The organism is Sphingomonas sp. (assembly GCF_036388215.1).
GTDB lineage: Bacteria > Pseudomonadota > Alphaproteobacteria > Sphingomonadales > Sphingomonadaceae > Sphingomonas.
The window spans coordinates 57,672-279,899 of the sequence record NZ_DASVSH010000033.1 but is presented as its reverse complement, the minus strand read 5'-3'; the positions used below and the strand labels follow the sequence as shown (position 1 = coordinate 279,899).

General features: G+C 64.7%; 230 protein-coding genes and 4 tRNA genes (2 of these 234 running past the window's edge). 128 read left to right on the top strand and 106 right to left on the bottom strand.

The features are described from left to right. The 6 genes from rfbG to VF617_RS15530 all read left to right on the top strand — a co-directional run. Window positions 1-638: the 3' portion of a CDP-glucose 4,6-dehydratase gene (rfbG, locus tag VF617_RS15555; RefSeq protein WP_331015818.1), read on the top strand. It extends 478 nt beyond the left edge of the window; only the last 638 of its 1,116 coding nucleotides appear in the window; its start codon lies off the left edge, out of view; it ends in the stop codon at window positions 636-638. 5 nt (window positions 639-643) lie between these two features. Continuing rightward, entirely contained in the window at window positions 644-1,966 is a 1,323-nt protein-coding gene (gene rfbH / locus VF617_RS15550; RefSeq protein ID WP_331015817.1) for a lipopolysaccharide biosynthesis protein RfbH, read from the top strand. A gap of 10 nt (window positions 1,967-1,976) precedes the next feature. Beyond that, window positions 1,977-2,540, top strand: coding sequence for a dTDP-4-dehydrorhamnose 3,5-epimerase (rfbC, locus tag VF617_RS15545; protein ID WP_331015816.1), 564 nt, complete (start codon window positions 1,977-1,979; stop codon window positions 2,538-2,540). Then, entirely contained in the window at window positions 2,530-3,417 is an 888-nt protein-coding gene (locus VF617_RS15540; RefSeq protein WP_331015815.1) for an NAD(P)-dependent oxidoreductase, read from the top strand. Before rfbC (VF617_RS15545) ends, VF617_RS15540 begins: the two co-directional genes overlap by 11 nt. Further along, entirely contained in the window at window positions 3,417-4,445 is a 1,029-nt protein-coding gene (locus VF617_RS15535; RefSeq protein WP_331015814.1) for a glycosyltransferase family 2 protein, read from the top strand. The genes VF617_RS15540 and VF617_RS15535 overlap by 1 nt, the downstream gene beginning before the upstream one ends. A gap of 136 nt (window positions 4,446-4,581) precedes the next feature. Continuing rightward, window positions 4,582-5,241 (top strand): hypothetical protein, encoded by a 660-nt coding sequence (locus VF617_RS15530; protein WP_331015813.1) that lies wholly within the window; start codon window positions 4,582-4,584, stop codon window positions 5,239-5,241. Between the two features lie 50 nt (window positions 5,242-5,291). On the opposite strand, the gene VF617_RS15525 is transcribed toward VF617_RS15530, so the two are convergent. Then, window positions 5,292-6,779 carry an oligosaccharide flippase family protein gene (locus VF617_RS15525; protein WP_331015812.1) on the bottom strand — a complete coding sequence of 496 codons (1,488 nt, stop codon included), beginning with the start codon at window positions 6,777-6,779 and terminating at the stop codon, window positions 5,292-5,294. 96 nt (window positions 6,780-6,875) lie between these two features. Continuing rightward, on the bottom strand, window positions 6,876-8,201 hold the full coding sequence (locus VF617_RS15520) for an O-antigen ligase family protein (protein WP_331015811.1): 1,326 nt from the start codon (window positions 8,199-8,201) through the stop codon (window positions 6,876-6,878). Between the two features lie 437 nt (window positions 8,202-8,638). Between VF617_RS15520 and VF617_RS15515 the strand changes: the two genes are divergently transcribed. The 5 genes from VF617_RS15515 (at window position 8,639) to VF617_RS15495 (ending at window position 15,815) form a co-directional block, all read left to right on the top strand. Beyond that, window positions 8,639-10,003, top strand: coding sequence for an O-antigen ligase family protein (locus VF617_RS15515; protein WP_331015810.1), 1,365 nt, complete (start codon window positions 8,639-8,641; stop codon window positions 10,001-10,003). Between the two features lie 40 nt (window positions 10,004-10,043). After that, entirely contained in the window at window positions 10,044-10,733 is a 690-nt protein-coding gene (locus tag VF617_RS15510; RefSeq protein ID WP_331015809.1) for a polysaccharide biosynthesis/export family protein, read from the top strand. Window positions 10,734-10,797: 64 nt separating this feature from the next. Next, window positions 10,798-13,005 carry a GumC family protein gene (locus VF617_RS15505; RefSeq protein WP_331015808.1) on the top strand — a complete coding sequence of 736 codons (2,208 nt, stop codon included), beginning with the start codon at window positions 10,798-10,800 and terminating at the stop codon, window positions 13,003-13,005. A 385-nt stretch (window positions 13,006-13,390) separates the two neighbouring features. Then, entirely contained in the window at window positions 13,391-14,188 is a 798-nt protein-coding gene (locus VF617_RS15500; protein ID WP_331015807.1) for a hypothetical protein, read from the top strand. 202 nt (window positions 14,189-14,390) lie between these two features. After that, entirely contained in the window at window positions 14,391-15,815 is a 1,425-nt protein-coding gene (locus VF617_RS15495; RefSeq protein ID WP_331015806.1) for a hypothetical protein, read from the top strand. Between the two features lie 38 nt (window positions 15,816-15,853). On the opposite strand, the gene rfbD is transcribed toward VF617_RS15495, so the two are convergent. Genes rfbD through rfbA form a run of 4 tightly spaced genes read right to left on the bottom strand, consistent with a single transcriptional unit; the run spans window position 15,854 to window position 19,244 of the window. Next, complete coding sequence (gene rfbD / locus VF617_RS15490) at window positions 15,854-16,735, bottom strand: dTDP-4-dehydrorhamnose reductase (RefSeq protein WP_331015805.1); 882 nt, start codon at window positions 16,733-16,735, stop codon at window positions 15,854-15,856. After that, complete coding sequence (gene rfbB / locus VF617_RS15485; RefSeq protein WP_331015804.1) at window positions 16,735-17,793, bottom strand: dTDP-glucose 4,6-dehydratase; 1,059 nt, start codon at window positions 17,791-17,793, stop codon at window positions 16,735-16,737. Before rfbB ends, rfbD begins: the two co-directional genes overlap by 1 nt. Before the next feature lie 6 nt (window positions 17,794-17,799). Continuing rightward, the gene (rfbC, locus tag VF617_RS15480; protein WP_331015803.1) at window positions 17,800-18,366 is read right to left on the bottom strand and encodes a dTDP-4-dehydrorhamnose 3,5-epimerase; all 567 of its coding nucleotides are present in this window, start codon (window positions 18,364-18,366) and stop codon (window positions 17,800-17,802) included. Beyond that, window positions 18,363-19,244, bottom strand: coding sequence for a glucose-1-phosphate thymidylyltransferase RfbA (rfbA, locus tag VF617_RS15475; RefSeq protein WP_331015802.1), 882 nt, complete (start codon window positions 19,242-19,244; stop codon window positions 18,363-18,365). The genes rfbC (VF617_RS15480) and rfbA overlap by 4 nt, the downstream gene beginning before the upstream one ends. Window positions 19,245-19,546: 302 nt before the next feature. Here rfbA and VF617_RS15470 point away from each other — a divergent pair, with 302 nt between their 5' ends. Next, window positions 19,547-20,851, top strand: a complete 1,305-nt coding sequence (locus VF617_RS15470) for an exopolysaccharide biosynthesis polyprenyl glycosylphosphotransferase (RefSeq protein WP_331015801.1) — start codon at window positions 19,547-19,549, stop codon at window positions 20,849-20,851. Between the two features lie 27 nt (window positions 20,852-20,878). On the opposite strand, the gene cydB is transcribed toward VF617_RS15470, so the two are convergent. The 5 genes from cydB to VF617_RS15445 all read right to left on the bottom strand — a co-directional run bounded on the left by cydB (window position 20,879) and on the right by VF617_RS15445 (window position 25,023). Further along, a complete protein-coding gene (cydB, locus tag VF617_RS15465; RefSeq protein ID WP_331015800.1) occupies window positions 20,879-21,883 on the bottom strand; it encodes a cytochrome d ubiquinol oxidase subunit II in 1,005 nt (334 codons plus the stop codon). After that, window positions 21,880-23,292: a cytochrome ubiquinol oxidase subunit I gene (locus tag VF617_RS15460; RefSeq protein WP_331015799.1), complete on the bottom strand. Its 1,413-nt coding sequence runs from the start codon at window positions 23,290-23,292 to the stop codon at window positions 21,880-21,882. Before VF617_RS15460 ends, cydB begins: the two co-directional genes overlap by 4 nt. 87 nt (window positions 23,293-23,379) lie before the next feature. Next, window positions 23,380-24,027 carry an FKBP-type peptidyl-prolyl cis-trans isomerase gene (locus VF617_RS15455; RefSeq protein ID WP_331015798.1) on the bottom strand — a complete coding sequence of 216 codons (648 nt, stop codon included), beginning with the start codon at window positions 24,025-24,027 and terminating at the stop codon, window positions 23,380-23,382. Window positions 24,028-24,114: 87 nt separating this feature from the next. After that, entirely contained in the window at window positions 24,115-24,321 is a 207-nt protein-coding gene (rpsU, locus tag VF617_RS15450) for a 30S ribosomal protein S21 (protein ID WP_331015797.1), read from the bottom strand. 126 nt (window positions 24,322-24,447) lie between these two features. Further along, window positions 24,448-25,023: a DUF3617 domain-containing protein gene (locus VF617_RS15445; RefSeq protein ID WP_331015796.1), complete on the bottom strand. Its 576-nt coding sequence runs from the start codon at window positions 25,021-25,023 to the stop codon at window positions 24,448-24,450. Window positions 25,024-25,120: 97 nt separating this feature from the next. Between VF617_RS15445 and VF617_RS15440 the strand changes: the two genes are divergently transcribed. Continuing rightward, a complete protein-coding gene (locus tag VF617_RS15440) occupies window positions 25,121-26,401 on the top strand; it encodes an MFS transporter (RefSeq protein WP_331015795.1) in 1,281 nt (426 codons plus the stop codon). 242 nt (window positions 26,402-26,643) lie between these two features. On the opposite strand, the gene VF617_RS15435 is transcribed toward VF617_RS15440, so the two are convergent. The 4 genes from VF617_RS15435 to VF617_RS15420 form a co-directional block, all read right to left on the bottom strand. After that, entirely contained in the window at window positions 26,644-27,030 is a 387-nt protein-coding gene (locus VF617_RS15435; RefSeq protein WP_331015794.1) for a response regulator, read from the bottom strand. A 71-nt stretch (window positions 27,031-27,101) separates the two neighbouring features. Further along, entirely contained in the window at window positions 27,102-29,567 is a 2,466-nt protein-coding gene (locus VF617_RS15430; RefSeq protein WP_331015793.1) for an ATP-binding protein, read from the bottom strand. After that, window positions 29,564-30,856 carry a GGDEF domain-containing phosphodiesterase gene (locus tag VF617_RS15425; protein WP_331015792.1) on the bottom strand — a complete coding sequence of 431 codons (1,293 nt, stop codon included), beginning with the start codon at window positions 30,854-30,856 and terminating at the stop codon, window positions 29,564-29,566. The genes VF617_RS15430 and VF617_RS15425 overlap by 4 nt, the downstream gene beginning before the upstream one ends. 294 nt (window positions 30,857-31,150) lie before the next feature. After that, window positions 31,151-31,342, bottom strand: coding sequence for a hypothetical protein (locus VF617_RS15420; RefSeq protein WP_331015791.1), 192 nt, complete (start codon window positions 31,340-31,342; stop codon window positions 31,151-31,153). Window positions 31,343-31,515: 173 nt separating this feature from the next. Here VF617_RS15420 and VF617_RS15415 point away from each other — a divergent pair, with 173 nt between their 5' ends. The 5 genes from VF617_RS15415 (at window position 31,516) to VF617_RS15395 (ending at window position 37,824) form a co-directional block, all read left to right on the top strand. Then, window positions 31,516-32,829, top strand: coding sequence for a UDP-glucose/GDP-mannose dehydrogenase family protein (locus VF617_RS15415; protein ID WP_331015790.1), 1,314 nt, complete (start codon window positions 31,516-31,518; stop codon window positions 32,827-32,829). Window positions 32,830-32,900: 71 nt separating this feature from the next. Further along, entirely contained in the window at window positions 32,901-33,857 is a 957-nt protein-coding gene (gene cysD / locus VF617_RS15410) for a sulfate adenylyltransferase subunit CysD (protein ID WP_331015789.1), read from the top strand. After that, a complete protein-coding gene (gene cysN, locus VF617_RS15405; protein WP_331015788.1) occupies window positions 33,854-35,767 on the top strand; it encodes a sulfate adenylyltransferase subunit CysN in 1,914 nt (637 codons plus the stop codon). Before cysD ends, cysN begins: the two co-directional genes overlap by 4 nt. Window positions 35,768-35,873: 106 nt before the next feature. Beyond that, entirely contained in the window at window positions 35,874-36,590 is a 717-nt protein-coding gene (locus VF617_RS15400; protein ID WP_331015787.1) for a 3'(2'),5'-bisphosphate nucleotidase CysQ, read from the top strand. 112 nt (window positions 36,591-36,702) lie between these two features. Next, window positions 36,703-37,824, top strand: a complete 1,122-nt coding sequence (locus VF617_RS15395; protein ID WP_331015786.1) for an SET domain-containing protein — start codon at window positions 36,703-36,705, stop codon at window positions 37,822-37,824. 103 nt (window positions 37,825-37,927) lie between these two features. On the opposite strand, the gene VF617_RS15390 is transcribed toward VF617_RS15395, so the two are convergent. Next, a complete protein-coding gene (locus tag VF617_RS15390; RefSeq protein WP_331015785.1) occupies window positions 37,928-39,790 on the bottom strand; it encodes a CHASE4 domain-containing protein in 1,863 nt (620 codons plus the stop codon). Window positions 39,791-39,800: 10 nt separating this feature from the next. After that, entirely contained in the window at window positions 39,801-41,690 is a 1,890-nt protein-coding gene (locus VF617_RS15385; protein ID WP_331015784.1) for an EAL domain-containing protein, read from the bottom strand. A 350-nt stretch (window positions 41,691-42,040) separates the two neighbouring features. Between VF617_RS15385 and VF617_RS15380 the strand changes: the two genes are divergently transcribed. Genes VF617_RS15380 through VF617_RS15370 form a run of 3 tightly spaced genes read left to right on the top strand, consistent with a single transcriptional unit; the run spans window position 42,041 to window position 45,062 of the window. Then, a complete protein-coding gene (locus VF617_RS15380; protein ID WP_331015783.1) occupies window positions 42,041-44,188 on the top strand; it encodes a PAS domain S-box protein in 2,148 nt (715 codons plus the stop codon). Beyond that, a complete protein-coding gene (locus tag VF617_RS15375) occupies window positions 44,188-44,544 on the top strand; it encodes a response regulator (RefSeq protein ID WP_331015782.1) in 357 nt (118 codons plus the stop codon). Before VF617_RS15380 ends, VF617_RS15375 begins: the two co-directional genes overlap by 1 nt. Then, window positions 44,541-45,062, top strand: a complete 522-nt coding sequence (locus VF617_RS15370) for a hypothetical protein (RefSeq protein ID WP_331015781.1) — start codon at window positions 44,541-44,543, stop codon at window positions 45,060-45,062. Before VF617_RS15375 ends, VF617_RS15370 begins: the two co-directional genes overlap by 4 nt. A gap of 22 nt (window positions 45,063-45,084) precedes the next feature. Here VF617_RS15370 and glmS read toward each other — a convergent pair whose 3' ends face one another. The 8 genes from glmS to VF617_RS15330 form a co-directional block, all read right to left on the bottom strand. Next, on the bottom strand, window positions 45,085-46,908 hold the full coding sequence (gene glmS / locus VF617_RS15365) for a glutamine--fructose-6-phosphate transaminase (isomerizing) (protein ID WP_331015780.1): 1,824 nt from the start codon (window positions 46,906-46,908) through the stop codon (window positions 45,085-45,087). Between the two features lie 11 nt (window positions 46,909-46,919). Then, complete coding sequence (locus tag VF617_RS15360; RefSeq protein ID WP_331015779.1) at window positions 46,920-47,285, bottom strand: type II toxin-antitoxin system VapC family toxin; 366 nt, start codon at window positions 47,283-47,285, stop codon at window positions 46,920-46,922. After that, a complete protein-coding gene (locus VF617_RS15355; protein ID WP_331015778.1) occupies window positions 47,282-47,518 on the bottom strand; it encodes a CopG family transcriptional regulator in 237 nt (78 codons plus the stop codon). The genes VF617_RS15360 and VF617_RS15355 overlap by 4 nt, the downstream gene beginning before the upstream one ends. Before the next feature lie 25 nt (window positions 47,519-47,543). After that, window positions 47,544-48,896, bottom strand: coding sequence for a bifunctional UDP-N-acetylglucosamine diphosphorylase/glucosamine-1-phosphate N-acetyltransferase GlmU (gene glmU, locus VF617_RS15350; protein WP_331015777.1), 1,353 nt, complete (start codon window positions 48,894-48,896; stop codon window positions 47,544-47,546). Window positions 48,897-48,960: 64 nt separating this feature from the next. Continuing rightward, entirely contained in the window at window positions 48,961-49,950 is a 990-nt protein-coding gene (locus VF617_RS15345) for a nucleotidyltransferase family protein (protein ID WP_331015776.1), read from the bottom strand. Further along, complete coding sequence (locus VF617_RS15340; RefSeq protein WP_331015775.1) at window positions 49,947-50,792, bottom strand: HprK-related kinase A; 846 nt, start codon at window positions 50,790-50,792, stop codon at window positions 49,947-49,949. Before VF617_RS15340 ends, VF617_RS15345 begins: the two co-directional genes overlap by 4 nt. Further along, window positions 50,789-51,055 (bottom strand): HPr-rel-A system PqqD family peptide chaperone, encoded by a 267-nt coding sequence (locus VF617_RS15335; protein WP_331015774.1) that lies wholly within the window; start codon window positions 51,053-51,055, stop codon window positions 50,789-50,791. Before VF617_RS15335 ends, VF617_RS15340 begins: the two co-directional genes overlap by 4 nt. An 87-nt stretch (window positions 51,056-51,142) precedes the next feature. Next, window positions 51,143-51,541: a hypothetical protein gene (locus tag VF617_RS15330; protein ID WP_331015773.1), complete on the bottom strand. Its 399-nt coding sequence runs from the start codon at window positions 51,539-51,541 to the stop codon at window positions 51,143-51,145. 70 nt (window positions 51,542-51,611) lie between these two features. Here VF617_RS15330 and VF617_RS15325 point away from each other — a divergent pair, with 70 nt between their 5' ends. From VF617_RS15325 to VF617_RS15280, 10 genes are all read left to right on the top strand, one after another. Further along, window positions 51,612-52,811, top strand: coding sequence for an ATP-binding protein (locus VF617_RS15325; protein ID WP_331015772.1), 1,200 nt, complete (start codon window positions 51,612-51,614; stop codon window positions 52,809-52,811). A gap of 77 nt (window positions 52,812-52,888) precedes the next feature. Beyond that, the gene (locus VF617_RS15320) at window positions 52,889-53,896 is read left to right on the top strand and encodes a substrate-binding domain-containing protein (protein ID WP_331015985.1); all 1,008 of its coding nucleotides are present in this window, start codon (window positions 52,889-52,891) and stop codon (window positions 53,894-53,896) included. Beyond that, on the top strand, window positions 53,896-55,272 hold the full coding sequence (pstC, locus tag VF617_RS15315; protein ID WP_331015771.1) for a phosphate ABC transporter permease subunit PstC: 1,377 nt from the start codon (window positions 53,896-53,898) through the stop codon (window positions 55,270-55,272). The genes VF617_RS15320 and pstC overlap by 1 nt, the downstream gene beginning before the upstream one ends. Continuing rightward, window positions 55,265-56,560: a phosphate ABC transporter permease PstA gene (gene pstA, locus VF617_RS15310; protein WP_331015984.1), complete on the top strand. Its 1,296-nt coding sequence runs from the start codon at window positions 55,265-55,267 to the stop codon at window positions 56,558-56,560. Before pstC ends, pstA begins: the two co-directional genes overlap by 8 nt. Then, window positions 56,560-57,327 carry a phosphate ABC transporter ATP-binding protein PstB gene (gene pstB / locus VF617_RS15305; protein ID WP_331015770.1) on the top strand — a complete coding sequence of 256 codons (768 nt, stop codon included), beginning with the start codon at window positions 56,560-56,562 and terminating at the stop codon, window positions 57,325-57,327. Before pstA ends, pstB begins: the two co-directional genes overlap by 1 nt. After that, a complete protein-coding gene (gene phoU, locus VF617_RS15300) occupies window positions 57,327-58,025 on the top strand; it encodes a phosphate signaling complex protein PhoU (protein ID WP_331015769.1) in 699 nt (232 codons plus the stop codon). The genes pstB and phoU overlap by 1 nt, the downstream gene beginning before the upstream one ends. After that, window positions 58,025-58,717, top strand: a complete 693-nt coding sequence (gene phoB / locus VF617_RS15295) for a phosphate regulon transcriptional regulator PhoB (RefSeq protein WP_331015768.1) — start codon at window positions 58,025-58,027, stop codon at window positions 58,715-58,717. The genes phoU and phoB overlap by 1 nt, the downstream gene beginning before the upstream one ends. Window positions 58,718-58,849: 132 nt before the next feature. Next, complete coding sequence (locus tag VF617_RS15290) at window positions 58,850-59,257, top strand: hypothetical protein (protein ID WP_331015767.1); 408 nt, start codon at window positions 58,850-58,852, stop codon at window positions 59,255-59,257. 59 nt (window positions 59,258-59,316) lie between these two features. Beyond that, on the top strand, window positions 59,317-60,207 hold the full coding sequence (locus VF617_RS15285; protein ID WP_331015766.1) for an SDR family NAD(P)-dependent oxidoreductase: 891 nt from the start codon (window positions 59,317-59,319) through the stop codon (window positions 60,205-60,207). 62 nt (window positions 60,208-60,269) lie between these two features. Beyond that, window positions 60,270-61,394, top strand: a complete 1,125-nt coding sequence (locus tag VF617_RS15280) for a hypothetical protein (RefSeq protein ID WP_331015765.1) — start codon at window positions 60,270-60,272, stop codon at window positions 61,392-61,394. Between the two features lie 81 nt (window positions 61,395-61,475). On the opposite strand, the gene VF617_RS15275 is transcribed toward VF617_RS15280, so the two are convergent. Continuing rightward, complete coding sequence (locus VF617_RS15275; protein ID WP_331015764.1) at window positions 61,476-61,814, bottom strand: DUF2794 domain-containing protein; 339 nt, start codon at window positions 61,812-61,814, stop codon at window positions 61,476-61,478. A gap of 6 nt (window positions 61,815-61,820) precedes the next feature. Next, the gene (epsC, locus tag VF617_RS15270) at window positions 61,821-62,501 is read right to left on the bottom strand and encodes a serine O-acetyltransferase EpsC (protein WP_331015763.1); all 681 of its coding nucleotides are present in this window, start codon (window positions 62,499-62,501) and stop codon (window positions 61,821-61,823) included. A gap of 152 nt (window positions 62,502-62,653) precedes the next feature. Between epsC and VF617_RS15265 the strand changes: the two genes are divergently transcribed. Next, on the top strand, window positions 62,654-63,412 hold the full coding sequence (locus tag VF617_RS15265) for a sulfite exporter TauE/SafE family protein (RefSeq protein ID WP_331015762.1): 759 nt from the start codon (window positions 62,654-62,656) through the stop codon (window positions 63,410-63,412). Here the strand turns inward: VF617_RS15265 and VF617_RS15260 are convergent. From VF617_RS15260 to VF617_RS15250, 3 genes are all read right to left on the bottom strand, one after another. Then, window positions 63,409-64,290 (bottom strand): DMT family transporter, encoded by an 882-nt coding sequence (locus VF617_RS15260; protein WP_331015761.1) that lies wholly within the window; start codon window positions 64,288-64,290, stop codon window positions 63,409-63,411. The two genes, VF617_RS15265 and VF617_RS15260, sit on opposite strands and share 4 nt — an antisense overlap. A gap of 50 nt (window positions 64,291-64,340) precedes the next feature. Beyond that, window positions 64,341-64,862: a carboxymuconolactone decarboxylase family protein gene (locus tag VF617_RS15255; RefSeq protein ID WP_331015760.1), complete on the bottom strand. Its 522-nt coding sequence runs from the start codon at window positions 64,860-64,862 to the stop codon at window positions 64,341-64,343. A 111-nt stretch (window positions 64,863-64,973) separates the two neighbouring features. Further along, a complete protein-coding gene (locus tag VF617_RS15250; protein WP_331015759.1) occupies window positions 64,974-65,519 on the bottom strand; it encodes a peroxiredoxin in 546 nt (181 codons plus the stop codon). Between the two features lie 131 nt (window positions 65,520-65,650). Between VF617_RS15250 and VF617_RS15245 the strand changes: the two genes are divergently transcribed. Further along, window positions 65,651-66,553: a hydrogen peroxide-inducible genes activator gene (locus VF617_RS15245; RefSeq protein WP_331015758.1), complete on the top strand. Its 903-nt coding sequence runs from the start codon at window positions 65,651-65,653 to the stop codon at window positions 66,551-66,553. Window positions 66,554-66,599: 46 nt separating this feature from the next. Here the strand turns inward: VF617_RS15245 and VF617_RS15240 are convergent, their stop codons facing one another. The 5 genes from VF617_RS15240 to pgsA all read right to left on the bottom strand — a co-directional run bounded on the left by VF617_RS15240 (window position 66,600) and on the right by pgsA (window position 70,574). After that, window positions 66,600-66,893: a hypothetical protein gene (locus VF617_RS15240; RefSeq protein ID WP_331015757.1), complete on the bottom strand. Its 294-nt coding sequence runs from the start codon at window positions 66,891-66,893 to the stop codon at window positions 66,600-66,602. Window positions 66,894-66,907: 14 nt separating this feature from the next. Next, window positions 66,908-69,133, bottom strand: a complete 2,226-nt coding sequence (katG, locus tag VF617_RS15235) for a catalase/peroxidase HPI (protein WP_331015756.1) — start codon at window positions 69,131-69,133, stop codon at window positions 66,908-66,910. A 201-nt stretch (window positions 69,134-69,334) separates the two neighbouring features. Further along, on the bottom strand, window positions 69,335-69,772 hold the full coding sequence (locus tag VF617_RS15230; RefSeq protein ID WP_331015755.1) for a molybdenum cofactor biosynthesis protein MoaE: 438 nt from the start codon (window positions 69,770-69,772) through the stop codon (window positions 69,335-69,337). Next, the gene (gene moaD / locus VF617_RS15225) at window positions 69,769-70,020 is read right to left on the bottom strand and encodes a molybdopterin converting factor subunit 1 (RefSeq protein ID WP_331015754.1); all 252 of its coding nucleotides are present in this window, start codon (window positions 70,018-70,020) and stop codon (window positions 69,769-69,771) included. The genes VF617_RS15230 and moaD overlap by 4 nt, the downstream gene beginning before the upstream one ends. Further along, window positions 70,020-70,574 carry a CDP-diacylglycerol--glycerol-3-phosphate 3-phosphatidyltransferase gene (pgsA, locus tag VF617_RS15220; protein ID WP_331015753.1) on the bottom strand — a complete coding sequence of 185 codons (555 nt, stop codon included), beginning with the start codon at window positions 70,572-70,574 and terminating at the stop codon, window positions 70,020-70,022. The genes moaD and pgsA overlap by 1 nt, the downstream gene beginning before the upstream one ends. A 124-nt stretch (window positions 70,575-70,698) precedes the next feature. Here pgsA and VF617_RS15215 point away from each other — a divergent pair, with 124 nt between their 5' ends. After that, the gene (locus VF617_RS15215) at window positions 70,699-71,994 is read left to right on the top strand and encodes an MFS transporter (RefSeq protein WP_331015752.1); all 1,296 of its coding nucleotides are present in this window, start codon (window positions 70,699-70,701) and stop codon (window positions 71,992-71,994) included. Window positions 71,995-71,997: 3 nt separating this feature from the next. On the opposite strand, the gene VF617_RS15210 is transcribed toward VF617_RS15215, so the two are convergent. From VF617_RS15210 to VF617_RS15195, 4 genes are all read right to left on the bottom strand, one after another. Beyond that, window positions 71,998-72,165: a hypothetical protein gene (locus tag VF617_RS15210; RefSeq protein ID WP_331015751.1), complete on the bottom strand. Its 168-nt coding sequence runs from the start codon at window positions 72,163-72,165 to the stop codon at window positions 71,998-72,000. Between the two features lie 110 nt (window positions 72,166-72,275). Next, the gene (locus VF617_RS15205) at window positions 72,276-72,524 is read right to left on the bottom strand and encodes a GIY-YIG nuclease family protein (RefSeq protein ID WP_331015750.1); all 249 of its coding nucleotides are present in this window, start codon (window positions 72,522-72,524) and stop codon (window positions 72,276-72,278) included. An 83-nt stretch (window positions 72,525-72,607) separates the two neighbouring features. Next, a tRNA-Ala gene (locus VF617_RS15200) sits at window positions 72,608-72,683 on the bottom strand. A 74-nt stretch (window positions 72,684-72,757) separates the two neighbouring features. Beyond that, window positions 72,758-73,081: a TIGR02300 family protein gene (locus VF617_RS15195; RefSeq protein ID WP_331015749.1), complete on the bottom strand. Its 324-nt coding sequence runs from the start codon at window positions 73,079-73,081 to the stop codon at window positions 72,758-72,760. A 101-nt stretch (window positions 73,082-73,182) separates the two neighbouring features. Between VF617_RS15195 and aroA the strand changes: the two genes are divergently transcribed. Then, window positions 73,183-74,508, top strand: a complete 1,326-nt coding sequence (aroA, locus tag VF617_RS15190; protein ID WP_331015748.1) for a 3-phosphoshikimate 1-carboxyvinyltransferase — start codon at window positions 73,183-73,185, stop codon at window positions 74,506-74,508. A gap of 16 nt (window positions 74,509-74,524) precedes the next feature. After that, window positions 74,525-75,157 (top strand): (d)CMP kinase, encoded by a 633-nt coding sequence (cmk, locus tag VF617_RS15185; protein ID WP_331015983.1) that lies wholly within the window; start codon window positions 74,525-74,527, stop codon window positions 75,155-75,157. Here the strand turns inward: cmk and VF617_RS15180 are convergent. Then, a complete protein-coding gene (locus VF617_RS15180; protein WP_331015747.1) occupies window positions 75,138-75,419 on the bottom strand; it encodes a hypothetical protein in 282 nt (93 codons plus the stop codon). The genes cmk and VF617_RS15180 overlap by 20 nt on opposite strands. 332 nt (window positions 75,420-75,751) lie before the next feature. Between VF617_RS15180 and rpsA the strand changes: the two genes are divergently transcribed. From rpsA to VF617_RS15165, 3 genes are all read left to right on the top strand, one after another. Beyond that, on the top strand, window positions 75,752-77,464 hold the full coding sequence (gene rpsA, locus VF617_RS15175) for a 30S ribosomal protein S1 (protein ID WP_331015746.1): 1,713 nt from the start codon (window positions 75,752-75,754) through the stop codon (window positions 77,462-77,464). Window positions 77,465-77,624: 160 nt separating this feature from the next. Beyond that, window positions 77,625-77,903 (top strand): integration host factor subunit beta, encoded by a 279-nt coding sequence (gene ihfB, locus VF617_RS15170; RefSeq protein ID WP_331015745.1) that lies wholly within the window; start codon window positions 77,625-77,627, stop codon window positions 77,901-77,903. A gap of 1,437 nt (window positions 77,904-79,340) precedes the next feature. Beyond that, window positions 79,341-79,427, top strand: a tRNA-Leu gene (locus tag VF617_RS15165). A gap of 98 nt (window positions 79,428-79,525) precedes the next feature. Here the strand turns inward: VF617_RS15165 and VF617_RS15160 are convergent. The 8 genes from VF617_RS15160 to VF617_RS15125 all read right to left on the bottom strand — a co-directional run bounded on the left by VF617_RS15160 (window position 79,526) and on the right by VF617_RS15125 (window position 87,411). Next, on the bottom strand, window positions 79,526-80,128 hold the full coding sequence (locus tag VF617_RS15160; RefSeq protein WP_331015744.1) for a hemerythrin domain-containing protein: 603 nt from the start codon (window positions 80,126-80,128) through the stop codon (window positions 79,526-79,528). A gap of 56 nt (window positions 80,129-80,184) precedes the next feature. Continuing rightward, on the bottom strand, window positions 80,185-80,982 hold the full coding sequence (gene proC / locus VF617_RS15155; RefSeq protein ID WP_331015743.1) for a pyrroline-5-carboxylate reductase: 798 nt from the start codon (window positions 80,980-80,982) through the stop codon (window positions 80,185-80,187). Continuing rightward, the gene (locus VF617_RS15150; RefSeq protein WP_331015742.1) at window positions 80,979-81,482 is read right to left on the bottom strand and encodes a YbjN domain-containing protein; all 504 of its coding nucleotides are present in this window, start codon (window positions 81,480-81,482) and stop codon (window positions 80,979-80,981) included. The genes proC and VF617_RS15150 overlap by 4 nt, the downstream gene beginning before the upstream one ends. A 103-nt stretch (window positions 81,483-81,585) precedes the next feature. After that, the gene (locus VF617_RS15145; protein ID WP_331015741.1) at window positions 81,586-81,870 is read right to left on the bottom strand and encodes an accessory factor UbiK family protein; all 285 of its coding nucleotides are present in this window, start codon (window positions 81,868-81,870) and stop codon (window positions 81,586-81,588) included. Between the two features lie 21 nt (window positions 81,871-81,891). Then, entirely contained in the window at window positions 81,892-82,449 is a 558-nt protein-coding gene (locus tag VF617_RS15140) for a TspO/MBR family protein (protein WP_331015740.1), read from the bottom strand. A 13-nt stretch (window positions 82,450-82,462) separates the two neighbouring features. Continuing rightward, complete coding sequence (locus tag VF617_RS15135; protein ID WP_331015739.1) at window positions 82,463-85,573, bottom strand: efflux RND transporter permease subunit; 3,111 nt, start codon at window positions 85,571-85,573, stop codon at window positions 82,463-82,465. A 7-nt stretch (window positions 85,574-85,580) separates the two neighbouring features. Continuing rightward, complete coding sequence (locus tag VF617_RS15130; protein WP_331015738.1) at window positions 85,581-86,624, bottom strand: efflux RND transporter periplasmic adaptor subunit; 1,044 nt, start codon at window positions 86,622-86,624, stop codon at window positions 85,581-85,583. A gap of 13 nt (window positions 86,625-86,637) precedes the next feature. Next, window positions 86,638-87,411: a TlyA family RNA methyltransferase gene (locus VF617_RS15125; protein WP_331015737.1), complete on the bottom strand. Its 774-nt coding sequence runs from the start codon at window positions 87,409-87,411 to the stop codon at window positions 86,638-86,640. Window positions 87,412-87,588: 177 nt separating this feature from the next. Between VF617_RS15125 and VF617_RS15120 the strand changes: the two genes are divergently transcribed. The 4 genes from VF617_RS15120 to dxs all read left to right on the top strand — a co-directional run bounded on the left by VF617_RS15120 (window position 87,589) and on the right by dxs (window position 91,588). After that, on the top strand, window positions 87,589-88,584 hold the full coding sequence (locus tag VF617_RS15120; protein WP_331015736.1) for an alpha/beta hydrolase: 996 nt from the start codon (window positions 87,589-87,591) through the stop codon (window positions 88,582-88,584). A 67-nt stretch (window positions 88,585-88,651) separates the two neighbouring features. After that, window positions 88,652-89,038, top strand: a complete 387-nt coding sequence (locus tag VF617_RS15115; protein ID WP_331015735.1) for a MerC domain-containing protein — start codon at window positions 88,652-88,654, stop codon at window positions 89,036-89,038. 37 nt (window positions 89,039-89,075) lie between these two features. Further along, entirely contained in the window at window positions 89,076-89,549 is a 474-nt protein-coding gene (locus tag VF617_RS15110; RefSeq protein ID WP_331015734.1) for a Fur family transcriptional regulator, read from the top strand. 113 nt (window positions 89,550-89,662) lie between these two features. Continuing rightward, entirely contained in the window at window positions 89,663-91,588 is a 1,926-nt protein-coding gene (gene dxs / locus VF617_RS15105) for a 1-deoxy-D-xylulose-5-phosphate synthase (RefSeq protein WP_331015733.1), read from the top strand. A 118-nt stretch (window positions 91,589-91,706) separates the two neighbouring features. Here the strand turns inward: dxs and VF617_RS15100 are convergent, their stop codons facing one another. After that, window positions 91,707-92,210 (bottom strand): SRPBCC family protein, encoded by a 504-nt coding sequence (locus VF617_RS15100; RefSeq protein ID WP_331015732.1) that lies wholly within the window; start codon window positions 92,208-92,210, stop codon window positions 91,707-91,709. Next, entirely contained in the window at window positions 92,194-92,550 is a 357-nt protein-coding gene (locus VF617_RS15095; RefSeq protein WP_331015731.1) for an ArsR/SmtB family transcription factor, read from the bottom strand. Before VF617_RS15095 ends, VF617_RS15100 begins: the two co-directional genes overlap by 17 nt. A 126-nt stretch (window positions 92,551-92,676) precedes the next feature. On the opposite strand from VF617_RS15095, the gene VF617_RS15090 reads away from it, so the two are divergent. The 4 genes from VF617_RS15090 to rpsI all read left to right on the top strand — a co-directional run bounded on the left by VF617_RS15090 (window position 92,677) and on the right by rpsI (window position 95,163). After that, complete coding sequence (locus VF617_RS15090) at window positions 92,677-93,696, top strand: COX15/CtaA family protein (RefSeq protein ID WP_331015730.1); 1,020 nt, start codon at window positions 92,677-92,679, stop codon at window positions 93,694-93,696. Continuing rightward, window positions 93,693-94,007, top strand: a complete 315-nt coding sequence (cutA, locus tag VF617_RS15085) for a divalent-cation tolerance protein CutA (RefSeq protein WP_331015729.1) — start codon at window positions 93,693-93,695, stop codon at window positions 94,005-94,007. Before VF617_RS15090 ends, cutA begins: the two co-directional genes overlap by 4 nt. 131 nt (window positions 94,008-94,138) lie before the next feature. Then, window positions 94,139-94,618, top strand: coding sequence for a 50S ribosomal protein L13 (gene rplM, locus VF617_RS15080; RefSeq protein WP_331015728.1), 480 nt, complete (start codon window positions 94,139-94,141; stop codon window positions 94,616-94,618). Then, complete coding sequence (gene rpsI / locus VF617_RS15075) at window positions 94,618-95,163, top strand: 30S ribosomal protein S9 (protein ID WP_331015727.1); 546 nt, start codon at window positions 94,618-94,620, stop codon at window positions 95,161-95,163. Before rplM ends, rpsI begins: the two co-directional genes overlap by 1 nt. A 604-nt stretch (window positions 95,164-95,767) precedes the next feature. Here the strand turns inward: rpsI and VF617_RS15070 are convergent. From VF617_RS15070 to VF617_RS15055, 4 genes are read right to left on the bottom strand one after another with little or no spacing between them, the layout of a single operon-like run. Next, window positions 95,768-97,375 (bottom strand): SDR family oxidoreductase, encoded by a 1,608-nt coding sequence (locus VF617_RS15070; protein WP_331015726.1) that lies wholly within the window; start codon window positions 97,373-97,375, stop codon window positions 95,768-95,770. Then, the gene (locus VF617_RS15065; RefSeq protein ID WP_331015725.1) at window positions 97,372-97,833 is read right to left on the bottom strand and encodes a hypothetical protein; all 462 of its coding nucleotides are present in this window, start codon (window positions 97,831-97,833) and stop codon (window positions 97,372-97,374) included. Before VF617_RS15065 ends, VF617_RS15070 begins: the two co-directional genes overlap by 4 nt. Continuing rightward, entirely contained in the window at window positions 97,830-98,483 is a 654-nt protein-coding gene (locus tag VF617_RS15060) for a DUF4166 domain-containing protein (RefSeq protein WP_331015724.1), read from the bottom strand. Before VF617_RS15060 ends, VF617_RS15065 begins: the two co-directional genes overlap by 4 nt. A gap of 17 nt (window positions 98,484-98,500) precedes the next feature. Beyond that, window positions 98,501-99,064: a GbsR/MarR family transcriptional regulator gene (locus VF617_RS15055; protein WP_331015723.1), complete on the bottom strand. Its 564-nt coding sequence runs from the start codon at window positions 99,062-99,064 to the stop codon at window positions 98,501-98,503. 292 nt (window positions 99,065-99,356) lie between these two features. Here VF617_RS15055 and VF617_RS15050 point away from each other — a divergent pair, with 292 nt between their 5' ends. From VF617_RS15050 to VF617_RS15040, 3 genes are all read left to right on the top strand, one after another. Continuing rightward, window positions 99,357-101,006, top strand: a complete 1,650-nt coding sequence (locus VF617_RS15050; protein ID WP_331015722.1) for a DUF1800 domain-containing protein — start codon at window positions 99,357-99,359, stop codon at window positions 101,004-101,006. 13 nt (window positions 101,007-101,019) lie between these two features. Continuing rightward, window positions 101,020-102,399, top strand: coding sequence for a DUF1501 domain-containing protein (locus VF617_RS15045; RefSeq protein WP_331015721.1), 1,380 nt, complete (start codon window positions 101,020-101,022; stop codon window positions 102,397-102,399). A gap of 127 nt (window positions 102,400-102,526) precedes the next feature. Then, window positions 102,527-103,261 carry a class I SAM-dependent methyltransferase gene (locus VF617_RS15040; protein ID WP_331015720.1) on the top strand — a complete coding sequence of 245 codons (735 nt, stop codon included), beginning with the start codon at window positions 102,527-102,529 and terminating at the stop codon, window positions 103,259-103,261. 27 nt (window positions 103,262-103,288) lie between these two features. Here VF617_RS15040 and VF617_RS15035 read toward each other — a convergent pair whose 3' ends face one another. Both VF617_RS15035 and VF617_RS15030 read right to left on the bottom strand, forming a co-directional pair. Then, window positions 103,289-104,035 (bottom strand): metallophosphoesterase, encoded by a 747-nt coding sequence (locus tag VF617_RS15035; RefSeq protein ID WP_331015719.1) that lies wholly within the window; start codon window positions 104,033-104,035, stop codon window positions 103,289-103,291. After that, complete coding sequence (locus tag VF617_RS15030) at window positions 104,035-104,871, bottom strand: diacylglycerol/lipid kinase family protein (protein ID WP_331015718.1); 837 nt, start codon at window positions 104,869-104,871, stop codon at window positions 104,035-104,037. The genes VF617_RS15035 and VF617_RS15030 overlap by 1 nt, the downstream gene beginning before the upstream one ends. Before the next feature lie 92 nt (window positions 104,872-104,963). Here VF617_RS15030 and crcB point away from each other — a divergent pair, with 92 nt between their 5' ends. From crcB to VF617_RS15005, 5 genes are all read left to right on the top strand, one after another. Continuing rightward, the gene (gene crcB / locus VF617_RS15025) at window positions 104,964-105,341 is read left to right on the top strand and encodes a fluoride efflux transporter CrcB (RefSeq protein WP_331015717.1); all 378 of its coding nucleotides are present in this window, start codon (window positions 104,964-104,966) and stop codon (window positions 105,339-105,341) included. Further along, on the top strand, window positions 105,338-106,447 hold the full coding sequence (locus tag VF617_RS15020) for an RluA family pseudouridine synthase (protein WP_331015716.1): 1,110 nt from the start codon (window positions 105,338-105,340) through the stop codon (window positions 106,445-106,447). Before crcB ends, VF617_RS15020 begins: the two co-directional genes overlap by 4 nt. A gap of 82 nt (window positions 106,448-106,529) precedes the next feature. Next, window positions 106,530-107,198, top strand: coding sequence for an HAD-IA family hydrolase (locus VF617_RS15015; RefSeq protein ID WP_331015982.1), 669 nt, complete (start codon window positions 106,530-106,532; stop codon window positions 107,196-107,198). Beyond that, window positions 107,195-107,413, top strand: coding sequence for a hypothetical protein (locus tag VF617_RS15010; protein WP_331015715.1), 219 nt, complete (start codon window positions 107,195-107,197; stop codon window positions 107,411-107,413). The genes VF617_RS15015 and VF617_RS15010 overlap by 4 nt, the downstream gene beginning before the upstream one ends. Next, the gene (locus VF617_RS15005) at window positions 107,410-108,087 is read left to right on the top strand and encodes an ATP12 family chaperone protein (RefSeq protein ID WP_331015714.1); all 678 of its coding nucleotides are present in this window, start codon (window positions 107,410-107,412) and stop codon (window positions 108,085-108,087) included. The genes VF617_RS15010 and VF617_RS15005 overlap by 4 nt, the downstream gene beginning before the upstream one ends. Here VF617_RS15005 and VF617_RS15000 read toward each other — a convergent pair. From VF617_RS15000 to VF617_RS14980, 5 genes are all read right to left on the bottom strand, one after another. After that, window positions 108,079-108,642 (bottom strand): hypothetical protein, encoded by a 564-nt coding sequence (locus VF617_RS15000; protein ID WP_331015713.1) that lies wholly within the window; start codon window positions 108,640-108,642, stop codon window positions 108,079-108,081. The genes VF617_RS15005 and VF617_RS15000 overlap by 9 nt on opposite strands. A gap of 62 nt (window positions 108,643-108,704) precedes the next feature. Then, window positions 108,705-109,355, bottom strand: coding sequence for a guanylate kinase (gene gmk, locus VF617_RS14995; protein ID WP_331015712.1), 651 nt, complete (start codon window positions 109,353-109,355; stop codon window positions 108,705-108,707). Window positions 109,356-109,391: 36 nt separating this feature from the next. Then, complete coding sequence (locus VF617_RS14990) at window positions 109,392-109,595, bottom strand: hypothetical protein (RefSeq protein ID WP_331015711.1); 204 nt, start codon at window positions 109,593-109,595, stop codon at window positions 109,392-109,394. Between the two features lie 46 nt (window positions 109,596-109,641). Beyond that, window positions 109,642-111,084, bottom strand: a complete 1,443-nt coding sequence (fumC, locus tag VF617_RS14985; protein WP_331015710.1) for a class II fumarate hydratase — start codon at window positions 111,082-111,084, stop codon at window positions 109,642-109,644. Next, the gene (locus VF617_RS14980; protein WP_331015709.1) at window positions 111,081-111,563 is read right to left on the bottom strand and encodes an SspB family protein; all 483 of its coding nucleotides are present in this window, start codon (window positions 111,561-111,563) and stop codon (window positions 111,081-111,083) included. Before VF617_RS14980 ends, fumC begins: the two co-directional genes overlap by 4 nt. A 108-nt stretch (window positions 111,564-111,671) precedes the next feature. Between VF617_RS14980 and hisB the strand changes: the two genes are divergently transcribed. The 8 genes from hisB to VF617_RS14940 all read left to right on the top strand — a co-directional run bounded on the left by hisB (window position 111,672) and on the right by VF617_RS14940 (window position 117,062). Beyond that, window positions 111,672-112,259 (top strand): imidazoleglycerol-phosphate dehydratase HisB, encoded by a 588-nt coding sequence (gene hisB, locus VF617_RS14975; protein WP_331015708.1) that lies wholly within the window; start codon window positions 111,672-111,674, stop codon window positions 112,257-112,259. Then, window positions 112,256-112,861 carry an imidazole glycerol phosphate synthase subunit HisH gene (gene hisH, locus VF617_RS14970; RefSeq protein WP_331015707.1) on the top strand — a complete coding sequence of 202 codons (606 nt, stop codon included), beginning with the start codon at window positions 112,256-112,258 and terminating at the stop codon, window positions 112,859-112,861. The genes hisB and hisH overlap by 4 nt, the downstream gene beginning before the upstream one ends. Window positions 112,862-112,865: 4 nt before the next feature. Continuing rightward, the gene (gene hisA / locus VF617_RS14965) at window positions 112,866-113,597 is read left to right on the top strand and encodes a 1-(5-phosphoribosyl)-5-[(5-phosphoribosylamino)methylideneamino]imidazole-4-carboxamide isomerase (protein ID WP_331015706.1); all 732 of its coding nucleotides are present in this window, start codon (window positions 112,866-112,868) and stop codon (window positions 113,595-113,597) included. Between the two features lie 115 nt (window positions 113,598-113,712). Beyond that, window positions 113,713-114,471 (top strand): imidazole glycerol phosphate synthase subunit HisF, encoded by a 759-nt coding sequence (hisF, locus tag VF617_RS14960; RefSeq protein WP_331015705.1) that lies wholly within the window; start codon window positions 113,713-113,715, stop codon window positions 114,469-114,471. 52 nt (window positions 114,472-114,523) lie between these two features. Further along, entirely contained in the window at window positions 114,524-114,718 is a 195-nt protein-coding gene (locus tag VF617_RS14955; protein WP_331015704.1) for a hypothetical protein, read from the top strand. Between the two features lie 31 nt (window positions 114,719-114,749). After that, window positions 114,750-115,067, top strand: coding sequence for a phosphoribosyl-ATP diphosphatase (locus tag VF617_RS14950; RefSeq protein WP_331015981.1), 318 nt, complete (start codon window positions 114,750-114,752; stop codon window positions 115,065-115,067). Next, complete coding sequence (locus VF617_RS14945) at window positions 115,057-115,434, top strand: histidine triad nucleotide-binding protein (RefSeq protein ID WP_331015703.1); 378 nt, start codon at window positions 115,057-115,059, stop codon at window positions 115,432-115,434. The genes VF617_RS14950 and VF617_RS14945 overlap by 11 nt, the downstream gene beginning before the upstream one ends. A gap of 86 nt (window positions 115,435-115,520) precedes the next feature. Then, window positions 115,521-117,062, top strand: coding sequence for an amino acid permease (locus tag VF617_RS14940; RefSeq protein WP_331015702.1), 1,542 nt, complete (start codon window positions 115,521-115,523; stop codon window positions 117,060-117,062). An 87-nt stretch (window positions 117,063-117,149) separates the two neighbouring features. Here the strand turns inward: VF617_RS14940 and VF617_RS14935 are convergent, their stop codons facing one another. Further along, a complete protein-coding gene (locus VF617_RS14935; protein WP_331015701.1) occupies window positions 117,150-118,148 on the bottom strand; it encodes an adenosine kinase in 999 nt (332 codons plus the stop codon). 55 nt (window positions 118,149-118,203) lie between these two features. Here VF617_RS14935 and VF617_RS14930 point away from each other — a divergent pair, with 55 nt between their 5' ends. Beyond that, window positions 118,204-118,896 carry an EI24 domain-containing protein gene (locus VF617_RS14930; RefSeq protein ID WP_331015700.1) on the top strand — a complete coding sequence of 231 codons (693 nt, stop codon included), beginning with the start codon at window positions 118,204-118,206 and terminating at the stop codon, window positions 118,894-118,896. After that, complete coding sequence (locus VF617_RS14925) at window positions 118,893-119,267, top strand: hypothetical protein (protein WP_331015699.1); 375 nt, start codon at window positions 118,893-118,895, stop codon at window positions 119,265-119,267. Before VF617_RS14930 ends, VF617_RS14925 begins: the two co-directional genes overlap by 4 nt. Window positions 119,268-119,417: 150 nt before the next feature. Here the strand turns inward: VF617_RS14925 and queG are convergent, their stop codons facing one another. Further along, window positions 119,418-120,464, bottom strand: coding sequence for a tRNA epoxyqueuosine(34) reductase QueG (queG, locus tag VF617_RS14920; RefSeq protein ID WP_331015698.1), 1,047 nt, complete (start codon window positions 120,462-120,464; stop codon window positions 119,418-119,420). A gap of 41 nt (window positions 120,465-120,505) precedes the next feature. Between queG and VF617_RS14915 the strand changes: the two genes are divergently transcribed. The 4 genes from VF617_RS14915 (at window position 120,506) to msrB (ending at window position 124,518) form a co-directional block, all read left to right on the top strand. Then, window positions 120,506-121,438, top strand: a complete 933-nt coding sequence (locus VF617_RS14915; RefSeq protein WP_331015697.1) for an ABC transporter ATP-binding protein — start codon at window positions 120,506-120,508, stop codon at window positions 121,436-121,438. Beyond that, a complete protein-coding gene (locus VF617_RS14910; protein WP_331015696.1) occupies window positions 121,435-122,676 on the top strand; it encodes an ABC transporter permease in 1,242 nt (413 codons plus the stop codon). The genes VF617_RS14915 and VF617_RS14910 overlap by 4 nt, the downstream gene beginning before the upstream one ends. A gap of 29 nt (window positions 122,677-122,705) precedes the next feature. Beyond that, the gene (locus VF617_RS14905; RefSeq protein WP_331015695.1) at window positions 122,706-123,941 is read left to right on the top strand and encodes a cytochrome P450; all 1,236 of its coding nucleotides are present in this window, start codon (window positions 122,706-122,708) and stop codon (window positions 123,939-123,941) included. Window positions 123,942-124,023: 82 nt separating this feature from the next. Then, the gene (gene msrB, locus VF617_RS14900) at window positions 124,024-124,518 is read left to right on the top strand and encodes a peptide-methionine (R)-S-oxide reductase MsrB (RefSeq protein ID WP_331015694.1); all 495 of its coding nucleotides are present in this window, start codon (window positions 124,024-124,026) and stop codon (window positions 124,516-124,518) included. A 28-nt stretch (window positions 124,519-124,546) separates the two neighbouring features. On the opposite strand, the gene VF617_RS14895 is transcribed toward msrB, so the two are convergent. The 3 genes from VF617_RS14895 to VF617_RS14885 all read right to left on the bottom strand — a co-directional run bounded on the left by VF617_RS14895 (window position 124,547) and on the right by VF617_RS14885 (window position 127,251). Next, window positions 124,547-125,104 (bottom strand): CHAP domain-containing protein, encoded by a 558-nt coding sequence (locus VF617_RS14895; protein WP_331015693.1) that lies wholly within the window; start codon window positions 125,102-125,104, stop codon window positions 124,547-124,549. Window positions 125,105-125,230: 126 nt separating this feature from the next. Then, complete coding sequence (locus tag VF617_RS14890; protein ID WP_331015692.1) at window positions 125,231-126,313, bottom strand: FAD-binding oxidoreductase; 1,083 nt, start codon at window positions 126,311-126,313, stop codon at window positions 125,231-125,233. After that, window positions 126,310-127,251, bottom strand: a complete 942-nt coding sequence (locus VF617_RS14885; protein WP_331015691.1) for an alpha/beta hydrolase — start codon at window positions 127,249-127,251, stop codon at window positions 126,310-126,312. The genes VF617_RS14890 and VF617_RS14885 overlap by 4 nt, the downstream gene beginning before the upstream one ends. A gap of 49 nt (window positions 127,252-127,300) precedes the next feature. Here VF617_RS14885 and VF617_RS14880 point away from each other — a divergent pair, with 49 nt between their 5' ends. The 9 genes from VF617_RS14880 to VF617_RS14840 all read left to right on the top strand — a co-directional run bounded on the left by VF617_RS14880 (window position 127,301) and on the right by VF617_RS14840 (window position 135,593). Next, window positions 127,301-127,774, top strand: coding sequence for an A24 family peptidase (locus VF617_RS14880; protein WP_331015690.1), 474 nt, complete (start codon window positions 127,301-127,303; stop codon window positions 127,772-127,774). 57 nt (window positions 127,775-127,831) lie between these two features. Next, window positions 127,832-128,878, top strand: coding sequence for a Flp pilus assembly protein CpaB (gene cpaB, locus VF617_RS14875; protein ID WP_331015689.1), 1,047 nt, complete (start codon window positions 127,832-127,834; stop codon window positions 128,876-128,878). A gap of 1 nt (window position 128,879) precedes the next feature. Next, entirely contained in the window at window positions 128,880-130,514 is a 1,635-nt protein-coding gene (locus VF617_RS14870) for a type II and III secretion system protein family protein (protein ID WP_331015688.1), read from the top strand. Window positions 130,515-130,536: 22 nt separating this feature from the next. Next, complete coding sequence (locus VF617_RS14865) at window positions 130,537-131,172, top strand: CpaD family pilus assembly lipoprotein (protein ID WP_331015687.1); 636 nt, start codon at window positions 130,537-130,539, stop codon at window positions 131,170-131,172. Next, entirely contained in the window at window positions 131,169-132,467 is a 1,299-nt protein-coding gene (locus tag VF617_RS14860) for a pilus assembly protein CpaE (protein WP_331015686.1), read from the top strand. Before VF617_RS14865 ends, VF617_RS14860 begins: the two co-directional genes overlap by 4 nt. A 54-nt stretch (window positions 132,468-132,521) precedes the next feature. Next, the gene (locus VF617_RS14855) at window positions 132,522-133,499 is read left to right on the top strand and encodes a type II secretion system F family protein (protein WP_331015685.1); all 978 of its coding nucleotides are present in this window, start codon (window positions 132,522-132,524) and stop codon (window positions 133,497-133,499) included. Then, window positions 133,499-134,491, top strand: a complete 993-nt coding sequence (locus VF617_RS14850; protein ID WP_331015684.1) for a type II secretion system F family protein — start codon at window positions 133,499-133,501, stop codon at window positions 134,489-134,491. The genes VF617_RS14855 and VF617_RS14850 overlap by 1 nt, the downstream gene beginning before the upstream one ends. 65 nt (window positions 134,492-134,556) lie before the next feature. After that, the gene (locus VF617_RS14845) at window positions 134,557-135,063 is read left to right on the top strand and encodes a hypothetical protein (protein ID WP_331015683.1); all 507 of its coding nucleotides are present in this window, start codon (window positions 134,557-134,559) and stop codon (window positions 135,061-135,063) included. Between the two features lie 14 nt (window positions 135,064-135,077). After that, window positions 135,078-135,593: a hypothetical protein gene (locus VF617_RS14840; protein ID WP_331015682.1), complete on the top strand. Its 516-nt coding sequence runs from the start codon at window positions 135,078-135,080 to the stop codon at window positions 135,591-135,593. Between the two features lie 72 nt (window positions 135,594-135,665). On the opposite strand, the gene VF617_RS14835 is transcribed toward VF617_RS14840, so the two are convergent. From VF617_RS14835 to VF617_RS14820, 4 genes are all read right to left on the bottom strand, one after another. Continuing rightward, complete coding sequence (locus VF617_RS14835; RefSeq protein WP_331015681.1) at window positions 135,666-136,187, bottom strand: hypothetical protein; 522 nt, start codon at window positions 136,185-136,187, stop codon at window positions 135,666-135,668. A gap of 11 nt (window positions 136,188-136,198) precedes the next feature. Beyond that, entirely contained in the window at window positions 136,199-138,862 is a 2,664-nt protein-coding gene (gene ppdK, locus VF617_RS14830) for a pyruvate, phosphate dikinase (RefSeq protein WP_331015680.1), read from the bottom strand. 154 nt (window positions 138,863-139,016) lie between these two features. Further along, window positions 139,017-141,347 (bottom strand): glycine--tRNA ligase subunit beta, encoded by a 2,331-nt coding sequence (gene glyS, locus VF617_RS14825; protein ID WP_331015679.1) that lies wholly within the window; start codon window positions 141,345-141,347, stop codon window positions 139,017-139,019. 102 nt (window positions 141,348-141,449) lie between these two features. Next, a complete protein-coding gene (locus VF617_RS14820) occupies window positions 141,450-142,343 on the bottom strand; it encodes a glycine--tRNA ligase subunit alpha (protein WP_331015678.1) in 894 nt (297 codons plus the stop codon). Window positions 142,344-142,379: 36 nt separating this feature from the next. Between VF617_RS14820 and VF617_RS14815 the strand changes: the two genes are divergently transcribed. From VF617_RS14815 to pth, 4 genes are all read left to right on the top strand, one after another. After that, window positions 142,380-143,447 (top strand): TraB/GumN family protein, encoded by a 1,068-nt coding sequence (locus VF617_RS14815; RefSeq protein ID WP_331015677.1) that lies wholly within the window; start codon window positions 142,380-142,382, stop codon window positions 143,445-143,447. After that, window positions 143,448-144,326 carry a TraB/GumN family protein gene (locus VF617_RS14810; protein WP_331015676.1) on the top strand — a complete coding sequence of 293 codons (879 nt, stop codon included), beginning with the start codon at window positions 143,448-143,450 and terminating at the stop codon, window positions 144,324-144,326. A 111-nt stretch (window positions 144,327-144,437) separates the two neighbouring features. Then, window positions 144,438-145,064 carry a 50S ribosomal protein L25/general stress protein Ctc gene (locus VF617_RS14805; protein ID WP_331015675.1) on the top strand — a complete coding sequence of 209 codons (627 nt, stop codon included), beginning with the start codon at window positions 144,438-144,440 and terminating at the stop codon, window positions 145,062-145,064. Window positions 145,065-145,144: 80 nt separating this feature from the next. Then, complete coding sequence (gene pth / locus VF617_RS14800) at window positions 145,145-145,714, top strand: aminoacyl-tRNA hydrolase (protein WP_331015674.1); 570 nt, start codon at window positions 145,145-145,147, stop codon at window positions 145,712-145,714. Between the two features lie 116 nt (window positions 145,715-145,830). On the opposite strand, the gene VF617_RS14795 is transcribed toward pth, so the two are convergent. Continuing rightward, entirely contained in the window at window positions 145,831-146,820 is a 990-nt protein-coding gene (locus VF617_RS14795; protein WP_331015673.1) for a hypothetical protein, read from the bottom strand. A gap of 185 nt (window positions 146,821-147,005) precedes the next feature. Next, on the bottom strand, window positions 147,006-147,254 hold the full coding sequence (locus VF617_RS14790) for a hypothetical protein (protein ID WP_331015672.1): 249 nt from the start codon (window positions 147,252-147,254) through the stop codon (window positions 147,006-147,008). A gap of 250 nt (window positions 147,255-147,504) precedes the next feature. Between VF617_RS14790 and ychF the strand changes: the two genes are divergently transcribed. Further along, window positions 147,505-148,602, top strand: coding sequence for a redox-regulated ATPase YchF (gene ychF, locus VF617_RS14785; RefSeq protein WP_331015671.1), 1,098 nt, complete (start codon window positions 147,505-147,507; stop codon window positions 148,600-148,602). Between the two features lie 536 nt (window positions 148,603-149,138). Here the strand turns inward: ychF and VF617_RS14780 are convergent. Further along, on the bottom strand, window positions 149,139-149,534 hold the full coding sequence (locus tag VF617_RS14780; RefSeq protein ID WP_331015670.1) for a MerR family transcriptional regulator: 396 nt from the start codon (window positions 149,532-149,534) through the stop codon (window positions 149,139-149,141). Window positions 149,535-149,575: 41 nt separating this feature from the next. On the opposite strand from VF617_RS14780, the gene VF617_RS14775 reads away from it, so the two are divergent. The 4 genes from VF617_RS14775 to VF617_RS14760 are packed head-to-tail and all read left to right on the top strand — an operon-like array spanning window position 149,576 to window position 153,460. Further along, the gene (locus VF617_RS14775) at window positions 149,576-150,331 is read left to right on the top strand and encodes a MauE/DoxX family redox-associated membrane protein (protein ID WP_331015669.1); all 756 of its coding nucleotides are present in this window, start codon (window positions 149,576-149,578) and stop codon (window positions 150,329-150,331) included. Further along, the gene (locus tag VF617_RS14770) at window positions 150,331-151,668 is read left to right on the top strand and encodes a hypothetical protein (RefSeq protein ID WP_331015668.1); all 1,338 of its coding nucleotides are present in this window, start codon (window positions 150,331-150,333) and stop codon (window positions 151,666-151,668) included. The genes VF617_RS14775 and VF617_RS14770 overlap by 1 nt, the downstream gene beginning before the upstream one ends. 17 nt (window positions 151,669-151,685) lie before the next feature. Further along, the gene (locus tag VF617_RS14765; protein WP_331015667.1) at window positions 151,686-152,954 is read left to right on the top strand and encodes an ectonucleotide pyrophosphatase/phosphodiesterase; all 1,269 of its coding nucleotides are present in this window, start codon (window positions 151,686-151,688) and stop codon (window positions 152,952-152,954) included. 59 nt (window positions 152,955-153,013) lie between these two features. Beyond that, on the top strand, window positions 153,014-153,460 hold the full coding sequence (locus tag VF617_RS14760) for a MaoC family dehydratase (RefSeq protein ID WP_331015666.1): 447 nt from the start codon (window positions 153,014-153,016) through the stop codon (window positions 153,458-153,460). 231 nt (window positions 153,461-153,691) lie between these two features. Here the strand turns inward: VF617_RS14760 and VF617_RS14755 are convergent, their stop codons facing one another. The 3 genes from VF617_RS14755 to petA are packed head-to-tail and all read right to left on the bottom strand — an operon-like array spanning window position 153,692 to window position 156,426. Beyond that, window positions 153,692-154,528, bottom strand: a complete 837-nt coding sequence (locus VF617_RS14755) for a cytochrome c1 (protein ID WP_331015665.1) — start codon at window positions 154,526-154,528, stop codon at window positions 153,692-153,694. A gap of 15 nt (window positions 154,529-154,543) precedes the next feature. Beyond that, a complete protein-coding gene (locus VF617_RS14750) occupies window positions 154,544-155,833 on the bottom strand; it encodes a cytochrome b/b6 (protein WP_331015664.1) in 1,290 nt (429 codons plus the stop codon). Window positions 155,834-155,844: 11 nt separating this feature from the next. After that, the gene (gene petA, locus VF617_RS14745) at window positions 155,845-156,426 is read right to left on the bottom strand and encodes a ubiquinol-cytochrome c reductase iron-sulfur subunit (protein WP_414714065.1); all 582 of its coding nucleotides are present in this window, start codon (window positions 156,424-156,426) and stop codon (window positions 155,845-155,847) included. Between the two features lie 271 nt (window positions 156,427-156,697). Here petA and VF617_RS14740 point away from each other — a divergent pair, with 271 nt between their 5' ends. The 3 genes from VF617_RS14740 to VF617_RS14730 all read left to right on the top strand — a co-directional run bounded on the left by VF617_RS14740 (window position 156,698) and on the right by VF617_RS14730 (window position 158,695). After that, window positions 156,698-157,147: a tRNA (cytidine(34)-2'-O)-methyltransferase gene (locus VF617_RS14740; protein WP_331015663.1), complete on the top strand. Its 450-nt coding sequence runs from the start codon at window positions 156,698-156,700 to the stop codon at window positions 157,145-157,147. Further along, window positions 157,144-157,986, top strand: a complete 843-nt coding sequence (gene hemF, locus VF617_RS14735; RefSeq protein ID WP_331015662.1) for an oxygen-dependent coproporphyrinogen oxidase — start codon at window positions 157,144-157,146, stop codon at window positions 157,984-157,986. The genes VF617_RS14740 and hemF overlap by 4 nt, the downstream gene beginning before the upstream one ends. A gap of 112 nt (window positions 157,987-158,098) precedes the next feature. Further along, window positions 158,099-158,695 carry a GNAT family N-acetyltransferase gene (locus VF617_RS14730; RefSeq protein WP_331015661.1) on the top strand — a complete coding sequence of 199 codons (597 nt, stop codon included), beginning with the start codon at window positions 158,099-158,101 and terminating at the stop codon, window positions 158,693-158,695. On the opposite strand, the gene VF617_RS14725 is transcribed toward VF617_RS14730, so the two are convergent. Next, window positions 158,662-159,399: a hypothetical protein gene (locus tag VF617_RS14725; protein ID WP_331015660.1), complete on the bottom strand. Its 738-nt coding sequence runs from the start codon at window positions 159,397-159,399 to the stop codon at window positions 158,662-158,664. The genes VF617_RS14730 and VF617_RS14725 overlap by 34 nt on opposite strands. After that, window positions 159,396-160,229, bottom strand: coding sequence for a glycerophosphoryl diester phosphodiesterase membrane domain-containing protein (locus VF617_RS14720; RefSeq protein WP_331015659.1), 834 nt, complete (start codon window positions 160,227-160,229; stop codon window positions 159,396-159,398). The genes VF617_RS14725 and VF617_RS14720 overlap by 4 nt, the downstream gene beginning before the upstream one ends. Before the next feature lie 100 nt (window positions 160,230-160,329). Between VF617_RS14720 and lipB the strand changes: the two genes are divergently transcribed. The 3 genes from lipB to VF617_RS14705 all read left to right on the top strand — a co-directional run bounded on the left by lipB (window position 160,330) and on the right by VF617_RS14705 (window position 162,168). Then, a complete protein-coding gene (lipB, locus tag VF617_RS14715) occupies window positions 160,330-160,974 on the top strand; it encodes a lipoyl(octanoyl) transferase LipB (protein WP_331015658.1) in 645 nt (214 codons plus the stop codon). Between the two features lie 110 nt (window positions 160,975-161,084). Continuing rightward, the gene (locus VF617_RS14710; RefSeq protein ID WP_331015657.1) at window positions 161,085-161,315 is read left to right on the top strand and encodes a hypothetical protein; all 231 of its coding nucleotides are present in this window, start codon (window positions 161,085-161,087) and stop codon (window positions 161,313-161,315) included. 169 nt (window positions 161,316-161,484) lie between these two features. After that, the gene (locus tag VF617_RS14705; protein WP_331015656.1) at window positions 161,485-162,168 is read left to right on the top strand and encodes a hypothetical protein; all 684 of its coding nucleotides are present in this window, start codon (window positions 161,485-161,487) and stop codon (window positions 162,166-162,168) included. A gap of 46 nt (window positions 162,169-162,214) precedes the next feature. Here the strand turns inward: VF617_RS14705 and queE are convergent, their stop codons facing one another. The 8 genes from queE to VF617_RS14665 form a co-directional block, all read right to left on the bottom strand. Next, entirely contained in the window at window positions 162,215-162,847 is a 633-nt protein-coding gene (gene queE, locus VF617_RS14700; RefSeq protein WP_331015655.1) for a 7-carboxy-7-deazaguanine synthase, read from the bottom strand. After that, complete coding sequence (gene queC / locus VF617_RS14695; RefSeq protein ID WP_331015654.1) at window positions 162,844-163,527, bottom strand: 7-cyano-7-deazaguanine synthase QueC; 684 nt, start codon at window positions 163,525-163,527, stop codon at window positions 162,844-162,846. Before queC ends, queE begins: the two co-directional genes overlap by 4 nt. A gap of 154 nt (window positions 163,528-163,681) precedes the next feature. After that, window positions 163,682-164,083, bottom strand: a complete 402-nt coding sequence (locus tag VF617_RS14690; protein WP_331015653.1) for a hypothetical protein — start codon at window positions 164,081-164,083, stop codon at window positions 163,682-163,684. An 81-nt stretch (window positions 164,084-164,164) separates the two neighbouring features. Then, entirely contained in the window at window positions 164,165-165,085 is a 921-nt protein-coding gene (locus tag VF617_RS14685) for an Hsp33 family molecular chaperone HslO (RefSeq protein ID WP_331015652.1), read from the bottom strand. Window positions 165,086-165,234: 149 nt separating this feature from the next. Then, window positions 165,235-166,101: an ornithine carbamoyltransferase gene (gene argF / locus VF617_RS14680; protein WP_414714073.1), complete on the bottom strand. Its 867-nt coding sequence runs from the start codon at window positions 166,099-166,101 to the stop codon at window positions 165,235-165,237. Window positions 166,102-166,350: 249 nt separating this feature from the next. Further along, window positions 166,351-167,547: an aspartate aminotransferase family protein gene (locus VF617_RS14675; RefSeq protein ID WP_331015650.1), complete on the bottom strand. Its 1,197-nt coding sequence runs from the start codon at window positions 167,545-167,547 to the stop codon at window positions 166,351-166,353. Window positions 167,548-167,664: 117 nt separating this feature from the next. Further along, on the bottom strand, window positions 167,665-168,201 hold the full coding sequence (locus tag VF617_RS14670; RefSeq protein ID WP_331015649.1) for a hypothetical protein: 537 nt from the start codon (window positions 168,199-168,201) through the stop codon (window positions 167,665-167,667). Further along, on the bottom strand, window positions 168,201-169,043 hold the full coding sequence (locus VF617_RS14665; protein WP_331015648.1) for an ABC transporter permease: 843 nt from the start codon (window positions 169,041-169,043) through the stop codon (window positions 168,201-168,203). The genes VF617_RS14670 and VF617_RS14665 overlap by 1 nt, the downstream gene beginning before the upstream one ends. 52 nt (window positions 169,044-169,095) lie before the next feature. On the opposite strand from VF617_RS14665, the gene VF617_RS14660 reads away from it, so the two are divergent. Continuing rightward, window positions 169,096-169,761 (top strand): GcrA family cell cycle regulator, encoded by a 666-nt coding sequence (locus VF617_RS14660; RefSeq protein ID WP_331015647.1) that lies wholly within the window; start codon window positions 169,096-169,098, stop codon window positions 169,759-169,761. Between the two features lie 267 nt (window positions 169,762-170,028). On the opposite strand, the gene VF617_RS14655 is transcribed toward VF617_RS14660, so the two are convergent. Further along, the gene (locus VF617_RS14655; protein WP_331015646.1) at window positions 170,029-170,310 is read right to left on the bottom strand and encodes a hypothetical protein; all 282 of its coding nucleotides are present in this window, start codon (window positions 170,308-170,310) and stop codon (window positions 170,029-170,031) included. A gap of 73 nt (window positions 170,311-170,383) precedes the next feature. Here VF617_RS14655 and VF617_RS14650 point away from each other — a divergent pair, with 73 nt between their 5' ends. Next, the gene (locus VF617_RS14650; protein ID WP_331015645.1) at window positions 170,384-171,502 is read left to right on the top strand and encodes a TolC family protein; all 1,119 of its coding nucleotides are present in this window, start codon (window positions 170,384-170,386) and stop codon (window positions 171,500-171,502) included. A 4-nt stretch (window positions 171,503-171,506) separates the two neighbouring features. Here the strand turns inward: VF617_RS14650 and VF617_RS14645 are convergent, their stop codons facing one another. From VF617_RS14645 to VF617_RS14635, 3 genes are all read right to left on the bottom strand, one after another. Further along, window positions 171,507-172,322, bottom strand: coding sequence for a Crp/Fnr family transcriptional regulator (locus tag VF617_RS14645; protein WP_331015644.1), 816 nt, complete (start codon window positions 172,320-172,322; stop codon window positions 171,507-171,509). Window positions 172,323-172,563: 241 nt separating this feature from the next. Further along, a complete protein-coding gene (locus tag VF617_RS14640) occupies window positions 172,564-173,322 on the bottom strand; it encodes a Crp/Fnr family transcriptional regulator (RefSeq protein WP_331015643.1) in 759 nt (252 codons plus the stop codon). Between the two features lie 672 nt (window positions 173,323-173,994). Then, window positions 173,995-174,070 (bottom strand) — tRNA-Thr (locus VF617_RS14635). Between the two features lie 175 nt (window positions 174,071-174,245). On the opposite strand from VF617_RS14635, the gene VF617_RS14630 reads away from it, so the two are divergent. Continuing rightward, window positions 174,246-175,502 carry a hypothetical protein gene (locus tag VF617_RS14630; RefSeq protein WP_331015642.1) on the top strand — a complete coding sequence of 419 codons (1,257 nt, stop codon included), beginning with the start codon at window positions 174,246-174,248 and terminating at the stop codon, window positions 175,500-175,502. A gap of 200 nt (window positions 175,503-175,702) precedes the next feature. Continuing rightward, window positions 175,703-180,310 (top strand): NAD-glutamate dehydrogenase, encoded by a 4,608-nt coding sequence (locus VF617_RS14625; RefSeq protein WP_331015641.1) that lies wholly within the window; start codon window positions 175,703-175,705, stop codon window positions 180,308-180,310. 97 nt (window positions 180,311-180,407) lie between these two features. Here VF617_RS14625 and VF617_RS14620 read toward each other — a convergent pair whose 3' ends face one another. The 8 genes from VF617_RS14620 to cobS form a co-directional block, all read right to left on the bottom strand. Then, window positions 180,408-181,496, bottom strand: a complete 1,089-nt coding sequence (locus VF617_RS14620) for a PepSY-associated TM helix domain-containing protein (RefSeq protein WP_331015640.1) — start codon at window positions 181,494-181,496, stop codon at window positions 180,408-180,410. A gap of 56 nt (window positions 181,497-181,552) precedes the next feature. Next, window positions 181,553-182,236 (bottom strand): Fe2+-dependent dioxygenase, encoded by a 684-nt coding sequence (locus VF617_RS14615; RefSeq protein WP_331015639.1) that lies wholly within the window; start codon window positions 182,234-182,236, stop codon window positions 181,553-181,555. Next, window positions 182,230-182,787 (bottom strand): tetratricopeptide repeat protein, encoded by a 558-nt coding sequence (locus tag VF617_RS14610; RefSeq protein ID WP_331015638.1) that lies wholly within the window; start codon window positions 182,785-182,787, stop codon window positions 182,230-182,232. Before VF617_RS14610 ends, VF617_RS14615 begins: the two co-directional genes overlap by 7 nt. A gap of 131 nt (window positions 182,788-182,918) precedes the next feature. Continuing rightward, a complete protein-coding gene (locus VF617_RS14605; RefSeq protein WP_331015637.1) occupies window positions 182,919-185,402 on the bottom strand; it encodes a TonB-dependent receptor in 2,484 nt (827 codons plus the stop codon). A gap of 88 nt (window positions 185,403-185,490) precedes the next feature. Next, on the bottom strand, window positions 185,491-185,751 hold the full coding sequence (locus VF617_RS14600; protein ID WP_331015636.1) for a ribbon-helix-helix domain-containing protein: 261 nt from the start codon (window positions 185,749-185,751) through the stop codon (window positions 185,491-185,493). Between the two features lie 9 nt (window positions 185,752-185,760). Continuing rightward, entirely contained in the window at window positions 185,761-187,587 is a 1,827-nt protein-coding gene (gene cobT / locus VF617_RS14595) for a cobaltochelatase subunit CobT (RefSeq protein WP_331015635.1), read from the bottom strand. A gap of 144 nt (window positions 187,588-187,731) precedes the next feature. After that, window positions 187,732-188,493 carry a hypothetical protein gene (locus VF617_RS14590; protein WP_331015634.1) on the bottom strand — a complete coding sequence of 254 codons (762 nt, stop codon included), beginning with the start codon at window positions 188,491-188,493 and terminating at the stop codon, window positions 187,732-187,734. Between the two features lie 16 nt (window positions 188,494-188,509). Continuing rightward, a complete protein-coding gene (gene cobS / locus VF617_RS14585) occupies window positions 188,510-189,514 on the bottom strand; it encodes a cobaltochelatase subunit CobS (RefSeq protein ID WP_331015633.1) in 1,005 nt (334 codons plus the stop codon). Window positions 189,515-189,636: 122 nt separating this feature from the next. Between cobS and VF617_RS14580 the strand changes: the two genes are divergently transcribed. Then, a complete protein-coding gene (locus VF617_RS14580) occupies window positions 189,637-190,350 on the top strand; it encodes a hypothetical protein (RefSeq protein WP_331015632.1) in 714 nt (237 codons plus the stop codon). Here VF617_RS14580 and VF617_RS14575 read toward each other — a convergent pair. Continuing rightward, window positions 190,347-190,643 (bottom strand): DUF6958 family protein, encoded by a 297-nt coding sequence (locus tag VF617_RS14575; protein ID WP_331015631.1) that lies wholly within the window; start codon window positions 190,641-190,643, stop codon window positions 190,347-190,349. The genes VF617_RS14580 and VF617_RS14575 overlap by 4 nt on opposite strands. Window positions 190,644-190,659: 16 nt before the next feature. Next, window positions 190,660-191,343, bottom strand: a complete 684-nt coding sequence (locus tag VF617_RS14570; protein ID WP_331015630.1) for a winged helix-turn-helix transcriptional regulator — start codon at window positions 191,341-191,343, stop codon at window positions 190,660-190,662. Between the two features lie 75 nt (window positions 191,344-191,418). Here VF617_RS14570 and VF617_RS14565 point away from each other — a divergent pair, with 75 nt between their 5' ends. From VF617_RS14565 to VF617_RS14540, 6 genes are read left to right on the top strand one after another with little or no spacing between them, the layout of a single operon-like run. Further along, window positions 191,419-191,850 (top strand): VOC family protein, encoded by a 432-nt coding sequence (locus tag VF617_RS14565; RefSeq protein ID WP_331015979.1) that lies wholly within the window; start codon window positions 191,419-191,421, stop codon window positions 191,848-191,850. A 23-nt stretch (window positions 191,851-191,873) separates the two neighbouring features. Continuing rightward, window positions 191,874-192,359, top strand: coding sequence for a VOC family protein (locus VF617_RS14560; RefSeq protein WP_331015629.1), 486 nt, complete (start codon window positions 191,874-191,876; stop codon window positions 192,357-192,359). Window positions 192,360-192,382: 23 nt separating this feature from the next. After that, window positions 192,383-193,111 carry a DUF1428 domain-containing protein gene (locus VF617_RS14555; protein WP_331015628.1) on the top strand — a complete coding sequence of 243 codons (729 nt, stop codon included), beginning with the start codon at window positions 192,383-192,385 and terminating at the stop codon, window positions 193,109-193,111. Between the two features lie 23 nt (window positions 193,112-193,134). After that, complete coding sequence (locus tag VF617_RS14550; protein WP_331015627.1) at window positions 193,135-193,917, top strand: VOC family protein; 783 nt, start codon at window positions 193,135-193,137, stop codon at window positions 193,915-193,917. Window positions 193,918-193,927: 10 nt separating this feature from the next. Further along, the gene (locus VF617_RS14545; protein ID WP_331015626.1) at window positions 193,928-194,398 is read left to right on the top strand and encodes an SRPBCC family protein; all 471 of its coding nucleotides are present in this window, start codon (window positions 193,928-193,930) and stop codon (window positions 194,396-194,398) included. Continuing rightward, window positions 194,391-195,050: a dihydrofolate reductase family protein gene (locus tag VF617_RS14540; protein WP_331015625.1), complete on the top strand. Its 660-nt coding sequence runs from the start codon at window positions 194,391-194,393 to the stop codon at window positions 195,048-195,050. Before VF617_RS14545 ends, VF617_RS14540 begins: the two co-directional genes overlap by 8 nt. 222 nt (window positions 195,051-195,272) lie before the next feature. On the opposite strand, the gene VF617_RS14535 is transcribed toward VF617_RS14540, so the two are convergent. Then, window positions 195,273-195,890 carry a J domain-containing protein gene (locus VF617_RS14535; protein ID WP_331015624.1) on the bottom strand — a complete coding sequence of 206 codons (618 nt, stop codon included), beginning with the start codon at window positions 195,888-195,890 and terminating at the stop codon, window positions 195,273-195,275. A gap of 35 nt (window positions 195,891-195,925) precedes the next feature. Here VF617_RS14535 and VF617_RS14530 point away from each other — a divergent pair, with 35 nt between their 5' ends. The 4 genes from VF617_RS14530 to VF617_RS14515 all read left to right on the top strand — a co-directional run bounded on the left by VF617_RS14530 (window position 195,926) and on the right by VF617_RS14515 (window position 198,534). Then, a complete protein-coding gene (locus tag VF617_RS14530) occupies window positions 195,926-196,213 on the top strand; it encodes a BolA family protein (RefSeq protein WP_331015623.1) in 288 nt (95 codons plus the stop codon). Beyond that, window positions 196,210-196,647: an NUDIX hydrolase gene (locus VF617_RS14525; protein ID WP_331015622.1), complete on the top strand. Its 438-nt coding sequence runs from the start codon at window positions 196,210-196,212 to the stop codon at window positions 196,645-196,647. Before VF617_RS14530 ends, VF617_RS14525 begins: the two co-directional genes overlap by 4 nt. After that, window positions 196,644-197,543, top strand: coding sequence for a pirin family protein (locus VF617_RS14520; RefSeq protein ID WP_331015621.1), 900 nt, complete (start codon window positions 196,644-196,646; stop codon window positions 197,541-197,543). Before VF617_RS14525 ends, VF617_RS14520 begins: the two co-directional genes overlap by 4 nt. A gap of 91 nt (window positions 197,544-197,634) precedes the next feature. Continuing rightward, complete coding sequence (locus VF617_RS14515; RefSeq protein ID WP_331015620.1) at window positions 197,635-198,534, top strand: alpha/beta hydrolase; 900 nt, start codon at window positions 197,635-197,637, stop codon at window positions 198,532-198,534. A 160-nt stretch (window positions 198,535-198,694) separates the two neighbouring features. On the opposite strand, the gene VF617_RS14510 is transcribed toward VF617_RS14515, so the two are convergent. Beyond that, window positions 198,695-199,744, bottom strand: coding sequence for a DUF2332 domain-containing protein (locus tag VF617_RS14510; protein ID WP_331015619.1), 1,050 nt, complete (start codon window positions 199,742-199,744; stop codon window positions 198,695-198,697). A gap of 49 nt (window positions 199,745-199,793) precedes the next feature. On the opposite strand from VF617_RS14510, the gene hisG reads away from it, so the two are divergent. From hisG to VF617_RS14475, 7 genes are all read left to right on the top strand, one after another. Then, window positions 199,794-200,444: an ATP phosphoribosyltransferase gene (gene hisG / locus VF617_RS14505; protein WP_331015618.1), complete on the top strand. Its 651-nt coding sequence runs from the start codon at window positions 199,794-199,796 to the stop codon at window positions 200,442-200,444. Then, window positions 200,441-201,733 carry a histidinol dehydrogenase gene (gene hisD / locus VF617_RS14500; RefSeq protein WP_331015617.1) on the top strand — a complete coding sequence of 431 codons (1,293 nt, stop codon included), beginning with the start codon at window positions 200,441-200,443 and terminating at the stop codon, window positions 201,731-201,733. Before hisG ends, hisD begins: the two co-directional genes overlap by 4 nt. After that, complete coding sequence (gene nusB, locus VF617_RS14495) at window positions 201,733-202,194, top strand: transcription antitermination factor NusB (protein ID WP_331015616.1); 462 nt, start codon at window positions 201,733-201,735, stop codon at window positions 202,192-202,194. Before hisD ends, nusB begins: the two co-directional genes overlap by 1 nt. 23 nt (window positions 202,195-202,217) lie before the next feature. Continuing rightward, window positions 202,218-203,027 carry a thiamine-phosphate kinase gene (gene thiL / locus VF617_RS14490; protein ID WP_331015615.1) on the top strand — a complete coding sequence of 270 codons (810 nt, stop codon included), beginning with the start codon at window positions 202,218-202,220 and terminating at the stop codon, window positions 203,025-203,027. Window positions 203,028-203,135: 108 nt separating this feature from the next. Continuing rightward, window positions 203,136-205,334 (top strand): sodium-translocating pyrophosphatase, encoded by a 2,199-nt coding sequence (locus VF617_RS14485; RefSeq protein ID WP_331015614.1) that lies wholly within the window; start codon window positions 203,136-203,138, stop codon window positions 205,332-205,334. Window positions 205,335-205,439: 105 nt separating this feature from the next. After that, entirely contained in the window at window positions 205,440-206,390 is a 951-nt protein-coding gene (locus VF617_RS14480) for a rhodanese-related sulfurtransferase (protein WP_331015613.1), read from the top strand. Beyond that, window positions 206,353-206,985 (top strand): glutathione S-transferase, encoded by a 633-nt coding sequence (locus VF617_RS14475; RefSeq protein WP_331015612.1) that lies wholly within the window; start codon window positions 206,353-206,355, stop codon window positions 206,983-206,985. Before VF617_RS14480 ends, VF617_RS14475 begins: the two co-directional genes overlap by 38 nt. Here the strand turns inward: VF617_RS14475 and VF617_RS14470 are convergent. The 4 genes from VF617_RS14470 to VF617_RS14455 are packed head-to-tail and all read right to left on the bottom strand — an operon-like array spanning window position 206,982 to window position 211,080. Then, window positions 206,982-208,121: an acyl-CoA dehydrogenase family protein gene (locus VF617_RS14470; RefSeq protein WP_331015611.1), complete on the bottom strand. Its 1,140-nt coding sequence runs from the start codon at window positions 208,119-208,121 to the stop codon at window positions 206,982-206,984. The genes VF617_RS14475 and VF617_RS14470 overlap by 4 nt on opposite strands. After that, window positions 208,121-208,900 carry an SDR family NAD(P)-dependent oxidoreductase gene (locus VF617_RS14465; protein ID WP_331015610.1) on the bottom strand — a complete coding sequence of 260 codons (780 nt, stop codon included), beginning with the start codon at window positions 208,898-208,900 and terminating at the stop codon, window positions 208,121-208,123. Before VF617_RS14465 ends, VF617_RS14470 begins: the two co-directional genes overlap by 1 nt. Beyond that, entirely contained in the window at window positions 208,890-209,924 is a 1,035-nt protein-coding gene (locus VF617_RS14460; RefSeq protein ID WP_331015609.1) for a CaiB/BaiF CoA-transferase family protein, read from the bottom strand. The genes VF617_RS14465 and VF617_RS14460 overlap by 11 nt, the downstream gene beginning before the upstream one ends. A 4-nt stretch (window positions 209,925-209,928) precedes the next feature. Further along, window positions 209,929-211,080, bottom strand: coding sequence for an acetyl-CoA C-acetyltransferase (locus VF617_RS14455; protein WP_331015608.1), 1,152 nt, complete (start codon window positions 211,078-211,080; stop codon window positions 209,929-209,931). A 153-nt stretch (window positions 211,081-211,233) separates the two neighbouring features. Between VF617_RS14455 and infA the strand changes: the two genes are divergently transcribed. The 13 genes from infA to VF617_RS14390 form a co-directional block, all read left to right on the top strand. Further along, window positions 211,234-211,452 carry a translation initiation factor IF-1 gene (gene infA, locus VF617_RS14450; RefSeq protein WP_010162480.1) on the top strand — a complete coding sequence of 73 codons (219 nt, stop codon included), beginning with the start codon at window positions 211,234-211,236 and terminating at the stop codon, window positions 211,450-211,452. Between the two features lie 10 nt (window positions 211,453-211,462). After that, window positions 211,463-212,032, top strand: coding sequence for a nucleoside triphosphate pyrophosphatase (locus tag VF617_RS14445; protein ID WP_331015607.1), 570 nt, complete (start codon window positions 211,463-211,465; stop codon window positions 212,030-212,032). Then, the gene (locus VF617_RS14440) at window positions 212,025-212,963 is read left to right on the top strand and encodes a ribonuclease (protein ID WP_331015606.1); all 939 of its coding nucleotides are present in this window, start codon (window positions 212,025-212,027) and stop codon (window positions 212,961-212,963) included. Before VF617_RS14445 ends, VF617_RS14440 begins: the two co-directional genes overlap by 8 nt. A gap of 2 nt (window positions 212,964-212,965) precedes the next feature. Beyond that, window positions 212,966-213,151, top strand: a complete 186-nt coding sequence (locus VF617_RS14435; protein ID WP_331015605.1) for a DNA gyrase inhibitor YacG — start codon at window positions 212,966-212,968, stop codon at window positions 213,149-213,151. Window positions 213,152-213,206: 55 nt separating this feature from the next. Beyond that, window positions 213,207-213,282 (top strand) — tRNA-Phe (locus VF617_RS14430). Between the two features lie 344 nt (window positions 213,283-213,626). Continuing rightward, window positions 213,627-214,304, top strand: coding sequence for an FCD domain-containing protein (locus VF617_RS14425; protein ID WP_331015604.1), 678 nt, complete (start codon window positions 213,627-213,629; stop codon window positions 214,302-214,304). A 55-nt stretch (window positions 214,305-214,359) separates the two neighbouring features. Then, window positions 214,360-216,726: a TonB-dependent receptor gene (locus VF617_RS14420; protein ID WP_331015603.1), complete on the top strand. Its 2,367-nt coding sequence runs from the start codon at window positions 214,360-214,362 to the stop codon at window positions 216,724-216,726. Window positions 216,727-216,738: 12 nt separating this feature from the next. Beyond that, a complete protein-coding gene (locus VF617_RS14415; RefSeq protein WP_331015602.1) occupies window positions 216,739-217,689 on the top strand; it encodes a fumarylacetoacetate hydrolase family protein in 951 nt (316 codons plus the stop codon). Between the two features lie 26 nt (window positions 217,690-217,715). Further along, window positions 217,716-218,465 carry a cyclase family protein gene (locus tag VF617_RS14410; protein WP_331015978.1) on the top strand — a complete coding sequence of 250 codons (750 nt, stop codon included), beginning with the start codon at window positions 217,716-217,718 and terminating at the stop codon, window positions 218,463-218,465. Next, window positions 218,462-219,661: an MFS transporter gene (locus VF617_RS14405; RefSeq protein ID WP_331015601.1), complete on the top strand. Its 1,200-nt coding sequence runs from the start codon at window positions 218,462-218,464 to the stop codon at window positions 219,659-219,661. The genes VF617_RS14410 and VF617_RS14405 overlap by 4 nt, the downstream gene beginning before the upstream one ends. Before the next feature lie 20 nt (window positions 219,662-219,681). Continuing rightward, the gene (locus tag VF617_RS14400) at window positions 219,682-220,044 is read left to right on the top strand and encodes a DoxX family protein (RefSeq protein WP_331015600.1); all 363 of its coding nucleotides are present in this window, start codon (window positions 219,682-219,684) and stop codon (window positions 220,042-220,044) included. 33 nt (window positions 220,045-220,077) lie between these two features. Continuing rightward, a complete protein-coding gene (pobA, locus tag VF617_RS14395; RefSeq protein ID WP_331015599.1) occupies window positions 220,078-221,247 on the top strand; it encodes a 4-hydroxybenzoate 3-monooxygenase in 1,170 nt (389 codons plus the stop codon). An 83-nt stretch (window positions 221,248-221,330) separates the two neighbouring features. Further along, window positions 221,331-222,228 carry the 5' portion of an aldehyde dehydrogenase gene (locus VF617_RS14390; protein ID WP_331015598.1) on the top strand. Its footprint extends 521 nt past the window's final position, so the window shows 898 of its 1,419 coding nt (coding positions 1-898); the start codon lies at window positions 221,331-221,333; the stop codon falls past the right edge of the window.

The window sequence follows — 222,228 nt, the reverse complement described above, 5'->3', positions numbered from 1 at the left end:
AGAATGAGCCGATGGGCGGCCACGATCCGTACAGCAATTCCAAGGGTTGCGCGGAACTGGTGACCGCAGCCTATCGCGCAAGCTTCTTCGCGCCCGACGGAAGGGTTGCGCTCGCGTCCGGCCGCGCCGGCAACGTGATCGGCGGCGGCGACTGGGCGGAGGATCGTATCGTGCCGGATGCGCTGGCGGCTTTCGCCGCGGGCCGGCCCCTGTACGTTCGCAACCCGGGCGCCACTCGGCCGTGGCAACATGTGCTGGAGCCGCTGTCGGGCTATCTGGTGCTGGCGCAGGCGCTGTGGGAGCGAGGCGGCGAGGTCGCGGAGGGCTGGAATTTCGGACCCGAGGGCGACGACGCCCAAACGGTCGGCGCGATAGTCCAACAGCTCAAGGCCTATTGGGGCGAAGGCGCGGAATGGGTCCGGGACGCGGGCCCGCATCCGCACGAAGCCAATTTCCTGAAGCTTGACACGTCGAAGGCCCGCAACCGATTGGGCTGGCGCCCCGCATGGAATGTGGGATCAACGCTGAAACGGATCGTCGATTGGCACAAGGCGTGGCTGGCCGGCGAAGACATGCGCAAACGCTCGATCGCCGAGATCGGGGAATATATGGCCGCTGCTTCGGCCGGTAAGGGATAGAGAATATGGTCACTGAGACGATGACAGGCCTTCGCGAACAGATCGGCGAGCTCGTCCGGAAGTTCGCCGAGGAGCAATATGCGCCAAAGGCCTTCATCCCCGGCGAGACGGTGATCCCGCCTTCGGGCAAGGTGATGGGCGCACGCGAGCTGGAGCTGATGGTCGAGGCGTCGCTGGACGGCTGGCTTACCACGGGCCGGTTCAACACCGAGTTCGAGGCCAATCTGGGCCAGTTCCTGGGCGTGCGGCATGTGCTGACCACGACTTCGGGTTCATCGGCCAACCTGCTGGCGCTTGCCGCGCTCACCTCGCACAAGCTGGGTGCACGGGCGATGCGCCCGGGTGACGAAGTCATCACGGTCGCCGCAGGCTTTCCAACCACGGTGAACCCGTCGATCCAGTACGGACTGATCCCCGTCTTCGTCGATGTAGACATCCCAACCTATAATATCGACGCCAGCCTGGTCGAGGCGGCGATCACGCCCAAGACCAAGGCGATCATGCTCGCCCACACGCTGGGAAATCCATTCAACCTGGCCGAGATTCGCCGGATCTGCGACGCGCACGATCTCTGGCTGGTCGAGGATTGCTGCGACGCGCTGGGCGCCACTTACGATGGCAAGATCGTTGGTGGGTTCGGCGATATCGGCACGCTCAGCTTCTATCCTGCGCACCATATTACGATGGGCGAAGGCGGCGCGGTGTTCACCAACTCCGACGAGCTGAAGCCGATCATCGAATCCTACCGCGATTGGGGCCGCGACTGCTATTGCGCGCCGGGTTGCGACAATACTTGCGGCATTCGCTTCGGGCAGAAATTCGGGACGCTGCCGTTCGGGTACGATCATAAATATGTCTATTCGCACACGGGCTATAATCTGAAGATCACCGACATGCAGGCCGCCTGCGGCGTTGCGCAATTGGAGCGTGCGCCCGGCCTGATCGAGGTGCGCCGCCGGAATTTCAACCTGCTGACCCAGCGCCTGGCTTCCTTGGAGGATCTCATGATCCTGCCGAAGGCCACACCGAATTCGGTCCCTAGCTGGTTCGGATACCCGATCACGCTGCGCGAGACGGCGGGCGTAAAGCGCGTCGATGTCGTCAAGTTCCTGGACGACCACAAGATCGGCAGCCGCCTGCTCTTCGCCGGCAACCTGACGAGGCAGCCCTATTTCGCGCAAGTGCCGCACCGCGTGGTCGGCGACCTGCGGAATACGGACATCATCATGAACGACACCTTCTGGATCGGCCTGTTTCCGGCGCTGGGCCAGGAGCATTTCGACTTTGTCGGCGAAAAGCTGGAAGAGTTCTTCGGCCTCAACTTCTAGGGGCCAGGCGGTGGAGTTCATCGAAAGCATGCTGCCGGGCGTCGGCATCCTCCAGTCGCGAGTGATGGCCGACGCGCGCGGTGCGTTCGTCAAGACGTTCCACCAGGACATGTTCGAAGGCCTTGGGCTGCGTACCGATTGGAAGGAGGAGTATTTCTCCCACTCGGTCGCCGGCGTGGTGCGCGGCATGCATTTTCAGTTGCCGCCCCACGACCATGCCAAGCTTGTCTTCTGCCTCGCCGGCGAAGTGCTGGATGTCGTGCTGGACCTGCGTACCGATTCACCGACATTTGGCAAATGCGCCAGCTTCGAGCTGACCGGCGATAATGGTCAGGGCGTCTATATGCCGCCTGGTTGCGCACACGGCTTCGTTTCGCGCAGCGATCTCAGCACGCTCTATTACAAGGTGACCAGCGTCTACGCGCCGTCCGCCGATGCGGGCATCGCCTGGGACAGCTTCGGGTTCGACTGGGGCGTGGACGCCCCTCTCCTATCCGAGCGCGACCAGCGCCACCCGCGCTTCGGCGATTTCGACAGTCCCTTCCGTCTTCAAGAAGCCGTCCATGGCAATTAAGGTCGCGCTTCTTACCGGGGCAACCGGCTTCATCGGGGGGCAGCTGACGAAGAAGCTGGTCGAGTGCGGCTGGACCGTTCACGCGATCGTGCGCCCAGGCAGCGACACGGCGGAGTTGGCAGGTCATGCGAAGGTCCATCTCCACGACGGCACGACACAGGGGATGATAGACATCGTCCGCGTTGCGAAGCCGGAGGTCGTGTTTCATCTCGCTTCGCTGTTCCTGGCCGATCACAAGCCCGATCAGGTCGAGGCGCTGGTCCGGTCCAACGTCCTGTTTCCTGCGCAGCTGCTCGAAGCGATGGTCCAGTGCGGGGTGACCCGCCTGGTCAATACGGGCACCGGCTGGCAGCATTATCGCGGCCCCGAATACGACCCGGTCAATCTTTACAGCGCCACCAAGGAAGCGTTCGAAGATATCGCGCTTTATTATCACGACGCGAAGAAAATTTCCGCGATCACTCTGAAGCTATTCGACACCTATGGCCGCGGTGACCCACGCCGCAAGCTGCTGGCGATCCTGATCGATGCGGCGAGGACCGGCGAACCGCTGGCGATGTCGCCGGGCGACCAGGTAATCGACCTGACGCATGTTTCGGACGTGATCGCCGCCTTCCTGATCGCGGCTGATCGGCTGCTCGCGACCGACAATTCGCTGTGGGAAAGCTTTTTCGTGTCGAGCGACCGGATGACGGTGAAGCAACTGGTCGCACTGACCGGCAAGGCGCTAGGCGCCGATATCGCCGCAAGCTTCGGCGGAAGGCCGTATCGCGAGCGCGAAGTCATGACGCTGGTCGACACGAAGGGCCGCACGCCGCCCGGGTGGAGCCCCGCCCGCGACCTGATGGAAGGAATCGCGGAGATGGCGGCGTCGTGATGGTCGATCTGGCCCAGCAGCCGCGCTCCACCCAATATGATCTCATTTCCTCCGAACTGATCTGGGGGCCGGGCGCGTCGGGCGACGCCGAGGTGACGATCGCCATCCCGACATTCAACCGCTCGCATCTGGTGCGCGAATCCCTGGCCAGCGCCCTGGCCCAGCGGACAAGCCGCAGGATCGAGACGATCGTCGTCGATAATCAATCGGCTCCGGAACACCGCAGCGCGATCCTGGCCTTTCTGAATGAGACGAAGCCGGCGAATGTCAGCGTTTACGTCAATGCCGAAAACATCGGCATGTTCGGCAACTGGAATCGTTGCCTGGAACTGGCCAAGACGAAGTGGATAAATCTGCTCAACGACGATGATCTGCTCAAGCCCCAGTTCGTCGAGCAGACGCTGGCCGCTTTGGAAAAGACCGGGGCCCCGGCCGTGGTGGCCGATTGCGAGATGTTCGACCAGCGCGTGGGCCAGGGCCGGTCCGGGCACAAACTAACGCCGGTCGGCATCAAGCAGATTGTCCGCCGGTTTCTCCATGGTGGAAAGCGATTGTGGCAGGTTGGCCCTCGCCATCTCTTTTGGGGAAACCTGCTCGGAAACACGATCGGACTGATGGGTGACCGGGCGCTGATGCTGGAGCAAGGCGGCTTCCTCGAGGCCGATTTTCCCACCGCCGATTATGCATTCTACGCGCGCTGGTCGGTCCACCGCCCGCTTTACCGGCTCGACGAGACCCTCGGCGCATTGCGCATCGCGGAAAATGAATCCTCGCGCCTGGAAACCCAGCTCGGATTCATCGACAAGGGCCATGCGCTGCGCCTCGCGCTCATCGAAGGCGGGCATGTGCCGGCAAGCTGGCGCAAATACCTGCCGTTGCTCATTGCGGACGACATCTACGTGGCGACACACCATTGGGCCATTTCGATGGATATCGAGGCAGTGTTCGCGAAATATGGAATGTCCGCTACCAAGTCCTCGTGGCTGCGCCTGCGTATGCTGCGTCTGCGCCAGGGGGTGGTTACTTAGGCCAGCACCACGCCCCGATAATCCCAATACGAGAATGGTAGTGATGCGATGCACTTCTCCGGTGTTCAAACGGGGGACACATTACGATGTTTAACGGCAGTGGGTACAGAATCCGCCTGATGAGGGCGACGTTAGGGTGGCGATGTTTCGAGGCGAAGCCGCACGCTTGTGCGAAATACTGATCGATCGTCCCGTCTCGCCTTTGTTGAATCTGGGCTCGGGAACGGCGGAATACCGCGAAATCAGGCAGCCCTTTATCGAGCGTGACCTCTTCACGCCGCTACGGAAGGCTGGCGTGAAGGTCTTTCACTGCGACTTGAAGTCCGCTGAAGGTATCGATCTGGCCGGGAACGTCCTGGATCCAAAGGTTCAGCAGCAGCTTCGGGCGATGGATTTCAAATGCGTACTGGTTTCCAATCTGCTCGAGCATGTCACGGACCGCGATGAGGTCATGAGAGCTTGCGCCGCCATCGTAGGTCGGGGAGGGCTGATCCTCGCGACCGTCCCTTCCAGTTACCCTTATCATCCCGATCCCATCGATACGCTATATCGTCCATGCCCCGAGGATCTTGCCGCGGCTTTTCCAGGGACCACGCCAGTGATCGTGGAGGAGCTCATGGGACAGACCTATTCCGCCGAAATGCGCGCAGACGGCATCTGGCGGGAGGTTGCCATAACGCTGGCAAGGGTGCTGATCTCCGCGCTCCAGCCGAGACGAGCGCTTGCGAAGCTGGACCGCTGGAGATGGTATCGACGTCCATACCGCGTCGCGCTCGTACTGGTACGGGTTAGGTAGACCCGGGATGCGCCGTGCCACCTCGGCGGCCTGAGCGGCCGCATGGTCTATCATGCGCGCCTCTTGAGGAGCCCCATAACGAAGGCTCGGTCTTCGCGCGTCGTCACGGCCGCACCAACCGCGCCGCACAGCAGCAACACTCCTCCTACGGCCAGGAGACCCGCATCGACCGGCATCACCAAAACCGCGCCAATCGCAATGTAGACGGGCGCGAGGGGAAGCAGGAGGCATCGCCAGACATAGGGCAGGATGTCCAGATCGTGCACACGGTCGCGCAGCGGGTTCTGCCTCATCATCAGCGCCACGCCTACCAAGCCGGCGACGCACATGCCCAGCCCGACTCCGACCGCGCCGAAGCGGGGCGCCAGCAGCCAGGCGAGCCCGAAGCTGACCAGCGCCTCAATAATGGGATTTCGCGTCATCCGGCCCTGGACGCCAACACCGATCGCAACCATCGAATAGGTTCCGCCCGAGCCGCGTATGCATTGGAGCAGCGCCAGAAGCGTCAACAGCACGGCCCCCTGAGCGGCATAGGCCGGGCCGAGCCAGAACCGCATGATCCACCAGCCGGCTACCATCTGAAACGCCGTCCCCAAGCCCAGCACCAGGTTCAGAGTGTGCGTCGCGCGATACAGCAGCTTCCGTGTCTCATGCCGCTGGTCCCCGGCGCCAGCCGCCCCGATCTGGGGCACGACTGAACCGCCGGCGGCCTGAAGCAGCCCTATTCCCAGCATCGATAGCGCGAACGCGGATGCAAAGGCCGGGACGGCAGCATAATCGTACCGCGCGACGATTAGAATCTGGAAATGCGCCGTAAAGAGCATCGCCAGACTCCACACCGCAAGCGGACCGCTTTCCTTGACCAGAGTGCGGGCCATGCCGGAAGTGATCATCGAGGGCTTCAGGGTTGGATCAGGGGACCGGACACGCCACAGCACGATCCAAAAGATTCCACCTAGCACCGTCCCGACGAACCAGGCTTGGGAGGCCGCGACAATGTCGCGCGTCACGAACGCGGTGATAAGCACCGCTACGAAAGTTCCCGCGCGCCCGACGAAGGTAGCGAAAGCGTAATACCCGTTCTGGCGCAGCCCGATAAAGATCGCGAGGAGAATCGAGAGCGGCAGCTGAATGCAATAGCTGGCGGCCAGCCACAACATTGCGTGCCGCATCTGCTCGCGCAGTTCGGGTGTGGCGTGGGGCACGAAGCGTTCGAGCTGCGAGCAGAACAGAAAGATTGCGAACAGGCCGATCAGCCCAAGCACAAGCAAGGCCGCCATCGACGTGGCGACCACACGATCGCGCAGCGCGCGATCACCCGTGGCATCGGCGGTCGCGATAAAGCGAGCGGCCACCAGTTGCAGCCCGAAATTCAGGTAATTCAGGAATCCCGCCGCTTGAAGGGACAGCGCCCACCCTCCGAACTGTTCGGGCGTGAGCCATCGCGCCAGAAAGGGCGGCAGCAGCATGCTGGTTGAAACCGAAGCGAGGCCAGCGACCACATTCCATGCGGCGTTGCGCGGAAGACCCGACCTCAAGCGGCTTCCCCCACCGGGCAACTTGTCCTTGGGAAATTTGTAGTCACCCGTTTTCCTTCTTGCCGGGCGACCTCCTTGCCTGAGCGCCCGCGGTCCCTACCTCGCGGCCGCCAGCGGGCCTTGCGATACAGCATATTGGACCGGAGTTCGCCGCGCTCGCCGCGCCGCAAGGCTGGCGCGAGCGCGCGCGGCGAGGATCAGGCCACCGAAGAGATAGATGTAGGTGACCGCCTCCTGCAATGAGTTCGCTTTCTGCGCTATCGCGATCGCGACGACCCCGCTCGCGAGCCCGGCCACCAACCGCTGCTCCTTCGGACTCGCCCGATAGGTGAGCGCCGCGATCACGATCGTCCCGACGAACAAGGCTGCGAGCACGAGCCCCACGATGCCGGAATCGAGCAGCAAAGTGAGGTAGTAATCGTCGATCGTGCGTATTCCGTACCCGGTCTTCAGCCCTGCCAGGTCCAGGCTCAGCCCGTCGCCATGACCCAAGATCGGACGGCGCAAAAATGCGGGCCAGCCATAATCCCACATGATGCCACGCACATAACTGCTCAGCTGCTCGTTGGAGGTGCGACCGACGATCAGCGCCAGGACGTATTGATACAGGAAAATGCCGGCCAGGCCGGCGAACGGCAGCGCCACGGCGAAGAACTTCACGGTGTTGCGGTTCATCGCCAACAATATCGCACCGAACGCGCCGAGACCCATCAGCGCGGCGAGCTGGCCGGACCTCGCTCCCGACAGCCAGACCCCGATCACACAACAGAGGCCCAGCATCAGCGGCAGGGTCTTGGCATAGCCTCGCGCATTGAGAGTCATTGCCGCGCACAGCGGCATGAGGCCGGCCATGACAACGCCGTACATGATCGGGTGCGTGAACAGCGACTGAGCGCGGAAACCCCCGTCGCGTATCTTGTCCAGGGTGAGGTCGAGCCAGAACTCGGCATCGATCTGGATTGGCAAGACCGAGAAGATCAAGTCAGGCAGCGTTCGCTGCTGCCGCATCTCGATCAGCGCGGCCATCAGCATGATTGGGATGGCAATCCCCATCATGCGGGTGAATAGGCGCAGTGGGTCGGTGGCCTTGCCCAGCGACAGGGCAAACAGGAACACTGAGCCAGACATCAGCGCTTCGCGAAGGACTAGATACACCGATCTTCCGGGATCGAGTCCAATCGACGACGCGAGTAACCGCACGAACCAGAATGCCAGGAAGGCAAGAATGGCCACAAGCGCTATCAGGTCGTCTCCGCGGAAGAATCGCTGTGTCCGCAGATGCATCACGCCCACCATGCCGAGCGCGGCCAGCACTGCAAAATGGTAAGGTCCGATCCGTGTCGGGCCGATGTCGAACGACAGATATTTCGGCCAAAGCATCAGAAGAAGAAGGAGGAATGACAGCGTCAGCGCCGCTGCCATTCCGGCCCTGCGGTGCCCCGCCACTTGCGTCTCTGTATTCATGCTGGCTGCTTATGCTGCATCGCGCCTGATCGCAAGCATGGCCCGCTAATGTGCAAACGCAGCATAAACATGCCCTTGACGCACCCACAGACAATTGCTCGATTCGTAATCTCTTGAAATATTAGGCGATATATCACGGAGATGGGTCGGGTATCGGCGCTGCAAGACAGCATAATGCAGCCGAGATCGCGCTCAAGGCGACAGAATCAAGTTGCCGCTATGCCGCAAGCGCGATAGTAGGCATGGTTACCAGTTGGGGGTTTAGCGATATGGGGCGTCAGCAGAGACTTGGAGCGGCCCGCTCTGAGGGCCTGGCGCATGAGCGCGACGCCATCTCGGCTCGTTTCCGCCTGATCCGCGCGCCGGCCGCGTAGTAAGGTCATACGGGCTTCGTCATGAGATTTCGGATCGCCGCCGCTCTGATCGCCATGTGCGTCGTTTTCGGTGGAGGTGGATCGCCCTCGCCACTCGCGGGCATGATCGTTCAAATCTCCGCGCTGGTGGCGCTTGCCGCCTGGTTTATTTTGATCCGCGATCAGCGCGCCGAAACTCCCTTCGACTGGCCGGTGCTGATTGGAGCGGCGCTCTTCGCGGCGGTTCCCTTGATCCAGCTCGTGCCGCTGCCGCCCTCCATTTGGCAGTCTCTGCCGGCGCGGGAGACAGAAGTGGCGGCGTTGCGGCTGATCGGCGCCGAGAATAGTTGGCGGCCCCTCTCCATCGCACCGTATCGCACGCTCGCGTCCGCCTTGTCGCTGATCGCGCCGCTGGTGATGATCTATTTCGTATCGCAATTGTCGCTTCGCGATCGCACGCGACTGCTTGCGGTGCTGGTGGCCCTGATATGCCTCTCGGCAGCAGTGGGCGCCATCCAGCAGTCAAGCGGCGATTCACATTGGCTGCGTTTCTATCCTGGCACCGCCAACCGGGCATTTGCCACCGGCTTCCACGCGAATCGCAATTCGGCGGCAGATCTGTTCGCTATCGGAATCGTCGCACTGGCTACTTTTCTGGCGATCCGGAGCGACCTGCTGAAAGATCTCGGTCGTCGAGCGCTTGCAGGCGGGATCCTTGCCTTCTTGCTGATTGCGATCCTGCTGACCGGCTCGCGCTCTGGCATGGGGCTTGGACTGCTGGCGGTGGCGGTCAGCGCTCTGATGTTCGCTAGCCGTTTCCGGTGGAAGCGCCGGACCGTTGTAATCGGCGCAGCAGCAGCCACAGTGATGGTCGGCCTGCTGCTGTTCGCGGCCCGCGACAACGCGGTAGTGCAAAAAAGCCTCGATCGGTTCAACAGCCTGCAGGACGCGCGGCCCAACCTATGGGAAGATACGCGCTATGCGATAGGGACCAGCTGGCCGGCGGGAACTGGCATGGGAACGTTCGTTCCCGTCATCATAAGCGCGGAGCAGCTGGAATTCGTCGATGCAAGTCGGCCCAACCGCGCCCACAACGACTATCTCGAATTTACGCTTGAGGCCGGAATTCTTGGCTTGATCGTCGTCTTGATGTTGACCATTGGGCTCATGTTCAGGACATGGAACGTCTTGCGTGATCCTCAAACCCAATTAGAGCAGCGGCGGCTGGCCCTGTTCGCCTTGACCGTGTTGGTGATTCTAGCCCTTCATTCGATCGTGGACTATCCACTCCGATCGATGTCGCTCGCCACACTTTGCGCCTTGGCAGTTGGAATGTTGGCGCGCACGGGAGGGCAGAAGGTCGGAACTCGTTTGTCGCAGGCGCCCCTCGAGGTGCGCTCGGCATGATTGTTTGGATGCGTCCCGTAGACGTGAAGGAGTGGTTGTGATGCGGTATCTGGTTTTTGGTGGGATAGCGGCCTCAGCGCTGCTCCTGAGCGGTTGCCAGTCCAAGCCATCATCGGAATTGCCGCGTGGCGTGAACGCTTATTCGACGTTTCCGGCAGCTTCGGCCGACGGACGGCGGGATTATCGGATTGGCGCTCTCGATGTGCTTTCGATCACCGTGTTCCAGGAACCCGACCTTAGCTTCAAGGAAATCCAGGTCGATGCTTCGGGCAGCTTGCTGTTTCCGCTCATCGGCGATGTACGCGCGGCAGGAAAAACCGCGAACGAGCTCACCAAGGAAATCAGCGCCCGGCTCAGCGAGAATTATCTGGTGAACCCGCAGGTCTCCGTCGTCGTTGCCTCGGCCGTTTCGCAGCGCGTGATCGTCGAAGGCAGTGTGGTCGAGCCCGGTGTGTACGAGATCAGCGGCTCCTCGTCGTTGCTTGAGGCGGTGGCGCGGGCAAAGAGCCCGACCAAGACCGCCAACCTGAGCGAAGTCGTCGTCTTCCGCGTGGTCAACGGCCAGCGCATGGGCGCCGTGTTCAATCTGAACCACATTCGCCAAGGGCGGTCGCCCGATCCCGAAATTTTGGGTGGCGACGTCGTGGTCATAGGGTATTCGGCAATAAAGGGGGCATTCCGCGATTTCCTCTCCGCTGCCCCGGCGCTCGCCGCATTCCGCCCGTTCTGACGGCAAGTTATCTGGAGTTGATCGTTTGAATATCGCCGGCAAGAATCCAGTCCTCGATCGCCATGTGAGCGACACCGAAGTGACAGCGCTGAACTTTGTCAGCGACCGCGAGGCGGAAAGCGTCTTCTCGATCGACTTTCCCCAATTGATCGCGACGCTCAAGCGTAACGCCTATCTCATCATCGGCATAATCGCGCTGTCGGTGATCCTCGGCACGATCGCCACGATGCTCACCACGCCGAAATATACGGCTCAAGGCACCGTGCAGATCAATGAGGAAGGCACGAGGGTCATGAACAAGGAGACCGATCTCGAACCGGCTCCGAACGTGTTTGATGCCGATCGCTTCCTTCAGACCCAGGTCGATGTCCTGAAAAGCCGAGTCATCGAGTATCGCGTCGCGCGCGAGTTGAAACTCCTCGACAATCAGGATTTCTTCACGCGCATGGGCTCTCCGTTGAAGCTCTCCGAAATCCCGCCCGAACGCCGCCATGGCGCCGCTCTGGCGCTGATCGGGTCCAATCTGGATGTAGAGCTGCCGCGCCAGTCGCGGGTCGTGACATTGTCCTTCACCAGTCCGGACGCCGCACTGGCGGCCCGAATAGTCAACGCATTTGCTCGCGCGTTCATCCAGACCAACCTGCAGCGGAAATACGACAGCTCCGCCTACGCCCGCGACTTTCTCGCTCGCCAGCTAGGCGAAGCAAAGGAGCGGCTGGAAGTATCGGAGCGCGCGCTGAACAACTATGCCCGCGAAGCGGGGCTGATCCGCACGCCCACGGGCGCCGCTGCGACCGAGGAGGGCGGCACTGCGCCTTCCACTTCGATCACCACGTCCAGCCTCGTGCAGTTGAACGAAGTCGCCAACACCGCACGCGCCAACAGAATTGCCGCGGAACAGCGCTGGAATGCTACGCAGAGCGCCCCATTGCTCAGTATTCCGGCCGTACTAGCCAATCAGGCGGTGCAGGAATTGCTCCAGGAGCGCGCGAAAAAGACTGCCGACCTCCGCCAGGAGAGCGCGCGCCATCTGGCATCGCATCCGAACGTTCAGCAGCTGTCCGCCCAAGTCGCCGAGCTCGATCGCCAGATCAGGAGCCTGGCCGGCAGCATCCGCTCGGGCATCCGCGACGATTATCGTGTCGCACTCGAGCAGGAGCGATCGCTCAACAGCCAGGTCACTGGCCTCAAGAGCGCCACCCTGGCCGAACAGGACCGTGGCGTACGCTACAATATCCTGCTTCGCGAAACCGATACCAACCGGACCATGTACGATGGGCTGCTGCAGCGCTTCAAGGAAGTGAGCGCCTCCGCAGGCTTGACCGCCAATAACATCTCGATCATCGACCAGGCCGAGACCCCGGTCAGTCCTTCGTCGCCGCGCTTGTTCCTGAACATGCTTCTGTCGCTGTTCCTGGGCGTTGTAATGGCCGTGGCGGTGGTTCTCCTGCGCGAGCGGATGGATGACGCGATCCGGGCTCCGGAAGATGCGGAGCGCAAGCTTGGCCTGCCGGTAATCGGGGTCATCCCGGTCGCGAAGGAAGGCACGGACCTCATCGAGGAGCTGCTATCGCCACGCACCAACGTCGCCGAGGCCTATCACGCCTTGCGGACGTCGTTGATCTACTCCAGCCCGCAGGGCCTGCCACGGTCGCTGCTGGTGACCTCCAGCCAGGCGAGCGAAGGTAAATCGACGACGAGCTTTGCGATCGCACACGATCTGGCGAGGCTCGGCAAGCGGGTGATCCTGATCGATACCGACCTTCGCCGCCCGTCTCTGCATCGCGTCATGGGCACCGACAATTCGGCGGGCATGGTCGACCTGATCACTCACCACGAGAGTGAGGTACGGCCGATCCGTTCCACTCAGTACGAGAATCTGTCGTTCATCTCGTCGGGACCGATTCCGCCCAACCCGACCGAGCTGCTTTCGAGCATCCGCATGCGGGAGCTGATTAATCAGCTGACGCACGAGTATGACCTGGTCGTGCTGGACGGCCCGCCCGTGCTGGGTCTGGCCGACGCACCGATCCTGTCCGCCATCGCAGAATCGACCGTATTCGTGATCGAAGCAAGCCGTAGCCGCCGCGGCAGCCTTAAGGGCGCTCTTCGCCGCCTGCGGAGCGCACACAGCCACGTCATCGGCTGCGTGCTGACCAAGTTCGATGCGAAGAAGGCCGGTGCCGAATATTCGAACTACGATTATTACACCTATGGCGAGGAGCTCTCTCCCACGCGTAGCGACAAGCCTGAGCGCCGTGCGCGTTCCTGACAAAGCCCGTTACGTTTGCGCTGCCGCTGCGCTCGCACTGATCCCTATCTGTGTAGCCAGTGCATTCGACCGGACGGCGGAGTTTGGTTCCCGCCCAGCGCCTGAGTTCGGCCTATCCTGGCCCAATCACGCGCGGCAGCGGGCGATCAAGCAACTGACGAGCGGCGAGAAGCCGGCCGGCGCGATAACGCAGGCACGCCTGGCGCTTTCGCTCGATCCGACAAATCCCGGCGCGGCCTCCGCGCTCGGGAGCGCATATCTCCTTGCGGGTGACGCGGATAACGCAAGGGCCGCATTTCTGCTGGCGGCTCGGGGCGGCTGGCGCGACGTGCCGACGCAATTATACTGGCTGGGGATGAGCGTCGCGGAGGGCGATTTCGGCCAGATGAGCCTGCGCCTCAAGGCGCTGGTGCAACAGGGCGTATCTTTCGCCAATATGCGACCCGCTGTCATCGAGGCGGAAAAGACGCTCGAGGGTCGTGAGCAGCTCGCCACCGATATGGCAAAGGCGCCTTACGCGTTGGCGTATGCGGAGGACGGCTACCAGCTGAAGGGAGCCGATCTCGAGAATCGGATGGAAGTGCTCATATTGGCCGCCACCAAGGGGCGCCTTCCTCCGGACGTTCTCATTGTCGCCGTGAGCATGTTGAACGCGCAAGAACGAACCGATGACCTTGCCATGCTTTGGCGTAGCGTAATGCCGGCCGGAAACGATCCGCGGAAGTCGGTGTACAATGCGGATTTCAGTCAGGATTTGCCGAGCGGCCCCTCCGCGGTGCTGGACTGGACTCCAATCGAGAGCGGGGCCTTTGAAGCGACGATCACCGCTTCCGGTTCGCCGACCGGCACTCGCGCCCTGCGAGTTTCCTCGACAAGCTCGATGCGAGAAGTGGTGATGCGTCAGGGACTGCTGCTCCACCCTGGGCGCTACGAACTCCGTTGGCGGGCCGCGCAAGGCGAAGGAAGCAGGACATCCGAGATTTGGCCGCAAATCACTTGCGCGGACGATGTCGCCCGCGACGAAGTGCGTGACCTGGCGAACCATCGCATATTGTTCGTGATACCAACCGGTTGTCGCGGAGTTGCCATTAAAATCTGGGTCGAACCGCCCAGGCCGGGTTCACCGGATTCAGTCTGGATCGACGACATTCGGCTCTCCCAGGCCGGCGCAGCGCTCCAATAGAAATGCCACTGCCCAAAAGACCGTTATGCCGCGTGTAGACAGTTTAGGGCGGCGAGCTTTCCTGGGAATGGCCCTGACTGGCGCTGCATCTCGCAACGCGACGGCTGCGGCTCTGGTTCGTAACCCGGCGCCACAGGCGGTCACGCCGCAGATGTTCGGCACCGCCATCGCCGGCCGGGACTGCCTCCCCGCAGTTCGGGCCATGCTTGAACATCTCCGGTCGCAGGGCGGCGGCGTGGCTCGCTTTCCGCCGCTGGACGGGGATGGCTATCAGCTTTCGGACACGATCGTCATCGATTTTTCCAATTGCGAAATCGAGCTTGAGGAAAATGTTCGCCTCACCAAGCGCACCAAGGCGGCGTGCTTTTTCTTTTCGGGCGCTAGAAGCGCTTACCTCCGCAACGTCGGCATTCGCGGCATAGGCGGATTGCGGACCGTGGACGGCAATGCCCGGAATATGCGGGGCTTCGCATATGCGTTGCACGACACGCTCTATGGCTGCGTCCAGTTTCGTCACGTTCGCGGATGGCATGCCTCATATTTATACGGCTATAATGGCCTGGTTAACGGCATCCGGGCGATCGAGTGCGCCGATGGGCTTGTCGATCATTGCGAAGCCTCACATGCGCGTTTCGACAACGGCGTCACGATCGATCACGACCCTACCGACATTTTGTGGTCGAGCGGCAATTCGACCAGCTGGGCAAACACACGCGTTCGCGACGTCCGGTGCTGGGCAAATCAGAGCTTCGGCGCAGCGAGCTACGCAGCGTCCGGCACGATATTCGAGCGCGTCGCCGCATTCGACAATGGCGACGACACGAATGCGTCCCTGGTTTCGCAAGGCGGGGGGATCTCCGCGGAGCACAATGCGCTCGACCCCTCCCATATGAGCCGGAACCACGCCGTTCAGATCATCGATTGCACGGCCGTGCGCAATCGCAACAACGCGCTGTGGGTCACTGCGGCCGGTACGATGGTGCAGGGCGGGTCATTCAGCGATACCGTCGCGCCGCGCGTCCGCTCCAACCGCACGGGTCTGTACGGCTTCAACGTCGCAATCGTCGCGAGCGGATCCGCTACCATAAAGGGTGCGCGGATAGAGCGCGGAGCCTCGGGCGGCATCTATCTGCTGGCTACCGCGCATGGGAAGCCCTCGCTTAGCTTCGATGGCGAAATCACATCAAGCGGCGGCATCGGCATCCAGGCCCGTGGCATAGCGGCCCTGACGACATCCCCGCAGTCGCAGATCACCGGGAGCGGTCACGGCAAGGGTCATCATGGGGTCTATGTCTCCAACCTGGGGCGCGCTTATAACCAGGGACAGGGAAGGGTTCGCCTGGCCGGCGTCATTTCGGGCTCCGGCGACCAGGCTGTTCAGATCGAATATGTTGCCGAAGCCGACCTGAGCGGCTCGCGCTTCCGCAACAATGGCGGCTCGGTGGTAGCGGGGGCTGCGAACACGCGCGCCGCGCTGGCTGACGGCGTTGTGAATACCGATCAGAACCGCAAGAACCTGTACATCATCTCGCTTGCGCCGAGCGTCGAAAGCGCCACAGTTCGCAATGTCACCGGCGACAGCCTCGTGGCGCCATCGCTGAACCTGGCTCACTATAAGCGGCCTTAGCGTCCGGCTGACGCCCGCGGCCTTTTTTTTGACGCGCGTTAGGCAGCTCTGGCCAGTCGTTCGACCACCGGTTCCAGCGAGTCGTGCCAACACGGCATTACGAACCCGAATGTGTCCGCAAATCGCGTCGAATCCAGGCGGGAATTGGCAGGGCGCCTGGCGGGGGTCGGGTACGCGCTGGTGGGAATGCCGCGAACCGAAGCACTTGGCCCCCCCCGGGGGGCACTCAGCGCCATGATCCGGCGCGCGAAATCGGCCCAATTTGTGTCTCCGCTGCCGGCGAGATGATAAACGGCGTTAGCGCCCCTGTTCGGATCGGTCGCCCACATGTTCGCGACGTGCAGCATTGCGGCGGCGATGTCCAAGGCGGAGGTGGGGCAGCCGCGCTGATCCTCGACCACGGTAAGCTCGTCACGGTCCCCCGCCAGGCGCAGCATGGTTTTCACGAAATTGGCGCCGAAGGGGCTGTAAACCCAAGCGGTGCGCAGGATGGCATAGGTGGCGCCGGAGGCCTGGATCGCCCGCTCGCCCGCGAGCTTGGTCTCGCCATACACGCCCAGCGGGGCGACCGGATCGGCCTCGGAATACGGCCCGTCCTTGCTTCCATCGAAAACATAGTCGGTGGAGAGATGGACGACAGGCGCGCCGATGCGATACGCGGCCCTGGCGAGCACGCCCGGGCCCTCCCCGTTCACCGCCATCGCGACATCGCGCTCGGATTCGGCTTTATCGACCGCGGTGTAGGCGGCGACGCTGAACACCAGATCGGGCCGGACTTCTTGTACCGAGCGTTCGATTGAGGCGGGATCGGCAAGGTCAAAGCCAGGACGATCGGCGAAGATCAGATCGTGGCTGGTGCCGGCGCACTCGGCGAGGCTCTGTGCGACTTGCCCGTTACGTCCGGTGACCAGGATCCGCATCAGGCTTTGGTGCCCAGCCGTTCGCCGGAATAGCTTCCGGAGCGAATGGGCTCCCACCACCATTCGTTCTCGAGATACCAGCCGACCGTTTTGGCGAGACCGGTTTCGAAATTCTCCTCTGCCTGCCAGCCCAGTTCGTTTTCAAGCTTGGTCGCGTCGATCGCATAACGGCGATCATGGCCGGGACGGTCCGTGACGAAATCGATGAGTTCGCGGCGCGACTTGCCATCGGGCAGCGGCACGCGCGCATCGAGAATATCGCAGATCGTCTCGACCACCGCGAGGTTGGTGCGCTCGTTGCGCCCCCCGACATTGTAGCTCTCGCCCACTTTGCCGGTGGTGAGCACCAGGTGAAGCGCCTTGGCGTGATCGTCGACATACAGCCAGTCGCGGACATTCTCGCCCTTGCCATAGACGGGCAAGGTCTTGCCCTCCAGGGCGTTGAGGATGGTCAGCGGGATCAGCTTTTCGGGAAAGTGATAGGGACCGTAATTGTTCGAGCAATTGGAAAGGACCACGGGCAGGCCGTAAGTCTCATGCCAGGCGCGGACGAAATGGTCCGACGCCGCTTTGGACGCCGAATAAGGCGAGGAGGGCGCATAGGGCGTATCCTCAGTGAAAATGCCGCTGTCGAAGGGCAAGTCGCCAAAGACTTCGTCGGTGGAAATATGATGGAAGCGGAAGCACGATCTGGCTTCACCCTCCAGCCCACGCCAATATTCGAGCGCCGCGGAGAGCAGGCGAAAGGTGCCAACTACATTGGTTTCGATGAACTCGCCGGGGCCGTCGATCGAGCGGTCGACGTGGCTTTCGGCAGCGAGATGCATGATGCCTTCGACATTCTCCTCACGCAAATTCGCCAGAATCATGGGAACATCGGCGATGTCGCCCCGCACGAAGCGATGGTTCGGCATATCCTTGATCGATGCCAGGCTGGCCAGATTGCCGGCATAGGTGAGCTTGTCGAGATTGACGACGCGCACGCCCTTGCCGACGAGATACCGTACGACAGCCGAGCCGATGAAGCCGGCGCCGCCGGTGACAAGTATCGTTTTCATTGAATATCAGTCTCCGTAGACGAACGGCGAATCATAGTCCGAGAGGCACGGCGCTTCGCGATCCTTGTCGATGATCGTTACTTCAACGCCGACATCCGGCCACTCGATAGCAAGGGCCGGGTCGTTCCAGAGAACCGCCGCCTCGTTCGCCTTCGAGTAAGGCGCGCTGACCTTGTACAGCACTTCGACGTCGGGCGTCAGGGTCATGAAGCCGTGCGCGAATCCCACCGGCACGAGCAACTGGTTCCATTTTTCGGCGGACAGCTCGCAGCCGACCCATTGGCCGTAGCTGGGAGACCCCACCCGCAAATCGACCGCGACATCGTACAGCGCTCCGCGCAGCACGCGGATCAGCTTGTCCTGCGCGAAGGGTGGAGTCTGGAAGTGCAATCCGCGCACGGTGCCCATTCCGGCCGAATAGCTCTGATTGTCCTGCACCCAATCGATCCGGATGCCCTCCGCCTCGAAAGCCTGACGCTTATATACCTCGGAAAAGAAGCCCCGATGATCGCCGAACCGAGGCGGCGTGATCTCAATCACTTCGGGGATGGCGAGGCGGCGGAACTGCGTCATGCCAGGCTTTTCACGCGCCGTTTCAGGTAATCGGCATAACCCGTCTTGCCGAGCATCTCAGCGCGGCGCAGCACAGCTTCGGCATCGAGCCAACCGAGCTCGAGCGCGATTTCCTCCGGGCACGCAATCTTGATGCCCGTGCGGTGCTCGATGGTGCGAACATAAGACCCGGCTTCGTGCAAACTATCGTGCGTTCCCGTATCCAGCCACGCATAGCCGCGCCCCAGTCGAGTGATGTGCAGGTACCCGCGTTCCATATAGATGCGGTTGACGTCGGTAATCTCGAGTTCTCCCCGATGCGAAGGCTGTATCGACCTGGCGATATCGACGACATTGTTGTCGTAGAAATAGAGGCCCGTGATTGCCCAGTTGGATTTGGGGTTCGCGGGCTTCTCCTCGACGCTGGTCGCCTTGCCGGTATCATGGTCGAATGCGACGACGCCGTACCGCTCCGGGTCATCGACATGATATGCAAAGACATTCGCGCCACCTAGCGCGGCTTCGGCGGCCGCCGCACGGCATTTCTCTCCGAGCTTGTCGCCATGGTAGATATTGTCGCCGAGGATCAGGGCGCTCGGGCTGTTTCCGACGAACTCCGCGCCGATGATGAAGGCCTCGGCGAGGCCATTCGGTTGGGGCTGGACGGCATAGGTGAAGTTTACTCCGAAGTTCGACCCGTCGCCCAGCAAGGCTTCGAACATCGGAACGTCGCGCGGAGTTGAGATGATCAGGATGTCACGGATGCCGGCGAGCATCAGCACGGACAGCGGATAATAGATCATCGGCTTGTCGAAAACCGGCAGCAACTGCTTGGAAATGGATAAGGTCGCGGGGTAGAGGCGCGTACCACTGCCTCCGGCCAGTATGATGCCCTTCATCGAAAAATCGTCCCCCGGTTCGTCGTGCCCCGCCTAGCCAAGGGCCACGGACCGCGCAACTGGCTAGTGGGATTTAGCCGCTCGCCGTCCAGACGGTTCAGTCTGTGACATTTGTGCACGCGGCCACCCCTGCTTAGCGGTTGGAACCCGTGGCTTGAAGGACTAGAAGTCAAGCTGATTGGGTATGAGTCGCGAGGGGTGTTCTGGTGAATCTGGAGTTCGGGACGATCCGCGCCGGCGCAGGAGGCGCGTCGCCCACTCGATCCCGTTGGCAACCGAGCCGCGGCAAGCTGCGCAGGCGCTTGCATGCATGCCTTATCGCGCTGGACATACTTTGCATCTTCGCGGGCTTTTTTATCGCCAGCCTGATCTATGAGCGGGGCGCCGCTGGCGGGCAATGGCTTTCCGCGGCTGTGGCTTTCGCGCCTGTCTACATTCTCGTCGCACTGAACGGTCACGCCTATGCGACGCAAGTGATCGAAGATCCCGGCAAGGGCGTTATCCGGTCGCTCCAGGCATTTGTCACCGCCGCCGCACTCGTGCTCCTGATCGCCTTTTATTTCAAAACCAGTGAGAGTTTTTCCCGTGTCACCATAGCGATCGGCACCGGCGTCACGGCCGTGCTGCTGGTGATCGTCCGGGACCGGTTTCTGCGCAGCGCGCGCTGGATATTGGGCGGCAGCCCGTACAGCGTCGTGCTCATTACCGACGGCTCTCAGGCGATCGCGCCGGGGGGCTTCTCCGTGATTATCGCGGCCAACGACCCGATCGAAGCGGCCGAGGATTCACCTGGAATGTTCGACCAGTTGGCGGTCGCGCTGGAGGATGCGGACCGCGTCGTGGTGGCATGCTCCGTCGAGCGGCGGTTGAATTGGGTCCGCATTCTCAAGGGCGTTGGGATCCAGAGCGAGATACTGGCGCCCGAACTGCTCGAGCTCGCACCGCTCGGCCTTGGACAATGGGGTGATGCGCCCACGATGGTGGTGGCCGATGGCCCGCTCAGCACATTCGATTCGTTCGTCAAGCGAAGCTTCGACATTGCCGTGGCCGGCTTCGCCCTGCTTGTGCTGGCGCCGGTGATGCTTCTCACTGCGCTGGCGATCAAGCTTGAGAGCCGCGGGCCGGTGCTGTTCGTCCAGACGAGGATTGGGCAAGGCAACCGCATGTTCAAAGTGCTCAAATTCCGCAGCATGCGCGTCGAGAAAAGCGACGGTGAGGGCCAGACATCGGCATCGCGCGAAGACGATCGCATTACCCGCGTCGGCAAGTTCATCCGCAAGACGAGCATCGACGAACTGCCCCAGCTGATCAATGTGCTCGTAGGCGACATGAGTTGCGTCGGGCCCCGCCCGCATGCGCTCGGGTCGCGGGCGGAAGACAAGCTGTTCTGGGAAATCGACGAGCGCTACTGGCATCGCCATGCGGCGAAGCCAGGCTTGACGGGTCTTGCCCAGGTGCGCGGCTTCCGGGGCGCCACGGTGCGCGAGAGCGATCTCACCTACCGGCTTCAGGCAGACCTGGAGTATCTCAGCCACTGGTCGATCTGGAAGGATATCAAGATCATGGTGATGACCTTGGGCGTGCTCGTTCACAAGAACGCCTACTGACCCCCTTTGGGGGCAACCGCTTCGAACTCAGTGATAGCCCGCCGCGCCCACCTTTCCGCGGAACACCCAATAGCTCCAGCCGGTATAGCCCAGAATGATGGGGATCATCACCGCCGCGCCGATCAGCATGAAGCCTTGGCTGTCGGCCGGAGCCGCCGCTTCGAGGATCGTGACCGCACCCGGCACGATGTGTGGGAAAATGCTGATCCCCAGCCCGGCAAAACTGAGCAGGAAAACCGCTAGCGCAAGGATGAAGGGCAAAATCTCGGCCTTCCGCGCCAGCGCGCGCCAGAAAGCGAACGACAGGAGCGCCACGAGCACCGGCACCTGCGCGGTCAGCAGCACGCCCGGCATCGCGAACCAGTGCGCGGCATAATCATTGTCTAGCGTCAGCGTCATCAGGCTGACCGCGCCGATCGCGGCCAAGGTGATCGCGCCGAAGCGTCCGGCGAGGCGGTATGCGTGATCCTGACATTTGCCGTCGGTCTTCCAGATCAGCCAGCACGCCCCCAGCAACGCATAGCCCGCGACCAGGCTGATTCCGGTAAGCAGGCTGAACGGCGTGAGCCAATCAAGCCAGCCGCCGCCATATTCGCGGCCGGAAACCTTGATGCCCTGAAGGATCGCCCCAAGCGCCATGCCTTGGGCCAGCGTGGCGACCAGCGAGCCGGTCGTGAAGGCCATATCCCACCAGCGGCGGTGGCCCGCGTCGCGCCAGCGGAACTCGAAGGCGACTCCGCGAAAGACGAGGCCCAGCAGCATCGCGATGATCAGCGGATAGAGCGCCGGCATCAGGATCGCATAAGCAAGCGGGAAGGCGGCCATCAGCCCGCCTCCGCCCAGCACCAGCCAGGTCTCGTTGCCGTCCCAGACGGGGGCCACAGAATTCATCGCCTTGTCACGCTCTTCGCCCTTGAAGACCGGGAACAGGATTCCGATGCCGAGATCGAATCCGTCCATCACGACATAGGCGAAGACCGCGAACGCGATGAGGAACGCCCAGATCGTCGCCAGCGTTGGATCGGGGGTCATCGCGCGTCCTCCGCTTCGGGCTGAGCGGGGCCTGGAACGATGCCGGCGGTGCGGATCGGCGCGGCTTCGCTGATTCCGGGCTCGTGTCGCTCGACGCCCTTCCCGATCAGCATCAGGATGTACCAAACGCCGAATCCGAAGACGAGGAAGTACACAATCACGAATGCGAGCAGCGACACCCCGACGGCGGGCGCGGCGAGCGGCGAAGCGCTCTCGGCGGTGCGCAGCAAGCCATAAACGGTGAAGGGCTGGCGGCCGCTTTCGGTGGTGACCCAGCCGGCGAGCACCGCAACGAAGCCGGAGGGCGCCATCGCCACCGCGAACCGGTGAAGCCATGTCCAGTCAAAGAGCTTCCCGCGAAAGCGCGCGAGCAGGCTCCACATGCCAAGGACCAGCATCAGCATCCCCAACCCCACCATGATACGAAACGACCAGAAGACGATCGCCACATTGGGTTCGTCGCGATCCGGAATCGTGTCGAGGCCAGCCATCGGCGCGTTGAGATCGTGCTTGAGGATCAGCGACGAAGCCTTTGGAATCGCGATCGCGTAATCGATGCGCTTGGTCTCCTGATTGGGCAGGCCGAACAGATAGAAGGGCGCGCCGTCCGGATGGCTGTCGAAATGCCCTTCCATGGCCATGACCTTGGCGGGCTGATGCTCGAGCGTGTTGAGCCCGTGGGCGTCGCCGGCGAGGATCTGAATCGGCGTAACGATCGCCGCCATCCACATCGCCATGCTGAACATCTTGCGGGCGTGCTCGTCGGCCTTGTCGCGCAGCAGGTGCCAAGCGGCCGAGCCGCCGACCGCCAGCGCCGTGGTCAGATATGCCGCGATCACCGTGTGGACAAGGCGGTAGGGAAAGCTGGGATTGAAGATGATCGCTGCCCAGCTGCCCGCCGGGACAAACTGACCTGCTTCGTTGAAGGCATGGCCGGTCGGGGTGTGCATCCAGCTGTTTGCCGAGAGTATCCAGAAGGCCGAAATGAAAGTACCGAGCGCCACCATGCAGGTCGCCGCGAAATGGAGCCCCTTCCCCACTTTCTCCTGCCCGAACAGCATGACGCCGAGAAAGCCCGCTTCGAGGAAGAAGGCGGTCAGCACTTCATAGGCCATCAAGGGCCCGATGATCGGGCCGGTCTTGTCCGAGAAGACCGACCAGTTGGTGCCGAACTGGTAGGAAAGGACGATGCCGGAGACCACGCCCATGGCGAAGGTGACGGCGAAGATCTTTATCCAGAAACGGAAGAGATCGAGATAGACTGGGCGCCCTGTGCGGAGCCACAGCCCTTCGAGCACCATCAGATAGCTGGCCAGCCCGATCGAAAAGGCGGGGAAGAAGAAGTGGAAGCTCACGGTGAACGCGAACTGGATCCGCGCCAGGACTATCGGATCGAAACTGTCGAACATGCCCGCCTCCGGGGCGGCTGTGCGCCCGGAAGCCGGTTATATCAAGTGCGTCGACCGATCGCTTTGATGCAGTCAAAGCACACGGGATTACTGCTTGGGGGCAGCGCCCTGCGGGCCGGCCGGCGGAGCGCCTTGCGGCCCACCCGGGGCGCCACCGGGAGCGCCGCCCTGCTGTTGCTGCATCATCTGCTGCATCATCATCTGCTGGACCACGGCGGCGGGGATCACGCGATCGATGCTCACCTTGAAAATCAGCATCGAATTGGGCGGAATGCGCTCGGGATCCGGCGTCTGCGCGCCATAAGCCAGATCGGAGGGGATCCAGAAGCGATAGATGCCCCCCGCCTTCACCATCTTCAGGCCTTCGTAAAAGCCCTTGATCGCGGCGCCTTCCTGCAAGGGAAACGGCGCGGGTCGATCGCTCTTGTCGAAGGTCTTGCCGTTGCGGAACGTGCCTTCGTAATTGGTGAGGACGTAATCGCCTTCCGACGCAACCGGCCCCTCGCCTTCCTTGAGCACCTGATATTGCAAGCCGGAGGCAGTGGTCTTCACGCCCGGCTGGCCCTTGTTCCAGGCCAGGAACTGCGCGTCGGAGCCCTTGACCGCGACTGCGGCCCGGGTTCCTGCCCAGGCGAGCGTGGCAGCCAGCGCGATAGCGGCCAGAACGCCGAGCCAGAGCCAGACCTTGTGGCTGCGCTTGACGGGCTGGAGCGGGACGGCGGTCACGGACGACATGGATACGGCTCCAGCAGCAGGCAGCTCAAAAAACGCGGAAGGTTAGTAAAGGTTAGGCCAAGACGCGCATTGCGCGCCGGGCCGAGCTTACCGCGCGGTGTCGCGCTCGACGCGCTTGCGCTCCAGCTTGCGGGCGCGGCGAACCGCGGCCGCGCGCTCGCGGGCGCGCTTCTCACTGGGCTTCTCGTAGTGACGACGAAGCTTCATCTCGCGATAGACGCCTTCGCGCTGCAGCTTCTTCTTGAGCGCGCGAAGCGCCTGATCGACATTGTTGTCACGTACGATGATTTGCATGTTGTAAAAGAGCCTCGCGCTTCAAAGCAATAGAATAGGGATCGCCGGAGCAGGGCCACGGCGCGAATGGCGGGCACCTATCAGGGCAAATCCAACTTTTCAACCCGCAACGCTATCCGTGGAGCGCTATGCCGGCTTCGGAGTGCAATTTCCGGTGCGCTCGCCCTTGGCATGGAGCCTGACGGCCAGATAGTTCGCGGCTCCCGCCACGCCGCTCTTCTGATCGATCATCACATCGAAGCCGGTCGGCGAAATCGTGCCAGCGGCGAGAATCACGCTCTTCGACGCGCCCTCCCCGCAATGGATTTCCACATCAAGCTTGCCGCCGGCCTGGATATAGCGCGGAAATACGCACTTGCCCGCGACTTTCTCCATGCTTTCGAAATCGAGCGGCTTCAGCTGATCGGAGGTGCGGCAACCACTGGAACTCTGCTCCTGGGCGCGGATCTCTTGCATCTGCGCATCGCGGGCGGGACCTTCCGGGAATGCGGACAGATCGGCAGACACGACGGTCATGGCGGTTCGCCACTGGCCGGGCTGCATCTGCGTCTTGGCGCGGGCCGCCTTGGAAAGGCGCGAAACGTCCGCCATCGAAGCGTTGGCGAGCTTGAGCTCCCCGGTTTCCGCCGCGGCCTTTTCATCAGCCGATTGGCATCCCGCCAGCGCCAGCAGCGCCGCTGCGGCCAGGAAATACGCACGCATTCGTTTCGCCCCTCAAATTCCGGAGGCATCTCAAGCCGAAAGCGCGCGCGATGGCAATCCGCTTTGCGCCACGCCGAGCCGCGCTATAACTCGCCCCATGGAGAATCCGCCGCAGCGAAACCGCGTCCGCTCGATCCTCGGCGGATCGGCGGGCAATCTGGTCGAATGGTATGATTGGTACGCCTATGCGGCGTTCACTGCATATCTGGCGCCGCATTATTTCCCCAAGGGCGACACCGTCGCGCAGAACATGAATGCCTGGGCGATCTTCGCCGTCGGCTTCTTCATGCGGCCGATCGGCGGGTGGCTGATGGGAGTCTATGGCGATCGCAAGGGGCGCAAGGCGGGGCTGACGCTCTCGGTCACCCTGATGTGCTTCGGCTCGCTGATGATCGCAGTCACGCCCAGCTATGCGACGATCGGCGCCTGGGCGACGGTCTCGCTGCTCGTCGCGCGGCTGATCCAGGGGCTTTCCGTCGGCGGCGAATATGGCGCAAGCGCAACCTATCTCTCCGAGATGGCCGGCAAGAAGCACCGCGGCTTCTTTTCGAGCTTCCAATATGTGACGCTGATTTCGGGCCAGCTCATCGCGCTCTGCGTGCTGATCCTGCTCCAGACGGTGATGGCCAAGGATGCGCTGGCGGAATGGGGCTGGCGAATTCCGTTCGCGGTGGGCGCGGCGCTGGCGGTGGTCGTATTCTGGATCAGGCGGCGCTTGCCCGAGACCGAGAGCTTCGAAAAACGCACCGCTGAGCACGTTTCCAGCTTCGGCGCGCTCTTCACCAAGCATCCGCGCGAAGCAGCCGTCGTGATGCTGCTGACCGCGGGCGGCACGCTCGCTTTCTATGCATATTCGATTTACCTGCTCGCCTTCCTGAGCGGCACCACCGGCTTTTCCAAGGAAATCTCGGCGCAGGTAAATGCGGCTGCATTGTTCGTCTTCATGTGCCTCCAGCCGCTAGCCGGCGCATTATCCGACAGGATCGGGCGCAAGCCGCTGATGGTGGGGTTCGGCGTGCTGGGCGTTGCGCTGACCTGGCCGATCTTCGTGACGCTGGAACGCGTCGAGACGCCTTTTCAGGCATTCCTGCTGATGACTGCCGCCCTGGTGATCGTGACCGGCTACACTTCGATCAACGCTGTAGTGAAAGCAGAGCTGTTTCCCGCGCATATCCGCACGCTCGGCGTGGCGCTGCCTTATGCGATTGCCAATGCGGTGTTCGGTGGCACGGCCCCCTATGTCGCGCAATGGTTCAAGGAAACGCTCAAATGGGAGCGCGGCTTTTACTGGTACGTCAGCGGGATGATCGCGATCTCGCTGGCGACCTATTTGCGGATGCGCGACACCGCCAAGCATTCGAAGATATTGGAGGATTGATTTGATGAGCCTTCTCCAGAGGGAGAAGGATACCGCAGCTTGGCAGCTTGCTGCCTAGCGGAGGTTGGATGAGGGGATGCGTTATCGAGAGGGTGATCCCCTCACCCAGCTATGACTAAGGCCGGCTGAAGAAGCCGACCTAAGTCTTCGCAACCAGTTTCAGGTAAACAGCGCCCCGCGCTGTTTAGGCCATGCCGGGGGCATGGCCGACCTGAAACTCCCGACGGGAGAGGGGAAAGAGCTTAAAGCATCATCCCGCCGCCGCGGACGGCGAGGACGCGGCCGATCGAATCGAACAGCGCGTCCATCGCCACGGGCTTGAACAGCACATCGTCGGCGCCGATTTTCAGGCAACGCTCGCGCAGGTCGACAGCGGTGTCGGCGGTCAGCACGATGATCGGCAGCTCGGCCTTGGCGTCGCCGCGCCCGCGGATCTGGCGGATCGTCTCGAACCCGTCGGTGCCCGGCATGCGCAGATCGACCAGGATCACGTCGAAGGTCTCGGCATCGATCTTGGCGAGCCCTTCCTCTGCCCATGCCGCCTCGGCCATGGTGGCGCCGGCAACGTCGAGCATGTCCTTCACCACCCTACGGTTCATCGGATCATCCTCGATAAAAAGGATGTTCATGACCGCCCGCCGGGAGAGGCAGAATGTTTCAGGAATGCGACCGTTTTTATCATATTAGGTGTGCTATCGCTCTATGCCGCCCGAGTGGCAAGCGCGTCTATGCCTATTGAATAGGAATTTTCTTCCGCGTGCGGAATGACCGCTTCGATCAATGCCGCGCCGCTGACCGGTTTTTGTATGATCTGCCCGACACCTGCTTCGGTTAGCTGAGATTTTTCGGCAGCATCGACGGAGACCCAGAGCGCGTAGCTGGCAGCGCCTGGAGCGGCATCGGCCAGTGTCTGGATCGTTTCCATAAGGACGCCCTCGGCGGCCCTGGCGGTCGCCTCGTCGATCAGCAAATGGGTGACTCGGGCTTCAGCCAGCAGAGTGAGCGCTTCGGCGGGACTCGACGCGAAGCGCAGCGACTCCACACGCGGCTCGAACAAGGTCTTCAGCATCGATCGAGCGATGGGATTCCGATCGAGGATGAGCATCGAGGCGCCTGAGCCACCGCCCGCGCTTTCGGCCACCTGCGGCGCCTCCGCCGGGACGAGGGGCAAGTCCACGATGAATCGCGAACCCTTATCCTCTTCGCTCTCGACACGGATGTCGCCGCCCAGCGCCTGCGCCAGATTTCGGCAGATGGTAAGGCCAAGGCCCGTGCCGCCGAACTTGCGAGTAGTGCTGGTATCGACTTGGCGGAAGCTCTCGAAAATATCCTCGAACTTGTCCGAGGGGATGCCGATGCCGCTGTCCTCGACGACGAGCTTGAGGCGGCGTGCCTCGCCCTCTCCTTCGTCCAGCGCGTGCACCGTGACGCCGCCCTCCTCAGTGAACTTGATCGCGTTCGAAAGGAGATTGAACACGATCTGGCGCAGCCGCCCGGCATCGCCCACGATCCAGCAGGGCGCATCGCCAAGTTCCAGCGCGAAGCTAAGGCCCTTGGCCTCTGCCTGCTCCCGCCACATGCGCGTGACGTCACGCAGCACCGCGCACACGTCCATCGGCGCCGCTTCCACGGCAAGGTTGCCCGTCTCCATCTTCGCGACATCGAGGATATCATCGACCAGCGCGCGCATCGTGACGCCCGCGCCGTGGACAATGCCGATCCGGTCGCGGGTCTGCGCCTCGAGCTTCGGATCGGCCAGCATTACCTGAGTCATGCCCAGAATGCCGTTCAGCGGCGTGCGGATTTCGTGGCTGGTGGTGGCGAGGAACTCGGTCTTGGCCTTCAATGCCTTTTCGAGCGCTTCGTTGGTTTCGCCCAAGACCACGTTGGCGGCGGCGACCTTGTTGCGGCTGCGGCGGATCGCGATCAGGCCCCAGGCGAGGGCGGCGATCACGATCAGCGTGGCGAGACCGATACTGAAAAACAGGGTGCGCTGAGCCTGTGCGCGGCGTTCGGCCTCTTCGCGGCGCAGCGTCTCGATGCGCGCCTGCTGATTGGCATAGTCGAACTCAGCCGCCATCAGCGCCGCGCCGGTGGACGTGGCCACCTTGCTCGATTCGTCGTTGAGCCGCTTGAGCGCTTCGAGATGCGCGAGCGCGAGGCGCGCATCGCCCAGATGACTGAAGATGTCGTGGGCATAGACATGCGCGTTGCGCAGGTCGACCGATGTGGTGGCGAGATCGACGCCGGCAAAGCATTCGCGGATCAGCCGCGCCGCGCGCGCATAATCGCCTTGATCGGCAGCGAGACGCGCCGCCGTGGCGAGCAAGTGGCGGCGCTGGACGGGTGCATCTTTCCCGCGAATGAGAGCGAAGCCGCGATCGAGCGTCGCCTGGGCCGCGTCGAACCGCTTGAGATCCACCTGGGTACGCGCAAGATTGATGAGCACGCGGGCTTCGAGCAGTTGGTTTTCCTGCGTGCGCGCAATCGCTAGCGCCTGCGAATATTCCTTCTCGGCATCCGCATAACGCTCGAGCGTGAGGAGCACATTGCCGCGATTGTTGTGGAACGACAGCGTGAGCATGGGATCCTCGTCATAGGTCTCCATGGCTTGCTGGTAATATTTCTCGGCCCGCCCGCCATCGTTGCCGGAATAATAAAGCGATGCGAGATTCTGGAGCGCGATCGCCTGGCCGCGCTTCTCACCGACCTGCCGGAAAATCTTGAAAGCATCCTGATATTTGCCGAGCGCTTCGGCGGCGTTGCTCTTGACCAGCTCCAGCGTGCCGAACGACATCAGGATATCGCCGCGCAGCTTGATCGGCTCCTGGATGGGGTCGATCATCTTGAGCGCCTGGGTCAGCAAAGGCCGCGCTGCATCAGGCTTGTCCATGCGGACCAGCGCTTCTCCGCGCAGCCAGCGAAAGCTTGCCGTTGCGAGAAGTCGCTCTTTGGGATCGCCTACGCGCTGGGCTGCTTGTTCGCCGGTGGCCGCAACACGCTCCGCCTCCTCAGGGGTCGCGACCATTGCCTGGCGGACGCCGGCGATGATTCGCTCAACCTCGGTAGCCGGCTTTCTGGACTGGGCCTGGGCGAAGGCGGTAGGCGGGGCCAGGGCGCCCAGCAGCGCCAGCATGGCAAGCAGGCGGCGAAGCACGCGCGTCACGCGCGCTTCCAGAAGCTCTCGGGCCGGATGAACGAGGTGGGCGCTCCCCCAGCATTCGTGCGGTGCGCATCGTCATCGAGGAACTTGCGAAAGGCGTCGAAGCCGATGGGTCGCGAGATCAGGAAGCCTTGAACCATGTCGCAGCCCATCACGCTGAGCAAGGCAAGCGCGGACGGGCTCTCGACGCCCTCGGCGGTGACTTCCATGTCGAGCGCGTGCGCCAAGTCGATCGTCGAGCGCACGATCAGCGGATCGCGGTTGCTGCTGGTGAGCTGGAGCACGAACATCTTGTCGATCTTGAGCTCGCTTGCCGGGAGCTGCTTGAGATAGGCCAGCGAGGACAGGCCGGCGCCATAATCGTCGATCGCGAGCTGAACGCCGATATCGGCGAACGCCTGCAAATGGCGGATTGCGCTTTCGGGATCGCGGATCACCGCCGTCTCGGTGATCTCGAAGCCGAGTTTGGCGTCGGTGGCGCGAACGATCTCCGACGCTTCGGCGACGAAGGATGCGTCGGCGAGCAGCATACCCGAAATATTGAGGAACAGCCGCAGGTCGTGCCCGCAAGCCGCGAGCCGCTTCTGGTCGTCGATCACCTTGCGCAGGGTCCACAGCGTGAGCGACGAGATCTCGCCCGCCTCCTCCGCGACCGAAATGAAATCCCCAGGCAGGATCAGGCCGCGGGTGGGATGCTGCCAGCGGACCAGCGCCTCCGCGCTGGTGATCTCCTGGCGGCGGACATGCACCTTGGGCTGATATTGAAGGAACATCTCGCCGTTGCTGATCGCGCCGGGGAGCTCGCGCATCAAAGTGAGCTTGTCGAATGCCAGATCGGCGCGCGACAGATCGAGCATGACGACGCGGCCCTCATGGCGCGCCTGATCGAGCGCGGATTCGGCGGCTTCGGCCAAGCGGACCTCGTCATCTTCACAGGCGGGCGCGGCGGCCACTCCGAAGTGCATCTGGAGCTGATAAGGCTCGCCATCGAGATCGATCCGCCGGTGGAACGCCTTGCGGAGCCGATCCACGTCGGCGGCCGCGGCTTCGGGAGTGTCGCGCTCGAATGCGAGTTCGATAAGGGCGCGGCCCACGGGAGCAAGCCGGATATCGGGGCACAAGGCAGTGATTCGCGCCGCGACGTCGAGAATCAGCGAATCGGCACGCGCGCGGCCCAGATGACGACGCAACGAGACGAAGTTGGCGATCTCGCATACACAGAGGATGCGCCAGTAGCGTTGTTCGGGGGTGCGATCGTTACTTGACCGTTTCCATGCACGCCGTGTCGGCATGGAGATGCGCGCGGGCGCTTCCCCCCGTCGCGCGGCGGGCTTTACTCCGCCCGGGACTGTTGCATTTTTTCGTGATATTTCTGTTGGTTGCACCGATCCCGGTGCTGCGCTGCGCGTAGCTTTCGCCTTTCGCGGTGGAGGACCGATCCTTGCCGACATTGTCAGGGATCTCTAGCCCTGGACCGTTGAAGGAACGGTTAAAGCGGGGCCCCGTGATTACCCGCGCGGCTCCGAACTCCGCAGAAATCCTGATTGATTCATGGCTAATTAGTCTTTAACCATCCGAATCGCGCATCACTGCGCACCGATGGGAGAATACCAATGTTCGCGTTCAACATTCTGTTTCGCGACGGTGCCGGCGGCGAAGACATTCGTCCGTTCTAACCGATCGCCTACTTCCGGGCCGGCGGTGAAGCAGCTTCCATCGAAGCTGCGCTGATCGGCCCGGACGGTTTCCTTTGGGGGGAGCCAAAAAAAGCGGCCCATTGCGGGCCGCTTTTTTATTGGGTGAGAATTAGGCCTGTAACGCAGGAACACTCGTGCGAAGGAGGGGTGGCAGGGACCAACCCCGCAGAGGAGTCGAACGTGAGGCTCGCGACTTTGCTGCGCCGGCCGGCTGCGCTAAGTGCGCGCTTTGATCCATTCCAAGGAATTCCGCGTTGCGTATTGCGATGATCGGCACCGGCTATGTGGGCCTTGTTTCAGGCGCCTGCTTCTCCGACTTCGGCCATGACGTGGTCTGCGTCGATAAGGACCAGCGCAAGATCGACTTGCTCCACCAGAATGTCATGCCGATCTATGAGCCGGGACTCGACGCCCTGGTCGCGTCGAACGTCAAGGCGGGGCGGCTGCACTTCACCACTGACCTCGCCCAGGCCGTTGACGGCGCCGATGCGATCTTCATCGCGGTCGGCACCCCGAGCCGTCGCGGTGACGGACATGCCGACCTTTCCTATGTTTATGCCGCGGCCGAGGAGATAGCCGGCGCGCTTACCGGCCCGGCGGTGATCGTCACCAAATCGACCGTTCCGGTCGGCACCGGCGACGAAGTCGAGCGGATCATCCGCCGGGTGGCGCCCGCCAGCGGTGCGATGGTGGTCTCAAATCCCGAATTCCTGCGCGAAGGCGCGGCGATCGACGATTTCAAGCATCCCGACCGCGTCGTGGTGGGCGCGGAGGATGAAGCCGCGCGCCAGGTGATGCGCGACATCTATCGCCCGCTCTCGCTCAACCAGAATGCTCCGATCCTTTTCACCGGCCGGCGCACGTCCGAACTGATCAAATATGCCGCCAACGCCTTCCTGGCGGTCAAGATCACCTTCATCAACGAGATTGCCGATCTCTGCGAGGAAGTGGGCGCGGACGTGCAGGAAGTGTCGAAGGGCATCGGCATGGACAATCGCATCGGCTCAAAATTCCTCCACGCCGGTCCCGGCTATGGCGGGTCGTGCTTCCCCAAGGACACGCTGGCGCTGCTCAAGACCGCCGCCGACAACGAAACGCCGCTGCGCATCGTGGAGGCGACCGTGCAGGTCAACGACGCCCGCAAGCGCGCAATGGGCCGCAAGGTCATAAAAGCAATGGGCGGCGACGTTCGCGGCAAGACCGTCGGTGTGCTCGGCCTGACCTTCAAGCCCAACACCGACGACATGCGCGACGCGCCAAGCATCTCGATAATCGCGGCGCTGCAGGACGCGGGCGCGACCGTGAAGGCCTATGATCCCGAAGGGGTCGAGCAGGCGCGACCGCTGCTCAACCACGTCGAATTTTCGGACAGCCCCTATGCCGCGGCGGACGGCGCCGATGCGCTGGTGATCGTTACCGAATGGGATGCGTTCCGCGCCCTCGACCTGGGGCGGATCAAGTCATTGCTCAAATCGCCCCTGCTGGTCGATCTGCGCAATATCTACCGGCCCGCCGAAGCCGTAAAAGCTGGCCTTACATTGATCGGGGTGGGCAAGCCGCGCGGCTGACGCCGGGCGAGTATCCCGCGCTAAACATTTACTAGATCGTCTGGGGCCACCGACCTTCCTAAATCGCGGCGATGCTGCACGGCGGGACCATTGCTGGGAATGAGGAAAGCGCGGGCCCCGCGCCCGCGCCCGCGCGCCTCACCCATCTCCAGCGGCTCGAGGCCGAGAGCATCCACATCATGCGCGAAGTGGTGGCCGAGGCCGAGCGCCCGGTGATGCTCTATTCGGTGGGCAAGGACAGCGCGGTGATGCTGCATCTCGCGCGCAAAGCCTTCTATCCCGCGCCCCCGCCCTTCCCGCTGCTGCATGTCGATACGACGTGGAAGTTTCGCGCGATGTACGAGTTGCGCGACCGGGCGGCGGCCGCCGCCGGGATGGAGCTTCTGGTCCACAAGAATCCGGAGGCAGAGCGCCAGGGTATCAACCCGTTCGATCACGGCGCGCTGCATACGGACATGTGGAAGACCGAGGGGCTGAAGCAGGCACTCGACAAATATGGCTTCGATGCCGCCTTTGGCGGCGCGCGGCGCGACGAGGAGAAATCGCGGGCGAAGGAGCGCGTTTTTTCCTTTCGAACCGCATCGCATCGCTGGGACCCCAAGAACCAGCGCCCCGAGCTGTGGCGGCTATACAATGCGCGCAAGGCCAAAAGCGAAAGCATGCGGGTGTTCCCGATCTCGAACTGGACCGAGCTCGACATCTGGCAATATATCCTGGCCGAGGGGATCGAGATCGTCCCGCTCTATTTCGCCGCGCCGCGCCCGACGGTGGAACGCGATGGGCTGCTGTTGATGGTCGACGACGAACGTTTCCGGCTCGCGCCCGGTGAGACTCCGGTCGAGCGATCGGTGCGCTTCAGAACCTTGGGCTGCTATCCACTGACGGGCGCGGTGGAGAGTGAGGCGGATACGCTGGAGGCAGTGATCCGCGAGATGCTGCTGACCACCACTTCGGAGCGCCAGGGCCGCGCGATCGATCACGATCAGGCGGCGAGCATGGAGAAGAAGAAGCAGGAGGGGTATTTTTGACCTCCTACCGCCCCGACGCCCTCATTGCGTCCGACATCTCGGCCTATCTCGCGCTGCATCAAAGCAAGTCGCTGCTGCGCTTCATCACCTGCGGATCGGTGGACGACGGCAAATCGACGCTGATCGGGCGGCTGCTCTACGATTCGAAGCAGATTTTCGAGGACCAGCTCTCCGCGCTCGAATCCGACAGCAGGCGTGTCGGCACGCAGGGCCAGGAGATAGATTTCGCGCTGCTCGTCGATGGCCTCGCCGCCGAGCGCGAGCAGGGCATCACGATCGATGTCGCCTATCGCTTCTTCGCCACCGAGAAGCGCAAGTTCATCGTCGCCGATACGCCGGGGCACGAGCAATATACCCGCAATATGGTCACCGGGGCATCGACCGCAGATCTGGCCGTGATCCTCATCGATGCGCGCAAGGGCGTGCTCACCCAGACGCGGCGGCATTCGCATCTGACCCACCTGCTCGGCATCCGCCACATCGTGCTTGCAGTGAACAAGATGGATCTGGTGGGGTACGACCAGGCAGTGTTCGACCGTATCGTCGGCGACTATCGCGCATTTGCCGAAAGCATGGGGATCGCCGCGTTTACGCCCATCCCGATCTCCGGGTTCAAGGGCGACAATATCACGGGGCTTTCGGGGAACATGCCGTGGTTCGCGGGGCCGGCGCTGATCGGCCATCTGGAGACGGTCGAACTCGATGTGGACGCCGATCGCGCCAAGCCCTTCCGGCTGCCTGTGCAATGGGTCAATCGCCCGAATCTGGATTTCCGCGGTTTTGCCGGGATGATTTCCAGCGGCAGCATCAAGCCGGGCGACAAGGTGCGCATATTGCCCTCGGGACGCACGACCAGCGTGTCGCGGATCGTGGCGCTGGGCGGTGACAGGGCCGAAGCCGTCGCGGGCGAGAGCGTGACGATCACGCTGGCCGACGAAGTCGATTGCTCTCGCGGAGACGTGCTCGCCGCGATGGATGCCCCGCCCCAGGCCGCCGACCAGTTCCAGGCTACGATCGTGTGGATGGACCAGGCCGAATTGCTGCCGGGCCGCGGATATTGGCTCAAGCTCGGCACGCAGACGGTGACTGCGACGGTTCAGCCGCCCAAGCACCTGGTATGCGTCAATTCCAGCGCGGAGCTTTCGGGCAAGACGCTCGAACTCAACGATATCGGGGTGGCGGAAGTCTATACCGACCGGCCGGTCGTGTTCGAGCCGTACGCGGACTCACATGATCTCGGCGGCTTCATCCTGATCGACAAAGCGAGCAACGCCACCGTGGCGGCGGGGATGCTCAATTTCTCCCTGCGCCGCGCGCAGAACGTTCACTGGCAGGCGACCGAGATCAACCGCGAGGCGCATGCCCGCCAGAAGAACCAGTCGCCGCGGCTGTTGTGGTTCACCGGCCTGTCGGGATCTGGGAAATCGACCATCGCCAATCTGGTCGAGCAAAGGCTTCACGCGCTGGGCAAGCACAGCTTCCTGCTCGATGGCGACAATGTCCGCCACGGGCTGAACCGTGATCTGGGATTTACCGATGCGGACCGGATAGAGAATATCCGCCGCGTGGGCGAAGTCGCCAAGCTGATGACCGACGCGGGACTGATCGTGCTCACCGCGTTCATTTCGCCCTTCCGCGCGGAGCGCGAGCTGGTCCGCTCGCTGATGCCAGAGGGCGAGTTCGTCGAGATTTTCATCGATACGCCGCTGGAGGAAGCCGAGCGCCGGGATGTGAAGGGCCTGTACAGAAAGGCGCGGGCGGGAGAGATCGCGCACTTCACCGGCATATCCAGCCCCTATGAAGCGCCGCAGGACCCCGAGATACGAATCGACACGACGCGCATGACCCCCGAAGATGCCGCCGAATGGATCGTCGAGAAGATCATGGGGACGTGGAGTCCGGTGATTTAATGCCCCGTCCGGTGTTTTTTTGTTCCCCTGCGAAAGCAGGGGTCCAGGGCCAGGCAGGGCATCGCCTGTTGCCCTGGACTCCTGCTTTCGCAGGAGCACTAATTCGATGACGGATGCCGCGCTGGCGCGCGCGATCGCCGAGGAGGCCGGCGCGCTGCTGCTGCGCATCCAGGAGGAAGGCGCGGACGGCGCACGCGGCGATCGCGAGGCCAATGCGCTGATCCTGGACCGGCTGCACGCGGCGCGGCCCGATGACGCGATACTGTCCGAGGAGGCGGCGGACGACCCAATCCGCCTGAAGCGCAGCCGGGTGTGGATCGTCGATCCGCTCGACGGGACGCGGGAGTTCGCGGAACACCGCCCCGACTGGGCGGTGCATGTCGCGCTGGCGGTGGATGGAGCAGCGGTCGCTGGCGCGGTGGCGCTGCCCCGGTTGCGCGTCACGCTGTCGAGCGATGCCCCTCCCCTGCTCTGCGGCGGGCGGGTGCCGCCGCGGATGCTGGTCAGCCGTACTCGGCCCAGCGGGCTATGCTCCGATGTCGCGAAGCGGATAGGGGCCGAGCATGTCGCGATGGGGTCCGCGGGCGCGAAGGCCATGGCGGTGGTTCGCGGCGATGCGGAGATTTACCTCCATACCGGGGGGCAGCACCAATGGGACAATTGCGCGCCGGTTGCAGTCGCGCTTGCCGCCGGGCTGCATTGCTCGCGGATCGACGGAAGCCCCATCGTTTACAATCAGCCATCGACCAGCATTCCCGACCTGCTGATCTGCCGCAGGGAATGGTCAGGAATCGTCTTAGAGTCCGTCGCTAACTGCAGTTGATCGATTCGCCGCGACTCGCGGAGTAGCCGCGAGTCGCGGATAGACGGCTGAATCCGAACATGGTAAATGAATCCTTCGGGAGGGCTCCATTTCGGGCATCGACATCTGGTTTGTGCTGGCGGTCGGATTCAGCTTCGCGGGCTATGCGGTGTACCTGCTTGGCCTGCGCCGGCAGCTCGTCCAGCCCAATCGCGCATCCTGGCTGATCTGGAGCGCGGCGACCGGACTGGAGGCGCTGACCTACGCCGCGGTAAATCCGGGCGCGCCGCAGGGCTGGGTGTTCGCGATCTCCGCCATCGCCTGCATCATCGTGACGATCGGGATCTGGAGCCGCTCGTCCTGGTCACCGCCCACCGCGACCGAGACCTTCTGCATCGCCGCGAGCATGACCGCTTTGGTGCTCTGGCTGGTCTTCCGCGAGGCCTTCTGGGCGCACATGCTCGTCGTGCTCGCAGTGCCGGTAAGCTTCTGGCCGACCTGGCAGAGCGTGGTCACCGATCGAGCGCGCGAGCGTTCGCCCGCATGGGGGCTCTGGACCTTCGGCGACTTGGCCACGCTGTTCGTCGCGGTGCGCGGTGTCGAGCTGGGGGTGGCCGAACTCGGCTATGTGATCGTCGAGTTCCTTTGCCATGCCAGCGTGTGGCTGATGATCGGGCTGGCGACGATCAACCCGCTGCGCTCGTTCGGCGCGCGGCGCGGCCCGTTGCGGATTTTCGACCGATACCGCCCTTCGAACAGCCTCTTCAAAGTCGGTGAGAACCATCTGGGCAAGGCGGTTTTCGCCGCCGCTCCGCTTGCCGAAGGGGATATGCTGATCGAATTCACGGGCCGGCGCTTCCACGCCGATCGCGTGCCCAGCCTGATGCGCGGCAATGGCGACCGCTTCGTCCAGGTGACTCCCGATCATTATATGGGGCCTAGCGGACGCATCGACGATCTGGTCAACCATAGCTGTGCGCCCAATGCGGGGCTGCGCTTCACCGATGAAGGCATCTACCTGGTCGCCGTGCGCGCGATCGCGCCGGGCGAGGAGATCAGCTGGGACTATTCGACGACGCTGAGGGAATCGAACTGGCACATGATCTGTCAGTGCCGCGCGCCCGAATGCCGCCGGGTGATCGCCAATTTCGATGCGCTTGATCCGGACCGGCAAGAGTGGTTCCGGGCTCGGAACCTGGTGGCGCCGTATCTGCGGCGGAAGGACGACGTGGTCGTCAGGAGGAAGGCCGGCTAATATCCCTCTCCCACTTGGGAGAGGGAGGGAGGCGCGAAGCGCCGGAAGGGTGAGGGCAGCTGTCTTGCCCTCACCCTTCCCTCTCCCAAGTGGGAGAGGGAGATCACGCCGCTTCGGCTTCGCTCGCCGTCATCATCGCCGCCCGACCCAGGGTGAGCACGGCGCGCGCGCCGAGGCCCTTGCCGTCACTGCGCAACTCCAGGCTGCCGTCCATGGCCAGCATCGAGTTGGCGCACCAATGCAAGCCAAGGCCGCCGGATTTGTGCGCACGTGTCGAGTAGCCGCGCTGGAAGAGCGTGGGGGCGGTCGCGGGATCGAAGCCTTCGCCGTCGTCGCGGATGACGATCTCCACTCGCTCGTCCCTGTCGTGGATCGTCACCGAGATGCTGCCGCTGGTGCGGCCCGTGGCGGCGATCGCTTCGGCGGCATTGGAGAAGAGATTGCCGACGACCTGCGACAGGATCACGCGGCTGGCCATCACCCAATGCGGCTTGCCGGGGAAAGCGAAGGCGATCGAGATGTCGCCCGAATAGCGCGCGATCGTGGCGTTTTGCGCGACGATATCGGTGATGTCGCAAGCATCGAGCGGCGGGCGCTCGTGCGCGGCTTCCTGTTGGGTGCCGATGATTTCGAGAACGTGGTGGAGCGCCTCGCGGCCGATGGCGAGCTGCTGCTTGCGATGCTCGCGCTCGTCCTCGAACGCCTGATTGGCGGCGGCGGCGAAGGCGACCAGTTTCTGGCGGCGCACGGGCGGCACGTCATCCTTGGCAAGCTCGGAGAGCGCGCGATCGAGCGTGACGCGATCGATCCCGCCTTCGCGGTTCGCGCCTTGGCTCAGGACCGTGCTGATCGGGTTGAGCGCGTTGCGGACGTTGTGCATCACGGCGACCGCGCTCTCGCTGCGGCCGAGCGCGAAGCTCTGGCTTTCGAGCTGCTCGCGCAAATCCTTCAACTGGGCGAGCATCGAATTGAAGCTGGAGACCAGGCTGCCGATCTCGTCCTGGCTCTGACCATCGGTGAGCAGGCTGAGATTGCCCGATTGGCGGACCAGCCCCATGTGGCGCTCGACGCGATTGAGTGGCTTGAGCACCAGCCGCGCGATCATCCGGCGCAGGACCCACAGAACGACCGCGAGCAACAGAGACGATCCGATCACTGCGATCACCAGCATCTGCATGCCGAGCCCGGAAAGGTCGCGCGGCACCGAATAGGCCGCGCTGGCGATCGCGCTTCCGTCCGGGCCGGGAATAGGCACGCCGATCTGAATGCGCGAGCGGCTGGGCGTGATCGTGACCTCCTTGGACCGGCTCGCCAGATCCAGGCCCGCCTTGAGTTGGAGCAGGTTGCTCAGCTGGGACGAGGTGATCGCGCGCGCCATCAAGACATAGCCGCGTGGATCCCCGCTGCCGTCGCTGCGGCGCACCTGCGCGACGCCCACCGCGGCAAGGGCGCCACCGAGTTTGAGGTAGAAGCCCGCCGAGCTATTGGACTTGAGCGCCTTTTTCACATCGAGCCGCTGGATCGCCTGGGTAAGCTGGTTCCGCATCGCGGGAACATCGGCTTCCCTCTCGATATCCAGCCAGCGCGCGATCAGGATGCGCCCGTCATTGCCGACATAGGCCATGCCGTTGACGTCGAGATTGACCATCGCGAGCGTCGAGAAGCTTTCCTCTTCGAACGCCTTGCTGGGCGCGGCCATGTAATCGTAGCTCGAATTCCAGTCCCCATAGTCGCGGACGGCATTCTCGACCTTGGCGGTAAGATCGTGGACCACGGCTTCGGTGCGCGCGACATGGCCATCGACCGCGCTCTTTTCGAGGCGGTTGAAATTGGGCGTGATGACGGTGGCGAGGAACACGGTCAGCGCCAGGGCGCCGAGCAGCCCGACACCGGTCAATATCAATACGAGCTTGGCGCCGAGCGAGGCCGGCGCGCGGAGGCGCCTGGGGCCAGGGTGTGTACTCATACCCTCAGCATCAGCCGTGGGTCCCGTTACCCGGTTCCCGTTCGTCCGCGCCCTGCTGAGCCTCGTCGAGCATGGTCCCCCGCCGCGCGAGCACGAGCGCATCTTCGGCGTCCATCGGCCGGGCGAGATAATAGCCCTGCAAATGGCTGCAACCGGCAACGCGGAGCGCCTGGAGCTGCGCTTCGGTCTCGACGCCTTCGGCGACGACTTCCATCCCCAAGGCGCGGCCGAGATGGATGATCGAGTGTACGATCGCCGCGCTTTCCCGCTCGCGACCCATGCCATCGACGAAGCTGCGGTCGATCTTGAGGCAATCCAGCGCGAAGCGACGGATGTTGTAGAGACTGGAATAGCCGGTGCCGAAATCGTCGAGGGCGATACGAAACCCCATCTGGCGCAGCTTGAACAGGGTCTCCGCCGCGCGCTCGACATTGTCGAAGATCGCGGTCTCGGTGATCTCGATCTGGAAGCGATTGGGGTTCACGCCCGCGTTGGTGACGCGCTCCACGATATGGCCGATGAAATTGTGCCGGCGGAACTGGCGCGGGCTGAAATTGACCGAGACATATTGATCCGGCCAAGTCTGCAGCGTCTTGACCGCTTCATCGATCACCCAGTCGCCAAGCTCGTGGATGAGATTTGATTCCTCGGCGATCGGAATGAACATGCCCGGCGAGACCATGCCATATTCGGGGCTGGACCAGCGGACGAGCGCTTCGAAGCCGGCCACTTCCAGCCCTTCGCGCGCGACGATCGGCTGGAATACCAGCTTGAGCTCGCCCTTCGCGATGGCTTCGGAGAGCCCGCCTTCGATCTGGCGGCGGAACTGGATCGATTCGTCCATATTGTCGTCGAACACGCGAACGCACCCGCGGCCCTGGCGCTTGGCTTCGTTGAGCGCGAGATCGGCGCGGCGCATGACATCGATGGGATCGGCGATCGTGCCGGGATCGACGACCATGAGACCCACGGATGCGCCGCCCTGGACCGAATGGCCGAGCACCTTGAAGGTGACGGTGCACGCCTTGAGCAGGCGCTCGCACAACATCACCGCTTCGTCCTCCCCGGTGACCTGCATCAGCATCGCGAATTCATCGCCTCCCAGCCGCGCGACGAAGCCGCCGGGGGGGACATTCCTGTGGAGTATTTCGCAGACCATGCGGATCAGCTCGTCGCCGGCGTGGTGGCCGAGCGTGTCGTTGACGAGCTTGAAGCGATCCAGGTCCATCATCGCCATCGCGAAGCACTGGTCGCCCTTCACTGCCTGGCCGAGTTCGTGGAGGAAGGAGAGCCGGTTCGGCGCGTCGGTGAGCGAATCGTGGTTGGCCATGTGGACCGCACGCGATTCATTGGCGGCGAGCTCGAGCTTCTGCTCTTTGAGCAATTCGATCGCGCTGTGCAGCTCGCCATCGACATGCCAACGATGGCCCAGCGCAGTCGCGGTTTGGATGACCTCTTCGGCCTGGAAGGGCTTTGCGATGTAGAATATCTTGTCGGCCGGCCCGGCGGCGCGGCTGATATCGAGCGGCGAGAAATCGGAATAGCCGGTCACGATCACCAGATTGATATCTGGATCGAGCGCGCGGATGCGCTTCGCGGTTTCCTTGCCGTCGATGCCCGGCGGCATGCGCACGTCGATGAAAGCCACGGCGAAGCGCTCGCCGGTTTCGATCGAAGCCTTGACCGCTTCGACGGCGTCGAGGCCCTGCATGTGATAGCTGCATTCGAAATCGACTGACTGGTCCTCGGCGGCCGCGGTCGCATCGTCGGAATCGTCGCCGAAGAGCTCGGCAGCCATCGCTCCCAGAGCGGCGTCGGCGCCGTTGGTGCGGTCGCCGCCGAAGCACTGGCGATACGATTGATGCATCGCCGGCTCGTCGTCCACGATCAAAATGCGCACGAAAATTCCCCTGATGGACAGGCAATAAGAGGTAAGCAGATAGCGTTAAGGAGGGGTAAAAAGGGCGCTCCATCCGCGGCGAAGCGCGGGATGCGACAGGCAAATGGCGGGTCCGCATTTTACCGGAATATCTGCCTGAGCCGGTGGCCGCCTATAGGCGTTGCACGACGCCCTTCGCCAGGGAGTCCTGTAATGCGTATTGCCTGCGGCCGCTCCTCGCCCGGAGACGCCGCAGGAGTAAGCCGAAGCCGCTGGACGATCCCTCTCGCGGCTTCGGCTTCATCCCCGTTGATTCCATTGACGTTACGGCTAGTTATGGCCGCGATGCACTTTCGCGCCCGCTTCCGCACATGACCGGCCCCGGGGGCGCGCACGCGCCGCTTCCCGTTGGGGAGGACGAATTTCGACTGATTGCGGACAGCGCGCCGGTGGCGGTGTGGGTGACCCAGCTCGATCGCAAGCGCAGCTTCGTCAATCGGGCCTATGTGGACTTCGTCGGCGTTTCCTATGACGACGCCGTCGATTTCGACTGGCGCACCATCCTTCATCCCGACGATGCGGCGCGCGTGATGGCGGAATCGATCGCCGGTGAGGCCAGCCTCGAAACCTTCTCCCTGGAGGCCCGCTATCGCCGTGCGGACGGCGCCTGGCGCTGGCTGAACTCGACATCGCAGCCGCGCAGGGACGCCTCAGGCGCGCATATCGGCTTCATCGGCGTAGCGCACGACGTTACGGAGGCAAAGGAAGCCGAAATCGCCTTGCGCGACCGCGAGGCGCAGCTCTCCGCATTCATCAATCAGACGACCGCGGGCTTTGCGCAAGTCGATCTGACCGGGCGTTTTACGCTGGTAAACGAGCGCTTCTGCGAAATCGCGGGCTGGAGTCGCGACGAATTGATGGCGCGCACGATGCAGTCGATCACGCATCCCGACGACGTCGGCCGCAATGTGCGCCTGTTCGAACGGGCGGTGGCGGCGGGCACGCCTTATACCCATGAAAAGCGCTATATCGGCAAGGACGGCCGGGTCGCATGGGTCAACAATTCGGTCGCGGTGATCCGGCAGCAGAGCGGCGAACCGTTCGGCGTCCTCGCAGTGACGCTCGACGTGACGCAGCGGCGCGCGGCGGAGAATGACCTGCGCAAGAGCGAGGAGAGCCTGCGCCTCGCCACCGAAAGCGCGGGGATGGCGACGTGGGAACTCGATCTCGAGACGATGGGCGGGGAATGGTCGCGCAACCGCTTCGACCTGCTCGGGATAGAGCCCCGCCCAGACTTGCACGGGACCTTCGAGGAATGGCTCGACCGCGTCCACCCTGAAGACCGCGCGAGGGCTGAGACGGCGGCGACCAGGTGCTTCAAAACGGGAGCCGCCTACACGATAGAATACCGCATCCGCCGCGCCAGCGACGGAGCCGAGCTATGGCTCCAAAGCCATGGCAGCCGGATCGATTACGAGGACGGCCGCCCCAGCCGCTTCGTGGGCATTTCATTCGACATAACCGAGCGGCGACGTGCCGAGGAATTGCTGCGCGACAGCGAAATCCGCTTCCGCACCATCTTCGAGCAGGCCAACGACTATATCCTCACATCCGACCTTGATCAGCGTATCACATCCGTGAATCCGGCTGTGGAGACGGCGCTCGGCTACACCGAACAGGAAGTGCTGGGCCACTCGTTCGCGGAATTTCTGGATCCCGACCAGTTCGAACAGACCACAGCGATGCTGATGCACAAGCTGGGCGCGCGCGGGACCACCCGCCATACGATCCGCGTTAGAACCCGCGATGGCCGCCAATTGGTGTGGGAAGTGAGTTCGCGGCTGATCGAGGACATGGACGGCAAGCCGACGGGCCTGCACGCCATTTGCCGCGATGTGACCGAGGCCAAGCGCGCCGAGGCGCATTTGCGGCTGCTGATCGACGAACTCAACCACCGCGTGAAAAACACGCTCGCGATCGTGCAGGGGATCGCGCAGCAAAGCTTCAAGGACGACATGGACCCGCCCACGGCGCGACGCGCCTTCGAGGGGCGGCTGGCGGCGCTTTCGGAAGCGCATAATCTGCTGACGCGCGAGCATTGGGGGCTGGTTTCCATGACGCAGGTGATCGGCGACGCAGTGGCGCCGCATGCGGGCGGGCCGGATCGCTTCGCGCTCGACGGGCCAGATCTGGCGATCATGCCCAAGACCGCGATCAGCCTGGCGCTGGCGATCCATGAGCTGGCGACCAATGCAGTGAAGCACGGCGCGTTGTCGCGGCCGGAGGGCCGGGTCCAAATCCGCTGGGCGCGGGTAATGGGCGAAAGCGCGCCTCGGCTCTCGCTTAGCTGGGAGGAAAGCGGTGGGCCGCCCGTGCAGGCACCGCAGCGCCGTGGTTTCGGCACCCGAATGATCGAGCGCGGGCTGGCGGCCGAATTGGGCGGAACCGTGCGGATCGATTTCCGCGCGGAAGGCGTGGTCTGCACGGTCGATGCCCCGCTTCCGGAGGGGGCGGAGTGATGTCGCTCGCCGGGCTGCGCGTGCTGGTCGTCGAGGATGAGCCGGTGGTGGCGATGTGCCTGGAAGATATGCTGGAGGAACTGGGCTGCGTGACCGTGGGGCCGGCCAGCCGCCTTGCCGAAGGGCTCGCGCTGGCCGAGCGGGAAATGATCGACGCGGCGATCCTGGACATCAATCTGGCCGGCGAGCGCAGCAACACGATCGCCGATGCGCTGCGCGCCCGCGACGTGCCGTTCGCCTTCGCCAGCGGCTATGGCGCCCCGCCCGAAGGCTATGGCGCGCCGATGATCGAAAAGCCCTATCGCGCCGCGGATATAAGCGGTGCGCTGACCAGGCTGTTGGGAGAGCCGCAATGATCCTTTCGCTCGCGCTGCTTGCCCTTGCCCCCGATCCCTTTCCGGCGCCCCGGACACCGACGGCAGTGCTGCAAATCTCCTGCCGTCAGGGCGAGTGCCGGTGGCAGAAAATCCAGCGCATCGAGCGCATGCGCGGCGGCAACGGCGAAGTGCTGCGCAAGCTGACGAGCCGCGCCGGCATGTCGGTTCACTTGAACGGACGGATTCCGGCGCGCTATTCTCCGCGCCTGCGGATTGAATGGGAGCGAGCGCCCAAGATCGAATATGTACTGTACTCGAAGCGCCGCCCGACGACCATATTCGGGAGCGCGGACAGCGAGTTCGTCGTCACTCGGCTCGGGCTCGGCGATATGGCCGGTTACGAATATGCCGGCGGCACGCTCTACATGCAGATCTGCCACAATATTGCGCCAAGCCGCTGGACAGAGAGACAGATCCAGAAACTGGGCTACGGCAAAAAACGCGGCGTCCAGGACCGCTACCCGACACTGGCGGAAGCGCTCGCGGCGCTTCGGTGATCTGATGCCTTAGTCCGCTACGCTACTCGACCGTAACCGACTTCGCCAGATTGCGCGGCTGATCGACATCGGTGCCCCGGGCGACCGCAACATGATAAGCGAGGAGCTGCACTGGCACGGCATAGACGAGCGGCGCGATCAGCGGATGGACGCTGGGCATCTCGATCGTCGCCACGGCGTCGTCCCCGGCCTGCGCCAGCCCCTCCGCATCCGAAATCAGCACCACACGCGCGCCGCGCGCCTTGGCCTCCTGCATGTTCGACACGGTCTTGTCGAACAGCGGACCCGAGGGCGCGAGGACGATCAGAGGCACATGCTCGTCGATCAGCGCGATCGGACCGTGCTTCATCTCGCCCGAGGCATAACCCTCTGCATGGATGTAGCTGATTTCCTTGAGCTTGAGCGCGCCTTCCAGCGCCAGCGGATAATCGGGGCCGCGGCCGAGATAGAGCACGTCGCGCGCCTCCGCGATGGTGCCTGCCATCGCCTGAATTTCTTCGTCATGCGAAAGCGCGGCGTTGATCGCGGCCGGCGCTTCGACCAGGTGGCCGACGATCTCGCGCTCTTCCTCGGCGGAAAGCTTGCCCTTGGCGCGCGCGAGATTGACCGCGAGCGCGGCCATCACGGCGAGCTGGCAGGTGAACGCCTTGGTGGATGCAACGCCGATTTCGGGACCCGCATGCGTCGAGAGCAAAAGATCGACCTCGCGCGCCATCGAGCTGGTCGGCACATTGATGATGCCCGTGGTGGTAAGGCCGGCAGCCTTCATGTGCTTGAGCGCCGCCAGCGTATCCGCGGTCTCGCCCGACTGGCTGACGACGACGCCCAGGGTATTCGGCAGGAGGACCGGATCGCGGTAACGGAACTCGCTGGCGACATCGACTTCGACCGGCAGCCGCGCCCAGCGCTCGATCCAATATTTGCCGATCATGCCGACATAGCTTGCGGTGCCGCACGCGACGATCGTGATCCGCTCGATGCTGGACAAGTCGAAGCTCATGTCGGGCATCGCCACCATCTGCTCGACCGGGCGGATATAGGATTGCAGGGTCTGCGCGACGACGACGGGCTGCTCGTAGATTTCCTTGAGCATGAAATGCGCGTGGTTGCCCTTGTCGATCGCCTCCGCGGTCGCGCCCGACTGGACGATCGGGCGCTCGACGGGAGCATTGTGGCGGTCGAACACTTCGATGCTGGTGCGCGTGACGACGGCCCAGTCGCCTTCGTCGAGATAGGCGATGCGCTGGGTGAGCGGCGCGAGCGCATGCGCATCCGAGCCGAGGTAATTCTCGCCTTCGCCATAGCCCACGGTGAGCGGCGCGCCCAGCCGGGCGCAGATCAGCATGTCGGGCTCGTCGCGAAACAGGAACGCCACCGCGAACGCGCCGTGCAGGCGGGGCAGCACATCCGCGACGGCCTGACGCGGAGAGGAGCCGCGCTTCAGCTCGCGATCCACCAGATGCGCGACGACTTCGGTGTCGGTCTGGCTCCTGAACTCGCGGCCATCCGCGATCAGCTCGTCGCGCAGCGGCTTGAAATTCTCGATGATGCCGTTGTGGACGATGGAGACGTCGCCGACGATGTGCGGATGGGCATTGTCTTCAGTGGGCGCGCCATGCGTCGCCCAGCGCGTGTGCGCGATGCCGATATGGCCCGGCAGCGGCTTTTCAACGAGGCGGACGCCGAGATTGAGCAATTTGCCCTCGGCGCGGCGGCGGTCGATCTCGTTATCGTGGAGCGTGGCGATACCGGCGGAATCATAGCCGCGATATTCGAGCCGCTTGAGCCCGTCGAACAGCCGCTGGGCCACGTCGCGGGTTCCGACAATTCCGACGATTCCGCACATCTTCGAATTTCCTAAAGCGTGTAGGGCACGCGAATACCAGGCAGGTCTGCCGGAAAATCCTTTGTATTTCGTGTTACCAGCACCCCGCCATTGACCTGGGCAGTAGCGAGGATGATCGCATCGAGCAGCTTTATGCGTGTTCGATGCCGGATGTCCGCGGCGACCGCCGCGATACGCTCATCGAGCTCCACCACTTCGAACTGGCGGATCATCCATTTGATGCGATCGCGCGATTCCTCGCTCTCCCCCGCAAGTATCTCGCTCCAGGCAATGCGGCTGATGCGGTGCTTCTGATATCCGGCGAGTTCTCGAGCGGCTTCAGGTCGCCGGCGCAGCCAATCGATGACGATATTAGTGTCGAAGAAGGGATCGCTCACGAATCTTCGCGGTCACGGCGCATATCGCGCTGGTATTCCACTGCATCGCCAATATCGTCGCGGTCTTTCCAATATCCGAAGCCCTCGCCAAAGATCCACGAATTGTCGATCGCTTCGCGCAAATGATGTTCCACGGCGTCGCGAATCTCGGCGGCCCGCGACCGTTTGGACTTCGCCGCCAGCGCATCGAGCTTGCGGACATGGTCTTCCGGAATATCTACCAGCGTGCGCATAACGCCTAGATATCACTCCGTGATATCACTTTCCAGCCTTCTTTGCTTTCATCGCTTCCCGGAAGCGCATCGCCCAGCCCGGCTTGGTTTCCTGTTTCGCGCGCCCCAGCCCCAGCGCGTTCGCCTCGACATCGCGGGTAACCACCGATCCCGCGGCGACGATCGCTCCGTCGCCGATCTTCACGGGCGCGACGAGTGCGCTGTTCGATCCGATAAAGGCGCCGTGACCGATCTCGGTGCCGTATTTGAAGAAGCCGTCATAATTGCAGGTAATCGTACCCGCGCCGATATTCGCGCCCGCGCCGACCTTGGCGTCGCCGAGATAGGTCAGGTGGCTGGCCTTGGCGCCGGGGCCGAGCGTCGATTTCTTCATTTCGACGAAATTGCCGACCTTGGATCCCTGCTCCATCACCGATCCGGGCCGCAGCCGGGCATAGGGGCCGACTTCCGACCTGGACATCAGCGTCGCGCCCTCGATATGGCAGAAAGCCCGGATGGTGACGCGGTCGGCGATCTCCACGCCCGGCCCGAAGAACACGTTCGGCTCGATCACGACATCGCGGCCCAGCCTGGTATCGTGTGAGAACCACACCGTATCTGGGGCGATCAGCGTGGCGCCGTCCGCCATTGCCTGGGTGCGGCGGGCGCGCTGCCAGACTAGTTCGGCACCGGCGAGTTCGGCGCGGCTGTTGATACCCAGCACTTCGGCCTCCGGCGCCGCGATCACTACGGGCGTCTCCCCGTCACCAAGCGCGAGCATGACGATGTCCGGCAGATAATATTCGCCCGCCGCATTGTGGTTGCCGACCCGCTCCAGAAGTGGCCACAGGTCGCGCGTGCGCACCGCGGTGACGCCGGAATTGCACAGCCGCTCGGCACGTTGCTCAGGGGTGGCGTCCTTAAATTCGACCATCTTGAGGATGCGGCCATCACTGTCGGCAATGACCCGGCCGTAAGCGGCGGGGTCCACGGGTCGGAAACCCAGCACGACGATGGGGGGCTTGTCCCGGGCTTCGAGCCGCTCGACCATGCGCGTGATGGTGTCGGTGCGAAGGAAAGGCACGTCGCCGAAGCAGATGATCGCGACGCCATCGAAATCGGCGAGCGCCGCTTTCGCCTGGAGTGCAGCATGCGCGGTTCCGAGCTGATCCGACTGGACAACAGTGCGCACGCCAAGCGTCTCGACAGCGGCCTCGACCTGCTCGCGAAGCGATCCGACCACCACAACGCGCTCGCTCGCACCCGCCGCATCGAAACTGTCAATCAAGTGCAGCAGCATCGGCCGCCCCGCGATCGGATGCAGCACCTTGTGCGTATCGGATTTCATTCGCGTGCCCTTGCCCGCGGCAAGGATGATCGCGGCGATGGCGTGCGTCATGAAGGCCCCTCTTGCGACGCGGTTACGCCGATAGTCTTGCTATTTCCATAGCGATCCTGCCGCGTCAGCCGCCCTTGCGCCATTTGGCCCACAGATGCCGGGCGAGCAGCAAGGGAGGCATGCGGAGCCAGTGCGAGCGAATGTAGAAAGCGAGGCGAGTGAGCCTGGTAGTGGGGCGGCCCCAGCCGTCTCGCGCGGTCAGGCGGCGCAGGTATAGCCGGTCGCCCCATCCCCCTGCAGTGCCGGCCAGGGGCGGCGGGCCGTAAAGCGCCTGAGCGAGCCGAACCGCGCGGCTCATCGCGCCGGCCAGGCCGTGATGCGCCGCTCGCGCTTCCAGCCCCTCCACGCCGAATTCCTCGATCAGGCAATGCACGTCCCACAGGTTGCGCATCCCGCCCGCCAGGTCGCCATCGGCGAAAAGGTGCGCGGCGGCGTGGCAAAGCATGTCGTTGGAGTTGAGGATGCGCAGGCCGTTTTCGAGCGGCGCGCTATCGGCGAGCAGGGCCCGCGCATCCGGCGTGATCCGCGCGGTGAGCGGCAGGATCGTGTGGTGCACGTCGATCATCCGGTCGCGCTCGCGGTGGATGAGCGGCGGCAGTTCGTGCATCCATCGCCGGTAATAGGCGTCGTCATAGGGATCCGGCTTCACCCATTCCCAGCCCGCGGCTAGCAGCAGCGCTTCGGCCTCCTCGATGCGTTCGCGGGGAACGAGAATGTCCAGATCACCGATCGAACGGCCCCTGCCCGCCTGGAGGCCCGCGGCGATGAATGCAGTGCCTTTCAGAAGCACGACCGGCATGTCGCCGAGCGCGCGCCGTGCCATTTCGGCTTCCCACAAGGCCGCGGTGCGGCCTTGTTCGGCGGAAGCGATCGCGTCGCGGACGATACGCTCGGCTTCCCCAGGCATCGGCAGCCCCTGGAGCCTTACCGCCAGAGTGCCTATCAGTTGCTCGGAACGCGCGACCGCGAACAATGCTGTCCACTCGGCGAGACCCAGCCGCGTGGAACCAGCAGGGTCGCGGAGCATCTCGGCCAGGAGCAGCGCCGGGCTCATGCCAGCCGCTCCACCATCTCGATCGCGGTATCGGTGTCGGGATAGTCGATCGCGCGCGCCGGCACGTCGCTGACCAGCCGAGTGAGGGCATCGAAGCCGCGCTCGGCGAGATTGACGTAATTGGTGGAGGCCTGGGTGAGACGCACAAAGGCTTCGCTGGGCGGCACCGGGCGCTCGGCGGCATCGAAGCCGAAGCGCGGGAAGAGGATGAGAGACGGTGTGGCGGGCTCGGCCATGGCGGCGATTGCGCGCGCATCGGGCACGATGTGGCGCAACGTGCCTTTGGGCGTGCCGGTCAGGCGCGGCCCGAAGCGGGCATTGGGCAGCAGAGCCTCGACCACGGGGATCGCTTCGTTCTTGAGGCTTATCAGCCGAGGGAAGGCGTAAGCCAGGCCCGTTTCCGGCTCGATCAGAATGAACTCGTCCCCCATCAGCCGCCATCCGCGCGCCATCAGCAGGGCCGCCAGCGTGGATTTTCCCGCGCCCGAAATGCCCGTCATCAGCACCGCGCGCCCGTCGCGCTCCACTCCGGATGCGTGCAGCAACAGATAGCCGCGCGCGCCCAGCGCCATCTGGAGGTTCATTCCCATCTCGGCGGCGAGCAGGCCTTGGGCCAGAGGCAGAGGCGCGGCGTCGGGAATGACGAAATCGCCCCCGATATGCACCGATGGTCGGAGGAATTTACGCCACGGCCGGGCAGCGAAGAGGTGAACGTTGAAATCCGGGATCTGGGGCTTCGGATAGTCGCGGTAAAGGTCCTTAAGGGTTGCGATCGGCCCGCGCCAATCACTGCCGATGCGGAAACCGATCGGGCCGATGTGGAGCGAAGTGACGTGCTTCATAGGCGCTCGACCAGCCCCGCGGTGGCCAACTCATCGAGGCGGACGGCGAGCGCCAGCGGGTCCGCGTCCAGCAGATCATATTCCGCCGCGAGTCTGGCCAGCAGCGCATCGACGCTCAGCGGCTCGGCCAGCGCCTCCAGAATTTCCGGCACGGGCGCATCGACGACATGGGTGATGCCGGATGCGCGGTGATAGATCAGCGTGAGCGCGTCGAGCGGGACGATGCGCAGCGTTTCCGGGCTTGCGGCGCGGTATTGCGTCATGCGTTGTCCCTCCCCCGCTCGTGCTGAGCCTGTCGAAGCACCGTTTCAGAAGACCCTTCGACAGGCTCAGGGTGAGCGGAGATTGGATCAGCCGCGCGGCATTTGCAGCGATGCGAAACAGGTAAAGCCGCTGGTGCCCGATTGCAGCCGGCGAATGTAATTGGTGTAGGCTCGGCTGCGCTCGTAATCGGCGCCCGGCAGCGTGCCGCCATTGAGCGCGCGCTTCACGTCCTCGGCCTTGTAGGCGACGCCCGGCGGCGGGAACGCGCCGGCGGTGCCCGAGGGAACCAGGCTGCCATCGGCGGCGATATAACTGCCGGCGCGGCCCGGATCAGGCACCGGTATCTCACAGTTCATCACCGAAGCGCTGGTTTGCGCCAGCGCCGGGCGGATCGAGACGATCGCCGAAGCGCTCGCCGCGCCCAGCATAAGAGCGCGCCTGCTCGCTTGGGGGCTGGCCTTAGGTGCCTGGGGTTCGTCGGTCATAGCGCATTGTCCTGCGCCCTGCGGCCTTTCGCAATCGTAAATCTTGTCGGGCTCGGCTAGTGAGCGCGCGATGCCCTTTTCTCCCGGCCCTCGCGCGTCGCTCGCGCTCGGCGTCGCACTGGCGGCGGCGCTGGTCAGCCTTTTGCTCACCGGCGATGCGCAGGCGAGCCTGATCGTATTGGTCTGCGCGGTCGCGGCCGTCCTGATCGCGGGGGGCGGAGAGCCCGTCGCTCCTCCGGCCCCCGCGCCGGTCCCCGACGTGCGGGAGCCCGCCATTGCCGATATCATCGAAGCGATCGGCGAACCCATTCTGGTGATCGACGCCAGCCGAGTCGTCGCCGCCAATGCACCGGCGCGGACCTTGCTGGGCGGGCATATCCTGGGCGAGGACATTCGCGTTGCGATCCGCCATCCCGCCGCGGCCGAGCGGCTGGTCAACCCTGGCGATGGCGGACCCTCGGGTCCCGTCCATCTCGTGGGCCTGGGTGCGCGGGATCAGCGCTGGGAAATGCGCGTGCGCACGCTGGAGGACGGCCGGCGCGTGGTGCATCTGGTGGACCATACCGGCAGCTACGCGGCGGACCGGATGCGCGTGGATTTCGTCGCGAACGCCAGCCACGAATTGCGCACGCCGCTCGCGTCGCTGCTCGGCTTCGTCGAAACGCTGCGCGAGGAGGCCGGCGACGATCCGGAGACGCGCAAGCGCTTCCTCAAGATCATGCACGACGAGGCGCGGCGGATGCGGCGGCTGGTGGATGATTTAATTTCGCTCAGCCGGATCGAGGCGGAGAAATACCGCAAGCCGAGCGATTCGGTCGATCTGGGCCAATTGGTTCGCGAAGTCTGTGAGGAATTGTCGGGTTCCGGCGATGCCCGCGCCGCCGATCTGCGGACCGATGTGGCGGAGACTCAGCCGGTGCGCGGCGACCGGGCGCAACTTTCGCAACTGCTCCACAATATCGTCGGCAACGCGATGAAATACGGGCGAGAAGGCACCCCCGTCTCAATCGCGCTCCTGCCCGACGGCAAGGCGATGGCGCGGCTGACCGTCACCGATCAGGGCGAAGGCATCGCGCCCCAGCATATTCCCCGGCTCACCGAGCGGTTCTACCGAGTGGATTCGGGCCGCAGCCGCTCGGTGGGCGGCACCGGCCTGGGGCTCGCGATCGCCAAGCATGTCGTGGAGCGGCACCGCGGGCGCATCGACATTGCGAGTAAGCTCGGCACCGGCACCAGCGTGACGATCCTGCTGCCTGTCATAAAGCCGTAACCTCCCGGCCCAAAGGCGGTGCGGTGAGCAGCACCGATTCTCTGGCGATTTTCGGGCGGTTCGTGCTCGCCGCCCTGATGCCCGCCGCGCTGATGCTGGGTGGCTGCGACGGCAGCAACGCGCGCGAAATCCGCGTCGTCGGGTCGTCCACGGTCTATCCCTTCACCACCGCCGTGGCCGAAGCGTTCGTCAACCAGGGCGGTGACCGCCGCGCCCCGGTGATCGAATCGATCGGCACGGGCGCGGGCCTCAAGCGCTTTTGCGAAGGCGTGGGCTGGGAGTTCCCCGACATCGCCAACGCATCGCGGCGCATGAAGAAGAGCGAATATGCGCTGTGCGTGAAGAACGATGTCGGGGAGATCATGGAAGTCCAGATCGGCGTCGATGGCGTCGCGCTGGCCGAGAGCAATCGCGGGCCAGGCCTGTCGCTCAGCAAGAAGGACATCTACCTGGCGCTGGCCGCCAATCCGCTGGGCGCGCCCAATGCGGCGCGCACGTGGCGCGACGTAAACCCCGCCCTCCCCGCGATCCCCATTCAGGTTATGGGTCCGCCCTCGACCAGCGGCACGCGCGATGCGCTCGTCGAGCTGGTGATCGAGCCCGGCTGCGCACAGGCCGATCCCGAGGCCAAAGCCCTCAAGGACGTCAAGGACAGCGCGCCTTACGACCTGCGCTGCAAGCGCATCCGCGATGACGGGGCCTATATCGACAAGGGCGAAAACGATAATCTGATCGTCCAGGGGCTGGCCCAGAACCCCAATGCCTTGGGCGTGTTCGGCTATTCCTATCTCGAGGAAAACCACGACCGGCTGAAAGGCGTGCCGATCGACGGAGTCGAGCCGAGCTATGCCGCGATCGCCGATCGCAGCTATCCCGGCGCGCGGCCCTTGTTCCTCTATGTGAAGAAGCGGCACCTGCGCGCGGTGCCCGGGCTGGCCGATTTCATCACGCTCTACACCCAAATGTGGGCGCCCAAGGGCAAGCTGGCGCAGCGCGGCCTGATCGCCGCGCCCGAAGATGTGCGCCGGCAGGCGGCGGCGCATGTAGCGGCACGCACCGCGATGACGCCCGAAGGGCTGCACTGATGAGCGCGCTTGCGCTCGTCTTCCTCGTCGCCGGCCTGGGCCTGATCGCCTGGCTGACCGCGCGCAGGCGTGCCGCGGCGTTCGAGACGGGATCGGCCCGGCGGCTGCATTCGCTGCCCGCACAGCATGGCTGGTATGTCGCGCTGTGGACGGTGCTGCCGGCACTGCTGTTCATCGCAATCTGGGGCGCCATGACTCCCGGGCTGATCAAGCAAGCCGTTCTCGATCATCCCGCCGCCGCGCAACTGCCTTCGTTCGATTTCGAACGCGAGGCATTGCTCGCCGAAGCCAGGCGCGTGGCGGGCGATCCCGGATCCACGGCGTTCGATCCGGTCGCCGAGCAGCTTGCGGCCCCCACCCGCGCCGCGCGGAAACACTATGGCTGGATCGGCGCTGGCGTGACCGTGCTGCTCGCCTTTGCCTGCTTCGCGCTGGCCCTCACGCGGGTGCGTGCGCCGTTCATGGCGCGAACGCGCGTGGAGCGCGGCGTGATGTCGCTCCTCCTGTTCGCTTCGCTGATCGCGATCCTGACGACGCTGGGCATCTTCCTGTCGCTCCTCTGGGAATCGCTGCGCTTCTTCAGCCAGGTGCCGATCGCCGATTTCCTGTTCGGCACGCATTGGAGCCCGCAGGTCATCGATCCCGCCGACCCGGGCAAGTCGCTGGGTGCGGTTCCGCTTTTCTGGGGCACGTTCTTCATCGGGGCGGTGATCGCGATGATCGTGGCAATTCCCTTCGGGCTGATGAGCGCGATCTACCTGACCCAATATGCCGCCCCCGCCGTGCGGCGCTGGATGAAGCCGATCCTGGAAATTCTCGCTGGCGTTCCCACCGTGGTCTACGGCTATTTCGCGGCGCTCACGGTCGCGCCGGCCGTGCGCGACCTGGCGGTCAAGCTGGGAATGCCCTTCGCTTCGTCCGAAAGCGCGCTGGCGGCGGGGCTGGTTATGGGCGTGATGATCATCCCCTTCGTCTCCTCGATGGCCGACGATTCGATCGCCGCCGTGCCCACCGCGATGCGCGACGGCAGCCTTGCGATGGGCGCGACCAAGAGCGAGACGATCCGCAAGGTGCTCATCCCCGCCGCCTTGCCGGGCGTCGTCGCGGGCATCCTGCTCGCCGTCTCGCGCGCGATCGGCGAGACGATGATCGTCGTGATGGCGGCCTCAGGCGCGGCGAACATCACGCTCAATCCGCTCGAAAGCGCGACCACGGTGACCAAGCAGATCGTCGACTTGCTGACCGGCGACGCCGAGTTCGACAGTCCCAAGACGCTCGCGGCCTTCGCGCTGGGGTTGACGCTGTTCGTGATCACGCTGGTGCTCAACATCGTCGCGCTGCGCGTCGTGAAGAAATATCGTGAGGCATATGACTAGCCCCGCCCGCCCCGATCGCGCACCAACCGACTGGAATGCGCAGGCGATGCAGCGGCGCATCGCCAAGCGCTATGCCGCCGAGCGCCGCTTCAAGCTGTTCGGGCTGGCGGCCGTGGTGCTTTCCGCGGCGTTCCTCGCCTTCCTGCTCACGACGATGGTGTCGCAGGGCTGGCGCGGGTTCGTGCGCACCGATGTGGCGCTGACGATCGACTTCAAGGCTGCGGCGCTGCCGGTGGACCGCGCGGTCCTCCGGACTCCGGGTGCCGATCTCGCGCTGGCGAGCGCCGAATTGGAAAACACGGTAAGGGGCGCGGCCGCGACGCAATTCGGGGCGGGCGGCGAGGAAGCGATCTCCGATTATGCCTGGCTCAAGGTGCGCGAGGCGATCAAGCGCGATCCCTCGATCCTCGACCGCAAGGTGAGCATCCAGGTTCCCGCCGCCACCGGGATCGGTCCCGCACTGCGCGGCGAGGGCGATGCCGAGACGCGGGCAATGGCCGCGCGGCTGGACAAAGCGGGGTTGGTCACCAGCGGCTTCAACAGTGATTTCCTGCGCATGTCCGATTCGACCGATCCCGTCGCGGTGGGCATCTGGGGCGCGCTCAAGGGTTCGCTGCTGACGATGGCGATCACGTTCCTGATCGCATTTCCGGTCGGCGTGCTCTCGGCGATCTATCTGGAGGAATATGCGCCGCGGAACCGCTGGACGGATCTGATCGAGGTTTCGATCAACAATCTCGCGGCGGTGCCCTCAATCATCTTCGGCCTGCTTGGGCTGGCTGTTTTCCTGGGCACATGGGAGATCATGGGCGTGCGTTTCGGGCCGATCATGCCGCGCTCGGCGGCCTTGGTCGGCGGGCTTACGCTTGCGTTGATGATCATGCCGGTGATCGTCATCGCCAGCCGTAATGCGATCAAATCGGTGCCCCCTTCGATCCGCGACGCGGCGCTGGGCGTGGGCGCCAGCCCGATTCAGGTGGTGTTCCACCACGTATTGCCGCTTGGCATGCCCGGTATCCTGACCGGCACGATCATCGGCATGGCCCGCGCGCTGGGCGAGACCGCGCCGTTGCTGCTGATCGGGATGCGCGCCTTCATCGTCCAGCCGCCGGGCGGGTTCACCGATCCCGCGACCGTATTGCCGGTGCAGATATTCCTGTGGTCCGACGAAGTCAGCCGTGGCTTCGTGGAGAAGACATCCGCCGCGATCCTCGTGCTGCTCGCCTTCCTGCTCGCGATGAACAGCGTCGCGATCTATCTTCGCAACCGATTCGAGACCCGCTGGTAATGACAGATGCCCCACCCAAGATGTCGGCCCGCGACGTCAGCGTCTTTTACGGCGACAAGCAGGCAGTGAAGAACGTGTCGATCCAGATCGACATGGACAAGGTGACGGCGTTCATCGGCCCCTCGGGCTGCGGAAAATCCACCTTCCTGCGCACTTTCAACCGCATGAACGACACCGTCGCGAGCGCCCGGGTGGAGGGGCTGGTGACGCTGGACGGCGAGGATATCTATTCCCCGGCGATGGACGTGGTGCAGCTCCGCGCCCGAGTGGGCATGGTGTTTCAAAAGCCGAACCCTTTCCCCAAGTCGATTTTCGAGAATGTGGCATACGGCCCGCGCATCCACGGCCTGGCGGCGTCCAAGCCCGATCTCGAGGGCATCGTCGAAAGCGCGCTCAACCGCGCCGGACTGTGGGAAGAAGTGAAGGACCGGCTCCAGGACAGCGGCACTGCACTCTCCGGCGGCCAGCAGCAGCGGCTGTGCATCGCGCGCGCCATCGCGGTCGATCCCGAAGTGATCCTGATGGACGAGCCCGCATCGGCGCTGGATCCGATCGCGACCGCCAAGATCGAGGAGCTGATCGGCGAGTTGCGCGGGCGCTATGCGATCGTGATCGTCACGCATAACATGCAGCAGGCGGCGCGCGTGTCGCAGCGAACCGCCTTCTTCCATCTCGGCGAGCTCGTTGAATATGGCGAGACCGATGCGATGTTTACTGCGCCCCGCATGGAGCGCACGAAGGACTATATCACCGGAAGGTACGGCTAATGGCGAGCGGCCAGGAACATACCGTCAAGGCGTTCGACGAGGATATCAGCCAGTTGCGCGGGCTGATCAGCCAGATGGGCGGGCTCGCGGAGCAGGCGATCCATGACGCGATGAAGGCGCTTTCGCGCGGCGATACCGCGCTTGCCGAGCAAGTCCGCAAGAAGGACAAGGCGATCGATGCGATCGAAGCCGAAGTGGAGCGGCTGGCGGTGCGCGTGATCGCGCTGCGCGCGCCCATGGCGGATGACCTTCGCGAAGTCGTCGCCGCGCTCAAGATCGGCGCTGTGATCGAGCGGATCGGCGATTATGCCAAGAATATCGCCAAGCGCGTGCCGCTCATCCATTCCGAGGGCGAAGACCGGATCGAAGTCGTCTCGATCCTTCCCACCATGGCGCAGATGGCGAGCGACATGGTCCATGACGTGCTCGACGCCTTCTCCGCGCGCAATGCGGAGGCGGCGGCCGAAATCTGCGTGCGCGATAGTGCGCTCGACGATTTCTACGATTCGATCTTCCGCACGCTCGTCACGTTCATGATCGAGAATCCGCAGACGATCAGCCAGGTTTCGCACTTGCTGTTCGTCGCCAAGAATATCGAGCGGATCGGCGACCATGCCACCAACGTGGCCGAGATGGTCTATTTCGCCGCGACCGGCAGCTATCTTGCCGAGCGCGAAGCCGTCGAGAGGGCCGCCTGATGGCGCGGGTGAAGATGCTGCTGGTCGAAGACGATCGCGCGATTGCCGAACTCGTCACTTATCACTTCAAGCGCGAGGATTACGAGGTCAGGCACACGCCCGACGGCGAAGAGGCGCTGATGCTCGCCAAGGAGGCCGCGCCCGATATCGTGCTGCTCGACTGGATGGTCGAGGGGATATCCGGGATCGAGGTCTGCCGCCGCCTGCGCCGCATGCCCGAGACCGCCAACGTGCCGATCATCATGCTGACGGCGCGGGGCGAGGAAGAAGACCGCGTCCGCGGGCTCGAGACCGGGGCGGACGATTATGTCACCAAACCGTTCAGCCCCCGCGAGCTGGTTGCGCGCGTGGGTGCGGTCCTCCGCCGCGTCCGTCCTGCCCTCGCCGGCGAAGCGCTGAGTTATGCGGATATCGAGATGGACACCGTTGGCCACAAGGTTCGCCGCGGCGGCGAGTTCATCCCGCTTGGCCCCACCGAGTTTCGCCTGCTCAAGCATTTCCTGGAGCATCCCGGCCACGTCTTTTCGCGCGAACGCTTGCTGGATAGCGTCTGGGGGCATGATAGCGACATCGAGAGCCGCACGGTAGACGTCCATATCCGGCGGCTCCGCAAGGCGATCAACAAGGACAACAAGCCCGATATCATCCGCACGGTGCGCTCGGCCGGCTACGCGCTGGATTCAGGCAATTAGGGCCTTGGCAAGGCCTTTCATCGACGGATAGCGCTGCATTCCGGACGGAATGAGCCGGCCCGTGGCTCGTGCGCACCTGTTGTGCGTTCGCCTGACTCCAAGGGGTCCGACTCTAACCAAGGAAACCATGCGATGAAGCTCCTCATCATGGCCGCCGCGATCACGCTGGGCGGCACCGCGATTGCACAGGATACGCCCGGCCAGACCACGCCGGGCACTTCCGCCGGCTCCACGCAAACCGGTCAGGGCGCGCCGGCGGGGCAGGACACGACGACCGGCATGCCCGCCACGCAGGATGCCCCGGCGACCACGGGCACTCCCGACACCACCACCGGCACTCCCGACACGCAGACCACGACTGGAACCCCCGACACGGCCGCCGCCGACGCTCCTGCGGCCACGACCGGGTCCGCTGCTCCGCAATCGGCTTATGGCCCTGCCCCGTCGGCTCCCATGGCGGCGCCTGCCCCCACGCCCCGCCGGAATTACCCGCTCTGCTCGCGCACGGTGACCGATAGCTGCCGCCAGCGTGGCGGCTGATTTGACGCCACGGGTTTGACGGCTAGGGATGCGCTCCACTGATTGAGGGGAGCGCATCCATGGCAATTTCGTTCACTGATCGCGTGGCAATCGTCACCGGTGCCGGCGGCGGGCTTGGGCGCGCTTATGCGCTTGAGTTGGCGCGGCGCGGCGCGAAGGTAGTGGTCAACGATCTGGGCGGCGCCCGCGATGGCACCGGCCATTCGGATGCCGCGTTGAAGGTAGTGGAGGAAATCGAGGCCGCGGGCGGGGAAGCTTTCTCGAACGGTGGCAGCGTCACCGAATATGATCAGATGGTCGCGATGGTCGAACAGGCCAAGGAGCGCTGGGGACGCGTCGATATCCTAATCAACAATGCCGGGGTCCTGCGCGACCGGAGCTTCGCCAAGATGGAGCCCGAGGATTTCCGCTTCGTCGTGGACGTGCATCTCAACGGATCGGCGAATTGCACCAAGGCGGTATGGGATACGATGCGCGAGGCGGGTTACGGCCGCATCCTGATGACCGCGTCATCGACCGGTCTCTACGGTAATTTTGGCCAGGCGAATTACGGCGCGGCCAAGCTGGGCCTGGCCGGACTGACCAAGACGCTGCACCTGGAAGGCGCGAAATACGGGATCAAGGTCAACACGATCGCGCCGGTCGCGGGCACCCGGATGACCGAGGACATCTTCCCCGAAGAGGCATTCAGGCTGTTCGCCCCCGAAAACGTCGCGCCAGCCGCGCTTTATCTGGTGAGCGAGGAAGCGCCGACCAACATGATCATCGGCGCGGGCGCGGGTGTGGTCCATGCCGCCTTTCTGACGATGACTCCCGGCGCGAAGCTGAGCGCGCCGACGCCGGAGGCAGTCGCCGCGCAATGGGCCGAGATCATCGATCGCACCGGCGAGATCGTGCCCAATTCGGGTGCCGAGCAATCCATGCTGATCATGTCGAAGCTGCAGCACTAGAGCGTATTGCTTTCCTAACACACTCATGGTAATCACCCTCCCAACAGGAGGAGGATAAACCCATGTACAGCGAAATAGACCTCGCCAGCGCAGTGGAGGCCGGGGCGCTTACCCCGGAGGCCGCCGAAGCGCTGCGTAACCACGTCGCCGCCAGCCGCTCCGCACCCGCGGTGGACGAGGAGCATTTCCGGCTTCTCACCGGCTTCAACGATATCTTCGTTTCGATCGCGGCCATGTTGATCCTCGTCGCGGTGGGCTGGATCGGCGCCTATATCGGCGCGCAATTGATGGGCCTCGAGCAGAATGAGGGTCCGCGCCAGGTGGGCGTCGCGGGGGCGCTCGGTGCGAGCGCGGTTGCTGTGACCGCCTGGATGCTTGCCGAATATTTCACTCGCATACGCCGCATGGCGCTCCCCAGCATCCTGCTGCTTCTGGCATTCGTGGGAGGAACGGCGGCAGCGATCAGCGCGATTTTCGTCGCGAACGTACCCTGGCTCGCCGAGCAGTTCGGCATCGGAATGAACGATCAGCTGGCGATGGAGCGGCTGGCTGCCGGCATCGCGGCGATTGCCGGCCTGCTGACCGCCGTGGCCGCGTGGGTGCATTGGCGCCGGTTCATGGTGCCGATCACCGTTGCGGCGGGAACGCTGGCGGTCGTCGCCGTAGCCGTCTCGTTGATCCTCACGCTGATCCCGAGTGCGCGCGAAACGGTCAATCCGATCCTGCTCGCCGCCGGCGTGCTGGTGTTCCTCTTCGCGATGCGCTGGGACACAAGCGACCTGCAGCGCCGCACGCGCCGCTCGGACGTCGCCTTCTGGCTGCACCTCGCCGCCGCGCCGCTGATCGCGCATCCGATCTTCCACATGCTCGGCGTGTTCGACGGCGATATCGGCGCGCCGATGGCGGCCGTGGTGCTGGCGCTCTACATCGCCTTTGCCTGCGTTGCGCTGGCCGTGGACCGCCGCGCGCTGCTCGTCTCGAGCCTCGTCTATGTGTTGTGGGCGATGTATGCGCTGTTCGAGCAATCTGGCGCAGTGGAGCTTGCCGCGGCGCTCACGGCGCTGGTGATCGGCTCCGCGCTGCTCACCCTCTCCGCCTTCTGGCAGCCGATGCGCCGCAGCGTTGTCGGGATGCTGGGCGGCCTCGGCGACCGCCTGCCTCCGACGCAGCAGCTGTCGATAGCCTGAGCGGCTCTTCCGCAAGCAGAAAAGGGCCCGGGAGACAACTCCCGGGCCCTTTTCTTATCCCTCTCCCGATGGGAAGGGAGATTATTCGCCGACCAGCTTCATCAGCCGCCGTTCCACGGGCGCGAGCACGGGGCCCAGCTCGTGGCCGCGCTTGAGGATCATGCCGGTTTCGTTGACCAGCGCCCACATGCCCTGGCGGTTGCGCAGTTCGGGACGTTTCTCGATCCGGTATTCAGGATGTTCGGCCGCGCGGCGGAAGGCGGCGAACACCGCGGCGTCGCGATCGAACTGGATCGCATAGTCCCGCCAGTGTCCCGCGGCGACCATGCGGCCGTAGAGATCGAGGATGCGGGTGAGTTCGATCCGTTCGAAGCCGACCTGGCTGGGCCGGGCGATCGGCAGCGGAGTTACGGTGCCCATCAAGCCTTACGCACTATCGCGATGCTCCTCGCGCTCAGCCATCAGCGCATCGAGCCGCTTGCGCATCGTCTCCAGCTCGCAGCGCATGATTTCGAACTTCTGGGTCGCGGGGTCGAACATTTCGCTGCACGGAGTGCCATAGGGCATGAAGTCGCGCTGCCCCGCCTGTGATTCGATCAGCGTCGCCTTGGCTGGAATGCCGACCATCGTCGCGCCCGGCATAACGTCCTTGGTCACCACAGCGTTCGCGCCGATCCGCGAGCGCTCTCCCAAGGTTATGGGGCCCAGCACCTGCGCGCCTGAGCCGATGATCACCCCGTCCAGGATGGTCGGGTGGCGCTTGCCCGCGACGCCGCCGTCCGGGTTTGTGCCACCCAGCGTGACGCACTGATAGATCGTCACGTCATTGCCGATCTCGGCGGTCTCGCCGATCACGACGAAGCCATGATCGATGAAGAAATTGCGCCCGATCCGGGCGCCCGGATGAATGTCGATCGCTGTCAGCCAGCGCGACCAGTGGTTCACCAGGCGGGCGAGGAAAAACAAGCGATTGCGGTACAGCCAGTGCGCGACGCGGTGATACGCGACCGCCCACACGCCCGGATAGAGCAGGATTTCGGCGCGGCTGCGCGGGGCGGGATCGCGCGCGCGGATAGAATCCAGATAGGTCTTTACTCTACCGAACATGGCCGGTTCCCCTTTGCCGCGCCCATTTAGGCATTTGTCGGGCGGATTTCCAGCGCACCCCGGCTCGGTCTTGCCCCGACTAAACACGATGTATCTTGTCGGAATTCCTGGCGCGCGCCATTGCGGCCATTCATGCGGCGAAAAGGGCATCAATGATCCTCGGGGTTCACCTCACCGATATCCTGCCGTTCATCGCAATCGGGTTCGCCGCGCAGATCGTGGACGGCGCGCTGGGCATGGCCTTTGGCGTGATCGCCAGCACGCTGATGGTGAGCGTGATGGGCGTGCCCCCGGCACGTGCTTCGGCCGGCGTCCACCTCGTCGAAATGTTCACGACCGCGGCTTCGGGCATCAGCCATGTGCTGCACAAGAATGTCGATTGGAAGCTGTTCTCTCGGCTGGTGATCCCCGGAATCATCGGCGGCGTGGTCGGGGCCTATGTACTTTCGATCAGCGGCGATTTCGCCCGCCCGTTCGTGATGACCTATCTCAGCCTGATCGGCCTGTACCTGCTGTTGCGCGCCTTCGGCATCCCCCCCAAGCCGCGCGAGCCCAGAGTGATCGCGCCGCTGGGGCTGATCGGCGGGTTCCTTGACGCTGCCGGCGGCGGCGGCTGGGGCCCGGTGGTTACTTCGAACCTGCTGATCCAGGGCACCAATCCGCGCGAGACGATCGGCACGGTCAACACCGCCGAATTCTTCCTGACGACGGTGATCTCGATCACTTTCGTCCTGACGCTAGGCGTCGAGGCGTTCACGATCGCCACCATGGGATTGCTGATCGGTGGCGTGATCGCCGCGCCCTTCGGGGCGATCCTGGTCAAGCGCGTCCAGCCGCGGCTGCTCCTGGGCTTGGTCGGCACGGTCCTGACGCTGACCAGCGCTTACAGCGTCTATCGCGCGCTCACCTAAACCTCGCGCTTGACCGGCGGACGGCGTGAGCGAAGCGCTACCGCCGCGCCCGATGCCGCGACGATCGCCATGCCGAGCAGGCTCAGCCGATCCGGGCTGTGGCCGAAGATGATCCAGCCAAGCAGCCCCGCCCAGAGGAGCTGGAGATAATTGACCGGGGCGAGCAGCGATGCCGGTGCGTGGCGATAGGCAACGGTGATCAGGAAGTGGCCAAGGCCCCCATAGACGCCAAGGCTGGCGAACAGCGCCGCCTCGAAGAGCGAAGGCACGCGGCCGCTCCAGAACCAGGGCGCTATGAGGCCGAAGATGATCGAGCCCGTCAGCGCGGTGTAGAACAGCAAGGCCATGGTCCGCTCGGTGGCGACGAGCACGCGCGACAGAAGCTGATATCCCGCATTGGCGCTTACCGCGAGCAGCGCGCACGCGACGCCCACCGCATCGAGACCGCTCGACGGGCGAACGATCAGCAGCACCCCGCCGAACCCGATCAGCGCCGAGGCCCAGCCCATCCAGCCGATCCGTTCGCCGAGCAACGGCCCTGCCGCCAGCACCACCAGGGTCGGAGCGAGGAAGTTGATTGCCGTGGTCTCTGCCACCGGCATGCGCTGGAGCGCGATCCCCACCAGCAGCGACGCCGAAGCCAGGCACAGGGCGCGCACGACCGTGAGGCCAGTGCGCTTCGTGCGGATCAGCGTCGCGCCGTATCGCGGACCGAGCAACGCGGCCATCAACAGCAGATTCCCGATATAGCGGGCCGCTACGACCACCGGCACGTCGTAAAATCCGGTCAGATACTTGATCGTCGTATCCATGCACGCGAACAGCAACAGGCCCAGCGTGAACAGGAATACGCCGCGCAGCGGAGTGGCGGTCGCCATGGATCGGACCTCTAGTTAGCCCCTCCCCACCAGGGGGAGAGCCGGAGAACTCACGCCACCGCCGAGTGGACCGTCGCCGCGGCCTGGATCACGGCTCCGAAGCGCACGGCGTCCTGGATCACCTGGGCGGGCACCGAATGCTGCTTCAACACCTTCTCATGCGCATCGATGCACATGCCGCAGCCGTTCATCGCGCTGACCGCGAGGCTGAACAGCTCGAAATCAGCCTTGTCGATACCGGGCGCTGCGATCGCGTTCATCCGCAGCCGGGCGGGCATGTTGAGATATTCCTTGTTCCCGGCCAAATGCGTGAAGCGATAATAGACGTTGTTCATCGCCATGACCGCCGCGGCGGCGCGCGCCGCATGCGCGGCCTCGGGCGAGAGCTTGCCTTCGACTTCGGCCTCCGCCGCATCGACGATCGGCTTGTAGCCGGTGCCGTGCGCGCAGGCGAGGATCAGCCCGTATTTGCGCTGGTCGCCCAGCGTCTGGTCATTGACGAGGCTGCCGACATTGAGGCGGATGTCCTTGGCGAAATCGGGAAGCGCTTCCGCGAAAGTCTTGAGCGACATGGGATTTGTCCTTTCAGACGAACGGCACCGCGCCGGGGGGCCAGCACGATGCCGTTCGAAGGTGGCGCGGGGCACAAGGGGGGAGGAGACCCCGCGCCGGGGTAACTTTGCTTATGCGGCTGGACGGAGGACCTCGTCGCCCTTGTTCCAGTTGCATGGGCACAGCTCGTCGCTCTGCAGCGCATCCAGCACGCGCAATGTTTCCTGCGGATTGCGGCCAACGTTCAGGCCGTTGACCTGCACCGCCTGGATCACATTGTCCGGATCGATCGTGAAGGTCGCGCGAAAGGCGACATGCTCGTTGCGATCGACGATACCGAGTGCGTTGGCTAGCACTGCGCCATTGTCCGCGAGCCACGGGAAATCGGCGGCTTCGAGATCTGGATCCGACTTGCGCCAAGCCAGGTGGACGTGCGCGGTGTCGGTCGATGCGCCGATCAGCACCGTGTCGCGATCCTCGAAATCGCCCTTGAGGCCGGCATAGCCGACGATCTCGGTGGGGCAGACGAAGGTGAAGTCCTTCGGCCAATAGAAGACGATCTTCCACTTGCCCGGAAAAGCGGCGGTGACGTCGAGCGTCTCGCCAGCGGGAAGCGCGGAAACGCCCTGCTGGACGGGAATGGTGATCGAGGGGAATGTATCGCCAACAGTTAGCATGGTGCTTGATCTCCGAATGATTTTGCGTCGCAGCATGTATCTGCTGCAGTGCAATATAGGCGCAAGGATTAAGCGTTCAAGTCGTTTATTATATGGCTATTGATCGATTTAGCCGATAAGTGCGATCGCGCATGACGACATACCTGCCCACTCTAAAACAGCTCCAATATCTGATCGCGCTCCATGATTCGGGGCATTTCGGCCGAGCCGCCGAAAGCTCCTTCGTCACGCAATCCACACTGTCCGCCGGAATCCGCGAACTGGAGACGCTGATCGGCGTGGTGCTGGTTGAACGCACGCGGCGGGTGGTGCGGTTCACGCCGCTGGGGGAGCGCATCGTGGAAAAGGCCCGGCGCGTCCTGCGCGAGGCCGACGAACTCGGCGACCTGGCGCGCGCTGCCGGGCGGCCGCTATCGGGTGAGATGCGGATGAGCGTGATCCCCACGATCGCGCCCTTCCTGCTCCCCCGCATCCTGCCGCGGCTGCGCGAGGGCTATCCCGACCTCAAGCTATACCTGCGCGAGGAAACCAGCGGCCAGGCATGCGAGGGGCTGAACCACGGACGCACCGATTGCGTGCTGCTCGCCCTGCCCTTTTCATGCGGCGATGTCGAAACCGCGCATTTGTTCGACGACCGGCTCTATGTCGCCTTTCCCGACGGGGAAATGGACCTGACCCCGACGATCCGCCCGGCGGATATCGACGCTACGCGCCTGCTGATGCTGGAAGACGGGCATTGCCTGAAGGATCACGCGCTCGCCGCGTGCAACCGGCCCGACCTGCGCGCCGAGGCGACGATGCTCGGCACGTCGCTCCACACAATGGTGCAGATGGTCGATAACGGCCTGGGCGTGACGATGCTGCCCCAGATGGCGCTCGACGCCGGGATATTGGAGCATACCCGCGTGACCGCGCGGCCGCTGGAGGCGGACAATGCGGCGCGACAGATCGCGCTCGTGTGGCGCCGCGCGTCGCCGCGGGAAAAGGACTTTCAGCTATTGGCGGGCGTGCTGGCCGAAGCGCGCGCGGCCTAGACTCTGTTCCACCTGGGTGGAAGCGGCGCCTAACTGAAAACAGACTCTAGACGCCCTCCAAGCCCAGCAGCCAGCGGTCGAGCGGGACCGCCCGAATGCTGGCCTCGGGCGCGTTGCGGTTCAGGTCGGCGCGGTGGCGCATGATCCAGCTCAGGCAATCGAGCTGGCTGTCGAAGGTCTCGAACTCGTCACGGCTCGCCTGCATGGTCCGGCTGTCGATGATGAACCGCGCGCCCTTGCGGCACCCCGGAGCGCCCGCCCAGTCGCGATGCGGCGAGGCGACCGTCGGCACCCAATAGGTTCGGGTGCTGTCGAGACGATCAACCTCGCAGCGGCGCATCCTCCCGCTCCCCGTCAGGCAGCCTCCTCGGGAGCATGGCATTTCGGGTCGGCCAGGTCGAAGCGGTCCGCGTTCATCACCTTGGCCCAGGCGGCGACGAAATCCTTGACGAACTTCTCTCCCGCATCGGCCGAGGCATAGACTTCCGAAAGCGCGCGAAGCTGCGAATTGGCGCCGAACACCAGATCGGTGCGGGTCGCGGTCCATTTGGACTCGCCCGTCTTGCGGCAAGTGCCGGCGAACACTTCGTCGCCCGCCTCGTCCACTTCCTTCCACGCGGTTCCCATGTCGAGCAGGTTGACGAAGAAGTCGTTGGTGAGCTGGCCCGGCCGGTCGGTCAGCACCCCGTGCGGCGACCCGCCATGATTGGCGCCGAGCACGCGGAGGCCGCCGACCAGCACCGTCATGTCGGGAGCGCTCAGCTGCAGCAATTGCGCGCGGTCGATCAGCAACTCCTCGGTTGGCACGCTGAAGGGAACCGAGAGGTAATTGCGGAATCCCTCCGCCTTCGGCTCGAGCGGCTCGAAGCTGGCCGCGTCCGTCTGCTGCTCGCTCGCATCGCCGCGGCCCGACGTGAATGGGACGCTGATATCGTGCCCTGCGGCCCTCGCCGCTTTCTCGACTCCCACGTTGCCGCCGAGCACGATCAGATCGGCGAGGCTGACGCTGCCGCCGGACTCGGCCTTGATGCGCTCATAGACCCCGAGCACCTTGGCGAGCTCCCGCGGCTCGTTGACTTCCCAGTCCCTTTGCGGCGAAAGCCGGATGCGTGCGCCATTCGCCCCGCCTCGCTTGTCCGAACCGCGAAAGGTGGAGGCCGAAGCCCATGCGGTCTTGACCAATTCGCCGACGGTCAGCCCCGAAGCCTCGATCTTGGTCTTCAGGCCCGCAATCTCCGCGTCCGCCAGCGGTCGGCCGGCCGGAATCGGATCCTGCCAGATCAGGTCCTCGGAGGGCACTTCCGGACCTAGGTAACGCACCTTGGGGCCCATGTCGCGGTGGGTGAGCTTGAACCAGGCGCGGGCAAAGGCGTCCGCGAACTGATCGGGATTGGCGCGGAACCGCTCCGAGATCTCGCGATATTTCGGGTCCTGCTTTAGCGCCATGTCGGCGGTGGTCATCATCGTCGGCACGCGGCGGTGAGGGCTGTGCGCGCCTGGGGCGAGGGTTTCTTCCGGATTGCCGACCGGCTGCCACTGATGCGCACCCGCCGGGCTCTTCACCAGCTCATATTCATGGTCGAGCAGCATTTCGAAATACGACATGTCCCATTTGATCGGCGTGGGCGTCCACGATCCCTCGATCCCCGAAGTGATCGTGTCGTCGCCCATGCCGCTCGCATGCGTCGAGACCCAGCCAAGGCCCTGACTGGCAATGTCCGCGCCCTCCGGCTCGACGCCGACCAGGCTTGCATCGCCCGCGCCGTGCGCCTTGCCAAAGGTGTGGCCGCCCGCGGTAAGCGCCACGGTCTCCTCGTCGTTCATCGCCATGCGCGCAAAGGTCTCGCGCATGTCGCGCGCCGAGCCCAGCGGATTAGGGCAGCCGCCCGGCCCCTCGGGATTGACGTAAATCAGGCCCATCTGGATCGCGGCGAGCGGATTTTCGAGCGCGCGGCCCGCTTCCTCCTCGATGCGGGTGGCGCCCAGCCATTCCTCTTCGGTGCCCCAGTAAATGTCCTTCTCAGGCTCGAACACGTCCGCGCGCCCGCCGCCGAAGCCGAAAGTGGGTCCGCCCATCGATTCGATCGCGACATTGCCGGCGAGAATCATCAGATCCGCCCAACTCAGGCTGGCGCCATATTTCTGCTTGATGGGCCACAATATGCGGCGCGCCTTGTCGAGATTGCCGTTGTCGGGCCAGGAATTGAGCGGCGCGAAACGCTGTGAGCCCGAGGAAGCGCCGCCACGGCCATCGCCGGTGCGATACGTGCCTGCCGAGTGCCAGGCCATGCGAATGAAAAAGGGGCCGTAATGCCCATAGTCAGCCGGCCACCAGGGCTGGCTGTCGGTCATCAGGGCAGTCAGGTCGGCCTTGAGCGCGGCATAGTCGATCGACTTGAACGCTTCGCCATAATCGAAATCGTCGCCCATCGGATTGCCGGTGACGCCGTTCTGATGAAGGATTTCCAGCGCGAGCTGATTGGGCCACCAATCGCGATTGGTGCGCCCGAGCAATGCCCGAAGGGCCGCGGGTTCCTTGCTCGGGTCGCTGAGCGGGCTGCCGCTGGAAATGTCGTCCATGCCTTTGATCCTCTCCGATTTTGCGAGAGGCTAGGCTTGGTGGAGAGACGGCGAAAGCGATTAAACTTGGTGAGTGAGAATGGCAAAAGCGATCAGCGCCCAAAAATAGGGACAGTCCCCATTTTCCCAAACCGGTCATGCCACACGACTCCTCGTTCGAGGGAAAATGGGGACTGTCCCTATTTTTGCTCCTGCGCCAGCCTAGCCCCAACGCTCGGCGGCCGCCTTGTCGGACTCCCGCGCATCAACCCAGGCCGCATCCCCGCCACGCCGCTCACGCTTCCAGAAGGGCGCGTCGGTCTTGAGGCGATCGATCAGATAGGCGCATGCATCAAGCGCCTCGCGACGATGCCCCGCCGCAGTGCCGATGAATACGATGCGCTCGCCGGGCATCATCGGCCCGACACGGTGGACCATCGTCACTGCGATCAGGTTCCAGCGATTGAGCGCCTCTTCGGCCAGAGCGATCAGCGCAGCTTCGGTCATGCCGGGATAATGTTCGAGGCAGAGTTCGGTGACGCCATCGTCGCCGCGGACCATTCCGGTGAAGCTCGCGACCGCCCCCGCCCCTTTCGCTTCCACCCCGGCCAGTTCGGTCGCCAGGTCGATAGGCCCGGGCTGGACGGAGACGCGGATCATCCGCCGGTCACCGGCGGGAAGATCGCGACTTCCTTCGCATTGCCGAGCAGCGCATCGAGCGGCACGAATTTCTGGTCTATCGCCGCGCGTAGCTTCGCCGGCTCGCGCATCGCCTCGGCATGGCCGGGGCTGCGCTCAGCGAGCCAGCAGATCAGGTCCGCGACGTTTCGCACGGCTTCGGGTGGTTCGACATGCTCGTGCCCCGTCCCGATGCGTTCGCGCACCCAGGCGAAGTACAGGACATCCATCAGCTATCCATGTGCTTCAGGCCGGCGCGCAGATAGTCCCAGCCGGTGATCACCGTCAGGGCAGCCGCGGCCCAGAGAAAGGCGATACCGACCGTCATCACCCATCCCCATTCCGGCATGGCGGGATAGAAGATCAGGAAGCCGAGCGCTCCGAGCTGGAAAGTCGTCTTCCACTTGGCAAGCTTGGAGACCGGCAGCGAAACCTGAAGCCCGCCAAGGAATTCGCGCAGCCCCGAAACCGCGATCTCGCGGACGAGGATGATCAGTGCGGCGATCATATGAATGCCGGGAATCGCGCCCTTGCCGACCAGCACCAGGATCACCGCGGCGATCATGATCTTGTCGGCGATAGGGTCGAGGAACACACCGAGCTTCGACACCGTCCCCTGGGTGCGTGCGACATAGCCGTCGAAATAATCGGTGATGCCCATCAGCGAATAGAGCGTGAAGGCAATGGCATAGCCCAGCGGCCATTCGGGCCACCACAGGAACGCCACCAGCAGCGGAATCGCCAGTATCCGCGACAGCGTCAGGATGTTGGGAAGCGTCCACATGCACTTGCCTTAGCACTGCGCAGGGGGCGGCGGGAGGGGGATTTCCATTGCCCGTCAGCGACAGGCTCGGCTATGCCCGCGGCTTGTTGTGCGGCAATTTCCACCGCTTTGGGGCTTTGAACATATGATCGGTGCGCTCGGTTTGATGAAGGAGCGCCGGTTCCTGCCATTGTTCGTCACCCAGTTTCTCGGAGCGTTCAACGACAATCTGTTCAAGAACGCGATGATCTTTTTCGCGACCTATCAGATCTTCAATTCGGTCGAATCGGAAACCCAGTTCAGCGCGGTCGCGCAGGGGCTTTTCATCCTGCCCTTCTTCCTGTTTTCCGCGCTCGCCGGGCAACTGGCCGACAGCTACGACAAGGCCCGCATCATGCGGATCATCAAGATGGCGGAAGTACTGATCATGCTGATCGGCGCGGCCGGCATATTGATAAAGAGCCTGCCGCTGATGCTCGTCGCACTTGTGGGCATGGGCATCCACTCCAGCTTTTTCGGGCCCATCAAATACGCGATCATCCCGCAGCACATGGCCGATGACGAAGTGCTCGTCGGCACCGGACTGGTCGAAGCGGGCACCTATATCGCGATCCTCTGCGGCACGATCGCGGGCGGACTGATCAGCCCGAGTGCCGCGGCAGTCGGGGTGATCGCGGTGGCGTGCATCGGCTATATCTCGTCGCGCAACATCCCTCCCGCCCCGCCCCTCACCAAGCTGAAGATCGACTGGAACATCTTCCGTTCGTCATACCGGCTCATCGCGGCGACGATGCACATCAGGCGGCTCTATCTGGCGATCATCGCGATCAGCGTGTTCTGGACGATCGCGGCGGTGCTCGGAGTGCTCTTCCCGCCCCTCGTCAAGAACGTGTTTCACGCGCAAAAAGATGTGGCGAGCGTGTTCCTCGCCATTTTCTCGGTCGGCATCGCGATCGGATCGATAGTCATCAACCGATTGCTGAAGGGCCAGGTCTCCGCCCGCTATTCGATGGTATCCGTGCTCGCGATGGCTGTATTCGTGGTGGAATTCTATCTGGCGGCCGAATTCTGGCCGGTCACCGACGGGCCATTGATCGAGACGGCGCAGTTCGTGTTGATGCCCGCCGGCTGGCACTTGCTCTTCGCGCTGGCGATGATCGCGATCACGGGCGGGATGTTCGTCGTGCCGCTCTATGCGTTTCTCACCACTACCGTGGACAAGTCGCAAACCTCGCGCACGGTCGCGGCGAACAACATCGTCAATTCGTTCTTCATGGTCGGGGGATCGGTCGGCATCCTGGGGATAACTTATATCCCCGGCGTAAGCGTCGCGCATTCGATCTGGGTGGTCGTCGTCCTGTGCCTGATCTCGGCGGTTTGCGCCCGGCGGCTGCACATGGCCGAGCAGGCCCCGCACGGGCCAGATCTGCTGCCCGGCTGAGCTTCAGGCGATGAAGGTGGTAAAGCAGACGAAGAAGGCCGAGAAGCTCAGCGCGAACAGCTTCCAGTCGCTGTCGTCCCGCGCCTTTTGATTGCGGAGCGAGACCCGGCGCGCATAGTTGCGGAAGGGGTGGCGGCGGGCATGGCCCTCAATGACTAATCGGCGTTGCATAGCCAGCAGTTAACAGCTTGTTTACGTAATCCGCCAGCACGATCCTTGGTTAAGCGATGTCCGCTTTTCGGACGGATTTTGCTTGAGATAAAGGGTTAATCCGGGCTGGATTAGCGCAGTCGCTTGGCCGCGAAGGCGCGCCCTGATCCGCTTTTGAGATAGCGTTCGAACGCGGCCGCAACCTGCGGATTTTCGAACCAGTGGGCGGAGACCACGCGCCATGGTTTGAACTTCGCGGTATGCGATGGCTGGCCAGCGTTATGTGCGGCCAGGCGTGAGGACATGTTTTCGGCCAGGCCGGTATAGAATTGGTCCGGATGCTCGATACTTTGGAGAATGTAGACGTAGCGCTTTTTCACTACCGGCCCTCCTTTGCCCTGCGGGCTAGGGCGGGCAGCCTTCGCTAAAATTCCGGCTTGCCAGCCGAAGCTTCAGCGAAGGCTGGTGGAGCCGAGGGGGATCGAACCCCTGACCTCTGCAATGCCATTGCAGCGCTCTCCCAGCTGAGCTACGGCCCCACGTCCTTGGGAGGCGAGGCCATTATAAGGCCCCGTCCGCCTTGGCAAGGGCGACGGCGCGCCCCGCCACTCTTTTAATTTTCGTCTTCGTTGCCGCCGGTCTCGACGCCCAGATCGTCGTCGCCACCCAGATCGACATCGTCGTCTGCCGAGGGCTCTTCGTCGTCGGCGCCGATGTCCAGATCCTCGTCACCCAGATCGCCGTCCGCGACGACGGGCTTGGCGGCTTCGGCCTTGACGGCTTCGAACGGAAGCGGCTGCTTCGACTTTAGGATGGGCTCGGGCTCCCAGGCATAGGAACAAGCGATGCAGGTCACCGGATCGCTCTTCGCCAGATCGTAGAATCGCACGCCGCACTTCGGGCAGGCACGCTTAGTGCCCCATTCCGGCTTCACCATTATGTGGCCTCTTTACCTTTCGAATATCAGGATTTCGGGTATCGACCCGGAAAGTGGGGCGCGCCTTGCCATGGCGCAAGGCGGCTGTCAAAGCCCGCGCCATGTCAGCCTCCCCCGCCCGCCCCCTGAGCATTTCCGCCCGCGGTCCGCTGACGGGAAAGGTGAAGGTGCCGGGAGATAAGTCGATCAGCCACCGCGCGCTGATGTTCGCGGGCCTGGCGGTGGGCGAAAGCCGGATCGAGGGGCTGCTGGAGGGAGAGGACGTCCTCGCCACCGCCGCCGCGATGCGCGCCATGGGGGCGAATGTCGAACGCGGCGCCGATGGCGCTTGGTGCGTCCACGGCGTTGGCGTAGGTGGCCTGCTTCAGCCCGCGCAGGCGCTGGAAATGGGTAATTCGGGCACATCGACGCGGCTGCTGATGGGGTTGGTCGCCAGCCACGGCATCACCGCGACCTTCACTGGCGACGCATCGCTTTCCGGGCGCCCGATGGGGCGTGTGATCGAACCGCTGAGCCGGATGGGCGCTGACATTACCGCCAGCCCCGGAGGGCGGCTGCCGCTGATGGTGCGCGGCATGAACCCCGCGGTGCCGATCGAATATGCGCTGCCGGTCGCATCGGCGCAGGTCAAATCGGCGGTGCTGCTCGCGGGGCTGAACGCGCCAGGGATCACGCGCGTGATCGAGCCCGTGCCGACGCGCGACCATAGCGAGCGGATGCTGCGCGGATTCGGCGCGGAGCTGACCGTGGAGGATTCGCCGGGGGGCAGGATCATCTCGATCACCGGCGAGGTGGAATTGAAACCCCGGCATATCGTCGTGCCGGGCGATCCTTCGTCCGCTGGCTTCTGGATGGTCGCGGCCTCCATCGTGCCGGGGTCGGACGTGACGATCGAGAATGTCTGCATGAACCCCACCCGCACGGGCCTGGTCACGGCGCTGCGCATGATGGGGGCCGACATCGCGGAGCTGAATGCGCGCGAAGTAGGCGGCGAGCCGGTCGCGGACCTGCGCGTCCGCCATGCGCCGCTGAGCGCGATCGAAGTGCCTCCCGAACTCGCCCCGAGCATGATCGACGAATATCCGATCCTCTTCGTCGCCGCAGCCTGCGCCCAGGGCCGCACCATGGCGCGCGGTGCGCACGAATTGCGCGTCAAGGAATCGGATCGGATCGCGGCCATGAAGGCCGCGCTGGAAGCCGTCGGCATCGAGCTGGAGGAATTCGAAGACGGCCTGTCGATCACCGGCTCGGGCGGCGCGCCGCTCGCGGGGGGCGCTCAAGTCGCCTCGAAACTCGACCACCGCATCGCGATGTCCATGGCCGTGGCTGGACTCGCCTCCGCCCAGCCGATCAAAATCGACGACGTGTCTCCCGTCGCCACCAGCTATCCCGATTTCTTTCAGACGCTTGACGCGCTAGCCGAGTAGACCGCACGTGACAGCCATGATCATCGCAGTCGACGGACCGGCCGCTTCGGGCAAGGGAACCATCGCCCGCGCGCTGGCGCGGCACTACCGGCTGCCGCACCTCGACACCGGCCTGCTCTATCGCGCGGTGGCCGCCACCGTGCTGCGTGAGGAAATGAATCCCGAGATCGAGGCAGATGCGGTCTCAGCCTGCAGCTTCGAGGATTATCTGCTCGACGATACATGGCTGCGCACCGACGAGGTGGGCAAGGTGGCGTCGGTCGTCTCGGCGCATCCGCTGGTCCGCCTGGCCTTGCTCTATCGCCAGAAGAAATTCGCGCACCAGCCCGGCGGGGCGGTGCTCGACGGGCGGGACATCGGCACGGTGATTGCCCCGGATGCGAATGTGAAGCTGTTCGTCAAGGCGACGCCGATGATCCGGGCGCAGCGCCGGCATCTGGAACTGCGCAAGCAAGGCGTGTTCACCAGCCTCGACAAGGTGCTGAACGACATCCGCGCACGCGATGAGCGCGATTCGCGCCGCAGCGAGGCGCCGATGACTCAGGCGCCCGACGCGGCGCTGCTCGACACGAGCTTCCTTTCGATCGACGCCGCCGTGCAGCGCGCCGTCGCCTTGGTCGAGGCGGCGGCTAGGGCTGCGGCGGGCTGAGCTCGATTTCGCCCGGCTGGGGATCGGTAAAGCCGCGCAGGATCTGCAGCATGCCTTCGGTGCCGAAGAGCTGGTGCAGCGCGTAGAGGCCGTTCGCCAGGCTGCCCCCGAATTGGAACGAAAAGCGGTTCATCTGGCAATTGGCCATGTTGAGGTCGCCGCCCGAATAATTGAAGACCACGCCCTCGAACTTGCAATCGATGAAGTCGTTGCCGTCGAGCACGACCGTGACGTTCTCGAAAGTCTCGTTGCGATGTTCCATCAGTCTATCCTGTGCCTTGCGTTGCCGGTCGCTTCGCATTCTCCGCCGGCCTTCGCAATAAGGCCCGGCCTTCGCAATAAGGAGAGCGCGCTTGCCACTTTGCCCCTCCCGCGCTAAGGGCGCGCGGTCCGGCGAGCGGTTGCTTGGCGGGGGATGGCGCGGAGAGTCTGTTCTCATGCGCCCTTTTCGCATCCTTAGACGCGTTTAGCTCCTCCTTCAGCGCCCGTCCGCATGGATGCCGCGACCGGCGTTCGGCCGCCGCGGCACATCGGCCAAAAGACCACCGGATTCAACCGGTTGGCCGGAAATGAAGATACAGGAACTCTAACCACATGGCCACTACGGCAAACCCCAGCCGCGACGATTTCGCGGCACTCCTCGAACAAACGCTCGGCGGCGCAGAAAGCTTTGAAGGCCGCGTCGTCGTCGGCACCGTCACCGGAATTGAGAATGATCTCGCCGTAATCGACGTGGGTCTCAAGTCCGAAGGCCGCGTGCCGCTGCGCGAATTCGCCGCGCCGGGCCAGAAGGCCGATCTGAAGGTCGGTGACGAAGTCCAAGTCTATGTCGACCGCGTCGAGAACGCGAACGGCGAAGCGATGCTCAGCCGCGACCGCGCCCGCCGCGAAGCCGCCTGGGACACGCTGGAAACCGAATTCGCCAAGACGGCGCGCGTCGAGGGCGTCATCTTCGGCCGGGTCAAGGGCGGCTTTACCGTCGATCTTTCCGGCGCCGTGGCGTTCCTGCCGGGCAGCCAGGTGGATATCCGCCCTGTCCGCGACGTGACCCCGCTGATGGATATTCCCCAGCCCTTCCAGATCCTCAAGATGGACCGCAAGCGCGGCAACATCGTCGTCTCGCGCCGCGCGGTTCTCGAAGAGACGCGCGCCGAGCAGCGTTCGGGCCTGATCCTGTCGCTGGCCGAGGGCCAGGTGATCGACGGCATCGTCAAGAACATCACCGATTACGGCGCTTTCGTCGATCTGGGCGGCATCGATGGCCTGCTCCACGTCACCGATCTCAGCTACAAACGCGTCAATCACCCGAGCGAAGTGCTCAACATTGGCGATACGGTGAAGGTGCAGATCATCCGCATCAACCGCGACACGCAGCGCATCTCCCTCGGCATGAAGCAGCTCGAGAGCGATCCCTGGGATGGCGCGGCGGAGAAGTATCCGGTCGGCGCAAAGCTTTCGGGCCGCGTCACGAACATCACCGAATATGGCGCGTTCGTCGAGCTGGAAGCCGGCATCGAGGGCCTTGTCCACGTCTCGGAAATGAGCTGGACCAAGAAGAACGTCCACCCCGGCAAGATCGTCAGCACTTCGCAGGAAGTCGATGTGATCGTGCTTGAGGTCGATCCCGAGAAGCGCCGCATCTCGCTTGGCCTCAAGCAGGCGCAGAACAACCCGTGGGAAGCCTTCGCATCGGCCCATCCGGTCGGCTCGGAAGTCGAGGGCGAAGTCAAGAACGCCACCGAATTCGGCCTGTTCATCGGGCTGGACGGCGATGTCGACGGCATGGTGCACATGTCGGATATCGCCTGGGGCATTTCCGGCGAGGACGCGCTCAACCTGCATCGCAAGGGCGAGACCGTGAAGGCCATCGTGCTCGCGATCGAGCCCGACAAGGAGCGCATCAGCCTCGGCATGAAGCAGCTTGAGCGTGGCGGTCCGTCGTCGGCGGCTTCGCCGGTTGCGGGTGACAAGCTCAACAAGAACGCCGTGGTCACCGTCACCGTTCTCGAAGTCCGCGATGCGGGTCTCGAGGTTCAGGCGGGCGACGATGGCGCGACGGGCTTCATCAAGCGCACCGATCTGGGCCGCGACCGCGACGAGCAGCGCCCCGAGCGCTTCCAGGTCGGCCAGAAGTTCGACGCGATGGTGACGGGCTTCGATCGTTCGAAGAAGCCGACCTTCTCGATCAAGGCGATGCAGATCGCCGAAGAGAAGCAGGCGGTCCAGCAATATGGCTCGTCCGATTCGGGCGCGTCGCTGGGCGACATCCTGGGCGAGGCTCTCAAGGCTCGCGACGAGAAGAAGTAAGAAATTGCGGGGGGAGCGGCGGCTGGCCGTTCCCCCCGTTTTCAACCAAAAAAGTTGGGGATTCCCGGCAACTTCGCCTTGATGCAAGTTGAGGATGAGGGCTAGAGCCTGGGGATCGGGTGCGCCACGGCGATGCCGTTCGCGCAAAGGGAGGTGCGGGATGATACGTTCGGAACTCGTTCAACTGCTGGTTCAGGACAATCCGGGCCTCTCCGTCCGTGAAGTCGAGAAGATCGTCGCGATATTCTTCGACGAGATGGTCGAGCGCCTCGCCGCTGGCGGCCGGGTCGAACTCCGCGGCTTCGGCGCTTTCTCCACCCGCGCCCGCGATGGCCGCACCGGCCGCAACCCGCGCACCGGCGAGACGGTCGAAGTCGATGCCAAGCGCGTGCCCTATTTCAAGCCCGGCAAGGAAATGCGCGCCCGCTTGAACGTGTGAGCCGGAGGCGGCCCTGCACAAGCAAAGCTTGCGCAAGGACTCGCCGAACGGCCGGCCGGCAGCGCAAGGCGCTGGCCGACGTCATGTGATTTACTCGCATGAAGGCCCGCTTCCCCGGCGCTTTGCGTGACATTGCAATGTGAGATGAGGCCGGGGTTTCCCCGGCCTTTTCTTTGGTTGTGGGTGGCGGCAAACGACCCAATGTTTGCCGTTCCTGTTCCGCTTCGGTGTTCCTGATACCGGCCATTCGTTCACAACACCGTCCCCACGGCAACCTGCCCTAGGTCTTGCCGTTCAGTGACCAGGCGGTCGGTCTCGGAAGTTGCCCTAGTTTGTTGCTTTCTTGCGAAACAGCCCGCTTCACGCGCCACCCTGCCCCGTTGCTGATCCGGACCGCCCGCGAAGCCCGCCGCGCGCCGAGGCTCCTGCCGTGAAATCCTCCCTCCGCGTCATTGGGACAGCCGAGGGAGAGAACATCGGGGATTGCGTGGATTTGACGTTGACGACCGCCGTGCGCTCTCAGTCAGCGGTAGTCCATACGGGTCGAGCGCCACCCAGAGTCCCACTTCTCAAGCCGATACCGGCGTGGAAACGTGACACGATCGCCCGGCTGCCAATCTGTGTAGTTGCCGCCGCCAGTATGTCTCGGAAAGCAGCCAGAAAGCGGTTCCTTACCGGGGGTAACGGAAACTGTTACGTTGACGACAGCCTCTGCAGTTGCACCATCTCGACGAGTGTCACCGACGGACACGTCGTCGATTGAGAAATGATCTAGACAGGGCAGTTCAACGTTTCCCTGCCCGGCATTGTACCGGTGGACCTGACTTGAAGCCCAATTTCGAGCATCCGCAATTAAGTCATTGGTGGGCAACGCATCTGGCTTTTCGGTCGGCTCCTGGCGATGTTCTTCAGGCGAACGGGTCGTGTTGGTTTCTTGAGACTTATTGCAACCGACGCAACAAAGCGCGCAGGTTAGCACGGTCAGTACAGTTCTCAACATATCCTCCCCATTTCAATTTTCCTCGGAAGGCTGCGAGAACGCTGCTGGCTTGTCAAGCTGACCGTCCCAGGTGTCTACTTTCAGTGTCGTGGATTGGGGCGATGTACTACTCGCATGAATATACGGAACGGCCGCTTCCCCAATTCTTGGCCCAAAAGCAGATTGACGGAAATCCACCCAAAACCCGCCATCTCGAAATCCTTGCAATGTAGGATTTCAGATGCTTGGCTAAGCCGGTCGGCAGTCCTGACCGCTCTTTGAAATCGTTGCTACAAGGAAGCCCATCCAGCGCGAACATTGGGAACATTCGCGGCGCAAACACGCGCATTGGCATGACTTTCGCCTGACCTTCCGCGCAATGCTGCTTGGTGAAACCCAGCTTCGTTCAGCACGAATCATTTGACCTGCCCGCGCGCGTGCGCTTGGCAGGGCGCCATGCGGACGTGGCGGAACCGGTAGACGCCGGAGACTTAAAATCTTCTGCCCTTCGGGGCGTGCGGGTTCGAGTCCCGCCGTCCGCACCAATGCTCCAGAACGCTGTTCTCCTGCGAAAGCAGGAGCCCAAGATCACTAAGCGCAGCGCTTGCCGCTCTGGGCTCCTGCTTTCGCAGGAGCACAAGCCTCACGCGACCTTGAAGCCTTCCTTGTTCATCAGCAGCGTCAGCGCCTTGTTCTTCTCTTCGCTGAGCTGCGCGCGGAGCATGGGGAACAGGCTGTCCTCTTCCTCGCGCATGTGCGTCTCGATGTCGGCGCGGAACTCCTTCAGCTTGGCGAGCCAGTCGGGCGAAGCGTTGGGAATGTTCTCCAGCTCGTAGAGATACTGCTTCACATAGCCATGTTCCTGGTTGAGCGCGTCCGCGGCCTCGCGCTGGCCGGCTTCGCGCAACGCCGGATAGATGACGTTCTCTTCCTCGATCGCATGCTTCATCAGCGCGTGCTTGAGATGCGACAGCAGCATCGAGCGCTTGGTAGTGTTGGTCTCGTCGGTGGCCTCCAGCGCATCGAAGACCTTGCGCGTGGCTGCATGTTCGAGCGCGAGTGCCTCGTCCCAGTTTCCGGCGAGCGCGGTGGGCGCCTGCACCGCAGCCTTGCGGCCCAGCATCGCGAGCAGCCCGAGTGCGGCGCCACCCGCGGCCGCGCTGGCGATCATTCCGAAATTGCCGCTGGAGCGCTTCGATCCGGTGAAGCGGCCGTTCTTGTCACGCGTCGCAGTGGTGGTGTTCATGTCCGCCTCCGTTAAATGGTTCGGGGGCATAACCGTCTGGCGAAGCGGGCGTTCCGCTATTTTCGCGCGTCCGCCGCCATCTCTGCGTTGCGCCGTGCGGAGGCGGCCAGCGTTTCCCGGAGCAGACTGGCCAGGGCGCGCCGCTCGTCCAGCACGTCGAGGCCCTTGCGCGTCGAGCCGCCCGGGCTGGCGACCTTGTCCGCCAGGGCCGCCGGCGATTCGTCCGATCGCGCCGCCAGCAGCGCGGAACCCTCCACGGTGGCGAGCGCCAGCCGCCGGGCCTGATCGGCGGGCAGACCGAGCGCGGCGGCGCCCTCCGCGAGGGCGTCGATGAAGCGATAGACAAAGCCCGGCCCGCTGCCGGCGAGCGCGGTGACTAGGTCGAACTGTTTCTCGTCGGCAATCCACTCGACCAGCCCCAGCGGCTGCATCAAGGCATCCACAGCGGGATTGCGGGGCCCGTGCAGTGCGACGACTCCCTTGCCGAGCGCCACCGGCAGATTGGGCATGGCGCGGACGATCGCATCGGCTTCGAAGCGCTCGTCGAGCGTCGAAATCTCGACACCCGCAAGGATCGAGATCAGCAACGGCACCTCGGCGATTCGGCGGCCATGCGCCGCCGCCACGATATCGAGCTGCTGCGGCTTCATGGCGAGCATTACGGCGTCCGGAAGCGGCCCATCGGGGAACGTCCTTCCCTGCCGCACGCCCGCCGGGAGCGCGCGGTCCTCGCGATTGACGACGAACGCCCGCGCGGGATCGAGCGTGCCCGTCTCGACCCACCGCCCGAGCATCGCCCCGGCCATATTGCCGCATCCGACCAGCCAGATGCTGGCGGGCGGCGACGCGGTCATGCTTCGCCCTGGGTTTCGATCAGGGCGGCGGCGAGGGCGTCGGCGGGAGTCTTGCCGCCCCACAGGACGAATTGAAAGACCGGATAGAAACGTTCGCACTCGTCGATCGCGCTTTCGACAAGCAGCTCGGCCTGGGCGAGGCTCAGCGACGGCTGTTCGCCGTCGATCAATGCGGCGTGGCGGAAAAGCAGGATGCCGCTGGCGGACCATAATTCGAAATGGCCGATCCAGAGCTGCTCGTTGACGAGCCCGATCGTCTCGTAGAGCGCGGCGCGACGCTCGTCGGGCACGCGGATATCGGGGAAAGCGAGGAACTGGAGCACGCCGTCGTCATCGCGCCAGATCGCGCGCAGTTCATATTCGGTCCAGCTGCCCTTTACCTTGGCGACGATCTCTTCGTCCTCGCGCTCGAAGCTCCAGCCATGCGCGGCGAAATAGCTTTCCAGCATGTCGATCGGGGCTGCGTCGTCGCGTTCGAATTCGGCTTCGTCCAACATCATAACCTTCCCCCAGACGAGCTGCCTGGGCGGGATTTAGCCAACGCGTCGAGAACGGCACAAGAACGCCGTTGGCAACCCTGTCGAAAAGCTGTGGAAAAGGGGTTCAGTTCCCTGCGGCCGGGCTTTTGGGAGCCTTGGGCTTGGCGGCGAGCTGCGCCTCGAGCGCGGCGATGCGGCTCTTGAGCGCATCGGCCTCGTCGCGCGCGGCGGCGGCCATCGCCTTGACTGCTTCGAATTCATCGCGGCTGACGAAATCGAGCCCGCCCAACCATTCCTTGGCGCGCTCGCGCGTCGCGTCCGCGCCTTCGCGCGCCATGCCGGCCATCGTGCCCGCGGCGCCGTTCACGAACTTGACGAAATCGTCGAACACGCGGTTGTCGCTCTGCATCTCAAATATTCCTAATTGATCTCAGCGGATCTGGATTTGGTCAGCCGAGCGCGAAGGTACAAGGCTTGCGGCGTTGGGGTTGAGCTCATTGATCAGGAAAAGCAGGTATCCGGCAAAGCCGATCCAGGCGAGGTAGGGCAGCAACAGGATCGCGGCGCCCAGGCGAATCCGGGCGAACAGGATCGTCGTGATCAGCGCCAGCACGAAAAGCACGCCGATGATGATCAGGGCCGGCACGACCTGGTGCATCCCGAAGAATACCGGCGACCAGGCGAGGTTGACGGCCATCTGCACGGCGAAGACCACCAGAGCGGGGCCGCGCAACGTGGAACCGCGCGCATTGATGATCATCGCCAGCGCCAGCCCGAGCAGAACGTACAGGACCGACCACGCAACCGGGAAAGCCCAATTGGGCGGCATGATCTCGGGCTTCACCAGCCGCATGAACCACGGATTCTGGTCCCCGGCGGGCGCGAGGCGGGCGGATGTGAAGCCGAGCAGCAGGATGAAGGGCACGGTGACCACTGCCCAGCGCAGATAGGCGGCCCATAATTGGCCCCTGGATGCGATTTCCCTCATTCTCTCACGACCCTCATTCCGCCGGCTGCGGCGCCGGCGCATCTCCCAGCGCGGCGTCGAGCTTCCGGCCCACCGCTTGCGGCGACCCGGTCTTCTTCGCAAGCCTAGAGTAGAGAATGGGAATAAGGAACAGGGTGATAAGCGTGGCGAGGGACACTCCGAAAACGATCACCACCCCGATCGAAGCGCGCGCTGCCCCACCCGCGCCCGTTGCAATGGCCAGGGGCACCGCCCCCGCCGCGGTGGCGATCGAAGTCATCAGGATGGCGCGGAGCCGGCGCTGGGCGGCCTGGCGGATCGCGTCGCCGATTTCGACGCCCTTGTCGCGAAGCTGGTTGGCGAATTCCACGATCAGGATGCCGTTCTTCGCGGCCAGCCCGACAAGCATGACGATGCCGATCTGGCTGTACAGGTTCAGCGACCAGCCCGTGAGCAGCAGCCCGATCAGTCCGCCCGCCACCGCGAGCGGCACGGTGGTGATGATCACGGCGGGATGGACAAAGCTTTCGAACTGCGCGGCGAGGACCAGATAGACGATCAGGATCGTGATCCCGAACACCGCGAGGATCGATCCGCCGGTCTCGACGAACGCTTGGCTCTCGCCGCGATAGCCGATCGCGAGCACTTCAGGCGACGCCGCCGCCTGTGCCTGCATGAACGCCAAAGCCTCGCCGAGCGAATAGCCGGGCGCCACGCCACCCTGGAAGGTGATCGCGCGCAGCTTGTTGAAGCGGCCCAAATCGCGCGGCCCGGCGACCTGTCGCGTGGTGACCAGATTGGAAAGCGGCACAAGGCTAGCATCGCGCGCGCGGACATAGATCGTGGAGAGATTGGCCAGGCTCTCACGGTCGCCCTGTTCGGCCTGGACGATCACGCGATATTCCTCGCCGCGATCGACATAGGTGGACACGCGGCGCGAGCCGAGCAGCGTCTGGAGCGCCTGGCTCACATCGGAGACCGATACGCCCAGATCGCCCGCGCGCTGCGTATCGACATCGATGCGTATCTGCGGCTTGGTTTCCTTATAATCCGAATCCAGATTGATGATGCCCGGATTCTGGGCGGCCGCGGCGAGGATGCGGTCTCGCGCCTTCACAAGATCCTCATAGCGGGTGCCCGCGATGACGAACCCGATCGGCTGCCCGCGCCCGCGCCCCAGCGCCGAGCGGACCTGCGCATTGCCCCGCACGGCGGGGAGCCCGGCCAATATCTTGTTGAGCTCGGCGGCGACCTGCTGGGTGGTCACCGAACGGTCTTCCCATGGCTTGAGGAAAACGTTGAACTGGCCGCTGTTGAAATCGTCGCTGGAGCCGAAACCGCCGGGCGTGCGCGTGATCACGGTGCGCACTGCGCCCTTTTCGATCAGCGGCAGGATCTTGCTCTGGGCATCGGTCATGTAACGGTCCATCTGCTCGAACCCCGTGCCCTCCGGCGCGCTTACCTGGACTTGGGCGATGCCTTGATCCTCGGCGGGCACCAGCTCCGAACGGAGCGTGACGAAGGCAAAAGCGGCGATCGCCAGGAAGCCCGCCACTCCAAGGAGCGGAAACAGCGGCTTGCGCAGCGACCAATCGAGCCGACGGCCGTAGAAATCCTCGAGGCTGCGGAAACGATCGTCCACCCAGCCGGTGAAGCGTCCACGCTCCTCATGCCGCAGCAGCTTCGAGCAGAGCATCGGGGTGAGGCTCAGCGCCAGGAATCCCGAAAAGGCGATCGCGCCGATCATCGCCACTGCGAGTTCGCGGAACAGCAGTCCGGTCTGGCCCGCCAGGAAGCATACCGGCACGAACACAGCGATCACCACCAGCGTCGTCGAGATCACCGCGAAGCCAACCTGGCGGGTGCCCTTGTAGGCCGCGACTATCGGCGGCTCGCCCTCTTCGATCCGGTGATAGACATTTTCGAGCACGACGATCGCGTCATCGACCACCAGCCCGATGGACAGCACCAGGGCGAGCAAGGTGAGAAGGTTGATCGAGAAGCCGAACATCCACAGGACCGCGCAGCTTCCGAGCAAACAGATGGGCACGGTGACCGCGGGGATCAGCGTCGCCCGCCAGCTTCCCAGGAACAGGAAGATCACCAGCACCACCAGGATCGCCGCCTCGGCCAGGGTATGCCAGACGCTTTCGATGGCGCGGCCGATGAACATCGAATCATCCGAGCCGATATCGAGCGTCATGCCCTGGGGCAGCCCCGGGCGAACCTCTTCCATCACCTTCCGCGCGGCATCCGCAACGGCAAGCGTGTTGGCGCCCGATTGGCGGATGATGGCCAGGCCCACGGCCGGCGCGCCATCGACGCGAAAGCGGCTATAGGGGTTCTCGGCGCCCTGCTCGACGCGGGCGATATCGCCCAGCTTGACCTGGTAGCCATCGGGGCCGCGGCCGACGACCAGGCCGGCGAAGCTTTCCGGACTCTGGAACGGCCGGCTGACTCGCAGCGTCGTGTTTTGCTGCCCCGATTCCAGCCGGCCCGCGGGCAACTCGACATTCTGGCTGCGCAGCGCGGCCTCGATATCCGCGGGCGTCAGGCGGAACGCGGCCAGCTTGCCGGGCTGGAGCCACACCCGCATCGAGGGCCGCGCTTCGCCGCCCACGAAGATGCGCGCCACGCCATCGATATTGGCGAAGCGATCCACCAAATTGCGATCGACCCAGTCGGAAAGCTCGAGCGGCGACCATCCGGGGCGCTTGACGGTGACGAACATGATCGGCGACGCATCGGCATCGACCTTTCGCACCTGCGGCGCGAGGGCGTCTTCGGGCAAGTCGTTAGCCGCCGCCGATACGCGATCGCGCACGTCGTTCGCGGCCACATCCACGTCGCGGCCCGGGCGGAACTCGACCGAGATATCCGAAGCGCCGTCGCGCGAGCGCGAAGTGATCGTCTGCAAGCCCTCCACGCCGGAGAGCTGTTCCTCGAGCACTTGCGTGATCCGCGCCTCGATCACGCTGGCGGCAGCGCCGGTATAGGTGGTCTGGACCGAAACCACCGGAGGATCGGTATCGGGATATTCGCGCACCGACAGCGACAGGAAGCCGACCACGCCGACAATCACGAGCAGGATCGCCATTACCGAGGCGAATACCGGGCGGCGGACGGAGAGGTCCGAAAGTTGCATCAGGCCGCTACTTCGCCTGCTTGGCGGGGGGCGCGCCCGCGACCCTAACCTTCTGGCCGTCGGTAATCTTGACCACGCCTTCGGTCACCACGCGCTGGCCGGGCTCGAGGCCTTCGAGTATCTCGACCTTGCCATCCTGCTTGAGGCCGGTCTTCACGGGCACGCGCTTCACCTTGTCACCGTCGATAAGGAACACAAAGCTCTGCTCGCCCTCTCCCACCACTGCGAGTTCCGGGACGGCGGGCGACATGCGCGCCTTGCTCTCGATCGTAACCGACAGCAGCATTCCCGGCTTGAGCTTGCGATCGCCATTGGCGAGCACTGCACGGATCGTCGCGGCGCGCGTTTCGGGATTGAGCACTGCGTCGATCGTGGCGATCGTTCCCCGGAAAGGCTGATCGGGATAGGCCCCGGCCCGCGCCGCGATGACCTGCCCCGGCTCCACCTGGGCGAGCAATGTTTCGGGCACGGCGAAGTCCAGCTTGATCTTCGAGATGTCGCTGATCTGCGCGATCTCGGTGCCTGCGGTCACCACCGCGCCGGCGGAGATGTTTCGCAGCGAAGCCCAGCCGGCAAAGGGCGCGCGGACCACCCGGTCGCCGATCGAGGCGCGCGCTTCCGCCGCCTGGGCGCTTGCCTGTCCGGCAAGCGCGGTTTGCGCATCGACCGCGCTGTTGGTGGCGAAGCCCCGCGACTTCAATTGCTGGAGCCGGCTGAGCTGCTGGCGAGCTTCGCGCGAGCGCGCGCCCGCTTCGGCAAGCTGAGCGTTTTCCTGGCCCGCCGCGAGCACCGCGATGATCTGGCCGCGCTGCACGAACGCGCCATCGTCGAAGTTCAGCCTGACGATCCGCTCGGTGACCGGGGCCGACAGCGTTACTTGCTCATTGGCCCGCGCAGTGCCCACGGCTTCGATCCGCTCTACGAAGCGCATGGTTTCGGCCGCCGCGACCGTCACCAAAGGCACCTCGCGACCCTTTGGCTGCGTGCCGCCCGCGCCGGAGCATCCAGCCGTCATCGCGGCAAGCGCGAGCATTCCGATCAGGTTTCGCATGAGCTCCGCTGGGCTATTCGTCGCCCCTGCTAAACGCAAGCGATTGCGGGGATGTTTCCCGCACGGCGGCGATAAGAAATTCGACGTTCCCTTCGGGCCCGGTGATCGGGCTTTCCACCACGCCTTCAACTCGCCAGCCCTGGCCGGTCAACCACTGGGCCACTTCGCCGCAAACACGCGCATGGATGGCGGAATCGCGCACTACGCCGCCCTTGCCCACTTCCTCCCGTCCGGCTTCGAACTGGGGCTTGATCAGCGCGATCAGCCGCGCACCGGGGGCCGCGAAGCGGAGAGGCACTTCGAGCACCTTGGCCAATCCGATGAAACTGGCATCGCAGACGATCAGATCGACTGGACGCGTGATATGCGCATCGGTGAGGATACGTGCGCTGGTCTGCTCGTGGACGATGACGCGCGGGTCCTGGCGCAGCTTCCAGGCGAGCTGGTTGGTGCCGCTGTCAACGGCATAGACCTGCGCCGCGCCGCCGCTGAGCAACACGTCGGTAAAGCCTCCGGTTGAGGAGCCCACATCGACCGCGACCGCGCCGCTCACGTCCCAGCCGAAATGCGCCAGCGCATGCGCCAGTTTGATGCCGCCGCGGGAAACCCAGGGGTGGTCGCGCCCGCGCACCTCCAGCACCGCTTCTTCGGGAAGCGCCTGGCCCGGCTTGTCGACCTTGCGATCCCCGGCGAACACCAGCCCCGCCATGATCAGCGCCTGCGCGCGTGTCCGGCTTTCCACCAGCCCGCGATCAACGAGCATCTGATCCGCGCGCTGTTTGGCCATATGCCGGCTTTACGCGCCGCGCACCGCCCGGCGCAACCGCTGCTCCATCTGCCGCAACCTTCGTGGAAACCCGCCCGCAGCTTCCCTAGATATGGGCGTAGCGGGCATGGCCGGGTAGCGTCCCCCTAGAGCGCTGCCCGGCCTATTTTTCGGGCCACCGGCGCCGAGGTTGCGTGAATGCCAGGCGAGCGGCACAATCGCGGCATGTACCGCCGCCACCTCCTTGCCGCTGGCCTCGCCGGCCCACTGCTCCCTGCCGCCGCCCAGGCGCGTGTCGCGAAGGGCCCATTGACGCCCGATGCGAGCATAAGGCTCTGGCCCGGCGAAGCCCCCGGACTGCTCGATCCGACGCTGGACGACCAGGTGGAGAATCGCAGCAAGGATCCTGCGGTCATCGATCGCGCGATGCACCGAATCCGCACGCCGCGGATGGACGTGTTCCGTGCCGCCAAGCCCAATGGCGCGGCGGTCCTCGTCATGCCGGGCGGTGGCTATGGCCGCGTCGTGTTCGACAAGGAAGGCTATGAGCTCGGCGCCTGGCTTTCGGCGCGCGGAGTAACGGTGTTCGTGCTGATGTACCGGCTGCCCGGCGAGGGCTGGCGCGACCGCTCCAATGCGCCCCTCGCCGATGCGCAGCGCGCGATGCGGCTGATCCGCGCCCGGGCCGCGGAATGGAAGCTGGACCAGAAGCGCGTCGGCGCGATGGGCTTTTCGGCGGGCGGGCACCTGTGCGCCGATCTCGCCACGCGCTTCGCCCGCAAGGTTTATGAGCCCGTCGATGCCGCCGATGCGCTCGATGCGCGCCCTATGCTGGCCGCGCCGATCTATCCCGTCGTTTCGATGGACCCTGCGATCACGCACGCCGGTTCGCGCAACGCGTTGCTGGGACCTGACCCCACGCCAGAGCTGGAAGCGGAGCATTCGCCCGACCGGCAGGTGACTGCGGCCACGCCGCCCTGCTTCCTGGCCCATGCCGAGGACGATCTGACGGTCCCGGTCGAAAACAGCCTGCGCCTGCGTGCTGCGCTCCGGGCCGCGAAGGTTCCGGTCGAGATGCACCTGTTCGAGACCGGCGGGCACGGCTTCGGCATGCGGCCCAGCGCGGGCCGCACCGCCCAGATCTGGCCGGACCTTTTCTTGAGCTGGGCAAAAGCCCACGACTTTTTGGGCTGACCCAAGGCCCCAACATATCTGCGATGATATGTTGTACCTTTACCTATCCGGGTCTATATGAGCGCCCATGCCGGTGAGTCTTCCGATTGCCCGTTTGTGGGGCTCCATGGATACGAGCTTCGATCGCATCGCGATCGGAGTGAGCGGGCTGTGCCTGGTCCATTGCCTGACCACCACGATCCTGCTGACGATCATTTCCTCGGCCGGCGGCCTTTTGAGCCCGGTGATCCATGAGGTCGGGCTGACGCTGGCTATCGGTTTCGGCATCCTCGCGCTCGGCCGCGGTATCTTCATGCACGGCTATATGATGCCGGCGGTCGTCGGCTCGTTCGGCCTTGGAATCATGGCCGGTGCGCTGAGCCTGCCGCATGGCGAGTTCGAGATTTTCTGGACGCTCGTAGGTGTCAGCCTCGTGGCCCTGGGTCACGACCTCAACCGCCGCGCCACCTACTGAGCTTGCCGCGCGGGGTTCGTGCGCCTAAATCCTTTATATGCACGCACATGACCATCACGAGCACGACCATCACGAGCATGGTGGTCATGACCTCACTCGCGCCGCCCAGACGACGCTGGAGAAATCCGGCGAGCAGTGGACCGCGATGCGCGAGCGCGTGTTCGAAGCGCTGGCGGGTTTCGACAAGCCGGCCTCTGCCTATGACATCGCCGAGGCGGTCTCGAAGGCGGAGGGCCGCCGCGTCGCCGCCAACAGCGTGTACCGCATCCTCGACCTGTTCGTCGGCTCCAACCTCGCCCGCCGAGTCGAGAGCGCCAACGCTTATATGGCCAACACGCATCCCGATTGCCTGCACGACTGCATCTTCCTGGTGTGCGACACCTGCGGGCAGACGACGCATCTGGACGACGACGTGATCACGCGATCGGTGCGCTCCGCCGCCAAGGGCGCGGGCTTCTCGCCCGAGCGGCCGGTGATCGAAGTGCGCGGCAAATGCTCGGATTGTGATTGAATCAGGACTGCCCCTGTTTTCGCTCACGAAATTCTCGCCCTTCGCTCATGACGCATAGCGTCCCCCCGCCTAGCCAATCGACACTATCAAGGTGCTGAGGTAAGTGCGGTCAAATGGGTGAACTTCCGAACACGCCGCTGCTCGACACCGTCGGCACGCCCGCCGATCTCCGCAAGCTCGATCCCAAGCAGTTGCGCCAGCTCGCCGATGAACTGCGCCTGGAGACGATCAGCGCCGTCGGCACCACCGGCGGACATCTCGGTTCGGGGCTCGGCGTGGTCGAACTGACGACGGCGATTCACTACGTGTTCAACACACCCGAGGACCGGCTGATCTGGGACGTCGGGCACCAATGCTACCCGCACAAGATTCTCACCGGCCGCCGCGACCGCATCCGCACGCTGCGCCAGGGCGGCGGGCTCTCGGGCTTCACCAAGCGCAGCGAGAGCGAATACGACCCGTTCGGCGCGGCGCATTCCTCCACCTCGATCAGCGCCGCTTTGGGCTTCGCGATCGCCAACAAGCTCAACAACAAGCCCGGCAAGGCGATTGCGGTGATAGGCGACGGTTCGATGAGCGCCGGCATGGCCTATGAGGCGATGAACAACGCCGAAGCCGCGGGCAACCGGCTGGTCGTGATCCTCAACGACAACGACATGTCGATCGCGCCGCCCGTCGGCGGCCTCTCCGCCTATCTGGCGCGCACTGTTTCCTCGTCCAACTATCTGAGCCTGCGCAGCTTCGCCAAGCGCGCGATCCGCCGCATCTCGAGGCGTGTCCATAATGCCGCTGAAAAGGCCGAGGAATTCGCCCGCGGCATGGTGACCGGCGGTACGCTCTTCGAAGAGCTTGGCTTCTATTATGTCGGCCCGATCGACGGGCACAATCTCGACCATTTGATCCCGGTGCTCGAAAACGCCCGTGATAGCGAGCACGGACCCATCCTCGTCCATGTCGTCACCCGGAAGGGCAAGGGCTATGCCCCCGCCGAGGCGTCGGACGACAAATATCACGGTGTGCAGAAGTTCGACGTGATCACCGGCACGCAGGACAAGGCGCCCCCGGGCCCACCCGCCTACCAGAACGTGTTCGGCGAGACGCTGGCGAAGCTCGCCGAGATGGACCCCCGTATTTGCGCGATCACCGCCGCGATGCCTTCGGGCACCGGCGTCGATAAGTTCGCCAGGGCTCACCCCGCCCGCGCCTTCGACGTAGGCATCGCCGAGCAGCACGCGGTCACCTTCGCCGCCGGACTCGCTGCGCAGGGCATGCGCCCCTTCTGCGCGATCTACTCGACGTTCCTCCAGCGCGCCTACGACCAGGTCGTCCACGACGTGGCGATCCAGAACCTTCCGGTCCGCTTCGCGATCGACCGCGCGGGGCTGGTGGGCGCGGACGGCGCGACCCACGCAGGCAGCTTCGACGTCACTTATCTGGCGACGCTCCCCAATTTCGTGGTGATGGCTCCGTCGGACGAAGCCGAACTCGTCCACATGACCTACACCGCCGCCGAGCATGACTCGGGCCCGATCGCGCTCCGCTACCCCCGCGGCAACGGCACCGGCGTGGCGCTCCCCGAAGTCCCGCAACTGCTCGAGATCGGCAAGGGGCGGATCGTTCGCGAAGGCAAGACCGTAGCGATCCTCTCGCTCGGCACGCGCCTGGGCGAAGCGCTCAGGGCGGCGGAGGCGCTGGAGGCCAAGGGGCTTTCCACCACCGTCGCCGATTTGCGCTTCGCAAAGCCGCTCGACGAGGCGCTGATCCGCAAGCTGCTGACCACCCATGAGGTGGCCGTGACGATCGAGGAAGGCTCCGTCGGGGGTCTCGGCGCCCACGTCCTGACCATGGCAAGCGACCAGGGCCTGATCGATGGCGGGTTGAAACTGCGCACGCTGCGCCTGCCGGATGTGTTCCAGGATCAGGACAAGCCCGAGTTGCAATATGCCGAAGCCGGGCTGGATGCCGACGCGATAGTGGACACCGTGCTGAAGGCGCTTCGGTATAATGAGGCCGCGGTCGGGGGCGGGGCGCGGGCTTAGGGCCGATTGGTTTCGATCAGCACGATATAGCGTCGGTTTTGCGCCCAGCTTCGGTCGGAAAGGCCAGTGGAGTCACTCCCGGGATCAGACGCTTCCCCAGGCGAGTTCCCGGCCCGCGCTACTCGCCCATATTGGAAAGCAATTCGTTGAGCTGCTCCAGTTGCTCCGGCAATCCAGCCGCCGAGCCCTGTAGTGCTTCCTCAAGCGCATCCTTGGACGGATAGACTTCGTGGAAACTGAGTAGCGTCTTCCCGCCCTGCTCCTCGAAGGTCACGGTCGTGATCGCGCCTTCTTCGCCCTCGTCGTTGGTCCAGACGATACGTTCGTTCGGCACCACCTCTAGATACTTGCCGTAGAAGGCCATGGTGTCCGAACCGCCGGCGCCGAATTCCAGACGGTATTTTCCGCCGGTACGCACGTCCATATCGCACGACACGAGCGAAACGCCGATTACCGATTTTGGCATCCACCAGCGCTGGAACAGCTCGGGCTGGCTCCACGCTTTGTAAACGGTGCTCGGCGGCGCATCGAACGTCCGCGTTACGACGAGTTCGCGATCCCCTCTGCGCTCGACTGACGTGCGATTCTGCGCACCGCCTGCACTGCTAACCCGCGGATCCATCGCTTTTCTCCTGTTTCATTTCGCTGATGATTTCGTCCAATGCTTCGAAGCGGGCCTCGAAAAGCTTGCGATGCGCCTCGATCCACTCCGCCTCCGCCTCCAGTCCGCGTGTCCCAAGCTGGCAGGTTCTCACCCGTCCGACCTTTTGCGTGACGACGAGCCCCGCCCGCTCGAGAACCTGGACGTGCTTCTTCATGCCGGTCAGCGTCATCTGGAACTTGTCCGCGAGACTGGTGATCGACGCGTCCGCTCGGCCAAGCTGATCGATGATCCCGCGGCGGGTCGCATCGGACAGCGCCGCGAACGAGCGATCAAGGGGAGGGTTTATATACTGAACCATATAGTTCAGTGTCTAACCTGCTCCCGCAGGATGCGCAAGCGTTCCGAACTTCCCTGCCGTATAGGTTCGTCAACATTGGCGCACCAAGACTCGCAAATCTCCGGCTTGGCTCCTAAGGCAAACCTCGTGTTCCACTCCTCGCAAACCCGCCCGCGCGCGCTCGCCAACTGGCTGTTCTTCGTCGCCGGGCTGATCGTCCTGATGGTCGTGATCGGGGGCATCACGCGCCTCACCGAATCCGGCCTGTCGATCACGCAGTGGAAGCCGATCTCCGGCATCGTCCCGCCGCTCAGCGATGCGCAGTGGCAGGCCGAGTTCGCCAATTACCAGAAGATCCCGGAATATCAGCAGCTCAACCAGGGCATGACGCTGGCGGGCTTCAAGGCGATCTTCTTCTGGGAATATCTGCATCGGCTGCTCGGGCGGCTGATTGGGCTCGCCTTCGCAGTGCCGCTGATCTGGTTTGCAGTGAAGCGGCAAATCCCCCGCGGCTATGGCTGGCGGCTCGTCGGGCTACTGGCGCTGGGGGCGCTGCAGGGGGCGATCGGCTGGTGGATGGTGCAATCGGGGCTGAGCGTGCGCACCGATGTCAGCCATGTCCGGCTCGCGGTCCATCTGCTGGTGGCGCTCTTCACGCTCGCCGGAATCGTCTGGACCGCGCTTGACCTGCGCGCATTGGCAAGGCGGTCCGAGGCGCGGCCCGCTCACCTTACTGGGCTTGGCGCAACCGTGAGCATCGTCCTCTTCGTCCAATTGCTGTACGGCGCGCTCGTCGCGGGGCTCAATGCCGGGCTGGTCACCGATCAATGGCCGCTGATGAACGGGCGCTTCTTCCCCGGCGCGACGACACGGGGGCAGAGCTTCCTGGGCGCGCTGTTCAACGATCCGGCGATCGTCCATTTCGTGCATCGCTGGTGGGCCTGGGTGACCGTGGCGGCGCTGATCGTGCTGGCGCGCCGCGTGAAGCCGATCGACCGCCGCGCTTCGATTGCGATCCACAGCGCTTTCGGAGCCCAGATCCTGCTCGGCATCGCCACGGTGATGAGCGGCATGAACATAGCCCTGGCCGCGCTTCACCAGCTCGTCGGGGCGTTGCTGGTGATCGCCACCACCTGGGGCATCCACACGATCGGCCGCACCCGGTGAGCGATATTGCGCTCTTCTATGTGACCTTCCCCAGCAAGGCCGAAGCGGAGCGCGTTGCCGAGACGCTCCTCGCCGAGCGCGTCGCCGCCTGCGTGAACATCCTGGCGCGCTGCACGTCGATCTACCGCTGGGAAGGCCGCATCCAGGGCGCCGAGGAAGTGCCCGCGCTGATCAAGACCCGCCTCATGCTGGCCGCGCGCCTGCGCGAGCGGCTGACCATGCTGCACAGCTACGAAGTGCCCGTGATCGAGGAGTGGACGGCATCCGCAAGCGCGGCCGTGACCGCCTGGCTTGAGGCTGAAACGGGCTAGGGTATTCCAATACCCGTCAGCAAAGCCGCGCATTTGCTTGACTTTCGCGGCCCCGCTCTTCAAAGAGCCGCCAACCGCGCTGGCCCTTGGGCTGGCGCGCTCGCATTTCACCCTCGAAAGGTCTGAGCCCCATGAAGGCGCTGATGAAGACCACCAAGTCGGCCAAGCCGCACGAAGTGGAAAAAAAGTGGCACATCGTCGATGCCGACGGCCTTGTGGTCGGCCGCGCCGCGACGATCATCGCCAATGTGCTGCGCGGCAAGCACAAGACCAGCTTCACCCCGCATGTCGATTGCGGCGACAATGTCGTCGTCATCAACGCGGACAAGATCCGGTTCACCGGCAAGAAGCTCAACGACAAGGTCTATTACAAGCACACCGGCTATGCCGGCGGCATCAAGGAAATCACCGCCGCCAAGGTGCTCGCGGGCCGTTTCCCCGAGCGCGTGCTTGAAAAGGCAGTCGAGCGCATGATCCCGCGCGGGCCGCTGGGCCGCCAGCAGATGCGCAACCTGCGCATCTTCGCCGGCACCGAGCATCCGCACGCAGCGCAGAACCCCGAAGTCCTCGACATCGCGTCGATGAACCGCAAGAACAAGGTGGGCAACTGATGTCCGATAATCGCCAGTCCCTTTCCGATCTGGGCGCACTTTCGGGTGGTGAAGCGGCTCCCGCCGCTGCCGCGCCGCAGAGCGCCGCCGACTATCTGAACGCGCCGGCTCAGCCCGCGCCGCCGCCGATGCCGCTTCGCGAGAAGATCGTCGACAGTCTCGGCCGCGCCTACGCGACCGGCCGCCGCAAGGATGCCGTCGCCCGCGTCTGGCTCAAGCCCGGCACCGGCAAGATCACGATCAACGGTCGTGATCAGGAAACCTATTTCGCACGACCCACGCTGCGCCTCGTCATCAACCAGCCGTTCGGCGTCGCCGAGCGCACGGGCCAGTATGACGTGATCTGCACCGTCAAGGGCGGCGGGCTCTCGGGCCAGGCCGGCGCGGTCAAGCACGGCATCAGCCAGGCGCTGACACGCTTCGAGCCGATCCTGCGCGCGCCGGTCAAGGCCGCCGGGTTCCTCACCCGCGACAGCCGCGCCGTCGAGCGCAAGAAGTACGGCAAGGCCAAGGCCCGCCGCAGCTTCCAGTTCTCGAAGCGCTGATACGCGTTTCTGCGAAAACGAAAGGGCGGCCCGGCAAACGGGCCGCCCTTTTGCTATTTGCGGCGCGGGATGCCCCCCAAAGTCAGCAATCTCGCTCACCAACGATCTGGGACGCCTGCGCCCGAAGTGGAATGTCGACAGCCGAAAAGCCTCCGACCTGAACATGTTGAATCAGGCCATCGCTCCAGCTTATTGCGGCCTCCTTGCACCCCCCGCATTCATTGAAAAGGCGAACCTTCCCATAAGGCGCACCGACTACGAATTTAACGCACGGTAAAAGGAAATTCTGGCCATCCGCCACTGAGGTAATTGTTCTCCCGTCGGAGGATATCTGGATATATTCCGTAGCATTCACTTCGGACAGCAACGTGCAAGCGTAACCAGTTTCTTGCCATGCCCCGCCGGAGCATTTCAGCTCGCGTCCGTTGGAACAAATCAGTGAACCTTCCGAATAATTGGCACCCCCAAAGCTGCATGTCATTACATCTCTCCTCCGATTCAGGATCTCGTGATTGTGGCATGTTTCACAGGCGATTTTGAATAATCGGCGCCATTTCGGATATATTATGCTGATCTCACGGTAGGATGATGCGGTAGGTATTTTCTACAACGGAGCTAAGTAGCCTCTGTACCTTACCACTTCGCCGATCAGCGGCATCTGCACGCCAACCTCGAAGCGGAAGCGGCCATCCTCCTCCCATTCGCGCGCATCGATGCGCGGTTTCAGGAAGCGGGGCATCGGCACGCCGAACAACGTCCAGCCGCGCAGCACCATGCGCAAGCCTTCCGCATCCGATGGCAGGTCGAACACGAACCGCAGCGGCCCGAAGCGTTCGGCGACGCCCTCTCCCGCCTGGCTCAGCTCGCTCGAGAAGCGATGCCCGCCGAAATCGCGGGTCCAGCGCTCCTTGCCCGCATGCTCGGCGAAGGCGACATGGAGCGGGTGATCGCCAGAGGGCGGGAATCCCATGACTGCCCCGATCAGATAGGCGGGACCCCTGCCCCGGCGGACATTGCCCTCGCCGATCGCGCCGCCATCGCCGGACACGACATGCATCTCGCGAACCCGCGCGGGCAGATCGGCGAAGCGAGCGCCCATCGCGCGCGCGTAAAGCGGCACGACGGGCCATTCGGTGATTTCGTGGCGGATCGAAAAGCGCGCGAAAAGCGGCTCGAAGCGGTCGAGCGTGAGCAGGTGACCGGCATCGCGTGCTCCGGGCGGGATGCGGCCCGCCAGCATGTCCTCGGCAAGCAATTCGGCGGCAAGCGTCGGGATTTCGGGGCCGTCGCCGTTGCTCGCAATCAGCGTCCAGCGGCGGGCGACGCGATCGGTCTTGATCGTAACCGACATCGCCGAGCGATCGCTCCCGGCGCGGGCAGTGAGGCCCTGGAGCCGGTGAAGCCAGGGAGCGGCGGAGCGAAGCGAGGGGATCCAGCCCCAGCGCACCGGCCAGCTGAGCAGCCACAAAGCGAGCATCTGAAAACCCAGTTCGGTGCCGGCGCGGAAGGTGACCGCGGGGTGGCCCGGGATCCCCAGCGGCAGAAGATCGAGATCGGGCACTTCGGCGAGCGCAACCCATCTGAGGAGCGGCGCTTCTCCCGAAACCGAAAAACGCTCGCGTCGCAATTCCTGCCAGCCCGTCGCGCTCGTCCAGCGCCGCCCGCGCCATAGCTTCACCGGCTTGCCGGCATAGCTGAGGATTGCGGCAGCCACCGAAGGCCCGGCCACCGCGCGGTTGGAAGCGCTGATCGCGATGTCGATCGCGCGCACCGGCATGCCCGGCGGCGCGAGCGCCCGCACCACCGCGCCGGACAAGGCAGGCACGCTCGATGCTCCGCTCACGATGGGCACGCTCGCCGCGGCCGCCTCCCTATCGAGCCGCGCGATCCCGGTCACGAACTCGCGCGAATCCGCCAGATCGAGATAAGGGATGCGCATCGCGATGCATGCTTCAGGCACCGTGTAGCCGCTGCCTTGAAACGGCCCCGCAGCGTCGATCACCAGATCGGGCCGCTCGCGCGCCAGCGCCATGCCGATGCCATTGGTCCGGTCGGCGACCACGGGCTCGGCATTCGCTAACCCCGCGCAGAACGCCGCCGCTTTCTCGCCGCTGCGCCCCGCGACAAGGATGTGATGACCGTTGGCGAGCAACCGCCGCACCAGCCGCGCGCCGAAACCGCCATAGCCGCCAATGACGAGGATGCGGCTCATAAGGCCTCGCGGACTGCGTCGCTTCCGCCGGTCTCCAACCACAGGAGCAACGTGCGGAAGAATAGTCCGCCGACGGCACCGGCGACCCCGCACGCTAATCCCGCTCCGCCGTCCCGCGCCAAGCTCCACGGCTCGGCAAAGAGAAGGTCGCGCGGCAGACCAAATAGCGAATAAAGCCGAAGCGTCATCGGCACCGCGCCGATCATGAATCCGAACGCGGCGGCCCAGCCACGCGTGAGCGGTAGGCGGCCGCGCAGTAGCAGGTAGAGCGGTAGCCCAAGCAGGAGCGCATGAGCCGCGGCGATTGGAACCGCAACGACAAAGGCGATGGCCGCCAGACCCAGGGCTATCGGGCCGATCCAGAGCCCCGCGACAAGAAAGAAAATCGCCGCCAGGGCAGCCACGCCGATCGCGCCGCCCAGTACCGCTACCAGCGCGCTTTCGTACCACGCCTTCATGGCCCCTCGCTATCCGCGAACACCACGCACTGATGGATCAGCTCGCCGAACAGCGGATGCACCAGATCGAGGCTGAAGACGAAGCGCCCGTCGCCCAGGTCGCGGTGGCCGACGGTCAGCCGTCCCGGCTGCGCCCAGCCCGGCAGGCGAAGCCGCAAGCCGAACAACCGCAGGAAATAATGGTCACCCTCAAACAGCAACGTGCCATCCTCGACTCGCAGGCGGAGCGCGATGCCGATGCCGTGGCCGATATATTCCTCCAGCCCCGTCGGGCCCGCAAAGCGCTTGGCGCTGTGGATCACCTGGGGGAAGCCGTGGCGGCGTCCATATTGCCGCGTCCAATATTGATTGATCCGCCCGTCATCGCTGGTGACGCTCACGCTGGCGGCGACGCCGATATCGGTTCCCAGCGGGAGCGGCGCGCCGATGATGCGGGCGAGCTGAGCCAGCACCCGCCCCGCACGAGACATGCGGCACTCCATCACGCGGCCGACATAATTGACGCAATCCCCGGTCTCGATCCGGCGCAGGAAGCGCTCGCGCACTGCGCCCGGCAGCGCCAGCCACGCCTCACGTCCCAGCAGCCGTTCGAAGCCCCCCTCAAGGGTCCCCCGGCTCGTGCGTGCAATTTCGTGCCAGACCGTCGCCATCGCCACGCCTTTCCGCGCTATTTCTCGCCCTTCGCCTTCGGCAGGAACGAGAGTACGCGCTTGCCCATGCGGATCAGCAGCATCAGCCGTCCGGGCGGCACCGCGATCATCTGCTGATACCAATCGTCGATCACCCGCACGAATTCGTGCATCGCCGCGATCCTCTCACGCGCCACCTTCGATATGCGCGGATCGGCGCTGGCCTCGTCGCTGCAGATCCGCAACGCGGCGACCGCGGGATCGATCTCGCGCTCCTTGCGGCCTTGTGCGATCCGCGTGACCATCTGCATCAGATCGACTTCGGCTTCATAATGCTCGCGCCGCTCGCCCATCACCGGGGTCCGCCGGATCAGCTTCCAGCCGAGCAGTTCCTTGAGGCTGTTCGACGTGTTGCTCCGCGCGATGCGCAGCGTGTCGCTGATTTCCTCGGCGTGGAGCGGGCGGTCGCTGAGATAGAGCAAAGCGTGGATTTGCGCGACCGAGCGGTTAACTCCCCATTGTCCGCCCATCTCGCCCCAGTGCAGCACGAATTGCTGGACGGCGATGGGGAGTGCAGCACTTTCGTCAGTATTTTCTGTCATGACAGAAATATAAGATAACGTCGTGCCCGTGTCAATGCGCCTGCGATGGGCTCAAATGGACGCGCCTTTTGCCCGGCTTGCCTCGCATGATCTTCGCTGGGCCGGACAATTACCCGGCTTCCCCCGCCACTTATCCCTCAAACCATTCGTCCTGAAGATTTGCTTAGCTATTTCCATAACTTGCGTCGCGCCACGTGCTGGCCTATGCACGATCTCGCAGATTGCGTTCGCGCAGTGGGCGGGGGGGAATGATGTGATCGCTTTGCGCGCAAGGGCCGTTGTTGGCGCGGCCATGGCATTGGCATTGGCGGCCTGCGATAGCGGCGGCGGCGCGACTTCGTCGGGCGGCGGTGGCGGTGTCGTCGTGGTTACTCCTAGCCCAACTCCGGTGGCTGCCTTTACCGATGCCGACGCGGCGCGGCTCGCCAAGCAGGCGAGCTTCGGCGCTACTCCGGCATTGGTTTCGCAGATCCAGGCTGCGGGCGTAGCCGGTTGGCTCGATCAGCAATTCGCGGCGAGCAGCAGCTCCTATGCCGACATCGCGGCCACCGAAGTGCGCCGGGATTTCTGCGTCTCCGGCGACACGATCTGCACGCGCGCGCATTTCAGCCGGACGCCTGTGGCCATGCGCTTTTATGCCGATGCCGTCACCGGCGCCGATCAGCTCCGCCAGCGCGTCGCGTTCGCGCTCGGCCAGATGATCGTCGCCTCGGAAGTCGAAGTGAATTCGGCCGCCGGGATCGCCGCTTTCAACCAGATCCTGCTGGCCAACGCTTTCGGAAATTTCCGCGATATCCTCGCCCAGGTCACGCTCAGCGGCTATATGGGCGACTATCTCGACATGGCGGACAGCAACCGCACGGCGCCCTCGGAAAACTATGCCCGAGAATTGATGCAGCTTTTCTCGATGGGGCCGGATCAGCTCAACATGGACGGGACGCCGGCACTCGACAGCACCGGCGCGCGCATTCCCAATTACGGACCCGACGATATCCGCGGCGTCGCGCGCGCCCTTACCGGCTGGACCTATGCGCGCCTAGGCGGCGCGGCGACCACTGACAACAATGCCCGCGACTATTCCCGGGCGATGATCCAGGTGCCGGCGCGCTACGACACGACCGCCAAGACGTTTCTGGGAGTCACGGTGCCCGCCGGAGCGTCGCAGGATGCCAGCGTCGCGGCCGTCGTCGATGCGGCGTTCAACAATGCCTCCACCGCGCCCAATGTCGCGCGCTTCCTGATCACGCATCTCGTGACGCCCAATCCAACGCCCGCTTATGTCGGCCGCGTCGCATCGGTGTTCGCCAATAACGGCAGCGGCACGCGCGGCGACCTGAGGGCTGTGGTCCGTGCGATCCTCACCGACAGCGAGGCGCGCGCCGCACCCGGCGCGGCCAGCGGCAAGGTCAAGGAGCCCATCCTGCTGATGACGAGCCTGGCGCGCGCGATCGGCTTCACCACCGATGGCTATGTCTTCACCACGCGCGACATCAATCTCGGCCAGCCGGTGATGCGCGCGCCTTCGGTGTTCAATTTCTACCCGCCCGATTATCCGCTGCCCGGCTCCGCGACGCTCAAGAGCCCCGCGTCGAAGCTGCTCAACACCTCGAACGTGCTGCGCTGGCATAATTTCGTCTATGACTGGACCGTTTCGGGCGATGCCAGCCGCAGCGAATATGCGCTCGATTCGGGGCTGCCGCTATCGTCGCTCACCCAGCCGAACTGGGGAAGCTGGGAAAGCCTGGGCGCCGATACCGATGCGATGGTCTCGCGGATCGATCTGCTGCTCTTCGCGCGCACGCTGACCCAGGCGCAGAAGGACGCGCTGAAGGCCGCGGCGACGCCGCTCACCAATGCCGACGCCGCGATCCAGGCCCGTCGCCGCGCGCAGATGATGCTCTATGTGGCGGCATCGAGCCCGCTCTTCCTGGTCGACCGGTAAGGGAGCCGCTGACATGACCCTTTCCCGCCGCGATTTCGTCCGTCTCACCGCCGGCACCGGCGCGCTCGCCGCATTGGGGCAACTCGGCCGCACCACCGCGATCGCCGCCCCGAACGGCAGCTACCGCGCGATGGTCGGCATTTTCCTGTTCGGCGGCAATGACGGCTGGAACATGGTGATCCCCACCGATGCCCGCCACGCGGCCTATCTCACCTCGCGCGGCTCGGTCGGCATTCGCGCTTCTTCGCTCACCGCGCTCACCAATTCCGCCTATGCGCTGCATCCGGCCATGGCGGCGCTACGGCCGATCTGGGACGAAGGGAGCATGAGCCTGGTGCTCAACGCCGGCACGCTCTTCGCACCGCTGACCAAAGCCACTTATGCCTCCCGCTCCGACCTGCGCCCGTCGAATCTGATGAGCCATTCGGACGAGCAGTCGCATTGGCAGGGGTTGCGCGCGCGCGGCGTGGCGATCGACGGCTTCATGGGCCGGATGGCCGATCGCATGGGTGCTACCGCAACTCCCTCGATGATCTCGCTGGGCGGCTCGAACCTCGCTCTGATCGGGAGGACAAGCTCGGCGCTGGTCCTGCCCTCGACAGGCACGATCACGCGCACTGGCTTCGCAGCCGGCGGGAGCGCCGCGAACCTGGCCAAGAACGCCGGCATCGAAGCGCTGGCCAGCGGCGCGGGCTATGGGGAATTGACCGACGCCACTGCCCGCGACGTTAGCGGCAGCTATGCCCAGGCGATTACCGCCAACACGATCATCTCCGCGAGCAGCACGCTCGACAGCTTCTTCGTCAATCCGGTGAGCGGAGCCGCGCTGACCAGCGATGTCGCGCGCCAGCTTATGCGCGTCGCCCGGATGATCGAAGCGCGAGGCACGCTGGGGCATGGCCGCCAGACCTTCTTCGTCAGCCAGGGCGGCTATGACAATCATTCGGCCCAGACGAATGGCGGCGCGAATGACAGCGGCACGCATGCCAATCTGCTCGGCGATCTCGCAATGGCAATGGCGAGCTTCCACCGGGCGATGCAATCGCTGGGCATGGGAGAGAACGTAACTGCGTTCACGATGAGCGATTTCGGACGCACCTATCGCGGCAATGCGCAGAATGGCAGCGATCATGCCTGGGGGAGCAATCACCTGGTCGTTGGCGGCAATGTGGTGCCCGGCGGCATCTTCGGCGCCTATCCTGATCCGGTGCTGGGCGGCGTGAACGATATCGCCAGCGACGGCCGCTTCGTGCCGGTAGTCGCGCAGGAGGAATATATCGGTGCAATCGCGCGCTGGCACGGGGTGAGCGATGCGGACATGCCCTATGTCTTCCCGAACTGGTCGACCTGGAGCACGGCGGGTCGCGGGCCCTTAGGGCTGTTCCGGGCTTAATTGCGGCCAGCAATGGCCAGCGCGCACTGATGATCGTCGCGCCGGACGGAAATCTGCTCGTATTCGGGCAGGATATCGCGGTAAGGCGCGGCTGAGGCCGCAGCGCGGCGTGTGTTCAAGGTGCCGCATGACTTCGCGCGAGGTGACTTCGTTTCTGCCGCTCGCCGAGCGCAGACCGCGAAAATCCGCATCGGATATCGGCTGGCTGGCCCTGTTCGCGCTGCTCAACGGGCCCTGGCTGCTCAAGAGCCTGTCGGGCGGATCGAAGCACGCCAAGGCGGTGCTGCTCGAACGGCTCGACCTGCCCGGCGATGCGCTTCCCAATCTGGGCAGTTGGAAGGCCGACACCGGATTCCTCACGCTGATCGCCGATCATATCGAGGCGCACCGCCCCCGGAACGTAGTGGAGCTCGGCGCCGGCGCATCGAGCCTGATCATCGGGCGGGCGCTGCAGAAATATGGCCAGGGCCATTTGCTGAGCCTCGACCAGCATGAGGATTTCATCCGCGCGACCAGCGAATGGCTTCGTGAGCATGGCGTCGATGCCGATCTCCGCCACGCGCCGCTGGGAAATCCGGAGCACGACTGGCCCGGCTTCTGGTATGAAACCGGACCGCTGCCCGACGCTATCGACTTGCTCGTGATCGACGGCCCGCCCTGGACGATCCACCCCTTCGTGCGCGGCTCGGCGGAGGCGCTGTTCGGTCGTATTCCCGTCGGCGGCGTGGTGCTCCTGGACGACGCGGCGCGGCCCGGGGAACGGCTGATCGCGCGGCGTTGGCGAAAGCGCTGGCCCAATTTCCAGTTCCGCCTCGTCCATGTCGGCACCAAAGGCACGCTGATCGGAACGAGAATTGGTTAGAGTCAGGCGCAACTGGAACAGACTCTCCTAAAGCGCCACGCTGCTCTCCCCCAGGAAGCGCGCCACGGTCTCGAAGCCGCCATCCTTCACCGTGATGACATTGAACGAAGGCGGCTTGGCGCGCACGCGCTGCGATAGCGTTCCCGCGCCGATCAGCCGCACCGTCCGGCCGCCCACTTCATGCCCGATGTCGAACGGATCGTGGACATGCCCGGTGAGGACCGCATGTGCGCCGGCGGTGCTCAGCGCCTCCAGCGCACCGATTCCGCGCCGCGTCTGCGAACTCATCCGCGTGCCCCCTTCGATCAGCGGATGGTGGCATGCGACGAAGATCAGGTCGCCCTTGGGCACCGCCTCCACCAAAGCGAGCGACTGCTGGAGCGAGCGCGTGCTGACATAGCCTTTCGACCAATCCAGCCGGAACTGGAACCGCGCGGTGGTCTTGAGAGGCACCACCGCCACGCCCTTCACATCGAGCGGCTTTTCGATCATCCGCTCCAGCGACTGATAACGCTTGTACGGCGTGACGAACCGCGCCCACAGGTTGAAATAGGGAAGGTCGTGATTGCCCACCTCCACGGTCGTCGGCCGCCCGAGGCTTTCGAGCCATTTCGCCGCCGCCTCGAATTCGTGCCGATGCGCCTGCATCGTCAGGTCGCCGGTCATGATGACCGCGTCCGGCTGCTCCTCCTTCACCCGCGCGCCGAACCATTCAACCGCCTCGCGGTCCTCGCGCCCGAAATGCACGTCGCTGACGTGGAACAGCCGCGTCATCAGGCCGCTTCCTCGCGCGTGGAGATGAAGCGCTCAAGGCTCCTGCCCGCGACGATCTTTTCGTCCGCGCCCAAATTCACCGGCTCGCCGTCGAACAATGCGAGCACGGGCCTGTCGCCGCCGATCCGCAATTCCTGCGTGCGTGCCTCGGTGACGGCGTGCGCCGCGACCCAATCGCCCGTCACCCAATCCCAGCCGAGCTGGGCGAGGGATTTCCAGTCGCGCGCATCCACCGCCGCGACATCAAGGCCGTCCAGATGCGGGAAGACGAACACCGCCTGATATCGATCGCCCAGCGCCCGCGCGCCTTCCACCCGGATTCCGCGCCTGTCGAAGGTTCGCCGCCAGGCCGAGCGGACCGCGCTGAACATTCGCCAGATCCTGCCCTTGCGCGCCGCCTCCCGCGCCCGCGCCCAGGCGGCGGCGGGGCCGAGGATCAGCCCGACGAACGCGCGGTGCTCGCCCGCCTCGACATAGGGCAGCGCCATGCGCTTCATTGCCTGGTGGGCCGCATGGATGATCTTGTGCGGATCCATTTCCTCATGCAGCGCCTTGGCGAGCAGGTTCATCGTGCCACCGGGAAGGATCAGGAAATCCCCTTCCCACTCGCCCAGCGCGCAGAGCGCCGCGTTGATCGTCCCGTCGCCGGCAAAGAGCACGACGGTATCGACTCCCGCCGCATCGAGCGCGGAGCCCTCGGGCAAGTTCTCGTCCGGGAATCGCGTCCGCCCCGCGAGCTTGAGCCCGCGCTCCTCGAACACGGCCTCCAGCGCGTCGCATTTCGCGCGGGTGGCGGTTCCCGAATTCGTATTGGTGATGAACCACAAGTTCTGCATGGCCCGGCTAACGCGCGAACGGCGAAATGGTCCCTCGCGGGCGATCCCAAGCCCGGTTCCCCTTTGGCCCGATCCGCGCTACCGGCTCCCCCATGCCTGCTCTCCTCCTCGTCATGCTCGGCGGCGCCCTTGGCGCCGGCGCCCGGCACCTTGCCGGCAAGGCCGCGCTCACCTGGTGGGGGCCGGACTTTCCATGGGGCACGCTTGCCGTCAACGTGCTTGGCGGCTTCCTGATGGGGCTGCTGGCGGGCAGCCTCGCGCGCATCGGGGAGGACGGCGAGCAGATGCGGCTCCTGCTCGGGGTGGGCGTGCTTGGCGGCTTCACCACTTTTTCGGCCTTCTCGCTCGATGTGATCAACCTGATGGAGCGCGGAGACTGGCTTTCGGCACTCGGCTATGTGCTGGCCTCCGTAGCGGGATCCGTTGCCGCGCTGGCGTTGGGCCTTGGCCTGACGAGGACAATCGCATGAGCAGCACCGACGTTCGCCAGTTCATCGTCCAGGCCGATGACGATGGGATTCGGCTCGATCGCTGGTTCAAGCGGCACCTGCCCGATGCCAGCTTCAATATCGTCTCGCGCTGGGCCCGCACCGGGCAGCTACGCGTAGACGGCGCGCGCGCGACTCCCGGCGACAGGATCGCCCAAGGCCAGACGATCCGGGTCCCTCCCGCCGAACCGGTCACAGCAGCCGCCGCCAAGCCCAAGCGCGAGCGCCCCCAGCTTAGCGCCGAGCAGACCGAGCTGGCGGAGAGCATGGTCATCCACAAGGACGCCCAGGCCATCGTGCTCAACAAGCCCCCGGGCCTGGCGACGCAAGGCGGCACGAAGACGATCGAGCATGTCGACGGACTGCTCGATGCGCTCCAATATGAGGGCGAAAGCCGGCCGAAGCTGGTCCACCGGCTCGACAAGGACACGTCGGGGGCGTTGCTGATCGCGCGCACCAGCCGCGCCGCGGCGTTCTTCTCCAAGCATTTCTCGGGGCGCAGCGCCCGGAAGCTGTATTGGGCGCTCGTCGTCGGCGTGCCCGAGATCGAGGACGGAATGATCGATTTGCCGATCGGCAAGCAGCCCGGCACCGGGGGCGAGAAGATGCATGTCGATCCCAAGGAAGGCGCGCCCGCGCGCACGCGCTATCGGATGATCGACCAGGCCGGCAGCCGCACCGCGTGGCTCGAACTCCAGCCGTTGACGGGCCGCACGCACCAGCTTCGCGTCCACCTCGCCGCGATCGGCCACCCGATCGTCGGTGACGGCAAATACGGACTGCAGGACGCCTTTCTGACCGGGGGAATCAGTCGCAAGATGCATTTGCACGCGCGCCGCATCCGCATCGATCACCCGGACGAGGGCCAGATCGACGTGACCGCCGAATTGCCGGATCACTTCGCCGAATCGATGAAGACGCTCGGCTTCGATCAGGCGATGGGCAACACCGACGCGCTCGACGACCGCCCGCCGATGAGCCGCGAGCAGAAAAAGGCCGCGGGCCGCGCCCATGCCAAGTCGGTGCGCAAGGAGCGGCGCGGCGAACGCCGCGGGCGGGGCGAGCGGAGCGAAGCGAAGAAGAAGTGAATAGAATATCCGTTCGCTCTAAGCTTGTCGAAGGGTGCCTATCCTTGAGCGAACCGCACGCGACAACCGGCCCTTCGGGCTCGTGAATCGCCTCGCGGTCTTCGATTGCGACGGCACGCTCGTCGATAGCCAGGCCAATATCTGCCGCGCGATGGAGGAATGCTTCTCCGCCGCACGCCTCGATCCGCCCTCACGCGATGATATCCGCCGGATCGTCGGGCTAAGCCTCGTTCCCGCCATCGCGGCGCTCCACCCGACCGGCGAGCACAAGCAGCATGAGGAAATGGCCGAAGGCTATAAGAGCGCCTTCTTCGCGATGCGCTCGAACGGGGCTCTAGACCCAGAGCCATTGTTCGACGGCATCCGCCAGGCCCTCGACGCGGTCGAGGCCGCAGGCTGGCTGCTGGGCGTGGCGACGGGCAAATCGGATCGCGGATTGCGGCTATTGCTCGAACATCACGGCCTGTTCGATCGCTTCGTCACGCTGCAGACCGCCGACAGGCACCCCTCAAAGCCCCACCCGTCGATGCTCTGGATGGCCATCGCGGAAGGTGGCGCAGCGCCCGAGACGACCGCCATGATCGGCGACACCAGCTTCGACATGGAAATGGCGCATGCGGCCGGAACGCATGCGGTAGGTGTTGCGTGGGGCTACCACACGCCGCATGAACTGCACGCGGCTGGCGCGGGCCAGGTCGTTGCCCATGCGAGCGCCCTGCCCCGATATCTGGCGCATCTGGAGAGCCTATGACCGACGCGGAACGTCTGGCGCAGAAGCGCTATTACCTGATTCAGGGAGTCAATATCGGTGCCTGTGCCGGGGCCGTGCTGGGGCTGCTCATCGCCGGCCGCTCGGTGACAACGGTCCACACGATGCTGGGCGGTGCGCTGATCCTCGCCTCGCTCTATGTGATGGCCGTAGTGCCGCGGGCGATGGCGAAGCGCTGGAAGACTCCGCAACCGTGAAGCGATTCTGGAAGCAGGTTACGATCCAGGGCAACGGCATCGCGCTGGACGGCAAGCCGGTGCGCACGCCGGGCCGCGCCCCCCTCGTACTGCCGACTCCAGCACTAGCCGAAGCCGTGGCCGATGAATGGCGCACGGTCGAGGGCGATATCGATCCGCGCGCGATGCCGCTTACCGGCCTGGCAAACGCCGCGGTTGACCGAGTAGCTCCCGATACGGCCGCATTCGCCGCCAGCCTTGCCCGATACGGCGAAAGTGACCTGCTTTATTACCGCGCCGAACTGCCCGAGCCGCTGGTCGAGCGCCAGGTCGCCGCTTGGGACCCGCTGCTCGAATGGGCGCGCCGCCGCTACGACGTGCATTTCGAGACCGCCACCGGCGTGATGCACCGCGCCCAGCCCCCCGCGACGGTGGCGCGGCTGGGCGATGCCGTCGCGGCGCTCGACGCGTTTCGCCTTGCCGGGCTTTCGCCGATCGTCACGGTCAGCGGCTCGCTCGTGGCCGCGCTCGCGCTCATCCAAGGCGCGGCTGATGCGGAGACCGTGTGGCATGCCGCGCGGATCGACGAGGATTGGCAGACCGAAATGTGGGGCGAGGATGATCTGGCCACCCAGGCCCGCGACGCGCACCGCGCGGATTTCATGGCCGGCGCGCGGTTTTTGTCCTTACTCTGATGCGCTGAGCACCGGCCGCGGCAGCGCCCAGGCGATCACTGCGCCGGCTGCGACCCAGGACGCCACATCGCTCACCCACAGATAGATGAAATAGCGCCAGGGCATGTGGTTGAAGACCGGCTGGCCAAGGTCCGAATAGGCCGTCACAGCCACCGCCACGAGCGCGATGAGCTTGAGCCGGTCCGCGAAGCTAAGCCCGCCTGCGGCCAGCCGGATCGCGAATGCCGCCAATAGCGAGCAGAGGATCGCGAGGACCAGCCCGCCGATCAGTGCGCTCGTGTCCGGATTTGCGAAGCCGCTGCTGTTGAAGAATACCATCGCAGTCGGTCCCTGCCCGTAAAGCTGGGTGCCCATCGCGGTGCCGATCCACGGCACCGGATAGGCGCCGGTGCCCAGCGGCCCCAGATGCTGCGACAGCGCGGCCTGAAGCTCGGCGCTGGTGGCGTCATCGGTGCCCGAAAGCGCGATGAGGCCCAGGGGCGTTCCCCAGAAGATGAAGCCGACGAACCACATCGCGAGTCCGCCGAGCACGCCACCGAGCAATAATCTGGGCATCTGAAGCTCCTTTTGCGCCGGCAGGTTCGGCCCCCGTCAGCGCTAGCTGATCGAAAAACACGCTACTTGTTGAGCCCGCGAATGAATCCAATCAACCCCGTTTGGCGAGAACGCCGCAATCGCTCCGCCTTGAGGATCGTATGCACCGATTCATAGGTCGATTGGATATCGTCATTGACCAGCACATAGTCATAACCGTCCCAGTGGCTGACTTCGCTGGTGGCGCGGGCCATGCGGGCGTCGATGATCTCTACCGCGTCCGTCCCGCGCTTGATCAGGCGCTCGTGCAATATCTTGAGGCTGGGGGGCAGGATGAAGACGCGGACCACATCGCCCCCGGCTAGCTGGAAAAGCTGCTGGGCGCCTTGCCAATCGATATCGAAGAGCACGTCGCGGCCCGAGCGCAGGATCGAATCGACCGTCGCCTTGGGCGTGCCGTAGCGCTGGTCGAAAACATGCGCCCATTCGAGAAATTCATTGTTCGCGACCATCTCGCGGAATTTTTCGAGATCGACGAAGTGGTAATCGACGCCATTCTCTTCGCCCGGGCGCATCGTCCGTGTGGTGTAGGAGACCGACATTTCGAGATAGGGATCGGCGGCCAGCAGCTTGCGGGCGATCGTAGATTTGCCCGCGCCCGAAGGTGAGGATAGCACGAACAGCACCCCCCGGCGCTTGAATCCGTGGGCGTCGGTCTCGGTGCGATGAGGCATGGGCGCTACTGGCGGACCAGTAGCGCCCTCGTCAAGTCACGAGGCGGCGTTGCGGCGCTTGCGGCGGTCGGAAGCGAATTTCCAAAGCCCGTATCCGCCCGCCAGGATCAGGCCGGGAGCGCCCATCCGTGTGATCACGCGCTGCGCGGCATAGCCGAGCACCGCACCCTTTACGCCGCCGCGGCCGTCGCTGCGGTCGATGCGGTTCCCGATGAATGCGCCTATCAAATTGCGGATCATGTGCATCTCCTTCGCTCCAAAGAGCGCAGAAGGCGCGACGAAGTTCCTAGCGCCCGACCATATCCTCCGGCCGCACGACGCGATCGAAGGTCGCCTCGTCGATCAATCCGAGCTTCAGCCCCGCTTCCTTGAGCGTCGACCCGTCCTCATGGGCGACCTTCGCCATCTTCGCGGCATTGTCATAGCCGATCTCGGGGGCGAGCGCGGTCACGAGCATCAGTGAACGATCCACCAGATCCTTGATCTGATCCTCGTTCGCCTCGATTCCATCGACGCAGCGTTCGGCGAAGCTCGTCATGCCCACGCTGAGCAATTGCATCGAGCGCAGCACATTGGCCCCGATCAGCGGCATGAACACGTTGAGCTCGAAATGCCCCTGCATGCCGCCGATGGTTACGGCTTGGTGGTTTCCTATCACTTGTGCAGCGACCATCGTCAGCGATTCGCACTGGGTGGGGTTCACCTTGCCCGGCATGATCGAACTGCCCGGCTCGTTTGCCGGAAGCGACAGCTCGCCCAGGCCTGAGCGTGGGCCAGATCCCAGGAAGCGGATATCGTTGGCGATCTTGTTAAGCGCGACGGCAAGCGTGTTGAGGGCGCCGGAAAAAAAGACCAGCCCGTCCTTGGCGGCAAGCTGCTCGAACTTGTTGGGCGCGGGCTCGAACTGCGTGCCGGCAATGTCGGAGATCGCCGCCGACATATCCTCGGCCCAACCCTGGGGCGCGTTGAGCCCGGTGCCCACCGCGGTACCGCCGATTGCGAGCTTGCGCAGGTTGCCGTTAAGCGCGCCCTCCAGCCTTGCCGCGCAGCTGATCAGCTGCGCGGCGTACCCTGAGAATTCCTGGCCGAGCGTGAGCGGCGTCGCGTCCTGGGTGTGGGTACGGCCGATCTTGACGATATGGTCCCATGCCTTTGCCTTGGCGGCCAGCGCCGCGGTCAGCCGGTCGAGCGCGGGGGCTAGGGCCTCGCGCATCGCGAGCACCGCGGCGACGTGAAGCGCGGTCGGAAAGCTGTCGTTCGACGACTGGCTCATGTTGACGTGGTCGTTGGGATGCACGGGCGATTTGCCGCCGCGAGCGCCCGACAGCATTTCGTTGGCGCGGCCCGCAATCACTTCGTTGACGTTCATATTGGTCTGGGTGCCGCTGCCGGTCTGCCAGATCACCAGGGGGAATTGCGCGTCGAGCTTGCCTGAGACCACTTCCTGCGCCGCCGCCTCGATCGCATCCGCAATTTCCGTGGCGAGCCCGTGCCTGCGATTCACCCGTGCCGCCGCCTGCTTCACGATCGCCTGCGCATGGACGATGCCGAGCGGCATCCGCTCCATCTCGCCGAACGGGAAATTCTCGATCGAACGCTGCGTCTGCGCACCCCAATAGGCGTCGGAGGGAACCTCGATGGCGCCGATGGAATCGGTTTCTGTGCGGGTGATCACGTTAACATAGCCTCCATGCGCGCCGGCCCAGCCGGCTCGCGGGGCGATTGTCACTTCTTCCTTTTAAAGTCCACCGAGACGACGTTCGAGCCGTCGTCCACGGGCTTGACCGAGGGACCATCATTTTCCGCCTCGTCATGGGGCTCGCCCTCGACATCGCCTTCCTGGGCCTGGAAGCGCAGCTCGAAATTCACCGCCGGATCATGGAACCCGGTGATCGCCGAGAACGGGATGTTGAGCATCGCCGGAACCTGATTGAAGCTCAGGCCGATCGAGAATTTCTCGTCATCGACCTTCAGGTCCCAGAATCGATGCTGCATGACGATCGTCATTTCGTCGGGAAAGCGCTCGATCAGCCGCTGCGGGATATCGACGCCCGGCGCATGAGTCTTGAAGGTGATGTAGAAATGGTGCCCGCCCGGCAGCGCCTGCGTCTCCGAAACCGAGCCGAGCACGCGGCCGACCACGGCGCGCAGCGCTTCCTGGACGATCTCGTCATAGGGAATCAGGCTGTCGGGCACATTCGTGTTCATGCCCTTGGGGTAGCGGCTCCGGCCAAAGGGTCAAGGCGCATGCGCCGAGTTGGCCCCGGCCAAGCAAGCCTATTTTGCATGGTGGCGCGCGGTCGCTATGGGGAAGCGATGCGCACCGCCACGATCAGCCGCGAGACGAGCGAAACCTCGATCAACGTGTCCGTCAATCTGGACGGCACGGGGGCTTATGCGATTTCGACGGGAATCGGTTTCTTCGATCACATGCTGGAGCAGTTCAGCCGCCATTCGCTGATCGACCTCGACGTGAAAACGGTCGGCGACTTGCATATCGACCAGCATCACACCGTGGAGGACACCGGCATCGCGATCGGCGAAGCGCTGGCGAAAGCGCTCGGCGACAAGGCCGGCATCCGCCGCTACGCCGATGCCCTCTCGCCGATGGACGAAACGCTCACCCGCGTGGCGATCGACATTTCCGGCCGGCCCTTCCTCGTCTTCAAGACCGAGTTCAGCCAGAAGCGGCTGGGCGAAATGGACACCGAAATGTTCGAACACTGGTTTCACAGCTTCACCCAGGCCGCTGGAATCACGCTGCACGTCGAGACGCTCTACGGATCGAACAACCACCATATCGCCGAAAGCGCGTTCAAGGGACTGGCCAGGGCGATCCGGGAGGCGGTGGAGATCGATCCTCGGAAGGCGGGCGCGATCCCCTCGACCAAGGGCGTTTTGTGAGTGGCATCGCGCTGATCGATTACGGCGCGGGCAATCTCCACTCGGTCTATAATGCGCTGAGGGCCGCGGGCGCAGCCGGCATCGCAGTCACGACAGACCCCGAACTGGTCCTCAAGGCCGACCGGATCGTGCTCCCCGGGGTGGGCGCATTCGGCGCGTGCGCCGCCGGACTGCGCGGCATTCCCGGCATGGTCGAAGCGCTGGACGCGCGCGTCCGCCACGATGGGGCGCCGTTCCTGGGAGTATGTGTCGGCATGCAGCTTATGGCTCATGCGGGCGAAGAGCTGGGCCTGCATCCCGGCCTTGGATGGATATCGGGCACCGTGCGCCATCTGGCTCCGGCTCGCGGCCTACGCGTGCCGCATATGGGCTGGAACGACGTAATACCCTCAACCCCCCACCCGCTGATCGAAGCCGGCGAGGCCTATTTTCTCCACAGCTTCGCTTTCGATGGTCAGGACGTGCTGGCAACCACCGGGCATGGCGGCCCGGTCACTGCGGCGATCGGGCGCGACAATATGATCGGCGTGCAATTCCACCCCGAAAAGAGCCAGCGTTACGGCCTCGCACTGCTGGAGAGATTCCTCAAATGGATGCCGTAAGCGCATGAGCCTGATCGTCTTCCCGGCTATCGACTTGAAGGCGGGCCAGGTCGTGCGCCTCGCCGAGGGCGATATGGACCGCGCGACCATCTATGGGGACAACCCCGCCGCGCAGGCCGAGAGCTTTCAGCGGGCCGGGGCCGAATGGCTGCACGTGGTCGATCTGGACGGCGCGTTCGCGGGCGAATCGGTCAATGGCGGCGCGGTAGCCTCGATCCTCACGGCGTTCGACGGCAAGGTTCAGCTAGGCGGCGGCATCCGCACGCGCGAATCGATCGAGCGCTGGCTGGATGTAGGGGTGGAGCGCGTGGTGATCGGAACCGCGGCGCTGGAGGACCCGGATCTGGTCCGGCAGGCGGCGCGCGACAATCCCGGCCGCATCGTCGTCGCGGTCGATGCGCGCGACGGGCTGGTCGCCACGCGCGGCTGGGCCGATGTATCGGACGTATCGGTCGTCGATCTCGCCCGTCGCTTCGAGGATGCCGGCGTCGCATCCCTCCTCTTCACCGATGTCGGCCGCGACGGGATGCTCAAGGGCTGCAACGTCGAGGCGACGGTCGCGCTCGCCCGCGCCGTCTCGATCCCCGTCATCGCCAGCGGCGGCGTCACCGACATTGCCGACATCCATGCGCTCCGGCCCCATGTCGCCGACGGCGTCGAGGGCGTCATCACCGGGAGGGCGCTTTACGATGGCCGGCTGGACTTGAGCTGGGCCATCGAGGTGACGAAAGGATGAGTACCCTGACCCCGCTCACCCTGAGCTTGTCGAAGGGCCCCTCGCCATGTCGCACCCGAATAATAGGTATGCTTCGACAAGCTCAGCATGAGCGGGTCGGGGAGCACCTACCAGCATGACCGTCCGAGCCCGCGTCATCCCCTGTCTCGATGTGGCCGGCGGCCGCGTGGTGAAGGGCGTCAACTTCGTCGATCTGATCGATGCCGGCGATCCGGTGGAACAGGCGCGGACCTATGACGCGGCGGGCGCGGACGAGCTGTGCTTCCTCGATATCGGCGCGAGCCATGAGGAGCGCGCGGCGATGGTTGATGTGGTGCGGCGCACGGCCGAAGTCTGCTTCATGCCGCTCACCGTGGGCGGCGGCGTGCGGGGCGTCGACGATGCGCGGGCGCTGCTCCTTGCGGGGGCCGACAAGGTCGCGGTCAATTCGGCGGCAGTGTCGCGCCCCGAAATCGTCGCGGAGATCGCCGAGCGGATGGGCAGCCAGTGCGTCGTCGCCTCGATCGATGCGCGGCGCGTGGGGGAGCGCTGGGAAGTGTTCACCCATGGCGGCCGCCGTGCGACAGGCCTGGACGCCGTCGAGCATGCGATGCGCATGGCCGAACTCGGCGCCGGCGAACTGCTCGTCACTTCGATGGACCGCGACGGCACGCGCGATGGTTATGATCTCGAGCTCATCCGCACGATTGCGGACCAGGTGACTGTCCCCGTGGTTGCCTCGGGCGGAGTCGGCAATTTGCAGCATCTCGTGGAGGGCATTCGCGACGGGCACGCATCGGCGGTGCTGGCGGCCTCGATCTTCCATTTCGGCGAAGCGACGATCGCGGAGGCGCATGCGGCGCTGGCGGCGGCGGGGATCCCGGTGCGGAGTTGATCCTGCCGAACGACTTAACGATTTGGCCAGCAGCCCGCGCTAAACCGGTATTATGCTTCGCTACGCAATTCCCCTCCTTCTCATCGCCACGCCCGCGCTCTCAGACGAGCCGCCCCATACCGGCGTCGCGGGATCGCGCTCGATGCCCGAGCTTTCGGATATCCTGCTGGCCGCTTGCGCCGCGGGGGGACTGTGGTTCGTCCGCAGCCGGATGCGCGCGCGCTTGCGCCGCACGCCCAAGGATTGACTTGCCGCCCCGGCTCAAGCAGCCGGTGCCGATGGACACGCTAGACGCGCTCGAACAGACGATACGCGACCGCCGCGCGGGCGATCCCGCATCCTCCTATGTCGCCCGGCTTACCGCCAAGGGCCGCGGCAAGATCGCGCAGAAGTTGGGCGAGGAAGCGGTCGAGACCGTCATAGCGGCGGTCGCCCAGGACAAGGCCGCACTCACCAGCGAAGCCGCCGATCTCGTCTTTCACTTGCTCGTGCTGCTTGCCGATGCCGGCGTCACCCTGGACGACGTACGCGCCGAACTCGCCCGCCGCGAGGGCGTGTCTGGGCTCGAGGAGAAGGCCAGCCGCAATGCCGATTGATGCAACCCAACCCTATGATTCCGGCAATATCTTCGCGAAGATCCTGCGCGGGGAGATTCCCAACAAGACCGTTTATGAAGACGAATTCGCCCTCGCCTTCCACGATATAACTCCGCAGGCGCCGCATCACATTCTGGTGATCCCCAAAGGCGCTTATGTCTCATGGGATGACTTCTCGGCGCGCGGATCGGATGCCGAGGTCGCGGGGTTCGTCCGCGCGGTCGGCCATGTGGCGCGTGAGGCCGGGATGGTGGAGCCGGGATACAGGTTGCTCGCCAATATCGGCCAGGACGGCGGCCAGGAGGTTCCTCACCTCCATGTGCACGTCTTCGCAGGCAAGCCGCTGGGGCCGATGCTGGCGCGATAACGGCTTGCGCCTCCTAGATTTGCGGCTAGGCTCGCGCCTTTCACTTGTAAGGCGGCGCGCGAAGACGCCGCGTTAGGGGACCATCAATGATATTCGGGCGCGTAAAATCACTCGACGCCATTCTGCGGACCGCAGAGAAGAAATCGCTCCACAGGTCGCTGGGGGCATTCCAGCTGACCATGCTGGGCATCGGCGCGGTCATCGGCACGGGCATATTCGTGCTGACCGCCGAGGCGGCGCAAAAGGCGGGGCCCGGCATGATGGTCAGCTTCATCATCGCCGGTTTCGTCTGCGCCTTCGCGGCGCTCTGCTATGCCGAAATGGCGTCGATGGTCCCCGTTTCCGGGTCGGCTTACACTTATAGTTATGCAGTGATGGGCGAGCTGATCGCCTGGATGGTCGGCTGGGCCCTGATTCTCGAATATGCGGTCGCGGCAGGAGCTGTCTCCGTGGGCTGGGCAGGCTATGTGATCGGCCTGATAGAGCACACTTTCGGCATCGACATACCCGATATGCTCGTGCTCGGGCCATTCGACGGGGGCCTGATCAATTTGCCCGCCATGGCAATCGCCGGACTGGTCACCTGGCTGCTGGTGATCGGCACCAAGGAGAGTGCGACGGTCAATGCGGTCCTCGTCGCTATCAAGGTCGCGGCGCTGACGATGTTCATCGTGCTGGCCCTTCCGGTGATGAACGGTGCGCAATTCTCGCCTTTCGCGCCTACCGGCTTCATCGGCGTTTCGATGGCGGCGGCTTCGATCTTCTTCGCCTATGTCGGCTTCGACGCGGTTTCGACGGCGGCGGAGGAGACCAAGAACCCGCAGCGCAACATGCCGATCGGCCTGATTGGCAGCCTCGCGGTCTGCACAATCTTCTACCTGCTCGTCGCGGCCGGAGTGATTGGTGCGCCGGGCCTCAGTTCGCAGCCGGTCACCGGTGCAGGCGGCATCGCGCTCGATCCAGGCAGCCGCGAACTGGCGGCGCAGTGCGCATCGCGCGCCGTCGAAGGGTTCAAGGACGTCGTCTGCTCGAAGGAAGCGCTGGCCTTCACCCTGCGTGAAATCGGCTGGCCCCAGCTTGGGAACCTGCTCGGTCTCGCGGCCGGCCTCGCGCTTCCCTCGGTCATCCTGATGATGATGTTCGGCCAGACCCGCATCTTCTTCGTGATGAGCCGCGACGGCCTGCTTCCGCAGTCGTTCTCGAAGATCCACCCCAAGTACAACACGCCTTATGTGATCACGATCATCACCGGCATCGCGGTGGCGCTATTCGCGGCGTTCTTCCCTGTCGGCCAGCTTGCCAACATCTCGAACTCCGGCACGCTGTTCGCATTCGCCGCGGTCTCGATCGCGGTGATGGTCCTGCGCCGGACCGATCCTGGCCGGGTCCGTCCATTCCGCACACCGCTGGTGATGATCACGGCGCCAATCGCGATCCTGGGCTGCATCTATCTGTTCGCGAGCCTCGATCACAAGAGCATCTATCTCTTCCTGATCTGGGCCGTGATCGGGTTGCTGGTCTATTTCGGCTATAGCCGTTCGCGCAGCCATGTCGGCCAGGGGCTGGACGAAGTGAACGAGATCGAAGCCTATGACGAACTCGATCCGCCGGTGCCGGGCACCCGCTGATACGAGCGCGACAGAAAGGGGCCGGGGTGAGCGATCTCCCGGCCCCTTTTCCTTGCCTGCGCCAGCCCCGGGGCCTGTGCTCATATCCTAGCCCAGCCGGCGCTCCGCCAGCGCCTTCAAATCCATCTCGGGCCGGGCGCCATAATGCTGGATGATCTCGGCCGCGCAGATCGCGCCGAGCGTCAGCGATTCCTTCAAGCCCTTGCCGCGCGCCTGGCCGTGGAGGAAGCCCGCCGCGAACATGTCGCCAGCGCCCGTCGTGTCCACCAGCCGCTCGATCGGCTCCGCGCCGACTTCCACGCGCTCGGAGCCCTGCAGCGCCATCGCGCCATGCTCGCCGCGGGTGACGACCAGCAGGGGCACCTTGCCGTGGATATGCCCGACCGCTGCTTCGAAGCTTTCATGCTCGCACAAGGCCAGGAGCTCGTTTTCGTTGGCGAAGAGGATGTCGATCATCCCCTCATCGATCAGCTTGCGGAAATCGTCCCCGTGGCGCGAGATGCAGAAGACGTCGCTGAGGGTGAAGGCGACCTTGCGGCCGTTGGCGCGCGCGATGTCGATCGCCTTGCGCATCGCTGCGCGGGGCTCCTCGGGATCCCACAGATAGCCTTCGAGATAGAGGATCGCGCCACTGGCGATCACTTCCTCGTCCAGCGCGGCCGCGGGCAGGAACAGCGACGCGCCGAGAAAGGTGTTCATCGTGCGCTGGCCATCGGGCGTGACGAAGATAAGGCAGCGCGCGGTGGTCGGCTGCCCTGGGCGAACCGGGGTGCCGAAATGCACGCCCGCCGCCGTGATGTCGTGCGCGAAGACAGTGCCGAGCTGATCGTTGGCGACCTGCCCGATGAACGCGGCCCTCCCGCCCATCGCAGCGATCCCCGCCACCGTGTTCGCCGCCGAGCCGCCCGAAATTTCACGGCCCGGGCCCATCTTGGCATAGAGCGCATCGGCTTCCTCGGGCGAGAACATGAGCTGCATCGAGCCCTTGGCGACGCCGATTTCCTCGATGAAGGCATCGTCGGCTTGCGCGAGAATATCGACGATCGCGTTGCCGATCGCGACCACGTCATAGGCAGGGCTGGTCAAGTCTTTGCTCCAATTGGGTTGCCCGTGCCCCTATCGGGCTGCAAAGGAGTCCGCAATGATCCAGGCGTTCTTCCTCTCGCTCGGGCAACTGCTCGACAGCCGCGTGGCGATGGTCTTCTTGAAGTCGCTGCTGGTGACGCTGGTGCTACTGGCGGCGATCTCCGCCGGAATCTGGTTCGGCTTGCACTCGCTGCTCGCCTGGATCGCCGCGCGGCTTGGCGGGCTTAGTTGGGCCGGCGACGCGGCAGACATCTCGACAATCATATTGATATTGCTCGCCCATCTATTTCTATTCCGGGCGGTGGCAATCGCGGTGATCGGCATCTTCGCTGACGAAGTCGTCGCTGCGGTCGAGGCCATGCACTACCCTGGAGCCCATGCCGATGCCCGCGACGTGCCGTTCGCACGCTCGGTGGCGATGGGCCTGAGTTCGGGAGTCAGATTCCTGCTGATCAACCTCCTTTTTTCTCCCCTCTATCTCGTCCTACTCATCACCGGCGTTGGTACCGCAATCGCCTTCTTCGTCGTCAATTCATGGCTGCTCGGGCGCGATCTGGGCGATATGGTCGCGGCCCGCCACATGAAATACGGGGAGCTGCCCAAATGGCGGCGGCGCACGAGTTTCAGGCGCTTCGTGCTGGGCATGTTCGGTACGGGCTTAATGCTGGTGCCCGTGATCGCCTTTGTCGCTCCGGTGATCGGCGCGGCCATGGCCACCCATGCATTTCACAGAGGCAGGCGCGCATGAAATACTGGATCATCGGCGCGGCGCTGGTGCTGGCGGCATGCGGCGAAAGCGCGCCACCGGTGCGCTCCGCCGGCCGGGTGCCAATTCCGAACCAGCCGCCCGCTTCCGCGCCCCTGCCGCCCGGCATGGCGACCGCGGTCAGCGGCCAGCCCGCCGCCCGGCTGATCGCACAATTCGGTGCGCCTCACCTCGACTTGAGCGAGGGCGCCGCCCGCAAGCTGCAGTTCGCCGGTCCGATCTGCGTGCTCGATGCCTATCTCTATCCAAAGGGCCGCGGCGAGCCGGTGGTCACCTATTTCGACACGCGCCAGCGCGACGGCAGCCCAATCGATCCGGCAAGCTGCATCACGGCGCTGACCAAGCGCCGCTGAGCCTCTTGCAATGTAGGATTTCGCCTGCTTGGCTGAGCCGGTCGGCACTCCCGGCCGCTCTTTGACATCGTCGGTCGAAATATGGCGCATGGCCAGTGCGAACATTGGGAACATTCGCGGCGCGCACACGCGAATTGGCCTAAACTTCGCCTAAACTTCCAGCTTCGCCGCCGCCCATTGCGCGGTTTCCCGCACCGTTTCGTCGGAATCGCCGAGCAGCGCCCGTACCGGCTCGATCAGAACCGCGCTACCGCTGTTGCCGGCCGCGATCAGGCAGTTCCGCACCATCCGGTCGCGACCGATACGCTTGATCGGCGAGCCGGAGAACACCTCGCGGAAACTCGCGTCGTCGAGCTTGAGCAGGTCCGCGAGCGCAGGCGCAGTCAGTTCCGCACGGGGCGCGAAGGCAAGGTTGGCCTGCGCGGCGCTGGCAAATTTGTTCCACGGGCACACCGCCAGGCAATCGTCGCAGCCATAGATGCGGTTGCCCATCGCCTCGCGGAATTCGAGCGGAATGGGCCCCTTATGCTCGATCGTGAGGTAAGAGATGCAGCGCCGGGCATCGAGCTGATAGGGGGCGGGAAACGCGGAGGTCGGGCACGCGGCGATGCAGGCATTGCAGCTTCCGCACGTCGAATGCTTCGGCGCGTCCGGCGTCAAGTCGAGCGTCGTATAGATCGCGCCAAGGAACAGCCAACTGCCATGCTCGCGACTGACGAGATTCGTGTGCTTGCCCTGCCAGCCCAGCCCGGCGGCCTCCGCCAGTGGCTTTTCCATCACCGGCGCCGTATCGACAAAGACCTTGAGGTCGGCGCCCTCGGCTCGCCCGACGATCCAGCGCGCCAGCTCCTTCAGCCGCCGCTTGACCACGTCGTGATAGTCCTGCCCCTGCGCATAGACCGAGATGCGGGCGCTCTCGCTCTCATCCGCGAGCGCAAGCGGATCGGTGGAGGGCGCATAGCTCATACCCAGCGAGATGACCGAACGCACTTCCGGCCACAGCCCCGCTGGGCTCTCCCTGTGGTGCGCCCGCTCCTCCATCCAGATCATCGATCCGTGGCGGCCGTCCGCCAGCCATGCGCGCAGCCGCTCGCCCGCCGCGGGGGCTGCGTCGGCGCGCGCGATCCCGCAGGCGGCAAAGCCGATTTCCCCGGCTTTGTCCTTTATTAGGGCTTCGAGTGGCTTGTCTCCGGGCATGCGCACCCGCTACCACCAAATCCGTCTTGGGAGATCATGTTTTGAACAGCGCATTGGCGGTGAGCGCCAGCGGCATTGTCAAGCGCTTCGGCGGCCGCCGGGTCGTCGATGGCGTCGATATCGCGGTCAGTCCCGGCATGATCTATGGCGTGCTCGGCCCCAATGGCGCGGGCAAGACCACCACCTTGCGCATGCTGCTGGGCATCATCGAGCCCGACGAAGGCGCGCGCACGCTGCTGGGAAACACCAGCCCGCGCGAGGTGAGCGACCGGGTCGGCTACCTGCCCGAGGAGCGGGGGCTCTATCCGGGCATGAAGTGCCGCGAGGCGATAGCCTTTATGGGGGCGCTGCGCGGACTGCCCTGGTCGGTAGGCCGCAAGCGCGCAGTCGATCTGATGCAGGCCGCCGGGCTGGGCCACGCGGTCGACGACAAGATCCGCAAGCTTTCAAAGGGCATGGCGCAGCTTGTCCAACTGCTTGGCTCGGTAGTGCATGAGCCGGACTTGCTCGTGCTCGACGAGCCCTTTTCCGGGCTCGACCCGGTCAACCAGGAGCGGCTCGAAAAGCTGATCCTGGACCAGCGCGACCGCGGCGCGACGATCCTGTTCTCCACGCATGTGATGGCGCATGCCGAGCGGCTGTGCGATCGGCTTTCGATCATCGCGGGAGGCAAGGTCCGCTTCGAGGGCACGGTGGCCGAAGCCCGCGCCACGCTGCCGCTCAAGGCGCATTACACGCCGCATCACGAAGTGGAGCGCGCGCGCGCCTTGCTGCCCAGGGATGCCGAGCGCGAGGGCGGCGGATGGCGATTCACGCTGCCTGCTGAAGGGATCGAGGACTTGCTGATCAAGCTGATCGACGCCGGGCACGGGATTTCCGGCCTCTCGATCGAGCGGCCCGGGCTGCACGACGCCTTCGTCAAGATCGTCGGCGCGCACGCGGCCCAGGCTCCCGAGCAGGAGCAGGCCGCATGAGCCTGCGCCGCACCATCCGCCAGACGCTGACCATCGCCCGCCGCGATTTCACCGCGACCGTGCTCACTCCCACCTTCCTGCTCTTCCTGCTCGCCCCGGTGATGATGATCGCCTTCGGCACGCTGGGGGGAGTCGGCGCGCAATCGATCGTCGGGAGTGACGAAGGGCTGCGGATGGTGGTGATCGCGCCGCCCGAACAGGCCGGGACGCTCAAGGAAGTCGACAGCCAATTGCGCACGCTCTTCTCCCCCAAGAGCGAACTTCGTCCGCCAGAGCTGATCCTCGAAGCGCCCGCCGGCGACCCGGGGGCGCAGGCGCGGTCAATGCTGAACAGCGGGGACGACACTGCGGCTGTGCTGTATGGGCCGCTGAACCGCCCCGAAATCCTTCACGTCCAGCGCGGCTGGAGCGAGGCGCAATATCTGGCCCAGCTCGCCGAACAGAGCCTTCGCGCACAAAAGGCGGGCGGGGCTGCGCCGATGAGTACGCCCACGCGCACGCTGGTCAGCCACAGCCCTGTATCGAGCAGCGGGCGCGGCCAGGCAGCGTCGATCGGCGTGTTCGGGATCTTCTTCCTGACGCTGTTCCTCTCGGGGCAGGCAGTGGGGACGATGGCCGAGGAGCGATCGAACAAGGTGATCGAAATCCTCGCCGCCGCGATCCCGCTCGAAAGCGTGTTTTTCGGCAAGCTGATCGGAATGTTCGGAGCGGCGGTGCTGTTCGTGCTCTTTTGGGCGACGATCCTGGTCAACGCGGCCCAATTCCTCCCCGTCCAGATCACGGGCGATTTCACGGGAGTGGGCGCGGCGGTCGGCATGCCGGCTTACCCGTTGCTCTTCATCGCCTATTTCACGATGGCCTATATGCTGCTCGGCGCGGTGTTCCTCAGCATCGGCGCGCAGACCAACACCCAGCGCGAGCTGCAGATGCTCTCGCTGCCCATCACGATCTTCCAGATGACGATGTTCGCCTTCTCGCTCGGCGCGGCAAATAATCCGGGCAGCTGGCTCGCGTTCGCGGCGGAGGCTTTCCCGTTCAGCTCGCCCTTCGCGATGATCGGCCGGGCGGGCAATTCGGCGGATATCTGGCCGCATCTGATCGCGCTGGGGTGGCAGGCATTGTGGGTCGCTATCACGGTGACTGTAGGGGCGCGACTCTTCCGGAGGGGCGTGCTCAAATCGGGCAGCCCGCCTTTCTGGAAGCGACGCCGCGCCACTATTGACACTTCTGTCAATTAGCGCTTTCCTCGCCGTAAGGGAGAGGGACGATGGCTAGGCTCGCGACAGGTCCGCTGGAGGAAAATATCGTGGATCCGCTCGATGTCAGCCGTCCCGAACTCTATCGCGACGATGTCTGGCAGGCCCCGTTCGCCGAGCTGCGGGCCAAGGCCCCGGTATATTATACCGAGCATAGCTCGTTCGGCCCCTTCTGGTCGGTTTCCACCTACAAGCCGATCGTAGAGGTCGAGTCGCTACCCGAAATCTATTCGTCCGAGGCCGGCGGCATAACGATCGCCGACATGATGCCAGACGATATCAAGATGCCGATGTTTATCGCGATGGATCGGCCCAGGCACACCGGCCAGCGCCGCACCGTCGCTCCGGCATTCACGCCTTCCGAGATGGTGCGGATGACCGAGAATATACGGATGCGTTCTGCCGAAATTCTCGATTCGCTGCCGATCGGCGAGGAGTTCGACTGGGTGGATCAGGTATCGATCGAACTGACCACGCAGATGCTGGCGATCCTGTTCGACTTTCCATGGGAGGATCGCCGCAAGCTCACCTTCTGGTCAGATTGGGCGGGCGATATCGAAATTGCCAAGGACCCCGAGCGCAAGGAAGAGCGCCGCCAGCACCTGTTCGAATGCGCCGCATATTTCGGCAATCTCTGGCAGGGCAAGGTCGGCAAGGAGCCGACGCCCGATCTTATCTCCATGATGATACATTCGGACGCGATGAGCCACATGGACCAGATGGAGTTTCTGGGAAATCTGATCCTGCTGATCGTCGGCGGCAACGATACCACGCGTAATTCGATGAGCGCCTATGCCTGGGGGCTGGATCAGTTTCCCGACGAGCGCGCCAGGCTGGAGGCCGATCCCGGGCTGATCCCTAATGCCGTGCAGGAACTGATTCGATGGCAGACGCCGCTATCGCACATGCGCCGCACCGCGACTCAGGACGCCGTACTCGAAGGGCAAAAGATCCGCGAAGGGGACAAGCTGGCGCTGTGGTACGTTTCCGCCAATCGGGACGAGAGCGTGTTTCCGAACGCCGGCAAGATCATCGTCGATCGCGAGAATGCACGGCGCCATCTGGCATTCGGTCACGGCATCCACCGCTGTGTCGGCGCGCGGCTGGCCGAATTGCAGATCGGCATATTGATTGAGGAAATGGCCAAGCGCCGCCTGCGCGTGAACGTCACCGGCCAGGTCGAGCGCGTCGCGGCTTGCTTCGTCCATGGCTATAAGAAGATGCCGGTGGAGCTCAGCCGCTATTGATCCGGGGAAAATTGCTTGCGTTGCAACCTTTTGCCACGGCGAAGCGAACCTATATCCAGGCCCTAGGTTTGGATGATCACAGATGACTTATAATCGCCGCAACTTCCTCACCGCCGCCGGCATGGGCGCGATCTCTACTGCGGTGATCTCGCGGCTTGGCGCCAGCGAGCCCGCGGAAGCGGCGCAGCGCTTCGAATTCAATCTCACCGATGCGCAGTGGCGCAAGCAGCTGTCTCCCGCGGCATATGACGTGCTGCGCCGCGACGGCACTGAACGGCCTTATTCGAGTCCGCTCAACAAGGAGCATCGCCGGGGCACCTTCTCCTGCGCGGGCTGCGCCTTGCCGTTATTCTCGTCCAGGGCGAAGTTCGAAAGCGGCACGGGCTGGCCGAGCTTCTACGCGCCCGCGCCCAATGCAGTGATCACGCGCACTGATCGCACGCTCGGCATGGCCCGCACCGAAGTGCGATGCCGTCGCTGCGGGGGACATCTGGGCCATGTGTTCGACGATGGCCCCAAGCCCACCGGCAAGCGCTATTGCATGAATGGCGTCGCGATGACTTTCAAGGCAATCTGAGCGGAGCACGAAAACTCGGCGACCCGGATCAGCCAATGTTGGTTTCGAGGACCAAGTCGCTGAGGTCGAGTTCCAGCGAAGGAAGCCGCGGCAGATCGGCGTTGCCGCTCTCGGCGCCACCGCCGCCATAGATGAACCCGTTGATCGGATAAACCGAAGTGCCGAGGCCGCCGGTGCGCGCGAACCACACCTTCACCTGGCTCCAGTCGCCCGCCGGGGACACATCGACTGCGCGGACATTGCGCTCGATCCCGCCGGCGAACGACCAGTTCGCATGGGTGAGCAGCACTTCGCGATCGTTGATCACATTGGATACCATCGCGACATGGCCGAAAGGATTGCGAGCGGTTTTCTTGAACGACATCACGGCGCCTACTGCCGGAGCATCGCCGCGCTCGTAACGGCCGGCCGCCTGCTCCCACCAGGTCCACGCATTGCCGTGGATCTTCACGCTGGAAACTTCACGGGCGAAGACGGCGCACTGCCAGAAACGGCTCTTGGCCGCTGCTGCCTGGGCAGTGGGGGCCATCGTCAGGATGCAAGCCATCACCAGCGCAAGACGCGCTGCAAAAACACGGAATTTCATGGACCCCCCGGTCAGGAAGTGATCAGTCGCAGCTTTCTAAGCAGAGCGATTCGGCGGGGTACACCCCCGCACCGCGAAGACGGGATGAACCGTTGGGTTGAGCCGATGGGCCGACGGAACTTGCAGCTAGCGACCGAAACGGGCGGGCGAATAACGCTCCGGATCCAGTCCTGCGACAGTCATGTCGAGTGTGCGGCCAAGCAGGACGGCGGCGGCGAGCTTGGCGGCGGCGGGCGCGGTCTGGATGCCGAACCCACCCTGCCCTACGCACCAGAAGAATGCGGGCTGCTTCGCATCGAAGCCGTAGACCGGCAGGCGATCGGGCGCGAAGCTTCGCAGCCCCGCCCATTTATGCTCCAGCTTCTCGATCCGCCAATCGACGACATGTTCGAACCGGTCGATTGCAATCGCCACGTCCAGGTCCTCGGGCTGCGAATCGCATGGCTCGCAGGCGATCTCGTCATGTGGACTCAACCAAAGCCGCCCCGCGCCTTCGGGCTTCCAATAGAAGCTCCCCCCGATATGGGCGACATGTGGGCTGCCCGGAGCCGGCGCGGGATCGGTCCTGAGCTGCATTATCGTGCGGCGATAGGGTTGGATGCCCAGTGGAGCGACGCCGCACGCCAGCGCCACCGGATCGGCCCAGGCTCCCGCGGCATTTACGAGGATGTCCGCTTCGAAATCGCCCGCCCGCGTTGCGATCCTCCAATGCGCATCGCGCGCCGCGGACACGAGCCCGGCGGACGATATCAAGGTTCCGCCCGCTTTCTTTACGCCCCTCAGATAGTCGTCGTGCAACCGTCCGACATCGATATATTCGCAACTCGGCTCGTGCACTCCGAGCGTCCATTCCGCCCGTAGGCCAGGTATCATGTCATGCGGGTCGATTGCGCTGAGCGCCACGCCGGTGCCCTCGAATTCGGCCAGGAACGCATCGATCTCAGCCCCCTCGCTCGCGCGGCCGATATGGAGCGAGCCCATCGGATCGAGATAGCCGCCCCCCGCCAGAAGTGCACCCGATGCCGTGGTCAGCGGCTGGACATGGGGGCCGCCATAGGTTTCGGACCAGAAGGCCGCCGACCGCCCGGTCGAATGATAGCCGGGCCGGTCTTCGGATTCGAGGAGCAGCACGCGCGCATATGGCGCGAGTTCGGCGGCGAGGCTCGCCCCCGCGATACCCGCTCCGGCAATCGCGACGTCGTATTTCAACGCTTCTGGGCCCTCGCGGCCAAAAAGAGGTCAATCTCTCCGATCGCGCGGTTACGCACGGCATCGACTTCGCGGAGTATCTCGTGCGCGCTTTCGTTGCCGAAGCTCACGATACGCGAATCGGGCAGTTTCGGGCCGATCTTGAGCGCCGCCCTGGCATCCACCAGCCCGTCGGCCTTTGCGACGAGCATCAGCACGGGGATATTCATCCGCTTGAGCCTGGGATTGTCGCGCAGCTCGCGCATCGACTTCATGGCTTCGATCACCCATCGCCAGCTCGGCGGGCCAGTGACGATCTCGGGTTTTTCGTGCTGCCACCAGATCTCGTCTTCATAGCGCCCCTTGTCGTGCGTGAGCAGCGAGTAGCGGCTGTCGGATGTGTAGGGCTTCTCGTTGGTCTTCCACGCCGGGCGCGACGAATCGCCCACGCCGCCGAGAATCTTCGCGAAGCGCTCGGCGAACGGCAACGCGCTCTTGAAGCCAAGCATCGGCGCGATCAGCACTGCGGCATCGGGCGTGGCTGCGCCCTCGATCAGCCCGCGCAGCACCAGGTGGCCGCCCATGGAATGCCCCATCACGACATGCGGCTCCGGCGTTCCCGCTTCCCATTCGGCGTAAAAGGCGCGAAAATCGGCGATATATTGATCGAAGCTCTCGATATGCCCGCAATTCGCGGCTGGGGTGAGCCGCCCCGATCCGCCCTGGCCGCGCCAGTCGAACCACGTGATCGTCCAGCCTTGCGCGTGCCAATGGGCGAACACCTCTAGATATTTCTCGAAAATATCACCCCGCCCCCCCTGAAAAAGAATGCTCCCACGTGGGGTGGCGCTGTCTGACGGCCAGGCGAATGCACGGAGCTGGCCGCCCGCAGGCGCATTCCAGAAGTGGATTTTCGCGCCCTGGGGGATTTCGCGCCGCGAGGAAATCGTATCGGTCATCGGGCTTGGTTACGTTTTGATAAGTGGTCCCGTCTAGGCATTTGCCGTGATGGGGGAATTGTTTGCGCCTTTTCTGATTGTGGCACTGGGCCTCTTGCTGGTTTCTGCAGGGGCCGAGGACGCGCGCAAGCGAGAGATCGCGAACTGGAAAAACGCAGTGATCGCGCTGCTTGCGCTGCCCTGGTGGGTGGCGAACGGCTTGGCGATCTGGCCGGACATGGCGCTTCAGCTTGGAGTGGCGCTCCTCGTCTTCGCATTCTTCGCGGGCGCATTCGCGCTCGGGCAAATGGGCGGAGGCGACGTCAAGCTGATCGGCGCACTGGCGCTTTGGCTGCCGGTGCAGCCGCTGATCTGGATGCTGATTCTCATGTCGCTGATCGGCGGCGCGCTGACGCTCTTGATGGTCATCGAAAAAAGATTGCGGCGTCGCAGGGGAATGCCGCTCGAAATTCCCTACGGGGTCGCGATCGCAATCGCGACTTTGCTGGTGCTGCGCGAACCTATTTTTAACCAATTCCAGTGAATGCTTAACGCCGCCGAAACCACAACCCGGCGCGATTTTGAGAAGGCCTGACGCGAAATGGACGCACGCAAGCTGATCCTGCTCTTCGGAGCGCTGGTAATCGCCGGCATCACCGCGTTCATGGCGCGCAACATCCTGGTGGGCGCGCCCGCGCCGATCGCCGGGGCCGCTCCTGCCGGCGGCATGTCGCCGGAGAACACCACCGAAGTGATGGTCGCCACGCGTGCGCTTCCGGTCGGCACGATCATCGATGCGGAAGCCATCAAGTATGTCGCGTGGCCCAAGGAGCTCGTCGAGGGCGCTTATTATATCAAGGGCCAGGGCGAGCCCGCAAAGCTGCAGGGCACTGTGGTTCGTTTCGCGATTCCGGCGGGCCAGCCGATCACCCAGGGCGCATTGGTCAAGCCGGGCGACCGCGGGTTCCTGGCCGCGGCGCTTGGGCCGGGCATGCGCGCCGTCACCGTTCCCGTTTCCGCGCAGAGCGCCGTCGCCGGCTTCGTCTTTCCGGGCGACCGAGTGGATCTGGTGCTGACGCAGTCGGTATCGGGCGGGGGCGATGGCCCTCCGCTCAAGGCTTCCGAGACGATCCTGCGCAATCTGCGCGTGCTCGCAACGGATCAGCGCACCGACAAGGGCGTCGATGAAAAGGGCAACACCGTTGTCACCAATTATTCGACCGTCACTGTCGAGGCGACACCCAAGATCGCCGAGAAGATCGCCGTCGCGCAGACCGTAGGCACACTTTCGCTGTCGCTCCGCTCGATCGCCGACAATCAGGGCGAGCTCGAGGAAGCGATCGCGAGCGGGCAGGTTAGCGTGCCTGACGGGACCGATCCCAAGGCCGAAAAGGCCATGATCGCCCGCGCCGCGGCGCGCCCTCAGGAAGGCAACACCACTTTCGCGACCGGCGCCGATGTCTCGCGCTTCCAGCGCAGCAGCGTGCCCGGCAAGCCCAAAGAAGAACGGGGCGGCATGGGGGCCATGCCAATGGGCCCTGGCGGGTCACCCTTTCCGGGCGGCGCTGCGCCGGTCCAGCCGGGGCCGACGGTCACAATCACTCGCGGCAACACGGTCACCGTGGTTCCGCTCGGGGGGAAGAACTGAAATGCGTATCCTGGCAAAGCCATTGGGGCTGCCGCTCGCAATCCTCGCCGCCACCGGCACGGTAGCCTTCGCGCGCCCCGTCGCGGCGCAGACCGCGCCCAGTGCCAGCGGGCTGCTCCAGCTCAACACCGGCCGCGGCCGGCTGGTGACGCTCGATGCCCCGATCACGAATGTCTTCGTAGCGAACGAAGCTATCGCCGACGTCCAGGTTCGCTCGCCCACCCAGATTTACATTTTCGCCAAGACGCCGGGAGAGACCAGCGTTCACGCCACGACCAAGACCGGCCGCGTCGTTTATGCGAGCACGATCCGGGTCGGCAACAATATCGATTCGATCGGCGCAATGCTGCGCCTGGCGATGCCCGAAGCGCAGATTATTGCTACGCCGATGAACGGCCTGATCCTGCTCACGGGAACGATCGGCTCCCCGTCCGACATTGCCGAGGCCGAACGCCTCGTCCAGGCATTCGTTGGCAAGGACACCCAGATCGTCAGCCGGCTGAAGACCGCGACACCTCTGCAAGTGCGCCTCGAAGTGCGTTTCGCCGAAGTGAGCCGCAGCTTTGTCAAGGATGTGGGTGTCAATCTGCTCTCGCGCGACCAGACGAGCGGTGTCCAGTTCGGCGTGTCCTCCGGCGGCCGCGTTCCGGGCACCATAGGCACGCCTGATATTTCGAACCTGCCGGTGCTCGACGCGTCTTCGCGCTTCGGCTTCCCGGCCGGCACCGTCAGCCTTCCCTTCGATCCTCGCCGGGGCGATTTCGTCTATCCGGGCACCGGATCGTCCTACACCCTCAACAAGGGCACGGCGCACACCGCGCTTGGCCTCGCCGGCAAATTGCTGGGTCTCGACGTGCTCGGCGCGCTCGACCTGGGCGAGCGGATCGGCCAGGTGACCACGCTCACCAATCCTAACCTGACCGCGCTTTCGGGCGAGACCAGCACCTTCCTGGCCGGCGGCGAAATCCCGATCCTGGTGAGCCAGGGCCTGGGCGCAGTTTCCGTCGAGTATAAGCAATATGGCGTCAGCCTGGCCTACACGCCCACCGTGCTTTCGGACGGCCGCATCTCGCTGCGCGTCAAGCCCGAAGTGTCGTCCTTGTCGGCCGCGGGCGCGGTCAGCCTGGGCGGCAATCAGATCCCAGCGCTCACCACGCGCCGCGCCGAGACGACGGTCGAACTCGGATCGGGTGAGAGCATGGTCATCGCCGGGCTCCTCTCAAACAGCCACGACAATTCGATCAGCAAGGCTCCTGGGCTTGGCGACGTGCCGATCCTGGGTGCGCTGTTCCGCTCGAATTCGTTCCAGCGCAACGAAACCGAGCTGGTGATCGTGATCACGCCGTATCTGGTGAAGCCAGTCAACGCGAACCAGATCGTGCTGCCAACCGATGGCTATCAGGCGCCCAACGACTTCCAGCGAATCATCGGCGGCCAACTCAGCGGCAGCAACGACCGCGAGCGCCCCAAGCCGAGCATGGCGCAGCCGAATGGCCAGCCCTCGGTCGGCGCGATGGCGCCGGCGCTTGCCTCGCCCGCACCTTCGCAGCGCCAGCCCGAGCAGCCCGCCAAGGCGGCCAACCCTAAGTCCAAGAAGAAGTCCGGCGCGGCTCCCGCCCCCGGCTTCGGCTTCTGAAATGCTCCCGAGGAGATCCGCAATGTACGCGCGCCACCTTCCCCTGCTCCTCGCCCCGGCGCTGCTGCTGAGCGGTTGCGGCACCTATAATGGCGGTGTCGATTCGGTGTATCAGCCGGTCGTCGAGCGCAACGATTACGTCTTCGATCTTCAAACCTCGGGCTATGGCCTCGCACCAGGCGAGACCCAGCGGCTGGCCGGCTGGATGGAGTCGATGCGGCCCGGCTATGGCGACCATATCTCGATCGACGACGGCGCCGACGGCTCCACTGCGCGCGAGGATATTGCGGCGCAGGCCAACCGCTTCGGACTGCTGCTCGATGCCAAGGCCCCGGTGACTATGGGCCAGATCGCCCCCGGCACGGTGCGCGTGGTGATCACGCGGATGACCGTTGGCATCCCCGGCTGCCCCGATCATTCGCGAAACTATCAGCCCGATTATTCGGCGAGCACGAGCTCCAATTACGGTTGCGCGACAAACGCCAATCTGGCCGCGATGATCGCCGACCCCGGCGATCTGGTCCGCGGCGTGCCCGGTGCGCCCACCAGCGACCCCGCCACCGCCACCAAGGCAGTCAAGGCGCTGCGCGACGCGACCCCCAGCGGCGGCGGCGGCACCGTAGTGAAATCCGACAGCACCGGAGGCGGCCCGAAGTGAACGCGCCCTTCAATCCCGCGCGCACCGCGCACCGCGAGCCGTTCACTGCGTTCGTCTGCGACGAGGCGACGGCGGAAGCGCTGCGCCCGATCGCGGTCGAGCTCGGCTGGTCGCCTGAGAAGGTCAACAAGGGCGGGCTGCGCAATGCGGTCCAGACCCTGTCGGTTTCCGCGAGCCCGAACATCCTGTTCGTCGACTTGTCCGAATCGGGCGATCCGCTCAACGACATCAATGCACTGGCCGAAGTCTGCGAGCCCGGCACGGTCGTCATCGCCTCGGGCCAGGTCAATGACGTGCGGCTGTACCGCGATCTCGTCGCCAGCGGCATCCACGATTACCTGCTCAAGCCCCTGAACCCGGATGCCCTGCGCGACACCTTCTCCCAGGCGCAGGCGGCGTTGAATGCGCCCAAGCTCGCCGACACCGCCAGCGACCGCCCGCATTGCGCAGTCGCAGTGATCGGCTCGCGCGGCGGCTGCGGAGCATCGACGATCGCCACTTCGCTCGCATGGCTGCTCAGCGAAAAGCACGGCCGCACCACGGCGTTGCTCGACCTTGACGTGCATTTCGGCACCGGGGCGCTGGCGCTCGATCTCGAGCCCGGCCGCGGCCTGACCGACGCGATCGAGAACCCCAGCCGCATCGACGGGCTCTTCATCGAACGCGCGATGGTCAAGGCATCCGACCGCCTCTCCGTGCTCTCGGCCGAAGCCCCGATCCATTCGCCGGTGATGACCGACGGCGCGGCATTCTACCAGCTCCAGGAGGAAATCCGGGGTGCATTCGAATCCACCGTGATCGATCTGCCGCGCGGCATGCTGGTGAACCACCCGCATTTGATCACCGATGTCCAAGTCGCGGTGCTCGTCACTGAGCTCACTCTCGCATCGGCGCGCGACGCGATCCGCATCTTGAGCTGGTTCAAGTCGAATGCGCCGCAGACCCAGGTGATCGTCGTGGCTAACCGCGTGCAGCCCGCCGCGATGCTCGAGATCAGCCGGAAGGACTTCGAAGGCTCGATCGAGCGCAGGATCGATATCCTGATCCCCTTCGAGCAGAAGCTGGCTGCGCAGGCTGCCAAGCTGGGCAAGCCGCTCGCTGAAGTCGCCAAGGGCAACAAGAGCTTCACGCCCCTCACCGATCTTGCCGAGCGGATCACCACGATCACCGATTCGGGCGAGCGTGACGACAAGGCGGCCAAGGGTGCGAAAGGCAGCAAAGGCGGCAAGGGCGAATCGCTCCTGGGCAAGCTCGGCGGCTTCAGGCTGAAACTCGGTTCGAAGGCAAAGAAGTAACCACTTCGCAGTTAAGGTGCGCTTCGTTTTGATGGTTCTGGAGGCTTGCAGGGCATGGAATTGATGCCGGTCCTGATGCTCGGGGGGGGCGCCCTGGCGGTGCTAGCGCTGATGATGTTCGCCTTTTCGGGCCCATCAGCCGAGCGCGCGGGCTCACGGCGCCTTTCCGGAATCAAGGATCGCAACGTAGTCAGCGTGGCGGGCGCGAATGCCATGGAGACGCAGCTTCGCCGCGTCACGCGGGGTTCGACACGCGCCGACATCAACGCGGCGCGCTTCCTGCCCAATCCCGCGTTGCTCCAAAAACGCCTCAACATGACCGGCAAAAACTGGACGCTGAGCAAATATCTGCTGGCGACGGGCGGGCTGGTGGTAGTCGTCACTGGACTGCTGTTTCTTCAGGGACTGCCGATCTGGCTGGCCCTGGCGCTCGGCATGTTCGTAGGGCTGGGCCTGCCGCACAAGACGGTCGGGTTTTTCATCAAGCGGCGTATCGGCAAATTCACCGCCAAATTTCCCGACGCGATCGAATTGCTCGTCCGCGGCCTGCGCTCGGGCCTGCCGATCACCGAGACGATGAGCGTTGTGGGCGCCGAAGTAGATGGACCCGTGGGCGAGGAATTCCGTTCGGTATCGGACAAGATGAAGATCGGTCGCACACTTGACGCCGCGCTTCAGGAAACCGCGGACCGCCTGGGCACCCCCGAATTCCAGTTCTTCGTCATCACCATCGCAATCCAGCGCGAGACCGGCGGCAACCTGGCTGAGACGCTGGCCAACCTGGCCGACGTGCTGCGCAAGCGCAGTCAGATGAAGCTCAAGATCAAGGCGATGTCCTCTGAATCAAAGGCGTCCGCGCTGATCGTCGGCTGCCTGCCCTTCGTGGTGTTCACCATGGTCTGGTTCATCAACAACGGATACATGATGAACTTCTTCCGCGACGAACGCCTGATGGTCGCCGGCGGCGGCGGGCTGGTCTGGATGGCGCTGGGCGCGTGGATCATGGCCAAGATGGTCAATTTCGAGATTTGATGATGGCCTCCACCCCCACCCTCCTCGGCATCGATGTCTATTGGGTTGCGACCTTGCTTGCTGCCGTCGCCGCCAGCGCCGTGCTCTTCGCGATCTACACCGCCACCACGGTTCGCGATCCCATGACCAAGCGCGTCAAGGCGCTGCAGGAGCGCCGCGAGCAGCTGAAGGCGGGCATTACGGCTTCGACTTCGAAGCGCCGCGCAAAGCTGGTCCAGAAGACCGACACGACCGATCGAATCCGTGCGCTTCTTTCCTCGCTCAAGGTGCTGCAGGAAAGCCAGGTAAAGGTCGCGCAGACCAAGCTGCTCCAAGCCGGCATCCGCCGCAAGGAATGGGCGGTCGGCGTCATCTTCGGTCGCCTGGTGCTCCCGATCATCGTCGGCGGGCCGATGCTCTACGCCGTCTATGGTACGTCGATGGTCGCCGAATGGAGCCCTCTCAAGTCCTATGGCCTCGTCGCGGTTACCTTCATCCTGAGCTACAAGGCGCCCGACATCTATCTGAAGAACAAGATCACCAAGCGCAGCCACGCGATCCGCAAGGGGCTTCCCGACGCGCTCGACCTGCTGGTGATCTGTGCCGAAGCGGGACTCACCGTCGATGCCGCATTCCACCGCGTTTCGAAAGAACTGGGCAAAGCCTATCCCGAACTCGGCGACGAATTCGCGCTCACGGCGATTGAATTGGGCTTCCTAACCGACCGGCGCCAGGCGTTTGAGAACCTGGCCGGCCGCATCAACCTGGATGCGGTGCGCGGCGTGGTCACAACCATGATCCAGACCGAGAAATACGGCACGCCGCTGGCATCGGCGCTCCGCGTGCTTTCCGGCGAATTCCGCAACGAGCGCATGATGCGCGCGGAGGAAAAGGCGGCGCGGCTGCCCGCAATCATGACGATTCCGCTGATCCTGTTCATCCTGCCGGTCTTGTTCATCGTGATCCTTGGGCCGGCCGCCTGCTCGATCAACGACGCTTTGATGACGGGCTAATCATTACGGTGGCGTCGCGCACCGCGGCGGGCTACCCTCCCGCGCTTAAAAGGGGAGGGTTACCGATGCAGGATTTGCCGTTCCAGACGCTGACGCAATTCGTCGCGCTGGGCCTCACGCTGCTCGCCGGCTGGCTGCTTGGGCTCGCCAGCACATCCGGCGGCCGCAAGTGGCGCGAACGCTATCACGATGTCGAGATCGACAGTGCCGGCTACCGCGACCGCGCCGAATCCGACCTGCGCGACGCCGCACGGCGCATCCGCGACCTCGAAGCCGAAAATGCCCAGCTTCGCGCCGCAACGCCGGCGCGCGAGGATCACGGCCATTCGCCTACAACCGTCGCCGGCGCAGCACTCGCCGGGGCGGCGGCGGGCGCAGTCGCCACGCACGCCGCTGACGATCACCAGGCCGAGGACCATCATGCGCAGCCCGTAGCTGCTGCGCACCCGGAACCCGCAGATGCCCAGCCCGCGCAGGTCGAGCCGGCGCAGGACGATCACGGCCACGCACCGGCCGTTCAAGATTCGCACGGGGACAATCATCATGCCCCTGCGGACACGCATCATCACTGAGCGATAGGCGGATCATGGACCCGCTTCCCTATCAGACGATAACCCAATTTGCCGGGCTTGGCCTGGCGCTGCTCGCGGGCTGGTTTCTCGGCCTGGCCACCGCGCCGGGCGGCGGCAAATGGCGCGACCGCCTCCAGGAAGAGGAAGCCGAGCACGCGCGCTATCGCGACGAAGCCAATGAAGAGATCCGCGCGAAGACCAAGCGGATTCGCGAGCTCGAATCGCTGGCACGCGCGCCGGCGATTGGCGCCGCAGCGGCTGAGCCGGGGGCCGGCTGGCGCGGCTGGTTCGGCTGGGGCCGCGACAATCTCGCGCGCATCCGGGGCATAGGCGAAGCACGCGAGAAGCGGCTCAACGAGCTGGGCATCAAAACCTATCGCGAGATCGAGAAGATGACCGCAGAGGACGAAGCCGCGCTCGAGCAACGGCTTGCCCTGGCGTCCGGCACGATCGGCAGCGAAGGCTGGCGCGAACAGGCCGCGCTGCTAGGTGCGGGCAATGAAGGCGAGCACGCCAGACGATTTGGCTAGAAGGTCATCTGCCTTTACCCCCGCTCACCCTGAGCTTGTCGAAGGGCCTTCGACAAGCTCAGGGTGAGCGGATCAGTTCGATGCGAGCATCGCTCGCTGATAGACTTCGATCACTTCGGCGATCGGGCCACTCGACGCCGTAAGCACAGCGTGGTGACGCAGGATTGCGTTCTCACTTTGCCCGTCCCACCGGCGCTCGGACGAGAGATTGCGCCGGCTGGGCGCCAGCGGCCTTACCACCACGCCGAAAGGCGCATCCCCTGCGAGCGCCGCATTCATCTCGGGGCTGAGCCGGGCGGGCACGTACCAGTTATCAGCTTCGGAAAGGACTTCCTCGCCACAGGTGAGCCGGACGCGGCGATAGGCGATCGGATCGGTTTCTGCGATGCCCAGCAGCGCGGCATGCGGGCCGGCGGAGGGCGTCTCGCGGCGGGTGACCATCGCGCGCACCTTCAGCCCCGGCCGGTGACGGTCGCACCAGGCCTGGAGCACCGCAGTGGCGCTTGGATTGGCGAACAGGGCTGCGTCGAGCGCCTCCACGCTACTCGGCTGCGCAATGGCCGGCGTGACGCCCAGCGCGGCGACTCCAAACATCGACCAGCCCTTCATCCGCGCCGAAGCGCGGCCTGCGCGGCCGCCAGCCGTGCGATCGGCACACGATAGGGAGACGCCGAGACATAATCGAGGCCGGTCTGCTCGCAGAAATCGATCGAGGCCGGGTCGCCGCCATGCTCGCCGCATATGCCGAGCTTGATGTCCGGGCGTGTCGCCCTGCCCCGCTCGGCGGCGATCTGGATCAGTTCGCCCACGCCTTCCACATCGATCGAGACGAACGGATCGCGCGCGTAGATCTGCTTTTCGACATAAGTGGTGAGAAAGCGCGCGGCGTCGTCGCGGCTCACGCCCAAGGTGGTTTGGGTGAGATCGTTCGTACCGAAACTGAAGAACGCGCCCACTTCGGCGATCTCGCCCGCGCGGAGTGCGGCGCGAGGCAGTTCGATCATCGTGCCGACCAGATACTCGATCGTCCGGCCCTTCTCGGCGAACACGGCCTGCGCCGCCTTATCGACGACAACCTTCATCAGCTCGAGCTCGCGGCGCGTTGCGACCAGGGGGATCATCACTTCGGGGATCGGCGCGGCACCCGACTTCTCGGCGACTTCGCAGGCAGCTTCGAAGATCGCGCGCGCCTGCATCTCGTAGATTTCGGGATAGGTAACGCCCAGGCGGCAGCCGCGGTGGCCGAGCATCGGATTGAACTCGTGGAGTTCGGAGGCGCGGCGCTGGAGGTTCTCGACCGAGATGCCCGTGGCCGCCGCGACTTCGGCGAACTCGGCTTCTTCGTGGGGCAGGAACTCATGCAGCGGCGGATCGAGCAGGCGGATCGTGCAGGGCAGCCCGACCATGACTTCGAAGATCTCGATGAAATCGCTGCGCTGCTCGGGGAGGAGCTTGTCCAGCGCCGCGCGGCGGCCGGCTTCGTCTTCCGCGAGGATCATCTGGCGGACCGAGGTGATGCGCGATTGCTCGAAGAACATATGCTCGGTGCGGCACAGGCCGATGCCCTCCGCGCCAAACTCGCGCGCGGTGCGGCAATCAAGCGGAGTCTCGGCATTGGCGCGGACCTTGAGCCGGCGCTTGGCGTCGGCCCATTCCATCAGCGTGCCGAAATCGCCGGAGAGCTCGGGCTGGACCGTCGGGACTTCGCCGAGCATCACTTCGCCGGTCGATCCGTCGATAGTGATGATGTGGCCCTCGCGGACTTCGCGGCCGCCGACGCTGAACATCTTGAGGTGCGGATTGATCGCCAGCGTTCCCGCGCCCGATACGCAGGGACGGCCCATGCCCCGGGCGACCACGGCGGCGTGGCTGGTCATCCCGCCGCGCGCGGTGAGGATGCCCCTGGCGGCGTGCATGCCGTGAATGTCCTCGGGGCTGGTCTCGACCCGCACCAGAATGACCGCGTCCCCTGCCCCCGCGCGCTTCTCGGCGGTATCGCTGTCGAACACCGCATAGCCCGATGCTGCGCCGGGGGACGCCGGCAACCCCTTGGTCAGCACGTCGCGAACCGCCTTGGGGTCGAGCGTGGGGTGCAGGAGCTGGTCGAGCGCTTGCGGATCGACGCGGAGGATCGCTTCCTCCTGGCTGATCAGCCCCTCGCTGGCCATGTCCACCGCAATCTTGAGCGCGGCCTTGGCGGTCCGCTTGCCGCTGCGGGTCTGGAGCATCCAGAGCTTGCCGCGCTCGACGGTGAACTCGATGTCCTGCATGTCGCGGTAATGGCGCTCTAGCCGGTCGAACACCGCCGCCAGCTCGGCATAGGCCGCGGGCATCGCTTCTTCCATCGACAGCGGCTTGGCGTTCGCCGCCTCGCGCGCCGCCTTGGTGAGATATTGCGGGGTGCGAATGCCCGCCACCACGTCCTCGCCCTGGGCGTTGATCAGGAACTCGCCATAATAGGCATTGTCGCCCCTGGCGGGGTCGCGGGTGAACGCCACACCCGTCGCCGACGTGTCGCCCATATTGCCGAACACCATCGCCTGGACGTTGACCGCGGTGCCCCAATCGCCCGGAATGTCGTTGAGGCGGCGATAGACCTTGGCGCGCTCGGACTGCCACGAGCCGAACACCGCGCCGATCGCGCCCCAGAGCTGATCGTGCACGTCCTGGGGGAAGGGCTTGCCCCACAGTTCCTGCACGACAGACTTGTATTCCGCGACCAGCGCCTTCCAGTCCTCCGCGGTCAGGTCGGTGTCGAGATTATAGCCGCGGTCTTCCTTGGCGACCTCCAGCGCTTCCTCGAAGCGGCCGTGATCGAGTTCGAGCACCACATCCGAATACATCTGGATGAAGCGGCGATAGCTGTCCCAGGCGAAGCGCGGGTCGCCCGAGGCTTCGCAGAGGCCGACCACGGTTTCGTCGTTCAAGCCAAGATTGAGCACCGTATCCATCATGCCGGGCATCGAGACGCGGGCGCCGGAGCGGACCGAGACCAGCAGCGGATCGGCGGCGTCGCCGAACTTCTTGCCCGTCACGCTCTCGATATGAGTGACGCCAGTGGCGACTTCGGCCTTGAGGCTGTCCGGGAAGCTTTCGCCATTGTCGTAGTACAGCGCGCAGACCGGCGTGGAGATGGTGAAGCCGGGAGGGACCGGCAAGCCGATCGCCGACATGCCGTCGAGATTGGCTCCCTTGCCGCCGAGCAGATTCTTGTCGCCCTGCCCACCGTCCGAAACACCCCCACCGAAGCGGTAAACGTACTGCGTCATCTTAGCCCCTTCTCGCGCTGCATGCGCCTACCGCAGGTGCGAACAAACGCAAAGTAGAGAGTGCGGGCACCGGGACCAGCTTTGATTTGTCGGATCAATGCCGGGCTTGGGGCGCGAAAGGTTAGTAGAAGGTTAGGCCAAGAACGGCTGTTCGTCAGCCGTCGATCTTCGAGAAGTCCGCCACCTTGTGAACCGCGTCGCGCATGCGGGCGAGCAGCGCCAGCCGGGCTTCGCGCTTGTCGGGGTCGGGGTCGTTCACGGTCACCTTTTCAAAGAACGCATCGATCGGCGCGCGGAGACCGGCAAGGGCCGCCATCGCACCTTCGAAGTCCTCACGCCCGATCGCCGCGGCGGCCTGAGCCTCAGCGGAGTCGAGCGCGCGGCGGAGATCAGCTTCCTCGATTTCAGGCGTGTAGGACAGGCTTTTTTCTCCCTCTCCCCCTTCAGGGGGAGAGGGAAGAGCCGCGTCAGCGGCGAAGGGAGAGGGGGAAGAGCCGAGAGTTGGTCGCGCTCCCCCCTCTCCCCAACCCTCTCCCCCTGAAGGGGGAGAGGGGGCTTTCTTGAGAATATTCGCGGCGCGCTTGTAGCCCGCGAGGAGGTTCTTGCCGTCATCGGTGGTGACGAACGCTTGGAGCGCGTGGACGCGGGCGAGCAGGCGGACGAGATCGTCCTCGCCCCCGAGCGCGAACACCGCGTCGATCAAGTCGTGGCGGACGCCGGCTTCCTTTTGCTGGACCTTTAGGCGGTCGATGAGGAAATCAACAACAGCAATAGCGACACCACGCCGGCCAATTTCAACCCGAGAAAGCGACCGAGTCGGTGACTGACTCAGCCAACCTTGCCGAATCAACTCACCGACGCTTGCGTGAAGACCATTGTCGATGATGAGCCGACCGATCGCGATTGCCGCGCGGCGGAGCGCAAATGGATCTTTTGATCCCGTCGGAAACTCTTCGATTTCGAAGAAAGAGCAGATCGTATCCAGCTTGTCCGCCAGCGACACCGCCACCGTGACCGGCGCGGTCGGCACGTCATCGCCCTGCCCGATCGGCTTGTAGTGGTCGCGGATCGCCTCGGCGACCGCCGCGTCCTCGCTCTGCGCGGCGGCGTAATAGCCGCCCATCAGGCCCTGTAGCTCGGGGAATTCGCCGACCATGCCGGTGACCAGATCGGCCTTGCAGAGGCGGGCGGCGCGTTCGGCAAGATTGGCTAAAGAGCCCTCTCCCCCTTCAGGGGGAGAGGGTTGGGAGAGGGGGGAGTGCGACGAATTGGCGAGCTTTTCCGGCTCCCCCCTCTCCCCGGCTCGCTCCGCTTGCCGACCCTCTCCCCCTGAAGGGGGAGAGGGATTAATGATGCCCTCTTCAACCAGCCACCGCGCCAGCTTCGCCACGCGCTCGACCTTGTCGGCGACCGTCCCCAATTTCTCGTGGAAAACGATCTTTTCGAGCTTCTTCGCCTGCTCCTCGAGCGGCACCTTGAGATCGGTATCGTAGAAGAACCGCGCGTCGCTCAACCGCGCGGCCAGCACCTTCTGGTTGCCCTCGACGATGCGCTCGCCGCCGTCGCTGGCGTCGATATTGGCGGTGCAGACGAAGGCGTTGGCCAGCTTTCCATCACCATCGCGGCAGACGAAATATTTCTGGTTCACGCGGGCCGTCAGCTGGATGACTTCGGGCGGCACGGTCAGGAATTCAGGATCGAAGCGGCCGAGCAGGGGCACCGGCCATTCGGTAAGCCCGGCGTTCTCGAACAGCAGCCCCTCGTCCTCGACCAGCGACAGCCCGGCCTTCTGCGCGGCCAGCTTCGCGCCGACCGCGATGATCGCGCGGCGCTCGGCGCCGTCCAGGATCACGTGGCACATGCGCAGCTTCTCGGCATAATCCTCGGCGCTGCCGATGGTGATCACGCCGGGATGGTGGAAGCGATGGCCGACGGTCTGCACGCCGCTTTTCACGCCCGCGACTTCGAACGGCACGAGCTTGTCGCCGAGCAAGGCGATGATGCCCTGCAACGGGCGCACCCAGCGCAGGCTCTCGGTGGAGAGCGACGCATCGCCCCAGCGCATCGATTTGGGCCAGGGGAAATTGTGGATGACATGGCTGGCGGCGCTGGCGAGCACCGATCCGGCGACCACGCCGGGGCGGTCGATCACCGCGAACAGCACCTGCCCGGCCTTGCCCATATCGCGCGTGACGAGCTGCTCGCGGGTGAGGCCGGTCGAGCGGAGGAAGCCCTGGATTGCCTGATCGGGCGCATCGGCGCGGGGGCCCTTGCGTTCCTCGCTGATCGCGGCCGTCTGTTCGGCGACGCCGCGGACGATCAAGGCAAGGCGGCGCGGCGTGGCGTAGCTTTCGATGCTCTCGAACGGGAGGTTGAGCGCCTGGAGCCGTGCTCCGAACAACGCCGCGAGATCGGCGCGCGCCTTTTCCTGCATCCGCGCAGGGATTTCCTCGCAGCGCAGTTCGAGAAGGAAGTCTTCAACCACGGGCGACCTCCTGTTCTCCTGCGAAAGCAGGAGTCCAGAGCCACGAATGCTGCGGCTGATCACCCTGGGCTCCTGCTTTCGCAGGAGAACTGAAACGGGCCATCACAGCGACCACTCCGGATACTTCGCCTGCCACACCGGCGTCATATGCGCGATCCAGGCCTCGCACGATCCCTTCGCGAGATCGCGAACGCGGCCGATATAGGCCTGGCGCTCGGCGACTGAGATGACGCCGCGGGCCTGGAGGAGGTTGAACAAGTGGCTGGCTTCGATCGCCTGCTCATACGCGGCGATGGGCACGTTCGCGCCCAGGCAGTTCTCGCATTCGGCCACTGCCTTGCGGAAGCCCTCGAACAGCGTCTCGGTGTCGGCGACTTCGAAATTATACTTCGACATCTGCTTCTCGTTTTCGAGAAACACGTCGCCATACGACACTCCGGCATCGTTGAAGGCGAGATCGTACACGCTGTCCACGTTCTGGATGTACATCGCCAGGCGTTCGAGCCCGTAGGTGAGCTCGCCCGCGACGGGCTTGCAGTCGAACCCGCCCATCTGCTGGAAATAGGTGAACTGGGTGACTTCCATCCCGTCGCACCAGACTTCCCAGCCCAAGCCCCAGGCGCCGAGCGTTGGGGATTCCCAATCGTCCTCGACGAAGCGGATGTCGTGGGTGTGCATGTCGACCCCGATCGCGGCGAGGCTGCCGAGGTAGAGATCCTGCAGATCGGGCGGGCTGGGCTTGAGGATCACCTGATATTGGTAATAATGCTGGAGCCGATTGGGGTTTTCGCCATAGCGCCCGTCCGTGGGCCGGCGGCAGGGCTGGACGAAGGCGGCGTTCCAGGGCTCGGGGCCGAGCGCCTTCAAGGTGGTCGCCGGGTGAAAGGTGCCCGCGCCCATGCGCATGTCATAAGGCTGGAGGATCACGCAGCCGCGCTCGCTCCAATAATCATGGAGCTTCAGGATCATGCGCTGGAAGCTGAGAGGCTGAGACATTGCGCGACGCTTTGACGCAGCGTGCCGGGAGGGTCAATGCGCGTTGACAGGCCCGCGCGCGGCCCGCAACTTTCGGATATGGGACGAATCGCCTGGGGGCTGGCGGCGACCGCGTTGGCGGTCGCGACCGCGGCAATCGCGCAGACTGCGCCCCGGCTCTTGCCCTATGCAGCCTATTCGCCCGACGAGCGGCTGGCGCTGGCGGGCAAGCCCGCGCTTCCCGAGGACGAGGCCCTGCAAGGCGCGGCGTTGCGCAAGGAAATCGCGCGCGTCGCGCTCGCCCAGCCCTATCAGCCCGCCCCCGCGATCTGGAAGATCGCCGATATGGATACGAGCATCTACATATTCGGCACCGTCCACAGCCTGCCGCCCGGCTTTCGCTGGCGCAATGCGGAGCTGGAAGCGGTGATCGTGGGCGCGGACACGCTGCTGCTCGAATCGATCAACGATACTGCGAGCGACGTTACCTTCCTGGAAGGGTTGCCGAGCGACGCGTCGCTGCCGCCGCTGATCGACCGCGTATCGCACCGCAGCCGCGCCAAGCTCGCCGACCTGCAGGCGATCCTGCCCCCGCAGATCGTGGCGGACCTCGACAAGATGCCGAGCTGGATCGCGGCGATGAGCATCGGCACGGTCCGCGACATGCTGGCGGGAGACATGCCGAGCCAGGGCGCCGACGACTGGCTGGAAAAGCATTTCCGCAGCCTGGGCAGGCCGGTTCAGGCGATCGAGGACAGCAAGCAAGTGGTGACCAACATCAACGCCGTGCCCGAAGGCATGCAGCGGATGATGCTGGAGGCCGCGCTGATCGTTCCGCCGCGCACGCACGACCAGCTCGACGCCGCGGCGCATGCCTGGGCGCAGGGGCAAGTGGGGCCCGGTTCGCCGCTGATGATCATGCCGGAAAGCATGGATCCGGGCGCGGCGATGGCCGATCCGCTGCTAACCCAGCGCAACAATGCCTGGGTCGAGAGCCTGATCGCGCGGCTGGCGGCGCGGCCTGGCACGATATTGTTCGCCGCCGGCGCGGGGCATTTCGTGGGGCCCGGATCGGTGATCGATCTGCTGGGGAAGCGCGGGTTTCGCGTCGAGCGAATTCAGTAGATGCGCCACCTGCTGCCGATCGCGATCGCATTGCTGGCGCTGGCGGGGTGCGGCCCGAAGCCGGCCGGCAGCGATGCAGACCCCGCCCTGTGGGTTTTGCGCGATGCCGACACTGCAATCTATCTGTTCGGCACGGTTCATATGCTCAAGCCGGGCCTGAGCTGGTTCGACGAAGGCGTGAAGCAGGCATTCGACAAGAGCGATTCGCTGATGCTCGAAGTCGTGATGCCGGGCGATGCCGAGATGAGCGCGCTGGTCGCGGAGCTTGGAACGCAGGTTTCGGGCCCGGCGCTGCCCGATCTGCTGCCGGCGGCAGAGGCGGCGCAGCTTCGCGCCGCGCTTCCGGAGCTGGGCATGGCCGCCGATGCGCTGGACCGAACGGAGCCGTGGCTGGCCGCGACTTCGCTTTCCTCGCTGCCGCTCCAGAAGCTCGGTTACGAGGCGAAGCAGGGCGGCGAAGCAGTGCTGACCGCCGCCGCGCGCAGTGCGGGCAAGACCGTGACGGGGTTGGAGACGGCGCGCGAGCAGCTCGGCTATTTCGATGCGCTCTCGCCCGCCGCCCAGCGCGCCTTGCTGATCGAGACGATCCGCGCGCTGCCCGAGGCTGGCAAGGCACTGGATGCGGCAATCCGCGCTTGGAGCAATGGCGATTCGGATCGCATCGCCGCGCTGATCAACGACGATGTCGCATCCTCGCCGGAAGTCGCCGATGCATTGCTCTACAAGCGCAACGCGCGCTGGGCCGAGCGGATCGCCGCGCGGATGGAGCAGCCGGGAACGGTGTTCGTCGCGGTGGGCGCGGGGCATCTGGCCGGCGCGCGCGGCGTGCAGGCGGAGCTGGCGAAGCGGGGCTTGCGGGTCGAGCGGGTCGCCTATTAGGCGTCAACTTGCCCTTTGCGGCGCACGGCACTATAGGCGCGCGTTCCGTGCCAGGGTCATCCCTGGAGGCCTGGCCGGTGAACGTTTAACTTAGCGCATTGGAATCGACACATGAGCGACATGCTTGAGCTGTCGGCCGAGACGCGCGACCGGGTTGGCAAGGGAGCCTCCCGGGCGCTTCGTCGTGAAGGCCGCGTCCCCGCCGTGATATACGGCAACAATCAGGAGCCCACGGGCATCCACGTCTCCGAACGCGAGCTCATGAAGCTGCTGATGACCGGCCACTTCATGAATTCGGTGGTGATGGTCGCGGGCGAGCGCACGCTCCCCAAGGACGTCGCGTTCGACGTGGTCAGCGATCGCCCGATCCATGTCGATTTCCTGCGCATCGGCGAGCACAGCAGCGTGCACGTCAACGTGCCGATCCTGTTCGTCGACGAAGAGCAGAGCCCCGGCATCAAGCGTGGCGGCGTGCTCAACATCGTGCGCCATGAGCTGGAACTGATCTGCGACGCGGCCGAAATCCCCGACGACATCACGATCTCGCTCGCGGGCGTCGAAGTCGGCGATTCGATCCACATTTCGGCGGTGACGCTTCCCAGCGGTGCGAAATCGGCGATCACCGACCGCGACTTCACCATCGCCACGGTCGTGGCTCCGTCGGCGCTCAAGTCGAGCGAGGGCGATGCCCAGACCGAAGCGGGCGGAGACGAAGCGACTGCGGCCGAAGGCGAGTAAGCCTTTTCACGCAACCACTGGTTCGATTAAGTCGCCCCTGCACTCCCGAGTGCGGGGGCGATTTCGTTTGAGGACGCACAATGCAGCTCTGGGTAGGCCTGGGCAATCCCGGGCCGACATATGCGATGCACCGGCACAATGTGGGGTTCATGGCGGTGGACGCCGTGGCGGAGGTGCATGGCTTTTCGGCGCCCAGGAAGCAGTTCCAGGGCTGGACGCGCGAAGGGCGGATCGGCGCGGAGAAGCTCGTGCTGCTCAAGCCCGGCACGTTCATGAACGAAAGCGGCCGCGCCGTGCGATCGGCGATGGACTTCTACAAGCTCACCCCCGCCGACGTGACGCTATTCCATGACGAGCTCGACCTTGCACCGTTCAAGGTGAAAGTGAAGCTGGGCGGCGGCACCGCGGGGCATAACGGCCTGCGCTCGACCGACGCGCATATCGGCCCCGATTTCCGCCGCGTGCGATTGGGCATCGGCCATCCGGGGCACAAGGACCGGGTGACCGGCCATGTCCTGGGCAATTACGCAAAGAACGAGATCGAGGATCTGACCGACATGCTGGGCGCGGTGGCGGCCGAAGCGCCGTGGCTGGCCGCGGGCGAGGATGCGCGCTTCATGAACGACGTGGCGTTGCGGCTGGCGCGGTAGAGTCTGTTTCAGTTAGACGGCGCCAGCCCGCTCCCACGCAAGTGGAACAGACTCTAGCCGGAAACGAAAAAGGCCCCGGAGATCCCAGGGCCTTTTCCGCATGCGCTGCGTGAGCCTTACGGCTTCTTGCCGACTACATTGCCGACCAGGCGATCGGTGGCCGACGAACCCGCGAAGGTGATGCCGATTTCCGCGCCGGCCGATCCGAAGAACGCGCCCGTGAAGGTGCCAGACAGCGGCGCGCCGCTGGTGAAGCTGCCGTTGAACTGGAACTGGCCTACCGGGCGCGCACCCTGCGCCGCGAAGTTCGCGTAAGCGCTCGTCACGCCGCCCGCAGTGGTCTGGGTCAGGTTGAAGACCAGATCGACCAGGCCGGTCGAGAAATTGACCGACACGGTAACCGTGCCGCCGATGCGGTTGACCGCAGTGGCGCCGGCCGCCGAACGGACCACGCGGCCGGTTACCCGCGCGGTATAAGCCTGGGTGCCCGTGGTGGGCAGATCGCTCGCCACCGTCCCATAGCCGAACACGCCATAAGTCAGGCGCTTGGCGCCAGCAGTCGAATCGCCGCGGAACCAGGTGCCGTAGCTGACCCGCGTCAGCGAGCCGAGCAGCGCGTCGCTGGTGACCGAGCCGGGGACCACATTGTTGAGGAATTCAAGCTGCGAGAACTGGCCCGCCGTGGTCGTGCTGTCGCTGCGGAACACGAATTCGGTGTTCGCAGCAGCCGAAGGCGTGGTCGGCGCAACGGCGGCGAAGCGCGTTTCCTCGGTCGCCTCGCGGAACACATAGGTGCCCGTGGTCGGCGCGTTGCTCGTCGCCAGCCGCACGCGATCCGAGAAACTCTCCGTGCCCGCCACGCCGAGCGTCACGGCGCTGGTCGCGGGGTCCCCGGTATAGCTGGTCGAGGCGTTGAGCGTGAAGAACTCGGCCGCGGCGGCGAGCGGGAATGCCGCATAAGTGGGCGACCCGGTGGGCGTGGGCGTGGGTGTCGCAGTTCCGGTCGGCGTCGGAGTCGGCGTAGGGCTCGCATCGCCGCCCCCGTTGCAGCTCGACAGCATGACGGTCGCTGCTGCGGCGCTCATGAAGATGTGACGGCGAATCATTACCTGCTCCTCGGATAACCGTTTCTTCCCCTAAGGGCTTCCGCCCCCTGTACTCCAGATGAACGGGGGGACGTCAAGCGACGCGGGGGCGAGCGTGAGACCGCAGTGTTGGAAAAACGTGTGCGGAGTCTAGTGTCGCGCTACTTCACCTCGTCCAACACAGCTGTAGGAAAAGGGCTTCCGCCTCAGCGATTAATCTGTCTTGAGACAGCGCCTGGCGTAATATCAAGCAGGCTCGCCATAAAAGATTGCTTTATGTCCGATTCGCTGGCGAGGGCGAGCAACGCCCGCCCAAATTCGTTCAATCGCGTTTCGCTATCGTTCTTTGTCAACCGTCGAAGTTCCGCCAGAAGCAACACCTCTGCCTCAAGGGCGCGCAAATCACGCACTATCGCCCGACCTTCATGCGTTCGAGGCATATATTTCAACGCCATTTGGCATATTTCCTGTTGCAAAGCTCAATAATGCCTTTACATGCAAGCCTGCCAAGGGGTCAAGGAGGAATCACATGTCGCTGCGATCGGCCGAGATTAGGGCCAGTTCAAAATCTCTATGCCGCACGATCCAGATGATGAGAACGCGGATGGGCACGAGAGGGCCTTGGAAGAGGTCGATCGGACTTCGTGCCTATCATGACGAGCTGCTTGATCGCATATCTAAGAACCGCTTCAGGAAAGGACGGTAATGGGTTTCCGCTGCGGCATCGTTGGCTTGCCCAATGTCGGCAAATCGACGCTCTTCAACGCGCTGACCGAGACCGCGGCGGCGCAGGCGGCGAACTATCCCTTCTGCACGATCGAACCGAATGTCGGCAACGTCGCGGTTCCCGATGCGCGGCTGGACAAGCTGGCCGCCATTGCGGGATCGCAGAAGATCATCGCGACGCAGCTCGGCTTCGTGGACATTGCCGGGCTGGTGCGCGGCGCGAGCAAGGGCGAGGGGCTGGGCAACCAGTTCCTGGGCAATATCCGCGAAGTCGATGCGATCGTCCATGTGCTGCGCTGCTTCGAGAATGACGACATCCAGCATGTTGACAACAAGGTCGATCCGATCGCCGACGCGGAGACCGTCGAGACCGAATTGATGCTTGCCGACTTGGAAAGCCTTGAGAAGCGCGTCCCCGCCGCCGCCAAGAAGGCGACTCAGGGGGACAAGGAGGCCAAGGTGGTCGCCTCGGTGCTCGGCCAGGCGCTCGACCTGCTGCGCGAAGGCAAGCCCGCGCGGCTGACCGAGCCGAGGGACGCCGAGGAAGCCCGAGCCTTTGCCCAGGCGCAGCTATTGACCGGCAAGCCCGTCCTCTATGTCTGCAACGTCAACGAGGAGGATGCCGCGAACGGCAACGCGCTTTCCGCCAAGGTGTTCGAGAAAGCCAAGGCCGAGGGTGCGGAAGCCCTAGTCGTCTCGGCCGCGATCGAAGCCGATATCGCGGCGATGCCGCCCGAGGAGCGCGGCGACTTCCTGGGCGAACTGGGCCTGGAGGAAACCGGCCTCGCACGCGTGATCACGGCGGGGTATAAATTGCTCCATTTGCTCACTTTCTTCACCGTCGGCCCCAAGGAAGCGCGCGCCTGGACCGTCCATGCCGGCGCGACCGCTCCCGAAGCCGCGGGCGAGATCCACACCGATTTCGAGAAGGGTTTCATCCGCGCCGAGACGATTGCTTACGAAGATTATGTCGCGCTGGGCGGGGAAGCGCGTGCGCGCGAGGCCGGCAAGCTGCGGGCCGAGGGCAAGGCCTATATCGTCCAGGACGGCGACGTGATGCACTTTTTGCATAGTTGATCAGGGGCCAGCGCGCGCTTAGCTTCGCACTTTTCCCGCGAATCCTGAATATCGTGGAACTGGACGTTTCAAAGAGCGGCGGCGCACGGCGGCGCGATTATTTAGCAAAGCCGATGAAAATCCTACATTGAAATGGGGGCGAACAGCGGCTTTTGGTGGAAAGCGGACTTTCAACGGCCCTAAGTGCTGCCGTTATGCCGCTCGTGGCCGACGACCATCGCCCATCCCTCAGTGAGCGGCGGATGGTCAGCCGCAATGGTGACGTTAACACATCCATCCCAGTCGCGGTGACGCTGCAATAAGGTGACTGTCCGTCCCTGAAACTCGTGGCCGGGAGTTTGCACTACTCCCTCCCATTTCCCCGAGCCTGTGTGCGATAGCAGCAAGCTGAACGGGGTTGGAGGATCGCGTGAGGGGTTTGGATCAGTTCCGACCCAGCCCCACCCGTAGATCGGCTCCAGATATAGTATGGCTTCCACAATCACACTTTCGCCTTTGCAGCGAATGTCCGCAATGGGTCGTTAGCTGACATCGCCTCAGCTCTCGAACGCGGCAAGGATCGGGCACGGCCCGGCGACTCCCCCGCTGCACTCTCTTGCCAGCTTCCTCAGCGAATCCCGCGCGCGCGTCATCTCCGCGATCTTCGCATCGAGTGCCGCGATGCGTTCACGCGCCAGTTCGCGGGCGCGGGGGCGGTCGTCGCTGGCGTCGAGGTCCAGCAATTCGGCGATCTGCTCAAGCGTGAAACCCGCCGACTGCGCGGAGCGGATGAAGCGGAGGCGCCGCAGATCGGGCTCACCATAGCGGCGGATGCCGCCATAGAGATCGGCCCGCGCGGGCGTATCCAGCAGTCCGCGACGCTGATAATAGCGCACCGTCTCGACCCCCACGCCGCCCGCATCCGCCAGCTTTCCGATCGTTAGCACCGTCATCGCTTGACTCCGTACCATAGTACGGAAGCTATATGGGGCGCATGGACAGCAAAACAAAGCGCGCCGCGCTCTACCGCATGGTCATGCCAGGGCATGTCTGCCCCTATGGGCTGAAATCGAAATGGCTGCTGGAAAGCCATGGCTACACCGTGGACGACCAGTGGCTGCGCACCCGCGCCGAGGTCGATGCGTTCAAGGCCGAGCATGGCGTCGAGACCACCCCGCAGACCTTTATCGACGGGCAACGGATCGGCGGAAACGACGACCTTCGCCGCTTTTTCGGCAAGCACGGGCCCGCCAAGGGCGATACAAGCTACGTTCCGGTAATAATGGTGTTCGCGATGACGGCGCTGATGGCGGCGGGGGCAAGCTTCACGGTGAGCGGCAGCCCCTTCACGCTGCGCGCGGCCGAATGGTTCGTGAGCTTCAGCATGTGCATGCTGGCCTTGCTCAAGCTGCAGGATGTCGAGCGGTTCTCGACCATGTTCCTCAACTACGACCTGCTGGCGCGGCGCTGGGTGCCCTATGCCTATGTCTACCCGTTCGCGGAGGGGCTGGCCGGGGTGCTGATGACCGCCGGCGCGCTCGGCTGGCTTTCGGCGCCCGTCGCGCTCTTCATCGGCGGTATCGGCGCAGCTTCGGTGCTCAAGGCGGTCTATATCGATCGGCGCGAGCTCAAATGCGCGTGCGTCGGCGGATCGAGCAATGTGCCCCTGGGGTTCGTCTCTCTGACGGAAAACCTGATGATGATCGCGATGGCGGCCTGGATGCTGGTGCGCCCGATGGGAGGAATGTGATGCGCAATAGTCTGCTCGCTTTTGCGCTGATCGCGCCCGGCATCGCTGCGGCGCAGGATCATTCCGGCCATACCGGGCATGCGCCTGCGCCGTCATCGGCACCGCCTGCGCCGACACCGCCAGCACCAGCGCCAGCGCAGGACCATTCGATGCACCACGCCACGCCCCCGCTGCAAGATCACTCGACGCACGATATGGCGCCGGCGGCCGCCACCTCGACGGAGGGATCGGGCACAGCCCTGCTGCCCGGCGCGGAGGGTGCGATGCATGGGCTGCACCTCGCCACCGGCGACTGGATGGTGATGGCGCACGGCGTGCTCAACCTGGTCCATACCGATCAGGGCGGCCCCCGCGGTGGCGCGATGACCTTTGTCGAGTCGATGGCGATGCTGAGCGCGAGCCGCGAGTTCGGTGGAGGACGCGTGGCATTGCGCGCGATGGGCAGCTTCGAACCCGCGATGGGCCAGCGCGGCTATCCCAACCTGTTCGCGACCGGCGAGACCGCGTTCGGCCGCCCGCTGGTGGATCGGCAGCACCCGCACGACCTGTTCATGGAGCTGTCCGCCCGCGCGGAACTCGACGTGGCGCGCGATACGACGCTGTTCCTCTATGGCGGTCCAGTCGCCGAGCCGGCGCTCGGCCCCTCCGCCTTCATGCACCGGCGCTCCGCGCGCTATCTGGCGCTCTCACCGATCGGCCACCACTGGTTCGACAGCACGCATATCACTTATGGCGTGGTGACGGCGGGCGTGCGCACCCCCGCGCTCCAGCTCGAAGCCTCCGCGTTCAAGGGCCGTGAACCCGATGAGGAGCGCTGGAATGTGGACGCGCCGAAGCTCGATAGCTGGAGCGTCCGCGCGACCTTCACTCCTTCGCCCAACTGGACGGCCCAGTTCAGCCACGGACGGCTGAAGGAGCCGGAGGCGCAGCATGCGGGCGAAGACGAGCGGCGCACGACCGCGAGCGTGCATTATGGCCGGGGCGGCTTTTCCGCGATGCTGGGCTTTGCGGCCAAGGACCGCATCCCCGGCGACACGCTCACTGCCTGGGTGGCTGAGGCGAATTGGGACGTCACGACGAGCCACAGCCTGTTCGGCCGCGTCGAGAACGTCGCGAATGACGAGCTTTTCCCGGATCATGCCGATCCCCTCCACGACCGCGAATTCCGCGTCACGCGCTTCGAGGGCGGTTATGCCTATCGCTTGCCTCTTGGCCCGGCCGAACTGGCGCTGGGAGGCAGCCTCGCCGCTTACGCCAAACCCCGCGCGCTCGATGCGGCTTATGGCCGCGCGCCGATCAGCGCGACGGTGTTCGCCCGGCTTTCGCTGGGGAATTAGGCGTGCCAAGGTCAGCCATGCGCTGGACACCGAAACTCGCCGCCGCGGCCCTCGCCGCCGTGCTCCAGGCTTGCGCCGGCGGCCCGGTTTCGGCTCCCGCGCCGATCGCGGCGGTGGAGACCAAGGCGCCGGTTACGATCCTCGTTTCGATCGACGGCTTCAGGCCGGACTATCTGGAGCGTGGCGTGACGCCCAATCTGTCGGGCCTCGCGGCCAAGGGCCTGGCCGCGCCGATGCGGCCGAGCTTCCCGTCCAAGACCTTCCCCAATCACTGGACGTTGGTCACCGGATTGCGCCCGGATCGGCACGGGATCACCGCCAACAAGATGGAAGACCCGGCCCGGCCCGACGAAACCTTCACCATGTCCACCGACGATCCCTTCTGGTGGAACGCCGCCGATCCGATCTGGGTGGATGCCGAGAAAGCGGGGGTGCGCACGGCAACGATGTTCTGGCCGGGCTCGAACGTGGCGGTGGGGGGCGAACGCGCCAAGGACTGGCCCAATCCCATCACCGGCGGCGCGCGCCCGCGCGACTGGGCCCAGTTCAACATGATCATCGACAATGGCCAGCGCGTGAACGGCGTGCTCGACTGGCTCCGCCGCCCGGCCCGCATCCGCCCCGCCTTCTTGACCGTCTATTTCGACACGGTGGACACGGCAGGCCATGATTTCGGACCCGGCGATCCGCGCACTACCCAGGCCGTTGCCGACATCGACAAGCATATCGGCGACCTGCTCGCCGGGCTGGCCGAACTCGGCCAGCCGGCCAATCTGGTCATCGTGGCGGATCATGGCATGGCCGCGACCAGCAGCGACCGGACGATCGTGCTCAGCCAGCTGCTGCCCGCGGGATCATACCGTTCGGTCGAGACCGGCCCCTATGCGGGCCTGTTCGCCCTGCCGGGGCATGAGGCCGGGGTCGAGAAGGCGCTGTTCGGCGAGCGCAGTCATTACCATTGCTGGCGCAAGAGCGAGATTCCGGCGCGGCTTCATTATGGGAGCCATCCGCGGATTCCGCCTATCCTCTGCCTGGCCGAAGTCGGCTGGCAGTTCGCCGAGAAACCGCCGACGGCGCGCAAGGAAGGAGGCAATCATGGCTGGGACAATGCGGCGCCTGAAATGGCCGCCTTGTTCATCGCCAGCGGGCCGGCCTTCCGCCCCGGGAAATTGCCGGCATTCGACAATGTCCATGTCTATCCGCTGCTCCGCGACTTGCTGGGCCTGCCGGTGGCCAGGGGCAAGGATGGCGACGGCGCGGTGTTCAAGGGCGTGATGACGCCCTAGCCGCCAATCGCGCGACATGCTGCTTGCCAAACTCCAGTTTCCATACGAAACCTACCCCCATGCTCTATCTTGATGACATCGCCGTAGGCGCCAAGCGCAGCTTTGGCCGCTATGAAGTGACACGGGATGAAGTGCTGGATTTCGCGCGGAAATACGATCCCCAGCCCTTCCACCTCTCCGACCAAGGCGCGGCGGACACCCATTTCGGCCGCCTGGCGGCGAGCGGCTGGCACACTTGCGCGATGGCCATGGCGATGTTCGTCGAAGAGATGAAGGCGCACCCGCAAGCCAGCCTGGGTGCTGCGGGCGTGGATGAATTGCGCTGGCTCAAGCCGGTCTATCCCGATGACGTGCTGCGCTGCGAAAGCGAGGTGCTCGAAGTCAATCCGTCCAAGAGCCGACCGGAGATGGGCAGCCTCAAGAACCAGATGACCGTCTTCAACCAGCGCGACGAGCCGGTGCTGCGGTTTACGGCGCTCGGCCTGATGCGGCGGCGGGCGGCGTGATCTTTCCTCTCCCATCGGGAGAGGATTGCTCGGATTCAGGACCTTTTGCGTAGCAATGCCCTGTCGAAGCTGGGTAGAGGGGATCACCCTGTCGAGAGCATTCCCGTCATCCAACCTCGCTAGGGCGGCAAGCTGGCAGGCTCCGCTAGCCTTCTCCCCCTGGAGAAGGGTTTTAGACGAAAAAGGCCGGGGCTGCCCCCGGCCTTTTCTATGTTGCGAGCTGGCCGAAGCTCAGTGCTTCACGCCCCGCCACACGGTCAAATACGCGCCATAAGCGAGCGCTGTCGCGAAGAGCAGGAAGAGGACCACGGCGAGGCCGGCTGACTTGCGGCTCTGCGCGTGCGGCTCGGCGGTCCAGACGAGGAATGCCGAAACGTCCTTCGCCATCTGATCGACCGTCGCGCGGGTGCCATCGGCATAAGTCACCTGATTCTCGCTCGTGATCGGCGGTGGCATCGAGATATTGAGATTGGGGAAATAGGGATTGAAATACATTCCCTCGGGAGGCTTGGCGAACTCCGGGAAATGCTTGAGCGCTTCGGCCGAAGGCTTCTCGCCATAGCCGGTGAGCAGCGAATAGACATAGGCGCCGCCGTCGTGCCGGGCCTTGGCCATCAGGCTCAGGTCGGGCGGCGAACCGGTGCCGGCATAATAGACCTTGGGGATGCGATCCGAAGCCAGATTGTCGCGCTCGCCCCAGGTGCCGCCCTTTTCGTCGAACAGGGGCTGCTTGGTGCCCCAGTCCTTGGCGATCTTCTTCACTTCGGCCTCGGTATAGCCAAGGTCGTGAAGCTCGCGGAACGCGACTGCGTTGAGCGAATGGCAGGCCGCGCAGACTTCCTTGTAGACCTGGAAGCCGCGCTGGAGCTGCGCATTGTCGAACTTGCCGAGCGGGCCGTCCGAGGGAAGGTGCAGTTCCTTGGGATGCTTGTGCATCGCATGCTCGGCCGTCTCGGCCTCGGGCTCGTTGATCATCGTGCGGATCGTGCCGAACAATGCCAGCCCCAGCACGAAGACGAATGCGCCTCCGATCAGGAACTTCAGCGAGCGGATGAAGAGCGGAAACATTGGTCCTAATTCCCCTTACGCGCTCAGCGCCGTTTCGGTCATCCGCGATCCGCCATGATTGCCCAGCACCGCTTCTGTTATCGAGTTCGGCAGCGGCTTGGGACGCTCAAGGCGGGAGATGATCGGCACGATGATCAGGAAGTGCGCGAAATAATAGGCTGCGGTGATCTGGCTGGTGATCACGATTGCGGGCGTCGCCGCCGAGCCGCCGCACCAGCCGAGCACCAGCACGTCGAGCACCAGCAACCAGAAGGCGATGCGGTACATCGGGCGGAAATTCGCCGAGCGCACCGGCGACTTGTCGAGCCAGGGCAGGAAGAACAGCAGCAGGATCGAGCCGAACATCGCGACCACGCCCCAGAGCTTCGCCGGGATGATGAAGTCCGCGGTGAAGGCGCGCAGGATCGCGTAGAAAGGCCAGAAATACCATTCGGGCACGATATGCGCGGGCGTCGAGAGCGGGTTGGCCGGAATGTAATTGTCGGGATGGCCCAGCAGGTCCGGGTAGAAGAAGGTGAGGACCGCCAGGACGATCAGGAACACGCCCACGCCGACGCCGTCCTTGGCGGTGTAGTAAGGATGGAACGGGACCGTGTCCTGCTCGCCCTTCACCTCCACGCCGGTCGGGTTGCCCGAGCCAGGGATATGCAGCGCCCAGATGTGGAGGATCACCGCGCCGACGATCACGAACGGCAGGAGATAGTGGAGCGAGAAGAAGCGGTTGAGCGCCGCATCATCGGGCGCGAAGCCGCCGAGCAGCCACACGCGGATCCAGTCGCCGACCACGGGGATCGCCGAAAAGAAGCCGGTGATCACCTGCGCGCCCCAGAAGCTCATCTGCCCCCAGGGGAGGACATAGCCCATGAAGGCAGTCGCCATCGTCAGCAGGAAGATCACCACGCCGAGCAGGAAGACCATCTCGCGCGGGGCCTTGTACGATCCGTAATAGAGGTTCCGCCCCATGTGCATGTAGAGCACGATGAAGAACATCGACGCGCCGTTGGCGTGGGCGAAGCGGAGGAACCAGCCGGCGTTGACGTCACGCATGATGCCGATGTTGACGCTTTCGAATGCTCCCGCCGCGTTCGAATGAAAGTGCATCGCGAGCACGATGCCGGTGATGATCTGGATCATCAGCGCGACCCCGGCAAGAACGCCGAAATTCCAGAAATAATTGAGGTTGCGAGGCACCGGATAGCCGGCGCCGACCGCGTTATAGACGAAGCGCGGAAGCGGCAGCTTCTCGTCCAGATACCGCATCAGCGGATTCTTCGGCTCGTAATGCTTTGCCCAGGGGAAGCTCATGTCTCGCTACCTCAACCGACCACGACGACAGTGTCGGACGTGAATTCATAATCCGGAACCTGAAGGTTCGTCGGCGCGGGGCCCTGGCGGATGCGGCCCGCAGTATCATAGGCCGAGCCGTGGCACGGGCAGAAATAGCCGCCGAACGGCCCGCGATTCTCGCCTTCGCCCGCGCCCAGCGGCACGCAGCCGAGATGGGTGCAGACGCCCAGCGTGATCAGCCAGTTCTGCTTGCCTTCCTTGGTGCGCTCGGCGAGCGTTTGCGGATCGCGCAGGCTCGACACCGGCACGGCGTCCGCCTGGGCGATTTCCGCCGGCGTCAGGTTGCGCACGAAGAGCGGCTGCTTGCGGAAACTCGTCTTGATCGCTTGGCCCGGCTCGATCGCCGAGACATCGAGCTCGGTGCTCGACAGCGCCAGCACGTCCGCCGACGGGTTCATCGAATTGACCAGCGGCAGCACCGTCACCCCCGCGCCCACGGCAGCGACCGAGACGGCGGCATAGGTAAGGTAATCGCGGCGGCGCGGGTTCTCGATCAGATCGCCGCCCGGGGCGACCGTCATATCGGGGGGAACACCGTCTTGCATTGCCATGCTTCAGCCCTTGCACTTCGAAACTTGCCGCGACGGATGCGCGGGATACGGACGTGGAGCCGCCCGGTTGCCCCCGGTGGCTTGGGGCGCTGATAGACGCGGGGGGAGCCGTTTGCCAACAGCATTTTGTCACGGCTCCGGACCGTGCACACCTTATTGCGTCATACCCCCGAAAGCGGGGAGCAGGAGTCGCGCGACACGCCTCGCATGGCCATCGGTCCCCGCTTTCGTGGGATGACGCGCAGAGCCTGAGCGGTTAAGCGCACCCACCATGCGACTAGCCCTGTTCCAGCCCGAGATCGCCGGCAACGTCGGCGCGGTCCTGCGCCTCGCGGCGTGCCTTGGCGCTGGCGTCGATCTGATCGAGCCGATGGGGTTTCCGTGGAGCGACAAGGCGCGCAAGCGATCGGCGATGGACTATGACGATCATGTCGAAATCGCCCGCCATGCCGATTGGGACGCGTTCGCCGCCCGGATTCCGGGGCGGCTAATCCTGTTCACCACCAAGGGCGGCACGCCGCTTCCCCAGGCCGGCTTCGAGCCTGGCGACACATTGCTGTTCGGCTCCGAGAGCGCCGGCGCGCCCGAATTCGTCCACATCCGCGCCGATATGACCGTGCGCATACCGATCAAGCCGCCGCTACGCTCCTTGAACCTGGCCGTTTCAGCGGGCATCGCGCTGGCCGAGGCGCTGCGGCAGACCAATGGATGGCCGGAATGAAAGAACTGGACGAACAGCAGCAAGCGGCCCGCGCGTGGTTCGAAAGCCTGCGCGACGCGATCTGCGCGGAATTCGAGAGCATCGAGCGCGAGGCGGGATCGGACGCTTCGTTCGAATATCTCCGCTGGGACCGCACGGACCCTTCGGGCGGGCCCGGGGGCGGCGGCGTGCGTGGGGTGATGAAGGGCGAGGTCTTCGAAAAGGTGGGCGTCAACGTCTCGACCGCTGGCGGGGCATTCGAAGGCGATTTCGCCAAGACGATCCACGGCGCGGGGGAGGACCCAAGCTTTTTCGCGACGGGCATCAGCCTGGTGGCGCACATGGCCAATCCGCATGTGCCCGCCGTCCATATGAACACGCGCTTCCTGTGCACCACGAAGCGCTGGTTCGGCGGGGGCGCGGACCTCAATCCCCCGTTGCCCTGTGAAGACGACACCGCCGAGTTCCATGCGGTTCTGAAGGCTGCGTGCGATGCCCATGATGCGGCATATTATCCGCGCTTCAAGGAATGGGCGGACGAATATTTCTACATCCCCCACCGCAAGGTCCATCGCGGCGTGGGCGGCATTTTCTACGATCACCTGGACAGTGACTGGGACGCGAACTTCGCCTTCACTCAGGATGTCGGGCGCGCGTTCCTCGAAATCTATCCGCGCATCGTCCGCCTGCGCATGGCAACGCCATTCACGGATGCGGACAAGCAGCGGCAGCTGGAATGGCGCGGCCGCTATGCGGAGTTCAACCTGATCTATGACCGGGGCACGTTGTTCGGCCTAAAGACCGGCGGCAATGTCGATGCGATCCTGATGAGCCTGCCCCCGATGGCGAGCTGGGCGTGATCTACTCCCCTCCCGCTTGCGGGAGGGGTCGGGGGAGGGCATGTCCAGTTGCGATGACGGTCGTGACAGCCCCTCCCCTAACCCCTCCCGCAAGCGGGAGGGGAATTTAAGTATGGCCTTGACTCCGGTCCCCGGTGACCAGCTCGCCGCGGTCGTCACTGCGATGGATATGCGCGAGCGGCCGCTGCCCAAGCCGCTGCCGCCCTCGCCCTTTCGCCTGGTCCATTGGGACAAGCCGGACAGCGAACGCTACCGTACGCTGTTCCGCCGCGTCGGCGAGCCCTGGCTATGGTATTCGCGGCTGGCGATGGACGAGGAGCGGCTGCGCGCGATTCTCGACGACCCCCAGGTCGCGGTCTATGCCGCGGTCGATCGCGGGGGCATCGAGATCGGCATGATTGAGCTCGATTTCCGCGCGGAGGCAACTTGCGGCCTCACATATTTTGGATTGATCCCGGAACTGGCGGGCAAGGGGCACGGCAACTGGCTGATGGCGCATGCGCTGGCCTTTGCCTGGCAGAAGCAGGTGCGCCGCGTCTGGGTGCATACCTGCACGCTCGATCACCCCGCCGCTCTGCCATTCTATCGCCGCCACGGCTTCGTGCCCTACAAGCGCACGCTGGAGACTTTTCCCGATCCGCGGCTGCTGGGGCTGTTGCCTGCGGAGGCCGCGCCTCAGATACCTTGTTTAGGCTCGGAGCGGCGATAGGCGGCGACCCGCGCCAAGGCGAGCGTGAGCCATGCCATGCTGCCGACAGCGGCGACCAGGAAATAGCCCGACGCCTCCAGCGCGCGGCTGTCACCCAGCCCCGCGCCGATTACGCCGAGCGGGATGCTGCCCAACAGGATGATCAGGGCGGCCACCAGGATCGTGGCCGCCGCGATCGCGAGCAGCAGCAGCCAGTTCAGCCCTGCGCTACGCCGCCATCCTTGCCGAAACGCCGCGATCACGCCCGATTCGGGTGCGGCGGCAAGCGCGGGCGCGGCCAGCCACGTCCTGCCGAAGAGAAACAGCCCCGGCAGCACGAGCAGCGACATGCCGATGCCAAACAGGATGGCGGCGGCAAGATCCACCGCGAGAAGCGGGATCGTTCGGCGAAGCGTGGCCATCAACACTTCTCCCAGCGTCCGGTCCCCATGCTGCAGAAACAGCGTGAACACGGCGAAAGTGCCGAAATCGATCGCGAGATTGGCGAGCAGGATCGGGCCCAGATTGGCGCTGTAGAATGCGCGCACCGCTTCGTTGAGCTTTATCGGATCCGGATCGTCCGGCATCCCGCTTTGCGCGAGCAGGAACAGGATCCCGAGGATGGGCAGCAGGAAGAACACGCCGGCGATGGCGCCCAGCATCTCGCGATGGCTGCGCCACATCGCTCCGGCGTCGGCGAGCACGCCGGAGAAGGAGAAGCTCATGCGATGACTACGCCCTCACGCAGGCCGGCCGCCGCGGTGAGCGCCAGATAGAGCTTGGCGGTGAAGGCGGGGATCAGCACGGTGAAGCCGGTCTGCACCGCCGCGACGACGATCGAAGTCAGCACACCCGCCAGCGACACGCCGGCCCGGTCGCCACCCGCGACCAGCGCGAAGATGCTGCCGAATACGGTGTTTGCGGCGAGGATCGACACCCAGGATACGAGCGCGAACAACAGGATCACGCCGATCACCCGCCAGGCGACGCCGCGCGTGAGCTTCCACGACTGGCGCAGCGCACCGAGCCAGCGCCCTTCGCGCACGATCACCGGCGTGGTCACGATCAGCCGCGCGGCCGCCCATAGGAGCAAGCCCGCCAGCACCAGCATATAGATGGCGACGAAACCCGCCATGGCCGGAGCGATATCGACTTCGCGGCGCTCGGCGATCGCCGCCAGGTCCACGCCATTGGCGCTCAGCACCATCGGCACCGGCAGGAGGAGCACGAACACCGCCGCGATCGTGACCACCGCCACAAGCAACGCCGCGGGCAGCCGCTTGCCCGCCACTCGGCCCGCGCCGTCCACCCCGGCGACGTTGAGCGCCATCACCGTGATGGTCAGCGAACCCCAGATTGAAAGCACGCCGAAGCCGAGCTGAACCAGGCGCAACGTGAGGATCAGCGCAGGGTCGGCGCCCTCCATCGCGGCCTGAAAATTGCCCTCGATCGAAGCCGGCACGAAAAAAGCCAACAGCGCGATCGGCAGGATCGCCGCGATATTGTCGGTCAGAAATTCCGCCGTCCGATCCCAGACGGTTCCCATCTTCACCATGCCTTTGCGTCCCCTAGTCCGCTGCCGTCCCTGTTAGCCCCCCGGCAATCCGTTGCCAATGCTTGCTTAAAGCCGTGCGCTCGCGCAATCGCCCTGGGCAATGAGCGCTGACGTGGAATGGCGGGTCGAGCCCGCGCCGATCGACTATGCGGAAGCCCATGCCGCGATGGAGGCGCGCGCCGCGGCGGTGACCGCGCACCAGGCGCGCGAACTCGTGTGGTTGCTCGAACATCCGCCGGTCTACACCGCCGGCACAAGCGCTACCGACGACTCGGAACTGCTCGATCCGCGCTTTCCGGTGCACCGCACCGGGCGCGGCGGGCGCTACACCTATCACGGCCCGGGCCAGCGCATCGGTTATGTCGTAATGGATCTGCGAAAGCGGCGGCGCGACGTGCGCTGCTATGTCCATGCGCTCGAGGGATGGGTGATCGCCGCTTTGGGCGAGGTGGGCGTCGAAGCGTTCCGCGCGCCGGGACGCATCGGTATCTGGACGCTGGATCGCGGGCGCGAAGCGAAGATCGGCGCACTCGGCGTACGCATTCGTCAATGGGTTACGCTCCACGGTTTCGCCGTAAACCTGAACCCTAACCTCACGCATTTCGGCGGAATCGTGCCCTGCGGCATCCCTGATTTTCCAGTCACCAGCACCGCCGCTCTCGGCCTCGACGTAACCGCCGAGGGCTTCGATGCCGCATTGTCCGCCGCATTTTTGCCGTTTTTAGACGCTTTGGCGGTGGATTAGGCGAAATCGTGTCTTGAGGGCTTGCCCCGAACCGTCTAATGTCCACGACGGTTTGGGGTAATTGCGGCGTATCCGTCCTTTCCAAATCCATTATCTAGGGAGCTATTCTAATGCGTGCAGTCATTTCCACCCTCGCGATCGCCGGCGCGGCCCTTCTGGCCTCGGCGTGCACCAGCAACGAAACCACCAACGTCACCAACACGACCGAAGTCGTTCCTGTCGAGAACGTGACGACCAGCGACACGATGGTCACGAACATCGATGCGGCCGCTCCGATGGGCAACACCATGGAGACGACCAACACGATGTCGACGTCCAACACCATGGGCAACGCCATGTAATCACGCGCAAGCGTGTTTTCGGATAAGGGCCGTCCGGGCGACCGGGCGGCCCTTTTCTTTCTCCACGGCGAATGGGCGGCTCGGCTCGCCGCCGTCTCGAAAAAAGGGGCTTGGGCGCGGAGTCGAAAACCCCTAGTCGTGCGCCTCTCAGTTAAGAGTAGAGGGCAAGATGCTCGTTCCGCGTACCCTGATCGTGTTGGCCGCTGGAGTCGGCCTGTTGGCCGCCGCACCGGCTTCCGCGCAATTTTTCCTCAAGCCGGCCAATCTGGCGGGCGCGCCTGTCACCGGCGCCGAGCCCGGAATGACCGGCCCGGCGCTCCCAGGCGCCACTCCTGTCGAGCTTCGCGCCGCCTTGGTGTGGAACCTGCGCGCCGCGCTCAATGTCGCCGCGCTGCAATGCCAGTTCGAGCCGACGCTGCTGACGCTGGATTACTATAACGCGGCGCTCAAGGATCACTCGGTCGAGCTGCGCACCTCTTATGTGACGCTGGAGAAATATTTCGCTCGCACCGCGGCGGACAAGAAGGCCGGCCAGACCGAACTCGATAAGTTCGGCACGCGTGTCTATTCGGGCTTTTCGACGGTGGGCGGCCAGCTATCCTTCTGCCAGACGGCGGGATCGATCGGCCGCGACGCGCTGTTCACGCGCGTCGGCCGGTTCGGCGACCTGGCCGAGAGCAGGATGCGCGAACTGCGCCAGAGCCTGCTTGCCTGGGGCGAGCAATATCGCGCCGGCGGCTATCGCCCGCAGCTTTACTTCGTGGGCGGCGCACTCCCGCCCTTCGGCAACGACAAATGCTGGAAGAAGGACTCGTACCAGCCGAAGAAGTGCGGTCCGCTTCCCGCGGGGTGATGGCTGCTTGTTAACGGCATCGGCCCGCTCCCAAATCAAACAAGCCTCAGCGCAGCCCCAGCAGTTTATGCGCCTGTAGAGACAATCGCCATCTGGGCCGCGCCATCGCGAGGGCGAGCGCGGCCTGAAGATTGGCCTCGGCATCGGCGCTGTCCATCGGCTGGATCAGGAAATGCGCGAAGTCCCAGCCTTCGATCGCCTCAGGCTCCACGCCGGGCTGCGGCCAGACCAGCTTGAGCTCGTCACCGGTGCGCTGGACCACCCGGCTGCCCGCCTTGGGGCTGATGCACACCCAGTCGATGCCCGGGTGCACGGGCAAGGTGCCGTTGCTCTCGATAGCGATGCGGAAGCCGCGCGCGTGGAGCGCATCGATCAGCGCGCCATCGGCCTGGAGCATGGGCTCGCCGCCGGTGAGCACCACGAAGCGCCGTTCGCTCCCTTCGCCCCAATGGGTTTCGGCGGCTTCAGCCAGCGCGTCCGCATCGGCGAACTTACCCCCGCCGGCTCCATCGGTGCCGACGAAATCGGTGTCGCAGAAGGTGCAGATTGCGTCGGCGCGATCCTGCTCGCGCCCGGACCACAGATTGCATCCGGCAAACCGCACGAACACCGCGCGCGCACCGGCATTGACCCCCTCGCCCTGAAGCGTGAGGAACATTTCCTTGACCGCATAGCTCATGGAATCGCGGCGTAGCGCGTGGGATCGGGCAGCCCGGCCTCTTCGAAGCCCTTGGCGCGCAGCCGGCAACTGTCGCACAGCCCGCAATGGAGACTGCCGGGCGCGGGATCGTAGCACGACCAGCTCATGCCCGCGTCGAGCCCGAGCCGCGCCGCTTCGCGAACGATATCGGCCTTGCTCATATGCTGGAGCGGCGCCTGGATCCGCAAGGGCTGCCCTTCGACGCCCGCCTTGGTGGCCAGTTCGGCCAGGCATTCGAAGCCATGGATGAATTCGGGGCGGCAATCGGGATAGCCCGAATAATCCAGCGCATTCACCCCGATATAGATATCGCGCGCGCCGGAGGCCTCCGCCCAGCCCAGCGCCAGGCTAAGGAAGATCGTGTTGCGCGCGGGAACATAGGTGACCGGAATATCAACCCCCACGCCCGACTTCGGCACGTCGATCTCGGCGGTGAGCGCTGAGCCGCCGAAAGCGCGAAGATCGAGCGGCATCACGATATGGCGCTCGGCCCCAAGCGCCGTCGCGATCCGCCGGGCCGCGGCCAATTCGACCTGATGGCGCTGGCTATAGTCGATCGAGAGCGCGAGCAGCCGGTGCCCGTCCTCCTTTGCGCGCGCGGCGCTGACCATCGAATCCAGTCCGCCCGAAACCAGGACGATCGCTACGCTGTCACTCATGCGAGGCCCCTAGCCGGATTTCCCCCGGAATAAAAATGGGCCGCCCGAAGGCGGCCCAGGATAGGGAAAACCCATTGCCAGAGAGGAAGCTCCGGGAGGAGCGACCAAATGGTAAGCCGGGGCGCATGAAGAATGCGTAAAGGCCGGGCCAAATTCAGCAGGGTCCGAGCAAGCGCCCTTCATAGGTTTCGGAAAATGGAGCCCCGTCGATCACCCCCTGGGTGTCGAGGCTGATCAGCTTGCTCGTTTCCACCGTCAGCGTGGTGCGGCCCTGCCCGTGACCTGGGCAGGTGTAGCGAACCGTGGCGGTGCTCGCGCCATTGTCCATCACCACAATCTGGCACCGCGCGGTCTTGTGCTGGACCTGGAGCAGCGCCCGCGGATTGCCGACGCACAGCCGGCGCACGCCGCCACCAGCAAGCCGAAGCTGCCATTGGCCACGCTCAACCGCGCGCAACGCGGCGATCGGCTCACCGCCCTGCGCAGTCGCGCCGCCGCCGCCGAAAAGCAGCAAGCCACCGGCTATGGCCGGGCGCAGGAACCGCCTTGGACTCATCTTAAACTCCCGCCCCCGGGCACGCGTCCCGACCCTTGCCGATTCGCGCAACTCCAGCGGATATGCAGTGGATTTCGCGAATTACAACGGTGGCGAAACGAAGTCAGTGGCCCGCACCGGAAATTGCTTCGAGCAAAAGGCGCAGTCGACCGAGATCAGCCCGTTCGCATCGGCCATCGCGGCGCGTTCGTCCTCCGGAAATTTTCCCAATACTTGCAGGATGTAACCCGCATCGCAGCGGCATCCTCGCGAGAGCCCGACATCGGCGAGGATGCGGACTTCCGGCTCTTCGTTGAACAGTCGCCACACCAGGGTCTCCAACGGGATAGACGGATCGGCAAGCTCGTCCGCGCCCATAGTGCCGCCGAGCACCGCGACATGCTCCCATTCGGGATGGTCGAGCCGCGTGTGCAAGCGCTCGCGCCCTTCCTCCCCCTCGGGCAGATGCTGGAGGAAGATGCCGCCCGCGATCAGCTTGCCGGCCGCGTCTCGGCGGACGCCGATGCGCACGAGGCTGGGTATCTGCTCCGACTGCAGGAAATAGTTCTCCGCGGCCGCACCGATCGAATCGCCGTCGAGCGGCACGATACCCTGATAGCGCTCTTTCGTCAGCGCCTGATCGAAGGTGATCGTCAGATAGCCCTTGCCGAACATCGCATAGAGCGACGGACTCTCCCCGAGCATCGCCAGCCGGTCGGCATCGAACTGGACATAACCGCGCAGCTCACCGCCCTTATAATCGCATACCAGCAAGCCGATAATGCCCCCGCTGGTCTGTGCCTGGAGCGTCATCTGGCCCTGGGCCTGCTTGAGCGTGGAGCCTAGCAAGGCAGTGAGGGTCAGCGCTTCGGCGAGCAGCCGCTCGATCGGCTCGGGATAAGCGTGTGCCGACAGGATCTCGTCGAGCACGGGTCCCAGCCGCGCGACGCGGCCGCGGGCGTGGCGATGCGGCAGGGTGAAGCCGAGCGCACGGTCGAGATCGGTGGGTGCGGAGGCGGTCATGCTTCAGTCTCCAACCGCTCACCCTGAGCTTGTCGAAGGGCCTTGCCTTACATGCTCATGCCGGAGGCGAGGAACCCTTCGACAAGCTCAGGGTGAGCGGAGGTTGTTGCGTTTGCGTCGATGTAGGAGCGGCGTCCCGGCGCCGCAACTCAGCCGATCTGCCCGAAGCACCAGCGCAGCACCGACTTTTGCGCATGCAGCCGGTTTTCAGCCTCTTGCCAGATCAGCGATTGGGGACCGTCGATGACCGCATCCGCCACTTCCTCGCCGCGATGCGCGGGAAGGCAATGGAGGAATATCGCGCCGGGCTGGGCCGCCGCCATCAGCGCCTCATCGACCTGGAACGGCATCATCGCCGCAAGCTTGGTCTCGGCATGCGCCTGGCCCATCGATATCCAGGTGTCGGTGACTACCACGTCCGCGCCCTCCGCCGCTTCCCTCGCGCTGCCCACGACGCGCGCGCGGCCCCTGCCCCGGGCCACGTCATCGTCACTCGGCTGGAAGCCCTGCGGACACGCCGCGACCACGTCGAAATGCATCAGCCCGGCGGCTTCCATGATCGACGCCAGCACATTGTTGCCGTCGCCCAGCCACGCGACCTTGAGGCCCGGCAGCGCGCGGCCGCTCTCGATGATCGTCAGCAGATCCGCCATGATCTGGCAGGGATGCGAGGCGTCCGTGAGGCCGTTGATCACTGGCACGGTTGCGTGCGCGGCCATCTCGACAACCTTGGCGTGATCGTCGGTGCGGATCATGATCGCGTCGCAATAGCCGCTGAGGACGCGCGCGGTGTCCGAAATGGGCTCGCCGCGGCCCAATTGCATTGAGCTTGCGTCCATGACGATGCTGGCGCCGCCGAGCTGGCGGATCGCCATGTCGAACGAGACGCGAGTACGGGTGGAGTTCTTCTCGAACACCATCGCGAGGACATGGCCGGCGAGCGGCGCGTCCGTATCGGCCTTGCCCTTGGCGAAGCCGGCACGCGCCGCCTTGCGATCAAGCGCATCGGCGAGCATCGCGGCGATCGCGTCTGGCCCTGCGTCGGACAGGTCGAGGAAGTGACGGGTCACTGTCCCTCTCCCTTTGGGAGAGGGAAGGAGCCGCGAAGCGGCGGGAGGGTGAGGGCAGGATGAAAGCAACTGCCCTCACCCTTCCCACTCAGCCTTGCCGAGCGGGCCCAGCGTCGGGTGAACAGCGCCCCGCGCTGTTCAGGCCATGCTGGGGGCATGGCCGACCCGACGCTCCTCTCCCGATGGGAGAGGGAGCTATGCATGGCCAGCCACCGCGAACGACCGCGCGCCGGCACTAAGCCGCTCTACGCACTCGGCTATGTTATCCTCATTGATCACCAGCGGCGGCAGCACACGGAACACATTCTCGCCCGCCGCCACGGTCAGCAGCCCGTGATTGTCGCGCAGGTGCGCCACGAAATCGCGCGCGACCGCGGGTTCCTTCATCTTGATGCCGAGCATCAGGCCCTTGCCCCGGATTTCATCGAACAGATGATCATGATTGGGGATCAGCTGCTCGAAAGCCTGGCGCAGCCGATCGCCCATCTTGACGACATGCTCCAGGAAGCCCTCTTCCAGCATCACGTCGAGCACTGCCTGCCCGGCCGCCATGGCCAGCGGATTGCCGCCATAAGTCGATCCATGCGTGCCGATGACCATGCCCTTCGCCGCCTCCTCGGTGGCGAGGCAGGCGCCGAGCGGAAAGCCCGCGCCGATGCCCTTGGCGACGGTCATGATATCGGGCTCGATGCCGTAATGCTCATAAGCCCACATCTTGCCCGTGCGCCCATAGCCGCACTGGATCTCGTCGAGGATCAGCAGCAGGCCATGCTCGTCGCATGCCTTGCGCAGGCCCCGGATGAACTCGGGAGTGCCGGCGGTCATCCCGCCCTCGCCCTGCACTGTCTCGACCAGGAAGCCGGCCGTCTCGCCGTCGATCCTGGCGAGCGCGCCTTCGAGATCGTTGAACGCCACATAATCGAAGCCCGGCAGCAGCGGCTCGAAGCCGTCGCGCATCTTGGCCTGGTCGGTCGCCGAGATCGCCCCGATCGAACGGCCGTGAAAGGCGTTCTTGAAAGTGATCAGCTTATGCCGCTCGGGCGCGCCGTTGACATAGTGATAGCGCCGCGCGGTCTTGATCGCGCACTCGATCGCCTCGACGCCCGAATTGGTGAAGAACACCGTATCGGCGAAGCTCACATCGATGATGCGCTGCGCCAGCGCCTCGCCCTGCGGAGAGCCATAGAGATTCGAGACGTGCATCAGCGTAGCGGCCTGATCCGCTATCGCCTTCACCAGATGCGGATGGCCGTGCCCCAGCGCATTGACTGCGATGCCGGCGGCGAAATCCAGATACTTCTCACCGCGCTCGCCATAGAGATGGACGCCCTCGCCTCGCACCGGCCGCACACCGCACCGCGGATAAACGGGCATGAGCGGGCTGATAGGCACGTCGCATCTCCTCAAACGAAAAAAGCGGCCATCGGAGGCCGCCGGAAGCGCGCTTTTACGGGGTGGTGGTGGAAGGCGTCAACACCGCAGAGGGATTCCACCGCACCGCTGCGAATGCTAAATCAAAGTAATGGTAGCCAGGATGATGGCCGCCACAACGCCGACCACCATTAGCCATTTCATCATCCGGAATGTGAGTTCGCCGGCCTTCACGCGCCTCCATTCGCTCTTCAGGACCATTGCACCGACCTCTATAACTTCCGCCTCGATCGTACCCAGTCGCTCGGCGTGCTCGCCAAAACCCGAGTTCATCAGCAATTCGGTCTCTTCGAAGAGTTTGCGTAGACGCGCGGGTCCATCCTCGTCCGGGTTTAGCCGAAGCCGGAGTCGAGTGATTGCCTGATTAGCGGCCACATAGTCTTGCCGGGCATGTTTCCAATGATCGGTGGAAGCTTCCTGGATAACCGACTCGATGCTGTGAATCGCCATTATCGACGAAATCAATATGCCTATGTCGTCGCGAACCGCATCAATCCAAGCTTGGCGGAATTCAGATGTTTTATGTTCCTTGGCGACGATAAGACCGACAAGCGACAGCAACGCTGCGATGACGGCGGCGGTAATCGGCCCCAGCGCGGCGTCCGGCAAAGCCATCAGCTCTTGATCTTCCAGCCGCTGCGCAACAGGGCGTAGCAGGCCAGCCCCAGCACCACATCGAGCCCCAGGATCACTGTGCTGCCCAGCCAGATCGGCGAATCCGCTACGCCCAGAAAGCCATAGCGAAAGCCCGAGATGATATAGAAAAACGGATTGAGATGACTGATCGTCTGGAAGGTCGGCGACAGCTTCTCGACCGAATAGAAAGTGCCCGAAAGCAGCGACAGCGGCGCCACCACGAAATTGGTCACCGCTGCGGCGTGATCGAATTTCTCCGCCCAGGTAGACGTGAGCACGCCGAGCAACGCCAGGAAAGCCGAACCGAGCAGCCCGAACCACAGGATCGCCCACAGATGCTGGGGCGCCACGTTCACGCCCGGCCACAGCGCCATCGCCAGCCAGACCGTTGCGCCCACGCAGAATGCGCGGGTAACCGATCCGCCGACCAAAGCCGCGAGCAGCTCGGCCGTCGAAAGCGGCGGCATCAGATAATCGACGATCGTCCCCTGGATCTTGCCGACAAGCAGCGAGAAGCTCGCATTGGCAAAGGCATTTTGCAGCATGCCCATCACGATCAGCCCCGGCCCGATGAAATCGGCGAAGTGAATCTCCTGGCCCTGCAGGCTCACCGTGCGGCCTCCACCCCCTAATGCGACGGTGAAAATCACCAGGAACATCAAGGTCGTGACCGCTGGTGCCCACACCGTCTGGAGCTGGACCTTGAAGAATCGGCGCACCTCCTTGATATAGAGCGTGCGAAGCCCTCCCCAATTTACGTTGCGGATCACCGGAACGCCGGGTTCTGGAAGGTTTTGACCGATTTCAGGCTGGCTGGACATGCGAGGTTCGCGTAACCCTTGCCTGCGCTGGCTGCAAGGCGAAGGAAGACAAGTGAGCTGGACCGACGAGCGTATCGAAACGCTGAAGAAGATGTGGGATTCAGGGCTTACCGCGACTCAGATCGCCGAGGAACTGGGTGGCGTCAGCCGCAACGCGGTGATCGGCAAGGCGCACCGCCTGGGCCTCCCCGCGCGCCCGTCTCCCGTCAAGCCCAACGAGGCCAAGGCCGCCGCCAAGGCGGCCGCACCCGCGCCGGCGGCTCCAATTGCCGCACCCAAGCCGGCCCCCGCGCCAGCCGCGCCCGAACCTGCACCGCGGAGCGCCGCGACTTCGACGCCGAGCGCTACCGGCGAACTCGCCTCCGCGCCAAAGCATGAAGGTCCGGTGATGCGCTCGGTCGGCCCCGGCGGCTTCCTGCGCCAGAATCCCGGGGAGCAATCCGCGCCGATCACGCCAGCCCCGCCGCGCCGCCTGGTTCCCGCCAAGCCCAGCGAGGCGATCGCCGGCAAGACCGGCCTGCTCGACCTGAACGACCGCATCTGCAAATGGCCGCTGGGCCATCCCGGCGAGCCCGATTTCCATTTCTGCGGCGACAAGGTGAACCCGGGCTTCCCTTATTGCGTGGCGCATTGCGGCCACGCCTATCAGGCGCAGCTCCCCCGGCGCGACCGCCGGCCCCCGCCTCCGCTACCCTTTGGCGGCCCGCGCGTCCGCTGAACGCACCGAAATTTCGGCTATGGGGCTCAGCGCGCCCATTGTTTTTCGAACGCCCAGGCTTCCTCGAAACCGATCAGCGAGCAGAATTCCTTGAAGTCCAGCAGGGGCATCTCGGCAGGGAGAGCGTGCCGCACGCGCGGCGCATTCCTCCTCGCTGGTGAGCGCCTCGACGAACAGCACCTCCGCGCCCGCCTCGCCATATAAAGCCCGCGCGGGCGAGCGCCCCCTCCAAGCCTTCGCTCTGACGTGCGTCGGTGCGTGCGATGATCAGCGTTTGCGGGGTCGCGCCGGCGGCGCAGGCGACACGGATCTTCTCGGCCATGCCTCGAATTTCACGGCCACGGCCTGAACGGCGGGCAGCTTGAGAAAATGATCCCAGAACGCCTGGGCCAGATGCGCATGATCATGCGCGAACAGTTCGGCGATCTCGGCACAGCCCTGCGTGACTGCGCCACCGCAATGGGGAACATCGCGGGCCAGGACCGACGAATGACGCCGCCAGCGCCAAAATGCGCCCGCCGCTTCGTGGTGCCGGATATGCGTACGCACCCTAGATCGAGTTGAGTTCAAGGTGAGGTGGGCCACGCGACCGCGCTATCCTGATCAAAGAAAACGGGGCGGGATGACCATCGTCGTCCCGCCCCGGTTAAGAGCCCAGCCGAATTTGGCGGGTCGCGTCGGTCTGCCTGACTTGCCTGGGACGCCGGACCTGTTCGGGCGGGATGGCGCGAAGCGGCGTGCGGCACGTGCGCGCGCAGCGGCCAGCTTTCAGGACGTGCAGGCCGTGAAGTTGCGAGTTTCGGTGGAAATCGCCCGCGCTTATGTGCAGCGTGCCACGCTGGTGCGCCGGCTCGAACTCGTCGATACGAGCCTGACGACCGCAGCCGAGCTTGATCGGATCATTCGGGTTCGCAACCAGGAAGGCGCCGCGAGCAAGGTCGAGGTGGGCCTGCAATCGATCCGCCTGAAGCAGCTTCAGGCCGAACGCAGCCGCATTTCCGAAGCGCTGGACCAGACCCGTGGCGCGCTGGTGTATCTGGTGGGAGAAGAAGCTCCCGGCTTCAAGGTCACGCCGGGCGACCTCACCGCCTTCACGACGCCGGCTATCGAAGTGCCCAGTCCAACGCAGCTCATCGAGAGCCGTCCAGACATCGTGCCGTGTCGAAGGCCTGATCCGCCTCTGGGGGGCCGGCTGTGCTCCCCTGGCAAGACTGGCCGGGGGCGACAGGGAAGTATCGAGCATGCCGTCAGTCGGCTGGACGTGGTCCCGCACCAAGGTCTGCTTCCTGCCCGCATTCGAATGTTGGCGGGATCGCCGGTGCGCTTGAAGCGTGGTTTGCTCGGCCGAAATCGTCATCTGTCAGCCGGTTCCGGAGTTTTGGCGCTCCTCGGAAGAGACCGGAAACATCTTGTTGCGGTGGATGGTCCAGTCGTTGAGCTTCTGGCTGATCTTGCCCATGAGCAGCTCGGTCGGGACATCGCAAAGCCCGAACGATCTCCGGTCTTCCGACAGCATGGAGAGCCGGGTCAACAATTGTTCGCTGCGGACTATCCTCTGTTCCGCCGCGGCGAGTTGCTCGTTTTGCTCTTGCCCAGCGATCCGGCGCGCGGGCTCGCCACCGCGCCGTTCCTGCTTGCATTCAAGTGGCTTGGAATGAGGCATGCGCCCTGTGTGCGGCGCAACGGCACTCTCTCTCCATATAATATATTAGATAGTCCTTGGCGCATCACGGACCGGTAGAGCGTTAGTCGGCGCTCTTTCCAAAAGGGTGCTTCACCGCCTCCCAGGCGCCTTGGAGAATTCCGGAAGGTGATGGTGGCACCAGATCGCCGACCCTGTCCCTGATCGACGGATCGGCACGCTCGGTGCGCACCAGATGGAGGTAGCTGGCGTCGTATTGCCCGAGCTCGCTCAGGCGCTTGAAATCCAGCACTACCAAAACCTTGTTGTTAAGCTCGATCAGTCCGTCAGACCGCAGTTGCTGGATCATGCGGTTAGCGTGAACGGGTGTCATCCCGGTAGCCTCCGCGAGTTCCTCCTGGGTAAGTGGGAAAGGCACGATGTTGTCGCCGCCTTGGCCCACGATACGGTGGCGGATCAGCAGCTCGCAGAAGATGTGGGCCATGCGTTGCAGGGCATCGCGAATCCCATGGTTGACGATCCACTCCCGAAGCACAGCCGAGTCCGTCATGGTGCTCCACCACATTGCCCTAGTCAGGTTTGATGACTCGGTGAGCAGCTTCTCCATTTCGCTTGCCGGTATGAGAACGCAGGTGGTTTCGGCGAGCGCGACCACATCGTGGTCCATCGCTTCGAGGATGAACACCTCGACATCGCAGAGATCCCCCGGGACCAGAAATGCCATTAGCTGGCGGCTGCCATCCCGCAGTGTCTTCGAGCGGGTTGCCAGCCCCTTCGTGATCAGGTGAATGTTGTCGACCTTGTCCCCTACGCCGATGATAGTCTTTCCCCGAGGGAAGATGGTCGACGGATGCTCCAGCAGCTCGTCGAGCCGCATGCGCTCCGAGCCTTCGAAGCGGGTGAACTGCTCGAGCTTCATAGTTAGGGGATTAGACACAAAAATCTCCTCCTCCGAACGTCCTAACGCAAGACCCGTGGGTTCTAAATAGCAATGTCAGCTTGATAGAAGGGCTGTGGCCCGGGGACTGGAACCGGCAGCACACGGTCAAAATAAGCCCGGGCAGCAACCGCCCAGTTACGGTCGTTCTAGCCGGCTAACCTGAATCTCGAAAGCTGCCTCTCGTTTCACCTGCTTCTTGAACGTCTGCCAGTGCCGGAAATCAGACCCTTGCGAGCGCCGATTCGCCCTCACGAAGATGCAAATAGTTGGTGTCAAAATCGCCCGCATCCGCCAACCTGTTCCAATCACCAATCCTTATCGAGCGACTGGTCCTACGGCTGATGAGGTTCTCTTTTTCGAGGAGCTTTAGTGTGCGATTGACGTGGACCGGAGTTAGTCCGGTGCAGTCAGCGATGTGCTCTTGGGACATGGGCAGTTCGTAGTCGGTTGCCTTTCCCAGCCCAGCCACTTTGAGCCTCAGCGAAAACTCGCAAAGTAGATGCGCGACGCGCGTATGGGCATCGCGCCGACCGACGTTCGCGATCCACTCTCGAAAAACGGAAGCATCGACGAGCGTGTCATACCACATAGCCATGCCGACCCTTGGCCGCTGAAGGGCAAGCTGCTTGATGGCGTCTCTCGGGATCATCGCGACTAGCGCGTCTGTGAGCGTCTGGACACTGTGGTCAGCAACCCCAAGGAACGAGTTCTGAAGGTCCACTAAGTCGCCCTTCATGTGGATCGCCAAGATCTGCCGCGCCCCGTCCACTACGATCTTGTGCCTGAAGGCGAAGCCCGAAAGCAACAAGCAGGAATGGGTCGTCGTCTCACGTTCGCGAGCGATGTAGCCATTGCGCTCAATCCGCTTCGTCCGGTGCGGGAGGTCGAGTATCGCGCTCTGATCGGCGGCGTCGAAGTCACCCCAGTAGGCGAGCTTGCGAACCATGGGCAGCAGTGCGGATTCATCATGGTCGGACATCAGGGCTCTCCGCTTGGCGGGAGCACAATGTCTTCCTGTCGCTGGTAGGCCGTCAGAGGCCAGCGATGCTCCAGCTATAACGTAAAGCAGAGTCGAGGCTTTATCATATGTTTCTAAGCCCAGCGCGTACGCATGCTACGGCACGACCAGTGCAGATGATGATCAAAATGATCAAGGGGCGTCGCAAACCCGACCAGCAGGTTATCCGGTCCCGCGTGGCACAACGTCTCGGCGGCGTTGCTACATCCGGAATCTTTGTCGTAGTGGAAAAGTAGTGCGTTTAATGTCGCCTTTGTAGGCGACTAATCGAACGCCACACGCGGGACAGATACAGTCGCAGGCTAGGCCGCGCTCGACGTGTGAGACGTGAACGTGCGTGCCACCTGCCCGCTCGCCCCAGACCAGATCCGCGCTGAAGGAGCCGAAAGGAGCGTGATCCTTTTTTCCGACAAATCGGGCCATCTTGCGGTCTCGTGCAGTGGTGTATTCATGTTCCACGCCACGATTACCAGCAACTCCCAATTGCGCTTTCTGTGGGGATAAGCGACGCTAGGTGGGTTTAGCGTGGGTCGAGCCCAATTCCCTACCCAAAGCGCCCCACGTAGGACCCAAACGGCTTCCCAGCCGAACGCGCGTTCGCCAGCAAGTTTCGGAGTTCCCGACTGAGAGTGGTGGTGCCGCTTACAGGACTCGAACCTGTGACCCCCGCATTACGAATGCGATGCTCTACCAGCTGAGCTAAAGCGGCCTGGTATCGGGGCGCGTTGCCCCGAGGAGCGGCGCGCTTACCAGCAGGATTGGTAGCTGACAAGCGTTGCCAAATGCTTGCTTGTACTCGCGGGCTTTACGCGGCGTTTACCACATGGGGTGCACAACGGCTTCACAGGAAGCGGGCGGACTATCGCCCGGAGTGGAGCACGCGCATGGACATGGCTCGCGGCATCAACGATCCGCTCGGCACCGGGGACGACGCGGGGCCGGACGAAGCCGTATCGGATCGCCCGCTGGACATCGGGACCGATGAGCGGCGCATGCATGTGCGCGCCTATAATCATTGGGTCTCGCTGCTTCATGGCCGGCCCTATCCCTCGATCGAGGATCTCGATCCGGACAATATCGCCGATTTCGGGCCCCATTCCGTGCTGCTCGATTTTTCCAAGGGCGTGGACGATCCCGCTATCCGTTATCTCGGGCGGGCGCTGCGCGAGGAAACCGGCGTTGATCCGATCCTAACGCATGTGGGGCAGGTGCCCAGCCGCTCGCTGCTTTCGCGCCTGACCGACCATTACCTCCAGATCATCGCCAATCGCGCGCCGATCGGGTTCGAGGCCGAGTTCGTGGGCACGCGCGGGCACAACACCATGTATCGCGGCATCCTGATGCCCTTTTCGTCGAACGGCGACGAGATCGACTTCATCTATGGCGTGATCAACTGGAAGGAGCTGGTCGACGCCGCGACGCAGGCGAAGCTCAATGCCGAGATCGAGGAAGCGCGCCGCACGGCGCCGCCGCCGATGGCCGCGGCACCCGCGTGGGCCGATGGGCCGAGCGCCGGCTTTGAATCGAGCGCGGATCTGGTGATCCCGGCCGAGGCTGCGGCGGATTCCACGCTTGCCGATCGGCTGATGCTGGCGCGCGAATCGGCCGCGGCAGCGCGCGCATCGGACACGCGGAGCCGCTCCGCGCTCTATCGGGCTTTGGCGCGCGGATATGATTTCGCGCTCGCCGCCGAAAGCGACGGTTCGGGCTATGCCGAACTGCTCGAAGATGCGGGGCTCAAGGTCCAGGCCCGCGCGCCGATGACGCCGGCGGTCAAGCTCGTTTTCGGCGCGGACTATGACAAGACCCGCCTTACCGAATTCGCAGCGGTGCTCAGTCATGCCAGGCGCAATGCAGTGCCTTCGGGGGGACTCGACGCCTTCCTCGACGCAGCCCCTGGCGGGATCAAGGGCGTGGTGGCCGCCGAGCGCGCGCATCGCCGCCCGCCCGCCAAGCCCGACCTGTTCGCACAGATCGCGCAGGAGTTGCGCACTCGCCCGCCCATCGCGCATATCGATGTTGCCGCGGCGAGCGAGTTCGTCGTGCTGCTAGCGCGCAAGGGCGGCGACGGCATGGATATCGTCGCGCAAGTGGCTGACAGTCCGCTCACCGAGCGCGCCATACGCAAGGCCGCCGCCTGAATTTTCCAATCGCTTCGCACCCAGCGCCGCTCACCCTGAGCTTGTCGAAGGGTTGTATCCGCAAGCGCTACGCCGGGGGCCAAGACCCTTCGACAGGCTCAGGGTGAGCGGGCGGTATCGGGTGCGGCGGACAAAATAGTTTCACCTGTTACCGGTTCACAAGTCTTGAAGCGCTGACTCTCCGGGAGTAGCGCTGCCCCATGAAGAACATGATGACGTCGCTGACGCGAGCGTTCGAGGCGAGGCTGCTCGAAGGAGCGCTTCCGGGAGAGCTTGAAGGCTTTGGAGAGACCGAGCGCGCCGGGGCCGCTGCCTTCGTCGCGGAAACCGCCGCGGTGCGGGCGCCGGGGGCCCCACGGATCGCGCTGACCACCTTCATGGCGGGCGAGCGACGGCGGATGCGCCTGGCGGTCGTCAACGACGACATGCCCTTCCTGGTCGATTCGATCGCCGCCGCGATCGGGGCACACGACCTTCCGGTCCAGCGCATCCTCCATCCCGTGATCGCGGTCTCGCGCGACAAGCAGGGCAAGCTCGATTCGATCGGGCCCAATGGTGATTCGACGCGCGAATCGATGGTCTATATCGAGATGGACCGCGCCGACGCGCGCACCCGCCGCAATCTGGTGGCCGAGCTGGAGCGGACGCTCGATCAGGTCCGCGACGCCGTGCATGACTGGCGCGCGCTGCAGACTGCGATGGCCGCCGATGCCGCTTCGGTGCCTTCGAAGGAAGGCGGCAAGCTGCTGCGCTGGTTCCACGACGGCGCTATGACGTTGCTGGCGCATGAGAACTGGTCGGCGGATGGCGTTGCGAGCGATCAGCTGGGGCTGGCGCGCTATACGCTCGAAAAGCCGATCCTGGCGGAGGCGTCGCGCAATGCAGCGGTCGAGTATTTCCGCAAGGGTGGCGAAGCGCCCCTGCTGCTCAAGTCCAATTCGATCTCTACTGTCCACCGGCGCGTGCCGCTCGACATCGTGGTGCTGCCGATCATCACCGGCAGCCAGGTGACCGGGCTTTCCATCCATGCCGGGCTGTGGACCAGCGCGGCATTGTTTGCTTCGCCCGACGATGTGCCCGTGCTGCGCGAGCGCCTGGCCAAGCTGGAGCGCAAGTTCGGCTTCGATCCGAAGGGGCATACGGGCAAGGCGATGGCGCATGCTCTGACTGCGCTTCCGCACGATCTGACCACTGCGTTCGACGTCGATTCGCTCGAGCATCTCTTGCTCACCTCGATGTCCGTCGCCGATCGTCCGCGCTCGAAGCTGGTGCTGGTGAAGAGCCCGCTCGGCCGCCACCTGTTCGCTTTCGTCTGGCTGCCGCGCGACGAAGTGACCACCAGCCGGCGCGAAGCCGTTGGCGAGATGCTGGAGGACGCGGCCAACGCCAAGCTGATCAACTGGTCGATAGCGCTGGAAGACGGCGTCGTCGCCCTGCTGCGCTACACGCTCGACTTGCGCAGCGGGGGCACCATGCCCGATGCGGCAAAGCTCGACGACCAGCTCGAGCGGATGATGCGCGGCTGGGTGCCCGCCGTGGAGGCGGCGCTTAGCGAGCAGGCGGGCGCGGCATCCACGCGGCTTGCGCTTCGCTTCGCCAATGCCTTCCCCGCCGCCTACCGCACCGTGGCGACGCCCGAGGAGGCCGCGCGCGATATTCTGCGCATCGCCACGCTCGACGGGCCCGGCGACCGTTCGGTGCGCATCACGCCCGCCGGCAAGCCCGGCGAATACCGCATCAAACTCTATGCCCAGGGCGGTGCGCTGGCGCTGTCCGATGCAGTGCCGGTGTTCGAAAATTTTGGCTTCCGCGTGATCGAGGAAGTGCCGACCCAGCTTGCCGGGGGTGCCTTCGTCCATGATTTTCAGGTCGAGGCGCCCAACCTGGCGGGCGATCTGGGAACCATCGAGGAAGCCGTCGCTGCAGTGCTCGAGGGCAATGCAGAGAACGATCTGTTCAACCGGCTCATCGTCGAGAGCGGAATGCTGCCGGCATCGGTGGTGCTGTTCCGCGCCTGGTTCCGCTATCTGCGCCAGACCGGCCTGAATTACGGCATGGCCACCGTGGTCGATGCGCTCCGCCGCGCTCCGAAGGTCGCTGCGGCGCTGATCGAGCGGTTCGATGCAGCGCATAACCCCGCTCGCGCAGGCAAGGACGACGAGGCAGTCACTAACGCCGCGCGCGCGATAGACGCTGGGCTCGACGCCGTCTCGGCGATCGACGACGACCGCATCCTGCGCACGCTGCGCGGAGTAGTGCTGGCGACGCTGCGCACCAATGCCTTCGCTCCCGCCGCGAAGGAAGCGCTCGCGTTCAAGCTCGACAGTGCGCAGGTGCCCGGCCTGCCCGCCCCGCTCCCCTGGCGCGAGATCTGGGTGTACAGCCCCCGCGTGGAGGGCATCCACCTGCGAGCCGGCCCCGTGGCGCGCGGAGGGTTGCGCTGGTCGGACCGGCGCGACGATTTCCGCACCGAAATCCTGGGGCTGATGAAGGCGCAGCGCGTCAAGAACGCCGTGATCGTGCCCACCGGCGCGAAGGGCGGCTTCTATCCCAAGCAGCTCCCTTCGCCCGCCACCGATCGAGACGCCTGGTTCGCCGAAGGCACCGAGAGCTATCGCATCTTCATCCGTTCGTTGCTGTCGATCACGGACAACATCGTCGCGAACAAGGTGGTGCATCCCGAGGCGGTCGCGATCCTCGACGGGGAGGACCCCTATTTCGTCGTCGCGGCGGACAAGGGCACGGCAACCTTCTCCGACGTCGCCAACGCCATCGCCATCGAGCGCAATTTCTGGCTGGGCGACGCCTTCGCCAGCGGCGGCTCGGTCGGCTACGACCACAAGGCGATGGGCATCACCGCCAAGGGCGCATGGGTCTCGGTGCGCCGCCACTTCCTCGAAATGGGCGTGGATATCCAGTCCGAGCCCGTCACTGTCGCCGGGTGCGGCGACATGTCGGGCGACGTGTTCGGCAACGGCATGCTGCTCAGCAAGGCGGTCAAGCTGGTCGCGGCATACGATCACCGCCACATCTTCTTCGATCCCGATCCCGATCCGGCGAGGAGCTGGATCGAGCGCGACCGGATGTTCGCGCTGCCCCGCTCCAGCTGGGCCGATTACAATCCCGAACTGATCTCCAAGGGCGGGGGCGTCTTCGCGCGCACCGAAAAATCGATCCCGCTCAGCCCCGAAGTTCGCGCGATGCTCGGCGTCTCGGCGGAGGAGATGGACCCCACCGCATTGATTTCCGCGATTCTGCGGATGCAGGTCGGCCTGCTCTGGTTCGGCGGCATCGGGACCTATATCAAGGCCTCGGCGGAGAGCCATGTCGATGTCGGCGATCCGGCGAACGACCGGCTTCGCGTCAATGCTGAGGAGCTGCGCTGCCAGGCGATCGGCGAAGGCGCCAATCTGGGCGTGACTCAGGCCGCGCGCATTGCCTTTGCCGCGCATGGCGGACGCCTCAACACCGATTTCATCGACAATTCGGCAGGTGTCGATTGCTCGGACAATGAAGTGAATATCAAGATCGCGCTAAACCGCGAGATGATCGAGGGCCGGCTGGAATTCGAGGACCGCAACACGCTGCTGGCCTCGATGACCGACGATGTCGCGCATCTGGTGCTGGAGGATAACCGTCTCCAGACGCTCGCCATCTCGTTCATGGAAAATGACGGCGCAGTCTCGCTGCCCAGCTATGTCCGCGTGATCGAAATCCTCGAAGGCTCGGGCAAGCTCGACCGCGCGGTGGAGGGGCTTGGCTCGAACGAGGAGTTGCTGCGGCGGGCACAGGATGGCCGCGGGCTCACTCGGCCCGAACTGGCGGTGCTGCTCGCCTCGACCAAACTCGCACTGCAGGACGCGATCGAGCATGGCGGGCTCGGGCTCGATCCCGCGCTCGAAAGCGACCTTCGCGCGGCGTTCCCCGCGGCGATGCAGAAGCGCTTCGGCAAGGCGATCGAGGAGCATCGCCTGCGCAACGAGATCGTCGCGACCAAGCTGGCCAATAGAGTGATCAACCGGCTGGGCGTGCTGCATCCCTTCGAACTCGCCGAGGAAGAAGGCGCGTCGATGGCCGATATCGCCGCGATGTTCGCGGTGGCGGAGCAGCTCTTCGGCCTGCCCGAAATCTGGGAAGCGGTGGAAACCGCGGCGGTTAGCGAAGGCGCGCGCATCGCATTGCTGGACGAAGTCGCCGTCGCCGCGCGCGGCCAGGTCGCCGATCTGCTGCGCATCGCGCGGCCCGGCGCGAGCCCCGCCAAGGTGATCGAGCGGTTGAAGCCGGGCATCGAAGCGCTCGACAAGCAGGCCAAGGCGCTGTTGCTCGACGAGGTCAAGGCCCAGTCGGCCCGCATCGCTGATAAGCTGGAAGCCGCCGGCGCGCCCAAGGCGCTGGTCGCCAAGGTGGTCCGCCTGTTCGAGCTGGACGGCGCGGTCGGCCTCGCCGAACTCGGCGTGCGCCGTGGAATCGACGAGACGGTGCTCACCCGCGCCTTCACGTCGCTGGGGCAGGCGCTGGGGCTCGATTGGGCCCAGTCAATCGCGGCGCGGATCACCACGGGAGACCCGTGGGAGAGGCTGCTCATCGCCGGCCTGGCGCGCGATTTCCAGCAGATCCGCCTGGAGTTCCTTGCGCGCGATCACGGCAAGGACCCGCAAGCGGCGGTGGACGCCTGGCTGTCGGAAAATTCAGCTCGCGTGGCGCAGTTCGCCAATCTGGTCGCGCGGGCGCGTCAATCGGCGGTGCCGAATGCGGCGATGCTCGCGCAGATTGCGGGTCAGGCGAGAGTGCTGCTCGGGCGGGAGTGAATTAAAGATCTGTTCTCCTGCGAAAGCAGGAGTCCAGGGTTACAAGCACTTCGTCCGAGGCCCTGGGCTCCTGCTTTCGCAGGAGAACTGCATGGCTTCAGCCCCGCGCCTTGCGCTCCGCCAAATCGCCGCGCCAGCTCCGCGCGCGCCACCACATGATCACGCCGGTCACCCCGAGAACAGCCGGTATCAGGCCACCGAGGAACACGATGATCTGCCACACCAGCCCCATGCCGTTGCCGTCATGAATCCGGCGCATCAGCCGCGCGATGGTCTCCGGCTGCGGCGGGCGCGGCGGCACAACCTTCACCGCGCCGTCCGCATCGCCCACCGAGACGCTCGAAGGCGGGCCCTTGGCGGCGATCTCGATGGTCCATTCGGGCTTCTGATCGGTCGGCCATGCCACCGAGCGGAGGCTTCCGGGGGCCGCGGCCCGCGCCTTCTCAATCGCGGCGGCGAGCGCGGTTGCGGGAGTCTCGAGAGGGCGCGCGCGCATCGTCGCCGCGCGGTCCGGCCCCTTAGGTCGCGGGCCATCGAAACCGGCAAACCAGGCAGGAAACGATATCCACACACCGGTGAGGGAGAGAATGAACAGCGGGAGCGATATCCAGAAGCCGAAGGTCTGGTGGATATTGTGATCGAGATTGCGGTGCCGCCCCCATCGCAGGGCGCGCTTGAAACTTCCGGCGGTGGGCCACCACAGCCACAGGCCGGTCATCGACGAGATCAGCATGGCCACGCCGATCCAGCCGACGATCTGCCGCCCGGCGCCGGGGATCAGCAGCGAACCATGGAGGACGTGCATCACTTGGAAGATACCGGTGGCGCTGTTCTGGCGATCGATCACGTGCGCATCGGCCGGATCGAGATAGGTGATCATTCGCTGAGGACGGCCCTTGCTGGGCTTCGTAGCGGTCGCGATCACCGGTTCGCCTTCGCGAAAATCCAGGCGGGACAACCGCTCGTCCTCGCCCAGCGTCGCGCGCGCGGCATCGGCGTAAGCGGTCGCGGGCAATGTCGCGGTCGCGCCGGCATGGTGGCGTTCGGGATACATCCATTCCTGAATGGGATCGTGCCAGACGAGCGCCGCTCCGGTGATCGAGATGGGAATGATCAGCGCCGCAAGCGTCAGCCCGAGCCATTTATGGACCTGGAACCACATGTTCCTGAGCTGGATCTTGGTCATGCGCGAATCCCTTTTGCCCGGCGTTTCGCATCGCCGCTATTGCAAGTCAATCGCAGCTAAGCATCGGCCCAGCGACGCAGCAGGTTATGGTAGACCCCGGTAAGTGCAATCACCGAAGCATCGCCCTGCCCGAGCCCGGCCGCGGCGCCCTGGACTGCCTGGTCCATCTCGAACAATATCCGCCGCGCCCCATCGTCGCGCACCATCGACTGGACCCAGAAGAAGCTCGCGACGCGGCTCCCCCGCGTCACGGGCTCGACACGGTGGAGGCTGGATGACGGATAAAGCACGGCGTGGCCCGCGGGCAATTTGACCGATTGCTGGCCAAACGCTCCCTCGATCACTAATTCCCCGCCATCGTAAGCCGCATCGTCTTCCAGGAAGACCGTCATCGAAAGATCGCCGCGGATGCGGAAATCGCCGCCGCGCTGGATGCGGATCGCATTATCGACATGATTGCCGAACGCCTGGCCGCCAGCGTAGCGATTGAACAGGGGCGGAAAGACCTTGAGCGGCAGCGCCGCCGCGACGAACAGCGCCGAGCGCGCCAGCGCATCGAGGACGATGCTCCCCGCTTCGGCATGCGCGGGCGTGCCTTCGGGCAGCTGCTCATTGCGCTTGGCGAGCGCCGACTGGGCGCCCGATGTTACATTGCCGTCCACCCATTCCGCCGCGTCGATAATGCCGCGCACCCGCCGGACTTCATCCGGCGAGAGCAGATCGGGAATCGCGATCAGCATGTCCGCAGCTCGGGCCAGGGGGAAGCGGCCAGAAAGGCGCGCACCTTTTCGGCGAACTCAGGCGTGGCGGCTTTCAGTGAACGCGCGATCCAGCCGCGAGCCTCCTCGATCCTGCCGGCTTCGGCAAGCATCCGGGCGTGGTTGAACGCTCCGCGGAAATCACCGCCCTCGGCTGCACGCGCGTAGCAATCCGCCGCCTTCGCCATGTCCTTCGCCACTACCCAGCCATCCTCATGGAAGCTGCCGATATAATTGGCGGCCTTCGCATTGCCCATTGCCGCCGCCTTCTCGAACCAGCCAAGCGCCGCCGCCTTGTCCTCGCGCACGCCCTCGCCGAGCGTCAGCGATGTGGCATAATTGTACATGCCCCATTCGAACCCGCGCTCGGCCGCGACACGGAAGCATTCCGCCGCGCGGCGCTTGTCGATGGCAATGCCCCAGCCCAGGTCGTAGCAGCGCCCAAGCATGTTCAGCGCCATCAGATGGCCCTGCACGGCTGCCTTGGCGAACCAGGCGAAGCCCTCGCGCGGCGGTCCGGAGTCCAGCAGCATCTGGCCGAGGACCGCCTGTGCTTCGGCGACGCCCGCCTCGGCGCCCTCGCGAATCAGCGCAGCCCGCTCGTGCGCCGAACCCGAAAGGCGCGCCGCGATCTCCGCGCGGGAGAGCTGGTCGAGCGAAGCGCTCAGAACTTCACTCCGATCGTGGCAAAGGCCGAGCGGCCCGGGGCGATCGACGCATAGTGATTGGTATAGGCCTGCGTGAAATAGACCTTGTCGGTCAGGTTCTGCACATTGATGCTCAGTTCGACGCTGGGCGTGATCGAATAGCCGATCCGGGCATCCAACCGCCAATATCCCGGGATCATCCGCGAGAGCGTTTTCGTCGCGGGACTGACGGTCACCACGCCCGCCGCGTTCTGGGTCGCGGCGCGATTGTCCGAATAGCCGCCATATTGCTTGCTGGTGTAGAATGCGCCGCCGCCGAAGCTGAGGCCGGCAAGCGGCTTCACGTCCGCCCAAAAGGTGAAGCTGTTGCGCGCGGTCTGGGTCGCCCGCCGGCCGGTGTTGACCGAGGGGACCAGCGTGACCTTCGCCGCCTGTGCGCCGATTGGCGGCGCGGTAAGCGCAGTGAAGCCGCCGTCCACGATCTTCGGATCGAGATAGGTGTAGCCGCCGAACACCGTAAGCCACCGCGTGACGTTGCCATTGAAGCTGAACTCCAGCCCCCGGATGCGGCGCTTGCCGATGAATTCGATCGTGTTGTTCGGGCCGGTGACACGAGCGTTGCTGGTGTCGGTCTGGAACGCGGCCAGCGTGAGCGCGAGCTGGTTGCCGAACAGGTCCGCCTTGGCGCCGGCTTCGTATGACCTGGTCTTTTCCACCTTGAGGCTGTCGAGCAGCGCCAGTGCGGCGGGCGTATTGACCGTGCCGAGCGCATTGGGCTCTTGCCCTTCGCCGAGCAGGCTGTTCGGCGGCGTCGCCGAAGTGGCATAGCTCGCATAAAGGCTGGTGTTGCTCGTGGGCTTGAAGACGAGGCCCGCCTGCCAGTTTAGCAGGCTGTCCATGCGCGTCAGGCTGAAGCTCGTCGTCGCATTCGCCGCCTGGCCGGGAATGGCCGTCGATTCGAAATGATCGTAGCGCAAGCCCAGATTGAGGATCAGCGACGGGGTGAGCGTGATCGAATCGAAACCATAGACCGAAACGGTCTTGGATTCGTTCTGGGTCTCCTCGATCGGCAGCATCCGCACGATGGCCGCGGGCGCGGTCGATGTGTCGCTGGCGTAATTGACCCAGGGATCGTTCGGGTTGGGATTGAAGATGCTCGTGCAATAATAGCGAGCGACGGTCGCGGCGTTGCAGCGCGGAGTGATCGTCGAGCCGGTCGAGAGAATCTCCACCCCGCTGGCGTTCAAGAAGCCGCGCGTGACGAAAGCCCCGCGACGGGCCTTTTCCCAGCTGATTTCCGTACCCACCGCGAAGCTATGCTTGATCGCCCCCGTTTCGAACGTGCCGAACAGGTCGGTCTGGTTGGTCAGTCCCTTGGTATAGCCATAGCGCGTATTGGCACGGCGCCAGACGAGACCGCCCGCGGTTGCCGGCGTGGCCGTGCTGGTGCCATATACATTGCCCAGGCTGTCGTCGGTCAGGAGGAAGCTATAGGCCTGGTCATTGTGCGAGAAGCGCGAAGTGTTTCGCAGCGTGGCCGTGCCGAAATCATGCTCCACGCGAAGCGTGGCCTGATGCGTCGTCGCATCGCGGAAGTCGCGGCTCCTGAGGCCGTAAAAGCTGGTCCGCGCGACCGTGCCCGTGGCGCCGCCGATCGTGGTGATCCGCCCGATCGCGGGGCCGGTCTCGATCTCGCCGGCGCCGGGCGCATTGCCGATCGTATAGAGAAATGGGATGCCGCTGTCGGGCAGCTCGTGGCTCTCGAGATAATAATAGCTGGCGGTAAGCCGCGTATCCATGCCCAGCCCCAGCGTGACCGAAGGCGCGACGCCCCAGCGGCGCGCATGGATCGCATCGCGCCCGGCAAAATCCTGGTCATGAGACATCGCCGCCAGCCTCACGCCGACCGTGGCGCCCAGCTCCTGGTTCAAGTCGATCGTCGCGCGCTTATAGTCGGCGGTGCCGTAGCTTGCGGACGCGCGGACGAAATCGCCCGAGACCGGCAGCCGCGAAATCACATTGATCGATCCGCCGGCGCTGCCGCGGCCGCCCAGCGTCGAATCCGATCCGCGCACGATCTGGACCTGCTCGGTGGCGAAGACTTCGCGAGTCTGCGCGGCGATATCGCGCACGCCATCGACGAAGGTGCTGCCCTGACCGTCAAAGCCGCGGATGAAGGGGCGGTCGCCGATCGGGTTGCCGCCTTCCGCCGCGCCGAAGGTAATGCCGGGAACGGTGCGAAGCGCGTCCGCCAGGGTGGCCGATCCGGTCTGCTCGATCACTTGCCGCGGAAGCACCACCACCGAGCGCGGCGTATTGACCAGCTTTTCAGTAGCCTTGGGCGTGTCCTGCTCGACTCGCGCGCCGGTGACGACGATCTGCCCGCGGTCCTGATCCTCCGTGCTATCCGTGGGGTCATTCGGATCGCGGTGCGCGGCGCTCGCCGGCGCCGAAGCGATGAAGCCGACACAGGCAAGCGCCAGATAGGCAGGCCCCCGCATGGGAGCGGCCGAAGCAGAGCAATACACGATTTATCCCTGATAGCGTCGTTGCGCTACCGGCTATTGCGAAGCGTTCGCAGAGTCAACGCTAATGCGAGTGGTTCGCAAATTTATCCGCCGCCAGCCAGGTTCGGATCGCGCTGGCCAGATTTGGGGCGTCCTCTCCTGATATCCGCGCATGATCGATCGCCGCTACCAGCGCGTTGAGCGGCAGCGCGCGCTTCGCGGCTTCCGCTTCGAGCGCGTTCCAGAAAATCGGCTCAAGGCTGATCGAAGTCTGGTGCCCGGCAATCGTGATCGACCGCTTGATTGGCCCAAGGAAGCCGCCCGGGGGTGGATCGACGGTCATTCCGGCCGATCACTCGCTATCGAACAATGCCGCAAGCTGCTCGACCATCGTGCCGGCGAGCTGCTCGGCGTCCATGATCGTCACTGCGCGCGCATAATAGCGCGTCACGTCATGCCCGATCCCGATTGCGACCAGCTCGACCGGCGAGCGGCTCTCGATCCACGCAATCACCTGGCGCAAATGCCGCTCCAGATACGATCCCGAATTCACCGACAGCGTCGAATCGTCGACCGGCGCGCCGTCCGAGATCACCATCAGGATCTTGCGGTCCTCGGGCCTCGCGATCAGCCGAGCGTGCGCCCAGAGCAGGGCCTCGCCATCGATATTCTCCTTGAGCAGCCCCTCGCGCATCATCAGCCCAAGTGACTTCTTAGCGCGCCGCCAGGGCTCGTCGGCCTGCTTGTAGAGGATGTGCCGCACGTCGTTGAGGCGGCCGGGCTGCGCGGGGCGGCCCTCGGCCAGCCATTTCTCGCGCGCCTGCCCGCCCTTCCAGGCGCGCGTCGTGAAGCCGAGAATCTCGGTCTTGACCCCCACCCGCTCCAGCGTGCGTGCCAGAATGTCCGCGCTGATCGCCGCGATTGAGATCGGCCGCCCGCGCATCGATCCCGAATTGTCGATCAGGAGAGTGACCACCGTGTCCTTGAATTCGGTATCGCGCTCGGATTTGTAGCTGAGCGACAGCATCGGATTGACGATCACGCGCGCCAGCCGCGCCGCGTCGAGGATGCCTTCCTCCTGATCGAAATCCCAGCTGCGGTTCTGCTGCGCCATCAGCCGACGCTGGAGCCGGTTGGCCAGCTTGGTCACTGCGCTCTGGAGGTGGACGAGCTGCTGGTCGAGATAGGAGCGGAGGCGATCGAGTTCTTCGGGGTCGCAAAGTTCGGTCGCGGCGATCTCCTCGTCGAACTGCCGGGTATACGGCTTGTATTCGAATTGCGGGGGCAGGTCGCCCCATGGCCGATTTGGGCGGGTGGGCAACATGCCGTCCTCGCCTTCGTCGCCGGGTTCGCCTTCGCCGTCGTCCATTGCGTCGGAGGGCGACTGGTCGCCATCTTCGCCGGCTTCGGAGTCGCGCTGCTCGCCGCGCGCCTCCATCTGGCCCTCGCCCTGCTGGGCTTCGTTCTCGCCTTCCTCTTCGCCGGGATCGTCCTGGTCTTCGCTGCCTTCGTCGTCGCCGCCGCCTTCCTCGCTGTCGTCCGGGATCATGTCGCCTTCGACGAGCTCGAGCTCGCGCAGCAGCTTCGCGGCGAGGCCGGCAAAGGCGCGCTGGTCGTCGATCGCCAGCCGGAGCGCATCGAGATCGTCGCCGGCGCGATCCTCGATCCAGCCGCGAACCATCGCCATGCCCATCGCGGCGCTCGCCGGCGCCTCGCGCCCGGTCAGCCGCTCGCGCACCATCAATTGCACCGCAGTCGAAAGCGGCACTTCCTCGCGGTTGCGCGCGCGAGCGATCGGATCGGACTTGAGCCGCATCTCCAGCGCATGGTCGAGATTGCCCGCGATGCCCGCATAGCCGCGCGATCCCAGCGCCTCGACCCGCGCGGTCTCCACCGCATCGAACACCGCGCGCGCCACCGGCTCGCTGGGCGCGCCCTTCAGATGCAGCTTGTTATCATGATGCCTAAGCCGCAGCGCGAAGCTGTCGGCGAAGCCGCGCGCCTCGGCGACCTGATCCGCGGGCAGGCTGCGCGAAGGCATCGGCACCTTGATGCTTCGCCCGTCCTGGCGCGGCGCATCGGCGGTAAAGCTCAGCTCCGCTTCCGCCTCGCCCGAAAGCGCGCGCGCAGTGCCGCCGAGCACGTTGCGCAACTGATCGAGGGGAGAGTCGGTGGCCATGGAGCGCTGATGGGCGAATCGGGCATCCCGATGCAAGTCCCCGGTGTCAGCGAACCCCGAGGCGCAGGCTATCCGTCACGCGCAATGGCCGCACTGGCGGTGCGAAGGGGGCCCAAATCCGTCAGGCAAGAGCGCTTGGGCCGATCAGCCGCGAATTCCAACGTTCAGAAACGTCAGCCAGAACTGCGCGACTTCGCCCCATGTCGAAGTCTTGTCCACGCCCCTGAATCGTTTGACCGCGCCTGCCTTGTCGCCTTGCTGATACATCAGAATTGCAAGGAACGTCTGGGCCATCGGCACATCGGGGCCGTTCAGGCCGGCAGCCAGCGCGGCGGTGTAGAGGTCGGCGGACTTGGCCCAGTTTCCAGCGGCGAAATACATTTCGGCGGCGATCAACAGCTGTCTGGGGTCGCGCCGCTCGCGGGCGCGCTCCTCGATGCCGGGAAGCGATGCAAGATCGTCGCGACCGGTCTTCGCGGTTTCATCGCGGGCCTGGATCTGCGCCGGAGTCAGCTTGAACCCGGCCCGCTGGGCATTATCCAGCGTCCTTGCGACATAAGCCGAATAGAGCGCCTTGTCAGCCGCTTCGGCCACATCGCCGGGACCGTCGACCGGATCCACAAGTGGCGACAGGATCGCGAGCGCGAAATCCTGCCTCAAGGTGAAGCGCTTCGCCGTCCGCGCATCCTGCCGGAAATTGCAAAGGAAGATCTTCCAATTCGCCCTGGTCGGCGCTTTAGCCAGCGAGGCAGCCAGTTCCTGCGCGGAGCCGGTGGCGGCGACGCGGCCGGCGCCATTGCATGCCCAGGGCTTGGTATATCGCACGGCCTTCTGGGCACTTGCTGGCGCCCCGCAAAGCGCCGTCGCCGCGATGACGGCGGCGCAGAATAACTTGATGACCCGCATAGTTCCCCCCAGAGAATCAGTTCTTGCTCACCACGCTCTCGGGCAAGTCCGTCCCGAAGACGCGCTGATAATATTCCGCCACTTGCGCCCGCTCGGCTTCGTCGCACTTGTTGAGGAAGCTCAAGCGGAACGCGAAGCCGACATCCTTGAAGATCAGCGCGTTCTGGGCCCAGGTGATCACCGTGCGCGGGCTCATCACGGTGGAAATGTCGCCGTTGATGAAGCCCTTGCGGGTCAGGTCCGCCACGCGGACCATGTTATCGACCACGGCCTTGCCGTCGGGCTGATCATATTCGCCCGATTTGGCGAGGACGATCTGCGCCTCGACCGCGGCGGGCAGGTAGTTGAGCGTGACGACCACGTTCCAGCGGTCCATCTGCCCCTGATTGATTTGCTGGGTGCCGTGATAGAGCCCGCTGGTGTCGCCCAGGCCGACCGTATTGGCTGTCGAGAACAGGCGGAAATACGGGTTCGGCCGGATTACGCGGTTCTGGTCGAGCAGGGTCAGCTTGCCCTCGGTCTCCAGCACGCGCTGGATCACGAACATCACATCCGGGCGGCCCGCATCATATTCGTCGAACACCAAAGCGGTGGGGGTCTGCAGCGCCCAGGGCAGCAGGCCTTCGCGGAACTCGGTGACCTGCTGGCCGTCTTTGAGGACGATCGCGTCGCGCCCGATCAAATCGATGCGGCTGATATGCGCGTCGAGATTGATGCGGATGCAGGGCCAGTTGAGGCGCGCCGCGACCTGTTCGATATGCGTCGATTTGCCGGTGCCGTGATAGCCCTGGACCATCACGCGGCGATTGTGCGCGAAGCCCGCCAGGATCGCCAGCGTCGTGTCACCGTCGAACACATAGGCCGGATCGAGATCGGGGACGCGCTCGTCCGCCTCGCTGAAGGCGGGGCATTCCATGTCGGTGTCCAGCCCGAACAGATCACGCACCTTGATCATCTTGTCGGGCGCGTCGAGGATCGTGGTTTCCCGGCTGTCGGGCTGAGTGTTGGAAAGGTCGGCCATGTTCGTCAATCCTGTGTCGCCCGAGCGACTAGAGGGTCAGGCGTGCCGCCGCAACGCATCTTTCCACTCTCACCCTTTCGTGAGATCATGACGCAACCGTAACGCTCCTCGAGAGGAAGGCGATGATCAAGCAATTCACGATACTGGCGCTTGGCTTGGCCTCGCTCGGCGGATGCAATTGGGGCGAAACGCCGACGCCGCCGCCGCCCAAGCAGGAGCGCCCTCCAGCCGCCGATCGGCCGGTCCAATGGCTCGCGCTCGATCCCGAATGCGGCGGATCGCTCCCCCGCGGCGAATGGCTGGTCTGCGAAAACAAGCAACTGCGCGAGCTGCACAGGTCGCTCGCCAGCCAATGGTCGGAGAAGCGGCAAGCCGCCGGGCAGCGCGAATTGCGCGTGATGCGCCATCAGCAAGAAGCGCTGCTGGGCGAACGCTCGCTGTGCGAAGATGCTGCATGCGTGGCCACGGCCTATCGCCGTTACCTTTCGGGCTATGCCCGGCCCCTGCCGGTGGGCCAGCCCGTGGTTCGGCCCATTGCTCAGCCGCGCCCTACCTGGACACCCACGCCGCGCAAGCCCGCTAAGCCGGTTCGGCCGCACCGCCCTCACGGCTGGGAGGATGGAGGCTGGCAGCCGGGTCGCAGCCGCAGCGGGCCGAGCTGCGCGGCCGAAGTCGGCGGATCGGCCTCGGCCTATCTGGTCAGGCAGTGCCGGGTCGTGAATGGGCGCTGGGACCGAAGCTGCACCGCGGACCGAAGCTGCGACGATTTACGCGAGCGGATTGGCGAAGGTTGCGCGAGCGGCCGCAGCGCGCCCGGCTTTTGCAACCGGCGCTAGCTGCGATAGAGCCGGACGGGCGCGTCCGGCGCACGCGCGATCACGCTTTTGGCTTCGAGGTCGAGCTGTACCGCCTTGATCCACCAGCCGGCCCTTTCGCCGCCGGGGAACAGTGCCTCCGGAAGGCGGCCCAGCACCTGCGCTTTGATTTCGGCGGGCGTCAGGCCGGGCGCCGTGCTCGGCAACACCGCAAGCATCGCCTCCCGCATCGCCGCGAATTTCCCGGAATCAACGTGGTAGGTCTTGCCGGGTTGAAGCACATTCTCAATCTCTATCCGGTTGGGTTTGGCCATGGATCGCTCCTTTTCCTCAAATTTTCTCGGGCAGCACAAACAAGGTGACGAAGCGCTCTGCTAGTGCACGGTCACCGGTCAGCTTTAGCGCGCCGGCGCTTTCGGCATCGGCGATCGGGCGTCCGCCATAGACTAACGAAGCAAGCGTCATCGGATCGGTCTCGAAAGTGGCGTCGGCCTCGCCATCGCCGCGGCGAATCTCGATGCCCTCGCCCAGTGTCGCGACGAAGCTCTCCGGCCCCATTCGGAACGCCACGCATGCATTGATCCCCGCCGCGCGTTCTTTCGAATACATGGTGCGAAACGACATCATCATCGATGCCGGCGACAGCGGCAGCGTTACGTCATGATCGTGGCTGCGGACCGCCCAGCGCCCCAGCTCCTGAATGGCGCGCTCGCTTTGATAGCCCCAGGGCGTAAGCTCATAGACCTGCACCGAAGCGGGAGGCGGCAACTTGCGCCGAGTCAATATGCCCGAGGCTTCGAGCCCTTCGAGCCGCTGGGTAAGGATATTGGCGCTGATACCCGGCAGGCTTGCCTTCAATTCGCCGAAGCGCCGCCCGCCGAACATCAGTTCGCGCACGATCAGGAGCGACCACCGCTCCCCCACCAATTCGAGCGCAAGCGCGGTCCCGCAGGCATCGTCATACCAGCGATTGCGAGGCGGGTCGGCAGTGGGAGTCACTTTTTTTAACTTCATGGTTGCTTTTTGTAACTGAGTCGGCGAAGGAAGGCAAATGGTGATTCGGACGAGAGGAGCAATACCGTGACCCAGATGATTTTCGTGAACCTGCCCGTGGCGGACGTGGCCAAGTCAACTGCCTTTTACGAGGCGATCGGCTGCACAAAGGACGAGCGCTTCAGGAACGAGATGGCCTCGGCAATGCAGCTGTCCGAGAGTATCGTGTTCATGATCCTCAACCCCGAATTCTTCCAGACCTTCACGCCCAAGGCGATCGCCGACGCGAAGGTGACTACCGAAGTGCTGATCTGCATCTCGCGCGACAGCCGCGGAGCGGTGGACACGATCGTCGAACGGGCTGCCGCGGCCGGAGGCCGGGCCGACGTTCGCCCCGTGCAGGACATGGGATTCATGTATAGCCGAGCCTTCGAGGATCCGGACGGCCACATGTTCGAGCCGATGCACATGGACATGGAAGCGGCGATGGCCGCATTTCCCGAAGGCCCGGCCCACGAGCCGGCCTGAGCCAGACGACCAGGAGAGAGAAGATGTCGCAAAAGATCACCACCGTTCTCTGGTTCGACCATGTCGGAGAGGAAGCCGCGAATTTCTATGTGTCGCTGCTGCCCGACAGCCGGATCGACAATGTCATCCGCTCGCCTTCGGACAATCCGAGCACCAAGGAAGGATCGGTGCTGGTCGTCGATTTCACGCTCGCCGGGCAGAAATATTCCGCGCTGAACGGGGGGTCGAACTTCAAGCCGAACGAGAGCGTGTCCTTCATGATCGTCACCGAGGATCAGGAAGAGACCGACCGGCTGTGGAGCGCGATCGTCGGCAATGGCGGCCAGGAAAGCCAGTGCGGCTGGTGCAAGGATAAATGGGGCTTCAGCTGGCAGATATCCCCCCGCGTCCTGCTCGACCTGCTGACGGACAGCGATCCGGGGCGCTCGAAGCGGGGCTTCGAAGCGATGATGACGATGAAGAAGATCGACATCGCCAGGATCGAAGCCGCCGCCAACGGCGTAGCCTGAACCAATCCGATAGGAGAGATGTTATGACTTATATCGAGGGATTCCTGATCCCCGTTCCCGCCGCCAACCGCGACGCCTTTGAACAGCACGCGCGCATGTGCGCGCCGTTCTTCCAGAAACATGGCGTCACTCGCGTCGTCGAGGCATGGGGCGACGATGTGCCCGACGGCAAGGTGAACGACCTCAAGAAGTCGGTCAATGCCGAGCCCGGCGAGACCGTGGTGTTCAGCTGGTTCGAATATCCTGACAAGGCCGCCCGCGACGCCGCGAACGCGTCGATGAGGGCCGATTCCGAAATGGCGGAAATGGGGGGCAAGGACATGCCCTTCGATGGCGCGCGGATGATCATGTCGGGCTTCGAATCGATCGTCGAGGCGGGATCGAGCCAGGGCACAGGATATATCGACGGCTATGTCCTCCCCGTGCCTGCGGCGAACAAGGAGAGCTATCGCGCGATGGCCGCTAAGTGCGCGCCGATCTTCCAGGAATATGGCGCGCTGCGCGTGGTCGAGGCCTGGGGCGACGATACGCAGGACGGGCGAGTCACCGACTATAATCGCGCCACGCTCAAGCAGCCCGAGGAAGAGGTTGTCTACAGCTTCGTCGAATGGCCCGACAAGGCCACCCGCGATGCCGCCTGGGGCAAGATCATGGGAGACGATCGGATGAAGCCCGATGGCGAAAATCCGTTCGACGGCAAGCGCATGATGTGGGGGGGCTTCACGCCGCTCGTCGACGAGACGTTCGGCTGAGCCGGCACAAGGGGAGCGAGAAAATGGCAAATCAGCATGGCAGCTTTATCTGGTACGAACTGCTGACGGCGGACGCAAAGGCGGCCAAGGCGTTCTATGACGGCGTGATCGGCTGGAACATCGACGCCGAGCCCGCGCCCGGCGGCATGGACTATCGCATGATCAACGTGGCCAACGGTCACGCCGGAGGGGTGATGCAGCTCAACGAAGACATGATCTGCGGCGGCGCGAAGGCCACCTGGTTCGGCTATATCGGCGTGGACGATGTGGATGCGAGTGTCGCCGCGGTCGTGGAAGCCGGCGGAAAGGTGCACTTGCCCGCCTTCGACATCCCCGGCGTCGGCCGCCTCGCAATGGTCAGCGATCCGCAGGGCGTGCCTTTTTATGTGATGCGCGGTGCCAGCGGAGAGGCGAGCACCGCGTATCAGCGCACGGGGCTCGGCCATGTGAGCTGGAACGAGCTGCTCACCCCCGAAGACGACGCAGCCGCGCTCGAATTCTATGGCAAGCATTTCGGCATCGCCAAGGTGGGTGCGATGCCGATGGGGCCGATGGGCGATTACAGCTTCATCGCCAATGGCGACAGCAAGTGTGAGGCAGTCGGCGCAGTGATGCGCATGCCGTCGGGCGGGCATTCGGGCTGGCACTTCTATTTCCGGGTAGCCGACATCAACGAGGCCAAGGCCAAGGTCGAAGCGCTGGGCGGCAAGGTCCGCCAGGGGCCGATGGAAGTGCCGGGCGGCGAATGGGTGATCAGCGCCGACGATCCCGAAGGCGTGCCTTTCGGCCTGGTCGCGCCGAAATAAGGAGAAGCGCATGTCTGCGCACGAACTCGTCATCGAGCGGCTGATGGACGCGCCGGCCGGCGCGCTCTGGAAGGCCTATACCGGCCATTTGAACGAATGGTTCTGCCCCCGGCCCTGGCGCGCCGAGGTGATCGAGATGGACCTGCGCCCTGGCGGCAGATCGTCGGTCACGATGTATGGGCCGAACGGTGAAGTAGCGCCCAACGACGGTGTCTATCTTGAAGTCGTGCCCGAGCGGCTGATCGTCTTCACCGATGCCTTTACCCGCGGCTGGGATCCGGCTGGCGCCCCCTTCATGGTTGGGTCCTTCGAGTTTGAGCCGCAAGGTGACAAGACGCTCTTCCGCGGACGGGCGCGCCACTGGACCCAGGAAGCGCGGGCACAGCATGAGACGATGGGCTTCCAGCAGGGCTGGGGCGTGATGGCCGAGCAATGGGAAGCCGTCGCGAAGCGCATCGCCGCCGAAGCCGCCGATGCGTAAGATCATCGGCGCGGCTTTCGTCTCGATCGACGGCGTGATGCAGGCGCCGGGCGGGCCGGCCGAGGATTGGACCGGCGGGTTCGAGCATGGCGGCTGGCTCGCCCCCTTGTTCGACGAGGCGCTCGGCAATCAGGTGGACAGCTTCCTGAAGGACCCGTTCGATCTGTTGCTCGGCCGCAAGACGTGGGAAATCTTTGCGGCACACTGGCCCTTCACGGAGGATCATGACGGCATTGCCGCGAGCTTCGCGAAGAACCGCAAATATGTGATGACTCGCTCAGGCATGCCGCTCGATTGGCAGGGCAGCGAACGCGTGCCCGATTTCGATGCGCTGGCCGCTATCAAGGCCGGAGAAGGCCCGAACATCGTAATCCAGGGCAGCTCGACGCTATATCCCGGCCTGTTGGAGCGAGGCCTGATCGATCGATTGGTCCTGATGACCGCACCTGTCGTGCTGGGCCGCGGCAAGCGCCTGTTCGGCGGGGGATCGCCCTCGGGCAGATGGAAGCTGATCGAGCACCGGCTGAGCAGCACCGGCATCGCCATGGCGACCTATGAGCCCGACGGCCCGGTCGAAGTCGCATCCTTCGCGATGGATGATCCGCATCCGCGCGAGCTCGCGCGGCGCGAGAAACTGGAACGCGAGGGGTAACGCGTATCGACATTCCATTCTTCCCTCGCCCCCTGCAAGGGGGGAGAGGGTTGCGCAGACTTAGGTTTTGCGAAGCAAAGCCTTAGTCGGAGCTGGGTGAGGGGGTTGCGGTTGCACAGCAACCGCGCGGAGCTGCGCTCCGCTCTACCCCTCTCCAAGCTAGGCTAGGCAGCAAGCTGCCAAGCTTCGCTATCCTCTCCCCTATCAAGGGGAGAGGAGCCCTTACGCAAACGCAGCCGAACCCTTGAGCTGCTGATACGCTTCGATCACCGCGCGCAGCTTCGCCTCGTGGCTACGGTCGCCGCCATTGCGGTCGGGGTGGTATTTGCGCACCAGCTCCGAATAGCGCCGCCGAAGTCCCATGCGGTCCACATCGGTATCGAGCGCCAGCACGCGCAGCGCCTCGCGGTCGCGTCCCGAAAGCGGCCTGCCGTCCTGGCGCGGGACCTCGTCGCGCATCCGGTTGCGGAAACGCGCTCCGATCGCGTCTAGCGGGTCGGAAAAATCAGCCCAGCGCGGCGGGCGGTCCGCGCCACCATTGCCGTTGAACGCCCGCGTCTCGCGCTCCCAGCCGGCCATCGGCCGCTGCGCATCGTGGATCTCGTCGGTGCTCATCCCCCGGAAGAAATTATAGCCCGAATTGAATTCGCGGACATGCTCCAGGCACAGCCAGCGAAATTGCGGCGGCCCGTCGCGCCCGATATCCGCACCCTCGATCAGTGGCGCACGGAATTCACCCGGCTCGGCGCAGCCGGGCTCGGCGCACAGCCGCCCCGGCGCCTCCACTCGGCCGTGGAAGCGCGCATTGGGGCGATCTTTCCTGGATTGGCTATCGCCCACGCGACTCTCTCGAAAAAACGCAATATATAGGAGCGATGACCGACCTCGCCACCGCTCCCCTCGCCCAAATTATCGCTTCCCGCCTGAACGGTGCGCTCGACCCCACGCATCTTGAGGTCGTCAACGACAGCCATCTCCATTCGGGCCATATGGGCGACGACGGCTCGGGCGAATCGCACTGGACGGTGGTGGTGGAAAGCCACGCCTTTAAGGGCCAGTCACGCGTGGCCCGCCAGCGGATGATCAACCATGCGCTTGCCGACCTGTTGGCCGAGCGGATTCATGCCTTGGCCATCCGCGCCCGCGCGCCGGGGGAGGCATGACCGCGCTCGCCCAGCGGCCGGCCGCGCGCATCCTGTTGCTGGACGATGCGGGCCGCGTGCTGCTCTTCCGCTTCGCCCTAGCCGGTCGGCCCGCATTCTGGGCCACCCCTGGCGGCGCGGTCGATCCAGGCGAGAGCTTCGAGCAAGCCGCCCGCCGCGAGCTTTTCGAGGAAACCGGACTCGAACTTGAATGCGGGCCTGAAGTCGCGCGGCGGCTTGTCGAGTTCGTGACGCTGGAGGATGTCGCCGTCACTGCGGACGAACGCTATTTCCTCGTGCGCGCCGGGACCTCCGACATCGACACCGCACGCCACACCGAACTCGAAAGGCGCGTGATGCAGGAATGGCGCTGGTTCGAGCGCGGCGAGATCGCGGAATGGCCTGAGACGATTTTTCCGGAGAATTTGGCCCAGATGCTGGATACGCTGCAATGAACGAGAGCTTGATCCTCCAGACCATCGAGCCCGTCACGCACGACCTCGGCGGCTTCAAGGTCCACCGCACCCTGCCTTCGCGCCCCCGGACGATGGTCGGTCCGTTCATCTTCTTCGACCAGATGGGGCCGGCCCGATTGGAAGCCGGCACCGGCATCGACGTGCGCCCGCACCCGCACATCAATCTCGCGACGGTCACCTATCTCTATGCCGGCGCGATCGATCACCGCGATTCGCTGGGCACCTTCGCGACGATCGAGCCCGGCGCGGTCAATCTGATGACCGCGGGCCGCGGCATCGTTCATTCGGAGCGTTCCCCCAGCGCCGAGCGGGCCCACGGCCCAGAGCTTTCGGGCCTGCAGACCTGGCTCGCGCTGCCCGAGAGGTTCGAGGAAGTCGATCCCGCATTCGAGCACGTCGCAGCGGCCGACCTGCCGGTGATCGACACCCCAGGGGCCACCGCACGCGTGATCATGGGGGATCTGTGGGGCGTATCCGCCCCGACGACGACCTATGCCCAGACCATCTATGCCGATATCGCACTCGATCCGGGCGGCAGCGTGCCGATCGACTCTTCCGCGGACGAGCGCGCGATCTATGTGGCGACGGGCGAAGCTACGCTGGACGGAATGATGCTTGATCCCATGACCCTCTATGTGCTGCGCCCGGGCATTGCCGCGACGCTGCGATCCGAGCGCGGAGCGCGCGTGTGCCTGTGCGGCGGCGAGGCCTTCGCCACTCCGCGCCATGTCTGGTGGAACTTCGTCTCGTCGAGCCGCGACCGGATAGACCAGGCCAGGGCCGACTGGAAGGCAGACCTGTTTCCCCAGGTCCCGGGCGACGACAAGGAATGGATCCCCATTCCCGAAGTGCCCAAGACGGTGAGCTATCCGTGACACCGGCTCACGCTGAGCTTGTCGAAGCGCCTTTCGAAGTCATAACGAGCGACAACGCCCTTCGACAGGCTCAGGGCGAGCGGAGGTAGGAATGCCCGACTTCAATTTGACCCGCATCCCCCTCCCTACAGGCGTCGAACTCGACGTCGCCATCGCGGGCGATTCCGCGAACCCGCCGCTGATCTTCCTCCACGGCTTCCCCGAATCGCATCGCACCTGGCGTCATCAGATCGCCGATCTTTCGCGCGATTTTTATGTGGTCGCGCCCGATCAGCGCGGCTTCGCCCGCTCATCCAAGCCCGAGGGGATCGAGAATTATTCGCCCGACAAGCCCGTGGGCGACCTGATCGCGCTCGCCGATCATCTCGGCATCGGCGAGTTCACTTTGGTCGGGCACGATTGGGGCGGCGCGATTTCCTGGATGGCGGCGCTGCAGCACCCCGGCCGGATCAAGCGGCTGATCATCGTCAACGCGCCGCATCCGCTGATCTTCCAGCGCTCGCTCTACGACGATGCGGACCAACGCGCGGCCAGCCAATATATGACGGCGTTCCGCAACCCCGGCTTCGAGAAATTCGTCGACGGAATGGGCATCCCCGCTTTCTTCGACACCAGCTTCTCCAAGCATGCCGATCCCGCCCTGCTCGCCCCCGAACGCGACGCCTATATCGAGGAATGGTCGCAACCCGGCGCGATGACGGGAATGCTCAACTGGTATCGCGGCAGCGCGGTGGTCGTGCCCGCGTCGGGCGAAACTCCGGACCGGCCGGCCTGGCTCGACGGGCCCTTCCCCCCCGTGACTCAGCCCACGCTGGTGATCTGGGGAATGAAGGACAGCGCTTTGCTGCCGGTCCAGCTCGAAGGACTCGATACGCTGGTGCCCGATCTCACGTTAGTGAAGATCCAGGATGCCGGACATTTCGTACCCTGGGAAAGGCCCGAGGCGGTGACGAAAGCGATCCGCGACTGGCTGGCGAAGCGCGGCCGCTAGTGCCGCTTGCAATGTAGGATTTCGCCTGCTTGGGTCTCCGGGCCACCGCTGCGTGACCGCTCCTTGAAACCGTCGATCCCGCACACGCGAGAAGCATGCTTTCGCCTAACCTTTGCTAACCTTTCGCGACGGCAAACCTGCGCATAGGCCTAACTTTCGCCTAAACTTCCGAGCTCCAGCCCTCGACCCAGGCGCCGTGCGCCTGCGATGCCGCGACCATCGTGCGCGGCGGTCCGTCGGGCCAGGTCCGCACCCAGACTTCCTGGCGATGCAGCGTGCGGTCCGGCTCCATCTCCACCCAGGCTAGCGGTCGCTCTACCGTGGCGCGCGCGCCGGCGGCTTCCATAGCCGCAGTGATGCGCGCCTGCGTTTCGGGCGGCAGATATTGCCACACCACCGAATGCATCAGCACGCGAGTCGCGCCCCCCGCCTGCGGCTCGGCCAGCCGCGCATCGAGCCAGTCGGCGGCGTCGGCCCGCTCCAGGTGCACAGGCTTTTCGACGATCATCGCGATCGCCTTGTCCAGCCGGATTTGCCGCTCATGATTGTCAGCCCATACATAGGCGCGCAGCCGATCCGCGGCCGCAGTGTTGCGAACATCGACCGGCCGCACATCGCAACCCCGCACGCCGGCGAAGCGCACGGGCGCCAGCGGCGGCGGAGGGCCGCGCCACTCGGGCCGGATCGTCACGGGCGAATTCTCCGGTCCCACGATGACACCGCCCAGATCGAAGCGATAGCGCTCGATCAGCAGGTTGAGCCCGGCGCTCGATCCGATTTCGATCACTTCGAGCGGCTGGCCGAAGCGCCGTGACACTTCGAGCATCCCGCACATCAATGCGCCCGAGCGGCCCGGCTCATTGGTCTGGGGCGGCCCGTCGAGCCAGGGATAGAGCGCGTTGTCATGCGCGATGAGCGCGGCGGATAGCTCGCCTTTGACCGCATCGGGATCGGTCTCGCTTCCGTCGAACACCTCGGTCAGCGCCACCCCCTTGAGTGCCAGCGAATGCAGCCCGCCGGTCAGCCGCAGCGGCAGCGCGGCCTTGGTCGGCTCGCCTTCCCAGTCGAGCGCCCGCGCGCCCGTCCGGCTTTCGCGGCTCAGGCAATCGGCGAGCGCCAGCACCACGCGCCCGGTGATGAGCGCGTCCATCGCAACGCAATAGCGGTGCTGGAAGCGAAACGCCTCGCGGTTGGTCTGCTCGTCCGCCACGGCGAGCGTGTTGCGCCGGAGGCACCCCGCAAGTAAAGCCCCGCCCTCAATGGCCGAGCCTTTGATCCTCGCGGTGCCCAAGGGGCGCATTCTCGAAGAGTGCCTTCCTGTGCTTGCGGCTGTCGGAATCACGCCCGAAGCCGCCTTTGCCGACGAGAACAGCCGCGCGCTGCGCTTCAAGACCAGCAATCCGGCGATCGACCTGATCCGGGTGCGCGCGTTCGATGTAGCTACCTTCGTCGCGCACGGCGCGGCGCAGCTCGGCATCGTCGGTTCGGACGTGCTCGCGGAATTCGCCTATTCGGAGCTTTATGCGCCGGTCGATCTAGGGATTGGCCATTGCCGCATCTCGGTCGCGGAGCCCGCCGACATGGCCGAGAAGGACGATCCACGCGGCTGGAGCCATGTCCGCATCGCCACCAAATATCCACACATCACCCGCACCCATTTCGAAGCGCGCGGCGTGCAGGCCGAGTGCGTAAAGCTTAACGGCGCGATGGAGCTGGCCCCCGTGCTGGGCCTCGCGCCGCGCATCGTCGATCTGGTCTCGTCGGGCCGCACGCTCAAGGAAAACGGGCTGGTCGAAGTCGAAGTGATCGCGCAGGTCACTTCGCGGCTGATCGTCAACCGCGCGGCATTCAAGATGCGCGCGAGCAACGTGGTCCCGCTGGTCGATGCGTTTCGGCGGGCCGTGGCGTGATCCGCCTCGACGCCTCCAGCTCTGATTTCGCCGAAGCCTTCACCACCCTGGTCAACGCCCGCCGCGAGGCCGATGAGGATGTGGCGCGCAACGTCACCCACATCATCAAGCGGGTGCGCGATGAGGGCGACGTGGCGGTCAAGGACCTGACGAGGCTGTTCGACAAGCACGACCTCGACGCAACAGGTTGGAAGATCGACCGTGCCGATTGCCTCGCCGCATGGGAGGGGCTGAGCCCCGAGTTGCGCGCCGCGCTCGAACTCGCCGCGGAACGCATCGCCGCCTACCACGCCAAGCAGCGACCCGCGGACACCGACGCGATTGACGCGCAGGGCATCCGCCTCGGCGCGCGCTGGCGCCCGGTCGATTCGGCGGGCGTTTATGTTCCCGGCGGCCGCGCGGCTTATCCCAGTTCGGTGCTGATGAACGCGCTGCCGGCGCGCGCCGCAGGCGTCGGGCGGCTGATCATGGTGACGCCCACGCCCAATGGCGAGGTCAACCCGCTCGTCCTTGCCGCCGCGCATCTGGCGGGAGTGGACGAGATCTGGCGGATCGGCGGCGCGCAGGCCATCGCGGCGCTCGCGCACGGCACCGAGCGGATAGCGCCTGTCGATGTCGTCACCGGTCCGGGCAATGCCTGGGTCGCCGAAGCCAAGCGCCAGCTGTATGGCGTGGTCGGCATCGACATGGTGGCGGGACCGAGCGAGATCGTCGTGGTCGCGGACGCCGCCAACGATCCCGAATGGATCGCCGCCGACCTGCTCAGCCAGGCCGAGCATGACCCGACCAGCCAGTCGATCCTGTTCACCGACGATACCGCCTTCGCCCAGGACGTGGCGGAGGCCGTCGATCGCCAGATAGCCGAACTGGCCACCGCCGAAACTGCGCGAGCAAGTTGGGACGCCAACGGCGCGATCGTGATCGTCCCTTCCCTGGCGGACGCCGTACCCCTGATCGACCGCCTCGCGCCCGAACATCTCGAACTGGCGTGCGACGATGCCGAGGCGCTGTTCGCTCAGGTGCGTCACGCCGGCTCGGTCTTTCTCGGGCGCCACACCCCGGAGGCGATCGGCGATTATGTCGCGGGGCCGAACCACGTACTCCCAACCGGCCGCCGCGCGCGTTTCGCATCGGGCCTGTCGGTGCTCGACTTCATGAAGCGCACCAGCTTCCTCGGCATGGACGCATCGGGCCTCGCCGCGATCGGCCCCGCCGCGATCGCCCTGGCGAATGCCGAGGGCCTGCCCGCGCACGCCCGGTCGGTCTCCATCCGGCTCAAGGATCAGTAATGCCAAGCCCCAAAGCCAAGACCCGTTCCAGGGCCCGCGCCGCCGCGCGGCTCGCCGCCGTCCAGGCGCTCTATCAGCGCGAGATGGAGGGAACGCCGATCACCGCGCTTCTGCATGAGTTTCACCAGCACCGCCTGGGAGCGACGATCGAAGACGTGGAATATGCCGATGCCGATGTCAGTTTCTTCGACGATATCGTGAAGGGCGTCGATGCGCGCCGCGAGGAGATCGACACCCTGGTGGCGGGCAAGCTCGCCGCGGACTGGTCGCTCGAACGGCTCGACAAGCCGATGCGCCAAATCCTGCGCGCGGGCGCCTATGAGCTGATGGCGCGTCCGGATGTTCCGGTGGGCGCAGTGATCAGCGAATATCTCGACGTGACCGACGCATTTTACGACCGCCGTGAAAAGGGCTTCGTCAACGGCCTGCTGGACGCGATTGCGAAGGACGTGCGGAGCTGAACGAAGCCGAATTCATTGCCGCCTTGCGCACCCTGCCGCTTCATGCGGGCGCACATGGCTTGCTCGACGATGCGGCGACGCTGGCGATCGGCGGCGAGACGCTCGTCCTCACCCACGATGCCATCGCTGAGGGGGTGCATTACCGAGCCGGGACCGATCCGGCCGATATCGCCTGGAAGCTGGTCGCGGTTAACCTCTCGGACCTGGCCGCCAAGGGCGCTGAGCCGATCGGGGTGCTGATCGGCGCAACGTTGGTGGAGCATAATGAGCGCTTCGTCGAAGGGCTGCGCGAAGTGCTCACGGCCTATGCGGTGCCACTGCTCGGCGGCGACACGATCGCGACCAGCCCCGCCGTTTTCGGATGCACCGCCATCGGCCGCGCGGCGGCGGTTCCGCACCGCACCAGCGCGAAGCCCGGCGACGCCCTTTGGGTCACCGGCCATATCGGCGCGGCGATGCGCGACTTCGCACAGGGCGGCCCCGCCTATCTTCGCCCCCGCCCGCGCCTCGCCGAGGGCCGGGCGCTGGCCCCTCATGTCCATGCGATGATGGACGTGTCGGATGGGCTGTTGCTGGACGCGAGCCGAATGGCGCGGGCCAGCAACTGCACTGCCGAGCTTAGCCTCGATGCGATCCCCTTCGCCCCTGGGGTCGAGGATCGGCTCGCCGCGGCGGCATGGGGCGACGATTATGAATTGCTCTTTGCGGCGCCCAAGGGCTTCGCCCCCCCCGTGCCAGCCACGCGCATCGGCGCATTCACGGCGCCCGGCCCCGCGGCCTTGCTGCTGGACGGCGCACCGCCTCCCGAAAAGCTCGGCTACGAGCACGGCTGACCCCGCTTGCGCTCGCACGATGCGTGTCTATACGTCTGCCCTGCCCTTGAACCCGGCGCGAGACCGGAGAGGCGCTTTCCAAAAGTCTAGGGGAAGGACTTCACCACCATGACGATCGTTTACATCGCCATAGCATGCGGCCTGATCGCCGTGCTCTATAGCATATTGACTGCCCAGCAGGTGCTCCGCGCGCCCGCGGGCAACGAGAAGATGCAGAGTATCGCCGCCGCCATTCAGGAGGGCGCAAAGGCCTATCTGGGCCGGCAATATCTCACCATCGGGATCGTTGGCGCGATCGTCGCGGTGTTGATTTGGGTGTTCCTCGACGGAATGGGCGCGCCGCTATCCACGGTGTGCTTCCTGATCGGCGCGGTCCTGTCCGGCGCCGCCGGCTTCGCAGGCATGCACATCTCGGTGCGCGCCAATGTGCGCACGGCCGAGGCCGCGCGCACCAGCCTGCAGGGCGGCCTGACGCTCGCGTTCCGATCGGGCGCGATCACCGGCATGCTCGTCGCGGGCCTCGGCCTGCTCTCGATCGCGGGGATCTTCTGGTATCTGATCGGGCCCGGCCAGATGGACCTTGACGAGATCGCGGATCGCCGCACGATCATCGCCGCGCTCACCGCCCTGGCCTTCGGCGCTTCGCTGATTTCGATCTTCGCGCGCCTCGGCGGCGGCATCTTCACCAAGGCCGCCGATGTCGGCGCCGATCTGGTGGGCAAGGTCGAAGCCGGAATCCCCGAGGACGACCCCCGCAACCCCGCGGTGATCGCCGATAATGTCGGCGACAATGTCGGCGATTGTGCCGGCATGGCGGCCGATCTGTTCGAAACCTATGTCGTGACCATCGGCCTCACCATGGTCTCGATCGCATTGTTGCTTTCCTCGGTCGGAGCGGAATCGCTGATGCGGCTGATGACCCTGCCGCTCCTGGTCGGCGGCGTGTGCATCATCACCTCCATCATCGGCACGTATATGGTCCGCCTGGGCAAGAGCCAGAACATCATGGGCGCGCTCTACAAGGGCTTCTGGACCACCGCGATCCTCTCGATCCCGGCAATCTACCTCGCCACCAGCTACGCCCTTACCGGCGAGCTTCTCGGCGACATGGACACCGTCATCGGCGCATTGCCGGTCGATCCCACCGCAGTCATCGCTGGCGCCGGCGACCTCACCTTGCTCACCGGCAAGGAATTCACCGGCATGAGTCTGTTCCTCTGCATGATGATCGGCCTCGCGGTCACCGGACTGCTGGTGTGGATCACCGAATATTATACGGGCACCAATTATCGCCCGGTCAAGTCCATCGCCAAGGCTTCCGAAACCGGCCACGGCACCAACGTGATCCAGGGCCTGGCGATCAGCCTTGAATCGACTGCGCTGCCGACGCTCGTGATCGTGGTCGCCGTGATCGCCGCGTTCCAGATCGCTGGCATCATCGGCGTGGCGTTCGCCGCGACTTCGCTGCTGGCGCTCGCGGGCATGGTCGTCGCATTGGACGCTTATGGTCCGGTCACCGACAATGCCGGCGGCATCGCCGAAATGGCGGGCCTTCCTGATGATGTGCGTCACAAGACCGATGCGCTCGACGCGGTGGGCAATACCACCAAGGCCGTGACCAAGGGCTATGCCATCGGCTCGGCGGCGCTTGCCGCGCTCGTGCTGTTCGGCGCGTACACGACCGACCTCAAGGAGTTCTTCCCTGACGTGCCGGTCGATTTCTCGCTGAACAATCCGTACGTCATCGTCGGGCTGCTGCTCGGCGCGCTGCTGCCCTATCTGTTCGGCGCATTCGGCATGACCGCCGTGGGCCGCGCGGCGGGCGCCGTGGTCGAGGACGTCCGCGCGCAGTTCCGGGAGAATCCGGGCATCATGGAAGGGACCAGCCGTCCCAACTATGCGCGCACGGTGGACATCGTCACCAAGGCGGCGATCAAGGAGATGATCATCCCCTCGCTGCTGCCGGTGCTGAGCCCGATCGCAGTCTACTTCATCATCACGGCGGTGGCCGGCCAGAGCGAAGGCTTTGCGGCGCTGGGGGCGATGCTGCTGGGCGTGATCGTCTCCGGACTGTTCGTCGCCATCTCGATGACCTCCGGCGGCGGCGCATGGGACAATGCCAAGAAGTATATCGAAGACGGCAATCACGGCGGCAAGGGCTCCGAAGCCCATAAGGCCGCAGTCACCGGCGACACCGTGGGCGATCCCTACAAGGATACCGCGGGCCCCGCCGTCAATCCGATGATCAAGATCACCAACATCGTCGCCTTGCTTCTGCTCGCGGCGCTGGCGGGACATGTCGGCTAAAGCGGGCTGTCCTTCGAGTGAACAGACCCCGCCCGGAGCCATCCGGGCGGGGTTTTGTTTGTGCGCCTGCATGACGCACGGGCGTCGCTCTGTTAGGAGCGCCGCGTGAATGAAGCCGCCCTGCCCGTTCGCGTTGCCGCGCTCTATCGCTTCACTCGGTTCGACGATTACGAAGCGATCCGGGGGCCGCTGGATCAGCTGTGCCGCAAGCAGGGCGTGAAGGGCACGCTGCTGATCGCGCGCGAGGGGATTAACGGGACGATCGCCGGACCGGACGCCGCTATCGGCCAGGTGCTGGCGCATATCCAAGGGTTGCCCGGTTGCGCTGACCTAGACGTGAAGGAAGCGCGCGCCGGGGCGATGCCGTTTCACCGGATGAAGGTGCGCATCAAGCGCGAGATCGTGACGATGGGCCAGCCGGACATCGACCCGCTGGCGGCGGGGGAGTATGTCGCCCCGCGGGACTGGAACACGCTTATCGACCAGCCCGGCACCGTGCTGATCGACACGCGCAACGATTACGAAGTGGCGCTGGGCACTTTTGCGGGCGCGATCGATCCGGGCACGCCGACGTTTCGCGACTTCCCCGCCTGGTTCCGCGCGCACCGCCACGAATGGGAAGGCGAGCGCAAGCCCAGGATCGCGATGTTCTGCACCGGCGGGATACGCTGCGAAAAGGCGACGGCTTTTCTCAAGGCGGAGGGCCTGGACGAAGTCTATCACCTGAAGGGCGGCATCCTTGCCTATCTGGAACAGGTCGCGCCCGAAGAGAGCCGGTGGCAAGGGGATTGCTTCGTGTTCGACGAGCGCGTGTCGGTCTCGCACGGGCTGGCGCCGGGATCGCAACAGCTCTGCCGCGCGTGCCGCAGGCCGGTGACCGAGGCGGAGCGCAGCGCACCCGAATATGAGGAGGGAATCTCCTGCCCCGCCTGCCATGCCGAGCGCACCGAGGCGCAGCGCGCGCGCTATGCCGAGCGCCAGCGCCAGAGCCTGTTGGCCGCGGCGCGCGGCGAAGCGCATGTCGGCGCGGCCCAGGCGGACCGCGACGCTGACTGAGCCAATCCTCTACAGCTTTCGCCGGTGCCCCTATGCGATGCGGGCGCGGATGGCGCTCGCGGTTAGCGGAACCCCCTGCGAAATCCGCGAAGTGAAGCTCAGCGACAAGCCAGCTGAGCTTTTCGCCGCCTCAGCCAAGGCGACCGTTCCGGTACTGATGCTGCCCTGCGGACAGGTGATCGACGAAAGCCTCGACATCATGCGCTGGGCGCTGGAGCGCAACGACCCCGAAGACTGGCTGAGAGGCGACGATGCGGCGCTTATCGAGGCCAATGACGGCGCGTTCAAATATCATCTCGACCGCTACAAATATCCGGAGCGGCATGGATCGGACTCCGCCGAGCATCGAGCGCATGCCCTGGATATGCTCGCCGAACTTGAGCGCCACCTGGCTCAGTCCACCTATCTGTGCGGCGACCGAGGGTCGCTCGCCGACGCCGCGATCATGCCCTTCGTGCGCCAGTTCGCGGTAGTCGACCAGGCCTGGTTCGACGCGCAGCCGCTCCCCTGCTTACAGCGATGGCTGGCGGCACAGATCGCTTCGGACTTGTTTGCGCGGATCATGACGCGGCGCCCGCAATGGCGCGCGGCCTAGAGTGAGCGCGCGATGAGCACCTTCATGATCTCGTTCGATCCGCCATATATCCGCTGGACCCGCGCATTCCGCCACATCCGCGCAATCGGATAGTCGTTCACATAGCCATAGCCGCCGTGGAGCTGGAGGCATTCGTCGACCACTTGGCCCTCGGCCTCGGTCACCCATAATTTGGCGATAGCCGCGCTGGTCAGGTCGAGCGTGCCGGCAAGCTGGCGCTCGATGCAGTCATCGACATAGACGCGAGCGACCTCCGCCTTGGCCTTGCATTCGGCGAGTTTGAACTGCGTGTTCTGGAAATCGAAGACGCGCTGGCCGAACGCCTGGCGCTCCTTCGTATATTCGATCGTCACTTCGACCGCCCTGGTCATCGTCACCACGCTGGAGACGGCGATCACCAGGCGTTCGCGCGGCAGTTCCGCCATCAACTGGCGGAAGCCCTGGCCTTCGCCGGTGCCGAGCAGATTGTCGGCGGGGACCCAGACATCGTCGAAGAACAGCTCGCTGGTATCCTGTGCATCGAGCCCGATCTTGTCGAGCGCCTTGCCACGGCGAAAGCCCTCCGCCGTGGAGGTCTCGACCACCAGCAGCGAGACGCCCTTCGCGCCCTGCTCGGGATCGGTCTTGGCGACGACGATGATGAAGTCGGCGATCTGGCCGTTGGAGATGAAGGTCTTGGCCCCGTTGATCCGGTAGCCATTGCCGTCTTTCAGCGCGGTGGTGCGGATCGCCTGGAGGTCGGAGCCCGCACCCGGCTCGCTCATCGCGATCGCCGCCACGCTTTCGCCCGAACAGAGCTTGGGCAGCCAGCGCTGCTTCTGCTCCTCGGTGCCATGAGCGAGCACATAAGGCAGGATGATGACGTTGTGCAGCGAGAGCGCGAACCCTTCTACGCCGTATCGGCCCACCTGCTCGACCAGCGTAACGTCATGCCGGAAGTCGCCGCCCGATCCGCCATATTCGGCGGGGATCGACACGCCGAGCAGCCCGGCCTCGCCAGCCTGCCGCCAGAAAGCCCGCTCCACCTGCCCCGCTTCGCGCCACCTGGCGATCCGCTCGGGCGGCGCCTCGCGTTCGAAGAAGCGCGCCGCGCCATCGGCGAGCGCAACCAGTTCGGGATCGTCGCGCCAGCCCATCAGCGCGGCGCCATGCGGATCGCGCCATCGAGCCGCACATCCTCGCCGTTGAAATAGGGATTGCGGAGCATTTCGAGCGCCAGGCTCGCATAATCGTCCGGATCGCCGAGCCGCTTGGGGAAGGGCACCGATGCGGCCAGCGCTTCCTTCACTTGCGGCGGCGCGGCGTTCATCAGCGGCGTATCGAAGATGCCCGGCAGGATCGTGTTGATGCGGATGCCCTCACCCGAGAGATCGCGCGCGATCGGCAGCGTCATCCCGACGATGCCGCCCTTGGACGCGGAATACGCCGCCTGGCCGATCTGCCCGTCCTCGGCGGCGACGCTGGCGGTGTTGACGATCGCGCCGCGCTCGCCGCCTTCCAGCGGGTCGAGCGTCAGCATCCCGGCGGCGCTTTTCACGATGCAGCGGAAGCTGCCGACCAGGTTGACCTGAATCACCCAGTCGAACGCGGCGGCGGGAAATTGCTTGATCTCGCCGGTGTTCCGGTCGCGGCTGACCGTCTTGAAGGCGTTGCCGACGCCGGCGCAGTTGACGAGGACGCGCTCCTGGCCGTGCGCCTCGCGCGCGCGGGCGAAGGCGGCATCGACCTCGTCGTCCGAGCGGACATCGACCTTGCAGAACACGCCACCAAGTTCGGCGGCCAGCGCCTCGCCCTTCTCGGCATTCATGTCGAACAACGCGATCTTGGCGCCCGCCGCCGCAAGCGCGCGGGCCGTCGCTGCACCCAGTCCCGATGCGCCGCCGGTAACGACTGCTGCGGTGCCTTCAAAGTTCATTCTGCTCTCCTGATATCCATCTTGGGGCTGTTGGGGCTGATGCCGGAGTCGCCGAAAAGCGCGGCGCAGGCGTGGGCGCGTCGCCGACGAAGGTGCCGCGCGCAACGTTGTGCGGGTGCGCTGCGGCTTCGTCGAATGTCAGTACCGGCGAGACGCATGCATCGGAGGAGAAATGCAAGACCCATTCGTCGCGGCTGCGCTTCGCGAAGGCCGCGGCAAAGCGCCGGGCGCGTTCAGGCCATTGGCTGGCGTCCATCTGGCCGCCGCCGTCCTCGCCCAAGCCCGCGACCAGCGCCGCATAGAATTGCGGCTCGATCGCACCGACCGCAACGTGACGGCCATCGGCACAGGCATAGCAGCGATAAAAGGGCGACGCCCCGCTCAGCAAATTGGCCCCCGGCCCGTCACGCCACATGCCCGCCGCCTTGAACCCCCAGCTCATGCTGGCAAGCAGTGCCGCGCCATCGGTCATCGCCGCATCCACCACCTGCCCTGGCGCGCCCATCTTCACCGCCAGCAATGCGCTCACCATGCCGAAAGCCAGCAGCATCCCGCCCCCGCCGAAATCGGCGACGTAATTGGCCGGCGCGACCGGCGGCTGATCCGGCGCGCCGATCCCGTCAAGCAGCCCGGCGACCGCCATATAATTGATGTCATGCCCCGGCGCGTTGCTGAGAGGGCCCTCCTGCCCCCAGCCGGTCATCCGTCCATAAACGAGCCTGGGGTTCGCACCGATGAGCACATCCGGCCCCAGCCCCAGCCGCTCCATGACCCCGGGCCGGAAGCCTTCGATGATCCCGTCGGCGCCGGCGCAAAGCTCGCGCGCAGTGGCGATGCCCCCGGACGACTTGAGCTCCACCCCGATCGCCCGCCGCGACCGCGCCAGCGCATGCGGCCCGAAAATTGCCCCCGGCCGCTCGATGCGAATCACTTCGGCCCCGTGATCGGCCAGCATCATTCCCGCAAACGGCCCCGGCCCGATGCCGCCGAACTCGACGATCCGGATGCCGGTCAGCGCGCCCATCGGCTCACAACGCCTCGACGATCGTCACATTGGCGATCCCGCCGCCTTCGCACATCGTCTGCAGGCCATAGCGCAGCCCGCGCTTGCGAAGCGCGTGGACAAGCGTGGCCATCAGCTTGGTGCCGGAAGCGCCCAGCGGGTGCCCCAAGGCAATCGCCCCGCCATTGACGTTGAGCTTCGCCGGGTCGCCGCCGCTATGTTCCAGCCACGCCAGCGGCACCGGCGCGAAGGCCTCGTTGACTTCGTACAAGTCGATATCGCCGATCGACATCCCTGCGCGCTTCAGGGCCCGCTCGGTAGCGAACAGCGGCTCTTCAAGCATGATCACCGGATCGCCCGCTGTCACAGTCAGATTGTGGATGCGCGCCAGCGGAGTCAGGCCATGCGCCTTGAGCGCGGCTTCGCTCACCACCATCACGGCCGAGGCGCCATCGCAGATCTGGCTGGCATTGCCGGCGGTGATGACCCCGCTCTCGGCCAGCGTCTTGAGACTGCCCAGCCCTGCCATGCTCGCATCGAAGCGGATGCCTTCGTCCTGGTCGTGGATCGCCGGCCCCTCCGGCGTCTCGATCTCCAGCGCCACGATCTCGTCCGCAAAGTCGCCGCGCTCCACGGCCGCCGCCGCTCGCCGGTGGCTCTCCAGCGAATAGGCATCGAGCCGCTCGCGGTCATAACCATATTTCCGCGCTATCATCTCCGCCCCGGTGAACTGGCTGAATCCGCGAACGCCAAACCGCTCGAGCGCCTTGTCGCTGAACGGCTTGCCGCCGGCTACCGAAGTGCCCATCGGCACCCGGCTCATATGCTCCACGCCCGCGGCGATCACCACGTCCTGCGTGCCGGACATCACTGCCTGCGCGGCGAACTGGATCGCCTGCTGAGAGCTTCCGCACTGGCGATCGATCGACACCGCGGGGACGCTCTGCGGCAAGGTCGAGGCCAGCACGGCGTTTCGCCCGATGTGCAGCGCCTGCTCGCCCGCCTGCCCCACGCAGCCCATGATCACATCGTCGATCGCCGCAGGATCGATTCCCGATCTCGCCGCGATTTCGGTAAGCACCGCACCGCCCAGATCGGCGGGGTGCCATCCCATCAGCTTGCCATTGCGGCGTCCGCCCGCGGTTCGCGTTGCCGCGACGATATATGCTTCGGCCACTTGCCTCTCCCACATCCCTTGAACGACGCACAACTTACATGAATGTAAGTGCCGGAGCGCCGCGGCCTGTGCAAGTGTGCGCCCGCTTTCCTTTTCGCCCGTCCCGGAGTAAAGGCACCGCCACTTTACGCGCGCACACCTCATGAGGTAATTTTGGCCAAAGAAGAACTGCTTGAAATGCGCGGTCAGGTCGTTGAGCTTCTGCCCAACGCCATGTTCCGCGTTAAGCTCGAAAACGATCACGAGATTCTGGGGCACACCGCCGGCAAGATGCGCAAGAATCGCATCCGCGTGCTGGTCGGCGACGAAGTGCTTGTCGAACTCACGCCCTACGACCTGACCAAGGGCCGTATAACCTACCGCTTCAAATAAGCCGCGCCCCGTGCGGCTCGTCCTCGCATCGACCTCGCCGCGCCGTCTCGATCTGCTCAGGCGGATCGGGATCGAACCTTCGCGTATCGCGGCGCCCGATGTGGACGAAGATCCGGTGCCCGGCGAATTGCCGCGCCCCTATGTGCAGCGCATCGCCATTGCCAAGGCACAGGCAGTGGAGCGCGCGGGGGACGAGATCGTGCTGGCGGGCGACACGACGATAGCAGCCGGCCGGCGCATCCTTGGCAAGCCCGAGGACGAAGCCGATCTGCGCCGGATGCTGACCCTGCTTTCGGGCCGCCGGCACCATTGCTATTCCGCGGTCTGCCTGATCGGCGCCGACGGCAAGGCGCGCACTCGGCTCTCGGACACGATCGTCGCCTTCAAGCGCCTGAGTCCCGCCGAGATCGACTGGTACGTCGCCAGCGGCGAGGGCATGGGCAAGGCTGGCGGCTATGCCATCCAGGGCAAGGCCGAGGCATTCGTGCGCTTCCTCTCCGGCAGCCATTCGGGCGTGGTCGGACTGCCGGTGTTCGAGACGCGCGCCTTGCTCGTCAGCGCGGGCTTCCCGCTTGCCTGAGTGGCTGTTCGAAGCTGGGATCGGCGAGAATCGCGCGGCCCTGGTGTCGCGAGGCATCATCTGGAAAGCCCGAATAGAAGTGGAGAGTGCCGGACCCCGTGCCGGTAGCGTCGTCGCGGCGCGCATGACAGATCGCGGCACTGCGCGCATCACGCTGGAAGGCGGGGGCGAAGCGCTCTGCTCCCCCCTTCCCACCGTCACTCAGGGCGGGCGTTTCCGCGCGCTGATCGTTCGCGAGGCGATTCCCGAGCCCGGCCGCCCCAAATTGCCCAAGGCTGTGCCGACCGATGCGCCGCTCGGTGAGGGTCTCGATCTTCTGGCCCGCATCACTGCGTCCGGCCTTCCGGTGCGCCACTGCCGTGCGCACGAACCCGATCTGCTAGAGCAAGCCGGTTGGTCCGAAGTGCTGGAGGAAGCGATCACCGGTGAGATCGCCTTTGCCGGCGGCGCGCTCCGCCTCTCCCCCACCCCCGCAATGGCCCTGTTCGATGTCGATGGCCCCGCCCCGCATGACGCGCTCGCGCTCGCCGCGGCGCACGCCGTCGCCCGCGCCTGCGAGCGGCATGGCATCGCAGGATCGATCGGCGTGGATTTCCCCACGCTCCCCAGCAAGGCCGCACGCCAGGCAGTGGCCGAGGCGATCGACGCCGCATTGCCCCAGCCCTTCGAACGCACAATGGTCAATGGCTTCGGCTTCCTTCAGATCGTGCGCCGCCGCGTCCGACCGTCGCTGCCCGAACTGCTCCGTGCCGATGCGATAGGGGCGGAAGCGCGCGCCGAGCTTCGGCGGATCGAACGCCTTCCCCCGCCCCCTCCGACAACCCATATGGTCAGTCAGCGCATCGCGCGCCGGCTTGCCCAGCAACCCGATTGGATCGCGGAGCTGGCGCGTCGCGCGGGCGGCGTCACCGAAATCGCGTCGAGAGAGTAAAGATGGCCAAGCGCACCGGCTGCCCGATCTGCGGCAAGCCCATGGTTCCAGAATTCAAACCGTTCTGCAGCCGGGGCTGCAAGGATCGCGACCTGCTGCAATGGCTGGGCGAAGGCTATCGCGTTCCCGCCGAGGCCGTCGATCCGGAAGCGCCGAGCGGGCTGGACAGCACTCGCGACGCTGACTAGAGAGCGCGCTTCCGGCGACAAGCCGGCGCATATCGTCCCCGGCTCCGCCGGACGGGCCCGGGTAGCTCAGTTGGTAGAGCATGCGACTGAAAATCGCAGTGTCGGCGGTTCGAATCCGTCCCCGGGCACCACTCTCGGATAGTGCGGATACCGGAGTCGGGTCCACGCTACGTCACCGGGGTCATGGCGGCATCGGCGCTTCGGGGGAATCGCAGGGCTGCCCTTGCCCCCGCTTGCCTGGCATGGCTGCACTTCATTGATTGTTCGCTGCGGATCAGAACGCATCTGACTGGTCACGTTCGACTGGGGCCGGGCGCCGAACGCCTGGCGCCTCAGCTGCCGTCGGTAATCAGCGTGCCGCCGTCGATCGCCAGCACCTGGCCGATATGACCAGCCCCCGGATCAGTAAGACATAATTTTCGAAAATCTGTAATTTAATTTGACATTATCGAAAATCATATGATATCTCGGAAATATGGGACAGACACTCGTCAAGGATATCGAATCTGGGCTGCGAGCCGACATAACCCGCGGCATCCTTGCGCCGGCTCAGCCGCTTCGCCTCGAAGCGCTGAAGGGCCGGTTCGACGCGGGCTTCTCGCCGATTCGTGAAGCCTTGTCTCGATTGCTTGCGGAGGGGCTGGTCGAGCTGGAGCCGAATCGTGGGTTCCGGGTCGCTGCGCTTTCGCGCGAGGATCTTCTCGATATCGCGGTCGCCCGGATAGCGGTGGAGACCGCGGCGGTGCGGCGCGCGATCGAATTGGGCGATGACGATTGGGAAGCGGGCCTGGTTGGCGCCATGCATCGCTACCGGAAGCTGTCCACCAAGGATTTGGGCGACCATGACACGCTTGTCGCGTGGGAACAGGCGCACGACGCACTGCATGCGACTATGATCTCGGCCTGCGGATCGCAGCGCCTTTTGATCATGCAGGCGCGATATCAGGAGCAGCATTTGCGCTACCGGCGGCTGATCGTCGTTCCCCAGGTCTCAGGCGATGCACATATCGCCGAGCATGAACGGCTGATCGAGCTGGTGCTCGCCCGCGATGCCGATGCTGCGGCCAAATCGATCGAGCGACACATGATGATCACTGTCGACGCGCTCGCATCGGCTGGATTTTGGAATGGAAGGGAAAGCCCGGCTGGATAGCCGGCGCCGACACACAAGCCGCCGCCGGTAAATGGCGCGGCAGGGGAGAAGGAAAATGAAAGTACAATTTTTTGCGGCTTCGGCCGCCACGATAGCGCTTTGCCTGGCGACGCCGGTATTCGCCCAGGATGCCGGACAGGCCGCCGCGCAAGCGCCGGCTGCCGAAGAGGACCAGGGCATCGCGGAAATCGTGGTCACCGCCCAGCTCCGCGCCGAAAATGCGCAGGACGTTCCCATCTCGGTCTCCGCGATCGGGGGCGAAGCGCTGGCCGAAAGCGGAGTGAACTCGCTGCAGGATCTGGCGGGATCGGTGCCCGGCCTCGTCGTCTCGAACAGCGTGAGCTACGGCCTTGCGCCAATCTCGATCCGTGGCCTCGGCGGCCCAGCCGGCGGCGGCAGCCTGCTCACCGACCAGCCGGTCGCGGTGTATGTCGATGGCGTCTATGTTCCTGCGCTCGGCCAATCGGTATCGGATTTTCTCGATGTCGATACGGTTCAGGTGCTGCGCGGGCCCCAGGGCACGCTCTATGGCCGCAATTCGACCGCGGGCGCGGTTCTCATCAGCAGCAAGCGCCCGACCAATATTCTCGGCGGAGAAGCTCGCGCCGAATATGCCAGCTTCGACGAGCTCAAGCTATCGGGCGCCGTCAATCTCCCGCTGGTGGACGACGTGCTCGCACTGCGCGTGGCGCTTGGCCATAACAGCGGCGGGGATTGGGCGCGCAACACCGTCGATAGCCGCAAGTTCGGTGGCGGACGCAGCACCACCGGCCGCGTATCGCTGCGGCTGAAGCCGTCGAGCGCGCTGACGATAGACTTGATCGCGGATCACTCGGTGGGCCGCGCGCGCCCCGCTACGATACCGCTTGCCCGGGTGACAACGGCTCCCGCCGGGCCGACCTTAGGCACACAATATTTCGGCAATCCCTATCTGCGCCTCGCCGATTATGCGGCCCGGCGCGAAAGCCGGCAGGTCTCTATCGTGGCCGACCAATTTACCCGCACGCGCGCGACCGACCTCACTCTGCTCGCCGACTGGGATGTCGGGGGAGCGACGATCACTTCGATCTCGGGCTATCGCAATTTCCACGTCAGCGGCGCGCAGGACGCCTCGCCTTTGACTACGCCTGCCGCGGCGATCGGCACCAACAGCACCGATCAGCGGCAGAAAAGCTACTCGCAGGAGTTTCGCGTGGCATCGTCGGGCGCAGGACCGTTCAAATGGACGCTGGGCCTCTATTATTTCCACCAGGACACCAACGCTTCCATCAACATCATCAACCTTCAGGCGGGTCCTCCGGTCGCGACGGGCTTCGGGCCAACCGGCCCGATCTTCGCCGGCCGTCCCACCGGCACGACCGCGAGTTTCGCGGCACAGCAAAAGGTCGATAGCTATGCCGCCTTCCTCGACATGACCTATGAGCTCAGCCCCAGCCTTTTGCTGACCGGTGGCCTCCGCATCAGCCGCGACGACAAGGCGGCGACGATCGCGAACCTTGTCCGGACGATCACACCCTCGGTGCTTGGCGGGCCGATCCTCGTCAACGCGAGTTGCCCGAGCGCGACGGCGCCCTGCACGCAGCGCTTCGAGAATGTCTCGCCGCGCGCGATCGTGACGTTCAAGCCGACCGCCGACAACACGCTCTACGCCAGCTTCTCGAAGGGCTTCAACAGCGGCGGTTTCAACAATTTCGGCAACGTCGCGGTGCCCACCGATCCCACCAATCCGCTGGAGAACAGCTCGGAGAAGATCACATCCTATGAGATCGGATCGAAGAACGAATTCTTCGATCGCAGGCTGCGGCTGAACCTCAGCGCGTTCCAGACCGACTATGCCGATCTGCACATTCGCCAGGCAGTGCTCTCCGGAGGCGTCTCCATCGTAAACGTACCCAAGGCGCGCGTTCGCGGCATCGAGTTGGAAAGCATCGTCGCGCCGGTCGATAATCTAACCTTCACGCTCAACGGCGCCTATCTCGACGGCAAGATCCAGCAGGGCAATCTGGCGACGCTCGCGTCCAACGTGGGAAGCATTCGCTTCGGCAATCAAGTCGCGCCGGTCACGGAGAATGTCGCGGGCAACGACCTTACCCGCGCACCCAGATGGCAGGGCTACGCCTCCGCCAATTACAGCGTGCCCACCAACTTCGGATCGATCGGCGCGACCGGCACCTTCCGCTTCCAATCCGAAACCTGGTTCTCCGAAACCAACCAGGATATCGCCCAGTATCTCAGCGAAAGCTGGCAGGAAGTGGATCTTCGGCTCAGCGTGACGGGGGCCAGCGGCTGGGAGGTCGCGGTCTATGGCCGCAACGTCTTCGACAATCGCCACATCTCGCAAATCGTGCCCTTCAACGGCTTCCCGATCGCGACGCTCAACACCCCGCGCACCTGGGGCGTATCGGGCAAGTTCAAGTTCTGAGGAAAGCCTGGGATGAAGTTGCTTAGCTTTGATGGCGGGGCCGGCCCGTGCCTGGGTGCGCTGGGCGGCGACGGGGCGATCGTCGATATCTCCCAGGCAAGCCCCGCGCTGTCATCGATGCAAGCGCTCATCGAAGGCGGAGACGCGGCCCTCGATATCGCCCGCTCGATCGTCCAGCGGGCGCAAGGGGGCCGCGACCCCTCCTCGGTGCGCTGGCTCGCGCCGCTGCCGGTTCCGGTGCAGATGCGCGATTTCCTCGTCTTCGAGGAACATATGCGCATGGCCGGCTGGCAGGGCGCGAAGTTGCGCGCCACATGGGGCGCCCCGCCCGCGCCGCCCGAACCGATGGCGATACCGCCGATCTGGTACAGCCAGCCGATTTATTACAAATGCAATCGTTTCGCCGTCTCCGGACCCGGCGACACGGTGCACTGGCCCGATTATTCGCGGATCATCGATTATGAGCTCGAGCTTGCCTGTGTGATCGGCAAACGCGGGCGCGACATTCCGGCCAGCCGCGCCGCCGGGCATATTTTCGGTTATACGATCTGGAACGACTTCACTGCCCGCGATGCTCAGTTCCAGGAAATGCAGGGGCCGCTTGGTCCTGCCAAGGGGAAGGATTTCGATGGCGCGAACATGCTCGGCCCCGTGATCGTCACCGCGGACGCAATCGACCCGGCCAATCTCGCTATGCGGGCGCTCGTCAACGGCGCGCTGTGGAGCGAGGGCAATAGCGGCTCGATGCACTGGAGCTTTGCGCAGATCATTGAGCATGTCAGCCGCTCGGAGACGCTGCACCCCGGCGAGGTGCTTGGGTCAGGAACGGTAGGTTCCGGTTGCGGACTCGAGCTTGGGCGGTTCCTCAAACATGGCGACCGGATCGAGCTGCAGATCGAAGGGATCGGCACGCTGGCCGCGCTGATCGATGCACCGCTTGTTACCGAGCAGGTGACCCTGTGACGGACCCGAGGTTCATCGATATCTCGATGCCGATCAGCGCCCGGATCGTCACCGATCCGGAGCCGCTGCGTCCACGCATCAACTATTCGAATCACCAGCAAGGCGTTGCGCAGATGCTGCCGTACTTTCCGGGGCTTTCGCAGGAGGATCTGCCCGACGGCGAGGCCTGGGCAGTCGAGGATGTGACGCTGTCGACGCATAGCGGCAGCCATATGGATGCGCCCTGGCACTATCATTCGACGACGGCCAAAGGGACGCGTCCGGCCCCAACCATCGACGAGGCCCCGCTCGACCTGTTCCTGCGCCCGGGGGTCAAGCTCGATTTTCGGCATTTCGCCCACGGCTATGTCGCTACCGCCGCCGATGTCGCCGCCGAACTTGAGCGGATCGGTCACGCGCTCCAGCCCTATGACATCGTGCTGGTGAACACCTCCGCCGCTGCGGCCTATGGCGGTCCGAACTATGTGGAGAGCGGCTGCGGCATGGGCCGCGAAGCCACGCTCTACCTGACCGGCAAGGGCGTCCAAGTGGTCGGCACCGATGCGTGGTCCTGGGACGCTCCCTTTAGCCACACCGCGCAACGTTATGCCGAAAGCGGCGACGCCGCGATCATCTGGGAAGGCCATAAGGCGGGACGCGAAATGCCCTATTACCAGATGGAGAAACTGCTGAATCTCGAAAGCCTGCCGGCGCATGGCTTTACCGTCGCCTGCTTCCCCGTGAAGATCGAACGGGCGTCCGCCGGCTGGGTCCGCGCAGTGGCCATCCTGTCATGAGCGAAGAACGCGGCGAATTCTCGCGCGGCTGGCGCGTGCTCGCCGCGAGCTTCGGGGGAATCGCGCTGGGGGTTAGCTCGCTATATTTCTATTCGCTGGGCATCTTCATCAAGCCGATGGCGGCCGAATTCGGCTGGGGCCGCGGCGCCGCATCGCTGGGCGCGCTGGTCGGCACCGCGGGCGCCGCTCTGATGTCGATTCCGATGGGCCGGCTGACGGATCGAATCGGCAGCGTCCGGGTCGCAATCGGCTCACTGGCGATGCTGGCGCTCGGTTTCGCCGCACTCGGGGCATTCACCACCAGCCTTGCCGCGTTCCTGTTGCTGACTGCCGCCGTTTCGCTGCTCACTGCGGGCTCCAGCCCAATGCCGTTCAGCCGCCTGGTCGTCGCCGTGTTCAACCGCAATCGCGGCCTCGCGCTCGGCTTGACGCTGGCCGGCACCGGGCTGGGGGCCATTCTGATCCCCCGGCTTCTGGTCCCCTTCGTCGCCGAGCATGGCTGGCGCGCGGGCTATTTCGTCCTGGCCGGCGTGATCGCCGTCGCTTCGCCCTTCTTGCTCTTGCTCCTTCGCGGCGTGCAGGAGCCGCCACGCGACTACGCTCCCGCACCCAGCCTTGCCGCAATTCTGGCGGACCCTGCATATCGCCTGCTTGCGCTGATGTTCCTGCTCGCCGCCACCGCCATCCTGGGAACGGTCGTCCATTTCGTGCCGATGATGGGCGATTGGGGGCTGACCCCAGTAGCGGCGGGAGGGATGACGGCCTTGATCGGAGTGGCGGCGATCTTCGGCCGCCTGGTGACAGGCTGGCTGTTGGACCGCCTGCCGCCCGCGCTCGTCACTGCCGCAGTCTTTCTGCTCGCGGCCGGCGGAATGACGCTGCTCGCCTCTGGAGGTCTCGCGGTCGCGATCCCGGGTGCCCTGATCACGGGGCTGGCGCTGGGCGCAGAAGTCGACCTGATCGCCTTTCTCGTCGCCCGCCTGTTTCCACGCCCGGTGTACGGAACCATGTATGGCGCGGTCTATACGGCATTCCTTGTCGGCGGCGCGGCCGGCCCTGCGATTTCGGGATATCTCCAGCAGGCGACGGGCAGCTATCGCCTCTCGCTGTTCGTGGCGGCGGGCCTTCTGGTCCTGGCGGCCGGGCTGGCGGTGCGCCTTTCGCAGCTTCCGGAAAAAACACCGGGCAATTCGTGATCAAAAGGGGAGACCAGCGAATGAGCGACCGAGTATACGAAACCATTTGCCGCACGATGATAGCCGCGCTCTTCGTGGTGTCCGGCGTCGCCAAGCTCGCGGCGCCTGCGGCTGCTGCCGGCTATATGGGCGCCTTCAATGTGCCCGGGGCGTTGCTGTGGCCAGTGATCGCACTCGAGATATTGGGAGGCGTCGCGTTGGCCGTGGGATTTCGTCCGCGCGAAGTGGGCATTGCACTGGCGCTGTTCACCGTTGCCGCCACGCTCATCTTCCATCACGATTTGACCGACCGCTTGCAAATGACCGCAGCCTTGAAAAACCTTGCGATCTGTGGGGGCCTCCTGCTCGTCGCCCGCGCGCGGCAGGCGGCGCCCACCGCCTGATTGAATCCCGGGCCCGGCGCTGGGAGGCAATGGATGAAGACAGGCGTTGCTATCATCGGAGCGGGCCCCGCAGGGCTGCTGCTGGGGCACCTGCTGAAAAGACAGGGTATCGACTGTGTCATCGTCGAGCGCCGATCCGCCGACTATGTGCTGTCCCGTATTCGCGCCGGCGTGCTTGAAACCGTGACGACGGACCTGATGCGGCAGTTGGGGATCGACGCGCGATTGAACGCCGAAGGATTGATCGAGGGCGGATTCAACCTCGCGGATGGCGAGCGGCTGATCCGCATAGACATCAGGGCCCTGACCGGCCGCAACGTCACCGTCTATGGGCAAACCGAAGTGACGCGCGACTTGATGGAGGCGGCTCCGGCGCGTGGGCTCGAGATCATCTACGAAGCCGGTGAAGTGGCGCTGCACGATATCGAGAGCCAGCGCCCGTCGGTTACATTCATCAAGGACGATGTCGAGCAGCGCATCGAAGCGGACTTCATCGCGGGATGCGACGGGTTTCACGGCCCCTCGCGAAAGGCGATACCCGCTTCGCGCGCCCGCGAGTTCGAACGCGAATATCCATTCGGCTGGCTCGGGATTCTCGCTGATGTGCCGCCGTGCCACCCCGAGCTGATCTATTCGAACGGCCCGCGGGGCTTCGCGCTGGCATCGATGCGCTCGGCGACGCGCAGCCGCTATTATATCCAGGTGCCGCTCACCGAGCGGCTTGATGAATGGCCTGGAGAGCGGCTGTGGGACGAGCTGGCGCTCCGCTTCGATTCCATTTCCGAGCACGGCGTGACGCGCGGAGCGGCGCTGGAGATTTCGATCGCGCCGCTGCGCTCCTATGTGTTCGAGACGATGCGCCACGGGCGCCTGTTTCTCGCCGGCGACGCAGCCCATATCGTGCCGCCCACCGGCGCCAAGGGCCTCAACCTCGCGGCTTCGGATGTCGCCTACCTCGCCGACGCCCTGGTTGCGCATTATGCCCAAGGAGACGATGCGGCATTGGGCGCCTATGAGGCAAAGGCGCTGGCTCGCATCTGGAAGGCCGAGCGCTTCAGCTGGTATCTCACCAAGCTGATGCACCGTTTCCCCGAGGACGGCAGCTTCGAGCAGCGCATGCAGATCGCCGAGCTGGATTATGTCGCCTCCTCGGAAGCGATGCAGCGCGTCATTGCAGAGAATTACGTGGGGTTGCCGCTTTGAGGCCTTGAACGCCACGAAATGTCCCCTGACCTCTTGCCCTCCTGGATTGTTTGTTATACAACATAACAATCCAGGAGGGATGCATGACCACCGCGAGTTTCGATCGCACGTTCGACCGGCTAAACCCGATCACCGGCAAAGTGGCGACGACGTCGCCCGCTGCGACGATAGCGAGCGCGATCGCCGCTTGTAGTGCCGCCGAGGCCGCTTTCCCGGCATGGTCGGCGATAGGCCCGAATGCGCGCCGCGCGCTGCTGACCAAGGCCGCGGACGAGCTCGAAGCACGCGCGCCGCAATTCATCGAAGCGATGATGGGAGAAATCGGCTCGACCAAAGGCTGGGCGGGTTTCAATCTGATGCTCGCCGCCGGAATCATCCGCGAGGCCGCGGCGATGACCACGCAGATCGGCGGCGAGGTCATCCCATCCGACAAGCCGGGCTGCATCGCGATGGCACTCCGCGAGCCCGTAGGCGTCATGCTGGGCATCGCGCCCTGGAATGCGCCGATAATCTTGGGGGTTCGCGCTATCGCGATGCCGCTCGCCTGCGGCAACACCGTGGTGCTCAAGGCGAGCGAGCAGTGCCCGCGCACGCATGCGCTGATCGTGGAAGCATTCGAGGCTGCGGGGCTGCCGGAGGGTGCGGTGCAGCTGGTCACCAACGCGCCCGAGGACGCCGCCGAGATCGTCGGCGCGCTGATCGACCACCCCGCGGTGCGGCGGATCAATTTCACGGGATCAACGCATGTTGGCAAGATCATCGCCCGGCGCGCGGCCGAGCAGTTGAAGCCGGTCCTGCTCGAACTGGGCGGCAAGGCGCCGCTGATCGTCCTCGAAGACGCCGATCTCGACGAAGCGGTGAAGGCGGCCGCATTCGGCGCGTTCATGAACCAGGGCCAGATCTGCATGTCGACCGAGCGAATCATCGTGGTGGAAAGCGTGGCCGACGAATTTGCGGCCAAGTTTCGGGAAAAGGTCTCCG

Bases quoted from the DNA above. Each gene is read 5' to 3' on its own strand.
- VF617_RS14750 (WP_331015664.1), bottom strand. From the start codon at position 155,833: ATGAGCTTCCCCTGGGCAAAGCATTACGAGCCGAAGAATCCGCTGATG.
- VF617_RS15050 (WP_331015722.1), top strand. From the start codon at position 99,357: ATGGCATTGGCATTGGCGGCCTGCGATAGCGGCGGCGGCGCGACTTCG.
- glmS (WP_331015780.1), bottom strand. From the start codon at position 46,908: ATGTGCGGAATCGTCGGAATTGTCGGAACCCGCGACGTGGCCCAGCGG.
- VF617_RS15255 (WP_331015760.1), bottom strand. From the start codon at position 64,862: ATGTCGCTCAAGACTTTCGCGGAAGCGCTTCCCGATTTCGCCAAGGAC.
- phoU (WP_331015769.1), top strand. From the start codon at position 57,327: ATGGCGAGCGGCCAGGAACATACCGTCAAGGCGTTCGACGAGGATATC.
- gmk (WP_331015712.1), bottom strand. From the start codon at position 109,355: ATGCCTCATCGCACCGAGACCGACGCCCACGGATTCAAGCGCCGGGGG.
- VF617_RS14420 (WP_331015603.1), top strand. From the start codon at position 214,360: ATGAAAGTACAATTTTTTGCGGCTTCGGCCGCCACGATAGCGCTTTGC.
- VF617_RS14425 (WP_331015604.1), top strand. From the start codon at position 213,627: ATGGGACAGACACTCGTCAAGGATATCGAATCTGGGCTGCGAGCCGAC.
- cysD (WP_331015789.1), top strand. From the start codon at position 32,901: ATGCTGCACGGCGGGACCATTGCTGGGAATGAGGAAAGCGCGGGCCCC.
- VF617_RS15285 (WP_331015766.1), top strand. From the start codon at position 59,317: ATGGCAATTTCGTTCACTGATCGCGTGGCAATCGTCACCGGTGCCGGC.
- VF617_RS15425 (WP_331015792.1), bottom strand. From the start codon at position 30,856: ATGCCGACACGGCGTGCATGGAAACGGTCAAGTAACGATCGCACCCCC.
- VF617_RS15180 (WP_331015747.1), bottom strand. From the start codon at position 75,419: ATGGAACATCGCAACGAGACTTTCGAGAACGTCACGGTCGTGCTCGAC.
- VF617_RS14725 (WP_331015660.1), bottom strand. From the start codon at position 159,399: ATGAGCTTCTCCTTCTCCGGCGTGCTCGCCGACGCCGGAGCGATGTGG.
- VF617_RS14865 (WP_331015687.1), top strand. From the start codon at position 130,537: ATGTACGCGCGCCACCTTCCCCTGCTCCTCGCCCCGGCGCTGCTGCTG.
- VF617_RS15340 (WP_331015775.1), bottom strand. From the start codon at position 50,792: ATGAAGCACGTCACTTCGCTCCACATCGGCCCGATCGGTTTCCGCATC.
- VF617_RS15060 (WP_331015724.1), bottom strand. From the start codon at position 98,483: ATGGCGACGGTCTGGCACGAAATTGCACGCACGAGCCGGGGGACCCTT.
- VF617_RS15265 (WP_331015762.1), top strand. From the start codon at position 62,654: ATGATCCTCGGGGTTCACCTCACCGATATCCTGCCGTTCATCGCAATC.
- proC (WP_331015743.1), bottom strand. From the start codon at position 80,982: ATGACCGCGTCGCCGCCCGCCAGCATCTGGCTGGTCGGATGCGGCAAT.
- VF617_RS15420 (WP_331015791.1), bottom strand. From the start codon at position 31,342: ATGGGCCGCTTTTTTTGGCTCCCCCCAAAGGAAACCGTCCGGGCCGAT.
- rfbA (WP_331015802.1), bottom strand. From the start codon at position 19,244: ATGAAGGGCATCATACTGGCCGGAGGCAGTGGTACGCGCCTCTACCCC.
- VF617_RS14615 (WP_331015639.1), bottom strand. From the start codon at position 182,236: ATGCTGATCGCGATTCCCGATCTGCTCTCGCCGGATGAAGTCCGGCGG.
- VF617_RS15130 (WP_331015738.1), bottom strand. From the start codon at position 86,624: ATGCGAAACCTGATCGGAATGCTCGCGCTTGCCGCGATGACGGCTGGA.
- VF617_RS14410 (WP_331015978.1), top strand. From the start codon at position 217,716: ATGCCGATCAGCGCCCGGATCGTCACCGATCCGGAGCCGCTGCGTCCA.
- VF617_RS15040 (WP_331015720.1), top strand. From the start codon at position 102,527: ATGACTTCGCGCGAGGTGACTTCGTTTCTGCCGCTCGCCGAGCGCAGA.
- VF617_RS14610 (WP_331015638.1), bottom strand. From the start codon at position 182,787: ATGCTGCTGGACTCCGGACCGCCGCGCGAGGGCTTCGCCTGGTTCGCC.
- VF617_RS15145 (WP_331015741.1), bottom strand. From the start codon at position 81,870: ATGCAGAGCGACAACCGCGTGTTCGACGATTTCGTCAAGTTCGTGAAC.
- glmU (WP_331015777.1), bottom strand. From the start codon at position 48,896: ATGACGCACGCCATCGCCGCGATCATCCTTGCCGCGGGCAAGGGCACG.
- VF617_RS14895 (WP_331015693.1), bottom strand. From the start codon at position 125,104: ATGAAATTCCGTGTTTTTGCAGCGCGTCTTGCGCTGGTGATGGCTTGC.
- cobT (WP_331015635.1), bottom strand. From the start codon at position 187,587: ATGGCCACCGACTCTCCCCTCGATCAGTTGCGCAACGTGCTCGGCGGC.
- VF617_RS15455 (WP_331015798.1), bottom strand. From the start codon at position 24,027: ATGTCGTCCGTGACCGCCGTCCCGCTCCAGCCCGTCAAGCGCAGCCAC.
- pstB (WP_331015770.1), top strand. From the start codon at position 56,560: ATGACAGATGCCCCACCCAAGATGTCGGCCCGCGACGTCAGCGTCTTT.
- VF617_RS14540 (WP_331015625.1), top strand. From the start codon at position 194,391: ATGCGTAAGATCATCGGCGCGGCTTTCGTCTCGATCGACGGCGTGATG.
- VF617_RS14630 (WP_331015642.1), top strand. From the start codon at position 174,246: ATGGACATGGCTCGCGGCATCAACGATCCGCTCGGCACCGGGGACGAC.
- VF617_RS14685 (WP_331015652.1), bottom strand. From the start codon at position 165,085: ATGACCGCCTCCGCACCCACCGATCTCGACCGTGCGCTCGGCTTCACC.
- VF617_RS14475 (WP_331015612.1), top strand. From the start codon at position 206,353: ATGTCGGCGCGGCCCAGGCGGACCGCGACGCTGACTGAGCCAATCCTC.
- VF617_RS14555 (WP_331015628.1), top strand. From the start codon at position 192,383: ATGACTTATATCGAGGGATTCCTGATCCCCGTTCCCGCCGCCAACCGC.
- hisA (WP_331015706.1), top strand. From the start codon at position 112,866: ATGAGCCTGATCGTCTTCCCGGCTATCGACTTGAAGGCGGGCCAGGTC.
- VF617_RS14925 (WP_331015699.1), top strand. From the start codon at position 118,893: ATGAAATACTGGATCATCGGCGCGGCGCTGGTGCTGGCGGCATGCGGC.
- VF617_RS15245 (WP_331015758.1), top strand. From the start codon at position 65,651: ATGACGACATACCTGCCCACTCTAAAACAGCTCCAATATCTGATCGCG.
- VF617_RS14880 (WP_331015690.1), top strand. From the start codon at position 127,301: ATGGGGGAATTGTTTGCGCCTTTTCTGATTGTGGCACTGGGCCTCTTG.
- VF617_RS15070 (WP_331015726.1), bottom strand. From the start codon at position 97,375: ATGAGCCGCATCCTCGTCATTGGCGGCTATGGCGGTTTCGGCGCGCGG.
- epsC (WP_331015763.1), bottom strand. From the start codon at position 62,501: ATGTTCGGTAGAGTAAAGACCTATCTGGATTCTATCCGCGCGCGCGAT.
- VF617_RS15260 (WP_331015761.1), bottom strand. From the start codon at position 64,290: ATGGCGACCGCCACTCCGCTGCGCGGCGTATTCCTGTTCACGCTGGGC.
- VF617_RS15065 (WP_331015725.1), bottom strand. From the start codon at position 97,833: ATGAAGGCGTGGTACGAAAGCGCGCTGGTAGCGGTACTGGGCGGCGCG.
- petA (WP_414714065.1), bottom strand. From the start codon at position 156,426: ATGGCAATGCAAGACGGTGTTCCCCCCGATATGACGGTCGCCCCGGGC.
- hisG (WP_331015618.1), top strand. From the start codon at position 199,794: ATGGCCGAGCCTTTGATCCTCGCGGTGCCCAAGGGGCGCATTCTCGAA.
- VF617_RS14625 (WP_331015641.1), top strand. From the start codon at position 175,703: ATGAAGAACATGATGACGTCGCTGACGCGAGCGTTCGAGGCGAGGCTG.
- VF617_RS15160 (WP_331015744.1), bottom strand. From the start codon at position 80,128: ATGAACACCACCACTGCGACGCGTGACAAGAACGGCCGCTTCACCGGA.
- VF617_RS15380 (WP_331015783.1), top strand. From the start codon at position 42,041: ATGACCGGCCCCGGGGGCGCGCACGCGCCGCTTCCCGTTGGGGAGGAC.
- VF617_RS14620 (WP_331015640.1), bottom strand. From the start codon at position 181,496: ATGACCAAGATCCAGCTCAGGAACATGTGGTTCCAGGTCCATAAATGG.
- VF617_RS14520 (WP_331015621.1), top strand. From the start codon at position 196,644: ATGAACGAGAGCTTGATCCTCCAGACCATCGAGCCCGTCACGCACGAC.
- VF617_RS15135 (WP_331015739.1), bottom strand. From the start codon at position 85,573: ATGCAACTTTCGGACCTCTCCGTCCGCCGCCCGGTATTCGCCTCGGTA.
- VF617_RS14590 (WP_331015634.1), bottom strand. From the start codon at position 188,493: ATGCGGGTCATCAAGTTATTCTGCGCCGCCGTCATCGCGGCGACGGCG.
- VF617_RS15435 (WP_331015794.1), bottom strand. From the start codon at position 27,030: ATGAACATCCTTTTTATCGAGGATGATCCGATGAACCGTAGGGTGGTG.
- VF617_RS14465 (WP_331015610.1), bottom strand. From the start codon at position 208,900: ATGAACTTTGAAGGCACCGCAGCAGTCGTTACCGGCGGCGCATCGGGA.
- hisF (WP_331015705.1), top strand. From the start codon at position 113,713: ATGACCGTCCGAGCCCGCGTCATCCCCTGTCTCGATGTGGCCGGCGGC.
- VF617_RS15045 (WP_331015721.1), top strand. From the start codon at position 101,020: ATGACCCTTTCCCGCCGCGATTTCGTCCGTCTCACCGCCGGCACCGGC.
- rplM (WP_331015728.1), top strand. From the start codon at position 94,139: ATGAAGGCGCTGATGAAGACCACCAAGTCGGCCAAGCCGCACGAAGTG.
- VF617_RS14940 (WP_331015702.1), top strand. From the start codon at position 115,521: ATGATATTCGGGCGCGTAAAATCACTCGACGCCATTCTGCGGACCGCA.
- VF617_RS14775 (WP_331015669.1), top strand. From the start codon at position 149,576: ATGGACAGCAAAACAAAGCGCGCCGCGCTCTACCGCATGGTCATGCCA.
- VF617_RS15215 (WP_331015752.1), top strand. From the start codon at position 70,699: ATGATCGGTGCGCTCGGTTTGATGAAGGAGCGCCGGTTCCTGCCATTG.
- VF617_RS14560 (WP_331015629.1), top strand. From the start codon at position 191,874: ATGTCGCAAAAGATCACCACCGTTCTCTGGTTCGACCATGTCGGAGAG.
- VF617_RS14930 (WP_331015700.1), top strand. From the start codon at position 118,204: ATGATCCAGGCGTTCTTCCTCTCGCTCGGGCAACTGCTCGACAGCCGC.
- VF617_RS14400 (WP_331015600.1), top strand. From the start codon at position 219,682: ATGAGCGACCGAGTATACGAAACCATTTGCCGCACGATGATAGCCGCG.
- pgsA (WP_331015753.1), bottom strand. From the start codon at position 70,574: ATGTGGACGCTTCCCAACATCCTGACGCTGTCGCGGATACTGGCGATT.
- VF617_RS15400 (WP_331015787.1), top strand. From the start codon at position 35,874: ATGACGGATGCCGCGCTGGCGCGCGCGATCGCCGAGGAGGCCGGCGCG.
- VF617_RS14565 (WP_331015979.1), top strand. From the start codon at position 191,419: ATGATTTTCGTGAACCTGCCCGTGGCGGACGTGGCCAAGTCAACTGCC.
- VF617_RS15345 (WP_331015776.1), bottom strand. From the start codon at position 49,950: ATGAGCCCGGCGCTGCTCCTGGCCGAGATGCTCCGCGACCCTGCTGGT.
- VF617_RS15500 (WP_331015807.1), top strand. From the start codon at position 13,391: ATGAGCCTGCGCCTCAAGGCGCTGGTGCAACAGGGCGTATCTTTCGCC.
- VF617_RS14790 (WP_331015672.1), bottom strand. From the start codon at position 147,254: ATGGCGTTGAAATATATGCCTCGAACGCATGAAGGTCGGGCGATAGTG.
- VF617_RS15150 (WP_331015742.1), bottom strand. From the start codon at position 81,482: ATGATGTTGGACGAAGCCGAATTCGAACGCGACGACGCAGCCCCGATC.
- VF617_RS14910 (WP_331015696.1), top strand. From the start codon at position 121,435: ATGAGCCTGCGCCGCACCATCCGCCAGACGCTGACCATCGCCCGCCGC.
- dxs (WP_331015733.1), top strand. From the start codon at position 89,663: ATGGGTGAACTTCCGAACACGCCGCTGCTCGACACCGTCGGCACGCCC.
- VF617_RS14760 (WP_331015666.1), top strand. From the start codon at position 153,014: ATGCTCTATCTTGATGACATCGCCGTAGGCGCCAAGCGCAGCTTTGGC.
- VF617_RS15540 (WP_331015815.1), top strand. From the start codon at position 2,530: ATGGCAATTAAGGTCGCGCTTCTTACCGGGGCAACCGGCTTCATCGGG.
- argF (WP_414714073.1), bottom strand. From the start codon at position 166,101: ATGCTCGCCGATGCGCTTGATCGCAAGGCGGCGCGTGCCGGCTTCGCC.
- VF617_RS15320 (WP_331015985.1), top strand. From the start codon at position 52,889: ATGCCCGCCGCGCTGATGCTGGGTGGCTGCGACGGCAGCAACGCGCGC.
- VF617_RS15510 (WP_331015809.1), top strand. From the start codon at position 10,044: ATGCGGTATCTGGTTTTTGGTGGGATAGCGGCCTCAGCGCTGCTCCTG.
- VF617_RS14600 (WP_331015636.1), bottom strand. From the start codon at position 185,751: ATGACCGTCGATCCACCCCCGGGCGGCTTCCTTGGGCCAATCAAGCGG.
- VF617_RS14945 (WP_331015703.1), top strand. From the start codon at position 115,057: ATGCCGATTGATGCAACCCAACCCTATGATTCCGGCAATATCTTCGCG.
- ihfB (WP_331015745.1), top strand. From the start codon at position 77,625: ATGATACGTTCGGAACTCGTTCAACTGCTGGTTCAGGACAATCCGGGC.
- VF617_RS14545 (WP_331015626.1), top strand. From the start codon at position 193,928: ATGTCTGCGCACGAACTCGTCATCGAGCGGCTGATGGACGCGCCGGCC.
- cmk (WP_331015983.1), top strand. From the start codon at position 74,525: ATGATCATCGCAGTCGACGGACCGGCCGCTTCGGGCAAGGGAACCATC.
- rfbC (WP_331015803.1), bottom strand. From the start codon at position 18,366: ATGACGCAGTTCCGCCGCCTCGCCATCCCCGAAGTGATTGAGATCACG.
- VF617_RS14820 (WP_331015678.1), bottom strand. From the start codon at position 142,343: ATGTCTCAGCCTCTCAGCTTCCAGCGCATGATCCTGAAGCTCCATGAT.
- VF617_RS15355 (WP_331015778.1), bottom strand. From the start codon at position 47,518: ATGCGCACGCTGGTAGATATTCCGGAAGACCATGTCCGCAAGCTCGAT.
- queG (WP_331015698.1), bottom strand. From the start codon at position 120,464: ATGCCCGGAGACAAGCCACTCGAAGCCCTAATAAAGGACAAAGCCGGG.
- VF617_RS14795 (WP_331015673.1), bottom strand. From the start codon at position 146,820: ATGATTCGCCGTCACATCTTCATGAGCGCCGCAGCAGCGACCGTCATG.
- VF617_RS14755 (WP_331015665.1), bottom strand. From the start codon at position 154,528: ATGTTTCCGCTCTTCATCCGCTCGCTGAAGTTCCTGATCGGAGGCGCA.
- VF617_RS14845 (WP_331015683.1), top strand. From the start codon at position 134,557: ATGCAGGATTTGCCGTTCCAGACGCTGACGCAATTCGTCGCGCTGGGC.
- VF617_RS14415 (WP_331015602.1), top strand. From the start codon at position 216,739: ATGAAGTTGCTTAGCTTTGATGGCGGGGCCGGCCCGTGCCTGGGTGCG.
- VF617_RS15335 (WP_331015774.1), bottom strand. From the start codon at position 51,055: ATGACGCAATACCGCGCCGCAAGCCCGGAAACGCTGCGCATCGTCCCG.
- ychF (WP_331015671.1), top strand. From the start codon at position 147,505: ATGGGTTTCCGCTGCGGCATCGTTGGCTTGCCCAATGTCGGCAAATCG.
- VF617_RS15020 (WP_331015716.1), top strand. From the start codon at position 105,338: ATGAGCAGCACCGACGTTCGCCAGTTCATCGTCCAGGCCGATGACGAT.
- VF617_RS14980 (WP_331015709.1), bottom strand. From the start codon at position 111,563: ATGAACACGAATGTGCCCGACAGCCTGATTCCCTATGACGAGATCGTC.
- VF617_RS15515 (WP_331015810.1), top strand. From the start codon at position 8,639: ATGAGATTTCGGATCGCCGCCGCTCTGATCGCCATGTGCGTCGTTTTC.
- VF617_RS15035 (WP_331015719.1), bottom strand. From the start codon at position 104,035: ATGACGCGGCTGTTCCACGTCAGCGACGTGCATTTCGGGCGCGAGGAC.
- VF617_RS15140 (WP_331015740.1), bottom strand. From the start codon at position 82,449: ATGAGGGAAATCGCATCCAGGGGCCAATTATGGGCCGCCTATCTGCGC.
- VF617_RS14470 (WP_331015611.1), bottom strand. From the start codon at position 208,121: ATGGGCTGGCGCGACGATCCCGAACTGGTTGCGCTCGCCGATGGCGCG.
- VF617_RS15290 (WP_331015767.1), top strand. From the start codon at position 58,850: ATGAAGCTCCTCATCATGGCCGCCGCGATCACGCTGGGCGGCACCGCG.
- pth (WP_331015674.1), top strand. From the start codon at position 145,145: ATGCAGCTCTGGGTAGGCCTGGGCAATCCCGGGCCGACATATGCGATG.
- VF617_RS14710 (WP_331015657.1), top strand. From the start codon at position 161,085: ATGCGTGCAGTCATTTCCACCCTCGCGATCGCCGGCGCGGCCCTTCTG.
- VF617_RS14690 (WP_331015653.1), bottom strand. From the start codon at position 164,083: ATGAGTCCAAGGCGGTTCCTGCGCCCGGCCATAGCCGGTGGCTTGCTG.
- msrB (WP_331015694.1), top strand. From the start codon at position 124,024: ATGACTTATAATCGCCGCAACTTCCTCACCGCCGCCGGCATGGGCGCG.
- VF617_RS14720 (WP_331015659.1), bottom strand. From the start codon at position 160,229: ATGGTGAAGATGGGAACCGTCTGGGATCGGACGGCGGAATTTCTGACC.
- VF617_RS15370 (WP_331015781.1), top strand. From the start codon at position 44,541: ATGATCCTTTCGCTCGCGCTGCTTGCCCTTGCCCCCGATCCCTTTCCG.
- VF617_RS14525 (WP_331015622.1), top strand. From the start codon at position 196,210: ATGACCGCGCTCGCCCAGCGGCCGGCCGCGCGCATCCTGTTGCTGGAC.
- VF617_RS14780 (WP_331015670.1), bottom strand. From the start codon at position 149,534: ATGACGGTGCTAACGATCGGAAAGCTGGCGGATGCGGGCGGCGTGGGG.
- VF617_RS14650 (WP_331015645.1), top strand. From the start codon at position 170,384: ATGACCATCGTCGTCCCGCCCCGGTTAAGAGCCCAGCCGAATTTGGCG.
- VF617_RS14850 (WP_331015684.1), top strand. From the start codon at position 133,499: ATGATGGCCTCCACCCCCACCCTCCTCGGCATCGATGTCTATTGGGTT.
- VF617_RS15230 (WP_331015755.1), bottom strand. From the start codon at position 69,772: ATGATCCGCGTCTCCGTCCAGCCCGGGCCTATCGACCTGGCGACCGAA.
- VF617_RS15445 (WP_331015796.1), bottom strand. From the start codon at position 25,023: ATGCGTGCGTATTTCCTGGCCGCAGCGGCGCTGCTGGCGCTGGCGGGA.
- VF617_RS14840 (WP_331015682.1), top strand. From the start codon at position 135,078: ATGGACCCGCTTCCCTATCAGACGATAACCCAATTTGCCGGGCTTGGC.
- VF617_RS15100 (WP_331015732.1), bottom strand. From the start codon at position 92,210: ATGGATCCGCGGGTTAGCAGTGCAGGCGGTGCGCAGAATCGCACGTCA.
- VF617_RS14855 (WP_331015685.1), top strand. From the start codon at position 132,522: ATGGAATTGATGCCGGTCCTGATGCTCGGGGGGGGCGCCCTGGCGGTG.
- VF617_RS14870 (WP_331015688.1), top strand. From the start codon at position 128,880: ATGCGTATCCTGGCAAAGCCATTGGGGCTGCCGCTCGCAATCCTCGCC.
- VF617_RS14575 (WP_331015631.1), bottom strand. From the start codon at position 190,643: ATGGCCAAACCCAACCGGATAGAGATTGAGAATGTGCTTCAACCCGGC.
- rpsU (WP_331015797.1), bottom strand. From the start codon at position 24,321: ATGCAAATCATCGTACGTGACAACAATGTCGATCAGGCGCTTCGCGCG.
- queC (WP_331015654.1), bottom strand. From the start codon at position 163,527: ATGAGTGACAGCGTAGCGATCGTCCTGGTTTCGGGCGGACTGGATTCG.
- VF617_RS14705 (WP_331015656.1), top strand. From the start codon at position 161,485: ATGCTCGTTCCGCGTACCCTGATCGTGTTGGCCGCTGGAGTCGGCCTG.
- VF617_RS14730 (WP_331015661.1), top strand. From the start codon at position 158,099: ATGGCCTTGACTCCGGTCCCCGGTGACCAGCTCGCCGCGGTCGTCACT.
- VF617_RS14765 (WP_331015667.1), top strand. From the start codon at position 151,686: ATGCGCTGGACACCGAAACTCGCCGCCGCGGCCCTCGCCGCCGTGCTC.
- VF617_RS14835 (WP_331015681.1), bottom strand. From the start codon at position 136,187: ATGTTTGGAGTCGCCGCGCTGGGCGTCACGCCGGCCATTGCGCAGCCG.
- pobA (WP_331015599.1), top strand. From the start codon at position 220,078: ATGAAGACAGGCGTTGCTATCATCGGAGCGGGCCCCGCAGGGCTGCTG.
- aroA (WP_331015748.1), top strand. From the start codon at position 73,183: ATGTCAGCCTCCCCCGCCCGCCCCCTGAGCATTTCCGCCCGCGGTCCG.
- VF617_RS14530 (WP_331015623.1), top strand. From the start codon at position 195,926: ATGACCGACCTCGCCACCGCTCCCCTCGCCCAAATTATCGCTTCCCGC.
- VF617_RS14605 (WP_331015637.1), bottom strand. From the start codon at position 185,402: ATGCGGGGGCCTGCCTATCTGGCGCTTGCCTGTGTCGGCTTCATCGCT.
- VF617_RS15250 (WP_331015759.1), bottom strand. From the start codon at position 65,519: ATGCTAACTGTTGGCGATACATTCCCCTCGATCACCATTCCCGTCCAG.
- VF617_RS14645 (WP_331015644.1), bottom strand. From the start codon at position 172,322: ATGAAGCTCGAGCAGTTCACCCGCTTCGAAGGCTCGGAGCGCATGCGG.
- hisB (WP_331015708.1), top strand. From the start codon at position 111,672: ATGCGCACCGCCACGATCAGCCGCGAGACGAGCGAAACCTCGATCAAC.
- VF617_RS15330 (WP_331015773.1), bottom strand. From the start codon at position 51,541: ATGACCGACGAACCCCAGGCACCTAAGGCCAGCCCCCAAGCGAGCAGG.
- rfbB (WP_331015804.1), bottom strand. From the start codon at position 17,793: ATGAAAACGATACTTGTCACCGGCGGCGCCGGCTTCATCGGCTCGGCT.
- pstA (WP_331015984.1), top strand. From the start codon at position 55,265: ATGACTAGCCCCGCCCGCCCCGATCGCGCACCAACCGACTGGAATGCG.
- VF617_RS15280 (WP_331015765.1), top strand. From the start codon at position 60,270: ATGTACAGCGAAATAGACCTCGCCAGCGCAGTGGAGGCCGGGGCGCTT.
- VF617_RS15055 (WP_331015723.1), bottom strand. From the start codon at position 99,064: ATGACAGAAAATACTGACGAAAGTGCTGCACTCCCCATCGCCGTCCAG.
- VF617_RS15390 (WP_331015785.1), bottom strand. From the start codon at position 39,790: ATGAGTACACACCCTGGCCCCAGGCGCCTCCGCGCGCCGGCCTCGCTC.
- VF617_RS15095 (WP_331015731.1), bottom strand. From the start codon at position 92,550: ATGGTTCAGTATATAAACCCTCCCCTTGATCGCTCGTTCGCGGCGCTG.
- rfbD (WP_331015805.1), bottom strand. From the start codon at position 16,735: ATGCGGATCCTGGTCACCGGACGTAACGGGCAAGTCGCACAGAGCCTC.
- VF617_RS14665 (WP_331015648.1), bottom strand. From the start codon at position 169,043: ATGTCCAGCCAGCCTGAAATCGGTCAAAACCTTCCAGAACCCGGCGTT.
- VF617_RS14570 (WP_331015630.1), bottom strand. From the start codon at position 191,343: ATGAAGTTAAAAAAAGTGACTCCCACTGCCGACCCGCCTCGCAATCGC.
- rpsA (WP_331015746.1), top strand. From the start codon at position 75,752: ATGGCCACTACGGCAAACCCCAGCCGCGACGATTTCGCGGCACTCCTC.
- cpaB (WP_331015689.1), top strand. From the start codon at position 127,832: ATGGACGCACGCAAGCTGATCCTGCTCTTCGGAGCGCTGGTAATCGCC.
- VF617_RS14955 (WP_331015704.1), top strand. From the start codon at position 114,524: ATGCTTCGCTACGCAATTCCCCTCCTTCTCATCGCCACGCCCGCGCTC.
- VF617_RS14810 (WP_331015676.1), top strand. From the start codon at position 143,448: ATGCGCCACCTGCTGCCGATCGCGATCGCATTGCTGGCGCTGGCGGGG.
- pstC (WP_331015771.1), top strand. From the start codon at position 53,896: ATGAGCGCGCTTGCGCTCGTCTTCCTCGTCGCCGGCCTGGGCCTGATC.
- VF617_RS14515 (WP_331015620.1), top strand. From the start codon at position 197,635: ATGCCCGACTTCAATTTGACCCGCATCCCCCTCCCTACAGGCGTCGAA.
- VF617_RS14805 (WP_331015675.1), top strand. From the start codon at position 144,438: ATGAGCGACATGCTTGAGCTGTCGGCCGAGACGCGCGACCGGGTTGGC.
- VF617_RS14990 (WP_331015711.1), bottom strand. From the start codon at position 109,595: ATGATCCGCAATTTGATAGGCGCATTCATCGGGAACCGCATCGACCGC.
- VF617_RS15110 (WP_331015734.1), top strand. From the start codon at position 89,076: ATGCACGCACATGACCATCACGAGCACGACCATCACGAGCATGGTGGT.
- cydB (WP_331015800.1), bottom strand. From the start codon at position 21,883: ATGACCCCCGATCCAACGCTGGCGACGATCTGGGCGTTCCTCATCGCG.
- VF617_RS14405 (WP_331015601.1), top strand. From the start codon at position 218,462: ATGAGCGAAGAACGCGGCGAATTCTCGCGCGGCTGGCGCGTGCTCGCC.
- VF617_RS14740 (WP_331015663.1), top strand. From the start codon at position 156,698: ATGCGACTAGCCCTGTTCCAGCCCGAGATCGCCGGCAACGTCGGCGCG.
- VF617_RS15520 (WP_331015811.1), bottom strand. From the start codon at position 8,201: ATGGCAGCGGCGCTGACGCTGTCATTCCTCCTTCTTCTTCTGATGCTT.
- VF617_RS14460 (WP_331015609.1), bottom strand. From the start codon at position 209,924: ATGGGCGCGCTGACCGGCATCCGGATCGTCGAGTTCGGCGGCATCGGG.
- VF617_RS14885 (WP_331015691.1), bottom strand. From the start codon at position 127,251: ATGACCGATACGATTTCCTCGCGGCGCGAAATCCCCCAGGGCGCGAAA.
- VF617_RS14815 (WP_331015677.1), top strand. From the start codon at position 142,380: ATGCGCGTTGACAGGCCCGCGCGCGGCCCGCAACTTTCGGATATGGGA.
- rfbH (WP_331015817.1), top strand. From the start codon at position 644: ATGGTCACTGAGACGATGACAGGCCTTCGCGAACAGATCGGCGAGCTC.
- VF617_RS15535 (WP_331015814.1), top strand. From the start codon at position 3,417: ATGGTCGATCTGGCCCAGCAGCCGCGCTCCACCCAATATGATCTCATT.
- rpsI (WP_331015727.1), top strand. From the start codon at position 94,618: ATGTCCGATAATCGCCAGTCCCTTTCCGATCTGGGCGCACTTTCGGGT.
- ppdK (WP_331015680.1), bottom strand. From the start codon at position 138,862: ATGACGCAGTACGTTTACCGCTTCGGTGGGGGTGTTTCGGACGGTGGG.
- VF617_RS15240 (WP_331015757.1), bottom strand. From the start codon at position 66,893: ATGCGCCGCTGCGAGGTTGATCGTCTCGACAGCACCCGAACCTATTGG.
- VF617_RS15010 (WP_331015715.1), top strand. From the start codon at position 107,195: ATGACCGACGCGGAACGTCTGGCGCAGAAGCGCTATTACCTGATTCAG.
- queE (WP_331015655.1), bottom strand. From the start codon at position 162,847: ATGAGCTATGCGGTCAAGGAAATGTTCCTCACGCTTCAGGGCGAGGGG.
- VF617_RS15120 (WP_331015736.1), top strand. From the start codon at position 87,589: ATGCCAGGCGAGCGGCACAATCGCGGCATGTACCGCCGCCACCTCCTT.
- VF617_RS15000 (WP_331015713.1), bottom strand. From the start codon at position 108,642: ATGCCCAGATTATTGCTCGGTGGCGTGCTCGGCGGACTCGCGATGTGG.
- phoB (WP_331015768.1), top strand. From the start codon at position 58,025: ATGGCGCGGGTGAAGATGCTGCTGGTCGAAGACGATCGCGCGATTGCC.
- VF617_RS15125 (WP_331015737.1), bottom strand. From the start codon at position 87,411: ATGGCCAAACAGCGCGCGGATCAGATGCTCGTTGATCGCGGGCTGGTG.
- VF617_RS14770 (WP_331015668.1), top strand. From the start codon at position 150,331: ATGCGCAATAGTCTGCTCGCTTTTGCGCTGATCGCGCCCGGCATCGCT.
- VF617_RS15210 (WP_331015751.1), bottom strand. From the start codon at position 72,165: ATGCAACGCCGATTAGTCATTGAGGGCCATGCCCGCCGCCACCCCTTC.
- crcB (WP_331015717.1), top strand. From the start codon at position 104,964: ATGCCTGCTCTCCTCCTCGTCATGCTCGGCGGCGCCCTTGGCGCCGGC.
- VF617_RS15325 (WP_331015772.1), top strand. From the start codon at position 51,612: ATGCCCTTTTCTCCCGGCCCTCGCGCGTCGCTCGCGCTCGGCGTCGCA.
- VF617_RS14580 (WP_331015632.1), top strand. From the start codon at position 189,637: ATGATCAAGCAATTCACGATACTGGCGCTTGGCTTGGCCTCGCTCGGC.
- katG (WP_331015756.1), bottom strand. From the start codon at position 69,133: ATGGACGACATTTCCAGCGGCAGCCCGCTCAGCGACCCGAGCAAGGAA.
- lipB (WP_331015658.1), top strand. From the start codon at position 160,330: ATGAGCGCTGACGTGGAATGGCGGGTCGAGCCCGCGCCGATCGACTAT.
- VF617_RS15275 (WP_331015764.1), bottom strand. From the start codon at position 61,814: ATGGGCACCGTAACTCCGCTGCCGATCGCCCGGCCCAGCCAGGTCGGC.
- nusB (WP_331015616.1), top strand. From the start codon at position 201,733: ATGCCAAGCCCCAAAGCCAAGACCCGTTCCAGGGCCCGCGCCGCCGCG.
- VF617_RS15030 (WP_331015718.1), bottom strand. From the start codon at position 104,871: ATGCAGAACTTGTGGTTCATCACCAATACGAATTCGGGAACCGCCACC.
- VF617_RS14670 (WP_331015649.1), bottom strand. From the start codon at position 168,201: ATGGCTTTGCCGGACGCCGCGCTGGGGCCGATTACCGCCGCCGTCATC.
- VF617_RS14950 (WP_331015981.1), top strand. From the start codon at position 114,750: ATGGACACGCTAGACGCGCTCGAACAGACGATACGCGACCGCCGCGCG.
- VF617_RS14905 (WP_331015695.1), top strand. From the start codon at position 122,706: ATGGCTAGGCTCGCGACAGGTCCGCTGGAGGAAAATATCGTGGATCCG.
- VF617_RS15460 (WP_331015799.1), bottom strand. From the start codon at position 23,292: ATGTTCGACAGTTTCGATCCGATAGTCCTGGCGCGGATCCAGTTCGCG.
- moaD (WP_331015754.1), bottom strand. From the start codon at position 70,020: ATGGATGTCCTGTACTTCGCCTGGGTGCGCGAACGCATCGGGACGGGG.
- cobS (WP_331015633.1), bottom strand. From the start codon at position 189,514: ATGGCCGACCTTTCCAACACTCAGCCCGACAGCCGGGAAACCACGATC.
- VF617_RS15195 (WP_331015749.1), bottom strand. From the start codon at position 73,081: ATGGTGAAGCCGGAATGGGGCACTAAGCGTGCCTGCCCGAAGTGCGGC.
- VF617_RS15495 (WP_331015806.1), top strand. From the start codon at position 14,391: ATGCTTGAACATCTCCGGTCGCAGGGCGGCGGCGTGGCTCGCTTTCCG.
- VF617_RS14550 (WP_331015627.1), top strand. From the start codon at position 193,135: ATGGCAAATCAGCATGGCAGCTTTATCTGGTACGAACTGCTGACGGCG.
- VF617_RS14485 (WP_331015614.1), top strand. From the start codon at position 203,136: ATGACGATCGTTTACATCGCCATAGCATGCGGCCTGATCGCCGTGCTC.
- VF617_RS14435 (WP_331015605.1), top strand. From the start codon at position 212,966: ATGGCCAAGCGCACCGGCTGCCCGATCTGCGGCAAGCCCATGGTTCCA.
- VF617_RS14640 (WP_331015643.1), bottom strand. From the start codon at position 173,322: ATGTCCGACCATGATGAATCCGCACTGCTGCCCATGGTTCGCAAGCTC.
- VF617_RS15115 (WP_331015735.1), top strand. From the start codon at position 88,652: ATGCCGGTGAGTCTTCCGATTGCCCGTTTGTGGGGCTCCATGGATACG.
- VF617_RS15440 (WP_331015795.1), top strand. From the start codon at position 25,121: ATGGAGAATCCGCCGCAGCGAAACCGCGTCCGCTCGATCCTCGGCGGA.
- hemF (WP_331015662.1), top strand. From the start codon at position 157,144: ATGAAAGAACTGGACGAACAGCAGCAAGCGGCCCGCGCGTGGTTCGAA.
- VF617_RS15375 (WP_331015782.1), top strand. From the start codon at position 44,188: ATGTCGCTCGCCGGGCTGCGCGTGCTGGTCGTCGAGGATGAGCCGGTG.